Annotated in this window: 213 protein-coding genes, 1 tRNA gene, 7 pseudogenes and 1 riboswitch (2 of these 222 running past the window's edge); of the genes and pseudogenes, 104 read left to right on the plus strand and 117 right to left on the minus strand. The window is 72.3% G+C overall.

What is annotated here, in order from left to right; genetic code table 11:
- Window positions 1–996 carry the 5' portion of a peptidoglycan-binding protein gene (locus tag AMK31_RS17810; RefSeq protein ID WP_073941524.1) on the minus strand. 588 nt of this gene lie to the left of the window's left edge, so only the first 996 of its 1,584 coding nucleotides appear in the window; its start codon is at window positions 994–996; its stop codon lies beyond the left edge, outside the window.
- 40 nt (window positions 997–1,036) lie between these two features.
- Entirely contained in the window at window positions 1,037–1,447 is a 411-nt protein-coding gene (locus AMK31_RS41030; RefSeq protein WP_198948520.1) for a hypothetical protein, read from the minus strand.
- Window positions 1,448–1,622: 175 nt separating this feature from the next.
- On the opposite strand from AMK31_RS41030, the gene AMK31_RS17820 reads away from it, so the two are divergent.
- On the plus strand, window positions 1,623–2,024 hold the full coding sequence (locus AMK31_RS17820) for a nitroreductase family deazaflavin-dependent oxidoreductase (protein ID WP_073941526.1): 402 nt from the start codon (window positions 1,623–1,625) through the stop codon (window positions 2,022–2,024).
- Window positions 2,025–2,047: 23 nt separating this feature from the next.
- Here AMK31_RS17820 and AMK31_RS39875 read toward each other — a convergent pair.
- A pseudogene (locus AMK31_RS39875) lies at window positions 2,048–2,203 on the minus strand (aldehyde dehydrogenase family protein); the annotation flags it as partial.
- Window positions 2,204–2,501: 298 nt separating this feature from the next.
- On the opposite strand from AMK31_RS39875, the gene AMK31_RS17830 reads away from it, so the two are divergent.
- The 6 genes from AMK31_RS17830 (at window position 2,502) to AMK31_RS41585 (ending at window position 9,493) form a co-directional block, all read left to right on the plus strand.
- Window positions 2,502–5,447 (plus strand): AfsR/SARP family transcriptional regulator, encoded by a 2,946-nt coding sequence (locus tag AMK31_RS17830; protein ID WP_073941527.1) that lies wholly within the window; start codon window positions 2,502–2,504, stop codon window positions 5,445–5,447.
- A gap of 220 nt (window positions 5,448–5,667) precedes the next feature.
- Window positions 5,668–5,868, plus strand: a complete 201-nt coding sequence (locus tag AMK31_RS17835) for a hypothetical protein (RefSeq protein ID WP_073941528.1) — start codon at window positions 5,668–5,670, stop codon at window positions 5,866–5,868.
- A 211-nt stretch (window positions 5,869–6,079) separates the two neighbouring features.
- Window positions 6,080–7,039 (plus strand): hypothetical protein, encoded by a 960-nt coding sequence (locus AMK31_RS17840; protein WP_073941529.1) that lies wholly within the window; start codon window positions 6,080–6,082, stop codon window positions 7,037–7,039.
- 987 nt (window positions 7,040–8,026) lie between these two features.
- Window positions 8,027–8,479, plus strand: a complete 453-nt coding sequence (locus tag AMK31_RS17845) for a phospholipase (RefSeq protein WP_073941530.1) — start codon at window positions 8,027–8,029, stop codon at window positions 8,477–8,479.
- 111 nt (window positions 8,480–8,590) lie between these two features.
- The gene (locus AMK31_RS41580; protein WP_241842665.1) at window positions 8,591–8,827 is read left to right on the plus strand and encodes a hypothetical protein; all 237 of its coding nucleotides are present in this window, start codon (window positions 8,591–8,593) and stop codon (window positions 8,825–8,827) included.
- 42 nt (window positions 8,828–8,869) lie between these two features.
- Window positions 8,870–9,493, plus strand: a complete 624-nt coding sequence (locus AMK31_RS41585; RefSeq protein ID WP_241842666.1) for a hypothetical protein — start codon at window positions 8,870–8,872, stop codon at window positions 9,491–9,493.
- Window positions 9,494–9,527: 34 nt separating this feature from the next.
- On the opposite strand, the gene AMK31_RS17855 is transcribed toward AMK31_RS41585, so the two are convergent.
- The 3 genes from AMK31_RS17855 to AMK31_RS17865 all read right to left on the minus strand — a co-directional run bounded on the left by AMK31_RS17855 (window position 9,528) and on the right by AMK31_RS17865 (window position 13,637).
- Entirely contained in the window at window positions 9,528–10,076 is a 549-nt protein-coding gene (locus tag AMK31_RS17855) for a hypothetical protein (RefSeq protein ID WP_073941531.1), read from the minus strand.
- A gap of 224 nt (window positions 10,077–10,300) precedes the next feature.
- Window positions 10,301–12,703, minus strand: coding sequence for an outer membrane protein assembly factor BamB family protein (locus tag AMK31_RS17860; protein ID WP_073941532.1), 2,403 nt, complete (start codon window positions 12,701–12,703; stop codon window positions 10,301–10,303).
- A gap of 199 nt (window positions 12,704–12,902) precedes the next feature.
- Window positions 12,903–13,637 carry a VOC family protein gene (locus AMK31_RS17865; protein WP_073941533.1) on the minus strand — a complete coding sequence of 245 codons (735 nt, stop codon included), beginning with the start codon at window positions 13,635–13,637 and terminating at the stop codon, window positions 12,903–12,905.
- A 134-nt stretch (window positions 13,638–13,771) separates the two neighbouring features.
- Between AMK31_RS17865 and AMK31_RS17870 the strand changes: the two genes are divergently transcribed.
- The gene (locus AMK31_RS17870) at window positions 13,772–14,407 is read left to right on the plus strand and encodes a TetR family transcriptional regulator (protein ID WP_073941534.1); all 636 of its coding nucleotides are present in this window, start codon (window positions 13,772–13,774) and stop codon (window positions 14,405–14,407) included.
- A gap of 52 nt (window positions 14,408–14,459) precedes the next feature.
- Here AMK31_RS17870 and AMK31_RS17875 read toward each other — a convergent pair whose 3' ends face one another.
- Complete coding sequence (locus tag AMK31_RS17875; RefSeq protein ID WP_073941797.1) at window positions 14,460–14,912, minus strand: Lrp/AsnC family transcriptional regulator; 453 nt, start codon at window positions 14,910–14,912, stop codon at window positions 14,460–14,462.
- Window positions 14,913–14,994: 82 nt separating this feature from the next.
- Between AMK31_RS17875 and AMK31_RS17880 the strand changes: the two genes are divergently transcribed.
- Window positions 14,995–15,630 carry a LysE family translocator gene (locus AMK31_RS17880; RefSeq protein ID WP_073941535.1) on the plus strand — a complete coding sequence of 212 codons (636 nt, stop codon included), beginning with the start codon at window positions 14,995–14,997 and terminating at the stop codon, window positions 15,628–15,630.
- A gap of 335 nt (window positions 15,631–15,965) precedes the next feature.
- On the opposite strand, the gene AMK31_RS17885 is transcribed toward AMK31_RS17880, so the two are convergent.
- Together AMK31_RS17885 and AMK31_RS17890 are read right to left on the minus strand one after the other, a co-directional pair.
- Window positions 15,966–17,330 carry an NAD(P)/FAD-dependent oxidoreductase gene (locus tag AMK31_RS17885; RefSeq protein WP_073941536.1) on the minus strand — a complete coding sequence of 455 codons (1,365 nt, stop codon included), beginning with the start codon at window positions 17,328–17,330 and terminating at the stop codon, window positions 15,966–15,968.
- Between the two features lie 180 nt (window positions 17,331–17,510).
- Window positions 17,511–18,605, minus strand: coding sequence for a dihydrodipicolinate reductase (locus tag AMK31_RS17890; RefSeq protein WP_241842667.1), 1,095 nt, complete (start codon window positions 18,603–18,605; stop codon window positions 17,511–17,513).
- A 352-nt stretch (window positions 18,606–18,957) separates the two neighbouring features.
- On the opposite strand from AMK31_RS17890, the gene AMK31_RS17900 reads away from it, so the two are divergent.
- Together AMK31_RS17900 and cutA are read left to right on the plus strand one after the other, a co-directional pair.
- Entirely contained in the window at window positions 18,958–19,620 is a 663-nt protein-coding gene (locus AMK31_RS17900) for a pyridoxine/pyridoxamine 5'-phosphate oxidase (RefSeq protein WP_073941538.1), read from the plus strand.
- A gap of 43 nt (window positions 19,621–19,663) precedes the next feature.
- Window positions 19,664–19,990, plus strand: coding sequence for a divalent-cation tolerance protein CutA (cutA, locus tag AMK31_RS17905; RefSeq protein ID WP_073941539.1), 327 nt, complete (start codon window positions 19,664–19,666; stop codon window positions 19,988–19,990).
- Window positions 19,991–20,215: 225 nt separating this feature from the next.
- Here the strand turns inward: cutA and AMK31_RS17910 are convergent, their stop codons facing one another.
- Window positions 20,216–21,097: a hypothetical protein gene (locus AMK31_RS17910; protein ID WP_338013041.1), complete on the minus strand. Its 882-nt coding sequence runs from the start codon at window positions 21,095–21,097 to the stop codon at window positions 20,216–20,218.
- A 478-nt stretch (window positions 21,098–21,575) separates the two neighbouring features.
- Entirely contained in the window at window positions 21,576–22,028 is a 453-nt protein-coding gene (locus AMK31_RS17915) for a DNA-processing protein DprA (protein WP_385311203.1), read from the minus strand.
- A gap of 63 nt (window positions 22,029–22,091) precedes the next feature.
- On the opposite strand from AMK31_RS17915, the gene AMK31_RS40420 reads away from it, so the two are divergent.
- The 6 genes from AMK31_RS40420 to AMK31_RS41590 all read left to right on the plus strand — a co-directional run bounded on the left by AMK31_RS40420 (window position 22,092) and on the right by AMK31_RS41590 (window position 24,443).
- Window positions 22,092–22,283 (plus strand): hypothetical protein, encoded by a 192-nt coding sequence (locus tag AMK31_RS40420; protein ID WP_143204240.1) that lies wholly within the window; start codon window positions 22,092–22,094, stop codon window positions 22,281–22,283.
- A gap of 353 nt (window positions 22,284–22,636) precedes the next feature.
- Window positions 22,637–22,861, plus strand: coding sequence for a hypothetical protein (locus AMK31_RS17925; protein ID WP_241842681.1), 225 nt, complete (start codon window positions 22,637–22,639; stop codon window positions 22,859–22,861).
- A 187-nt stretch (window positions 22,862–23,048) separates the two neighbouring features.
- Window positions 23,049–23,408: a DUF6415 family natural product biosynthesis protein gene (locus AMK31_RS17935; RefSeq protein WP_079186858.1), complete on the plus strand. Its 360-nt coding sequence runs from the start codon at window positions 23,049–23,051 to the stop codon at window positions 23,406–23,408.
- Between the two features lie 84 nt (window positions 23,409–23,492).
- On the plus strand, window positions 23,493–23,870 hold the full coding sequence (locus AMK31_RS17940; RefSeq protein WP_241842668.1) for a hypothetical protein: 378 nt from the start codon (window positions 23,493–23,495) through the stop codon (window positions 23,868–23,870).
- Window positions 23,863–24,249: a hypothetical protein gene (locus tag AMK31_RS17945; protein ID WP_073941542.1), complete on the plus strand. Its 387-nt coding sequence runs from the start codon at window positions 23,863–23,865 to the stop codon at window positions 24,247–24,249. Before AMK31_RS17940 ends, AMK31_RS17945 begins: the two co-directional genes overlap by 8 nt.
- Window positions 24,246–24,443: a hypothetical protein gene (locus tag AMK31_RS41590; protein WP_073941543.1), complete on the plus strand. Its 198-nt coding sequence runs from the start codon at window positions 24,246–24,248 to the stop codon at window positions 24,441–24,443. Before AMK31_RS17945 ends, AMK31_RS41590 begins: the two co-directional genes overlap by 4 nt.
- Here the strand turns inward: AMK31_RS41590 and AMK31_RS17955 are convergent.
- Window positions 24,430–25,290 (minus strand): GNAT family N-acetyltransferase, encoded by an 861-nt coding sequence (locus AMK31_RS17955; protein WP_073941801.1) that lies wholly within the window; start codon window positions 25,288–25,290, stop codon window positions 24,430–24,432. The two genes, AMK31_RS41590 and AMK31_RS17955, sit on opposite strands and share 14 nt — an antisense overlap.
- Before the next feature lie 26 nt (window positions 25,291–25,316).
- A complete protein-coding gene (locus AMK31_RS17960; RefSeq protein WP_073941544.1) occupies window positions 25,317–25,916 on the minus strand; it encodes a GNAT family N-acetyltransferase in 600 nt (199 codons plus the stop codon).
- A 257-nt stretch (window positions 25,917–26,173) separates the two neighbouring features.
- Between AMK31_RS17960 and AMK31_RS17965 the strand changes: the two genes are divergently transcribed.
- The 3 genes and pseudogenes from AMK31_RS17965 to AMK31_RS17975 all read left to right on the plus strand — a co-directional run.
- Entirely contained in the window at window positions 26,174–27,763 is a 1,590-nt protein-coding gene (locus AMK31_RS17965) for a subtype B tannase (protein ID WP_073941545.1), read from the plus strand.
- A gap of 156 nt (window positions 27,764–27,919) precedes the next feature.
- Window positions 27,920–29,113, plus strand: coding sequence for a flavin-containing monooxygenase (locus tag AMK31_RS17970; protein ID WP_073941546.1), 1,194 nt, complete (start codon window positions 27,920–27,922; stop codon window positions 29,111–29,113).
- A gap of 60 nt (window positions 29,114–29,173) precedes the next feature.
- Window positions 29,174–29,410: pseudogene (locus AMK31_RS17975) on the plus strand (enoyl-CoA hydratase/isomerase family protein); the annotation flags it as partial.
- Between the two features lie 5 nt (window positions 29,411–29,415).
- On the opposite strand, the gene AMK31_RS17980 reads toward AMK31_RS17975, so the two are convergent.
- The gene (locus AMK31_RS17980; RefSeq protein ID WP_073941548.1) at window positions 29,416–30,294 is read right to left on the minus strand and encodes a hypothetical protein; all 879 of its coding nucleotides are present in this window, start codon (window positions 30,292–30,294) and stop codon (window positions 29,416–29,418) included.
- Window positions 30,295–30,377: 83 nt separating this feature from the next.
- Here AMK31_RS17980 and AMK31_RS17985 point away from each other — a divergent pair, with 83 nt between their 5' ends.
- A complete protein-coding gene (locus tag AMK31_RS17985; protein WP_073941549.1) occupies window positions 30,378–30,980 on the plus strand; it encodes a flavin reductase family protein in 603 nt (200 codons plus the stop codon).
- A 106-nt stretch (window positions 30,981–31,086) separates the two neighbouring features.
- Window positions 31,087–32,349, plus strand: a complete 1,263-nt coding sequence (locus tag AMK31_RS17990; protein ID WP_073941550.1) for an LPXTG cell wall anchor domain-containing protein — start codon at window positions 31,087–31,089, stop codon at window positions 32,347–32,349.
- Between the two features lie 34 nt (window positions 32,350–32,383).
- Here AMK31_RS17990 and AMK31_RS17995 read toward each other — a convergent pair whose 3' ends face one another.
- Window positions 32,384–33,700 (minus strand): MFS transporter, encoded by a 1,317-nt coding sequence (locus tag AMK31_RS17995; protein WP_073941551.1) that lies wholly within the window; start codon window positions 33,698–33,700, stop codon window positions 32,384–32,386.
- Between the two features lie 71 nt (window positions 33,701–33,771).
- On the opposite strand from AMK31_RS17995, the gene AMK31_RS18000 reads away from it, so the two are divergent.
- On the plus strand, window positions 33,772–34,827 hold the full coding sequence (locus AMK31_RS18000; RefSeq protein ID WP_073941552.1) for a GlxA family transcriptional regulator: 1,056 nt from the start codon (window positions 33,772–33,774) through the stop codon (window positions 34,825–34,827).
- Here the strand turns inward: AMK31_RS18000 and AMK31_RS18005 are convergent.
- Window positions 34,723–36,030: an MFS transporter gene (locus AMK31_RS18005; RefSeq protein ID WP_073941553.1), complete on the minus strand. Its 1,308-nt coding sequence runs from the start codon at window positions 36,028–36,030 to the stop codon at window positions 34,723–34,725. The two genes, AMK31_RS18000 and AMK31_RS18005, sit on opposite strands and share 105 nt — an antisense overlap.
- Before the next feature lie 177 nt (window positions 36,031–36,207).
- Between AMK31_RS18005 and AMK31_RS41595 the strand changes: the two are divergent.
- Window positions 36,208–36,354, plus strand: a pseudogene (locus tag AMK31_RS41595) (cyclase family protein); the annotation flags it as partial.
- A gap of 373 nt (window positions 36,355–36,727) precedes the next feature.
- Here AMK31_RS41595 and AMK31_RS18010 read toward each other — a convergent pair.
- Together AMK31_RS18010 and AMK31_RS18015 are read right to left on the minus strand one after the other, a co-directional pair.
- The gene (locus AMK31_RS18010; RefSeq protein WP_073941554.1) at window positions 36,728–37,201 is read right to left on the minus strand and encodes an ATP-binding protein; all 474 of its coding nucleotides are present in this window, start codon (window positions 37,199–37,201) and stop codon (window positions 36,728–36,730) included.
- 436 nt (window positions 37,202–37,637) lie between these two features.
- Window positions 37,638–37,997: pseudogene (locus AMK31_RS18015) on the minus strand (acyl-CoA dehydrogenase family protein); the annotation flags it as partial.
- Window positions 37,998–38,005: 8 nt separating this feature from the next.
- Here AMK31_RS18015 and AMK31_RS18020 point away from each other — a divergent pair.
- A pseudogene (locus tag AMK31_RS18020) lies at window positions 38,006–38,409 on the plus strand (AMP-binding enzyme); the annotation flags it as partial.
- Here AMK31_RS18020 and AMK31_RS18025 read toward each other — a convergent pair.
- Entirely contained in the window at window positions 38,388–38,900 is a 513-nt protein-coding gene (locus AMK31_RS18025) for an EF-hand domain-containing protein (RefSeq protein ID WP_073941556.1), read from the minus strand. The pseudogene AMK31_RS18020 and the gene AMK31_RS18025 sit on opposite strands and share 22 nt — an antisense overlap.
- Window positions 38,901–39,035: 135 nt before the next feature.
- On the minus strand, window positions 39,036–39,416 hold the full coding sequence (locus AMK31_RS18030) for an STAS domain-containing protein (protein ID WP_073941557.1): 381 nt from the start codon (window positions 39,414–39,416) through the stop codon (window positions 39,036–39,038).
- Between the two features lie 366 nt (window positions 39,417–39,782).
- On the opposite strand from AMK31_RS18030, the gene AMK31_RS18035 reads away from it, so the two are divergent.
- Both AMK31_RS18035 and AMK31_RS18040 read left to right on the plus strand, forming a co-directional pair.
- Window positions 39,783–40,361 carry a sigma-70 family RNA polymerase sigma factor gene (locus AMK31_RS18035; protein WP_073941558.1) on the plus strand — a complete coding sequence of 193 codons (579 nt, stop codon included), beginning with the start codon at window positions 39,783–39,785 and terminating at the stop codon, window positions 40,359–40,361.
- On the plus strand, window positions 40,358–41,725 hold the full coding sequence (locus AMK31_RS18040; RefSeq protein ID WP_073941560.1) for a zf-HC2 domain-containing protein: 1,368 nt from the start codon (window positions 40,358–40,360) through the stop codon (window positions 41,723–41,725). The genes AMK31_RS18035 and AMK31_RS18040 overlap by 4 nt, the downstream gene beginning before the upstream one ends.
- A gap of 75 nt (window positions 41,726–41,800) precedes the next feature.
- On the opposite strand, the gene purU is transcribed toward AMK31_RS18040, so the two are convergent.
- Window positions 41,801–42,682, minus strand: coding sequence for a formyltetrahydrofolate deformylase (gene purU / locus AMK31_RS18045; RefSeq protein ID WP_073941561.1), 882 nt, complete (start codon window positions 42,680–42,682; stop codon window positions 41,801–41,803).
- Between the two features lie 70 nt (window positions 42,683–42,752).
- On the minus strand, window positions 42,753–43,199 hold the full coding sequence (locus AMK31_RS18050; protein ID WP_437058949.1) for an SCO4402 family protein: 447 nt from the start codon (window positions 43,197–43,199) through the stop codon (window positions 42,753–42,755).
- 180 nt (window positions 43,200–43,379) lie between these two features.
- Here AMK31_RS18050 and AMK31_RS18055 point away from each other — a divergent pair, with 180 nt between their 5' ends.
- A complete protein-coding gene (locus AMK31_RS18055) occupies window positions 43,380–44,690 on the plus strand; it encodes an ABC transporter substrate-binding protein (RefSeq protein ID WP_073941563.1) in 1,311 nt (436 codons plus the stop codon).
- A 14-nt stretch (window positions 44,691–44,704) separates the two neighbouring features.
- Here the strand turns inward: AMK31_RS18055 and AMK31_RS18060 are convergent, their stop codons facing one another.
- The gene (locus AMK31_RS18060; protein WP_073941564.1) at window positions 44,705–46,390 is read right to left on the minus strand and encodes a hypothetical protein; all 1,686 of its coding nucleotides are present in this window, start codon (window positions 46,388–46,390) and stop codon (window positions 44,705–44,707) included.
- 201 nt (window positions 46,391–46,591) lie between these two features.
- On the minus strand, window positions 46,592–47,977 hold the full coding sequence (locus AMK31_RS18065; protein WP_073941565.1) for a transcriptional regulator: 1,386 nt from the start codon (window positions 47,975–47,977) through the stop codon (window positions 46,592–46,594).
- A 345-nt stretch (window positions 47,978–48,322) separates the two neighbouring features.
- On the opposite strand from AMK31_RS18065, the gene AMK31_RS18070 reads away from it, so the two are divergent.
- Window positions 48,323–48,976, plus strand: a complete 654-nt coding sequence (locus AMK31_RS18070; RefSeq protein WP_073941566.1) for a bifunctional DNA primase/polymerase — start codon at window positions 48,323–48,325, stop codon at window positions 48,974–48,976.
- Window positions 48,977–49,046: 70 nt separating this feature from the next.
- Here AMK31_RS18070 and AMK31_RS18075 read toward each other — a convergent pair whose 3' ends face one another.
- Together AMK31_RS18075 and AMK31_RS18080 are read right to left on the minus strand one after the other, a co-directional pair.
- Window positions 49,047–49,913, minus strand: a complete 867-nt coding sequence (locus tag AMK31_RS18075; RefSeq protein WP_073941567.1) for an alpha/beta fold hydrolase — start codon at window positions 49,911–49,913, stop codon at window positions 49,047–49,049.
- A gap of 427 nt (window positions 49,914–50,340) precedes the next feature.
- Window positions 50,341–51,033, minus strand: coding sequence for a metal-dependent transcriptional regulator (locus tag AMK31_RS18080; protein WP_073941568.1), 693 nt, complete (start codon window positions 51,031–51,033; stop codon window positions 50,341–50,343).
- Window positions 51,034–51,378: 345 nt separating this feature from the next.
- Between AMK31_RS18080 and AMK31_RS18085 the strand changes: the two genes are divergently transcribed.
- On the plus strand, window positions 51,379–52,134 hold the full coding sequence (locus AMK31_RS18085) for an SIS domain-containing protein (RefSeq protein WP_073941569.1): 756 nt from the start codon (window positions 51,379–51,381) through the stop codon (window positions 52,132–52,134).
- A 38-nt stretch (window positions 52,135–52,172) separates the two neighbouring features.
- Here the strand turns inward: AMK31_RS18085 and AMK31_RS18090 are convergent, their stop codons facing one another.
- On the minus strand, window positions 52,173–53,564 hold the full coding sequence (locus tag AMK31_RS18090) for a PAS domain-containing protein (protein ID WP_073941570.1): 1,392 nt from the start codon (window positions 53,562–53,564) through the stop codon (window positions 52,173–52,175).
- 143 nt (window positions 53,565–53,707) lie between these two features.
- Here AMK31_RS18090 and AMK31_RS18095 point away from each other — a divergent pair, with 143 nt between their 5' ends.
- Window positions 53,708–54,601: a LysR family transcriptional regulator gene (locus AMK31_RS18095; protein ID WP_073941571.1), complete on the plus strand. Its 894-nt coding sequence runs from the start codon at window positions 53,708–53,710 to the stop codon at window positions 54,599–54,601.
- Window positions 54,602–54,738: 137 nt separating this feature from the next.
- Window positions 54,739–55,125 carry an RRXRR domain-containing protein gene (locus AMK31_RS42130; RefSeq protein WP_274535966.1) on the plus strand — a complete coding sequence of 129 codons (387 nt, stop codon included), beginning with the start codon at window positions 54,739–54,741 and terminating at the stop codon, window positions 55,123–55,125.
- Window positions 55,126–55,363: 238 nt separating this feature from the next.
- On the opposite strand, the gene AMK31_RS18105 is transcribed toward AMK31_RS42130, so the two are convergent.
- A complete protein-coding gene (locus tag AMK31_RS18105) occupies window positions 55,364–56,464 on the minus strand; it encodes a citrate synthase 2 (protein ID WP_073941572.1) in 1,101 nt (366 codons plus the stop codon).
- 278 nt (window positions 56,465–56,742) lie between these two features.
- On the opposite strand from AMK31_RS18105, the gene pdxH reads away from it, so the two are divergent.
- Window positions 56,743–57,414 carry a pyridoxamine 5'-phosphate oxidase gene (gene pdxH, locus AMK31_RS18110; protein WP_073941573.1) on the plus strand — a complete coding sequence of 224 codons (672 nt, stop codon included), beginning with the start codon at window positions 56,743–56,745 and terminating at the stop codon, window positions 57,412–57,414.
- A 13-nt stretch (window positions 57,415–57,427) separates the two neighbouring features.
- Here the strand turns inward: pdxH and AMK31_RS18115 are convergent, their stop codons facing one another.
- From AMK31_RS18115 to AMK31_RS18170, 12 genes are all read right to left on the minus strand, one after another.
- Window positions 57,428–57,988: a hypothetical protein gene (locus AMK31_RS18115; protein WP_073941574.1), complete on the minus strand. Its 561-nt coding sequence runs from the start codon at window positions 57,986–57,988 to the stop codon at window positions 57,428–57,430.
- A gap of 38 nt (window positions 57,989–58,026) precedes the next feature.
- On the minus strand, window positions 58,027–58,584 hold the full coding sequence (locus AMK31_RS18120) for a hypothetical protein (RefSeq protein ID WP_073941575.1): 558 nt from the start codon (window positions 58,582–58,584) through the stop codon (window positions 58,027–58,029).
- A 2-nt stretch (window positions 58,585–58,586) separates the two neighbouring features.
- Window positions 58,587–59,189: a TetR/AcrR family transcriptional regulator gene (locus AMK31_RS18125; protein ID WP_073941576.1), complete on the minus strand. Its 603-nt coding sequence runs from the start codon at window positions 59,187–59,189 to the stop codon at window positions 58,587–58,589.
- A 4-nt stretch (window positions 59,190–59,193) separates the two neighbouring features.
- The gene (locus tag AMK31_RS18130; protein ID WP_073941577.1) at window positions 59,194–59,928 is read right to left on the minus strand and encodes an enoyl-CoA hydratase family protein; all 735 of its coding nucleotides are present in this window, start codon (window positions 59,926–59,928) and stop codon (window positions 59,194–59,196) included.
- A complete protein-coding gene (locus AMK31_RS18135; protein WP_073941578.1) occupies window positions 59,925–61,493 on the minus strand; it encodes a 4-coumarate--CoA ligase family protein in 1,569 nt (522 codons plus the stop codon). Before AMK31_RS18135 ends, AMK31_RS18130 begins: the two co-directional genes overlap by 4 nt.
- A 46-nt stretch (window positions 61,494–61,539) precedes the next feature.
- The gene (locus tag AMK31_RS18140) at window positions 61,540–62,673 is read right to left on the minus strand and encodes an acyl-CoA dehydrogenase family protein (protein ID WP_073941579.1); all 1,134 of its coding nucleotides are present in this window, start codon (window positions 62,671–62,673) and stop codon (window positions 61,540–61,542) included.
- 80 nt (window positions 62,674–62,753) lie between these two features.
- Window positions 62,754–64,604 (minus strand): acetyl/propionyl/methylcrotonyl-CoA carboxylase subunit alpha, encoded by a 1,851-nt coding sequence (locus AMK31_RS18145; protein WP_073941580.1) that lies wholly within the window; start codon window positions 64,602–64,604, stop codon window positions 62,754–62,756.
- An 8-nt stretch (window positions 64,605–64,612) separates the two neighbouring features.
- Window positions 64,613–66,211 (minus strand): acyl-CoA carboxylase subunit beta, encoded by a 1,599-nt coding sequence (locus AMK31_RS18150; protein WP_073941581.1) that lies wholly within the window; start codon window positions 66,209–66,211, stop codon window positions 64,613–64,615.
- Window positions 66,208–67,884 (minus strand): acyclic terpene utilization AtuA family protein, encoded by a 1,677-nt coding sequence (locus AMK31_RS18155; RefSeq protein ID WP_073941582.1) that lies wholly within the window; start codon window positions 67,882–67,884, stop codon window positions 66,208–66,210. Before AMK31_RS18155 ends, AMK31_RS18150 begins: the two co-directional genes overlap by 4 nt.
- Window positions 67,881–68,681, minus strand: a complete 801-nt coding sequence (locus AMK31_RS18160) for a TIGR03084 family metal-binding protein (protein ID WP_073941802.1) — start codon at window positions 68,679–68,681, stop codon at window positions 67,881–67,883. The genes AMK31_RS18155 and AMK31_RS18160 overlap by 4 nt, the downstream gene beginning before the upstream one ends.
- Window positions 68,682–69,815: 1,134 nt before the next feature.
- Complete coding sequence (locus AMK31_RS18165; protein WP_073941583.1) at window positions 69,816–70,793, minus strand: EamA family transporter; 978 nt, start codon at window positions 70,791–70,793, stop codon at window positions 69,816–69,818.
- Window positions 70,794–70,936: 143 nt separating this feature from the next.
- Window positions 70,937–73,780, minus strand: coding sequence for an FAD-binding and (Fe-S)-binding domain-containing protein (locus AMK31_RS18170; protein WP_073941584.1), 2,844 nt, complete (start codon window positions 73,778–73,780; stop codon window positions 70,937–70,939).
- Between the two features lie 143 nt (window positions 73,781–73,923).
- Here AMK31_RS18170 and serC point away from each other — a divergent pair, with 143 nt between their 5' ends.
- Window positions 73,924–75,042: a phosphoserine transaminase gene (serC, locus tag AMK31_RS18175; protein WP_073941585.1), complete on the plus strand. Its 1,119-nt coding sequence runs from the start codon at window positions 73,924–73,926 to the stop codon at window positions 75,040–75,042.
- A gap of 86 nt (window positions 75,043–75,128) precedes the next feature.
- Here serC and AMK31_RS18180 read toward each other — a convergent pair whose 3' ends face one another.
- The 3 genes from AMK31_RS18180 to AMK31_RS18190 are packed head-to-tail and all read right to left on the minus strand — an operon-like array spanning window position 75,129 to window position 77,382.
- Entirely contained in the window at window positions 75,129–75,569 is a 441-nt protein-coding gene (locus AMK31_RS18180; protein ID WP_073941586.1) for a hypothetical protein, read from the minus strand.
- Window positions 75,570–75,598: 29 nt separating this feature from the next.
- A complete protein-coding gene (locus AMK31_RS18185; protein WP_073941587.1) occupies window positions 75,599–76,420 on the minus strand; it encodes an ABC transporter permease in 822 nt (273 codons plus the stop codon).
- Window positions 76,417–77,382 (minus strand): ATP-binding cassette domain-containing protein, encoded by a 966-nt coding sequence (locus tag AMK31_RS18190; RefSeq protein ID WP_073941588.1) that lies wholly within the window; start codon window positions 77,380–77,382, stop codon window positions 76,417–76,419. Before AMK31_RS18190 ends, AMK31_RS18185 begins: the two co-directional genes overlap by 4 nt.
- A 113-nt stretch (window positions 77,383–77,495) precedes the next feature.
- On the opposite strand from AMK31_RS18190, the gene AMK31_RS18195 reads away from it, so the two are divergent.
- On the plus strand, window positions 77,496–78,278 hold the full coding sequence (locus AMK31_RS18195; RefSeq protein WP_073941589.1) for a TetR/AcrR family transcriptional regulator: 783 nt from the start codon (window positions 77,496–77,498) through the stop codon (window positions 78,276–78,278).
- A 57-nt stretch (window positions 78,279–78,335) separates the two neighbouring features.
- Window positions 78,336–79,085 carry a sporulation protein gene (locus AMK31_RS18200; RefSeq protein ID WP_073941590.1) on the plus strand — a complete coding sequence of 250 codons (750 nt, stop codon included), beginning with the start codon at window positions 78,336–78,338 and terminating at the stop codon, window positions 79,083–79,085.
- Window positions 79,086–79,089: 4 nt separating this feature from the next.
- Here the strand turns inward: AMK31_RS18200 and AMK31_RS18205 are convergent, their stop codons facing one another.
- The gene (locus AMK31_RS18205) at window positions 79,090–80,073 is read right to left on the minus strand and encodes a hypothetical protein (protein ID WP_073941591.1); all 984 of its coding nucleotides are present in this window, start codon (window positions 80,071–80,073) and stop codon (window positions 79,090–79,092) included.
- Between the two features lie 98 nt (window positions 80,074–80,171).
- Here AMK31_RS18205 and AMK31_RS18210 point away from each other — a divergent pair, with 98 nt between their 5' ends.
- The 3 genes from AMK31_RS18210 (at window position 80,172) to AMK31_RS18220 (ending at window position 82,544) form a co-directional block, all read left to right on the plus strand.
- Window positions 80,172–80,846, plus strand: a complete 675-nt coding sequence (locus AMK31_RS18210; protein WP_073941592.1) for an SGNH/GDSL hydrolase family protein — start codon at window positions 80,172–80,174, stop codon at window positions 80,844–80,846.
- 72 nt (window positions 80,847–80,918) lie between these two features.
- Window positions 80,919–81,506: a Uma2 family endonuclease gene (locus tag AMK31_RS18215; RefSeq protein ID WP_073941593.1), complete on the plus strand. Its 588-nt coding sequence runs from the start codon at window positions 80,919–80,921 to the stop codon at window positions 81,504–81,506.
- A 45-nt stretch (window positions 81,507–81,551) separates the two neighbouring features.
- Window positions 81,552–82,544 carry an aldo/keto reductase gene (locus AMK31_RS18220; protein ID WP_073941594.1) on the plus strand — a complete coding sequence of 331 codons (993 nt, stop codon included), beginning with the start codon at window positions 81,552–81,554 and terminating at the stop codon, window positions 82,542–82,544.
- A 392-nt stretch (window positions 82,545–82,936) separates the two neighbouring features.
- Here the strand turns inward: AMK31_RS18220 and thpR are convergent, their stop codons facing one another.
- The 3 genes from thpR to AMK31_RS18240 form a co-directional block, all read right to left on the minus strand.
- Window positions 82,937–83,509 carry an RNA 2',3'-cyclic phosphodiesterase gene (gene thpR, locus AMK31_RS18230; protein WP_073941595.1) on the minus strand — a complete coding sequence of 191 codons (573 nt, stop codon included), beginning with the start codon at window positions 83,507–83,509 and terminating at the stop codon, window positions 82,937–82,939.
- Between the two features lie 132 nt (window positions 83,510–83,641).
- The gene (locus AMK31_RS18235) at window positions 83,642–85,003 is read right to left on the minus strand and encodes an MFS transporter (protein ID WP_073941596.1); all 1,362 of its coding nucleotides are present in this window, start codon (window positions 85,001–85,003) and stop codon (window positions 83,642–83,644) included.
- Window positions 85,004–85,036: 33 nt separating this feature from the next.
- Window positions 85,037–85,474 carry a MarR family winged helix-turn-helix transcriptional regulator gene (locus tag AMK31_RS18240; protein ID WP_073941597.1) on the minus strand — a complete coding sequence of 146 codons (438 nt, stop codon included), beginning with the start codon at window positions 85,472–85,474 and terminating at the stop codon, window positions 85,037–85,039.
- Between the two features lie 149 nt (window positions 85,475–85,623).
- On the opposite strand from AMK31_RS18240, the gene AMK31_RS18245 reads away from it, so the two are divergent.
- The gene (locus tag AMK31_RS18245) at window positions 85,624–85,812 is read left to right on the plus strand and encodes a ribbon-helix-helix protein, CopG family (RefSeq protein WP_107468645.1); all 189 of its coding nucleotides are present in this window, start codon (window positions 85,624–85,626) and stop codon (window positions 85,810–85,812) included.
- A gap of 10 nt (window positions 85,813–85,822) precedes the next feature.
- Here the strand turns inward: AMK31_RS18245 and AMK31_RS18250 are convergent, their stop codons facing one another.
- Window positions 85,823–87,274 carry an NCS2 family permease gene (locus AMK31_RS18250; protein WP_073941598.1) on the minus strand — a complete coding sequence of 484 codons (1,452 nt, stop codon included), beginning with the start codon at window positions 87,272–87,274 and terminating at the stop codon, window positions 85,823–85,825.
- A gap of 113 nt (window positions 87,275–87,387) precedes the next feature.
- Between AMK31_RS18250 and AMK31_RS18255 the strand changes: the two genes are divergently transcribed.
- Entirely contained in the window at window positions 87,388–87,654 is a 267-nt protein-coding gene (locus AMK31_RS18255; protein WP_073941599.1) for a DUF2530 domain-containing protein, read from the plus strand.
- A 30-nt stretch (window positions 87,655–87,684) separates the two neighbouring features.
- Entirely contained in the window at window positions 87,685–90,072 is a 2,388-nt protein-coding gene (locus tag AMK31_RS18260) for an HAD-IC family P-type ATPase (protein WP_073941600.1), read from the plus strand.
- Between the two features lie 15 nt (window positions 90,073–90,087).
- Here AMK31_RS18260 and AMK31_RS18265 read toward each other — a convergent pair whose 3' ends face one another.
- The 5 genes from AMK31_RS18265 to AMK31_RS18285 all read right to left on the minus strand — a co-directional run bounded on the left by AMK31_RS18265 (window position 90,088) and on the right by AMK31_RS18285 (window position 98,179).
- Entirely contained in the window at window positions 90,088–90,993 is a 906-nt protein-coding gene (locus AMK31_RS18265) for a hypothetical protein (RefSeq protein ID WP_073941601.1), read from the minus strand.
- Window positions 90,994–91,153: 160 nt separating this feature from the next.
- Window positions 91,154–92,080: a hypothetical protein gene (locus tag AMK31_RS18270; protein ID WP_073941602.1), complete on the minus strand. Its 927-nt coding sequence runs from the start codon at window positions 92,078–92,080 to the stop codon at window positions 91,154–91,156.
- Between the two features lie 13 nt (window positions 92,081–92,093).
- Entirely contained in the window at window positions 92,094–92,861 is a 768-nt protein-coding gene (locus AMK31_RS18275) for a calcium-binding protein (RefSeq protein ID WP_073941603.1), read from the minus strand.
- 204 nt (window positions 92,862–93,065) lie between these two features.
- Complete coding sequence (locus AMK31_RS18280; RefSeq protein WP_073941604.1) at window positions 93,066–96,194, minus strand: sacsin N-terminal ATP-binding-like domain-containing protein; 3,129 nt, start codon at window positions 96,192–96,194, stop codon at window positions 93,066–93,068.
- Between the two features lie 1,058 nt (window positions 96,195–97,252).
- Window positions 97,253–98,179: a DUF3027 domain-containing protein gene (locus AMK31_RS18285; protein WP_073941605.1), complete on the minus strand. Its 927-nt coding sequence runs from the start codon at window positions 98,177–98,179 to the stop codon at window positions 97,253–97,255.
- A gap of 363 nt (window positions 98,180–98,542) precedes the next feature.
- Between AMK31_RS18285 and AMK31_RS18290 the strand changes: the two genes are divergently transcribed.
- The 4 genes from AMK31_RS18290 to AMK31_RS18305 all read left to right on the plus strand — a co-directional run bounded on the left by AMK31_RS18290 (window position 98,543) and on the right by AMK31_RS18305 (window position 102,027).
- Window positions 98,543–99,922: an MFS transporter gene (locus tag AMK31_RS18290; RefSeq protein ID WP_073941606.1), complete on the plus strand. Its 1,380-nt coding sequence runs from the start codon at window positions 98,543–98,545 to the stop codon at window positions 99,920–99,922.
- A gap of 62 nt (window positions 99,923–99,984) precedes the next feature.
- Complete coding sequence (locus AMK31_RS18295) at window positions 99,985–100,461, plus strand: DUF2771 domain-containing protein (protein WP_073941607.1); 477 nt, start codon at window positions 99,985–99,987, stop codon at window positions 100,459–100,461.
- Window positions 100,462–100,475: 14 nt separating this feature from the next.
- On the plus strand, window positions 100,476–101,189 hold the full coding sequence (locus AMK31_RS18300) for a futalosine hydrolase (RefSeq protein ID WP_073941608.1): 714 nt from the start codon (window positions 100,476–100,478) through the stop codon (window positions 101,187–101,189).
- The gene (locus AMK31_RS18305) at window positions 101,179–102,027 is read left to right on the plus strand and encodes a 1,4-dihydroxy-6-naphthoate synthase (RefSeq protein ID WP_073941609.1); all 849 of its coding nucleotides are present in this window, start codon (window positions 101,179–101,181) and stop codon (window positions 102,025–102,027) included. Before AMK31_RS18300 ends, AMK31_RS18305 begins: the two co-directional genes overlap by 11 nt.
- Window positions 102,028–102,043: 16 nt before the next feature.
- Here the strand turns inward: AMK31_RS18305 and AMK31_RS42135 are convergent, their stop codons facing one another.
- A complete protein-coding gene (locus tag AMK31_RS42135) occupies window positions 102,044–102,427 on the minus strand; it encodes a cold-shock protein (protein WP_073941610.1) in 384 nt (127 codons plus the stop codon).
- 164 nt (window positions 102,428–102,591) lie between these two features.
- Between AMK31_RS42135 and AMK31_RS18315 the strand changes: the two genes are divergently transcribed.
- Window positions 102,592–102,861 (plus strand): hypothetical protein, encoded by a 270-nt coding sequence (locus AMK31_RS18315; protein WP_073941611.1) that lies wholly within the window; start codon window positions 102,592–102,594, stop codon window positions 102,859–102,861.
- Here AMK31_RS18315 and AMK31_RS18320 read toward each other — a convergent pair.
- The 3 genes from AMK31_RS18320 to AMK31_RS18330 all read right to left on the minus strand — a co-directional run bounded on the left by AMK31_RS18320 (window position 102,819) and on the right by AMK31_RS18330 (window position 106,268).
- On the minus strand, window positions 102,819–103,472 hold the full coding sequence (locus tag AMK31_RS18320) for an HAD family hydrolase (RefSeq protein WP_073941612.1): 654 nt from the start codon (window positions 103,470–103,472) through the stop codon (window positions 102,819–102,821). The two genes, AMK31_RS18315 and AMK31_RS18320, sit on opposite strands and share 43 nt — an antisense overlap.
- A 104-nt stretch (window positions 103,473–103,576) precedes the next feature.
- Complete coding sequence (locus AMK31_RS18325; RefSeq protein ID WP_073941613.1) at window positions 103,577–104,572, minus strand: hypothetical protein; 996 nt, start codon at window positions 104,570–104,572, stop codon at window positions 103,577–103,579.
- Window positions 104,573–104,672: 100 nt separating this feature from the next.
- On the minus strand, window positions 104,673–106,268 hold the full coding sequence (locus AMK31_RS18330) for a substrate-binding domain-containing protein (RefSeq protein WP_107468646.1): 1,596 nt from the start codon (window positions 106,266–106,268) through the stop codon (window positions 104,673–104,675).
- 194 nt (window positions 106,269–106,462) lie between these two features.
- Here AMK31_RS18330 and AMK31_RS18335 point away from each other — a divergent pair, with 194 nt between their 5' ends.
- The 3 genes from AMK31_RS18335 (at window position 106,463) to AMK31_RS18340 (ending at window position 109,689) form a co-directional block, all read left to right on the plus strand.
- Window positions 106,463–109,021, plus strand: coding sequence for a helicase-associated domain-containing protein (locus tag AMK31_RS18335; RefSeq protein ID WP_073941614.1), 2,559 nt, complete (start codon window positions 106,463–106,465; stop codon window positions 109,019–109,021).
- Between the two features lie 186 nt (window positions 109,022–109,207).
- Complete coding sequence (locus AMK31_RS42140; protein WP_274535967.1) at window positions 109,208–109,336, plus strand: hypothetical protein; 129 nt, start codon at window positions 109,208–109,210, stop codon at window positions 109,334–109,336.
- Between the two features lie 113 nt (window positions 109,337–109,449).
- Complete coding sequence (locus AMK31_RS18340; protein ID WP_073941615.1) at window positions 109,450–109,689, plus strand: hypothetical protein; 240 nt, start codon at window positions 109,450–109,452, stop codon at window positions 109,687–109,689.
- Here AMK31_RS18340 and istB read toward each other — a convergent pair.
- Window positions 109,658–110,917 (minus strand): IS21-like element helper ATPase IstB, encoded by a 1,260-nt coding sequence (gene istB / locus AMK31_RS18345; RefSeq protein WP_073941616.1) that lies wholly within the window; start codon window positions 110,915–110,917, stop codon window positions 109,658–109,660. The two genes, AMK31_RS18340 and istB, sit on opposite strands and share 32 nt — an antisense overlap.
- A gap of 167 nt (window positions 110,918–111,084) precedes the next feature.
- Between istB and AMK31_RS18350 the strand changes: the two genes are divergently transcribed.
- The gene (locus AMK31_RS18350) at window positions 111,085–112,728 is read left to right on the plus strand and encodes a DNA repair helicase XPB (RefSeq protein ID WP_073941617.1); all 1,644 of its coding nucleotides are present in this window, start codon (window positions 111,085–111,087) and stop codon (window positions 112,726–112,728) included.
- On the opposite strand, the gene AMK31_RS18355 is transcribed toward AMK31_RS18350, so the two are convergent.
- Together AMK31_RS18355 and AMK31_RS18360 are read right to left on the minus strand one after the other, a co-directional pair.
- Window positions 112,680–113,729 carry a glycosyltransferase 87 family protein gene (locus AMK31_RS18355; RefSeq protein WP_079186873.1) on the minus strand — a complete coding sequence of 350 codons (1,050 nt, stop codon included), beginning with the start codon at window positions 113,727–113,729 and terminating at the stop codon, window positions 112,680–112,682. The genes AMK31_RS18350 and AMK31_RS18355 overlap by 49 nt on opposite strands.
- A 110-nt stretch (window positions 113,730–113,839) precedes the next feature.
- The gene (locus AMK31_RS18360) at window positions 113,840–114,028 is read right to left on the minus strand and encodes a hypothetical protein (RefSeq protein ID WP_073941619.1); all 189 of its coding nucleotides are present in this window, start codon (window positions 114,026–114,028) and stop codon (window positions 113,840–113,842) included.
- Window positions 114,029–114,350: 322 nt separating this feature from the next.
- Between AMK31_RS18360 and AMK31_RS18365 the strand changes: the two genes are divergently transcribed.
- The gene (locus tag AMK31_RS18365) at window positions 114,351–116,315 is read left to right on the plus strand and encodes a HelD family protein (protein WP_241842680.1); all 1,965 of its coding nucleotides are present in this window, start codon (window positions 114,351–114,353) and stop codon (window positions 116,313–116,315) included.
- 168 nt (window positions 116,316–116,483) lie between these two features.
- On the opposite strand, the gene AMK31_RS18370 is transcribed toward AMK31_RS18365, so the two are convergent.
- Together AMK31_RS18370 and AMK31_RS18375 are read right to left on the minus strand one after the other, a co-directional pair.
- A complete protein-coding gene (locus AMK31_RS18370; RefSeq protein WP_073941621.1) occupies window positions 116,484–117,185 on the minus strand; it encodes a copper homeostasis protein CutC in 702 nt (233 codons plus the stop codon).
- A 101-nt stretch (window positions 117,186–117,286) separates the two neighbouring features.
- A complete protein-coding gene (locus AMK31_RS18375) occupies window positions 117,287–117,964 on the minus strand; it encodes a maleylpyruvate isomerase family mycothiol-dependent enzyme (RefSeq protein WP_073941805.1) in 678 nt (225 codons plus the stop codon).
- 50 nt (window positions 117,965–118,014) lie between these two features.
- Between AMK31_RS18375 and AMK31_RS18380 the strand changes: the two genes are divergently transcribed.
- Together AMK31_RS18380 and AMK31_RS18385 are read left to right on the plus strand one after the other, a co-directional pair.
- Window positions 118,015–118,665: an HD domain-containing protein gene (locus tag AMK31_RS18380; RefSeq protein WP_073941622.1), complete on the plus strand. Its 651-nt coding sequence runs from the start codon at window positions 118,015–118,017 to the stop codon at window positions 118,663–118,665.
- Between the two features lie 27 nt (window positions 118,666–118,692).
- The gene (locus tag AMK31_RS18385) at window positions 118,693–119,793 is read left to right on the plus strand and encodes a GNAT family N-acetyltransferase (protein ID WP_241842670.1); all 1,101 of its coding nucleotides are present in this window, start codon (window positions 118,693–118,695) and stop codon (window positions 119,791–119,793) included.
- On the opposite strand, the gene AMK31_RS18390 is transcribed toward AMK31_RS18385, so the two are convergent.
- Window positions 119,775–120,062: a DUF4031 domain-containing protein gene (locus tag AMK31_RS18390; RefSeq protein WP_073941624.1), complete on the minus strand. Its 288-nt coding sequence runs from the start codon at window positions 120,060–120,062 to the stop codon at window positions 119,775–119,777. The two genes, AMK31_RS18385 and AMK31_RS18390, sit on opposite strands and share 19 nt — an antisense overlap.
- Window positions 120,059–120,442 carry a hypothetical protein gene (locus tag AMK31_RS18395; protein WP_073941625.1) on the minus strand — a complete coding sequence of 128 codons (384 nt, stop codon included), beginning with the start codon at window positions 120,440–120,442 and terminating at the stop codon, window positions 120,059–120,061. The genes AMK31_RS18390 and AMK31_RS18395 overlap by 4 nt, the downstream gene beginning before the upstream one ends.
- Window positions 120,443–120,496: 54 nt before the next feature.
- Here AMK31_RS18395 and AMK31_RS18400 point away from each other — a divergent pair, with 54 nt between their 5' ends.
- From AMK31_RS18400 to AMK31_RS18415, 4 genes are read left to right on the plus strand one after another with little or no spacing between them, the layout of a single operon-like run.
- Window positions 120,497–121,420 (plus strand): MurR/RpiR family transcriptional regulator, encoded by a 924-nt coding sequence (locus AMK31_RS18400; protein ID WP_073941626.1) that lies wholly within the window; start codon window positions 120,497–120,499, stop codon window positions 121,418–121,420.
- Between the two features lie 33 nt (window positions 121,421–121,453).
- A complete protein-coding gene (gene murQ, locus AMK31_RS18405; protein ID WP_073941627.1) occupies window positions 121,454–122,389 on the plus strand; it encodes an N-acetylmuramic acid 6-phosphate etherase in 936 nt (311 codons plus the stop codon).
- Window positions 122,390–122,448: 59 nt separating this feature from the next.
- Complete coding sequence (locus tag AMK31_RS18410; protein WP_073941628.1) at window positions 122,449–123,840, plus strand: PTS transporter subunit EIIC; 1,392 nt, start codon at window positions 122,449–122,451, stop codon at window positions 123,838–123,840.
- 18 nt (window positions 123,841–123,858) lie between these two features.
- Window positions 123,859–124,164 (plus strand): hypothetical protein, encoded by a 306-nt coding sequence (locus AMK31_RS18415; RefSeq protein WP_143204241.1) that lies wholly within the window; start codon window positions 123,859–123,861, stop codon window positions 124,162–124,164.
- Here the strand turns inward: AMK31_RS18415 and AMK31_RS18420 are convergent.
- Window positions 124,155–124,406 (minus strand): hypothetical protein, encoded by a 252-nt coding sequence (locus tag AMK31_RS18420; RefSeq protein WP_073941630.1) that lies wholly within the window; start codon window positions 124,404–124,406, stop codon window positions 124,155–124,157. The genes AMK31_RS18415 and AMK31_RS18420 overlap by 10 nt on opposite strands.
- 113 nt (window positions 124,407–124,519) lie before the next feature.
- Between AMK31_RS18420 and AMK31_RS18425 the strand changes: the two genes are divergently transcribed.
- Together AMK31_RS18425 and AMK31_RS18430 are read left to right on the plus strand one after the other, a co-directional pair.
- Window positions 124,520–125,359: a helix-turn-helix domain-containing protein gene (locus AMK31_RS18425; RefSeq protein ID WP_073941631.1), complete on the plus strand. Its 840-nt coding sequence runs from the start codon at window positions 124,520–124,522 to the stop codon at window positions 125,357–125,359.
- Complete coding sequence (locus AMK31_RS18430; protein ID WP_073941632.1) at window positions 125,343–125,552, plus strand: DUF397 domain-containing protein; 210 nt, start codon at window positions 125,343–125,345, stop codon at window positions 125,550–125,552. Before AMK31_RS18425 ends, AMK31_RS18430 begins: the two co-directional genes overlap by 17 nt.
- Window positions 125,553–125,556: 4 nt before the next feature.
- On the opposite strand, the gene AMK31_RS18435 is transcribed toward AMK31_RS18430, so the two are convergent.
- Complete coding sequence (locus AMK31_RS18435) at window positions 125,557–126,360, minus strand: MerR family transcriptional regulator (protein WP_107468647.1); 804 nt, start codon at window positions 126,358–126,360, stop codon at window positions 125,557–125,559.
- Window positions 126,353–126,889: a VOC family protein gene (locus AMK31_RS18440; RefSeq protein ID WP_073941634.1), complete on the minus strand. Its 537-nt coding sequence runs from the start codon at window positions 126,887–126,889 to the stop codon at window positions 126,353–126,355. Before AMK31_RS18440 ends, AMK31_RS18435 begins: the two co-directional genes overlap by 8 nt.
- A 313-nt stretch (window positions 126,890–127,202) precedes the next feature.
- Here AMK31_RS18440 and AMK31_RS18445 point away from each other — a divergent pair, with 313 nt between their 5' ends.
- Genes AMK31_RS18445 through AMK31_RS18455 form a run of 3 tightly spaced genes read left to right on the plus strand, consistent with a single transcriptional unit; the run spans window position 127,203 to window position 128,898 of the window.
- Window positions 127,203–128,012, plus strand: a complete 810-nt coding sequence (locus tag AMK31_RS18445; protein ID WP_073941635.1) for a hypothetical protein — start codon at window positions 127,203–127,205, stop codon at window positions 128,010–128,012.
- Between the two features lie 59 nt (window positions 128,013–128,071).
- On the plus strand, window positions 128,072–128,323 hold the full coding sequence (locus tag AMK31_RS41035) for a hypothetical protein (RefSeq protein ID WP_198948509.1): 252 nt from the start codon (window positions 128,072–128,074) through the stop codon (window positions 128,321–128,323).
- A 5-nt stretch (window positions 128,324–128,328) separates the two neighbouring features.
- Window positions 128,329–128,898: a hypothetical protein gene (locus tag AMK31_RS18455; protein WP_073941637.1), complete on the plus strand. Its 570-nt coding sequence runs from the start codon at window positions 128,329–128,331 to the stop codon at window positions 128,896–128,898.
- A gap of 11 nt (window positions 128,899–128,909) precedes the next feature.
- On the opposite strand, the gene AMK31_RS18460 is transcribed toward AMK31_RS18455, so the two are convergent.
- Together AMK31_RS18460 and AMK31_RS18465 are read right to left on the minus strand one after the other, a co-directional pair.
- Complete coding sequence (locus tag AMK31_RS18460) at window positions 128,910–130,385, minus strand: MFS transporter (protein ID WP_073941638.1); 1,476 nt, start codon at window positions 130,383–130,385, stop codon at window positions 128,910–128,912.
- A 136-nt stretch (window positions 130,386–130,521) separates the two neighbouring features.
- The gene (locus tag AMK31_RS18465) at window positions 130,522–131,652 is read right to left on the minus strand and encodes an NADH:flavin oxidoreductase (protein ID WP_073941639.1); all 1,131 of its coding nucleotides are present in this window, start codon (window positions 131,650–131,652) and stop codon (window positions 130,522–130,524) included.
- A gap of 235 nt (window positions 131,653–131,887) precedes the next feature.
- On the opposite strand from AMK31_RS18465, the gene AMK31_RS18470 reads away from it, so the two are divergent.
- The 4 genes from AMK31_RS18470 to AMK31_RS18480 are packed head-to-tail and all read left to right on the plus strand — an operon-like array spanning window position 131,888 to window position 136,342.
- On the plus strand, window positions 131,888–133,186 hold the full coding sequence (locus AMK31_RS18470; protein WP_241842671.1) for a nucleotide sugar dehydrogenase: 1,299 nt from the start codon (window positions 131,888–131,890) through the stop codon (window positions 133,184–133,186).
- Window positions 133,183–134,664 (plus strand): glycosyltransferase family 2 protein, encoded by a 1,482-nt coding sequence (locus AMK31_RS18475; RefSeq protein WP_241842672.1) that lies wholly within the window; start codon window positions 133,183–133,185, stop codon window positions 134,662–134,664. The genes AMK31_RS18470 and AMK31_RS18475 overlap by 4 nt, the downstream gene beginning before the upstream one ends.
- Window positions 134,661–134,813: a hypothetical protein gene (locus AMK31_RS40690; protein ID WP_158074540.1), complete on the plus strand. Its 153-nt coding sequence runs from the start codon at window positions 134,661–134,663 to the stop codon at window positions 134,811–134,813. The genes AMK31_RS18475 and AMK31_RS40690 overlap by 4 nt, the downstream gene beginning before the upstream one ends.
- A gap of 47 nt (window positions 134,814–134,860) precedes the next feature.
- A complete protein-coding gene (locus tag AMK31_RS18480) occupies window positions 134,861–136,342 on the plus strand; it encodes a polysaccharide deacetylase family protein (RefSeq protein ID WP_073941640.1) in 1,482 nt (493 codons plus the stop codon).
- Between the two features lie 98 nt (window positions 136,343–136,440).
- Here the strand turns inward: AMK31_RS18480 and groL are convergent, their stop codons facing one another.
- The 4 genes from groL to thrC all read right to left on the minus strand — a co-directional run bounded on the left by groL (window position 136,441) and on the right by thrC (window position 140,566).
- Window positions 136,441–138,063, minus strand: coding sequence for a chaperonin GroEL (groL, locus tag AMK31_RS18485; protein ID WP_073941641.1), 1,623 nt, complete (start codon window positions 138,061–138,063; stop codon window positions 136,441–136,443).
- Between the two features lie 301 nt (window positions 138,064–138,364).
- On the minus strand, window positions 138,365–138,568 hold the full coding sequence (locus tag AMK31_RS18490; protein ID WP_004986573.1) for a cold-shock protein: 204 nt from the start codon (window positions 138,566–138,568) through the stop codon (window positions 138,365–138,367).
- Window positions 138,569–138,957: 389 nt separating this feature from the next.
- Complete coding sequence (locus tag AMK31_RS18495) at window positions 138,958–139,236, minus strand: MoaD/ThiS family protein (RefSeq protein WP_073941642.1); 279 nt, start codon at window positions 139,234–139,236, stop codon at window positions 138,958–138,960.
- A 40-nt stretch (window positions 139,237–139,276) separates the two neighbouring features.
- A complete protein-coding gene (gene thrC, locus AMK31_RS18500; RefSeq protein ID WP_073941643.1) occupies window positions 139,277–140,566 on the minus strand; it encodes a threonine synthase in 1,290 nt (429 codons plus the stop codon).
- Between the two features lie 18 nt (window positions 140,567–140,584).
- Window positions 140,585–140,731, minus strand: a riboswitch (SAM riboswitch).
- 147 nt (window positions 140,732–140,878) lie between these two features.
- On the opposite strand from thrC, the gene AMK31_RS18505 reads away from it, so the two are divergent.
- Window positions 140,879–141,823, plus strand: coding sequence for a glucosyl-3-phosphoglycerate synthase (locus AMK31_RS18505; RefSeq protein ID WP_073941808.1), 945 nt, complete (start codon window positions 140,879–140,881; stop codon window positions 141,821–141,823).
- A gap of 71 nt (window positions 141,824–141,894) precedes the next feature.
- Window positions 141,895–143,292 (plus strand): alpha,alpha-trehalose-phosphate synthase (UDP-forming), encoded by a 1,398-nt coding sequence (locus AMK31_RS18510; protein WP_073941644.1) that lies wholly within the window; start codon window positions 141,895–141,897, stop codon window positions 143,290–143,292.
- On the opposite strand, the gene otsB is transcribed toward AMK31_RS18510, so the two are convergent.
- Genes otsB through AMK31_RS18525 form a run of 3 tightly spaced genes read right to left on the minus strand, consistent with a single transcriptional unit; the run spans window position 143,280 to window position 145,731 of the window.
- Window positions 143,280–144,125: a trehalose-phosphatase gene (otsB, locus tag AMK31_RS18515; RefSeq protein WP_073941645.1), complete on the minus strand. Its 846-nt coding sequence runs from the start codon at window positions 144,123–144,125 to the stop codon at window positions 143,280–143,282. The two genes, AMK31_RS18510 and otsB, sit on opposite strands and share 13 nt — an antisense overlap.
- A 47-nt stretch (window positions 144,126–144,172) precedes the next feature.
- On the minus strand, window positions 144,173–144,415 hold the full coding sequence (locus AMK31_RS18520; RefSeq protein WP_073941646.1) for a DUF3263 domain-containing protein: 243 nt from the start codon (window positions 144,413–144,415) through the stop codon (window positions 144,173–144,175).
- Between the two features lie 41 nt (window positions 144,416–144,456).
- Entirely contained in the window at window positions 144,457–145,731 is a 1,275-nt protein-coding gene (locus tag AMK31_RS18525) for an extracellular solute-binding protein (protein WP_107468649.1), read from the minus strand.
- 114 nt (window positions 145,732–145,845) lie between these two features.
- Between AMK31_RS18525 and AMK31_RS18530 the strand changes: the two genes are divergently transcribed.
- The 3 genes from AMK31_RS18530 (at window position 145,846) to AMK31_RS18540 (ending at window position 149,097) form a co-directional block, all read left to right on the plus strand.
- Window positions 145,846–146,790: an ROK family protein gene (locus tag AMK31_RS18530; RefSeq protein WP_073941648.1), complete on the plus strand. Its 945-nt coding sequence runs from the start codon at window positions 145,846–145,848 to the stop codon at window positions 146,788–146,790.
- Between the two features lie 104 nt (window positions 146,791–146,894).
- Window positions 146,895–148,025 (plus strand): N-acetylglucosamine-6-phosphate deacetylase, encoded by a 1,131-nt coding sequence (gene nagA / locus AMK31_RS18535; protein ID WP_073941809.1) that lies wholly within the window; start codon window positions 146,895–146,897, stop codon window positions 148,023–148,025.
- Between the two features lie 142 nt (window positions 148,026–148,167).
- Window positions 148,168–149,097 carry a 1-phosphofructokinase family hexose kinase gene (locus AMK31_RS18540; RefSeq protein ID WP_073941649.1) on the plus strand — a complete coding sequence of 310 codons (930 nt, stop codon included), beginning with the start codon at window positions 148,168–148,170 and terminating at the stop codon, window positions 149,095–149,097.
- A gap of 15 nt (window positions 149,098–149,112) precedes the next feature.
- On the opposite strand, the gene AMK31_RS18545 is transcribed toward AMK31_RS18540, so the two are convergent.
- Together AMK31_RS18545 and cdgB are read right to left on the minus strand one after the other, a co-directional pair.
- Window positions 149,113–150,042: a CBM35 domain-containing protein gene (locus tag AMK31_RS18545; protein ID WP_073941650.1), complete on the minus strand. Its 930-nt coding sequence runs from the start codon at window positions 150,040–150,042 to the stop codon at window positions 149,113–149,115.
- A 119-nt stretch (window positions 150,043–150,161) separates the two neighbouring features.
- On the minus strand, window positions 150,162–151,817 hold the full coding sequence (cdgB, locus tag AMK31_RS18550; RefSeq protein WP_073941651.1) for a diguanylate cyclase CdgB: 1,656 nt from the start codon (window positions 151,815–151,817) through the stop codon (window positions 150,162–150,164).
- 428 nt (window positions 151,818–152,245) lie between these two features.
- Here cdgB and AMK31_RS18555 point away from each other — a divergent pair, with 428 nt between their 5' ends.
- Both AMK31_RS18555 and AMK31_RS18560 read left to right on the plus strand, forming a co-directional pair.
- Window positions 152,246–152,737, plus strand: a complete 492-nt coding sequence (locus AMK31_RS18555) for a flavin reductase family protein (RefSeq protein ID WP_385311920.1) — start codon at window positions 152,246–152,248, stop codon at window positions 152,735–152,737.
- Between the two features lie 73 nt (window positions 152,738–152,810).
- Window positions 152,811–153,266, plus strand: a complete 456-nt coding sequence (locus AMK31_RS18560) for a GNAT family N-acetyltransferase (RefSeq protein ID WP_073941652.1) — start codon at window positions 152,811–152,813, stop codon at window positions 153,264–153,266.
- A 57-nt stretch (window positions 153,267–153,323) separates the two neighbouring features.
- On the opposite strand, the gene arfB is transcribed toward AMK31_RS18560, so the two are convergent.
- Window positions 153,324–153,761 carry an alternative ribosome rescue aminoacyl-tRNA hydrolase ArfB gene (arfB, locus tag AMK31_RS18565; RefSeq protein WP_073941653.1) on the minus strand — a complete coding sequence of 146 codons (438 nt, stop codon included), beginning with the start codon at window positions 153,759–153,761 and terminating at the stop codon, window positions 153,324–153,326.
- A 160-nt stretch (window positions 153,762–153,921) separates the two neighbouring features.
- Between arfB and AMK31_RS18570 the strand changes: the two genes are divergently transcribed.
- The gene (locus AMK31_RS18570) at window positions 153,922–154,497 is read left to right on the plus strand and encodes a TerD family protein (protein WP_073941654.1); all 576 of its coding nucleotides are present in this window, start codon (window positions 153,922–153,924) and stop codon (window positions 154,495–154,497) included.
- Between the two features lie 64 nt (window positions 154,498–154,561).
- On the opposite strand, the gene AMK31_RS18575 is transcribed toward AMK31_RS18570, so the two are convergent.
- A complete protein-coding gene (locus AMK31_RS18575) occupies window positions 154,562–155,062 on the minus strand; it encodes a hypothetical protein (RefSeq protein WP_073941655.1) in 501 nt (166 codons plus the stop codon).
- A gap of 190 nt (window positions 155,063–155,252) precedes the next feature.
- On the opposite strand from AMK31_RS18575, the gene AMK31_RS18580 reads away from it, so the two are divergent.
- Complete coding sequence (locus AMK31_RS18580; protein WP_073941656.1) at window positions 155,253–156,653, plus strand: M1 family metallopeptidase; 1,401 nt, start codon at window positions 155,253–155,255, stop codon at window positions 156,651–156,653.
- Window positions 156,654–156,749: 96 nt separating this feature from the next.
- Here the strand turns inward: AMK31_RS18580 and AMK31_RS18585 are convergent, their stop codons facing one another.
- Together AMK31_RS18585 and AMK31_RS18590 are read right to left on the minus strand one after the other, a co-directional pair.
- Window positions 156,750–157,328, minus strand: a complete 579-nt coding sequence (locus AMK31_RS18585) for a GNAT family N-acetyltransferase (protein WP_073941657.1) — start codon at window positions 157,326–157,328, stop codon at window positions 156,750–156,752.
- A gap of 79 nt (window positions 157,329–157,407) precedes the next feature.
- On the minus strand, window positions 157,408–158,070 hold the full coding sequence (locus tag AMK31_RS18590; RefSeq protein ID WP_073941658.1) for a pentapeptide repeat-containing protein: 663 nt from the start codon (window positions 158,068–158,070) through the stop codon (window positions 157,408–157,410).
- 161 nt (window positions 158,071–158,231) lie between these two features.
- On the opposite strand from AMK31_RS18590, the gene AMK31_RS18595 reads away from it, so the two are divergent.
- The 3 genes from AMK31_RS18595 to AMK31_RS18605 all read left to right on the plus strand — a co-directional run bounded on the left by AMK31_RS18595 (window position 158,232) and on the right by AMK31_RS18605 (window position 162,025).
- On the plus strand, window positions 158,232–159,401 hold the full coding sequence (locus tag AMK31_RS18595; protein ID WP_073941659.1) for an FAD-dependent oxidoreductase: 1,170 nt from the start codon (window positions 158,232–158,234) through the stop codon (window positions 159,399–159,401).
- A gap of 49 nt (window positions 159,402–159,450) precedes the next feature.
- A complete protein-coding gene (locus tag AMK31_RS18600) occupies window positions 159,451–160,431 on the plus strand; it encodes a zinc-binding dehydrogenase (RefSeq protein ID WP_073941660.1) in 981 nt (326 codons plus the stop codon).
- A 106-nt stretch (window positions 160,432–160,537) separates the two neighbouring features.
- Window positions 160,538–162,025 (plus strand): MFS transporter, encoded by a 1,488-nt coding sequence (locus AMK31_RS18605; protein WP_073941661.1) that lies wholly within the window; start codon window positions 160,538–160,540, stop codon window positions 162,023–162,025.
- Window positions 162,026–162,320: 295 nt separating this feature from the next.
- Here the strand turns inward: AMK31_RS18605 and AMK31_RS18610 are convergent, their stop codons facing one another.
- A complete protein-coding gene (locus tag AMK31_RS18610) occupies window positions 162,321–163,718 on the minus strand; it encodes an NAD(P)/FAD-dependent oxidoreductase (protein ID WP_198948511.1) in 1,398 nt (465 codons plus the stop codon).
- A gap of 119 nt (window positions 163,719–163,837) precedes the next feature.
- Here AMK31_RS18610 and AMK31_RS18615 point away from each other — a divergent pair, with 119 nt between their 5' ends.
- The gene (locus tag AMK31_RS18615) at window positions 163,838–164,731 is read left to right on the plus strand and encodes an aminoglycoside phosphotransferase family protein (protein WP_385311917.1); all 894 of its coding nucleotides are present in this window, start codon (window positions 163,838–163,840) and stop codon (window positions 164,729–164,731) included.
- 37 nt (window positions 164,732–164,768) lie between these two features.
- Here AMK31_RS18615 and AMK31_RS18620 read toward each other — a convergent pair.
- A tRNA-Thr gene (locus AMK31_RS18620) sits at window positions 164,769–164,842 on the minus strand.
- A gap of 215 nt (window positions 164,843–165,057) precedes the next feature.
- On the opposite strand from AMK31_RS18620, the gene AMK31_RS18625 reads away from it, so the two are divergent.
- From AMK31_RS18625 to AMK31_RS18635, 3 genes are all read left to right on the plus strand, one after another.
- Entirely contained in the window at window positions 165,058–166,146 is a 1,089-nt protein-coding gene (locus tag AMK31_RS18625) for an ABC transporter ATP-binding protein (RefSeq protein ID WP_073941664.1), read from the plus strand.
- A 203-nt stretch (window positions 166,147–166,349) separates the two neighbouring features.
- On the plus strand, window positions 166,350–166,805 hold the full coding sequence (locus tag AMK31_RS18630; RefSeq protein WP_073941665.1) for a hypothetical protein: 456 nt from the start codon (window positions 166,350–166,352) through the stop codon (window positions 166,803–166,805).
- Window positions 166,806–166,986: 181 nt separating this feature from the next.
- A complete protein-coding gene (locus AMK31_RS18635; protein WP_073941666.1) occupies window positions 166,987–167,718 on the plus strand; it encodes a nucleotidyltransferase family protein in 732 nt (243 codons plus the stop codon).
- Window positions 167,719–167,875: 157 nt separating this feature from the next.
- Here AMK31_RS18635 and AMK31_RS18640 read toward each other — a convergent pair whose 3' ends face one another.
- The 6 genes from AMK31_RS18640 to AMK31_RS18665 all read right to left on the minus strand — a co-directional run bounded on the left by AMK31_RS18640 (window position 167,876) and on the right by AMK31_RS18665 (window position 174,228).
- Entirely contained in the window at window positions 167,876–169,564 is a 1,689-nt protein-coding gene (locus AMK31_RS18640) for a DoxX family protein (RefSeq protein ID WP_073941667.1), read from the minus strand.
- 127 nt (window positions 169,565–169,691) lie between these two features.
- Complete coding sequence (gene rlmB, locus AMK31_RS18645) at window positions 169,692–170,630, minus strand: 23S rRNA (guanosine(2251)-2'-O)-methyltransferase RlmB (RefSeq protein WP_073941668.1); 939 nt, start codon at window positions 170,628–170,630, stop codon at window positions 169,692–169,694.
- Between the two features lie 99 nt (window positions 170,631–170,729).
- On the minus strand, window positions 170,730–172,130 hold the full coding sequence (gene cysS / locus AMK31_RS18650; RefSeq protein WP_073941669.1) for a cysteine--tRNA ligase: 1,401 nt from the start codon (window positions 172,128–172,130) through the stop codon (window positions 170,730–170,732).
- A gap of 63 nt (window positions 172,131–172,193) precedes the next feature.
- Entirely contained in the window at window positions 172,194–172,697 is a 504-nt protein-coding gene (ispF, locus tag AMK31_RS18655; protein ID WP_073941670.1) for a 2-C-methyl-D-erythritol 2,4-cyclodiphosphate synthase, read from the minus strand.
- A complete protein-coding gene (gene ispD, locus AMK31_RS18660; RefSeq protein ID WP_073941671.1) occupies window positions 172,687–173,439 on the minus strand; it encodes a 2-C-methyl-D-erythritol 4-phosphate cytidylyltransferase in 753 nt (250 codons plus the stop codon). Before ispD ends, ispF begins: the two co-directional genes overlap by 11 nt.
- 306 nt (window positions 173,440–173,745) lie before the next feature.
- The gene (locus tag AMK31_RS18665; protein ID WP_003953493.1) at window positions 173,746–174,228 is read right to left on the minus strand and encodes a CarD family transcriptional regulator; all 483 of its coding nucleotides are present in this window, start codon (window positions 174,226–174,228) and stop codon (window positions 173,746–173,748) included.
- Between the two features lie 597 nt (window positions 174,229–174,825).
- On the opposite strand from AMK31_RS18665, the gene AMK31_RS18675 reads away from it, so the two are divergent.
- Window positions 174,826–175,437 (plus strand): DUF461 domain-containing protein, encoded by a 612-nt coding sequence (locus AMK31_RS18675; protein ID WP_073941672.1) that lies wholly within the window; start codon window positions 174,826–174,828, stop codon window positions 175,435–175,437.
- A gap of 81 nt (window positions 175,438–175,518) precedes the next feature.
- Here AMK31_RS18675 and AMK31_RS18680 read toward each other — a convergent pair whose 3' ends face one another.
- Both AMK31_RS18680 and AMK31_RS18685 read right to left on the minus strand, forming a co-directional pair.
- Window positions 175,519–176,199 carry a response regulator transcription factor gene (locus tag AMK31_RS18680; RefSeq protein WP_073941673.1) on the minus strand — a complete coding sequence of 227 codons (681 nt, stop codon included), beginning with the start codon at window positions 176,197–176,199 and terminating at the stop codon, window positions 175,519–175,521.
- Entirely contained in the window at window positions 176,196–177,458 is a 1,263-nt protein-coding gene (locus AMK31_RS18685; RefSeq protein WP_073941674.1) for a sensor histidine kinase, read from the minus strand. The genes AMK31_RS18680 and AMK31_RS18685 overlap by 4 nt, the downstream gene beginning before the upstream one ends.
- A gap of 247 nt (window positions 177,459–177,705) precedes the next feature.
- Here AMK31_RS18685 and phoU point away from each other — a divergent pair, with 247 nt between their 5' ends.
- The 4 genes from phoU (at window position 177,706) to AMK31_RS18700 (ending at window position 180,824) form a co-directional block, all read left to right on the plus strand.
- A complete protein-coding gene (phoU, locus tag AMK31_RS18690; RefSeq protein WP_073941675.1) occupies window positions 177,706–178,410 on the plus strand; it encodes a phosphate signaling complex protein PhoU in 705 nt (234 codons plus the stop codon).
- 126 nt (window positions 178,411–178,536) lie between these two features.
- Complete coding sequence (locus tag AMK31_RS41040) at window positions 178,537–178,692, plus strand: hypothetical protein (RefSeq protein WP_198948512.1); 156 nt, start codon at window positions 178,537–178,539, stop codon at window positions 178,690–178,692.
- A 104-nt stretch (window positions 178,693–178,796) separates the two neighbouring features.
- The gene (locus tag AMK31_RS18695) at window positions 178,797–179,045 is read left to right on the plus strand and encodes an SCO4226 family nickel-binding protein (protein WP_073941676.1); all 249 of its coding nucleotides are present in this window, start codon (window positions 178,797–178,799) and stop codon (window positions 179,043–179,045) included.
- 324 nt (window positions 179,046–179,369) lie between these two features.
- Window positions 179,370–180,824 (plus strand): FG-GAP and VCBS repeat-containing protein, encoded by a 1,455-nt coding sequence (locus AMK31_RS18700; protein ID WP_073941677.1) that lies wholly within the window; start codon window positions 179,370–179,372, stop codon window positions 180,822–180,824.
- 19 nt (window positions 180,825–180,843) lie between these two features.
- Here the strand turns inward: AMK31_RS18700 and fxsT (AMK31_RS18705) are convergent, their stop codons facing one another.
- Entirely contained in the window at window positions 180,844–183,282 is a 2,439-nt protein-coding gene (fxsT, locus tag AMK31_RS18705) for an FxSxx-COOH system tetratricopeptide repeat protein (protein WP_158074541.1), read from the minus strand.
- 131 nt (window positions 183,283–183,413) lie between these two features.
- Here fxsT (AMK31_RS18705) and AMK31_RS18710 point away from each other — a divergent pair, with 131 nt between their 5' ends.
- From AMK31_RS18710 to AMK31_RS18725, 4 genes and pseudogenes are all read left to right on the plus strand, one after another.
- Entirely contained in the window at window positions 183,414–184,352 is a 939-nt protein-coding gene (locus tag AMK31_RS18710; RefSeq protein WP_073941679.1) for an SMI1/KNR4 family protein, read from the plus strand.
- Window positions 184,353–184,491: 139 nt separating this feature from the next.
- The gene (locus AMK31_RS18715; RefSeq protein ID WP_073941680.1) at window positions 184,492–185,280 is read left to right on the plus strand and encodes a calcium-binding protein; all 789 of its coding nucleotides are present in this window, start codon (window positions 184,492–184,494) and stop codon (window positions 185,278–185,280) included.
- 256 nt (window positions 185,281–185,536) lie between these two features.
- A complete protein-coding gene (locus tag AMK31_RS18720) occupies window positions 185,537–185,743 on the plus strand; it encodes a hypothetical protein (protein WP_073941681.1) in 207 nt (68 codons plus the stop codon).
- Between the two features lie 437 nt (window positions 185,744–186,180).
- Window positions 186,181–186,986, plus strand: a pseudogene (locus tag AMK31_RS18725) (transposase family protein).
- Between the two features lie 33 nt (window positions 186,987–187,019).
- Here AMK31_RS18725 and AMK31_RS18730 read toward each other — a convergent pair.
- Both AMK31_RS18730 and AMK31_RS18740 read right to left on the minus strand, forming a co-directional pair.
- Window positions 187,020–187,424, minus strand: a complete 405-nt coding sequence (locus AMK31_RS18730) for a RidA family protein (protein WP_079186753.1) — start codon at window positions 187,422–187,424, stop codon at window positions 187,020–187,022.
- 698 nt (window positions 187,425–188,122) lie between these two features.
- Entirely contained in the window at window positions 188,123–188,635 is a 513-nt protein-coding gene (locus tag AMK31_RS18740) for a hypothetical protein (protein WP_073941684.1), read from the minus strand.
- Window positions 188,636–188,972: 337 nt separating this feature from the next.
- Between AMK31_RS18740 and AMK31_RS18745 the strand changes: the two are divergent.
- Window positions 188,973–189,265: pseudogene (locus tag AMK31_RS18745) on the plus strand (site-specific integrase); the annotation flags it as partial.
- 594 nt (window positions 189,266–189,859) lie between these two features.
- The gene (locus tag AMK31_RS40695) at window positions 189,860–190,027 is read left to right on the plus strand and encodes a hypothetical protein (protein ID WP_158074542.1); all 168 of its coding nucleotides are present in this window, start codon (window positions 189,860–189,862) and stop codon (window positions 190,025–190,027) included.
- Between the two features lie 86 nt (window positions 190,028–190,113).
- Here the strand turns inward: AMK31_RS40695 and AMK31_RS18750 are convergent, their stop codons facing one another.
- The gene (locus tag AMK31_RS18750; RefSeq protein WP_073941685.1) at window positions 190,114–190,875 is read right to left on the minus strand and encodes a phosphoglyceromutase; all 762 of its coding nucleotides are present in this window, start codon (window positions 190,873–190,875) and stop codon (window positions 190,114–190,116) included.
- Window positions 190,876–191,036: 161 nt separating this feature from the next.
- Between AMK31_RS18750 and AMK31_RS18755 the strand changes: the two genes are divergently transcribed.
- The 4 genes from AMK31_RS18755 (at window position 191,037) to fxsT (AMK31_RS18770) (ending at window position 198,713) form a co-directional block, all read left to right on the plus strand.
- The gene (locus tag AMK31_RS18755; RefSeq protein WP_073941686.1) at window positions 191,037–192,734 is read left to right on the plus strand and encodes a stealth family protein; all 1,698 of its coding nucleotides are present in this window, start codon (window positions 191,037–191,039) and stop codon (window positions 192,732–192,734) included.
- 16 nt (window positions 192,735–192,750) lie between these two features.
- Complete coding sequence (locus AMK31_RS18760; protein WP_073941687.1) at window positions 192,751–194,517, plus strand: stealth family protein; 1,767 nt, start codon at window positions 192,751–192,753, stop codon at window positions 194,515–194,517.
- A gap of 73 nt (window positions 194,518–194,590) precedes the next feature.
- Window positions 194,591–195,862: an MDR family MFS transporter gene (locus tag AMK31_RS18765; RefSeq protein ID WP_073941688.1), complete on the plus strand. Its 1,272-nt coding sequence runs from the start codon at window positions 194,591–194,593 to the stop codon at window positions 195,860–195,862.
- 109 nt (window positions 195,863–195,971) lie between these two features.
- Entirely contained in the window at window positions 195,972–198,713 is a 2,742-nt protein-coding gene (fxsT, locus tag AMK31_RS18770) for an FxSxx-COOH system tetratricopeptide repeat protein (RefSeq protein ID WP_073941689.1), read from the plus strand.
- A gap of 79 nt (window positions 198,714–198,792) precedes the next feature.
- On the opposite strand, the gene AMK31_RS18775 is transcribed toward fxsT (AMK31_RS18770), so the two are convergent.
- The 8 genes from AMK31_RS18775 to AMK31_RS18815 form a co-directional block, all read right to left on the minus strand.
- The gene (locus tag AMK31_RS18775) at window positions 198,793–199,215 is read right to left on the minus strand and encodes a DUF6087 family protein (RefSeq protein WP_107468650.1); all 423 of its coding nucleotides are present in this window, start codon (window positions 199,213–199,215) and stop codon (window positions 198,793–198,795) included.
- Window positions 199,197–200,333, minus strand: coding sequence for a methyltransferase domain-containing protein (locus AMK31_RS18780; RefSeq protein WP_073941690.1), 1,137 nt, complete (start codon window positions 200,331–200,333; stop codon window positions 199,197–199,199). The genes AMK31_RS18775 and AMK31_RS18780 overlap by 19 nt, the downstream gene beginning before the upstream one ends.
- Window positions 200,333–201,298, minus strand: a complete 966-nt coding sequence (gene tgmB / locus AMK31_RS18785; RefSeq protein ID WP_073941691.1) for an ATP-grasp ribosomal peptide maturase — start codon at window positions 201,296–201,298, stop codon at window positions 200,333–200,335. Before tgmB ends, AMK31_RS18780 begins: the two co-directional genes overlap by 1 nt.
- Window positions 201,298–201,594: a putative ATP-grasp-modified RiPP gene (gene tgmA, locus AMK31_RS18790; protein WP_073941812.1), complete on the minus strand. Its 297-nt coding sequence runs from the start codon at window positions 201,592–201,594 to the stop codon at window positions 201,298–201,300. Before tgmA ends, tgmB begins: the two co-directional genes overlap by 1 nt.
- Window positions 201,595–202,001: 407 nt before the next feature.
- Window positions 202,002–202,223 (minus strand): hypothetical protein, encoded by a 222-nt coding sequence (locus AMK31_RS18800; protein ID WP_385311866.1) that lies wholly within the window; start codon window positions 202,221–202,223, stop codon window positions 202,002–202,004.
- 426 nt (window positions 202,224–202,649) lie between these two features.
- Window positions 202,650–203,900: a helix-turn-helix domain-containing protein gene (locus AMK31_RS18805; RefSeq protein WP_073941694.1), complete on the minus strand. Its 1,251-nt coding sequence runs from the start codon at window positions 203,898–203,900 to the stop codon at window positions 202,650–202,652.
- Between the two features lie 144 nt (window positions 203,901–204,044).
- On the minus strand, window positions 204,045–205,136 hold the full coding sequence (locus tag AMK31_RS18810) for a C40 family peptidase (RefSeq protein WP_073941695.1): 1,092 nt from the start codon (window positions 205,134–205,136) through the stop codon (window positions 204,045–204,047).
- Window positions 205,137–205,325: 189 nt separating this feature from the next.
- Window positions 205,326–206,174, minus strand: a complete 849-nt coding sequence (locus tag AMK31_RS18815; protein ID WP_107468651.1) for an SAM-dependent methyltransferase — start codon at window positions 206,172–206,174, stop codon at window positions 205,326–205,328.
- A gap of 182 nt (window positions 206,175–206,356) precedes the next feature.
- On the opposite strand from AMK31_RS18815, the gene mshA reads away from it, so the two are divergent.
- The 3 genes from mshA (at window position 206,357) to AMK31_RS18830 (ending at window position 209,832) form a co-directional block, all read left to right on the plus strand.
- Window positions 206,357–207,694: a D-inositol-3-phosphate glycosyltransferase gene (gene mshA, locus AMK31_RS18820; protein WP_073941697.1), complete on the plus strand. Its 1,338-nt coding sequence runs from the start codon at window positions 206,357–206,359 to the stop codon at window positions 207,692–207,694.
- Window positions 207,687–208,202 carry a YbjN domain-containing protein gene (locus tag AMK31_RS18825; RefSeq protein WP_073941698.1) on the plus strand — a complete coding sequence of 172 codons (516 nt, stop codon included), beginning with the start codon at window positions 207,687–207,689 and terminating at the stop codon, window positions 208,200–208,202. Before mshA ends, AMK31_RS18825 begins: the two co-directional genes overlap by 8 nt.
- Before the next feature lie 274 nt (window positions 208,203–208,476).
- Entirely contained in the window at window positions 208,477–209,832 is a 1,356-nt protein-coding gene (locus tag AMK31_RS18830; RefSeq protein WP_073941699.1) for a PP2C family protein-serine/threonine phosphatase, read from the plus strand.
- A 46-nt stretch (window positions 209,833–209,878) separates the two neighbouring features.
- On the opposite strand, the gene AMK31_RS18835 is transcribed toward AMK31_RS18830, so the two are convergent.
- From AMK31_RS18835 to AMK31_RS18855, 5 genes are all read right to left on the minus strand, one after another.
- Complete coding sequence (locus tag AMK31_RS18835) at window positions 209,879–210,211, minus strand: DUF2516 family protein (RefSeq protein ID WP_198948518.1); 333 nt, start codon at window positions 210,209–210,211, stop codon at window positions 209,879–209,881.
- Between the two features lie 123 nt (window positions 210,212–210,334).
- Window positions 210,335–210,919 (minus strand): hypothetical protein, encoded by a 585-nt coding sequence (locus tag AMK31_RS18840; protein ID WP_073941700.1) that lies wholly within the window; start codon window positions 210,917–210,919, stop codon window positions 210,335–210,337.
- Between the two features lie 77 nt (window positions 210,920–210,996).
- A complete protein-coding gene (locus tag AMK31_RS18845) occupies window positions 210,997–211,395 on the minus strand; it encodes a helix-turn-helix domain-containing protein (RefSeq protein ID WP_073941701.1) in 399 nt (132 codons plus the stop codon).
- 163 nt (window positions 211,396–211,558) lie between these two features.
- Window positions 211,559–211,900 (minus strand): hypothetical protein, encoded by a 342-nt coding sequence (locus AMK31_RS18850; RefSeq protein WP_143204242.1) that lies wholly within the window; start codon window positions 211,898–211,900, stop codon window positions 211,559–211,561.
- Window positions 211,901–212,034: 134 nt separating this feature from the next.
- Window positions 212,035–212,376, minus strand: a complete 342-nt coding sequence (locus tag AMK31_RS18855) for a winged helix-turn-helix transcriptional regulator (protein ID WP_073941703.1) — start codon at window positions 212,374–212,376, stop codon at window positions 212,035–212,037.
- Between the two features lie 71 nt (window positions 212,377–212,447).
- On the opposite strand from AMK31_RS18855, the gene AMK31_RS18860 reads away from it, so the two are divergent.
- A complete protein-coding gene (locus AMK31_RS18860) occupies window positions 212,448–213,353 on the plus strand; it encodes an NAD(P)-dependent oxidoreductase (RefSeq protein WP_073941704.1) in 906 nt (301 codons plus the stop codon).
- Here AMK31_RS18860 and AMK31_RS18865 read toward each other — a convergent pair.
- The gene (locus AMK31_RS18865) at window positions 213,310–213,825 is read right to left on the minus strand and encodes an HAD domain-containing protein (protein ID WP_107468653.1); all 516 of its coding nucleotides are present in this window, start codon (window positions 213,823–213,825) and stop codon (window positions 213,310–213,312) included. The two genes, AMK31_RS18860 and AMK31_RS18865, sit on opposite strands and share 44 nt — an antisense overlap.
- Before the next feature lie 182 nt (window positions 213,826–214,007).
- Between AMK31_RS18865 and AMK31_RS18870 the strand changes: the two genes are divergently transcribed.
- On the plus strand, window positions 214,008–214,853 hold the full coding sequence (locus AMK31_RS18870; RefSeq protein ID WP_073941705.1) for a nitroreductase/quinone reductase family protein: 846 nt from the start codon (window positions 214,008–214,010) through the stop codon (window positions 214,851–214,853).
- Window positions 214,854–215,074: 221 nt separating this feature from the next.
- Here AMK31_RS18870 and AMK31_RS18875 read toward each other — a convergent pair whose 3' ends face one another.
- Together AMK31_RS18875 and AMK31_RS18880 are read right to left on the minus strand one after the other, a co-directional pair.
- Window positions 215,075–217,123, minus strand: a complete 2,049-nt coding sequence (locus AMK31_RS18875) for a HelD family protein (protein WP_073941706.1) — start codon at window positions 217,121–217,123, stop codon at window positions 215,075–215,077.
- A gap of 85 nt (window positions 217,124–217,208) precedes the next feature.
- Entirely contained in the window at window positions 217,209–217,823 is a 615-nt protein-coding gene (locus AMK31_RS18880) for a TetR family transcriptional regulator (protein ID WP_073941707.1), read from the minus strand.
- Window positions 217,824–217,927: 104 nt separating this feature from the next.
- On the opposite strand from AMK31_RS18880, the gene AMK31_RS18885 reads away from it, so the two are divergent.
- Window positions 217,928–218,896 (plus strand): zinc-binding dehydrogenase, encoded by a 969-nt coding sequence (locus AMK31_RS18885; RefSeq protein WP_073941708.1) that lies wholly within the window; start codon window positions 217,928–217,930, stop codon window positions 218,894–218,896.
- A 19-nt stretch (window positions 218,897–218,915) separates the two neighbouring features.
- Here AMK31_RS18885 and AMK31_RS18890 read toward each other — a convergent pair whose 3' ends face one another.
- The 5 genes from AMK31_RS18890 to AMK31_RS18910 all read right to left on the minus strand — a co-directional run.
- On the minus strand, window positions 218,916–220,019 hold the full coding sequence (locus tag AMK31_RS18890) for a phosphotransferase family protein (RefSeq protein ID WP_073941709.1): 1,104 nt from the start codon (window positions 220,017–220,019) through the stop codon (window positions 218,916–218,918).
- Window positions 220,020–220,088: 69 nt separating this feature from the next.
- Window positions 220,089–220,952: a GntR family transcriptional regulator gene (locus AMK31_RS18895; RefSeq protein WP_073941710.1), complete on the minus strand. Its 864-nt coding sequence runs from the start codon at window positions 220,950–220,952 to the stop codon at window positions 220,089–220,091.
- A 58-nt stretch (window positions 220,953–221,010) separates the two neighbouring features.
- Entirely contained in the window at window positions 221,011–221,760 is a 750-nt protein-coding gene (locus tag AMK31_RS18900; RefSeq protein WP_385311855.1) for an HAD family hydrolase, read from the minus strand.
- Window positions 221,760–222,647 (minus strand): winged helix-turn-helix domain-containing protein, encoded by an 888-nt coding sequence (locus AMK31_RS18905; RefSeq protein ID WP_073941712.1) that lies wholly within the window; start codon window positions 222,645–222,647, stop codon window positions 221,760–221,762. Before AMK31_RS18905 ends, AMK31_RS18900 begins: the two co-directional genes overlap by 1 nt.
- Window positions 222,648–222,705: 58 nt before the next feature.
- Window positions 222,706–222,771 carry the final stretch of a winged helix-turn-helix domain-containing protein gene (locus AMK31_RS18910; RefSeq protein WP_073941713.1) on the minus strand. Its footprint extends 849 nt past the window's final position, so only the last 66 of its 915 coding nucleotides appear in the window; its start codon lies beyond the right edge, outside the window; its stop codon occupies window positions 222,706–222,708.

Genomic DNA, 222,771 nt, shown 5'->3' on the forward strand with positions numbered 1-222,771 from the left:
GGAGCCGTCGTCGGCGAGGCCTTCGTCCGCCATGCTGTCCTCGGCGGTGACCACCGGAGTGAGGTGCCGGCGCAGCCACTCGGGGTCCTTGCCGTTGATCTTGCCCTGGAAGGCCTCGATCTCCTTGACGCTGTGACCCGCGGCCAACGCCTTCATCAGATAGGCGCGTTCCTCGGGGCTGCCCGCCTGGGACAGCATCCGCTCCATGGCGGCCTCGTCGGCCTTGTTCAGCTGGTCCATGCGGCGGCCGGCGCGTTCCAGGTCGCTGGAGCTGAGGATCTCGTTCAGTTCGGTGGGGGCGTTCGCGGCGCCGGTGTCGGCGAGCATCAGCCGGTCGACCGCGGTCAGTTCGCCGGTGTCCATCTTCCCGGCGCGTGCCTCGGTCGCCCACTTGTTCAGGTCGCGGGCCGCGACGCGGACGGCCTCCTCGGCGGCGACGGCGGCCTTGTGCATCAGGGTGATGCCGTCGGAGGCGAAGAACCGGGCCGTCAGCCGGTCGAACTCCTCCTCGTCGTCCTCGTGCCAGTCGTCGAAGAAGCCGTCCCGGCTGCCGAGGGTGCTCTTGGCCTGCGCCATCTTGCCGCGCCCCTCGGCGTCCTGGCGCTGCGCGTCGGCGAGCGCGTCGGCCAGCCGGAGCAGCGCGCCCGCGCCGCCCTGGAACGCCTCGGCCATCTGCAGGACGGCCCGTCCGGCGGCGGCGACGCCGTCGGAGGCGAGGACGCTCGTGTCCCCGACCCACACGTCGGGCAGGCCTTTTCCGGCCACCTTCTGCACCCGGTCGTGGATGCCGCCCACGTCGTCGAGCCGGTCGCGGTAACGCTTGCTCAGTGATTCGAGGGTGCCCGGGTCGCCCTCCGGTTCGGACACCGACAGCGCACTGTCGATCATGTCCAGCAGTTCGTTCTTGCTCCCGGCCTTGGGAATGTCCTCGCACAGTCCGGCCAGCCACGCGCGCCGGCCGGCCGGGGAGTCCGCGGGCCGCAGAAATCCCGTCATCGCCTGTCTCCGCCCTGAAGTCCCTGTTCTCGTCCGGCGCTCAGTAGCTCGTCAGGGCCGAGGGGCGCTCGGCGTAGGTGGGCATGGTGGTCAGCTGCTCGTTCCCGGTGAAGGCCGGCATGGAGGTCAGCTCGCCGTCGGCGACCTTGACGCCGGCGGCGTCCATCCGCACGAGGCCGTCGCTGCCGCCGTACGCGCCCTTCGCGAGCCGTACCTTGTCGGCGAGTTCGTGCAGGGCCGACTCCAGCGTGCGGGCCTCCGCCTCCCAGGCGGTGATGAACCCGTTGACGGCGGCCGCGGCGTCGGTGCCGCCCAGAGCGTCCGAGGTGTAGCAGACGCCGGGCGCGATCGCCTCGCGGACCTTGCCCATGTCGGTGCCGGAGCCGTCCAGTTCCTTCGCCTGTCCGGTCATGCCGGAGTTCTTGACCTGGTATCCGTCCGAAAAGGCCATCGACTTCCCCCGTAAGCCTGTCGTCGATCTTGACCGCGGGGAGGCTAGCATGCCGCGACCGGCCCTCCATGTCCGGAGCACACACCCCGCACACGGCTCGCACACGGCTGCGGCGGCACGGGCTGTCGGGGACCATGGGGGCGACCGTGTCCCGCGTGAAGGAGTCCCACCGACGATGTCTCCGCCGCCCAGCGACCTCCGATTCCGTGCGACGACCGCCTTCCAGCGGCACCTCGTCAACCCGCTCATGCGCCGGCTGCCGTTCCACACGCTCCTGGAGACCACCGGCCGCGTCTCGGGCCTGCCCCGGCGCACGCCGCTCGGCGGCCGCCGCGTGGGCGACTCCTTCTGGATCGTCTCGGAGTTCGGGGAGCGTTCGCAGTACGTCCGCAACATCCAGGCCGACCCGCGGGTCCGGGTCCGCGTCGGCGGCCGCTGGCACACCGGCACCGCCCATCTGCTCCCCGACGACGACGCGGTCGCCCGGCTGCGCACCCTGCCCCGCTTCAACAGCGCGGCGGTACGCACGATCGGCACGAACCTGCTGACGATCCGGGTGGACCTGACGGACGGCTGAGGCCCGGGGACCGTCAGCCTCCAGCCCGGCCACACGATGGCCTGCACCTCGCTGTACGCATGCAGGGCGTACGAGCCGACGTCCCGGCCGACGCCGCTCTGCTCGAAGCCGCCGAAGGGGGCCTCCATGTTGCGGCCGACGGTGTCGACGCCGACACCGCCGGCCCACCGACGCAGCGCGCAGTGCCCCACCATGAAGCCCGCGTTGACGGCGGTCCGCCCCTCCAGCGCCGATCTGACGAGCCGTCAGCCAGTGATGAGGGCGAGTTACGACGGTGGCTCGGCGGCGCTACGGCGGTTGCTCAGCGGCGCTACGGCAGTGGCTCGGCGGCGATATGACGTCGGCGTGGCGCGAAGACGCGGTGAAGACGACGTGAACCGCTTCACGATCGGCGTGATCGGCGTCTCGCGCGGCTGACGCATCCGCCATGAACAAGGCAAACTGACAGGGTTGCTCAGGATGTCTAGGGGGACGGCGATGGACGGGGTACCGCGAGTGCCGGCGCAGCGGCGTCCGGACTCGGTGGAACCGGCGGCGCTGCGCTTCAGCGTGCTCGGGCCGGTACGCGCCTGGCGCGGCGACGAACCGCTGAACACCGGCTCACCCCAGCAACGCGCCCTGCTGGCCGCCCTGTTGCTGCGCGAGGGCCGTACGGCGACGGCCGCCGAGCTGATTGACGCCCTGTGGGGCGAGGAACCGCCCTCGCAGGCCCTCGCGGCGGTCCGCACCTACGCCTCCCGGCTGCGCAAGGCCCTCGACGCGGGCGTACTGGTCAGCGAATCCGGCGGTTACGCGATCCGCGGGCTCGGCGAGGGCGCGCTCGACCTCGCCACCGCCCAGGAACTCGCGGCGGAGGCGGAGAAGGCGAAGGCGGGCGGCGACCTGGGCCGCGCCCGGGACGTGCTGAACCGCGCGCTCGCCCTCTGGGACGGCGAGACCCTGGCCGGCGTGCCCGGCCCCTACGCCGAGGCACAGCGCGTCCGCCTGGAGGAATGGCGCCTCCAGGTCCTCGAGTCCCGCCTGGACATGGACCTCGAACAGGGCTCCCACGCGGAAGCGGTCTCCGAACTGACCGCCCTCACCGCCGCCCACCCCCTGCGCGAGCGCCTGCGGGAACTGCTGATGCTGGCGCTGTACCGCAGCGGACGCCAGGCGGAAGCCCTCGCCGTCTACGCCGACACCCGCCGCCTGCTCGCCGACGAACTCGGCGTCGACCCCCGCCCCGGCCTCAGCGACCTCCAGCAGCGCATCCTCCGCGCGGACCCCGGCCTCGCGGAACCCTCCGCTCCCGCCCCCGAACCGGCCGTCGTCCCCGTCCGCCCCGCCCAGCTCCCGGCGACCGTGCCCGACTTCACCGGGCGCGCGTCCTTCGTGTCCGAGCTGAGCGAGGTTTTGGCCTCGGCGGAAGGCCGCGTGATGGCGGTCTCCGCCCTCGCGGGCATCGGCGGCGTCGGCAAGACGACCCTCGCGGTGCACGTCGCCCACCAGGCGCGCGCGGCCTTCCCCGACGGGCAGCTGTACGTGGACCTGCAAGGCGCGGGACAGCGGGCCGCGGAACCCGAGACGGTCCTCGGCTCCTTCCTCCGCGCCCTCGGCACCGCGGACTCGGCGATCCCCGACTCGCTGGAGGAACGGTCCGCGCTGTACCGCTCCGTCCTGGACGGCCGCCGCGTCCTCGTACTGCTCGACAACGCCCGCGACGCGGCCCAGGTACGGCCCCTGCTGCCCGGCACCTCCGGCTGCGCCGCGCTCGTGACGTCCCGCGTGCGCATGGTCGACCTCGCCGGGGCGCACCTGGTCGACCTCGACGTGATGTCCCCCGACGAGGCGCTGGCCCTGTTCACGAAGATCGTCGGCGAGGAACGCGTCGCCTCGGAACGGGAAGCCGCCCTCGACGTCGTCGCCGCCTGCGGCTTCCTCCCCCTCGCCATCCGCATCGCCGCGTCCCGCCTCGCCGCCCGCCGCACCTGGACCGTCACGGTCCTCGCCGCGAAACTGGCCGACGAACGCCGCCGCCTCGACGAACTCCAGGCCGGCGACCTCGCCGTGAAGGCCACCTTCGAACTCGGCTACGGCCAACTCGAACCCGCCCAGGCCCGCGCCTTCCGCCTCCTCGGCCTGGCCGACGGCCCCGACATCTCCCTCCCGGCGGCAGCGGCGGTCCTGGACCTCCCCGCGGAGGACACCGAGGACCTCCTCGAATCCCTCGTCGACACCTCCCTCCTCGAATCCGCCGCCCCCGGCCGCTACCGCTTCCACGACCTCGTCCGCCTCTACGCGCGTGCATGCGCCGAACGCGACGAACACCCACCGAGCGAACGCGACGCGGCGATGTCCCGCCTGCTGGACTTCTACCTGGCCACGGCAGCCGGGGTGTACGCCATCGAACGCCCGGGGGACCGGCTGGTGGACCACCTGGAGCCCACCGACTATCCGGGGCTGAGCTTCGCGAACCGGCACGAGGCACAGGACTGGCTGTACGCGGAGGCGGTGTCCCTGCTCGCGTGCGTACGCCAGTCCACGCGTCCGGGATTCCTGCGGCGCGCCGTCGACACGCTGTGGGCGTCGGTCGACCTCGCGGAGTCCGGCTCCAACTCCAAGGCGTACGAGGGCGTCGCCTCGGCACTCCGCGACGCCGCGAAGGACAGCCGCGACCCGCACGCGGAGGCACGGGCCCTGATCATGGTGGCCTACGTCCACCACATCACCGGACGCTTCGACATCGCCAACCAGGCCGCGGAGGAGGCCGCGCAGCTCAGCGCCGGCAACGACCCCCTCGCCGGCTGCTGGGCGGCCAACACCAGGGGCGTGATCGCGCTCTACCAGAACCGGTACGAGGACGGAGAAGCCCACCTCACCAGCGCGATCGAAGGCTTCCGCGCCTGCCAGGACCGCCCCGGGGAGGCCAGCGCCCTGTGCAACCTCTCCCGCATCCACCTGGCCACCGGACGCACCCACAGCGCGGTGTCCCTGGCCCAGCAGGGCACGGACATGTACGACGCGATGGGACACGCCCTGAAGGGCGCCAACGGCCGCTACGCGCTCGGCCTCGCCCTCACCCAGAGCGACCGGCTGCCGGAGGCCACGGCCAGGCTCACCGAAGCCCTGGCCGTGTTCCGGGACAGCCGCCAGCGGCTGTGGGAGGGGATGTCCCTGTTCCGGCTCGCCGAGGCCGACCTCGCCGACCGGCGTCCCGCGCAGGCGGCGGCGAACGCCGAGATGGCCCTCACCGTCCTCCGCGGCATCGGCGGCGAATGGCGCCGGGGCAACGTCCTCGTCGTCCTCGGCCACGCCCTGAACGCCGTCGGGCAGCGGGACCGGTCCCAGGTCTGCTGGCGTGAGGCACTGGACACCTTCGAGACCCTGGGCGCGCCCGAGGCAGACGAGGTCAGGGGCCTGCTGGCACCGGCGGCCCTCGCCTGATCCGCAGCGGGCTGCACTCCGCCGAAACGGGCGTTCATCGTTCGTTTATCGCGTTCCGACACTCTCGATCGTGTCGAGCCGTCGCCTGGGGGGGCAGACGCCACGACCGAAGGCCGGACCTCTATGGTGAACCGGCCCGACGGGGCCGCCCGGCAGCCCGCGGGGGAGTTGCCGGGCGGTCCCGTCCACCTAGCGCCAACACTGCAGGGGAGCCAGCCACATGAGCGAGAACAGCACCGAGAACATCCACGCGACCGGCGAGCCGACCGGTGACACCACCAACGGGAACATCCACGCCACCGGCGAGCCCGTCACCGTCAAGAACATCCACGCCACCAGCGAGCCGCTCAAGCCGACCCGCGCGGACAGCACCGGCGACACCACCAACGGAAACATCCACGCCACGGACGAGCCGGCCTGACCGACTTTCCACCACACGGGGATGCGCCGCGGCGGCTCGGAGGGGGAGCCGCCGCGGCCGTGGTGTGTTCGGAGGACGGGGCGTTGGACGTCGGGCATCGGGCATCAGGCGCCGGGGGTCAGGGGTCGGGCGTCGGGCGTCGGGCCCCGGCCCAAACCGTCCACTTCCACAGGGCACATGCAAGCGGCGCGGGGTCTGCCACCTTGGGCGAGTGGAACGGAGCGCACTGCGGAAACTGGCCGAGGACGGGCTACTGCTCACCTCACGCGCCCTCACCGCCGGATGGCCCAGGCGCAGCCTGACCCGGGCCCTGCGCGCCGAGGGCTGGGCCCCGCTCCGCCACGGCGTCTGGCTCGAACCCGGACGAAACCCCGACCACTACACCAGACTCCGGGCCACCCAACTCACCGAGCCACGGCTCGTCGTCAGCCACCTCTCCGCGGCCGCCCTCTGGCACATCGAGACCCTGACCCGCGCCGACCGGCACCCCCTGGAGTTCATCGACCCCGGCCTCACCATCCGCCGCACCAACCCCGGCATCCGCGTCCACCGCATGCCCCTCGCCGCTGCCGAGGTCCTCAACCGCCAGGGCCTGCACGTCACATCCCCGGCCCGCACCCTCGCCGACCTGCTCAGAGCCGGCCCCCGCGACCAAGCCGTCGTCGCCGTCGACTCCGCACTCGGCTACCGCCGCACCGGCCGGGCCCGCCGCGCCCCGCTCACCGACCTCCCCACGATCACCGGCGCCCTCGACCGCCCCCTCCAAGGCGCGTCCCGAGCCCGCGACTGGCTGCGCCTGTGCGACGCGCGAGCCGGATCACCGGCCGAGACGATCGCACGCCTCCGCATGTACGACGCGGGGCTGCATCCCGTGAGCCAGGCGGAACTCCTCACTCCGAGCGGCTGCCGAGTGATCCTGGACTTCCTCTTCCGCCGCGAGGGCCTAGCCGTAGAGATCGAGGGGTACGCCTACCACGGCACCCGGGACTCCCACCGCCGGGACGTCATCCGCTTCAACCAGATCGTCCAGTGCCCGGAGGTCAGAAGGCTGCTGCGCTTCACCGCGGAGGACGTCTTCCACCGCCCCGACGACATGCTCCACGAAATCCGCACCGCACTCACCGCCGACGCCGCCCCCAAGCGCGGAGCTGCACAAACACCCAGCCTGTGAAGTGGCCGTGAGGGCCGCCCGCTTCTTGGTCAGTGTCGTGCTTCCGCGCCCCGAGTAAAGGGCGCTGCACTCCGCTGCGCTGCGTTCCGCGTCGGCTCCGCCGATGGGCCTGCGGCCCACCCTTGACTCGGGCCGCTCCAGCCCGGGGAAGAAGCGAGCGGGCGGCCCGGAAAGACGGGGGCCCAGGGAGATGCCCGTCGTGTTGGCTGGGATGCGGGCCGGGGTCGGGGGCGCGTCAGCGCCGCAGGGGCACACCGGGTCGGCTTAGCGGCTGTCCGCCGGTGGGGGCGGCAGGGCCCGGCAGAGCAGGCAGGGAGGCAATCGGTACCTTTGGGCCACCCCGCCAGGGCCACCCCCTGCTGATACCGAAGGCCCCGCTCCTCACCGGTGTCCCAAAGCTTCCAACACCACCAGCGAACCGCCACCGACCGCGCAGAAAACAAGGGGCCGACCAGCCCCCGCCCACCAGCCCCACCCACCAGCCCTGCCACCAGCCGATAGCCGCTAAGCCGCTCCCGGCGTGCCCCCGCGGCGCTGACGCGCCCCACGCCCGCCGGTCAACCGGCCGGCCCACCGTGCCGGAGACCGGCAGAGGGCCACCGTCTTTCCGGGCCGCCCGCTCGCTTCTCACCCGTGCTGGAGCGAGCCGAGTCAAGGGTGGGCCAAAGGCCCATCGCCGAAGGCGACGCGCAACGCAGCGCAGCGGAGTGAAGCGCCCTTTACTCGGCTCGCGGAAGCACGACACTGACCAAGAAGCGGGCGGCCCCAACAGCCACCTCATAAAGAGGAGTAGGCCAGCCCCGCCCTCACCTCCCCTCACACCCCGCTCCCCCAGTTCACCCCCTGATCACCACCTGATCGCCCCCAACTCCTAACGTTTAACCGGCAATTACCGCGCCAGAGGTGTGCAGATCGCGCTGTCGCGCCGATGCTTTTGGCATGAACCTGTTGCCCGATGGGCGGGTGACAGCCTCATGGAGGTGTGGGATGCACCGCAGATTCGGCTCCGCACTGGCAACCTCAACTCTGGCCCTGGTCACCGTCGTCGGCGCTGCGAGTGCCGCCGGTGCCGCTCCCGCCGACAAGCAGCAGGTCCTGGCGAGCTGGACGCAGACCAGCGCGTCGAGTTACAGCGCGTGGGCGGCCGCGCGGGCCAACCAGGGTGCCTGGTCGGCGTACGGGTTCGACTGGTCCACCGACTACTGCTCCTCCTCGCCGGACAACCCCTTCGGCTTCCCCTTCTCCATGTCCTGCGCCCGCCACGACTTCGGGTACCGGAACTACAAGGCGGCCGGCACCTTCTCGGCGAACAAGGCGCGCCTCGACAGCGCCTTCTACGAGGACCTCAAGCGCGTCTGCAACAACTACGGCGGCTCCACCAAGACCGCCTGCAACAGCACCGCCTGGACCTACTACCAAGCCGTGCGCGCCTTCGGCTGACCTGCACGCCGGCCTACAGCCCAGGTCCGCCCACGGGACGTCGGCCCGCCGTGCCGGCGTCCCGCAGTTCCCCCTTCACGGACCCACGCGATCAGGTCGTCCCCGGTCCGGGTGCAGGAGCAGACCGACGAGGTGGAGCTGGCGAAGGCGGTCGGCTTCGGTGACCTCACCTTCTTCGGCAAGGTCGGTTTCGGCGGCGGCGGTTCCTGTGCCACCGTCGGTCATCTCGCCGCCGCCATCGCCGCCGGCGCGGCCACCGTCGGGGTCGCCTGGCGGTCCCGGAAGCGGGGGTCGGGGCCCCGGCCGTGGACCGACACGAGCGTGCAGCTGCCGACGCCCGCCCAGTGACGCGGCCCTTCGGGCTGCTGCCGGCCCGTCGACGAGATCGCCGTGCTCGCCCGCCGCTACATGCACGAGTACGGGGCGACGCGCGACCACCTCTACAACGTCGCCCTCGCCTGCCGCAACCGCGCCAACCAGAACCCGGCCGCCGTGATGTACGACCGTCCGCTGACCCGCGAGATGTACATGTCGGCCCGCTGGGTCAGCGAGCCGCTCTGCCTCTTCGACAACTGTCTGGAGACGGACGGGGCCCTGGCCTGTGTCGTCGTGGGTGCCGAGCGCGCCCGTGACTGCCGGCAGCGGCCCGTCTACGTCCACCACGGCATGGTCAACTACTGGAACGACGAGATGCCGTACGGCGAGGTCGCGCGGATGGCGCTCATGGGCGCGGCGGAGCGGATGAGCGCCCGGCGGGCCTACGACATCGGGCTGGTCTCCGAACTCACGGAGCCGCCCGGCGCGTTGGATGCCGCCGTCGCCCGTGCCGTCGTGCTCGCCGGGTATCCGACCGAGGCCGTCCAGGGGACCGTGCGGGCCCTCTGGACGACCCGGGAGGCGTCGGTAGAGCGGGGGTTCGCGCAGGCTCCGCAGATGATCGCGCTGGGGAACCTGCCGCCCGGCCGCCAGGCGGAGCTGTTCCGGGGCCGCCCGCGGGACCACCGCGTCCGGTGAGCCGGAAGCGAAGACCCGGAAGCCGGAAAGCGGGCTACACCGTCGTGCGCGTCACGTCCTCCAGCTCGCAGCTGCTGCCGCTGCCGTCGCCGTCCGCGGGGACGTAGACGGCGGTGACGTCGAGGGTTTCGGTGTTGCCGGCGGAGACGTACGGGATGGTGGACTCGCTGGTGCGCACCAGGGTGCCGTTGGGGTCCTTGAAGGTGACGCTGAACTCGTAGGTGTACGTCTGGCTCGCGCTGGGGTTGGTGGCGCTGACCCGGGCGACGATGCCGCGGGTCTCGTCGTATGCGCAGCTCTCGAGCTTGACCTCCTTGGAGGCGTCGACCGAGCCCGAGCGTCCGCTGTCGCCGGTCTCGTCGCTGCCCGGCGTGGAGCCGGTGGAGCCGGTGGTGGAGCCGTAGCCGGAGTCGTAGTCGTCATCGTCGTCGTAGTGGCTGCCGCCGGTGGTGCCGCCCGACGTGCTGGAGGAGCTGGACGAGCCGGAGTTGTCGCAGCCGCCGCCGCTGGAGTGGCGGGCGCCGGTCAGGGCGACGACCACGCCGACGAAGACGGCGACGGCGCGGACATGGCGAAGCTTCATGCGGTGTGATCCCCCGTGCTGATCAAAGATGATTTCGCTGGCATGCGGCTTTCTGGCATGCGCGCGTCAGACTAGCGCAGCTCGCCTGGCGGCTCTCGCTCACCGGGCGTAGCGTCGGGTGTGAGCGCGGTGAAGGAGTCTCCACACGCTCACCGAGAGCGACGGCCGCCGTCTGGATCCCCTTCCGTGCGCCCGGTACGACGGCCGTCCCCGGTTCCTGGTTCTCAGGCGGTGCGGGCCGTGCCCGTGCCCTTCTCCGCGTCCAGCGCGTAGACGCAGCGGTCCTTGCTGCAGGCGTAGACGATGCCGTCCTTGACCACCGGGGAGCCGGTGATCTCGCCACCGGTCGCAAGCTTCCAGCGCAGCCGGCCGTCGTCGGCCTTCAGCGTGTACAGCAGGTGGTCGGTGGAGCCGAAGTGGATCCGGCCCTCGGCGACGGCGGGCGCGCCGACGATCTCGCCGCCCGCCTGGAACCGCCACTTGGGCGTGCCGGTGACCGCGTCCAGCGTGTACAGGCCGGTGCCGCTGCCGACGTGGACGTGGCCGGCGGCGACCAGGACCGGTTCGACGGAGGCGCGGGACTCGGTGGCGATGCGCCAGCGGTCGCGGCCGTCGGTGGCGTCGAGGGCGTACACCGTGCCGAGATAGTCGGCGAGGTAGACACCGCCGCCGGTGACCGCGGGGCCGGGCGCGAAGGCGGGCGGGGAGAGGAAGACGGCCGGCGCCTCGAAGTGCCAGCGGACGCGGCCGGTCGCGACGTCGACGGCGAGGACGCGGGTGCCCGCGGAGACGTAGACGTAGCCGTCGGGCGCGGGGGCGACCCGTACGGGTACGCCGCCGCAGGAGGCCGCGTCGCCGATCGGGTACGACCAGCGCTCGTCGCCGGTGCGGGCGTCGAGGGCGCGCAGCCGGGCGTCCTGCCACACGTACACCGTGCCGTCGTGCAGGGCCGGGCCCGCCTCGGGGGACTCGAAGTCGGTCTGGCAGCCGGTGATCTCCCACAGCTTGCGGCCGTTCACGGCCTCCCAGGCCTGGACGCCGCCGCCGCGGGTGCCGGTGACGACGGTGCCCCGGTCCGCCTTGAGGGAGTACACCCAGGCGTCCGTGGACAGCCGCCACAGGTCGGTGCCCTCGCGGGCGTCCAGGGCGAACAGGGTGGGGCCGTCGGAGGCGTGGATACGGCCGTCGGCGACCGCCATGGACCAGGCGACGTCCCGGGTCTTGAAGCGGCGGCGGCCGGTGGCCACGTCCAGGGCGTGCACTTCGAAGGAGGTGACGTAGACGAGGTCGCCGCCGACGGCCGGGGTGCCCCAGACGTCGTTCGACATGCGGAAACGCCAGGGGCGCCAGCCCGTGGCCGATGGCTCCGGCGGGGCGGTGGGCGCCGGCGGCGCGGTCACGGCGGGGTCGGCGCCGTTGACGCCGGGGCGCGGCTTGGACCAGGAGGCGGCGAGGCCGGCCTCCGGCGGGGGCGCCTTGACGGCGGCGGCCCGGGCGTCGGCGACGCGCGGGCCGGGCCCGATGGGCACGGCGGCGCCGGCCAGCCGGACGGGCCCGCTGTCGTGGGAGCCGACCGACACGGGCGACGGGACGGCGGGGGCGGGGACGGCCGGCGCGGGCACGACGGGGTCGTGGGACGGCGGGGGCGGTACGGCGGCCATGCCGCCGTGTCCGGCGCCGTGGCCGGCGGGCCCGGCGGAGTACCCGCCGGTGGCGGGCTTGGCGGCGGGCCGGCCGCCGCGGCGGGTCTCGATGAGGGTGACGGCCTTCTCCGGCAGCCAGGCGGAGGCGGTGCCGCTGTCGTCGGAGCCGGAGCCGAACAGGTGCGGGGCGAGCTGGGCCTGGAGGTCGGCGGGGGTGGGGCGGGCCGTCGGGTCCATCTGCATACAGGACTCGATCAGCGGGCGCAGCTCGTCCGGGAGGCCTTCGAGGTCGGGGCCTTCGCGGAGCAGCATGAAGACGGTCTCGACGGGGTTGGCACCGTGGAAGGGCGGGTGGCCGGTGGCGGCGAAGACGAGGGTGGAGCCGAGGGAGAAGACGTCGGAGGCGCCCGTCACGCTGCGGGAGTCCTTGGCCTGCTCGGGGGACATGTAGGCGGGCGTGCCGACGGCGACGTTCGTCATCGTCAAACGCGTGTTCGAAACGCCGGAGGCGATACCGAAGTCGATCACCCGCGGGCCGTCCTCGACGACCAGCACGTTCGACGGCTTGAGGTCACGGTGGACCAGCCCGGCGCCGTGGATCGACTGAAGCGCCTCCGCGACGCCCGCCGCCAGCCAGCGCACCGCCTGGGCGGGCAGCGGACCGCAGTCGTTCACTATCTCTTCGAGGGAGGGCGCGGGCACGTACGCGGTGGCCAGCCACGGCACCGCCGCGCGCGGGTCGGCGTCGACCACGGCCGCCGTGTAGAAGCCGGAGACCGCGCGGGCCGCCTCCACCTCGCGGGTGAAGCGGACGCGGAACAGCTGGTCCTCGGCCAGCTCGGTGCGGACCGTCTTGATCGCCACGCGCCGCCCGGAAGCCGAGCGCGCGAGATAGACCAGCCCCATGCCGCCGGCCCCCAGCCGTCCCAGCACCTCGAACGGCCCGATCCGCCGCGGATCGTGCTGCGTCAGCTGATCCACCACTTGCCTGCCACCTCCCCGTACGGGCCGCGTCACCCACATATGTACGCGACCCCGTGCAGCGTCTCACCACCGCACCGCCATGGCGGCACGCACCCCGATTCTTCCTGGCCGGGGCGCTGGTTGCGAACCCGGTGAGAAACGGGGTGTCTCACCTTATATCGCCGCAATCAGGCGGCTGATCAGCGTGGGAGCGGCCTGATCAGCGCTGGAGCAGCGCGAACGAGGCCCCCTGGTCGTCCGTGACGAGGACCACCGTGCCGTACGACGCCTCGAAGGGGCCCGCCTGCACCCGGCCGCCGAGCCGGACCACCTCCGCGAGCGCGGCCTCGCAGTCGTCCACCCGGAAGTGGACGACGAAGTGCGGCGGCATCTGGGCGGGGAAGACGTCGGTGAGCGGGGCGCGGCCGAAGTCGGGCTCGGCCTCCGGTCCGAACAGGGCGTCGTGGAAGAGACCGCCGTAGAAGGTGTTGGCGGCGGCGGTGTCACGGGCGTACAGCTGCGCCCAGACGAACGTGCCGGGTTCGTGGCGGCGCCCGAAGCCGTGGTGGCTGCCGGGCTGCCACAGGCCGAAGACGGCGCCCTCGGGGTCGGTGGCGAGCGCGGCGACGCCGAGTTCGCCGACCGGCATCGGGGCGGTCACGACCTGGCCGCCGGCCGCCAGGATCCGCCGGGACAGGGCCTCGGCGTCCGGGGTGGCGAAGTACACCGTCCACACGGTGGGCAGCCGCCCGTCCGCCTTCTGCGCCAGCGCGGCGACCGGCTCGCCCTCGGAGCGTGCCCGGACCGTGCCGCCGTACGACTCCTCGAAGGTCCACCCGAAGAGATCACCGTAGAACCGCTTGCCCGCCTCCACGTCGGCGAGCTGGGCGTCCACCCAGCAGGGGACGCCCTCCGGGTACGCCTCTTCACGAGCAGATGCCCTGTTTTCGGCCATGCAGTCAAACTAACGGCGACTTGCGCACCCCGCCCACCAGGGACACCACGCTCCGATCTCCCTCGCACCCCATTTGCAGTCGGCCGAATCGCGCTCCCATCACCCCTCGGTAAGCTGACGACATGACAGGACAAGTGCGTACCGTCGACGGCCGGGTGGCCGGTCGGCGTGGGCAGGCGACCCGGCAGAAGCTGCTCGACTGCCTCAGCGAGATGCTCAGCTCCTCCCCCTACCGGGACGTCAAGGTCATCGATGTCGCCCGGAAGGCGGGGACTTCGCCCGCGACCTTCTACCAGTACTTCCCGGACGTCGAGGGCGCCGTCCTGGAGATCGCCGAGCAAATGGCCGCCGAGAGCGCCGGGTTGACCGAGCTGGTCGAGGGACGCAACTGGGTCGGCAAGGCGGGCTGGCAGACCGCGCAGGAACTCGTCGACGGCTTCCTGGAGTTCTGGCGCCGCAACGACGCGATCCTGCGCGTGGTCGACCTCGGCGCGGCCGAGGGCGACAAGCGCTTCTACAAGCTCCGCATGAAGATCCTGAACTCGGTGAACAACTCCCTCGCGGACGCGGTCACCCAGCTCCAGGCCAAGGGCAAGGTCGACAAGGACGTGAACCCGGCCGCGATCGCCGGCTCGATCGTCGCCATGCTCGCCGCGGTCGCCTCGCACCAGAAGGGCTTCACGTCCTGGGGTGTGAAGCAGGCCGAACTCAAGCCGAATCTCGCCCTGTTGGTCCACCTGGGCATCACGGGCAAGAAGCCCACGAAGTAACCCGGCCGCACCCCCACGTCTTGTCAGGCGCCCGGAAGGGGCGCGGGGGAAGCTACGCCGGCAGCGGCCGGTCCTTCACCACGTGCTTCATCACCAGCGTGGACGTCAGCCGCTGCACACCCGGCAGCGTCGCCAGCCGCTCGTCGTAGAGCCGCTGGAAGGCGGCGAGGTCGGCGGTGGCCACCCGCAGCAGATAGTCCGGGTCGCCGAAGAGCCGCTGTGCCTCCAGTACGTGTTCCACCTCGCTGACCGCCCGCTCGAACTCGGCGACGGTGTCCCGGTCCTCCTGGCGCATGGAGACGAAGACCAGCGCCTCGAAGGTCAGCCCGACGGCCGCGGGCTCCACGACGGCCCGGTAGCCGCTGATCGCCCCCGCCCGCTCCAGCTCGCGCAGCCGCCGGTGGCAGGGCGAGACGCTGAGCCGCACCCGCCCGGCCAGCTCGGTCACGGTCAGCCGCCCGTCCTGCTGCAGCTCGGCAAGAATCTTCCGGTCCACGTCGTCCATGAGGGAAATCTTGCCCCAGAGTGCGAGTGACCGGGAAAAGATCGGGAACACTTTCGGGCCATTCCCGCCTAATCTCGCCGGCATGGACACCGGAACGCTGCTCTCCTTCCTCGCCCTGGACCTGCTGCTGGTCTGCGTACCGGGCGCCGACTGGGCGTTCGCGATCTCCGCCGGACTGCGCGACCGCTCCCCCGTCCCGGCGGTCGCGGGCCTGGTCACCGGCTACGCCCTGCACACCGTCCTCGCGGCGGCGGGCCTCGCCGTACTGGTCGCGGGGTCGCCCGCGCTGCTCACCGCGCTGACGGTGGCGGGGGCGGCGTATCTGGTGTGGCTGGGCTGGGGCGTGCTGCGGCGGCCGGGCGTACCGGGCGCGCAGGGCACGGCGGGCACGGAGCCGGTCACGACGAGCAGTCGCCGGGTCTTCCTGCGGGGCGCGGCGATCAGCGGCCTCAACCCGAAGGGCCTGCTGCTGTACCTGTCCGTCCTGCCGCAGTTCCTCACCCTGGAGGGCGCCCACCTGCCCGTGCCGGTGCAGACCACCGCGCTCGGCCTGCTGCACATGGCGGCGTGCGCCGCCGTCTACCTCACGGTCGGCCTGCTGGCCCGCGCGGTCCTCGGCGCCCGCCCGGCCGCCGCCCGCGCGGTCACCCGGACGTCCGGGGCGGCGATGCTGGGGATCGGCGCGTTTTTGCTGGTGCAGCGGCTGGCGACGTTCTAGGGGGTGTCTCGTCGATCAGGCCGGATCAGGGAGCGGCGTCTGGTGCCGTGCATCGCAAGGCGGAGGAGGGAGCCGATGCGATGGGGGTCCCCCCTGCTCGAGCGGAGCCGAGAGCTTGGGGGAATCGGGGACCGACGACAACGCGGCGAGGCGCGGTGCCAGGCGCCGCGAGCCCGGCATGATCGGCGAGACACCCCCTAGGTTCTGTCGTCGAATGTCAGACCCGCATCAGGAGTGGTGCGAGGGCGACGGCTGCTTCGTAGGACTCGGCGGTCTTGTCGTAGCGGGTGGCGATCCCGCACCACGCCGTCACGGATCAGGCGGCACCCAAACCTTCAGGAGTCCCCGCGCCTGCCACGACGGCGCGCCCGCCGGGCCAGCGTCCTGCTGCCGTTGAAGAAGTCGTTGAACCGGTCCAGCCCCCAGATGGCCCGGAGGACGAACGGCTGCATCAGCAGCGACATCGACGGCGAGTACTTCGAGGCGTCCGACCAGATGCCGGCGAGGTCCTCCGGCATCTCACCGTCGACGATGTAGTCGGCGAGCTGATGGGTCACGTACGGCACCTGGCAGAGGCCGTGGCCGTTGCAGGCCATCGCGTAGAAGACGTTGTCGCCCACCTGCCCGGCGACCGACAGCCAGTCCGGGCTGATGCCGATCCAACCGCCCCAGGCCCGCTCGATGGCCACGTCGGACAGCGACGGGAACCGGTTGGCCAGATCCTTCCCCATGTCCCTCACGACCTCGGGGTCCGGGAGCCGGTCCGGGAGCGGGTAGGTCCGGCCTCGCTGCGCCCGGCGGACCCCGCAGACGATGGTGTTGCGCTCGGTGAGCCGGTAATGGGTCATCAACTGGTGCTGGGTGATGATGCCGGACCGACTGGTCCAGCCGAGCGCGGCGAGCCGTTCCGGCGCGATGGGTTCCGACTCGATCTCGATGACGTACAGAGGCGTCGCGAGGTTCTTGGGCGTGATGTCCCACTCGCCGCCGTAGACGCTGGTTGCGAGCAGCACCTTGCCGGCCCGCACGGTGCCGTGCGGTGTCGTGATCTCGACGGTGCTGCCGGTCCGCCGGACATCGCTCACCCGCGTCTGCTCGAAGACCCTGGCCGAGGAGGCGAGCAGCGCGCGACGCACACCGCGAGCGAGCTTGCCCGGGTTCAGCATCCCGCCGATGGATTCCCGCATACCGCCCACGAAGCCGGCGGGGAGACCGAGTTCCTCTCTGCTGCCGACGGTCCCGTGCCCACCGAAGGCGTGCAGGATCGCCGCCTGAGTGCGCACCCTGAGCATCATGAGGGGTGAGACCGCACCCCACACCAGGCCGTTCGGCACGTAGTCGCAGTCGATGTCGTGCGTCTTGATGAGGTTCTCCACATAGTGGCCCGCGTGCTCCGCCAGTCTGGCCATGACCGGCATCTTCTTCGGGGACTGGAGGCTGAGCATCCGGAGGTCGCCACCCGGCGCCCCGGCGATCTGACCGCCGTTGCGCGAGGCCGAGCCGTAGCCGCAGAACTCGGCCTCCAGCAGAACCACGTCCTGGTCGCGCTCCGCGAGGCGCAGGGCAGCCGCCATGCCACCCATGCCGCCGCCGATGACGGCGATGTCACAGGTGAGATCGCCGTCCAGCGCGGGCCGCACGTCATCCGGCCGGTCGATCCAGCCGGTGAAGTTGCTGTATTTCGTGCCGTCGGTCCTCATGCTGTCCTGATCTCCTTTCAGGTGGGGCGTCTGCCCTAAGTCATGCTTCGCGTCAAGACCTGCTCGGCACGCGCCGCAAAGCCCTCGTTCCCGTCCAGCAGATCAACCGCGACAGGCGTCTCTTCGGCGAGATGTGTGAAGACGGCGAGCAGGAGGTCCTCTGTCTTCCGTGTCTCCGTCTCAGTTCTGAGGAGTGGTGGCCCCGAGCGGGGCCCGGGCTGCTCGTCGCTCTCCCTTGGCCGCGATCGCACGGGCCGGGAGGTCTCCCATCGACAGGAGACCGGGAGGCGCCTCGACGACCGCAGCGGCGGAGTTGACCGCCGCCGCGATCGTGCTGAGGAAGGAATCGAAGCCCACGGAGGAACGAAGGTCGATGACCTGCTCCTCTCCGACGATCCGGTAGTCGTCGCCCGCGGCCACCTCATCGGCCGGCTCGAAGAACCCGAACGTGATCTCCAGGTCGATCACCGCTTCGCCTTTGAGCACGCCGCGGGCGGCATGAGTGACGGCCGAGATCTGTCCCGGTTCGATACGCAGGTGGTCCCCGACGCGCGGCGAGGTCGTCACGACGGCGGGTTCGACCTCTCCCACGTCCACCGAGTCGAGGTCCCATCCGAGCCCCGCCGCGAGCGCTCCGATGGCCTGCACGAAGCCGTAGTGGCCGACGACCTCGCCCCGGCTGCGAGCCTTCTCGAACTCCTCTGTGGTCAGACCGAGGCCGAACTTCGACAGGATCGCGCTGTAGCGTGACATGTTCGTCCGTCGGCGGATGCGCACACTCACCACGCGCTGGGTCAGTGCGGTCAGCAGGAGAGGAAGGGTGTCCATCAGGATGCCCGGGTTCGCCCCGCTGCCCAGGACGGTCACGCCATGTGCCTTCGCCGTGTCGTCGAGCCGTCGGGCCAGGTCAGGGTGGCTCTGCCATGGATGGGCGAGCTCTTCGCAGATGCTCAGGACGTTGTACGAACGCTCCAGCAGTGGCAGCAGGACGTCGGCCACCCTGTGCAGATCCGAGACGGTCGCCACGATCGCGAGGTCGGCGGCGGGCAGGTCGGCCGGGTCGCTCACGATGACGACACCGTTCGCGGCGCCACCGAGGAGCACTCCGAGGTCCTGACCCACCACGCCGGGGTCCTGGTCCATCGCTCCGACGATCTCCACGTCCGCGCGTTGCAGCAAGGAAGAAGCGATGGCCCGGCCAGTGGCACCGAGACCCACCATGACGGTCTGATTACTCAACATCACTCCCCTAGGCGTCCCGGTCGGCACGCCCACGACACGGTGCTCAGTGAAACTGAACTTCGCCTGCGGCGGTCATCTCGTATCTCACTGTCGCCAGCCACGGCCGCGGCGAGAACGACACTGAGCACCTGCTTTCCCTGAGGACGGTGCACGGTGCACAGGCCGGTCGTGTCCTTGCGCTCATACGCCGCCATCACGGCTGCGGTGTGGGACGCCGTCGAGAAGTTCGACGTGGCGATCATCTCCGGGCCGCCCAGGCGAGAGCCGATGCGGCTGGTGACATCGAGTGGCTCGTCGCGGTCGACTCGACCGTCGTGCAATCCCGGAACGGGCGGCCCGGCAGGATATGGGAAGGGATTGAACGGGCCCGGCGGATACTCGGGGCATGGCAACGGATCTTCACGAACTCCTGAGGTCACTGCGGGTCTGGGACGTCGACCTGCCCTCCTTCGACCCGTCCACGGCCCCCGACACCCCGCTCCCCCTCTTCACGGCCTGGTTCGCGGAGGCGGTGGCGGCAGGGCAGGTGGAGCCGCACACCATGTCCCTGGCCACCACCGACGAACAGGGCCTGCCGGACGTCCGTACGGTGATGCTGCACGGCGCCGACGAGGAGTACGGCTGGACCTTCGCCACCCACGCCGGCAGCCGCAAGGGCCGCCACCTCGCCGCCCGCCCCTACGCCGCGCTCGGCTTCTACTGGCCCGCGCAGGGCCGCCAGATCCGCATCCGGGGCCCCGTCACCACCGCCGCGCCCGAGGAGTCCCAGGGAGACCTGCACGCCCGCTCCACAGGCGCCCTCGCCGCGGCCCTCACCGGCAGGCAGAGCGAGGAACTGGGCTCCCTGCGGGAGCTGGCCTCGGCGTCCGAGGAAGCCTGGGACCGAGCCCAGCGAGAGCCGGAGGCCCCCGTCCCGAGCTGGACGCTCTACCGCCTCCAGCCCGACGAGGTGGAGTTCTTCCAGGGGGACGCGCGGCGCAGGCATGTGCGGTTGGTGTACCGGCGGAGTGGGGACGGGGGGTGGAGTCGGGGGTTGTTGTGGCCGTGAGGAGAGGGCCAGACTTGGCGGTGACTGACTTAGGTTCTTGCGCATGGCTGACGTCTTGCAGGTGTCTACAGCAACTCCGTCGCGAGAGCAGGCGGTTGAGCTGGCTCGGTCCGTGGTGAGCGAGCGGTTGGCGGCGGGCGCCCAGATCGTCGGGCCGGTGATCTCTGCCTTCTGGCACGACGGCGAATTCGGAACAGGGGAGGAGTGGCAACTGCTGCTCAAGACCACCCGCGCCCGGTACCCGGAACTGGAGGCGCATCTGCTCAAGCACCACCCCTGGCGCAATCCTGAGGTCGCAGCCGTGCCGATCGTGGAAGGATCAGCGTCCTGCCTCGACTGGGTCACGGCCAACACGCAGCCCGATCAGTAGGGCTCAGGCCGCGTGCGCCCTCTCCAGGAGCTGCGCCACCCGAGGCAGTGAGCGGTGCTCGGCGAGCCGCGTCAGGACAGGGGCAAGGCGCTCCCGCGGTCGTACTGATGCGACCCCGACCGAGAGATCGAGAGCGTGGTCTGTCGCGGCGGCTGCCTGTTCGACCTCGTCGGTGTGAGGATAGGACGTGGCTCCCAGACCTCGCAGGCGGCTGACGTCCCTACCTCAGGCGCCGAGTGCATCCATGAGGTGGTCGTCGAGGTCTGCCACCCAGTCCTCCCGCCGCCAGGGCCTCAGCTCCTGCCGCGCCCTCCTGAGGCGCAGCGCCGGCACCCGTCCGCCCGTGCTGGACGCAGCGTCCACGCATTCGTGCAGCAGATCGGCGGCAGCCTGCGGTTCACCGAGCCGGATGCGAGCGAGCGCCTGGTCGGTCTTGACGATCGCCCGCTGCACACGATCCCTGGGAGCCGACAGCGTGGACGCCGACCGGGCGAACCGGTCATGCGCCTCCGACGGGTCGCCGACGTACAGCTCACATACGCCTTCGAAACCGCGCAGGTGACCCGGAGAGAAGCCCGTCGGCGCAGGGTCGCCCGTGTGATCGGCTTCCATGTCGTACCAGGCCAGCCCGAGCGCGTCCTGAGCTTGCCGCTTGTATCCGGCGCGTGCTGCCAGCTCCGCTTGGAGAGCGTGAGCGCGGGCCCGCACCAATGGGCTCTGCCCGGTGCGTGCGGCGCGGACGGCTTCGTCGACCAGGCGGCGCGCTTCGTCGAGCCCCTGCCGGGAGTACAAGTTCGTCAGCGCGTGGCTCATGTGGACGCTGGCTTGCCGCCACGGCTCAGCGAGCTGACCCGCCTCCTGCGACGCCTCGGCGTACAGGGCGCGCGAGGCGGTGTCGTCTCGCGTCTCGAATGCCAACCGCCCGGCGAGTGCGATCCCGGTGACTGCCACGTCACGCAGTTCCGGCATGAGCGGTTCCGGCACGGGTCCTTCGAGGAGGCGTCGCGCGGCCTCCACCGCTGGGGCGAGTAGCAGCTGGAGTCGCACCATCGGCAGCGAGCCAACCTCGGCGTTGACGTCGGCGATGACGGACGCGAGTCCGGACAAGGCTGTTCATCGGTACGTGACGGGTCGTGCAGAGCGGCGGCCAGACTGGCGTGGACGCAAGGGGCGAGGAGCGCGAGCATGCCGCCACCGGCGTCGGTCGCCGCGCGCAGCACAGTGGTGCGTAATCCGGCGATGCACTGCTCGCTCTGCCCGAGGAGTCCGAGCGCGTCGAGGTACTGAGCGAAGTCGGAGCCGGCGCCGAGCGCCAGGTCGCCACCCGGTGTGTGTGCGTAGAGATGGGCGAGGAGGAGCTGGTACCGCTCGTCGGGCATGGTCGGCTTGGCGGCCTCCCAGCGGGCTACGGACCGTTGCACGCTAGCCGCTGCGGGTAACGGCGGCTGGTGCAAGCCTTCGGCGATCGCGATGAGGGCGCGGGCGAACGCGGCGAGGGACAAGCCGCGCCGCTTCCGCAGTTGCTTGAGCACTGCCGCCCCTGCGGCCCTGTCATCCATACGGCCCATGGTGCAACGCGGAGCCGTCACACGGGCACGATCAGGCGGGGCTTCCCCTGATCAGCTGTGTAGTTGAGGGTCTGCCAGGTACCCGAGGCGGGCTCGTCGCCCTTGGGAAAACCGATCGTCATGCTGCTGTGGTCGACCATCCACCGGTTTCGCGCGTGGTAGGCCGGTGACCCAAGCTCCCGCGCTTTGAGTTCGACGATCTCGTTGATGCGGTCGCGGACGCGGGCGATCGCCTGCCTGGCCTCGGCCGGTTGCTGATCCACCGTACCGGGGGTGACAACGGTGATGTCGGCCGTCGTGTTGTCGGCGGCCCACAGCAGAGCGAGGGAGTCGATGCCCTTGGCTCCGCCGATGTAGAAGTGAGCGCCGTCGGCGAACGGGCGCAGGTAGTCGGCGAACAGGGCCGCATACTCCTCAAGGCTTTGGTGCCCAGTACTGCGGGTGCCTGTGATCGTCACAGCGCGACTCAAGATCAACTCCGTGTCATGGGTTGTCAGATCCCGCTGAATGGCGGTGGTTGGGATCGTCTGCGTGTGGACACCGACGACCGTCTCCAAGCCCTCAACTTTGGACTCTCCGAGGAAATTCTCGCGGCCGACAACAGCTACGTCACCTCGTTCGGCTACGACACCGGAGAGCCCGGAGGCGAACGGGAGTGGGCCGAGCGCAGTAGGGACTACTTCAGCTGTGACGACTCGGCGTCCCAGATCGCGCCTTCCCCGTGACCGCGCACAACGGTCCGGGGGCGTGGCCAACACTCCTGAGGAGCGTCGACATTGGCTTTCCTACCACAGGCACTGGAATGGGTAAGAGCGTTTCTGTTCGGACCCCGGGTCCCGGGTCGGCACCGCCGCACCGCCACACCCCGCGTGGTGCTCTCCGCCTCGGCTCCACAGCCGTCGCCGGATGTCCGGGGCGCGCGGCTCATCGCCACCCGCAGTCACCATGGGGAGCAGCACGTCCCAACCGCACGCCAGCCCTGGGACCACGCAGGCGTCCTTGTCCGGCCCTACGTGGCGTGCCTGGGCGCGGACATCTACGCCGGCGCCCAGACGGGCCTGTTCGGGGGTGAGCAGTGGTGGTGACCTACCGGCCCGGCCCCGGAGACCTGGTCGAGGACACCGGCGCAGGGAAGATCGGCAAGGTGATGGGCTTCGTCGGCCCCTACGTGCAGCTGCGGCTGGTAGGCGGTGGCACCGAATGGGACGCGGAGCCGGACAAGCTACGGCCGGTCACGGCCGAGGAAGCGCTCAGCGCCGGCGTATCGGTGGCCAACGCGCGGTCGCGAGGTGAGCTGTCGTGACGCTCGGCACCCGCCCCTCACCGACCGGCACACTGTCGGCGGAATGCACGCTGGCGCTACGGCCGGACTACCCGGACATGCACAGCAAGTGCTCACGGACCAGGGACATTCCGCTGCCCCACTCCCACGGCATCCTGCTCGTGCACCGGTGTGGCTGCTCCTGCCACGCGAGAGCGGGAGGTATCCGGTGAGCGCGGCCGCCGCCACCCCACCGGTGGACATCGCGACGATGCGCGAGACCACCGGCCGGGTGATCGGTCCGGGCGCACAGCCGCCGACCGGCGAGGACCTGGACACATTGACCACGGCCCTGCGCGGCCACATGGAACTGCTCATCCCCGAGGTCGAGCAGGCCGCCCGGAAGCTGCCCAGGTACTACCCGCCCCGAGACGGCGCGCTGGCCTGCGTGTGGTCGGCACGCCACAAGCTGAGCGCTGCTGCGGTCCCCGGACCGGATGCGGGGGCAGCTGACGCCCGGGAGCTCGCCCACACGCTCACCGCCCTCTGCGACCGCTACGAAGACCTGCGGCCGCCCGCCCCGGCGTAAGGACGACCCCACGGCGACCGCAGTGCTCGCGGCGCACCTTGGGGCGCGTGGATGGGAGGGGCGGCTGATGATCGGGGAGGCGCGGTGAGCCACAGCGCCCACCTGTTCCAGGCGCAGGTGCCCAAGGTTGCGGACGTGCGCGCGGTCGCCGTCGGCGAGCGGGTGTTCAGCGCCCTGATCACCGCACCGCCCGGGGTCGTGGACTGGTGGGCCGAGCACCAGCGCCTCACCTGTGAGCCGGTCGCCTGCCCGGACGGGATGCGTGAGGCGCTGGTGCGGTTCCTCGCCGACGTCGGCCTGGGCTTCGGCGCCTTCGACTTCGCCGTGACCGCGGACGGTGCATGGTGGTTCCTGGAGTGCAACCCGAACGGCCAGTGGGCCTGGCTCGAAGATGCGGCCGGACTGCCGATCACCACCGCAATCGCAGCCATGTTGGAGAACGGAGCGATCCCGCGTGACTGACCCCCTGGCGTCGGAACACCTCCGGGCCGACCTCGCACGGCGCCTGACCAAGTCAGGTGTCCTGCGCAGCCCGGAGTGGGAAGCGGCCCTCCTGTCCGTACACCGGGAGGCGTTCCTCGCGCGCGGCTGGTTCGAGTACGAGGAGGGCGGCTGGTATCGCCCGGCAGTGCGGGGCGCTGCGTCCGGTCTCGCGCGGATCTACGAAGACGACACCCGCGTGACGCAGGTGGCCGGGAGCGTCTTCCCCGACCAGATCGAGGGGCGTATCGCCACGGCCCCGTCCTCGTCGTCCACCCTGCCGAGCCTGGTCGTGCGGATGCTGGAACAGCTGCGGGTGGCTGAGGGGGCACGCGTCTTGGCCGCACCGAACACGTCGTGATCGACGTGGACACGGAGTCATGGGCGGTCGTCTTCCAGGACGGCGGCCGGTGGATGGTGCGGCAGCGCGGCGTGGGGCGCCGGTGGGACCAGATCACCGAGCGTGTCACGCAGTGGCAGACGGACGGGAGCCCACCGGCCGACCGTATGCGGCTGTACGTCGGACCGGGCGGGCAGCGCCTCAGCTGGACGTGACCGTCGGCCAGACGAAGTCGTACACCGCGAAGTCCGCCACAGCCCGGTACCCGATCCGCTGATACAGCCCGTTGCTCGTGCGGTTGGCCAGGTCGGTGAAGAGCAGTACCTCCCGCGCCCCCTGGGCCCGCGCGGCCCGGCTCACCTCCGCTGTCACCGCGCCCGCGTAGCCGTGGCCGCGCAGGGGCTCGGGGGTGTAAACGGGGGCCACCCTGACCTGCCCGGCGACCATCGGGAGGAGGCCGGCCAGGGAGACGGGGGTGCCGTCGGGGGTCTCCCAGAAGGTGACGCCGCCGTGGGCGATACGGGCGTCGGCCCAGGCGCCCGGGTCCCGGCCGGGGCTGCCGCCGGTGGTGGCGTGGAACTCGGCGTACCAGCGGGCGACTTGCTCGCGGTCCCCGGCCGTGGCGACTCGCGGGCGGCCGGGCGGTGCCGGGTGCGGGACGGTGAGGGTGTCGAGGCGGTACAGGCGCTTGCGTTCGACGAGGTCCGCCAGGACGCCGGTACGGCGGTGCCAGGCGCCGGCGAAGGCGGCGGCGGTGGCGTGGTCGGTGAAGACGCCGGGCAGCGGGCGGCCCTCGTCGGCGAGGTGCGCGGCGAGCGCGTCGGCGCCGGTGGGGCCGAGGGCGGTGAGGTAGGGGCGGTGCGGCGGGGTGCGGAAGCAGGCTGCGCGGACGGCGCCGTCCTGCTGCAGAACGCCGAAGACGGGGGGCTCGTCGCCGTAGAGGCCGAGGCCGTCGCGGCGCAGGGCGTCGGTCACCGTGAGGGGGACGGTGTGGAGGGCGGGCCGGGAACGCAGGAAGGTCTCGGCGCGGTGCAGGAACGTACCCAGGTCGCTGGTGAACATCCAGGTGAGGGCCGTCGGTGTGCGCGTCACGGCGCGACGTCCGCCGCGTCCGTCGCCAGCCGGGCGTGCAGGTGGACGTCGCGGAAGGCGTCCTGCCGCTCCGCCTCCCACATCGCGTCGCGCAGAGTCCCCTCGTACCGGAAGCCGCAGCGTTCGGCGATCCGGCAGGACGCGTCGTGGCCGAGGGCGTGTCCGAGTTCCAGCCGGTGCAGGCCGAGGCCGGTGAACGCCCAGTGCGTGGCGAGGGCGAGGGCGCGGGCGGCGACGCCCCGGCCGCGGGCCTCGGGGAGCACCCAGTAGCCGACGCGGGCGAGACGCAGGCCTCGGTTGATCTCGTTGACGCCGATGTGGCCGAGGGCCGTACCCGTGGTCTCGTCGGCCACCCGGAAGGACAGCGAGGTGCCGTCGGCGATGTCCCGCGCCTTCGAGCGGAGCGACTTCCGCGCGCTGTCGCGGTCCGTGACCAGGACGAGCGGGGTGTTCCAGCGCCGGAACTCCGGGTCGGACAGTCCGCGCAGCCAGGCTTCCACGTCCGCGTCGGAGTCCGGGTCCCACGGGCCGAGGCGCAGTCCGTGCCCGGACAGCTCGGGGAGGGGGGTGTGGGAGCGCTCACGTATGTGCACCATCGGGCCATTGAACCGCGTGGCCCGTGGGTTCACGTTGGTTCACGCGGATTTTCCGGCCGCCCGGAACACCGGCACCCCGTCCCGGAAGTCGGTCTCCAGCGCAGACCTGTGCGGCCGCCACCCGAGCTGTGCATCACCCATGAATCCCCGGGATTGTTGGCAATTTTGTCGCCACTCCCGCTACGTTCGCAGTCGCAAGCCCACAACCGAGGGAGTCGACCGTGAAGCACCGGGCAGTCAAGCGCAGGAGCGTCGTCATGGGGATCGGAGCCGCCGCCGGCGTCGCGGCGGTGGGGGGCGTCGCCCTCAACGCGCAGGCTTCGGGCACGTCCGCGTCAGCGGCCTCGGGCTCGGACGCCCTGCGCTTCGACCCCGACGGGTACACGAAGCTGACCACCACCATCACCGACGCCGACGGCACCGACCACGACGTCACCTACCACTTCTGGAAGGCCGTCACCTACGTCGCCAAGCCCGTCGACGCGGCCTACCAGTGCCTGAACGTCAGCGTCCCCGTCGAGATCGACGGCAAGGCGGTGGACGCGAGCGGCGCCCCGATCCTGTTCGCCAACTCCGTCGGCGGCTACATGCCCTCCTCCGTCGCGGAGGCCACCGGCGTCGGGGGCGGCGGGATGACCGGAGCGCCGGGCGGCGGGGCGAGCGCGTCACCGTCCACGGGGACCGGCAGCGGCGAGGTCGCCTCCGGCGGCAACGCGATGGTGAACGGCCGGGGCCGGATGGTCAGCCTGCCCAAGCTCGCCCTGGCGGCCGGCTACGTCGTCGTGGAGCCCGGCGCCCGCGGCCGCACCTTGAAGAACTCCGCCGGCGAGTACTACGGCACCGCCCCCGCCGCGATCGTCGACCTGAAGGCGGCCGTGCGCTACGTCCGCGCCAACAAGGGCCGTATCCCCGGCGACGTGGACCGGATCGTCTCCTCCGGCACCAGCGCGGGCGGCGCGCTGTCCTCGCTGCTCGGCGCGTCCGGCGACAGCCCCCTGTACGAGAAGTACCTGAAGGAGATAGGCGCCGCCGACGCCTCCGACGCGATCTTCGCGACCGGCGCCTGGTGCCCGATCACCGACCTGGAGCACGCCGACGGCGCCTACGAGTGGAACTGGGGCAGCAACGCCACCGGCGGCGGCACCCAGGTCGACCAGACGGTCTCCAAGGAGCTGCGGAGCCAGTTCGCCGAGTACCAGGCCTCCCTGAAGCTGAAGGGCCTCGGCGGCTTCGGCACGCTCACCGCCCGCAACTACGACACGTACCTGCTCAAGCAGTACATGGAGCCGTCGGCCACCACGTACCTCGCCGCACTCTCGGACGCCGACCGCGAGGCGTACCTGGCGAAGAACACGTTCATCAGTTGGAACGGCAAGAAGGCCACCTTCAGCTGGGCCGGCTTCCTCGCCCACGTCGGCGCCCGGAAGAAGTCCGTGCCCGCGTTCGACGCCTTCGACCTCTCCACGGGCGAGAACAACCTGTTCGGCAAGGACACCACGCAGGCCCGGCACTTCACGGCGTACGGCCTGAAGCACGACAGCACCGGCGCCGACGGCACCCGGGTCGACGCCGACATCCCCGAGAAGCTGCGCCTGATGAACCCGATGCACTTCCTCGCCGGGAAGGCCAACCCGCACCGCACCAAGCACTGGTGGATCCGTCTCGGCACCAACGACTCCGACACCTCGCACACGGTCTCCGCCAACCTCGCCGCCGCGGCCGCCGGTCTCGGCGACGACGTCAGCCACCTCTACTACTGGGACGAGGGGCACGGCGCGAACACCGACGCCGGGGACTTCATCGCATGGATCGCCAAGGTGTCCGGCTACAAGAAGCGCGTGAAGTAACTCCGCGCCCCCCCTGGACGCGACCCCCGGTTCTCCGTCATGACGCCGGGGGTCGCTCACACCCGGCCACGTTCTCCGCTCATCCGTGATCGATCCGCAACCAATTCCGGTCTTGACCGAGACCCATCAACCGGGCATGTGATTACGCTCCCGAACATGCCCGACCTCACCGCACCCGCCCAGCCCGCTCCCGACCTCCGCCCGGTCTACGTCATCGGCGGCGGCCCCGGCGGTCTCGCCGCCGCGTACGCGCTGCGCGCGAAGGGCATACGGGCCGTCGTGCTGGAGAAGTCCGACCGTGTCGGCGCGTCCTGGCGGCGCCACTACGACCGGCTCCGGCTGCACACGACCCGCCGTGCGTCCGCCCTCCCCGGGCTGGCGATACCGCGCCGCTTCGGCCGCTGGGTCGCCCGCGACAACGTGGTCCGGTACCTGGAGAAGTACGCCGAGCACCACCGGCTGGAGATCGTCACCGGCGTCGAGGTCACCCGCGTCGACCGCTCCCCCGACGGCACCGGCTGGCTGCTGCACGCCACCGGCGGCCGGGAGCTGACCGGCGCCGCGGTGGTCGTCGCGACCGGCTACAACCACACCCCGCACATCCCCGACTGGCCGGGCCTCGCCGAGTACGGCGGCGACTTCCGGCACGCCCGCGACTACCGCAACCCCGAGCCCTACGCCGGCCGTGACGTCCTCGTCGTCGGCATCGGCAACACCGGCGCCGAGATCGCCGTCGACCTCGTCGAGGGCGGGGCCTCCCGGGTGCGGCTGGCCGTGCGCACCGCCCCGCACATCTTCCGCCGGACCACCGCCGGCTGGCCCACCCAGTACAACGGCATCCTCATCCGCCGGCTCCCGGTGCGCCTGGTCGACGTACTGGCCCGCCCGCTGGCCCGGCTGAGCGTGCCCGACCTGTCGGCGCACGGCCTGCCCCGCCCCGACACCGGCCTGTACAGCCGGCAGCGTGAGGGGGCCGTGCCGGTCCAGGACGTGGGCCTGATCGACGCGGTCCGCAGGGGCCGGGTGGAGATCGTCGCCGCCGTGGACTCCTTCGAGGACGGCAAGGTCGTCCTCGCCGACGGCACCCGCGTCGGCCCGGACGCGGTGATCGCCGCCACCGGATACGTCCGCGCCCTGGAAGGGCTCGTCGGCCACCTCGACGTGCTCGACGAGCGCGGCAGACCGGTGGTCCACGGCGGCCGGACCCCGGACCACGCCCACGGGCTGTTCTTCACCGGCTTCACCAACCCGATCAGCGGCATGTTCCGGGAGCTGGCGATCGACGCGGAGAAGATCGCGAAGGCGGTAGCCCGGACGTGCGGGGAGCGGGTGTCCGGGCTGCCGGGGTAAGCGGCCCTCGGCCCGACCGCTGCCCGGGAACGTCCGAGGCCGCTCCGACGAGCTCCTGATGCCCCGTCAGTTCAGTTCTTCGGCGACGCGTTGTCCACCCCGGACGCGGAACGGCTGGGGCTGGTCAACAGGGTCGTCCCGGACGCCGAGCCGGCGCAGACGGCCCGCGAGTGGGCCGGACGCCTCGCCGCGGGGCCCACCCGTGCCCTCGCCCTCACCAATACGGGGACGGCGGACGCCCGGGAGGGCCTGGCGGTGTTCGGGGAGCGGCGGGACGCGGCGTTCCGGGGCCGGTGAGGGCGTCAGTCCCGTTCGAGAACGCGCAGGTCACCGGAGTCGGGGTCGCCGAACAGCACGAACAGCTCCGGTTCGTCCTCGGTGCCGGAGGCCGACCAGAAGGTGGCCGTGCAGCCGCCGCTCAAGGACACGCCGGTGCGGCCGTCCCGGGTGCCGGCCGTCCAGGTGCCGGTGTGGGTGCCGCGGCAGGTGGCGGCCTCCCAGCCGTCGGGGTCCGGCACCGGTACGTCCATCAGCACGGCCCGCCCGCCCGGCAGCAGCCGCAGCTCCGCCCCGTCCTCCCCGTGCCAGACGCCGGTCAGCTGCTCCCGGGTGAGCCTCGGCGGCTCGTACTCCTTCAGCAGCCCGGTGACCGTGGCCAGCACACCGCCCAGGAAGACCAGCAGGAACAGACCCAACGACACGGACGCCAGCCTGAACCAGCGGCCCAGGCATCCCGACGACGGGCCGGTGACGCCGGCCTTCCGCCGGGCGAGCCCGACCCACAGCACCGGCCACACACCGAGGCCCGCGCACCACAGCGCGGTCGTCGCGTAGGGCCAGTCCCAGGCCATGGCGGGCACCGCCGCCCACAGCCCGCCGACGAGCGTGCCGCCCGCCAGCCGCCAGGCCCACAGCGTCCGGCCGGGGAACCTCCGCGCGAGCGGCTGGACCAGCGCCCAGCCCGGCAGGAGGTGCAGCACCGAGTGGAGCAGGCCGAGGACCGGCAGCACGAGCGGCAGGAAGAGGCACAGGCAGAGGACGCCGAAGGCGCCGCCGTACCCGACTCCGTAGTCGTCCTCGTTGAACGTCCCGAACCACCACACCAGGAACGCCGCCGGCAGCTGCGCCGCGCTCCCGGCCGCCGCGGCGTCCAGATCCCGCCGTATGTCTCCCCACGCCATGCGCCGGAGCGTACGCCGGGGTGTTTCCGCTGCTCGCGGCGCCCTTCATATCTGGCGCCCCGTCAGCTTCGCTGGGAGGCGTGATGGGACACGCAGGCATGGCGGCCGCCGCCGTCCGTTACCTCGGGTCGGCCGGCACACATCCCGTGGAGCCCTTGCCGCGCCCGGAGTTGCGGGCCGTCCGGGAGGGCGAGCGGGCCCCCGTGGACCCGGCCGGATTCCGCCGCGTCCTCGGGAACTTCGCGACCGGCGTCACCGTCGTCACGGCACCGGCCGTGACCCAGGGCGCCGACGACGGCTCCCCCGCCGGCTTCGCCTGCCAGTCCTTCTCCGCCCTCTGCCTCGACCCGCCCCTCGTCGCCTTCATGGTCGGCCGTACGTCCACGACCTGGCCGCGCATCGCCCGCGCCGGCGTCTTCTGCGTGAACGTCCTGGCCGCCCACCAGGGCGGGCTGTGCCGCGCGTTCGCGGTGTCCGGCGCGGACAAGTCCGCGGGCGTCGCCCACGACGCGGCACCCGTCTCCGGTTCGCCGCGCCTCGCGGGCGTCCTCGCGTGGATCGACTGCACCGTCCACGCGGTGCACACGGGCGGCGACCACCTCATCGTGGTCGGCCGGGTGGACGCGCTGGGCACGGACGACGAGGAGGCGGCGCCGCTGCTGTTCCACAAGGGGCGGTTCCTGTGACGGAAGTGGGCCGGCGGTACAACCCCAGGGGCCTCTCGGGTGTCCAGGACATGACCGGTCGGCCAACCGGCCGGTCGTGTCCTTCCTGCCCCACCAAGGAGACTCCGTGCGTCAGCACACCCGTACCGCGACGGCCGTCGCGACCGCCGTGGCGCTCGCCGCCGCCGTTCCCGCACTGCTCGCCCCCACCGCGCACGCGGACGAGACGGACGGGGCCGCGCCCGACCTGTCCATCTCGCACCTGGTCAGCGGCCCGCTCAAGCCCGGTGCGGTGTTCGACGACACCGTCAGCATCAGCAACCGCGGCACGGCTCCCGCGAACGGCGTCTTCTTCCAGGTGCGGCTGACCCGTGGCCTCGACTTCCCGGAGCCGGTGGCGGGCTGCACCTACACCACCGACGAGCAGCAGGTCCGCAAGGCGCTGTGCAAGCTGGACACGGTCGTCGAGCCCGGCGCCACCATCACCACGCCGGTGCGGTTCAAGGCGCTGCCCCACGCCCTGATGGAAGCTGTCGAGTACGGCACCTCTCCCACCGGTGAGGCGCCGAGCGGCCAGTTCGACGACGCGTACGACCGGATGACCCTGACCGCCGACAGCTCCGCCGACCTGGTCGCGGTCGGCGACCGCGCCGAGGCAGCCCCCGGCGACACGGTGACCGTCGAGGCCACCCTGCGCAACGACGGCCCGGGCTGGGTGCAGAACCAGGTGAGCGACGACCTGCCGGGCCTCAAGGTGCAGATCCCGCCGGGCACGGTCGCCGTCGAGGTGCCCGAGGAGTGCTCGCCGTTCCACATCGACGGCCCGAGCGGCCCGTCGAAGCCGGGCAAGGCCGAGTACGTCTGCTGGCCGAAGGACGCCACCCTCGACGTCGGCGAGACGCACGCCTACGCGTTCGAGCTGAAGGTGAAGGACGGCGCGAAGGACACCAAGGGCGAGGTGCGGGCCAGCTCGATCTACGACATCACGCCGGAGTACGACGAACGCCTCGGCAACAACACGGCGTTCCTGCGCGTCGACGTGACCGGCGACGACGACGGCGCGTCCACCGGCGGCTCCGGCGACACGGGCGGCGACGGCAACGACCCGGAGGGCCAGGCCGCGGGCGGCACGGGCACGTCGGGCTCGACCGGTTCGACCGGCTCCGGCGGCTCGGCGGGCACGCCGGGCTCCACCGGCTCGACGGGCTCCACGGGCGCCACGGCGGCCGGCACCACCACCGGCGGTTCCAGCACCAACGGCGGCAGCCTGGCGAGCACCGGCTCCGACGGCACCCCGCTCCTCGCGGGCGCCGCGGCGGCCGCGGCGGCGGTCGGCGGCCTGCTGGTGCTGGCCGTGCGCCGCCGCCGGGCGGACGCCGAGTCCGCCTGACCCGCCTTCCGCCACCCCCTCGCGGCCGTCCGGCTCAGGCCGCCGCGAGGGGCGCGGCGGCCGGCCGGTGCCGGATCACCAGGGCCATCAGCGCCGCCGCCGCGCACAGCGCGCCGGACGCGTACCAGACCATGTCGTACGTGCCGAAGACGTCGCGGGCGACGCCGCCGAGGAAGGCGACCAGCGCGGCGCCGACCTGGTGGGAGGCCAGCACCCAGCCGAAGACGATCGCGCTGTCCTCGCCGTAGTGCTCGCGGCACAGGGCGACGGTGGGTGGGACGGTGGCGACCCAGTCGAGGCCGTAGAAGACGATGAAGAAGATCATCGGCGGCTGCACGGACGGGCCCAGCAGCATCGGCAGGAAGAGCAGCGAGACGCCTCGCAGGGCGTAGTAGACCGCCAGCAGGCGGCGCGCGTCGAAGCGGTCGGTGAACCAGCCGGAGGCGATCGTGCCGACCACGTCGAAGACCCCGATCACCGCGAGCAGCGAGGCCGCGGCCTGGACGGGCATGTGTTCGTCGTGGGCGGCGGGCACGAAGTGGGTCTGGATCAGGCCGTTGGTGGAGGCCCCGCAGATCGCGAAGGTGCCGGCCAGCAGCCAGAACGGGCCCGTGCGGGCGGCCTTGAAGAGGACGGTGACCGCGCGGCGGGCGGCGCCCGGCACGGGCGCGGGCTTGGGCACGAACTCCTTCGCGCCGTACGGCTTCAGGCCCACGTCGGCCGGGTGGTCGCGCAGTAGCAGCCACACGAACGGGACGACGACGAGCGCGGCGAGGGCGACGGTGACGGCGGCCGGGCGCCACTTGTGGGTCTCGACGATCCAGGACAGCAGCGGCAGGAAGATCAGCTGCCCGGAGGCGGACGCGGCGGTGAGGATGCCGGTGACCAGGCCGCGGCGTTCGGTGAACCAGCGGTTGGTGACGGTGGCGGCGAAGGCCAGTGCCATCGAGCCCGAGCCCAGTCCGACGAGCAGTCCCCAGCAGAGCAGCAGCTGCCAGGCGGCCGTCATCCACACGGTGAGCCCGGAGCCCAGCGCGATCACCACGAGCGCGGCCGCGACCACCCGCCGAATACCGAAGCGGTCCATCAGGGCGGCCGCGAACGGCGCGGTGAGGCCGTAGAGGGCGAGGTTGACGGAGACGGCGGCGCCGATCGTGCCGCGTGACCAGCCGTACTCCTGGTGCAGGGGGTCGATGAGCAGGCCCGGCAGGGAGCGGAAGGCGGCGGCGCCGATGATCGTCACGAAGGTGACGGCGGCGACGAACCAGGCGCGGTGGACACGGCGGGACCGGGCGGGACGGGAGCCCTTCGGGGTGTCGTCGACGGCGGTCGCATCGGTTGTCTGGGTCACGACATCGAGCTTCCGGTAGCGGTCCGGTCCGATCGAGTGGCCCGAGGGACAGCGTTCGCTAGGATCGGGCCATGACCCGTGAGCCGAGCACCGAACCGGACGGCGCCCCCGAGTTCCGCCCGCACCGCGTCGTGGTCCTCGCCCTGGACGGGCTGCTCCCCTTCGAGCTGGGCATCCCGCACCGCATCTTCAGCCGTCCCCGGGACGCGCTCGGGCGGCACCTGTACGAGGTCGTCACCTGCTCGGTGCGGCCGCCGGGCCCGGTCGAGACGGACGCCGACTTCGCCGTGCAGATCGCCCACGGCCCGGAGGCCCTGGCCACCGCCGACACGGTGATCGTCCCCGCGTCGTACGAACTCGGCCCGCTCTACGACGACGGCGTGCTGACCGGGGAACTGGCCGCCGCCCTCGCGCACATCCGCCCCGGCACCCGGCTCGCCTCCATCTGCACCGGCGTCTACGTCCTCGCCGCCGCCGGCTACCTGGACGGCCGCCCGGCCACCACCCACTGGGCCGACGCGGAACGCTTCCAGCGGATGTTCCCCCGGATCAAGGTCGACGCGGACGTGCTGTTCATCGACGACGGCGACGTCCTGACCTCCGCCGGGGTCGCCGCCGGCATCGACCTGTGCCTGCACATCGTGCGCCGCGACCACGGCACGGCCGTCGCCAACGAGGTGGCCCGGCGCACGGTCGTCCCGCCGCACCGCGACGGCGGCCAGGCCCAGTACATCCAGCGCCCGGTGCCCCACCCGCAGCAGGCCACCACGACCACGGCCCGCGCCTGGGCGCTCGGCCGTCTCCACGAGCCGATCCAGCTGCGGGACATGGCCGAGCAGGAGGCCATGTCGGTGCGCACCTTCACCCGCCGCTTCCGCGAGGAGACCGGCGTCAGCCCCGGCCAGTGGCTCACCCAGCAGCGCGTCGAACACGCCCGCCATCTGCTGGAGTCCACCGACCTGTCGGTCGACCAGGTCGCCCGGGACGCGGGCTTCGGCACCGCCCAGTCGATGCGCCAGCACCTACAGGCCGCGCTCGGCGTCACCCCCACCGCCTACCGCCGGACCTTCCGGGCGGGCGGCGACGGCGCCGGAGGCCGCCGCGGCGGCACCGCCACGCGCGGGTGACTTCGCGGACGACGTCCCGGCCGCCGGCGGCTCGGCGGTACGCCGGCCCAGCCGCCCCTCGCCCCAGGCGCCCACGGCCACCATCGCCAGCGTCAGCACCACCCCGGCCAGGATCGCCCGGTCCGGGGTGGTCACCTCCAGCAGGGCGCCCGCCGCGGACCCGGTGACCGCGTACCCGGCGCTCGCCGCCGCGTACATCACGGAGTAGCCCGCGGCGAGCGCGCTCGACGGAAGGACCTCCTGGAGGGCCAGGTTCCGGGTGATGATCGCGCCCGCCTGGAGCACGCCCGCGGCGGTCAGCGCGAGAGCGATCCCGGCGGTGTCCGGTATCAGCGCGACCAGCGTCGCGCACGCGGACACCCCGCCCATCAGCACCACGCTGCGGGTGCGCAGCCGGCCCGGCCAGGACCGCGCCCCGTACAGGAAGGCGCCCACCGCCGAGCCGAGCGCGAACAGGCTGAGCAGCGGCCCCGACCAGCCGACGCCGATCGACCGCTGTTCGAGCAGCGCGGGCAGCAGGAGCTCGGCGAGGGCGAGCAGGGAGATGCTGGCCGCTCCGGTGACGTACACCGGCCAGGCCCCGCCGAGCAGCCGGAGCATGGACCGGCCCTCGACGGCGGACTCCTCCACGTCCCAGCCCTCCGGCAGCAGCCACAGCCCGGCGGCGGACGCCAGCACCAGTCCGGCCGCGAGCAGCGGCGGCACCCACGGCGCCACGCCCAGCGCCAGCCCGGTGACGAGGGCTGGGGAAACGGCCCAGATCCCGGACATCAGCATCGACTCGACGGACAGGGCCTGCGCCACGGCGTGCTTGGGCACGAGGCGTCCGGTGAGCATCGACCGCAGTCCGCCGGCCGACGCGGCGGGCGCGGACCCGGCGAGGAAGGCGCACCCGGCCAGCAGCCAGGCGGGCGCCCCCGGCAGCACCCCCAGTCCGGCGAACCCGACCGCCCCGACGACCAGCCCCGCGCTCATCTGCCGCCGCGCCCGCTCGGGCCGCACCCGCATGCCGAGCAGCGGCGCCCCGACGATCTCCCCGAGCACATAGGCCGCGGCGAGCAGCGCGCCCAGCGAGTACCCGCCGGGCCGCTCCCGGACGAGGAACACCACGGCCAGCGGGGCCATGGCCACCGGCATCCGGGCGGCGACGGCCACGAGGGACCAGGTCAGAACGGGCCGGGTGGCCAGGTCGCGATAGGTCATGCGGCAGACGCTAGGCGGCGGCACCGACAACTCCCACCGGATTTCCCCGCCCTGTGGACAACTCCGGCCAACACCGCACGACCGAACGCGAGTTCGCCTCAGAAGGTCGGCACCGCCCGTGCCACACGGTCCCCGGGACGGACGTGGGTGACACCCGCCCCGACCGACTCCACAGACGGGTATGCCGCAGGGCAGAACTGGAATCTCGAAGAGTTGTCCACAGCCTGTGGACAAACGGGCCGCTGCTCATTCCTGCTCTCGGCGAAACCCGAGCCGTTCGTCGGCGCGACGGGGAGCCCGGTCGCGCCGGTCGCGATTCTCTGAAAAGGGCCGCTCCCCCTGGGAGTCCGGTTGGCGGCGCGAGGTCGCCCGCCCCGAGCACGGCACCGCGCGCCGCCATCCGGCCCGGCGCACCCACCCCTGGTTCCTCGTGGCCCCCGAGAGAACCGACGCCGGTTCACGACCCACACTCGCCGAGGACTCCCGTCACCGAAGCCCTCGTCGTCCCCTCGCGGCGAATCGCTGACCACAAGCGTGATCAAACGGACACGCGGCGTCAACACCCGTCCGAGGATTTATCACTTAAGGTCCGTTTTTCCGGAGGCGCGCACGGAAGCACATCCGGGCGCATCGCCCCGCCCCACGGCACCGCCCACCCGATCACGTGCACCCGTGCCCCCGCCAGGCCGGCTCCGCGTCAGACGGCTTCGTACGCCAGCCCCTTGCACCCTTCGTACGCCGCCGCCCCGCCGCCGTAGGCCATCGCCCCCGCGCGCGAGGCGGCATGGCGGTCGACTTCGCACCAGATGCGCTTGCCGGCGTCCTCCTGCTGCCAGCCCCAGCGGTCGGCGAGGCCGTCGACGAGCGCGAGGCCCCGGCCGCCGGTCTCGTCGCCGTCGGCCCAGCGGGGCACCGGCGCGCGGGTGCTGCCGTCGGCGACCTCCAGGCGGACGGTCGCCGACTCGGCGGCGGGGGCCCGGGGCAGGCTGAGGCACAGCACGGCGGGGCGGCCGGTGTGCACGACGGCGTTGGTGACCAGTTCGGACACGAGCAGGATCACCGTCTCGGCGAGCGGTTCGTCGGCCGCTATCGCGGACCCGGCGAGCCGCGCCCGTGCCCACCTCCGCGCCCGCCCCACTTCAGCGGGGTCGGGCCGGATCTCCAATTGCACTTGAAGCACCTGCACCGCTCACACCATCCGAACCGATGGACACCGAGGCTCGCGCCTCACGAGGGCCACGATCGTAGCCATTTTCTGCATGACCAGAACAACGACCAGAGCAAGGGTCACGGAATGTGAATCCCTTGCAGCACAGCTTCGTTGACACACCGTCACCCCAACAAGCGCTTCGGGCATATTCCCGCGCGAAGGAGTACCCGTGCGGCATACTGTGCGACCCTCGCCGCAGCGAGTCGAACAGCCGGAATGCGGCGCGTCCCCCACAAGGTACCGGAGGCGAACGCACGCTCCGGGACGTGGCGGGTCACACGCGGAACACCGCACAATGTGACGCTCCGTGACATCCCTGTGCCACGATCCGCGACATTGGCCAGAACCGGACTCCCCGCTTCTCCACAGTTCTCGCGACACCCCAGCCCAGCGCCGCTCAGCCCGCCTCCATCAGCAGCCCGGCCGCGAGCAGTTCCTCACTCTCCGTGCCGCCGCCTCCACGGTGAGCGCGCACCCGGGCCCGCTTCAGATGCAGATGAACCTCCGCCTCCCAGGTGAATCCCATTCCGCCGTGGACTTGCAGGCAGTCGCGGGCGCCGCGCACCGCGGCCTCGTCCGCGAGCAGCCGGGCGGCGGCGATGTCCGCCGGGTCGGCGGTGACGGCGGCCGCGTAGACGGCGGCCCGGGCCGTCTCCAGGCGCACCAGCAGCTCCGCGCACAGGTGCTGGACGGCCTGGAAGGCGCCGATCGGCCGCCCGAACTGCTCCCTGGTGCGGGCGTGCCGCACGGCCGGCTCGGGCACCACGGCCGGACACGCCGGTCGTGCCCTCGCTGCGGCTGCGCGCGGGCGGCGGGGCGCCGAAACCGCCGGAGCTGTACCACGCGGTGGTCCGGGAGGTGGGGGTGCGGCTCCCGCACGGGTACGGCATGACGGAAGTCCTCACCGGCATCCGGACATCGCCGACGTGGCGGTGATCGGCCTGCCGGACGCGGACCGCGGGGAGCTGGTGTGCGCGGTGGCCGAACAGCCGCCGGGCGCCCGGGAGCTGACCCTGGACGCGCTCACGTCCCACCTCCGCGCGGAGGGGCTGTCCGTCCACAAGCTGCCGGAGCGGCTGGAGGTGGTGGACGCCCTCCCGCGCGGGAAGACGTTGCGGAAGGTGCTCAAGTACAAGCTGCGGGAGCGCTATTCGGGGACGGTGAAGTAACGCGCGAAGGCGGGCACGATCTCCGCCTCGCCGACCTTGCCGTCGCCGTCGCCGTCCAGCGCGGCGGCGGCCGCGCGGGCGACGTCCTCGGGCACGCCCAGCGCGCTCAGCACCCGCGCGGTGTCCTCGACGGTCGCCGCGCCGTCGCCGTCCGTGTCGGCGACGTCGATGGCGGCGTGCAGGAACGGCCGGGCGATCTCGGCGAACCGGTCCGGGTTGTCCCGCAGCCGCTTCACGGCACCGGTGACGAACTCCTCCCGGGTGATGCGCTGATCACCGTCCCGGTCCGCGATCCCCGCCATGCCCTGCCAGAACGCCTCGGCGCCGCCGTACAGGGCCTGCCCCTTGTCCGACCGCGCCGCGACGTCGAACTCCGCGAGCAGCGCCTTGGCCGCTCCGCTGAAGTCCTCGCGGTCGATGTAGCCGTTGCCGTCCTGGTCGAACGTGGCGAACCTGGCCGCGATCCTGCGCTCGTTCTCGCTGCTGACCATGTCTTCTCGGGCCGCCTTACCTCACGTGGGGTGCGTCTCGCACGGAGCGTACGACGGCGGGGGCGGTCGAGGAGCGGGAAAACGACGGTTGTGCCAAGACCGGGGGAATTTCGGGACAACGATGTGGCGGAGGCCTCAGGCCGACAGCGGGCGGGGTTCCTCCTCGACGGCGGAGGCGAGGTCGGGGTGGACGTCGAACAGCCGGCGGACGCCCAGCGCGCCCAGGACCCGGTTGACGTGGGAGCCGTCGACCGCGCCCTCCGCGGGGAGTATGAGGCGCAGCCGGCCCTGGCAGGAGCGCAGCAGACGGCGGGCGGCGATGAGCACGCCGACGCCGCTGGAGTCGCAGAAGAACACCTCGGAGAGGTCCAGTACGAGGCTGTGGCGGCCCTCGGCCACCACGTCGTGCACCCGTTGCCGCAGCACCGGCGACGTCACCAGGTCCAGCTCGCCCGACACATGGAGCACGGCCCACTCGCCCCGCTCGCCACCGGTCACATTGAACGCCACCACCATGCCCTTCGTCCGCCGGAACTTCCCTCGAACCGCCCCCTGGAAACGGAAGCAGTCCCTACGCTTCCTTTCAGCGCGGCTGCCCACCGGCCGTTCCCTGAAACACCGCACCGGAAACGGATGGCGATCGGAAAGGGCTTGTTTTAGTCCACTTCGATCCTGTTCGATCAGATCACAGACACGTCTGTGTACAGAATGGTCGGGTAACCGCCACAAAAAGAAGGGCCGTTATCACCCGCCGCCCGTCGGGGGCGCACAATGCCACAAAGGGGCGTGCGTTGTCAGACGTGCCGACTACATTCGGGACAACGGTGGACGCACGCTGAAGTCACGACCGGACACAGCGCCGACACAGGGGGAGGGGGCCCTATGCCGAAGAAGGACGCACCACCCCGCTGGGACCGCAGGATGCAGCAGCGCCTCGCCCGCGGCGAGGCCGCCGCCCTCGGCGAGCTCTACGACCGTTTCGCCACCCTCGTCCACGGCCTCGCCCACCGCGTCCTCGGCGACGAACACGCCGCCGACGGCATCACCCGCGAGGTCTTCGCGCACGTCTGGCAGCACCCCGAGAGCTACGACCCCGGACAGGGCCCGCTGCGCTCCTGGGTGGCGCACCTCACCCACCGCCTCGCCGTGCAGCGCCTGCGCGCCACCGAGACCGCCGCCCTCGAAGGCGGCCACGGCACCTCCGAGGAACTCGAGCACAAGGTCCGCCACGCCTCCGTGGCCGCCCGCGCCGACTTCATCGTCCAGTCCATGCCGGCCCCGCTGCGCGCCGCCCTGGAACTGGCCTACTTCCAGCGCCGCGACTACCGCCAGACCGCGATCGACCTCGGCGTCACCGAGGACGAGGCCCGCCGCCGCCTCCGCCTCGGCCTCCAGCTCCTGTCCACGGCCCACGACGCCGGCACGCCCGGAGCACCGCCCGGATACGGAGGTGCGGTGTGACCGAGCCCGGCCCGTTCGGCGAACACGACGACCCCGACGACCCCCATGACCACCATGACCCTGACGGCGACGAGGAGCAGCGGAGCCAGGACGGCGGCACCCACGATGACCGGACGCACACCCCAGCCCCGGGCACCCCGCGGCAGCCGCCGCGGATACCGCCGCCCCGCGCCTCCGTCGAGGACGGCGGCCTTCCCCTGCCCGCCCTCGACGAACTGCGCGCGGCCATGACGCCCGCCCCCATGCCGCTCCGGCTGGCGCACCCCGTCCTGAAGTCCCTGCTGGGCGCCTGGGCTCTGTCCGCGTGCTCGCCGGAGGAGACCGCGGCCGTCGAGGAGCACCTCGGCGACTGCGGCAACTGCGCGGACGAGGCACGGCGGCTGCGCGAGGCGGTCGGGCTGCTGCATCCGCCCGAGAGCCTCGACCTCGACCCGTCGCTGCGCACCCGGGTCCTGGAGACCTGCCTGGACCGCCGGCCGCCGCGCATCCCCGTGCCCGCCTGGGCCGCCGCGTACGACGCCGAGACCGCGCGCCTCGACGCGCTGCTCCAGGACTTCGGGGACTCCGAGTGGCACGCGCCGGTCCGGCTGCGCTGGTACGACGGCAAGGAGGCGACGAGCCGGCGGACGACCGTCGCCGGGGTCATCGCCCATCTCCTCGCCGTCGACGGACTGGTCGCGCGTGCCCTCGGGCTGGACGACCCGCTGGGCGACACCGAGGCGGAGCGGCCCACTCCGGCTGGGCGCACGGAGGCGTACTGGCGGGCGTCGCACTTCCCGCCGACCCGGTCCGTCCGCGGGCCCTGGCGGGAGCAGAGCCACGGCATCGTACGGACGGTGGCCTTCACCGGCAGCGGCGCCGGGCGGGTGTCGGTGCCGTACGGCGACTTCGACCTGCCGCTGCACGCCGCGATGGTCGACCGGGCGTTCGAGTGCTGGGTGCACGCGGAGGACATCGCGGACGCGGTGGACTACCCGTACGCACCGCCGTCCGGGCGCCACCTCAACCGCATGATCGGCCTCGCCGCGCGCGTGCTGCCGCAGGTGCTGGCCGACCGGCGCCGCGCGGGACTCGCGGCGCCCGCGCGACCGGGCCGCCACCTCGTCACGGCCGGCGAACCCGGCCGCACCCTGCGCCTGGAGATCGAGGGCTCCGGCGGCGGCGAGTGGCTGATCCCCCTCGACTCCCCGGCGGCGGCGCCCTCCACCGACCTGGAGGTGGCCCATGTCGCCCTGGACGGCGTGGAGTTCTGCAGACTGGCCGCGGGCCACGTCTCCCCCGACGAGGCGGCGGCCGGCCAGGACGGCGACCGCGAGGCCATCAAGGACGTCCTGTTCGCGGCGGCGAGCCTGAGCCGGATGTAAGAGCGTGAGGCCTGAGGAATCAGGCCTCACGCGTCAGATTTCAGGCCCCAGGACTCAGGACTCAGGACTCAGGACTCAGGCGAAGACGACCGTCCGCCGGCCGTTCAGCAGAATCCTGCGCTCCGCATGCCACTTCACGGCCCGGGCCAGCGCCTGGCACTCCACGTCACGGCCGATGGCGACCAGCTGGTCCGGCGTGACGTCGTGCCCGACGCGCTCGACCTCCTGCTCGATGATCGGCCCCTCGTCGAGATCCGCCGTCACATAGTGCGCGGTCGCGCCGATCAGCTTCACACCGCGCGCGTGCGCCTGGTGGTAGGGCTTGGCGCCCTTGAAGCTCGGGAGGAAGGAGTGGTGGATGTTGATGATCCGCCCGCTGAGCTGCTTGCACAGGTCGTCGGAGAGGACCTGCATGTAGCGGGCCAGCACGACCAGCTCCACGCCCTCCTCGCGGACGATCTCCAGCAGCCGCGCCTCGGCCTCCGCCTTGGTCTCCTTCGTCACCGGGATGTGGTGGAACGGAATGTCGTACGACCCCACCAGCTCCGCGAAGTCGGTGTGGTTCGACACCACCGCCGCGATCTCCACCGGCAGCGCACCGATCCGCGCCCGGAACAGCAGGTCGTTCAGGCAGTGCCCGAACTTGCTGACCATGAGCACGACCCGCATCTTCTCCTCGGCCCGGTGGATCTGCCAGTCCATGTGGAAGGAGTCACCGATCGCCGCGAAGCTGGCCCGCAGCTTCTCCACCGTCACCGGCGACTCCGCCGAGAAGTGGACCCGCATGAAGAACAGACCGGTGTCGTGGTCACCGAACTGCTGACTGTCCTCGATGTTGCAGCCGGTCATGAACAGGTAGCTCGACACGGCGTGCACGATGCCCTGCTTGTCCGGGCAGGAGAGAGTGAGGACGTACTGGTCGGCTCGGGCCGCGGCTCCGGTGGACTGCTCATTCATGCAGGACAGGGTCCCACAACGACCTCGAGTCCCGGCAACCGTCCCGCTAGACGGACCGCCGTACGCACCGCTAGGCGGACCGCGTCATGATGCGCAGCACCTCGAGCGTGCGCGGCGCCGCCTCCGGGTCGTCCCCGTCGCTGGCCGCCATCCGCACATGCGCGTCCCGCGCCGCCCGCACCGCCTCCGGCCAGCCGGGGTTGTCGAGGTACGACGACACCGGCGCGTCCGGGCCCACCTGGTGCATGATCCGCAGCACCCGGAGCACCGCGGTGTCGACCAGCGCGGCCTCCTGTGAGTCGCGGAAGATCGTGCCGACGTACTTCTCGGCGGACCAGTGGTCCAGCCAGGTGTCCTCGACCAGGCGGTACACGGCGTCGGTCACGTCTCCGTACCCTTCGACACCCGCCAGCCAGACGTCCCGCTGGAACACCGGGTCGGAGAGCATGTGCAGCGCCGAGCGCACGTTGCTGCGCCAGCGCCACCACGGCATGTCGTTCAGAGGCATGCCCCCCATCGTGGATGAGCGACGGCCGCGACGGGAAGAGTTCACCGAACCTTGGACACCTTGCACGGTCATCGATCGTACGTTCCCCCCAGCGGGACGCTCACCGGCCCCCGTAATTCACCTGTACGTCACCCGTCGTTGACCGACGGTCACTCCCAGGTTAGCGATGTGACGGAATCGTGCGGACCCATGACCGGCAGGCGACCCACCCGCAGCACATTCCTCCCCGACATCAGCCGATCCGCCAGAGCGGGCGTCCGCGCGGTCACCGCCATGGTGGCGTGCGCCTCGCTCGCCGCCGGGTGTGGTGTCGTCCCCGGCATCACGGGGGGTTCCGGGGACGACACCATCACCGTCATGACCTGGGCACCGTCGGACACGAACGCGACCAACAAGCCCGGCATGCCCGCCCTCGCCCTCGCCTACGCCCGCCACGTCAACGCCCAGGGCGGCATCGACGGCCGCAAGCTGCGGGTGCTGATCTGCAACGACCACAACGACAGCGTGGACGCCGCGAAGTGCGCCCGGCGCGCGGTCAAGGAGAACGTCGTCGCGGTCGTCGGGTCCTACAGCCAGCACGCCGACTCCTTCTTCCCGGTCCTGGAGGGCGCCGGAATCCCCTACATAGGCGGCTACGGCATCACGAGCAACGAGTTCACCAGCCCGCTGTCCTACCCGGTCAACGGCGGCCAGCCCACCCTGCTGGCCGGACTCGGCAGGGAGCTCTCCGCCGGCTGCGGCCCGGTCACCCTGGTCCGGCCCGACACCATCGCGGGCGACGCGCTGCCCGGGCTGATCGACTCCGGGCTCCAGGCCGGCGGCCACGCGCCCGCGACCGACCTGCGCGCCGCCGAGGACGCCACCGAGTTCACCGCCCAGGCGGAGGGGGCGCTGCGGCGGGCGACCTCCGACTCGTCGAAGCAGGGCTGCGTGGTGCCCGCGCTCGGCGACCGCACCAGCACCTTCATGGACTCCTTCCGGCGCGCCCGGGAGAACCACCCCGAGGTGCGCACCGGCACCGTGCTGGGCAGCGTCGACCAGACCGTCATCGACGCCTCCGGCGGCCCCTCCGGGCCGTACGAGGGGGCGTACATCACCGGCTGGTACCCGGTGGAGACCGACGAGCGCTGGGACGAGATGAAGCGGGTCGTCCGCGAGCAGGCCTTCTCCGACACCCGGATCGACCCCGCGGACGCCGGAGTGCAGACCACCTGGATCGCGTACACCGTCTTCCAGGCGGTCGTCGACGGGCTGAGCGGCGACGAGGAGGTGACGTCGACCACGGTCCGCCAGGCCCTGGACGACGGCGTCGAGGTCGGCACCGGCGGACTCACCCCGACCCTGCGCTGGAGGTTCCAGGACCGGCTCGCCTCGGTCGGCCTGCCGCGCCTGGTCAACACGAACGTCACCCTCCAGGTCGTCCGCGACGGCCGGCTGGTCGCGGCCCGCAAGGGCTTCATCGACGTGACGCGGACGCTGGAGGGCTCGGAGACCGGCTGACCCGGCCCCGCCGCTCACAGCTGGGTGGGCTCCCGCTCGGTCAGGCCGTACGTCTTCGCGATCGCGTTCCACAGCTTGGCGGCCTCCGCCTTCTGCGTGGTGGCGGTGCCGCTCTCCCGGTTGCCGGCCTGGGTCTGGCCGGTGCCGCGGGCCTGCCCCTTCTTGCAGAGCTTGCCCTTCTGCCCGGCGACCTGGTCGGCCCAGGCCGCGTAGTGGTTGTCGGCGGACGCGGACGCCTTCCAGGCCTTCGTCAGCGCGGTGGTCAGCTCCGCGTTGTTCGGCAGCTTGTCGACGGACAGCGCGGACAGCTGGGTGACCAGCGCGTTCCGCTGCTTCGCCGCGTCCCGCAGGTCCTCGGCCGCCTGGCCGAGGTTGCTGCAGGACTTCACGTCGTTCACCGCGTTGATCACCGCGGTACGGCTGTCACCGCTGTCGGCGAGCAGCTTGTCCAGCTCGATCGCCTGCTGCTCGGCCGGGTCGGCGGAAGGCGACGGGGAGGCGGACGCGGACTCGCTCGCGGGAGCCGTGGCGGACACGGTCTCGGGCGACTCCTCGTCACCACCGCCACCGGCGAGCAGCGCGCCCGCGCCGATCCCGATCACCGCGATACCGATGCCGCACGCCGCGATCACCGGCACCCGGGAGCCGGTACGGCCCCCGCGGCCCCGGCCCGCGCGGGGTTCGTCGTACGACGGCGCGGACGTCTGCGCGTCCGGGACGCGGGGCAGCTGCTGGGTGCCCTCGGCGCCCTGGGCGCGGAACAGGTTGTCGAACTCGGCGGGCGTCTGCCGCCCCGCCCCCGCCACGGGCGGGATGTACTGGGTGGCCTCGGCGTCGGGCCCGGGCTGCGGAACCGCTCCCGGTGCGCCGCCCTGGTTGGCGCGGCCCAGGTAGTGGGTGGTCTCGGCGGGCCGCTCGGGGCCGGGCCCGGCGGGCATCTCGGGCGGCAGCGCACCCGGCGTCACCGGCGGCAGGTACTGCGTCGCACCCTCGTCGGCGGACGCGGCGGCGGGCCGTACGGGCGGCAGGTACTGGGTCGCGTTGTCGACGCCGGGCCTGGCGGGCGTCCCGGGCGCGGGACCGGCACCGACCGGCGGTATGTAGTGCGTCGGATTGTCGCCGGCGGGCGCGGCTCCGGGCGTCCCGGGCGCGGGACCGGCACCGACCGGAGGTATGTAGTGCGTCGGGTTGTCGCCGGCGGCGGGCGGCAGCGGCGCGCCGGCGGCGGGCGGCAGCGGCGCGCCGGCGGCGGGTGCCGCGTACGGCCCCTGAGCACCGCCCGGCGCCGCATGGGACGGGGCGTCGCCCTGCGTCGGATACCCCGGAGCGCCGTACGCCCCCGCGGCACCGCCGTACGACGGTCCGGGCGCCCCCTCGGGCGGCAGCGGACCGGCACCCGTGCCCTGCTGCGGCTGCTGCTGGGCCTGGGGCGCGCCATAGCCGCCCTGCTGGGCGGCCCACGCCTGGTCCGGCGCCGCCGGCCAGTTCTGCGGCGGAGCGCTCTGCTGCTGACCGGGCCCCCAGGGCTGCCCCCAGGCCTGCCCGCCGGGCGGCGCCTGGGCCGGAAGCGGGCCGTCGGCGGGGCGGCCGGGGCCGGGCTGCGCACCCGGCAGCACGGGCTCGCCACCGTCGGAGGGCAGCACGATGCCTTCGCGCGCGGGTCGCGCCGAGGGCTCCTCGCCCTGTCCACTCTGCGTCACCGGGACTCCTACGAATGGGGGACCTTCGGAATCGTCGGCTCACGCTACCGGGTCCCCCGAGCCAGGTGCCACGCAGCACAGGGCAAGACCTCCTGCCCTGTGACGGCGGTAACAAAACCACCGCGCGGCCCGCTGTTTATGTCACCTCCTGCCCCTCAACCGGCTGTTTCCCCTGGATTCACCGCGCCGCACGGTCGCCGTTCACGCGGCGTGCTGAAGGTCCAGCCGCGCCCCGAACTCCCTTACCACCGACTCGTCCCGGAACGGCTCCAGCCGCTGCTGGAGGTCCTCCAGATACTCGGCGCCCCGGTTGGAGCGCAGGCCCTCCAGGAGTTCCACGGCCTTCAGCCCCGTGTGACAGGCCTGTTCGATCTCGCGCTGCTGCACCTGCGCCGTGGCGAGCAGCACATAGCCGATCGCGCGCCGCCGGGCCCGCGACTCGGGGTGCCCGTCCAGGGACTGCTGCGCGCACCGCGCGGCGGCCTCCGCCTGCCCCAGGTCCCGGTGGCAGTGGGCGAGTTCGTCGGCGAGGTAGGCCTCGTCGAAGTGGGCGATCCACGCGGGGTCGTCCCCGGCGTCCGGGTCGACCCGCTCCAGGGCGCTCACCGCCTGCCCGGCCGCCGCCTGGGCGGCGCGCGCGTCTCCCAGGAGGGCGTGACCGCGCGCCTCCGCCGCGTGGAACATGGACTCCGCGCGCGGGGTCACGCGCCCCCGCGCCCCCTCCTGCGCCGCCCGCGCCAACTGGGCGATCTCACGCGGGTTCCCGAGCTGGGCGGCGAGGTGGCTCATGGACGCGGCGAGGACGTAACCGCCGTAGCCGCGGTCGCCGGCCGCCTGGGCCAGGCGGAGCGCCTGGATGTAGTAGCGCTGGGCGAGGCCCGGCTGGCCGGTGTCGACCGCCATGTACCCGGCCAGCTCGGTCAACCGGGCGACGGCGGCGAACAGTTCGCGGCCGACGGCCTCCCGGTAGGAGCCGGCGAGCAGGCCCGAGACCACGCTGTTGAGGTAGTGCACGACGACCGGGCGGACGTGCCCGCTGCCGTACTGGTGGTCCAGGTCGACCAGCGCCTGGGTCATCGACCGCACGGCGGCCACGTCGGACTGGCCCACGCGGGGGCCCGCCGCGCGGGCCACCTGCGCGTCGGGCGCCGAGATCAGCCAGTCCCGGCTCGGCTCGACCAGCGCCGAGGCGGCGACGGACGAACCGGACAGGAAGTCGCGGCGCCCGACGTCGCTGCGCCACAGCTCGCAGACCTGCTCGATGGCCCCCAGTACCGTCGGCGAGAACTGGAGGCCGACGCCCGACGCGAGGTTCTTGCCGTTGGCCATGCCGATCTCGTCGATCGTGACCGTACGGCCGAGTTTGCGGCCCAGCGCCTCGGCGATGATCGCCGGCGCACGTCCGCGCGGCTGCTGTCCGCGCAGCCAGCGGGCCACGGACGTCTTGTCGTAGCGCAGGTCGAGACCGTGCTCGGCGCCGCACATGTTGACGCGGCGGGCGAGCCCGGCGTTCGAGCAACCCGCTTCCTGGATGAGCGCCTGCAGCCGTTCGTTCGGCTGCCGCGCGACGAGGGGCCTTGCGGCCATGGCGTTAACCCCCTGTGGCTGCGGTGCCTGCCCGTGCACCGAGTTGTCGTTTCTTCCCCGGCCGCACCCCGTCGCCGGTGGCGAGGAATCCGGTCGTGAAGATCAATGCCCCGTGCTCATACCGAAAATGCGGACATGCCAGGGAATTGCGAGGCATGCGCGGATTGCCGGGGTAAGGCGGAGCCCGTACCCACCCGTCCCCTCTCCTGGCTACCCAGGTACCGCCACGGATCCTCCCGCGCGCCCCCACCCGTGCACCCATGCGCCCCGGACGCCGAATCGATGCTCCTCCCCGGCGCGCGCAGGTGGCCGTAACCCGAGGTGGGCGCGGGAGTTGAGTTCCACGTGGAAGAGACGATCCCGGCCACCGAAGCCGCACAGATTCCGAAGCAGCGCGGGGAATCGCTGCTGGAGACCGCCGTTCGCTACGCCGAGGAGCGCCACTGGGACGTGTTCCCGGGCACCTGGCTGGAGGCGGTCGACGGAAACCAGCGGTGCTCCTGCGGCAACGCGCTGTGCGAGGAGCCCGGCGCGCACCCCGCACGCGCCGACTGGGCGACGCAGGCGACGGGCAGCGCGACCGTCGCCCGCCGGATGTGGCAGAAGCAGCCGAACGCGTCGATCCTGCTGCCGACGGGGCGTACGTTCGACGCGATCTCCGTGCCGGAGACGGCGGGCTTCCTGGCGCTGGCGCGGATGGAGCGGATGGAACTGACCCTGGGACCGGTCACGTTGACGCCGGCGCGGCGGATGCAGTTCTTCGTCCTTCCCGGTGCGGCGGCGAAGGTGCCGGACCTGGTGCGGAAGCTGGGGTGGTCGCTGTCGTCGCTGGACCTGGTGGCGCTGGGGGAGGGCGGTTATGTCGCCGCTCCTCCCACGCGGTACGGGTCGCGGGGGGCCGTGCAGTGGGCGTGCCGCCCCACACCGGCGAACCGATGGCTGCCGGACGCGGAGGAGTTGATCTCGCCGCTGGCCTACGCGTGCGGCAGGGACCGATAGGGGTTCGCACCGGGGCGGGGTGAGCCTCGCAGTGCGCCCCCGGAGGTGTCTCAAGCCTTGCCGAGGTGTCTCAGGCCGTGAGAACGCCGTCCAGGAACGGCTCGATCGCCGAGCGCCAGGCCTCCGGCTGGTCGTAGTGGACGAGGTGGCCGGCGTCGGCGACCTCCGCGTACTCGCCGTGGGGCAGCACGCGGACCATCTCCTGCGCCTCGGCCCGGCCCAGCTGCCCGTCGAGGCCGCGCACGACCAGGGCGGGGCAGCGCACCTGCGCCAGCTCCTCCCAGTGGGCGTCGTAGACCCATGTCTCGCGGGACTTCAGCATCTGCTCGGGTTCGAAGACGGGCCGCCAGCCGTCCGGGGACTCGGTCATCACCTCGGCGTAGAACTCGCCGCGCGCCGGATTCGGCCGCTCCACCCAGGGGTCGTCCTCACCGAACCACTTGCGTACGTCGGCCAGGGTGGCGAAGGGGACCGGCCAGGCCTTGAACCAGTCGGCCCACTCGCGCTGTGACGCGGCACCGAGCGCGGACGCCCGCATATCACAGATGATCAACCCGCGTACCAGGTCGGGGCGTTTGGCGGCGAGCTGCCAGGCGGTCAGCGCGCCCATCGCGTGGCCGACCACGACGGCCGGGCCGAGGCCGAGCTGTTCCAGGGCGCACTCGGCGTCGTCGACGTAGGCCTCGCGGGTGTAAGCGGCGCGCGGGGGCTTCTCGCTCTGCCCGTGGCCGCGCTGGTCGAGTGCGACGGCGCGATGCCGGGCGGAGAGCCAGCGGGCGGTGGACGCCCAGTGGGAGGCGCGGCCCATGAGGCCGTGGAGTAACAGCACGCCGGGGGAGGTGTGGGCCGGGTCGGAGTCGGTCTTCGGCGGGTCGCCGAACTCCCAGGCCGCAAGACGTACACCGCCCACACCGGTCACGTCGATGCGTCGCGCCATGGCCGGGCACCCCCCAAGCTTCGCTCGTACCGCCTGCTGTCCGTGGTGCTCAGGTACTGCTGTGCTGTCCGCCCCGCAGACTATCGAAAGCCCATTCGAAGATCCGGTCTCCGCGGACAACACCCCTCGTTCGAGTGACCCCGCTCAAGGCATGATCGCCGCCACCGGGGGGAGATCTTCAGCGGGAGGCGGACCGCTCGGGGAAAACGGTCCGAGGGGGACGACCCTGAGAGCTCGGGGCTCCGGGTCGGAAAAGGGGAGGACAGGCCCCGGCGCCACAAGGCGCCGGGGCCCTCCGCTGAAAACGCCGCCGCGTGACCCATCCGCCCCACCCCTCGCGGTCATAAGCCTCGGCGACAGCCTGGCACGCGGGGCGTCCGGGCGCTGCGATTCGGGTCACGCAGTCCGGGATCCGTAGAGGGAGTCCTCAGCGCTTGGCGACGAAGACATGGGAGGCGACGTCCGCCTCCAGCTCGGCGGCCTCGCCACCGCTGCCCACCAGCACACCGCCGGCCGACTCCGTCACGCTCACCACCGAACCGGGCTGCACACCCGCGCGGCGCAGCGTGTACATCAGCTGCGCGTCCGTCTGGATCGGCTCGCCGATACGGCGGACCACGACCGTCTTGCCCTCCAGGCCCGGGTCCAGCTCCGCCAGCGAGACCATGCCCTCGTCGAGGAACGGGTCCGCGCCGTCCTTCTCGCCCAGCTCCTCCAGGCCCGGAATCGGGTTGCCGTACGGCGACTCGGTGGGGTGCCGCAGCAGCTCCAGCACCCGCCGCTCGACGGCCTCGCTCATCACGTGCTCCCAGCGACAGGCCTCGGCGTGCACCTGCTCCCACTCCAGGCCGATCACGTCGACGAGCAGGCACTCCGCGAGCCGGTGCTTGCGCATCACGCGCGTGGCCAGCCGACGGCCCTCGTCGGTCAGCTCCAGATGCCGGTCGCTGGCCACGGAGACCAGGCCGTCACGCTCCATCCGCGCCACGGTCTGGCTGACCGTCGGCCCGCTCTGGTCGAGCCGCTCGGCGATCCGGGCGCGCATGGGGACCACACCTTCCTCCTCCAGCTCGAGGATGGTGCGGAGATACATCTCCGTGGTGTCGATCAGTCCGGACATACGTGCCCCTCGATTAGCTCTGCCGAAGGCTCGACGGCACTTCGGCGCGTGCGCTGGCCCTGGCATCAATTCTGCCGGATGCCGCTGACAACCGGGTCGCGCCGTGGAAACCCGGGGAGGGCGGCGGCCGGGAAGCCGACGCGGACGCGCGCGGTGGTGCGCCCGGGCCCGCCCCGGTTCGCCCCGCCCACCCCCGTATTGACAGCACAGTGGTCCAGACCGCACGGTGATCCGCGGCACACACGCGTCACATCCGCGGCACACCTGCGGCACACCCGCGGCACGCCGCGACCGACCCGCACGACCACACACGCACAGCCCCCGCAACGGAGCGAAGGAGCTCGCATGGGCGACAGCAAGCTGGCCGACCAGTACCTGGACGCCGCGATCGGCCTGCTGCAACGCGTCCGCGACGAGGAGGCCGGCACCATCGCCGCGGCCGGCAACCTGCTCGCCGACACCGTCGCCGCCGGCGGCCGCCTCTTCGCCTTCGGCGCCGGCCACTCCTCGCTCGCCGCGCAGGACGTCGTCTACCGCGCGGGCGGCCTCGCCCTGATGAACCTGCTCGCCGTCCCCGGAGTCGTCGGCGTCGACGTCATGCCCGCCACCCTCGGCTCCGCCCTGGAACGCGTCGACGGCCTCGCCGCCGCCGTCCTCGACAGCTCGCCCCTGCGCGCGGGCGACGTCCTCGTGATCATCTCCCTGTCCGGGCGCAACGCCCTGCCCGTCGAGATGGCGATGAACGCCCGCGCCCTCGGCATCCGCGTCATCGGCGTGACCTCGGTCGCCTACACCACCCAAACCACCTCACGGCACGCCTCCGGCACCTACCTCAAGGACCACTGCGACATCGTCCTCGACTCGAAGATCGCCGTCGGCGACGCGGAGCTGACCCTCGACAGCGTCCCGGCGCCCTTCGCGCCCGCCTCCACGGTCGTCACCACGGCCCTCCTCCAGGCCGTCATGGCCACCGCCGCGGGCACCCTCGCCGAACGCGGCATCGAGCCCCCGCTCCTGCGCTCCGGCAACGTCGACGGCGGCCACGAGTGGAACGGCCGCGTGCTGGATCAGTACCGGGACCGGATCTTCTACCGGCACTGAAGCCAGGGCCTCAGGGGCCCGGCACCGATCCGGGCCCTCTACCGATTCGGCCCCACCAGCTCCGCGAGGTCCAGCGCCGTCGCGATCCGTCCGGCGACGTCCTCGGCGTACGCCGTGTCGGACCGCTCGAACGCGTGCCGTCCGCTCCCCCGCAGAAACGTCACCACGCCCAGCGTCCGCCCCCGGCTGCGCAGCACCGCGCACAGCGCGTGCACCGCGTCCTCCGGCCACCGGCGGGCCAGCGCCCACGCCCGCGACTGCTCCGCGCCCACCGCACCCACACTGGCCCGCACGGTGCCGATCCGCGCCACGCACTGCAACGCCGGATGACCCTCCGCGTACCGCACCGGCAGCCCCGCGTACCCCGCGGACAGGCTCGGACCAGGGTCACCCGACGGCGTCGCCGCCACCCGTACCAGCCGGACCGGCCCCTCCACCTCCCCGTCCACGACCGCACCGCCCGCCACCCGGTCGATCAGCGCGTGGTCGGCGAAACCGGCCAGCGCGAAGTCCAGATGGACGGTCGCCGCCTCCACCGGGTCCTCGCACTCGGCGGCCGCCCGCGCCGCCCGGTGCAGCTGACTCGTCCGGAACCTCAGCAGCGACGCCTCCTGCTCGCCCTGCTTGGCCTCGGTCACGTCCTGGAACAGCCACCCCACACCCAACGGGACCGGCTCCTCCGCGAGCGGCGAGGACAGCCGTACGAACCCGCAGCGCCAGCAGCGCCGCCGCTCCCCGTCCGGGGTGCGCACACTCACCCAGATCTCCGCCGGCGCGGGCGGCGCGCCCTCCGCCAGTACGTGCGTCAGCGCGCTCTCCAGCTCCTCCACGCCCTGCGCCAGCAGCTCCCCGAGCGGCCGGCCCAGCACCGCCGTACGCCCGAGACCCAGCGCCCGCGCCGCGTGCGCGTTGACGACGGCCGGCCGCAGATCGGCGTCGACCAGCACCACACCCCAGCTCGCGTCCTCGAACAGCGCCTCGCTCAGTGCGATCGACCGCTCCAGGTCGATCTGCGTGTGCACCTCGCTGAACGCGCAGTACACGCCGGCGGGCTTGCCGTCCGGCCCGCGCACCGCCGCCGACTGGGTCCGTACGAGCACCCGCCCGCCGTCCTTCGTCAGCAGCGCGAACTCGTGCACCTGCCGCCCCGGCGCGTGCATCGCCGACAGCAGCCGCGCCTCCACCTCCTCGGCGTCCGCGCTGCGCACCGCCCACCCGGCGAACCCGTGCCGGCCCACGGCCTCGGCCGCGGTCCATCCCAGGATCCGCTCCGCCTCGCGGTTCCAGTGCGTGAGGACCCCGTCGGCGTCGAACGCGCACAACGCGGCGTCCATGCCGTCCAACAGCGCGGCGAGCAGATCGGAACCGTCCCGCTCGGGCTCGTCCGGCCCCAGTTCGTCGGTGGTCCCACTACGCCGGGAAGCACTCACCTGGACCCCCTGCAGGCTGTGTCCGCACGTACGGCGCGCCAGTCGCGCCCACCACCCATCATTCAACTCGAACGTGACGCAGCCCACATATGGTTCCCGCAAGATTGCGAGGAATCCACGAGGAATCGTTGTACGCCGGAGACATGGCCAGCCCTCTGCTCCCCCTCCCCCAGCTGCACGCCTTCGTCGTACTCGCCGAGGAACTGCATTTCGGTCACGCCGCCGCCCGCCTCGGCATCGCCCAGCCCCCGCTCAGCCAGCAGATCCGACGCCTCGAGGACAAGGTCGGCCACCCCCTGTTCACCCGCGCGCCCGGCCCCGTCGCCCTCACCCCGGCCGGCCGGGAACTGCTCCCCGCCGCCCGCCGGGCGCTGACCGGCCTCGCCGACGGGCTGGCCGCCGCGCGCGCCGCCGCCGAGGGCCGCACCGGCCGCCTGCGCATCGGCTTCGCCGCCTCCCTCGCCCTGACCGTGCTGCCCGGCCTGCTCCGCACCCACCGCGACCGCCACCCCGGCGTCCACCTGGACATCCGCGAGATGACCACCGGCCCGCAACTGGCCGCCCTGCGCGACGGCACCCTCGACGTCGGCCTCCTCCGCGAACCCCCAGAGCACGATGAGGACCTGTCCTTCCGGACGATCCTGGAGGAGCCCTTCGTCGCCGTCCTCCCCGCCTCCCACCCCCTGGCCGCGCGCCACCGCGCGCTCCCCCCGGCCGCCCTGGCCGGCTCCCCCTTCGTCCTCCTCCCCCGCGAGGCCGGCCCCGGCCTCCACGACCGCATCACCGCCCTGTGCGCCGACGCCGGATTCACCCCGCGCGTCACCCAGCACGCCGTCGAATGGCAAACGGTCTGCGCCCTCGTCGAAACCGGCCTCGGCGTCTCCCTGGCCCCCGCCGCCATCCGCCGCATCCGCCTCACCGGCATCACCTTCCGCCCCCTCCCCGCGACCACCCCCCGCACCACGGTCTCGATCGGCTGGCGCTCAACCGACGAAAGCCCTCTGGTGAGAAACCTGCTGGCCACGGTCACCGCCTGACCGGAACAGGGTCCCGATGAGTGATTTCTCGGATGTGTGGCACTCCGACCAGCGCCGATCGCTAGCGTGATCAGCACACGAGAAGGGAGGTCACTCGCTCCCCGGCCACCATCCGGAACCCGTCTCCGACCGAGCGGGTGCAGAGTGACCAGCCCGGCCACCCCGCCACCGCGCGGGGCACCGACGGGAAACATGGGCGAGGGGAGACCGGCGGGCGTGGCACCAAGGCCCGCCGGCGTCACGCCGGGGTCGCTGTCAACGCAGCGACGACGGCAGAGAACGGGAGCGGTGACGCTCCCGGACACGAGCTGTCCTACCAGGGCGGTGTCGGCGCGGGCGGGGTCCTCGTCCTCTCCAAGGAGGGCCGGCCACTCATGCCCTGCCACCCGGCACGCGCCCGAGAGCTGCTGGGCAGGGGCCGGGCCGTGGTCTCCCGGCACATGCCTTTCACGACGCCGCCCGCCGGGAACCCGTACCGCCCATGCCTAGGAAAACCACTTGAACGCCTCCAGGACGCTTCTTAGGCTGGCGCGTACACCGGAGAGGAGGTGATCGGGTACATGAGTGAAACCCGGACGCGTGAGGTGGCTGCGGGCTAGCGGCCCGTCACCACACTCAGTGCGGTGCCGGACCAGCGCGTGTGCGACGCGTGCAGCCGGCCCAATCTCAAGCAGTCACCCGACCCGCGAGCTGCCGGTACGTCCGACCGGCTCCTCCTTCAGGAGGACCAGGCTCGCGGGTCGTCTGCGTTCTCGGGGGCGGTCAGAGGGCGATGTCGGAGTAGCCCTCGATGTCGCGCGGGTCGCGGGGGCCCGGGCCGATGTAGCGGGCGGAGGGGCGCACGAGGCGGCCGGTGCGCTTCTGCTCCAGGATGTGCGCCGACCAGCCCGCCGTGCGGGCGCAGGTGAACATCGAGGTGAACATGTGCGCCGGGACCTCGGCGAAGTCCAGCATGATCGCGGCCCAGAACTCGACGTTCGTCGCCAGGACGCGGTCCGGGCGGCGGTTGTGCAGTTCCTCCAGGGCCGCCTTCTCCAGGGCTTCGGCGACCTCGAAGCGGGGGGCGCCCAGTTCGCGGGCGGTGCGGCGCAGGACGCGGGCGCGGGGGTCCTCGGCGCGGTAGACGCGGTGGCCGAAGCCCATGAGGCGTTCGCCCTTGTCGAGGGTCTTCTTGACGTACGCCTCGGCGTCCCCGGTGCGTTCGATCTCCTCGATCATGTGCAGGACGCGGGAGGGGGCGCCGCCGTGCAGAGGGCCCGACATGGCGCCGACGGCTCCGGAGAGCGCCGCGGCGACGTCCGCGCCGGTGGAGGCGATGACGCGGGCGGTGAAGGTGGAGGCGTTCATGCCGTGCTCGGCCGCCGACGTCCAGTACGCGTCGACCGCGGCCACGTGCTTGGGGTCGGGCTCGCCCCGCCAGCGGATCATGAAGCGTTCGACGACGGACTGGGCCTTGTCGATCTCGCTCTGCGGGACCATGGGCAGGCCCTGGCCGCGGGCGGACTGGGCGACGTAGGACAGGGCCATGACGGCGGCGCGGGCCAGGTCCTCGCGGGCCTGCTCGGCGTCGATGTCCAGGAGGGGTTTCAGGCCCCACACGGGGGCGAGCATGGCGAGCGCGGACTGGACGTCGACGCGGATGTCCCCGGAGTGGACGGGGATGGGGAACGGCTCGGCGGGCGGCAGGCCGGGGTTGAAGGCGCCGTCGACGAGCAGGCCCCAGACGTTGCCGAAGGAGACATGGCCGACCAGGTCCTCGATGTCGACACCGCGGTACCGGAGGGCACCGCCCTCCTTGTCGGGTTCGGCGATCTCCGTCTCGAACGCGACGACTCCCTCGAGTCCGGGTACGAAGTCGGACATCAGGCGGCTCCTCGTGATGTGTGCGACGGGTGGTGGGCGGGCGCGGACGTGGGTGCTGACGTGGGCGATCGCCCCGTGGATCCACGGCCTGTGGGCGGCTCGCGGTCCCGAGCGGTCACTCGGGTGATGCCCCGTGCGTTCGGCGGTCACCCCACCGGGACGGCATCTGCACGATATCCCCGAGTGCCAGCCTTGGGGAGGTTTCGCGGCACTCAGTGCCACGCAGTGATGAAGGACACCGTGGCGTACGGCGGTAGGGCATACGGCAAGATGACGACGTGACCGACCACGACGCCGTCCCCGCTCCCGACCCCGCCGCGATGCGCAAGCACTACCGCGAGGAGGGGCTCGCCGAGGCCGATCTGGCCGCGACGCCGGTGCAGCAGTTCGCGCGCTGGTTCCGGCAGGCGGCGACGGAGGGCCGGCTGTTCGAGCCGAACGCGATGGTCGTCTCGACGGCGGACGCGGACGGCCGGCCCAGCTCGCGCACGGTGCTGCTGAAGCAGTTCGACGAGCAGGGGTTCGTGTTCTACACCAACTACGACTCCCGAAAGGCGCGGGACCTGGCGGAGAACCCGTACGTCTCGCTGCTGTTCCCCTGGTATCCGATGGCCCGGCAGGTCATCGTCTCGGGTGTGGCCCGGCGGACCGGGCGGGACGAGACGGCGGCGTACTTCCGGACCCGGCCGCACGGTTCCCAGCTGGGCGCGTGGGCGAGCGCGCAGTCCTCGGTGATCTCCACCCGGGCGGATCTCGAAGCCTCCTACGCCGAGCTGTCGGCCCGCTACCCGGAGGGCGAGCAGGTGCCGGTGCCGCCGCACTGGGGCGGGTTCCGGGTGGCGCCGCAGTCGGTGGAGTTCTGGCAGGGGCGGGAGAACCGGCTCCATGACCGGCTGCGGTATGTGGCGCGGGCGGACGGGAGCTGGCGGGTGGAGCGGCTCAGCCCCTGAGCCGGGCCGCGGGTCAGATCTTGCCCTGGAGGAACACCGTGCGGTGACCTTCCAGGAAGCCCGATATCCGGGTGCGGAAGTCCTCGCTGAGGGCGGGCCAGTTCCAGAACTCGAAGCCGAGGCGGGCGAAGGCGAAGACGTCGTCGCTCCAGGTCCAGGCGGGCAGGGGGACGGTCGCCGCGCAGGCGGGGCAGTCGACGTCGGCGGCCCCCGTCTCGTCCCAGGTGCCCATGGCGGTGCTGAAGCGGGCCGAGACGTCGTCCGCCACCGTGGTGGTCCCACCGCAGCGGGGGCAGGTCACCGCGTGCGTGTCGGAGTCGCCGAGGCTGTAGAAGACCTTGGGCCGGGTGTGGACGGCGACGCCCTCCGGCGAGCCCCAGCGGGCGTCGGTGACGGCCTTGTGCCAGTCGGGGCCGGGCGGGTGGGCCGGGTGCTCGCTCAGGGCCCAGCCCGGCGCGGCTTCGGCGAGCACGATGCCCTCGGCGACCAGCCACTCGACCACGCGTTCGGCGAGGCGTGCCGCGTCCTGTGCCGACGCGTCCGGGTCGGCGATCGTCTGGAACGTGTCCCCCATGCCGCGCACCGTAGCGCCCGCCACTGACAACGCGCGGGTCAGATCCCGCCCAACAGGTACACCGTGCGGTGGCCGTCGAGGAGGTCGGTGAGCCGGGCGTGGAATGCGGGGGTGAAGTCGGGCCAGTTCCAGAACTCGAAGCCGAGGTGGGCGAAGGCGAGGGGGCAGTCGTCCCACGCCCAGTCGGGCAGGGCGACGGCCGCGCCGCAGGCGGGGCAGTCGACGGACGCGGTGCCGGTGTCGTGCCAGGTCTCCATCGCCGCGTTGAAGCGCGGCCAGGCGTCCTCGTCCAGGGGCGTGGCGGCCGCGCAGCGCGGGCAGACGGCGGCGCCGGGCATGTCGGGGCCGCTGTGGAAGCAGGTGCGCCCGGTGTGGACGGCGAGTCCGTCGGTCGGGGCCCAGTCCCAGTCGTCGGTCGCGTACCGCTGCCAGCCGGGGCCGGGTGGGTGGCCCGACGGCAGGCCGAGGACGCAGTCGGTGCGCTCGGCGAGGACGACGCCCTCGGCCGCCAAGGCGCCGACGACGCGCCGGGCCAGCCGGGGCGTCTCGTCGGCGGTCGCGTCGAGGTCGACGAAGACCTGGAACCAGTTGCCCACGGTCAGTCCAGCGCCCCGTCCAGCAGCGCCGCCCACTGGGCCACCACCCGGTCGCGGCGCGGGGCGTCGTCGGTGAGGAGGTTGGCGAGACCGAGACCGCGGGCCATGTCCAGCAGGCCCTGCACGGTCTCACGGACGCCGGGGCGGGTCTCGTCGGCGCCGAGGAGTTCGACGGCGATGCGGTGGGTCTCGCGGCCGACGCGGGCTTCGAGTTCGGTGACGCGGGGCCGCAGCTGCTCCTCGTCGGAGGCGGCGACCCACAGGTGCAGGGCCGCGCGGAAGAGGGGTCCGGTGTAGAGGTCGACGAGGGCGGCGACGACGGCGTGGCGGTCGCCTGCCGCGCCCTCGGGGAAGAGGGCGCGCAGGGCGCCGGAGCGTTCCTCGGCGACGTACTCGACGGCGGCGGTGAACAGGTCCTCGCGGGTCGGGAAGTGGTGCTGGGCGGCGCCGCGGGAGACGCCGGCGCGTTCGGCGACGACGGAGACCGTGGAGCCCGCCCAGCCGTGTTCGGCGAGGCAGGCCACGGCGGCGGCCAGCAGCCGCTGCCGGGTGGCCCGGCTGCGGTCCTGCTTGGGGACGCGGTCGACTGTCGTCACTGCACTCATTCCGTCACAGCACCCATTCGGGATCCCGTCGTTCCAGGAAGGCCGTCATCCCCTCGCGGGCGTGCGGTGAGGAGAACAGCCGGGTCGAGAGCGCGGTCAGTTCGGCCGCGTCCCGGTCGAAGGCTTCCAGCACCCTAGCCGTGAGCAGCCGTTTCGTCTCGGCCAGGGCCTCGGGTGCGGAGCGCCTGAGGCCGTCGAGGACGGGGGCGAGTACGTCGTCCACGTCGTCGCCGGCCGCGGTGAGCAGGCCGATACGGGTCGCCTCGGCCGCGTCGAAGCGCTCTCCGGTGAGGTAGTGGCGGGCGAGGGCGCGGGGGTCGGTGCGGGGCAGCAGGGGCAGGGAGATCACCGCGGGCGCGACGCCGATCCGCACCTCGGTGAAGGCGAACGTGGCCGTGTGGGCGGCTACGGCGATGTCGCAGGCGGCGAGCAGGCCGAGGCCGCCCGCGCGGACGTGTCCGGTGACGCGGGCGACGACCGGTCTGGGCAGTTCGACGAGCTGCCTGAGGAGGGCGACGAGGGCGTCGGGGTCGGGCGGGTCGCGCAGGTCGGCGCCCGCGCTGAAGGTGTTGCCGGTGTGGGTGAGGACGACCGCGCGGACGTCGTTGTCCTTGCCGCACTCGGTGAGCGCGTCGGCGAGTTCGCCCACGAGGGCCGCGGACAGGGCGTTGCGGTTGCCGGGCGAGTCCAGGGCGAGGGTCTCGACGCCCCGTGTGCGCGTACGGCGGATGAGGCTCATGTCCGCTCCCTGAGTTCGCGGCGGAGGATCTTCCCGGAGGTGGCCCGGGGCACGGTGTCGATGAAGGCGACCTGGCGGACGCGTTTGTAGGGGGCGACGCGTTCGGCGACGTACATCAGGACCTCTCCTTCGGAGAGGCCGGCCGCGTTCGGCTGGCGGACCACGTACGCGCGGGGGACCTCGTTGCCGTTGTCGTCGTAGACGCCGATGACGGCGGCGTCGGCGATGCCGGGGTGGGTGAGGAGCAGCGCCTCCAGTTCGGCGGGCGCGACCTGGAAGCCCTTGTACTTGATCAGTTCCTTGACGCGGTCGACGACGAACAGCCAGCCGTCGTCATCGACGTGGCCGACGTCTCCGGTGTGCAGCCAGCCGTCGGGGTCGATCATGGCGGCGGTGGCGTCGGGGCGGCCCAGGTAGCCCTTCATGACCTGGGGGCCGCGGATGAGGATCTCACCGCTCTCGCCGGGGCCGAGGTCCTTGCCGGGGTCGTCGAGGGAGACGATGCGCATCTCGGTGCCGGCTATCAGCTTGCCGACGGCTCCGGCGGGCGCGTCCCGCATGGCGTCGAGCGGGACGACGTGGGTGCCGGGGGACAGTTCCGTCATGCCGTACGCCTGGCCGACGGGCGGCAGGTTCAGGCGCCGGGCGCAGGCCTGGGCGAGGTCGGCGTCCAGGGGGGCGGCGGCGCTGATGACGTACCGCAGGGAGGACAGGTCGTACTGGGCGACCAGGGGGTGCTTGGCGAGGGCGAGGACGATCGGCGGGGCGACGTACAGGCCGGTGATGCGGTGGTTCTGGATGGCGGCGAGGAAGGTCTCCAGGTCGAAGCGGGGCAGTACGACGACGGTGGCGCCCTTCCTGAGGGGCGCGTTCATCAGGGCGGTCAGCCCGTAGATGTGGAAGAACGGCAGCACGGCGAGGATGCGCTCGCCGGGCTTGGCGTCGATGGCGGGTTCGAGCTGGGCGAGGTTGGTGGCGATCTGCCGGTGGGTGAGCATCACGCCCTTGGGCGTGCCGGTGGTGCCCGAGGAGTACGGCAGGACGGCCACGTCCTCGGCGGGGTCGATGGCGACGGCGGGCTCGGGGGCCGTGGACGCCAGCATGTCGATCAGCGAGCGGTGTCCGGGCGCGCTGTCGCAGACGAAGATCTCCCGGACGCCGCCCGCGAGCCGGGCGGCGCGGCGGGCGGTGTCGAGCAGCGGGGAGACGGTGACGATCCAGCGGGCCGCCGAGTCGCCGAGCTGTTTGGCGAACTCCTCGGCGGTGGCGAGCGGGTGCACCGTGGTGACGGTGGCTCCGGCGCGGGTGGCGGCGTAGAACGCGGTGGGGAACGCGATGGTGTTGGGGCTGTGCAGGGCGAGGACGTCGCCCTTGCGGACGCCGGCCTCGGCGAGCGCGGCGGCGACCCGCCGGTGGAACCGGTCCACCTGCTCGTACGAGAGGGTGGTGCCGTCGGTGCCGTCGATGAGCGCGGGCGCGTCACCGAATTCGGCGGCCCGGCCGAGGACCGCCTCGTGGATGGGCAGGTGGACGGGCGGGACGTCTGCGTACTCGCTGCGGAACATCGGTTCCTCCTCGCACAACGCTGTGCCGGACGGGACGCGGGCGGTGTCAGTACGACTTGGGCAGACCCAGGGTCTGGTGGGAAACGTAGTTCAGGATCATCTCCCGGCTCACCGGTGCGATACGAGCCACGCGTGCGGCCGTGATGAGCGAGGCGAGGCCGAACTCGCGGGTGAGTCCGTTGCCGCCGAGGGTGTGCACGGCCTGGTCGACGGCCTTCGCGCAGGCCTCCCCGGCCGCGTACTTGGCCATGTTGGCGGCCTCGCCGGCGCCCGCGTCGTCCCCCGCGTCGTACAGGTGGGCCGCCTTCTGCATCATCAGGCGGGCCAGTTCGAGGTCGATGTGCGCCTGCGCGAGGGGGTGGGCGATGGCCTGGTGGGCGCCGATGGGGGACTTGAAGACGGTGCGGTCGCGGGCGTACTCGACGGCCTTGCCGATCGCGTAGCGGCCCATGCCGATCGCGAACGCGGCGGTCATGATGCGCTCGGGGTTGAGGCCGGCGAACAGTTGCAGCAGGCCCGCGTCCTCGTCGCCGACCAGGGCTTCGGCGGGCAGCCGGACGTCGTCCAGGGTGAGTTCGAACTGCTTCTCCTGCGCGGCGAGTTCCATGTCGATCTTGCGGCGTCCGAAGCCGGGCGCGTCCCGGGGGACGATGAACAGGCAGGGCTTCAGGCGGCCGGTGCGGGCGTCCTCGGTGCGGCCGACGATGAGGGTGGCGTCGGCTATGTCGACGCCGGAGACGAAGACCTTCCGGCCCGTCAGGAGCCAGTCGGCGCCGTCGCGGCGGGCCGTGGTGGTGATGCGGTGGCTGTTGGATCCGGCGTCGGGCTCGGTGATGCCGAACGCCATGGTGCGGGTGCCGTCGGCGAGGCCGGGCAGCCATGCGCGTTTCTGCTCCTCCGTGCCGAAGCGGGCGATCACCGTGCCGCAGATCGCCGGGGAGACGATGAGCATGAGGAGGGGGGCGCCGGCGGCGCCGAGCTCTTCGAGGACGATGGAGAGTTCGGCGATGCCGCCGCCTCCGCCGCCGTATGCCTCCGGCAGGTTGACGCCGAGGTAGCCGAGTTTGCCTGCCTCGGACCAGAGTTGTTCGCGGACGTGGTCGCGGCCGTGGCGGGCGCCGAGGGCGGCTACCGCGTTTCGGAGGGCCTTGTGGTCTTCGGATTCGATGAGGGTGGTCACTGAGCTCCTTCGGACTGCGGGTTATCCGTGGTTGATCGCGCTCACGCGGCGGAGCCGCATATCGATACAGCCCCGCGCCCCTAAGGGGCGTCTGTGTCGACGACCGCCAAGAGTGCGCCCAGCTCCACTTGCTGTCCCGGCGTCGCGTGCAGCGCCGTCAGCGTTCCCGTCGCGGGGGCTGCGATCTGGTGCTGCATCTTCATCGCCTCCAGCCACAGCAGGGGCTGGCCGGCCTCCACGGCGGCTCCCTCGGTCAGGCCGTCGGCGATGCGGACGACGGTGCCGGGCATGGGGGCGAGCAGGGAGCCCGGGGCGTGCTGGGCGGTCGGGTCGGGGAAGCGGGGAAGGGCGTGCAGAGCGGTCTGGTTGACGTGGACGGTGTCGCCGTACCGGGCCACCGCGTACTTCCGCCGTACGCCGTCCACTTCGAGGACGACGAGACGTGCGTCGGCGTGCAGGACCCGCACTCCGTCGGCCTCCAGGCCGCCCGCGCGGGTGTGCCGGTAGCGGACCTCGTGTTCCTCGCCCGCCATCGCGTACCGCTTGGTCTGCGGCTGGGACGGCACATTGCGCCAGCCGCCGAAGCGGGAGCGGCCGTGGGCGTCGGCGAGGGCGGCGGCGAGCGGGGCGTGCGGATCGGGGGCGGGCTCGGTCAGTTCGGGCAGGTGGCGCTCGTAGAAGCCGGTGTCCATGGCGGCGGACGTGAACTCCTTGTGGCGCAGGGAGCGCACCAGCAGGTCCCGGTTGGTGACCGGGCCGTGGACCGCCGCCTCCGCCAGGGCGCCGGCCAGCTTGCGGACGGCCTCCGCGCGGGTGGGCGCGTGGGCGACGGCCTTGGCGAGGAGGGGGTCGTAGTGGACGCCGATCGGGTCGCCGTCGGTGTAGCCGGTGTCCAGGCGGACGGAGTCCGGGACGGCGAGGCGGTGCAGGGTGCCGGTCTGCGGGGCCCAGCCGTTCGCCGGGTCCTCGGCGTAGAGGCGGGCCTCTACGGCGTGACCACGCGCGCGTGGCGGGTCGTCGTCCAGGGCGTGGCCCTCGGCGACGCGGATCTGCAGGGCGACCAGGTCGACGCCGAAGACGGCCTCGGTGACGGGGTGCTCGACCTGGAGGCGGGTGTTCATCTCCAGGAAGTGCGCCTTGCCGCCGGCGACCAGGAACTCGACCGTGCCGGCGCCGGTGTAGCCGACCGCGCGGGCGGCGCGTACGGCGGTCGCGTGCAGGTCGTCGGCGAGTTCGGGCGTCAGGCCCGGCGCCGGGGCCTCCTCGATCACCTTCTGGTGGCGGCGCTGGAGGGAGCAGTCGCGGGTGCCCAGCGCCCACACCGTGCCGTGCGTGTCGGCGAGGACCTGCACCTCGACGTGCCGGCCGTCCTCCACGTACGGCTCGACGAACACCTCGTCGTCGCCGAACGCGGCCAGCGCCTCCGCGCGGGCGGCGGTCAGCTCGCCCTCCAGGTCGGCGAGGCGCCGCACGACCCGCATGCCGCGTCCGCCGCCGCCGGCCGCCGCCTTCACCAGCACCGGCAGGTCGGCGTCGGTGACGTCCCGCAGCGGGGCGATGCCCAGCAGCTCCTTGGCGCGGGTCTTGGACGCCATGGCCTCGATGGCCTCCGGCGGCGGGCCGATCCACACCAGGCCCGCGTCGAGGACCGCGCGGGCGAAGCCGGGGTTCTCGGAGAGGAAGCCGTAGCCGGGGTGCACGGCGTCGGCGCCGGCCGCGAGGGCCGCCTTCACGATGAGGTCGCCGCGCAGGTAGGTGTCGGCGGGGGCCGCTCCCGGCAGTCGTACCGCCGTGTCGGCCACGCGCGCGTGGAGGGCGCTTTCGTCGGCGTCGGAGTACACCGCGACCGTCCGGATTCCCAACTCACGGCAGGTGCGGAAGACGCGGCAGGCGATCTCGCCCCGGTTGGCGACGAGCACAGAAGTGATCACTGGGTCCCTCACATCCGGAAGACGCCGAAGCCGCCCCGCACACCCTCGTAGGGCGCGGTGTGGACGGCGGACAGGCACATGCCGAGGACGGTGCGGGTGTCGCGCGGGTCGATGACGCCGTCGTCGTACAGCCGCCCGGACAGGAACATCGGCAGCGACTCGGACTCGATCTGCTGCTCCACCATCGCCCGCAGGGCGGCGTCGGCCTCGTCGTCGTACGGCTGCCCCTTGGCGGCCGCCGACTGGCGGGCGACGATCGACAGGACGCCCGCGAGCTGCTGCGGGCCCATCACGGCCGACTTGGCGCTGGGCCAGGCGAACAGGAAGCGCGGGTCGTAGGCCCGCCCGCACATGCCGTAGTGCCCGGCGCCGTAGGAGGCGCCCATGAGCACGGACAGGTGCGGCACCCGCGAGTTGGAGACCGCGTTGATCATCATCGAGCCGTGCTTGATGATGCCGCCCTGCTCGTAGCGGCTGCCGACCATGTAGCCAGTGGTGTTGTGCAGGAAGAGCAGCGGGATGTCGCGCTGGTTGGCGAGCTGGATGAACTGGGCTGCCTTCTGCGACTCCTCGCTGAACAGCACCCCCTGCGCGTTGGCGAGGATGCCGACCGGGTAGCCGTGCAGGCTCGCCCAGCCGGTGGCCAGGCTGGTGCCGTACAGCGGCTTGAACTCGTCGAAGTCGGAGCCGTCGACGATCCGGGCGATCACCTCGCGCGGATCGAAGGGGATCTTCAGATCGCCGGGGACGACGCCCAGCAGCTCCTCCGCGTCGTACTTGGGCGGCTCGGCCGGTCCGGGCTCCGGGTACGCCTTGCGGTGATTGAGGCGGGCGACGACCCGTCGTGCCTGCCGCAGGGCGTCCCGCTCGTCGACGGCGAAGTAGTCGGCGAGACCCGACACGCGCGCGTGCATCCCGGCGCCGCCCAGCGACTCGTCGTCGCTCTCCTCACCGGTGGCCATCTTCACCAGCGGCGGCCCGCCGAGGAACACCTTCGCCCGCTCCTTGACCATGATCACGTGGTCGGACATGCCGGGAACGTACGCGCCCCCGGCGGTCGAGTTGCCGAAGACGACGGCGACGGTCGGGATGCCGGCGGCGGACAGCCGTGTGATGTCCCGGAAGATGGCGCCGCCGGGGATGAAGATCTCCTTCTGGGACGGCAGATCGGCGCCCCCGGACTCCACCAGGCTGACGCACGGCAGCCGGTTGGCGAGCGCGATGTCGTTGGCGCGCAGGGCCTTCTTCAGCGACCAGGGGTTGCTGGCACCGCCGCGCACGGTGGGATCGTTGGCGGTGATCAGGCACTCGACGCCCTCGACGACACCGATGCCGGTGACGAGCGAGGCGCCGACGGCGTAGTCGCTCCCCCACGCGGCCAGCGGGGACAGCTCAAGGAACGGGGTGTCCGGGTCGAGCAGCAGCTCGATCCGCTCCCGGGCGAGCAGCTTGCCGCGCCGCCGGTGCCGTTCGACGTACTTCTCACCGCCGCCCGCGAGGGCCTTGGCGTGCTCGGCGTCGAGTGCGGCGAGCTTGGCGAGCATGGCCTCGCGGTTCGCCGCGTAGGCGGGGTCGTGGGTGTCCAGGGCGGTCGGGAGAACCGTCACAGCAGGGCCTCCGGGATGTCCAGGTGGCGGGAGCGCAGCCATTCGCCGAGGGCCTTGGCCTGCGGGTCGAAGCGGTGCCGGGCGGCGACGCCCTCGCCGAGGATCCCCTCGACGACGAAGTTCAGGGCGCGCAGGTTCGGGAGCGTGTGGCGTACGACGGTCAGCTCGGCGGTCTCGGGCAGCAGCCGCCGGAAGACGCCGACGGTGAGGGTGCTGGCCAGCCACCGCCAGGCGTCGTCGGTCCGCGCCCACACCCCGACGTTGGCGTTCCCGCCCTTGTCCCCGCTGCGGGCCCCGGCGACGAGGCCGAGGGGCGCGGAACGGGTGGGGCCGGGAGGCGGCGGCTCGGGAAGTACCGGTTCCGGAACCATCTCCAGCGGGCGCGTGACGTGGGGCGGGGCTACGGCGACCCGGCGCCCGTCATGGAGGACGGCCACATGGTCGACGGCACCATGGGGGACGTACACATCCTCGAACACCCCATATGGCGCGCCCTTCTCCGGTGGCGCCAGCACATGGAAGCCGGGGTAGCTGGCGAGGGCGAGTTCCACGGCGGCGGCGGTCAGCGGCCGTCCGACGGTGGCCTGGTCGGGGTCGCGGACGACCAGCCGGAGCAGGGCGCTGGCGGTCTCCTCGGTGCCGGCGTCGGGCCGGTCGGTGCGGGACAGCTCCCAGCGGATCCCGGCGGGCGGCGACTTGGCGAGGGCGTCGGCCATCTGCTCCTTCACGAGCGCGGCCTTCTCCTCGATGTCGAGCCCGGTCAGCACGAACGCGACCTCGTTGCGGAAGCCGCCGAGCCGGTTGACGCCCACCTTGAGGGCGGGCGGCGGAGCCTCCCCGCGGACGCCTTCGATCCGCACCCGGTCGGGCCCGTCCTGGGCGAGCCGTACGGTGTCCAGCCGCGCGGTGACGTCCGGGCCCGCGTACCGGGCGCCCCCGGTCTCGTACAGCAGCTGAGCGGTGACGGTGCCGACGTCGACGAACCCGCCGGTGCCGGGATGCTTGGTGATCACCGAGCTGCCGTCCTCGTGGATCTCGGCGAACGGGAAGCCGGGCCGGCGGACGTCACCGTCCCGGAAGAAGGCGTAGTTGCCGCCGGTGGCCTGCGTCCCGCACTCCAGCACATGCCCGGCGACGACGGCACCGGCGAGCCGGTCGTACTCCGTCGGCTCCCACCCGAAGTGGGCGGCGGCGGGCCCGGTGACCAGCGCGGCGTCCGTCACCCGCCCGGTGACCACGACGTCGGCGCCCTCGCGCAGGGCGGCGGCGATCCCGAAACCGCCGAGATAGGCGTGGGCGGCGAGGCTGCCGGGGTGATCGGCGGTGAGGTCGTCGCCCTCGACGTGCGCGACCCGCACGGGTATGCCGAGCCGGCCGGCCAGCCGCCGTACGGCGTCGGCGAGCCCGGCGGGGTTCAGCCCGCCGGCGTTGGTGACGACGCGGACGCCCCGTTCGCGGGCGAGTCCGAGGGTGTCCTCCAGCTGCCGCAGGAACGTACGGGCGTACCCGGCGTCCGGGTCCTTCAGCCGGTCGCGGGCCAGGATCAGCATGGTCAGCTCGGCGAGATAGTCACCGGTGAGGACGTCCAGCTCACCGCCGGTCAGCATCTCGCGCAGGGCGTCGAAGCGGTCGCCGTAGAAGCCGGAGGCGTTGCCGACGCGGAGCACGCTCACCGCGCGTCCCCCTTCGCCGGGCGCCCCGCGCCGGGCGGGCCCGCGAAGGCCTGCGCGATGTCGAGCCAGCGGTCGGCGTCCGCGCCTTCGGCACGCAGGGCGAGGTCGGCGCGGTTCGCCCGCTGGGTGACGAGGAGGCAGAAGTCGAGCGCGGGCCCGGTGACGCGTTGCGGGGCGTCTTCGGGACCGTAGACCCAGAGCTCGCCGGAGGGGGCGGCGAGCTCGACGCGGAAGGGATCTTCGGGGACGGGCACTTGATGCACGACGTGGGCGAAGTCCCGGGTGCGGAAGCCCAGCCGGGCGATGTGGCGCAGCCGGTCGGTGGGCGGGCGGGTGACACCGAGCGCGTCCGCGACGTCGAGCCCGTGGGCCCAGGTCTCCATCAGGCGGGCGGTGGCCATGGACGCGGCGGACATCGGCGGGCCGTACCAGGGGATGCGGGCGCCGGGCGGAGCGGCGCGCAGGGCCTGATCGAGGGCGGTACGGCCCTCCCGCCAGCGGGCCAGCAGCTCGGCGGGCGGCATCCGGGCGCCCTCCTCCGCGCCCTCGTCCACGAAGGAGTCCGGCGCGGCGAGCGCCTTCTCCACCAGCTCCCGGAACCCGCCCTCGTCCGTCACCGCGAGCAGCGCGGAGTGGTCGGTCCAGGCGAGGTGAGCGATCTGGTGAGCGACGGTCCAGCCGGGCGCGGGCGTCCGAAGCGCCCAGCGCTCCGTCCCCAACTCGGCCACGGCGTCGTCGAGTTCGTCGCTTTCGGCACGGAGGTCGTCGAACACGGACAGGGGCGTCGGGTCGGCCATGAGGGGGAGCATGGCAGCGGGGGCAGAAACAATCAAGCGTGCTTGCATGAATTGGGCTGGATGGAGTGGCCGCGTGCTTGGGATGTGGCTGTTGGGGCCGCCCGCTTCTTGGTCAGTGTCGTGCTTCCGCGCCCCGAGTAAAGGGCGCTGCGCCTACGGCTCCGCGTCGGCTCCGCCGATGGGCCTGCGGCCCACCCTTGACTCGGGCCGCTCCAGCCCGGGGAAGAAGCGAGCGGGCGGCCCGGAAAGACGGGGGCCCAGGCAGACGCCGTACGTGTTGGCTGGGATGCGGGCCGGGGTCGGGGGCGCGTCGGCGCCGCAGGGGCACACCGGGTGGGCTGAGCGGCCACCGGTGGGTGGGGGCTGGGGGTGCGCGTCAGCGCCTCGCCGGCACGCCGGGTCGGCTCAGCGGCCACCGGTGGGTGGGGGCTGGGGGCGCGTCAGCGCCTCGCCGGCACGCCGGGTCGGCTCAGCGGCCACCGGTGGGTGGGGGCTGGGGGCGCGTCAGCGCCTCGCCGGCACGCCGGGCGGGCTCAGCGGCTGTCCGCCGGTGGGAGGGGGTGGCGGCCGGGGTCCGGTGGGTGGAGCTGGCCACCGGAGGACGGGGCGGGGCAGGGCAGGGGGTCAATCGGTACCTTTGGGCCACCCCGCCAGGGCCACCCCCTGCCGATACCGAAGGCCCCGCTCCTCACCCGGTGTCCCAAAGCTTCCAACACCACCAACGAACCACCACCGACCGCGCAGAGAACAAGGGGCCGACCAGCCCCCGCCCACCGGCCCTGCCCACCAGCCGATAGCCGCCAAGCCGCTCCCGGCGTGCCCCCGCGGCGCTGACGCGCCCCACGCCCGCCGGTCAACCGGCCGGCCCACCGTGCCGGAGACCGGCAGAGGGCCACCGCCTCTCCGGGCCGCCCGCTCGCTTCTCACCCGTGCTGGAGCGAGCCGAGTCAAGGGTGGGCCAAAGGCCCATCGGCGAAGGCGACGCGCAACGCAGCGCAGCGGAGTGCAGCGCCCTTTACTCGGGGCGCGGAAGCACGACACTGACCAAGAAGCGGGCGGCCCCAACGGCCACATCTCAGGCACGCGGCCACCGAATCGCCCAACACCTGCGCTTCATCAGCGGCCAGTGCTCCGTCAGGCCCCCGAGTCCCCCCGTCCTGCCTTCCCCCGCCCTGCCTTCCCCCGCCCCGCCTTCCCCCGGCCCACCTGGGTCCGTACCGCGCCCATGCTCGCCGCGATGACCAGGGCGATCGCGAGGGCCTGGGCGGTGGTGAGGGCCTGGTCGAGGATGAGGAAGCCGGCTGTGGCGGCGAGGGCGGGCTCCAGGCTCATCAGGACGGCGAAGGTGGAGGCGGGCAGGCGGCGCAGGGCGAGGAGTTCGAGGGTGTAGGGGAGGACCGAGGAGAGGACGGCGACGCCCGCGCCGAGGCCGAGGGTGACCGGGTCGAGCAGCTTGGTGCCGGACTCCGCGATGCCGAGCGGCACGAACAGCAGCGCGCCCACCGCCATCGCCAGCGCCAGCCCGTCGGCCTGCGGGAAGCGCCGGCCGGTGCGCGCGCTGAAGACGATGTACGCGGCCCACATCACGCCCGCGCCCAGCGCGAAGGCGACGCCCAGCGGGTCGAGGTCGTCGAAGCCTCCGCCGCCCAGCAGGAAGACGCCCGCGAGGGCCAGTCCCGCCCAGATCAGGTTCACGGCTCTGCGGGAGGCCAGGACGGAGAGGGCGAGCGGGCCCAGCACCTCCAGGGTGACGGCCGGGCCCAGCGGGATGCGGTCGATGGACTGGTAGAAGAGGCCGTTCATGCCGGCCATGGTGATGCCGAAGACGACGACCGTGGACCAGTCGGCGCGCGAGTAGCCGCGCAGCCGGGGCCGGCAGACCACCAGCAGCACCAGCGCGGCCACCGCCAGCCGCAGCGCCACCACTCCGAGGGCGCCGGCCTTCGGCATCAGCAGTACGGCGAGCGCGCCACCGAACTGCACGGAGATCCCGCCCGCGAGCACCAGGCCCACGGGGCCGAGCGAGCCGAGGCGGCTGGGGGTGGACGTGACGGAAGCGGGGGAGGGGGCGGCGGCGTCAGGGGTCGCGGCGGCGGTCTCGGGGGTGGTCACGGGCGGTCCAGGTGATCGGCTTGAAAACGTCGTCTATCGCGATGTACTCCGCAGTCCAGGGTAGTGGACTGGATCAGGTGTGTGAAGCGGTTATGCAACTTACCTCGGACCCTCCCCCTACTACCCCCTCAGCCCCTTCCCTACTACTCCCTCAGCCCCTCCCCTACTACTCCCTCAGCCCCTCCCAACCCCTCCGCCAACACCTCCGCCAAATGCCTCCCGCGCACCCCGCCCAGCTGCTCCAGCTGGGTCCGGCAGGAGAAGCCGTCCGCCAGGACCACCGCCCCCTCGGGTGCCTCCCGTACCGCCGGCAGCAGTTGTTCCTCCGCGCAGGCCGCCGATACCTCGTAGTGGCCCCGCTCGAAGCCGAAGTTCCCGGCCAGGCCGCAGCAGCCGCCCGTCAGTTCGCCGGTCAGGCCCGCGGCGGCGCGCAGGCGGCGGTCGGGGGCGTCGCCGAGGACGGCGTGCTGGTGGCAGTGGGTCTGGCCGACTGCCGGGCGGTCGAGGCGGGGCGGGGTCCAGTCGGGGGCGAGACGGTCCAGGGACTCGGCGAAGGTGAGGACGCGGCCGGCGAGGCGGGCGGCGCGCGGGTCGTCCGGCAGCAGCTCGGGCAGGTCGGTGCGGAGCGCGGCGGCGCAGCTCGGTTCGAGGACCACGACCGGTGTGCCGGTCTCCAGCACCGGGACCATCACGTCCAGCGTGCGGCGCATGACCGTGCGGGCGCGGTCCAGCTGGCCGGTCGAGACGTACGTCAGCCCGCAGCAGACCTGGGACCGGCCGCCCCGCGTCGGCGGCAGGGTCACTTCCAGGCCCGCCGCCTCCAGTACGCGGACCGCCGACCGGCCCACGGCGGGTGTGAGGTGGTCCGTGAAGGTGTCCGGCCACAGCACGACCCGTGTGTCCCGCCGGCCGGGGGCCGGGCGCCGCTTGCGCCACCACCGGCTGAACGTCTCCGGCGCCAGCCGCGGGATCTCCCGTTCCGGCGCGATCCCGCCGACCCGCTTGCCCGCCCGCGCGAGGGCCCGTACGCCGGCCAGGGCGTTGAGCAGGGGTGCCGTGCGGGTGCGGTCCACCGCGCGGAGCCATTCCGGGAGCCGGCCCATGCTGTGGTGGGCGGCGGGGCGGCGGCGTCCGGCGTAGTGGTGGTGCAGGAACTCCGCCTTGTACGTGGCCATGTCGACGCCGACCGGGCAGTCCGAGCGGCAGCCCTTGCAGGACAGGCACAGGTCGAGCGCGTCCCGGACCTCCGTGGAGCGCCAGCCGTCGGTCACCACCTCGCCGGCCAGCATCTCGTGCAGCAGCCGGGCCCGGCCGCGCGTGGAGTGCTCCTCCTCGCCGGTCGCGCGGAACGACGGGCACATCACCGAGGGGCCGCCCGCCGTCTCCGTACGGCATTTCGCCACGCCCACGCATCGCCGTACCGCCGCCGAGAAGTCGCCGCCGTCGGCGGGGTAGCCGAAGGCCACGTCGACCGGGCGGCGGGGCAGCGGGGCGAAGCGGAGGTTGTCGTCGAGGCGGGCGGGGCGGACCAGCATCCCGGGGTTGAGGAGGTCGTCGGGGTCCCACACGCCCTTGGCCCGCTCGAACAGTGCCACCATCTCGGTGCCGTACATCCTGGGCAGCAGCTCGGCCCGCGCCTGCCCGTCCCCGTGCTCCCCGGACAGCGAGCCGCCGTGTGCCACGACCAGGTCCGCCAGTTCCTCCGAGAACCGCCGGAAGCGGGCCACGCCCGGCCCGGTCAGCAGGTCGAAGTCGATCCGGACGTGGATGCAGCCGTCCCCGAAGTGCCCGTACGGCGTGCCGCGCAGGCCGTGTGCGGCCAGCAGGGCCCGGAAGTCGCGCAGGTACGCCCCCAGCCGGGCGGGCGGCACCGCGCAGTCCTCCCAGCCGGGCCAGGCCTCGCTGCCGTCCGGCATCCGGGTGGCCGTGCCGCTCGCGTCCTCCCGGACGCGCCACAGGGCGCGCTGCCCGGCCGGGTCGGTCACGATCAGGGAGTCGACGACGTCGGCGGCCCGCACGACCGCCTCCGCGCGCGCCCGGGCCTGCGCTTCGGTCTCCCCGCCCGTCTCCACGAAGAGCCAGGCGCCGCCCCCGGGCAGTACGGTCGCGGCCGCCACCAGGTCGGCCGCCATGCCCTCCACGGTCAGCGGCCGGAGCGGCAGCAGTCCGGCCGCCGCTTCCGCCGCGGCGCTCTCGTCGGCGTACCCCAGCACGGCCAGCGCCCGCGCGCGCGGGGCCTCCACCAGCCGTACGACGGCCTCCGTCAGCACTCCGAGGGTGCCCTCGGAGCCGCAGAACGAGCGGGCGACGTCGGAGCCCTGCTCCGGCAGCAGCGCGTCCAGCGCGTAGCCGGAGATGCGGCGGGGCAGCTCCGGGAACCCGGTGCGCAGCCGGGCCAGTTCTCCCCCGGCCAGCTCCCGCAGGCCCTCGGGCGCCCCCGCCCAGTCCTGTCCGAGCCGCAGGCGCCGTCCGCGCGCGGTGATCACCGACAGTTCCCGCACGCTGTCCGCGGTGGTGCCCCAGGCCACCGAGTGGGAACCGCAGGAGTTGTTGCCGATCATTCCGCCGAGCGTGCAGCGGCTGTGCGTGGACGGGTCGGGACCGAAGCGCAGCCCGTGCGGGGCGGCGGCCTCCTGGAGCCGGTCGAGGACGAGTCCGGGCTGGACGACGGCCGTGCGCGTGCCGGCGTCCAGGGACAGCAGCCGGTTCATGTGCCGGGTGAAGTCCAGCACGACGCCCGTTCCCGTCGCCTGCCCCGCGATCGACGTGCCGCCGCCTCTGGCCACGACCGGCACTCCGCGCTCCCGGCACACCTCCAGCACCGCCGCCACGTCGTCGGCGTCGCGAGGCGCGACGACGCCCAGCGGGACGCGGCGGTAGTTGGACGCGTCCATGGTGGTGAGCGCCCGCGCGGTGACGTCGAACCGCACCTCGCCCCGGACGGCGGCGCGGAGTTCGGCTTCGAGAACGTCGGGGACATCCGTCATGCGTCCAGGATGCATCCGGCCACTGACAGTGACGGTGAGCCGGGACTTCGTCGTAGTTCTCCACAGGCCCAGCGGGTGGAGATCTCGTCTCATCGAACGGACACGTTTCCGCCCGGTTTACCCGAGGGGATACGCTCCGCCTCGTGGCTGAGATCCAGATTCCTGCTGACATCAAGCCCGCGGACGGTCGATTCGGCGCGGGTCCCTCCAAGGTGCGGGTGGAGGCGCTGGACGCCCTGGCCGCCACCGGTACGTCCCTGCTCGGCACCTCCCACCGCCAGGCCCCGGTCAAGAACCTGGTCGGCAAGGTCCGCGAGGGCATCTCCGAGCTGTTCCAGCTCCCCGAGGGCTACGAGGTGATCCTCGGCAACGGCGGCTCCACCGCGTTCTGGGACATCGCGACCCACGGACTGATCGAGAACAAGTCGCAGCACCTCAGCTTCGGCGAGTTCTCCTCCAAGTTCGCCAAGGCCGCCAAGCTCGCCCCGTGGCTGGCCGAGCCGGACGTCATCTCCGCCGACCCCGGCACCCACCCGGAGCCGGTCGCCGAGGCGGGCGTGGACGTCTACGCGTTCACCCACAACGAGACCTCGACCGGTGTCGCCATGCCGATCAAGCGGGTGGCCGGTGCCGACGAGGGTTCCCTCGTGCTGGTCGACGCCACGTCCGGCGCGGGCGGCCTGCCGGTCGACATCGCCGAGACCGACGTCTACTACTTCGCCCCGCAGAAGTCCTTCGCCGCCGACGGCGGGCTGTGGATCGCCGTGTTCTCCCCGGCGGCCATCGAGCGCGCCGAGCGCATCCACGCGAGCGGCCGGCACATCCCGGAGTTCTTCAGCCTCCCCACGGCGATCGACAACTCCCGCAAGAACCAGACGTACAACACCCCGGCGCTGGCCACCCTGTTCCTGCTCAACGAGCAGCTGGAGTGGATCAACGGCCAGGGCGGCCTGGACTGGGCGGTCCGCCGCACCCACACGTCCGCGCGCACGCTGTACGGCTGGGCCGAGGACGTCAAGTTCGCCAACCCGTTCGTCACCGACCCGGCGAAGCGCTCGGCCGTCATCGGCACGATCGACTTCACCGACGAGGTCGACGCCGCCGCCGTCGCCAAGGTGCTGCGCGCCAACGGCGTCGTCGACACCGAGCCGTACCGCAAGCTGGGCCGCAACCAGCTGCGCGTCGCGATGTTCCCGGCGGTCGAGCCGGCGGACGTCGAGGCGCTGACGAAGTGCATCGACTACGTGATCGAGAAGCTCTGACCTTCCGAGTACGTCGATAAGGGGCGCCCGGTGGAATCCGGGCGCCCCTCGTCGTTTCCCGCCAGGCGCCGGGGTCGGTGCCGGGGTCAGTCCAGTGCGCTGCCGTCGGGGTTCCGCCCGAAGGCCTCCGCGACGACGACGGGGAGGTCCGCCTCGGGGACCTCGCGGCGCAGTTCCGTCATGACCCGCTCGAACTCGTCGTCGTCGATGGCGCCCAGGTACTCCTGGCGCAACCGGTGTATGACGTCGACGAGTTCGGGTCGCAGCCGCATCCAGGCGCGGGAGGTGCGGATCTCCGCCTCGACCCGGTCCATGAACCAGCGCACGACCTCGTAGGGGATGTCCAGGTGCGGCCCGTCAGGGTTGAAGCACACCGTGGGTTCCCGCGCCGGGTCCTCGTCGGGGACGATCGCGGTCACGAGGTTGCGCTGCCCGCCGACGAGGTCGAGTTCCAGGTACCAGGCGTCATCGGGCACGGAGTACAGCGTGGTGATGGAGAACTCGCCGGTGGGATGGGAGTAGGGCATGGCCGCATGCTGCCACGCGCGTCGGCGGCTCAGCGGCTCAGTTTCTGAAACCTCCCGACCGCCAGCGGCAGGAAGACCGCCGTCAGGATCAGCGGCCACAGCCCCGACATCAGCAGCGCGTGCTGTTCGACCCACGAGTCCCCGCCGCCGACCGGCGTGCCGAACAGCTCGCGGGTGGCGGCGGCCGTGGAGGAGATGGGGTTCCAGGCCGCCACCCAGCCCAGCCAGTCGGGCATCAGCTGCGGGGCGACGAAGATGCTGGAGATCATGGTGAGGGGGAAGGCGACGGCGAAGAGGCCGCCGGCCGCCTCGGGGTTCGGGACGATCAGGCCCAGCCAGACGCCGATCCAGATCAGGGCGAACCGCAGCCACAGCAGCAGGCCGAACGCGGCGAGGAAGCCCCAGCCGCCGTCCGGGCGCCAGCCCATGGCGAGGGCCGTCAGCATCATGATGGCCAGTTCCGCGCAGGCCACCAGCAGGTCGGTCACGCCCCGGCCGGCCACCACGGCCGACGACGCCATCGGCATCGAGCGGAAGCGGTCGATGACGCCCTTCGTCGAGTCGTAGACGACGACCGTGGCCGTGTTGATGAAGCCGAACGCCATGGTCATCACGAACATGCCCGGCATCAGGAAGTCCTTGTAGTCCCCGCCGCCGGGCACCTTCATGGCGCTGCCGAAGACGTAGCCGTACAGCAGGACCGAGAGGATCGGGAAGCCCAGCTGCCAGGCGATGTTGACCGGCTGGCGCTGGTAGTGGGTGAGGCCGCGGCGGACGATGTTCCAGCAGTCCGACAGCAGCCAGTACGCGCGGCTCCGCGTGGGGCCCTCGGTGAGGTGCAGGGCGCTCATTCCGCCGCCTCCTTCTTCGTCTCCGTGCGGTGGCCGGTCAGGCGCAGGAACACGTCGTCGAGGCTGGGCCTGCGCAGCCCGATGTCCTCGACCGTCACGCCCTCGTCCTGGAGGGTGCGGGCGACCTCGGTGAGGGCCGACACCCGGTCGGTCACCGGGGCGTGGACCCGTGCCTCCGTCTCGTCGGACTCGGGTTCGCCGTCCGAGACGCGGGCCACCGCCTTCACCACGCGCGGGATGTCCGCCCGTTCGGCGACGACGACCTCGATGCGGTCGCCGCCGACCCGGTCCTTCAGGCCGTCCGGGGTGTCGTCGGCGATGGCCCGGCCCTGGTCGATGACGGTGATCCGGGAGGCCAGCTTGTCGGCCTCCTCCAGGTACTGGGTGGTCAGCAGGACCGTCGTCCCGCTCGCCACCAGCGCCCGCACCGACTCCCAGACCTCGCCCCGGCTCCTCGGGTCCAGTCCCGTCGTCGGTTCGTCGAGGAACAGCACGGCGGGCGCGAGGATCATCGACGCCGCCAGGTCCAGGCGGCGGCGCATTCCGCCGCTGTAGCCGCCGGCGCCCTTGTCGGCGGCGTCGGTGAGGTCGAACTGCTCCAGCAGTTCCGCCGCCCGGAGCTTGGCCCGCCTGCCGCCCAGGTGGAACAGACGTCCGAACATCTCCAGGTTCTGGCGGCCGGTCAGCACCTCGTCCACCGCCGCGTACTGGCCGGTGAGGCCGATGCGGGCGCGGACCTCGCGGGCCTGCCGGACCACGTCCAGTCCGGCCACGGTCGCCCGTCCGCCGTCGAGCCGGATCAGCGTGGACAGGATGCGTACGGCGGTGGTCTTGCCCGCGCCGTTCGGGCCGAGCAGGCCGTGCACGGTGCCCTCGCGGACGGCCAGGTCGAAGCCGTCGAGGGCGCGTTTCTCGCCGTACCGCTTCTCCAGGCCCTCGGCGTGTACCGCGTAACCGTCCATCGTCTTCCCTTCTCCCCCTTGGTCCCAGGGCTCTGGGGCCTTAATTGCTTACACCGTACCCGATTGCGCGTACGGCGTAAGCAGTTTTTTGCCGGGCCGAATAAGCTGAGCCCATGACGAGCGGCAAGGGCATGACCGACACCAGCGGAAGCGGCGACATCGTCCGCACCCTGGAACTCCTGTGGGACACCGGGCGGCGCCCCAGCCGGGGCCCCAAGCCCGCCCTCACGCTCGACCAGATCGTGGAAGCCGCCGTCCGGGTCGCGGACGCCGAGGGCCTGGAGGCGGTCTCCATGCGCCGCGTCGGCGCCGAACTCGGCACCGGCGCCATGTCGCTGTACCGCTACGTCCCCGGCAAGGCCGAACTGCTCGACCTGATGCTGGACCGCGTCCAGCGCCCCGGCGACGACCCCGACGCCCTCGGCGACGGCGGCTGGCGCTCCGCCCTGGAGGCCATGGCCCGCGCCACCCTCGCCCTCTACCGGCGCCACCCCTGGCTGCTCCAGGTCAACCAGACCCGCCCGATCCTCGGCCCGGGCACCATGGACGGCATGGAGAAGGTCCTCCAGCGCATCCGCCCGATGGGGCTGAGCGACCCCGAGCTGGTCTCGGCGATCATCATGATCGACTCGTACGTCGTCGGGGCCGCGCGTACGCAGGTGTACCAGGAGGAGGCCGAGCGGCGGTCCGGCCTCACCACCGCCGAGTTCTTCGAGGCGCAGACGCCGGTCCTGGAGAAGGTCATGACCACCGACCGCTACCCCGTCCTCGCCAACCTCTCCGAGGACGCCTGGAGCCCCGACTTCGACCACTTCGAGTTCGGTTTGCGACGGATCCTCGACGGACTCGACGTGTTCGTGTCACAGCGGCGGCAGGACCCGGCGCCGGGCACGTAGGCTCCCTGACGACCGGCACTCATGTGAACCGCCGGCTCAGGGAGGGGACCCCACCACATGGCACTTCGCACGTTCCTGCGCACCCTCGGCGCCAACGCGCCGTCCGTCGACACCCTCGTCACCACCGCCCGGATCCGGCCCGGCACCCCGCTGCGGTGCGAGGTCACCGTGCGCGGCGGCGGCGCGGACCTGGACGTGGAGCGGCTGCGGCTCGAACTCGTCGTCCGCGCCGAGGATCTGGAGCCGGACGGCTCCACCACCTGGAACAACCCGTACGTCGTCAGCCACGCGACCGGCGGCCCCTTCAAACTGCCGGCCGGCGGCACCGTCGTCCGCCATGTGACGCTGGACATGCCCTGGGAGATGCCCCTCACCCACGCGCGGGGCGTCCGGCTGACCGGCAGCCGCGTCGCGGTCCGCACCGAACTGGCCGTCGAGAGCGCCGTCGACCGGGGCGACTTCGACGAGATCGAGGTGCACCCGCTGCCGCACCAGGAGCTGGTCTTCCAGGCCTACGAGGACCTGGGCTTCCGCTTCCACGAGTCCGAGGTCAAGCTCGGCACGCAGCCCTGGCCGGACCGTATGAAGGACCGCCGCACCGCCCCCTTCTGGCAGGAACTCGACTTCCACTTCCCCGCGTCCTGGAACCGGGGCGCCCAGGAGCTGGAGACGGTCCTCATCACCCGCCCCGACGAGATCGACGTCCACCCCGGCGGCTACCCGCCGGTGACCCTGCCCGCGGGTGAGCCGGACCGGGCGCGGTACACGCGCGCCCTGGAGGAGCACATCCGCTCGTACTGGAGCTGAGCCCTCACTTCCCGCGCCGCAGCCGCCGGAGCCCCAGCAGCGCGGCGCAGGCCACGGCGACGGCGAGGACACCCCTCCCGGCGTTCCCGAGCTCGAAGCCGTCCTCGTCGCCGCCGCCACCGGCCGAACCGGCCTGGTCCGACGGGCTCTTCGGCTCCGGCGCGGTGCCCTCGGGCAGCTCCCCGGGCCGGACGGAGCTGTCCGAGCCCTCGGCGCCGTACATCAGCCGCGTCCCGTCGGCGGTGTAGGTGACGGACTCGCCCTGCCCCAGGAACGGCACGCTGAGCCGTCCCCGCTTCTCGATCCTCCCGCCGTTCCAGTCGTACGCGATCGCCCCGAAGTAGCTGCGCACGACGAGCTGTTCGCCGTCCGGGGACAGCGCGGCGTCGGTGGCCTCCAGGTCGGGGACGGCGGCGACGCGCCGGAAGACGTTGCCGCCGGATGCGGAGAGTCCGGCGGGCCCCTCGTACAGGTGGCTGCCCTCGTCGTTCTTGTCGACGATGTAGACGCGCCCGGTGCGGGGGTGCACGACCAGCGACTCGGCGTCCCGGGCGCCGTCCTCGTAGGTGACGACGTACTGCGTGGCCCGCACGGTCGCGTCCCGCAGGGTCTTCGGCTCGGGGAGTTCGTAGATCCACACGTGCGGCCAGCTGCCGCCGAGGTTGTCGCCGATGTCGCCGACGTAGATCCGGTTGCCGGGGCCGATGGAGACGGCCTCCACGTCACGCGGGGTGCCGACTCCGGTGAGGGTGAGGGTCGCCACCGTCTTCCCCGTCGACCCGTCCACGGCGTACAGGAAGGCGCCGTCGTCGCTGTCGTTGTGGGTCCAGTAGACGCCCGGGTGCTGCCGGGACGCGGCCAGGCCGCTGGACTCCGTGATGCGCGGGTCCTTGATGGTGAACCCCTCGTCGTCGGCTGCGGAGGCGGGGGACGTGGCGAGCGCGCCCGTGAGGAGGGCAGCGGCGAGGAGCACGAACGTTCGGCGCATGGGCCAAGCCTGCCATCCCGGACGGTGGTTCACGGGGCGTGGCGGGCCTCACATGCCCTCGCACTGCGCCCGTCCCACCGATCGTCCATCATGAGCGGATGCTCAGGTTCATGCCCGTAGGCGACTCCATGACCATCGGCAGCGCGGGCGAACACACTTGGCGTCACCGCATGTGGCAGCACCTGTGCGCCACGTACGGCGGCCCGTTCACGCTGGTCGGGCCCCGTGAGGCGCTGTACGACAAGGCCGCCGACGCGCCGACGTCGTACGCCTACGCCGACCCCGGCTTCCCCCGCGCCCACCTCGCCGGCTGGGGCGAGGGCTGGCTGCACATGGCGCCGCTGATCGGGGAAGCGGTGCGCAAGCACCGCGCGGACGTGCTCCTCGTCTCCCTCGGCCTCATCGACCTGGGCTTCTACACCAACGCCGAGCAGACCGCGGAGAACGTGCACGCCTTCGTCGCCGAGGCCCGCGCGGCCAACCCGCGCATACGGATGGTGCTGCTGCCGGTGATACCCAATGTGCGCGCGCAGGCGGATCCGCCGTTCGCCGAGCAGGTCGACCGCTTCAACGAGCTGCTGGCGAAGGCGGTCGCCGACCTGGACGAACCGGCCTCGCCGATCCTGCTGGCCTCCGTCCCCGAGTCCTACGACATCGACACCGACACCTACGACGGCACCCATCCCAGCGCGAGCGGCGAGCACAAGCTGGCGGAGGCGTTCGCGGAGGCGATGTGGCAGGGGTGGGGGGTCGGCGGGGAATACGTCCCGTAACCGGCCGGCCGTTCGTATCGTTGTACTGCGCGGCTGCACCCGTTCGGGGAGCGGTCGGGGAGGAGCGCCACGATGACCGTCCTTGAAGACAGGATCGCGATGGCCGAGAGCGACAACACGACGACGCTCGCGGAGATGTTCGAGCGGCTCGAGAAGATGCCCGTCCCCGAGGGATACAAGGTCGAGATCGTCGAGGGGACCGTCTACATGTCGCCGCAGCGGGACACCCACTGGGAGATCATCCTGGACATCGTCGAGCAACTGCGCACCAAGTACCCGCGCAAGCGCATCAAATCCGATGTGCGGATCGACTACCCGGGGCATCTGAACGGTTTTGCGACCGACGTGACGCTGATGGCCGAGGAGTCCTCCAAGACGGAAAACGGCCACTGGAGCTGTGAGGACGTCACCTTCGTCGCCGAGGTCATCTCAAGGGGCACCGGCCAGAACGACTACGGCCCCAAGAAAACCGCCTACGCCACCGCCGAAGTCCCCGTCTACCTGATCGTCGACCCCTACCAGGGCCGCTGCCACCTCTACACCGACCCCAAGGAGGGCGACTACGAGGTCGAGACGATCGTCCCCTTCGGCAAGGACCTCGACCTCACCGGCACCGTCGTCGACCTGGTGCTGAAGACCGACGAGTTCCCCCGCGACTGACCCACTCTTGCTTCGAGCGCACTCCAAGCCGTTGGCTTGGTGGTCATGAAGTACACGCAGCTCGGACGTACCGGACTCAAGGTCAGCCGCCTCGTCCTCGGCACGATGAACTTCGGCCCGCAGACCGACGAGGCCGACAGCCACACGATCATGGATGCGGCGCTGGACGCCGGCATCAACTTCTTCGACACGGCGAACGTGTACGGGTGGGGCGAGAACAAGGGCCGCACCGAGAGCATCATCGGCAGTTGGTTCGCCAAGGGCGGCGCGCGGCGCGACAAGGTCGTCCTGGCCACCAAGGTGTACGGCAACATGGGCTTGGACGGCGCCCCCGTGTGGCCCAACCACGACAAGCTCTCCGCGGTGAACATCCGCCGCGCGGTCGACGCCAGCCTGAAGCGCCTGGGCACCGACTACATCGACGTCTACCAGTTCCACCACATCGACCGAGCCACCCCGTTCGAGGAGATCTGGCAGGCCGTCGACGTCCTGGTGCGGCAGGGCAAGATCCTCTACGCCGGTTCCAGCAACTTCCCCGGCTACAAGATCGCCCAGGCCAACGAGACCGCCGCCCGGCTCGGCATGCTCGGGCTGGTCAGCGAGCAGTGCCTGTACAACCTGTTCGAGCGGCGCGCCGAGATGGAGGTCATCCCGGCCGCGCAGGACTACGGCCTCGGCGTCATCCCGTGGTCGCCGCTGCACGGCGGTCTGCTCGGCGGGGTGATCCGCAAGGAGGGCGAGGGCGGCCGCCGCGCCTCCGGGCGGGCCGCCGACACCCTCGCCGACCCCGCCGCACGGGCGCGGCTCCAGTCGTACGAGGATCTGCTCGACAAGCACGGTCTGGAGCCCGGCGAGGCCGCGCTGGCCTGGCTGCTCACCCGCCCCGGCGTGACCGGCCCCATCGTCGGCCCGCGCACCCTGGCGCAGCTGGAGTCGGCGCTGCGGGCGGTCGAGCTGGAGCTGAGCGACGAGGTGCTGACGGGACTGGAGGAGATCTTCCCGGGTCCGGGCCCGTCTCCGGAGGCCTTCGCCTGGTGACGCCGTGAGGCTCAGGGGCGGGGCTGTATCCGATATGCGGCCCCGCCGCGCGGGCACGACAGCCACCACCGGCCCGCGGCCGGAAGGCGACGCGCGGTTCCCCGGCGCTAGGCTCTGTCGTTTGGGTCAGCCCGGCTGTGAGGGACGGTGCGTCCTGGCCGAGTCGAGCGGGGTCTGGTGCGTGCAGCTGCAAGGCGGAGGAGGGAGTCGGCGCGGCGCGTCGGCGACTGACGACAACGCGGCAGATGTGCGTGCCAGACCCCGCGACGCCGGGATGATCCAAACGACAGGGCCTAACCGCCCAGCGCCGAAGCCACCGCGACGAGAACGAACATCAGCACGAGCGCACCGGCCATGATCCGGTTCCGGGTTTTCGGGTCCACGCATCGAGCCTAACCGGCCCCGCCGAGCGCCCAGCGGGCGACCGCCTCGTAACGCGGCTGTTCCCCCGGCACCCCGGAGCGCGGCAGGTTGCTGCGCACCAGGGTCAGGCCGGCCACGGTCCAGGTGCGGCCGGTGAAGGCGTGCAGGGCGTGGACGTACGGCCGTACGTCCACCGAGGTCCGGCTGCGGGCCACCGTGAGGTGGGCCTTGTACCGGCGGTGCTCCCCCATGGCGACGCCGGCCTTGCGGGCCGCCGACTCGGCGCGGTCGGCGAGCAGCCGCATGGTGGTGAGATCGCCCTCGGCGCCGATCCACAGCGCCCGCCCGTGCCCGAACTGGCCGCCGCCGCGCAGGGCCAGCCGGAAGGGCTCGGTGCGCTGTGCGGCACGTTCCAGGCGGGCGGACAGCTCGGGGACGAGGGTGTCGTCGACCTCGCCGTAGAACGCGAGGGTGAAGTGCCAGGCGGGGCGCCCGGTCCAGCGCAGCCCGTCCGCGCCGGGCAGCTTCCGCAACGCGGCCACCTGGGCGGCGACGTCGTCGGCGACGTCGTCGGGGGGCAGCACGGCGGCGAAGAGTCTCATGACGCCAGCCTGGCAGGGATCGGGGCGGCCATCACGTCGAACGTCCCGGAGGATCGCCGGCCGGGGCCGGTGCCCGCCCGGAGGGTGTGAGCCCCCCGGGAGGACGCGGCGGACGCGGCGGACGCGGCCGGGTCACGCCGCCGTGGCCAGCTCCTCCTGCCGCTCGCGCGGCACGAAGCGGACCGTCGGGTGGCCGTGGCTCCAGCCGAGGGCGAGGCGCAGGCCGCCGGTGCGGGCCAGGACGAGGCCGATCGTGACGGCGGCCAGGGCGGCGATCGCGCCGCCGGCGGCGAGGCCGACGCGGGCGCCGTAGGTGTCGGTGATCCAGCCGACGATGGGGGCGCCGACCGGGGAGCCGCCGAGGAACACCATCATGTAGAAGGCCATCACGCGGCCCCGCATGGCCGGGTCGGTGGCCATCTGGATGCCGGTGTTGGCGGTGACGTTGACGGTCATGCCGAAGACGCCGAGCGGGATCATCAGCAGCGCGAACATCCACAGCTGCGGCGTCACCGCGGCGAATATCTCGACCGTGCCGAAGACCAGCGCGGCGGCGCTGAGCACCCGCATCCGGGCCGTGCCGCGCCGGGCGGCGAGCAGGGCGCCGGTGACGGAGCCGACCGCCATCAGGGTGTTGAAGAGGCTGTAGGTGCCGGCTCCGGCGTGGAAGACGTCGTCGGCGAAGGCGGAGAGGTAGACGGGGAAGTTGAAGGCGAAGGTGCCGACGAACCCGACCAGCACGATCGGCCAGATCAGCTCGGGGCGCCCGGCGACGTAGCGCAGGCCTTCACGGAGCTGGCCCTTGCCGCGCGGGGCGCGTTCGACGACGTGCAGTTCGCGGGCGCGCATCAGCAGCAGCCCGGCGATGGGCGCCACGAAGGACAGGCCGTTGAGCAGGAACGCCCAGCCGGTGCCGACGCCGGTGATCAGGATGCCCGCGACGGCGGGGCCGATCAGGCGGGCGGACTGGAAGTTCGCGGAGTTCAGGCTGACCGCGTTCTGCAGCTGGCCGGGGCCGACCATCTCGCTGACGAAGGACTGCCGGGCCGGGTTGTCGACGACGGTGGCGAGGCCGACGGCGAAGGCGGCCACGTACACGTGCCACACCTCGACCTGGCCGGTCAGGGTGAGCGCGGCGAGCGCGATGCCGGTGAGGGCCATCGAGGTCTGGGTGACCAGCAGGGTGGGCCGCTTGGGGAGGCGGTCGACGAGGACGCCGCCGTACAGGCCGAAGAGCAGCATCGGCAGGAACTGCAGCGCGGTGGTGACGCCGACGGCGGTGGCGGAGCCGGTGAGGCTGAGCACCAGCCAGTCCTGGGCGATGCGCTGCATCCAGGTGCCGGTGTTGGAGACGACCTGGCCCATGAAGAACAGGCGGTAGTTCCTGATCCTCAGGGAGGAGAACATGGAGGCCTTACGGGGGGCCTCAGGGGCGGATGCGGGGTCGGGGGTGGTCGGTGCGGGGGCGGAGTCTGCTCCGGATCCCGTACTCAAAAGGGTTCGCCTCCTCCAAGCGACGGCTGCTGACTACAGGTGCGCGAGCTTCTCCAGCACGGGGGCGGCGGCGCGCAGCTTGGCCCACTCGTCCTCGTCGAGGCCCTCCACCAGGGTGGCGAGGAAGGCGTTCCGCTTTCTACGGCTTTCCTCGAGCATCGCCTCGGCCTGTTCGGTCGGGGTGACCACCTTCTGGCGCCGGTCCTCGGGGTGCGGCTCCAGCCGGACCAGTCCCTTGGCCTCCAGCAGCGCGACGATGCGGGTCATCGACGGCGGCTGGACGTGCTCCTTGCGGGCGAGTTCGCCCGGCGTGGCCCTGCCGCAGAGGGACAGGGTACCCAGCACCGACATCTCGGTGGGGCTCAGTGACTCGTCGACCCGCTGGTGCTTCAGCCGACGGGAGAGCCGCATGACGGCGGATCGCAGGGAGTTCACGGCGGCTACGTCGTCGCCATGGCTAAGGTCCGGCATGTTCTTTAGCGTAACTCATTACTCTCGCTAAGGACCAGTCGGGACACGCATGCATGCCCGTGACACGCGCCACGAAAACCCCACCGTCACCCGAACGGGTGGCCCGGAAGCGAAATGTCACGCACCACCCTGGTGCGCCCCCGACCCTCATGTTCATGGGGACCAGCGTGCTCAGCCTGCGGATAGACGGGGAGCTGCTCGAACGGCTCCGCCACCACGCGGCGAAAAGAGGAATGAGCGTCCAGGACTATGTCGTCCGGACGCTCATTCGGGATGACTTCGACGAGCGCTTCCAGGCCGCCGTCGAGGAGACCGAGAAGTTCTACGGGGTCACCTGACCCCCGGCCGTCACGTGAGGCCGAGAGCCGGCATCAGGTAGTAGAAGGCGAACACCGCCGACACCACGTACATCGCCGCCGGGACCTCCCGGCCCCGCCCGGCCGCCAGGCGCAGCACCGCGAAGGTGATGAAGCCCATACCGATGCCGTTGGTGATCGAGTAGGTGAACGGCATCATCAGCATCGTCACGAAGGCCGGGATGGCGATCGTGTAGTCGGTCCAGTCGATCTGACCGATGGAGCCCGCCAGGATCAGGAAGCCGACCGCGAGCAGCGCCGGGGTGGCCGCCTGGGACGGGACCATCGTGGCGACCGGCGTGAGGAACAGGGCCACGGCGAACAGACCGCCGGTGACGACATTGGCGAAGCCGGTGCGCGCGCCCTCGCCGACACCGGCCGTGGACTCCACGAACGCGGTGGTGGCGGAGGAGGAGCTGGCGCCGCCCGCGGCGACCGCGATGCCGTCGACGAACAGGACCTTGTTGATGCCGGGCATCTGGCCCTGGGCGTCGGTCAGCTTGGCCTCGTCGCTGACGCCCATGATCGTGCCCATCGCGTCGAAGAAGCACGACAGCAGCACGGTGAAGACGAACAGGATGCCGGTCAGCACGCCGACCTTCTCGAACCCGCCGAACAGGCTGACCTGGCCGACCAGGCCGAAGTCGGGGGTCGCGACCGGGTTGCCGGGCCACTTCGGGGTGGTCAGGCCCCAGGACGGCACCTTGGCGACGGCCTCGATGACCACCGCGACGACCGTCATGGCGACGATCGAGATCAGGATCGCGCCGGGCACCTTGCGCACGATCAGCGCGAGGGTGAGCAGGGTGCCGAGGATGAAGACGAGCACCGGCCAGCCGTTGAGGTGGCCGTCGGCGCCGAGCTGGAGCGGGACGGTGGTCTGGGCGGCGTCCGGGATCCGGGAGACGAACCCGGAGTCGACCAGACCGATCAGCATGATGAACAGGCCGATACCGATGGAGATGGCCTTGCGCAGGCCGAACGGCACCGCGTTCATCACGCGCTCCCGCAGACCGGTGGCGACCAGCAGCATCACCACGAAGCCGGCCAGCACCACCATGCCCATGGCGTCCGGCCAGGACATCCGCGGGGCGAGCTGGAGGGCGACCACCGAGTTGACGCCGAGACCGGCGGCGAGCGCGATCGGGACGTTGCCGACGACACCCATCAGCAGGGTGGTGAACGCGGCGGTCAGAGCGGTGGCGGTGACGAGCTGGCCGTTGTCCAGCTGGTTGCCGTACATGTCCTTCGCGCTGCCGAGAATGATCGGATTCAGCACGATGATGTACGCCATCGCGAAGAAGGTGGCGAGACCACCACGGACCTCGCGCGCCAGGGTGCTGCCACGCTCCGAGATCTTGAAGTAGCGGTCGAGGGCGCCGTACGCGGGCGCCTTGCCCGGCTGCTGGGGCGCGGGGACCTTGGCGGGGGCCGAGGTGGGCATTTGTTAGTTCCTACGAACAGAAGCGGTCAAAGGCAAACGGTTTCAGTATGAACATATAACTTCCACGATCGCCATCTCCGCGCGTAGACCTGATCAGCTCCTACACTGTTCGCATGGCGAAATGGACCCCTAGGCACGAGGCGCCGGAGCCCCTGGAGGGCCCCGTGGTCGCCACCATCACCGGCGGCACGATCCTGTGGTTCGTCCTCTTCCTGGTCCAGCTCCCCTTCTACGGCTGGTTCGACGACCACGGCCACACCTGGTGGCTGTGGACCTGCCTGGCCGGCGGCGGCCTCGGCCTGATCGGCATCTGGTACGTCCGCAAGCGGGACGCCGCCATCAAGCGGGCGGCACGGGAGGACCACGCATTCGGCGGGTGAAGGGCCAAATCCGCACGTAACGTCGAATGCATGACGCACATCGACGCGGGTGCCCACCTCCGCTCCGCGCGCCCCGCGCCCACGTCGGCGGGCGGGCTGACGGCCGCGGAGGTCACCGAGCGGGTGGCGCGTGGGCAGGTCAACGACGTGCCGGTGCGCAGCAGCCGGTCGATGGCCGACATCGTCCGGGCGAACGTGTTCACCCGGTTCAACGCGATCATCGGCGTGCTCTGGGTGATCATGCTCTTCGTCGCGCCGATCCAGGACAGCCTGTTCGGCTTCGTCATCCTCGCCAACACCGGGATCGGCATCGTCCAGGAGTGGCGGGCCAAGAAGACCCTCGACTCGCTCGCCCTGATCGGTGAGGTACGGCCCACCGTGCGGCGCGACGGGATCGCCGCCGAGGTCGGCACCTCCGAGATCGTGCTGGACGACCTCCTGGAGATCGGGCCCGGCGACAAGGTCGTCGTCGACGGGGTGTGCGTCGAGGCCGACGGCCTGGAGATCGACGAGTCACTGCTGACCGGCGAGGCCGACCCGGTCGTCAAGCGCCCCGGCGACCCGGTCATGTCCGGCAGCTTCGTGGTCGCGGGCGGCGGCGCGTTCCAGGCCACCAAGGTGGGCCGGGAGGCGTACGCCGCGCAGCTCGCCGAGGAGGCCTCCCGGTTCACCCTCGTCCACTCCGAGCTGCGCTCCGGCATCTCCACGATCCTCAAGTACGTGACGTGGATGATGATCCCGACCGCGATCGGCCTCGTCATCAGCCAGCTCGTGGTGAAGGAGACCGCCTTCAAGGACTCCCTCGCCCGCACCGTCGGCGGCATCGTCCCCATGGTCCCGGAAGGCCTGGTGCTGCTCACCTCGGTCGCCTTCGCGATCGGTGTGATCCGGCTCGGCCGCAAGCAGTGCCTGGTCCAGGAGCTGCCCGCCATCGAGGGCCTGGCCCGCGTCGACACCGTCTGCCTGGACAAGACCGGCACCCTCACCGAGGGCGGCATGGACGTCACCGAGCTGCGGTCGCTGAACGGCCACGAGGAGCCGTACATACGGCAGGTCCTCGGCGCGCTCGGCGAGTCCGACCCGCGCCCCAACGCCTCGCTCAAGGCCATCATCGACGCCTGCCCGGACGCCGAGGACTGGCGCTGCATCGAGTCCCTGCCGTTCTCCTCCGCCCGCCAGTACAGCGGCGCCGCCTTCAGCGAGGGCGACGGCGAGACCAGCACCTGGCTGCTGGGCGCCCCCGACGTGCTGCTGTCCGACGACGACCCGGCCCTCGGCGAGACCGAGCGGCTGAACGAGCGGGGCCTGCGCGTGCTGCTGCTGGCCCGCGCCGCCGGCGACCTGGACGCCCCCGACGTCACCCGGGGAGCCAAGCCCGCCGCCCTCGTCGTCCTGGAGCAGCGGCTGCGGCCCGATGCCGCCGACACCCTGCGCTACTTCGCCGAGCAGAACGTCCGCGCCAAGGTGATCTCCGGCGACAACGCGGTGTCCGTGGGCGCGGTGGCGGGCAAGCTGGGGCTGAGCGGCACCGTGGTGGACGCGCGTCGGCTGCCCTCCGACCGGGACGGCATGGCGACCGCCCTCGACGAGGGCACGGTGTTCGGGCGGGTCACCCCGCAGCAGAAGCGGGACATGGTCGGGGCGATGCAGTCCCACGGGCACACGGTCGCCATGACCGGCGACGGCGTGAACGACGTGCTCGCGCTGAAGGACGCCGACATCGGCGTGGCGATGGGCACCGGTTCGGAGGCGACCCGGGCGGTGGCGCAGATCGTGCTGCTGGACAACAGCTTCGCCACCCTGCCGTCGGTGGTCGCTGAGGGTCGCCGGGTGATCGGCAACATCACGCGCGTGGCGACCCTGTTCCTGGTGAAGACGGTCTACTCGGTGCTGCTGGCGATCCTGGTGGTCTGCTGGCAGGTGGAGTACCCGTTTCTGCCCCGCCACCTCACGCTGCTCTCCACCCTGACGATCGGCGTCCCGGCCTTCTTCCTGGCCCTCGCGCCCAACAAGGAGCGGGCGAGACCCAACTTCGTGCGGCGTGTGATGCGGTACGCGATCCCGGGCGGGACGCTCGCCGCGCTGGCGACGTTCGCGACTTATCTGATCGCCCGCCGGTACTACACGGGGCCGGGCGCGCTGGACGCGGAGACCAGCGCCGCCACGCTGACGCTGTTCCTGATCTCGATGTGGGTGCTGGCGATCATCGCCCGCCCCTACACCTGGTGGCGGATCACGCTGGTCGCGGCGATGGGCGCGGGGTTCCTGGTGGTGCTGGTGGTGCCGTGGCTCCAGGAGTTCTTCGCGCTGAAGCTGGTCGGCGTGACGATGCCGTGGATCGCCGTGGCCGTGGCGGCGGGAGCGGCGGCCGCCCTGGAGTTCCTGTGGAGATGGGTCGACCGCCGCTTTCCCGCGTAGGGCGTGGCCCGGGGCCTACTGCACGTCGACGAAGTCACCCGCGGCGTTGACGGCCGGGGTGGTCGTGGTGCCCGCGAAGCTGTAGCGGTAGTAGCCGTCGACCGAGGCCTTGACCGTGGTCTTCAGGTTGCCCGTGGAGTCCGTCGTGATGGTCTTCACGTCGGTGTAGGTGCTGGAGTCCTTCTTACGGAACTGCAGCTTCACCGACTGGTTGGTGTACCCGGCGTACTTGTGGGTCTCCCAGTTCGCCCGCGACAGCTTGCCCGTGACGGTGAGGGTGGCACCCTTCTTCACCGGCTCCGGGGAGGCGTTCACGGTCAGCTGGGAGTTGCGCTGCACCAGCGTGGTGCCGAGGCTGCCCTGGTCGGCGTAACCGACCTTGGTGATGTCGAAGTCGAAGCCGTCCGGGTCCTGGCCGTTGTACGCGATGGCCAGGGCCGCGCCCTTCCAGGTGCCCGCGTCGGAGTTGAGCAGGTCGTCCTGGGCCGGGTAGATGTCGACCTTGCCGGTGCAGGTGGCGGCGGTCGCCGAGGTGGCGGTGCACTTGGCCGGGTTGTTGCCCATCAGCGGGACGGCGGACGGGGCGTCGAAGCTGCCGCGGTAGAGGTAGGGGCCGGTGACGAAGTCGTCGGCCTTGATGTCGACGTCCGCACCGTGGGTCAGCGTGTAGGTGACCGTGGTGGAGACCTGGTTGGTGGTGCCGACCTTGATGGCCTTGGCGACCTTGAAGTTGGAGAAGGTCACGTCGAGGTCGTACGGCTGTCCCGGGGCGCGGTCGGATCCGGCCCGGGCGATCTTCGCGGCGTCGGCGCGGTAGTCGCTGTCCTGGGCGGACCCGCCGGCGGCCTGCGCGGCCGGGACGGCGAGAGCGGAGAGGGCCAGGGCGCCGGTGACGGCGGCCACGGTGGCTCGTATGCGCATGCGTTCCCCAAGTGAATGATCGTGGAGTCGAGTCATGACTCACGTGATCAGATGGCGGTGGAGGGCGCCGGGTTGCCCGGCGGTCGTACGACGGCCGAAAAAGTGCCGAAAAAGTACGGCCCCGGATGGATTCCGGGGCCGTGCGGGTGCTGCGGGGTGCTTACTTCACGTCGACGAAGTCACCCGCGGCGCTGACGGCCGGGGTGGTCGTGGTGCCCGCGAAGCTGTAGCGGTAGTAGCCGTCGACCGAGGCCGTGACCGTGGTCTTCAGGTCGCCGGTGGAGTTCGACTTGATGGTCTTGACCGTGGTGTAGGTGCTGGTGCCGTTCTTGCGGAACTGCAGCTTCACCGACTGGTTGGTGTAGCCGTGGTACTTGTTGTCCTCCCAGTTGGCCCGGGAGAGCTTGCCGGTGACGGTGAGGGTGGCGCCCTTCTTCACCGGCTCCGGGGAGGCGTTGACCGTCAGCTTGGAGTAGCGCTGGAGGCGGGTGGTGGCCAGGTTGTCGGCCTCGGTGTAGCCGACCTTGCTCCAGTCCGGCTCTTCCTCGTTGATCTGGTCGTTCCAGTCGATGGCGAAGCCGACGGCCTTCCAGCTGGTGGCGTCCGCGTTGATCAGGTCGCCGTAGGCCGGGTAGATGTCGACGGTGCCCTTGCACGAGTCGGTCGTCGCGGACGTCTCGGTGCAGACCGGGTAGTCGTCGCCGATCAGGACGTTGACCGGGTTGTCGAGCGAGCCGCGGTAGATGAACACGTCCATCTCGAAGTCGGCCGCGTTCACGTCGATGTCGGCGGAGTGCGTCACCTTGAAGGTGACCGGCACGGTGACCTTGTTGGTGGTGCCGACCTTGATCGGCTTGCCGCTGTTGATCTTCACGCCGGAGAACGTGAGGTCCAGCGCGTAGGGGTCGCCGTCCAGGGCGGTGAACGGGGTCTTCGTCGCCTGCGCGGAGGCGGCCTCGTGGGCGGCCAGCGCGGTCGCGACCCGCTCGGCGCGGTCGGCGCCGCCGGTGGCGTGAGCGGCCGGCGCGACGGCGGCGGCGAGGACGAGGGCGCCGGAGACGGCGGCCACGGTGGTGCGCATACGCATGTGTTTCCTCACATCACTTCACGTCGACGAAGTCGCCGGTGGCGTTGACTGCAGGGGTGGTCGTGGTGCCGGCGAAGCTGTAGCGGTAGTAGCCGTCGGCCGACGCCGTGACCGTGGTCTTCAGGTCGCCGTAGGAGTTCGTCTTGATGGTCTTCAGCGTGGTGTACGTGCTGGTGCCGTTCTTGCGGTACTGCAGCTTCACCGACTGGCCGCTGTAACCGGCGTACTTCAGGGACTCCCAGTTGGCCCGGGTCAGCTTGCCCGTGACGGTGAGGGTGGCGCCCTTCTTCACCGGCTCCGGCGAGGCGTTGACCGTCAGCTTGGAGGCGCGCTGGAAGTTGAAGGACCCGGCCTTCTCCTTCCAGATGTAGTCGCCGTCGTTGGCGTCGATCCACGCGTCGACGTACCAGGTGCCGGCGCTGGCGTTGCTGAGGTAGTCCACCTTCGGGTCGACCACCACGGAGGCGGTGCAGGTGGAGGTGGTGGAGCTGACCTCCGTGCATGTCGGCTTGTCCGTGATGAGGAAGCCGTAGCCGGGGCCTTCGAGCGTGAACTCTTCGGCGCCCGCGATGCCCGAGTCGTCCTTGGCGGTCACGCTGACCTTGATGGTCTTGGCGGCGGAGATGCCCACGGACGCCTTGTTGTCGCCGTCGACGACGACCTTGGTGATCGTGGTGTCGCCGTACCCGCCGTCCCGCGTGTCGGCCTGGGCGGCCGGGACGGCGACGACCGAAAGTGCCAGGGCGCCCGTCAGGACGCCGAGGGTGGCACGCATGCGCATGTGTCTTCCCCGTGGAGAGAAAGGGGCCCCTGCCGCCTGTCGTGCCGCGTGGCGCGTGAGGTGCTGTGGGGCCCGATCGATCACTGAGCCTGTTGACTCAGGTGATCAGATCCGCGACGCATGCGAATGGTTGTACGGCCGGTGAGAAATTTGTGCGAGAAATTTGCAAGTCCTCGCCGGCCGTACCCGAGCCCCGGTACCGGCTCAGTCGAACCAGCGGTCCCGCGCCAGCTCCTCCGTCCGCGACGGGTCCTCCAGCAGTGCCGCGACCTCGAAGCGGCGCGGCCACTGCCCGGCCGCCCAGGCGAGCCCGGCGGCCACGCCCTCCAGGGTGGCTGCGTGCAGGACGCCGTCGTCCGTGAGACGCCAGTCGATCTCCACGCCGTCGACGACCAGCTCCTCGTGCTCGACGTACGAGCCGGGCGTCCGCGCGCCGAGCAGCACCCGCACCGACTCCGGTACGTCGTGCTCGGTGCCCTCGCTCGTCACCTCCCCGGTGACGGACTCGCTCAGCCGCCGCACCTGGAACAGTTCGGCCAGCTCGGCGGCCCGGCTCGGCCGGACCGGCAGCAGCGGCACCCCGCCGGTGAACGGCAGCAGGTCGGGCGAGTCGACGACGACCGCGTCGGCCGCGTCCACCACCTCCACCCGCCCGTCCACGACGGCCCGCACCTCGTCGGGCAGGGTGACCTGCTCGGGGTCGAGGTCGGCCAACGCCCCGTACAGGCCGTGCAGTTGGGCGGCGCCGACGTGCCGTTCCGGGTCGGCGAGCCGGTCCAGCAGCTCAGCCGCGCCGCCGGGCTCGTCCAGCAGGGCGGCCACGGAGGTGCGCACCCCGAGCGCCCGCAGCACCTGCTCGTCGTCGAAGCCGGTCGCGTCGGCCTCCTCGTACAGTCCCCGCAGCAGCGAATCACCGCCGGCGGCAAGCAGACCGGCGGGCCGGCGCCCGTCGAGCACCGGGTGCCCGCGCAGCCACCACGCCGTGTACGGCCGTACCACCTCATGGGTGCCGTCGGGCAGCAGCATCCGCACCGGCTGGGTGAGCGCGTCCCGCAGCGGCGGCTGCGCGAGCAGGGCCAGGGCCTGCGGCCACTTGTCGTCGTCGACCAGGTCCAGATCCCGTACGGCGACCAGCTCGGTCGCGACCGGCGGCACCGGCGTGTCCGGGAAGCGGTCCAGGATGTCCTCGCACCACACGTCCACGGCGTCCAGCAGCCCGGGATCGTCGGGCTCGGCGTAGTCGCCCTCGCGGGGCTCCAGCTCGTCCGGGTCGAGGACGACGTCCGTGGCCCGCACCAGCGCGAAGTTCACCAGGACACCGCACGCGGCGAGCGGGGCCTCACCGAACCGCTCGGCCAGCTCGGCGTCCACGTGGGCGAGTTCGCCCTCCCGCATGACCCGCGCGAACGGGCTGCCCGGGAACACCAGCTCACCGGCCGGGGCCGGCTCCCCCTCCTCGTCCGGCAGCGCGAGAGCGCCCAGCCAGGGCTCGTCCCCCGGCTCCAGACCCGCGTCCCGGACCAGGGTGAGCACGACGTCCGCCAGCTCCTCGGCGTCCAGGGAGTCCTCCTCCCAGGCGCCGCCGCCCTCGTCGTCGAGAGAGCCGGCGACGGCGGCCCGCACCTGCGGCGTGGTCAGCACGGCACGCGGGGTCGCCGGGAGGGCACCCAGCTTCTCCAGCAGCGGATGGGTGGCGTCCGGATGCGCGACCTTCAGCCCGAGCCGGGCGAGGACGTCGGCCTCGATCCCCGCGGAGTCGGCGGTCGGCAGCAGCACCCGGCGCGGCCCGATCGTCGTCCGCCCGTCGGCCAGCGGCACGGGAAGCCCGGACAACCGGTCCGGGTCGACCCCGGCAAGACTGTCGTACAGCCGCCACCACCAGCCGGCCTCCTTCTCCAGCCCCGCCAGCCGGTCCACGGCGTCGGTCAGCGACACCCGGGCCACACCCAGCGTCCGCAGCTCCGCCCGCCGCTCCAGCCCCGCCGGCAGCAGCGTCGGCAGCACCTCGGCGAGCACCCGCACCGTGTCGGCACCGGCCCCCTCGACGACCTCGGCGTCCCGGGGCCGCAACGACTCCGGCAACTCACTGTCGCCGTCGGCGGGCGGCACGGCCGGCGGCAGGAAGGACGTACGCGGCAACCGCTCGATGATCGCCTGCCGCAACGCCCCGTCCAGCTCGCCCTTGCCCAGCGGCCCCGGCACCAGATCGATGATCCCGGCGGTCACCGGCCGCCAGTCGGCGAGCAGCTCGGCGTACGCGTCGGCGGCCCGCTCCACGAGGAAGTCGGTCAGCGGCCCGGAAGCGGCGTGCCGCCGGGTCGTGTCGAGCGGGAAGGAGGCGATGAGCAGCGCGGGCACGCCGAGCGGCTCGTCGCTGGGCGTCGGCGCGTGCACGACGGGACTGGTCCGGGGCCGCGCGGGCGCACCGCTCTCCCGGTCCACGGGAACGGCCCAGGTCACCGACCAGTACGGCCGCAGCCGCTCCTCGACGGGACGGTCGGCGAGCAGATCGGGCGTGAGCGGCCCGTGCGCGGAGGAGGTCCGCCAGGTGGTGCCCCCGTCCCGCGAGTCCTCGACGACGGTGAAGGCGCCCTCGGTACGGCGGAACAGGGTGCGCGGGGCGTCGTCCCCGATCTCGACGACGACCTCCCCCAGCCCGGGCAGGGCCAGCAGCAGCGCGTCGTCGACCGCGTGCAGCAGCCGCTCGGCGAGATCGGCGGCGGGCGTGTCACGCAACGGCAGGATGACGGCGGTGTCGTACGGCTCCGGAGCCCGCCCCTCCGCCGCGAACGGCAACCGCAGCAGCGGCACATGCCCGTCACGCCGCCGGATCTCGTCACCCAGCCCCGGACTGTGCCGCGCCACGTCGGCGGCGAGATCCCGGGCCTCGGCGAGCGACCAGCGCACCCCGCCGTACCGCCCGACGACAGCGGGCTCGTCGGTCACGGACAGCACGGCGGCGAACCCGACACCGAACCGCCCGACCGCGCTCTCGTGCGTCTCCCGCTTCGCCGAAGCCCGCAACGTGGCCAGCGACTCCACACCGGCCGCGTCGAGCGGAGCCCCGGTGTTGGCGGCGACCAGCACGCCGTCGCGGAGGGTGAGCCGCAGCCGCCCGGGCACCTTCGCGCGCGCGGCGGCATCGGCGGCGTTCTGCGCCAGCTCGACGACGAGCCGGTCCCGGTACCCGCCGAGAACCAGATCCTCCTCGGCGTTCGCGTCCTCCCGGAACCTCGCCGGACTGGTCGCCCACGCGTCCAACACCCCGCGCCGCAGCCGCCCCGTCCCGAACGGATCGGCCCCCTCGGCCGCCGGCCGCACGTACTTGCTCACGTTGCCTTCTCCTCCTCGACGAGAGGACGAAGGTACCGCGAGCGAGGGCCGCGCCCGGCCCCGGGACGCGTGGGCCGGCAACGGCCGGGGAACGCCGGGGAACGCCGGGGAACGCCGGGGAACGCCGGGGAACGCCGGGGAACGCCCCAGGCCGTTTACGCGGAGGTCACTCGATGAGTTGCCGTTGGGGCCGCCCGCTTCTTGGTCAGTGTCGTGCTTCCGCGCCCCGAGTAAAGGGCGCTTCACTCCGCTGCGCTGCGTTCCGCGTCGCCTTCGGCGATGGGCCTTTGGCCCACCCTTGACTCGGCTCGCTCCAGCACGGGTGAGAAGCGAGCGGGCGGCCCGGAGAGGCGGTGGCCCTCTGCCGGTCTCCGGCACGGTGGGCCGGCCGGTTGACCGGCGGGCGTGGGGCGCGTCAGCGCCGCGGGGGCACGCCGGGAGCGGCTTAGCGGCTATCGGCTGGTGGGCAGGGCTGGTGGGTGGGGCTGGTGGGCGGGGGCTGGTCGGCCCCTTGTTTTCTGCGCGGTCGGTGGTGGTTCGTTGGTGGTGTTGGAAGCTTTGGGACACCGGGTGAGGAGCGCGGCCTTCGGTATCAGCAGGGGGTGGCCCTGGCAGGGTGGCCCAAAGGTACCGATTGACCCCTGCCCTGCCCCGCCCCGCTCCGCCGGGCCCTGCCGCCCCCCACCGGCGGACAGCCGCTAGGCCGACCCGGCGTGCCGGCGAGGCGCTGACGCGCACCCCCAGCCCCCACCCACCGGTGGCCGCTCAGCCCACCCGGTGTGCCCCTGCGGCGCTGACGCGCCCCCGACCCCGGCCCGCATCCCAGCCAACACGCACGGCATCTCCCTGGGCCCCCGTCTCTCCGGGCCGCCCGCTCGCTTCATCCCCGGGCTGGAGCGGCCCGAGTCAAGGGTGGGCCGCAGGCCCATCGGCGGAGCCGACGCGGAGCCGCAGGCGTAGCGCCCTTTACTCGGGGCGCGGAAGCACGACACTGACCAAGAAGCGGGCGGCCCCAACAGCCACATCCAACCCCCGCCCGGCAGCAATCACCGCCACCGTTACGAGTGACCCAGCTCCGCCGTCTCCTCGTCCGACATCTCCGGTACCGAGCCCGAGTCGCGGGCCGGGCGCAGGGGGAACGGGTCGACTCGGGTTTCGTCGATGACCGGCGGGGCCGGCCTCGGGGGCTTCGGCATGATCGCTGCTTCGGAGTGGCCGCCGCAGCCGTAGGAGAGGGAGACCACTCGGCCGTCGGCCGGGGAGAACTCGTTGGCGCAGACGCCGAAGGCCTGGCCGAGGGAGCCTCCGATGGGGACGAGGAAGCCGCAGCTGACGCAGGACGCGGGGGCCGCCTGGGCCATGGGGGTCTTCGGGCCGTAGCCCTCTTCCCAGCGGTCGGCGGCGACGTGGAGGCCGTAGCGGGAGAGGACGCGGGCGCGGCGCATGCCGAGTTCCTCGGCGACCGCCGCGATGGAGCCGCGGGACGGGGCCTGCGGGAGGTGGGCCGGGGTGCCGGCGGTCACCTCCGCGTCCTCGGCCTCCGCCAGCTCGGCCATGTCCGCGGAGACGGCGGAGTTCGGCGGGGGCTCCTCCTCGCCGGAGAAGCCGGGTTCCAGGCGCAGGTCCTCCGCGTCGGTGGGGAGGAGGTCGCCGGGGCCCATGTCGCCGGGGCGCAGGCGTTCGCTCCACGGCACCCATTCGGGGGCGAGCAGCGCGTCGGGGCCGGGGAGCAGTACCGCCTCGTCGACGGTGACGATCTTCGCGCGGGAGGCGCGGGCCACGGTCACGGCCCAGCGCCAGCCCCGGTAGCCCAGCTCCTTGCACTCGAAGAAGTGCGTGACAACGCGGTCCCCCTCGGAGACCAGCCCGGCGTGCTCGCCGACCACGCCGGGCGCGGCCGCCTCCTCGGCGGCGGCCCTGGCGAGGTCGACGGCCTCGGCGCACAGGCGGTCGGGGGTGCGGCTTCGCGTTGTCGCTGCGCTCACAGGTATCGCTTCTCTCCTACGCCGTCTTACGGGTGCGCCTTGCCTTCAGGCGGTGGGGGCGACGGACGGAGCGGACCTGGGGGCCGCGTCGACGTCCGTGTCCTGTCGCTCTCGGGCGCACCTACGTCATCCATTCTGAGGGATGCCGGTGAGGCGCGCGGCCGAGAACGTTCGCCACGGCGCGCTACGCACGCTACCTGCTCGCGTGCGCTGGGCCTACACCGCCGCTCCTTCTGGCTCCTCTCCGCCTCCCGCTCCGCCCCCCTCCCCCACCCCTCTCCAACCCCCTCCCCCGGCCTCCGTTGCGCCGCCATCCGTGCCGTATGGCCGCTACTCGCACCGATATCAGGGCACTATGACGGAGTGGCAGTGACGAGCCGACGCAGCGGAACGGGCCGGAAGGGCGGCCCGCTGCGTGCGCTGGGGCGTGCCCTGCATTTTCCGTTCACGGGGACCGCGCGCGGTATCCGGAAGGCGACGCACGCGCACGGGGCGGGCGAGTCGGGGCTGGGCAAGCTGATCGAGCTGCACGCGGTGAACGGCGCCGGCGACGTCATGATCACCGTCGCGCTGGCGTCCACGGTGTTCTTCTCGGTGCCCACCGACGAGGCGCGCGGCCGGGTCGCCCTGTACCTGGCGATCACGATGGCGCCGTTCACGCTTCTCGCCCCGGTGATCGGCCCGCTGCTGGACCGGGTCCCGCACGGCCGCCGGGCCGCGATGGCGTGCGCGATGCTGGCGCGGGCACTGCTGGCGCTGGTGCTGTCGGGCGCGGTGATCTCCGGCAGTATCCAGCTGTACCCGGCCGCGCTGGGGGTGCTGGTCGCGTCGAAGGCGTACGGCGTGGTGCGCAGCGCGGTCGTGCCGCGGCTGCTGCCGCCGCAGTTCTCCCTGGTGAAGGCGAACTCCCGGGTCACCCTCGGCGGGCTGCTGGCCACCGGTGTGGCCGCTCCGGTGGGGGCGGGCCTCCAGGCGCTGGGCCCGCGCTGGCCGCTCTACGGCGCTTTTGTGATCTTCGTCGCCGGAACGATCCTCTCCTTCTCGCTCCCGCCGAAGGTCGACTCGGCGAAGGGCGAGGACACCGCGCTGCTCGCGGCGGACGCGGACCATCTGCACGGCCCGCACCGCAAGCCGGTCAAGCGGCCGGGGCTGCGGACGGTCGGCATCGCCGTGACCCACGGCCTGACCGTGAACGCCGCGATCCGCTGTCTGGCCGGGTTCCTGATCTTCTTCCTGGCGTTCCTGCTGCGCGAGCATCCGATGAGCGGGCAGAGCGCGGCGGTGTCGCTGGGCATGGTGGCCGTCGCTGCGGGCGTCGGGAACGCCTGCGGTACGGCGGTGGGTGCGGCGCTGAGGGCCCGCGCGCCGGAGATCATCATCGTCACGGTGGTCGCGGTGGAGCTGGGTGTGGCGATCACCGCGGCGGTGTTCTTCAGCGCGTTCCTGGTGGCCGCTCTCGCCGCGGTCGCCGGGTTCGCGCAGGCGCTGGCCAAGCTGTCGCTGGACGCGCTGATCCAGCGGGACGTGCCGGAGCAGGTGCGCACGTCGGCGTTCGCCCGCTCGGAGACGCTGTTGCAGATGTCGTGGGTGCTGGGCGGGGCGATCGGTATCGCGATGCCGCTGAACGGCTCGCTCGGCCTGGCGGTCGGCGCCGGTGTGCTGGCCGTCGGCTGGGTGACGAGCGTGCGCGGGCTGCTCCGCTCGGCACGGCGGGGCGGGAGGTCGCGCACGCGAGTGGCGTAACCCACGCCACGGCTCGTACCCCACCCGGGCGGTGATCCTTATGCGACCGATAGCCTTCGGCCATGACCACGCTGCAATCCGTTGTGCGACGCCGCCGCGCCGTCGCCGCCGCCGGCGCCGTTTCCGCCGGACTGCTCGTTCTGTCGGCTTGCGACAAGCCGACGCCGATGTCGACGATCACCGTCGGTTCGAACTCGGTCAGCGCCGAGGCCGTCTGCTACAACGACGGCAAGGCCCTCGACAGCAAGTCGCTGGAGAAGTGCACCACGGACAAGTCCGACGTCAAGACGATCGAGCTGGGCCAGGACGAGACGGTCCGCCTGGGTGTCGACCCCGAGATCGCGGACACCGGCTGGACGGTCCTGGTGAACGGCCGGCAGCTGACCGACTACAGCAAGAACACCTACCGCACCATTCCGGGCAGCGTGTTCTTCAACATGCAGTACGGCACCCAGGGCACCACCAACACGGTCTCCATCCGGGAGGGCGAGAAGGCGGCCAAGGGCGTCTGGACGTTCAAGCTGAAGCAGGCCTCCTGACCGGGTCCCGCCCCATGCGTGTCCTCGTGGCCACCGCCGTCCCCGCCGAACGGGACGCGGTGGCCCGGGCCTTCACCGGATCCGACGGGTCCACCGGATCCGCCGGGTCCGCTGGATTCGCCGGATTCGCCGGATCCTCCGGACAGGTTCTCGCGGTCGGGGTCGGTCCCGCCCGTGCCGCAGCCGGCACCGCGACCGCGCTGACCGAGGCCGCCCGTGACGGCCGCCCCTTCGGGCTGGTCGTCTCCGCCGGCATCGGCGGCGGCTTCGCCCCCGAGGCGCCCGTCGGCTCGCTGGTCGTCGCCGACGAGATCACCGCGGCCGATCTGGGCGCGGAGACCGCCGACGGCTTCCTGCCGGTCACCGAGCTGGGTTTCGGCACCGTCACCCACCGTCCCCCGGAAACGCTCGTACGGGACGTCACAGCGGCCACCGGTGCCCGCGCGGGCACCGTCCTCACCGTCTCCACGGTCACCGGCACCGCCGACCGCGCCGCGGCCCTGCGCGCCCGGCATCCGCGGGCCCTCGCCGAGGCGATGGAGGGTTTCGGGGTCGCCGAGGCGGCCGCCGTCCACGGGGTGCCCGTGCTGGAGCTGCGGGCCGTCTCCAACCCGGTGGGGCCGCGTGACCGCGCCGCCTGGCGGATCGGGGAGGCGCTGGACGCGCTGGCGGAGGCTTTCGGGAAGCTGGCACCCGTACTGGAAGGTTGGACCCCACATGACCGGTGAGAAGCTGCGGATCGCGTACTCCCCCTGCCCGAACGACACCTTCGTCTTCGACGCCCTGGCCCACGGCCGCGTCCCCGGCGCCCCCGCGCTCGACGTGACCTTCGCCGACATCGACGTCACCAACGGCATGGCCGAGCGCGGCGAGTTCGACGTGCTGAAGGTGTCGTACGCGGTGCTGCCGTACGTCCTCGGCGAGTACACGCTGCTGCCGTGCGGCGGCGCGCTGGGGCGGGGCTGCGGGCCGCTGGTGCTCACGCGGGAGGCGGACGTCGACCTGACGGGGCGTACGGTCGCCGTGCCGAGCGAGAAGTCGACGGCGTACCTGCTGTTCCGGCTGTGGGCGGCCGACACCGTGCCCGGCGGGGTCGGGGAGATCGTGGTGATGCCGTTCCACGAGATCATGCCGGCCGTGCGGGACGGCAAGGTGGACGCCGGACTCGTCATCCACGAGGCCCGGTTCACGTACCGGAACTACGGGCTGCACAAGCTCGCCGACATGGGCGAGCACTGGGAGAGCACCACCGGGCTGCCGATCCCGCTGGGCGCCATCATCGCCAAGCGGTCGCTGGGCGCGGACACGCTGCGCCTGCTCGCCGACTCGATCCGTACGTCCGTACGGGCGGCCTGGGACGACCCGGAGGTGTCCCGCCCGTACGTCATGGAGCACGCCCAGGAGATGGACCCGGCCGTGGCCGACCAGCACATCGGGCTGTACGTCAACGAGTTCACCGCCGGCCTGGGCGAGGACGGCTACGCCGCGGTGCGGGGGCTGCTCACCCGCGCGGCGGCCGAGGGACTGCTGCCGCCCCTCGGCCCGGATGCGCTGGATTTCCCGTGACGGCTCCAGCGGCTTCTCACACGTCGAGCTGGTCCGCCACCGCGCGGAGCAGGCCGGCGATCTTCTTGCCGGACGCCTTGTCCGGGTAGCGGCCCTTCTCCAGCATCGGGGTGATGTTCTCGAGGAGGGTCGTCAGGTCCTGGACGATCGAAGCGAGCTCGTCCGGCTTCTTGCGCTGCGCGGCGGCCACCGACGGGGTCGGGTCCAGCAGGGTCACCGACAAGGCCTGGTCGCCGCGCTGACCGGCCACGACGCCGAATTCCACGCGCTGGCCCGGCTTGAGCGTCTCCACTCCGTTGGGGAGAACCGAGGAATGGACGAAGACGTCGCCGCCGTCGTCGCGGGAGAGAAAGCCGAAGCCCTTCTCGCTGTTGAACCACTTGACCTTGCCGGTAGGCACGTCTGTCCTCGTCCTCGTACTCGTCGGAAAACTGCTTCGGAAACGGCTCTTGATAGCACTAGAGCGGGTCGCCACTGACCCGCCGGTACCAAGGCTAATGGTCCCGGGGCAGCTGACAAGACGTCGCCCGGTTGTTCCCTCGCGCTGGGAACTACCCTGGTCCGGTGCGTGACAAAACCCAACCGAATTCCGCCGCGCCCGGTGACCGGCTGGTCCGTGCCGGGGCCGTCGTGTTCTTCCTCGGTGCCGTGGCCACGCTGGTCACGGTGGCCCCGCTGTTCCTCGGCACGACGCCGTTTCCGACGTACATGTTCGCACTGAGCATGCTCATGGGGGTCGGATTTCTGATCGCCGGCGCCGGGGTTCTCCAGTCGGTGGCGGCCGGTCGCCGTCAGGCGCGGGAGGGCTCCGGGGCGTCGGCGCCGTCCAGGTAGGCGGCCAGCCACTCCGGGAACGCGGTCAGGTCGGCGAGGACGACGTCCGTGCCGGCCTCCCGCAGCTCCGCCGCGCCGAACGGGCCGGTGGCCACCGTCACCGAAAGGGCGTCCGCCGCGCGGGCGGCACGGATGTCGCCGGTGTGGTCGCCGACGTAGACGCCCGCGGTGTGCTCGCGCAGGGCCACCGCCTTGGCCTCCGCCCACAGGTCGCCGACCAGCACGTCCGGCTCCAGGCCGAGGTGCTCCAGGTGCAGCTTGGCGTTCGGCTCGTACTTCGCCGTGACGACGATCGCGCGGCCGCCGGACGCCCGTACGGCGGCGATGGCCTCGCGGGCGCCGGGGAGGGCGGGGGTGGCGGTGATGGCGTGCGCCGGATACATCGACCGGTACAGGTCGGCGACGGCCGGGACGTCCTCCTCCGGGAACCAGTTCCGCAGCTCCTCCGTCAGCGGCGGGCCCAGGCGGGTCACCGCGAGGTCGGCGTCGACGAACGTGCCCGTGCGCTCGGCGAGGGCCTGGTAGCAGGCGTGGATGCCCGGGCGGGAGTCGATCAGGGTCATGTCCAGGTCGAAGCCGACGGTGAGGGGGGTGCTCGCGGTGTAGGCCATGTGGGTCATTGTGCCGGGGGCCTGTCGGGGCCGGGCGGGGGCGGGGTGCGCGGCCCGCGGGCTCACCGGCGGAATCCCCTACCGCTCTTTCCTACTGCTCTTCCCTACCGCTCTTTCTGCGAGCGCCACACCAGGAACGCCGCCGACGCCAGCGCCGCGCCCCGCAACACCCACGGCCAGGTCTCCGAGATCGCCGCGCTCATCTCGCCCTCGGCGATCGGGGCGCCCCAGCGGCCCTCCGTGCGGCCCCAGAGCCAGGTGAAGCCGCCCGCGACCGCCAGGCCGGGGAGGAACATGACCGCCCACTTGATCTCGAACTGGGTCAGGCGGCGGGAGATGTAGACGATGAGCCAGCCGAAGGCCAGGACCAGGATGTTGCGGAGGACCGCGCCGGCGACCAGGAGGGCCGCGGCGAACAGGAGCAGGGGATTGCTCCAGGTGCCGGGGGACGGCAGGAACCGGCGGCGGCCTTCCTGAGGCTCCTCCGCCTCCGCGTCCGCCTCCTCCTCGGCCTCCCTCGCTCGCGCCTTCTCCCCGGGCACCTTCTCCTTCTCCCTCGGCGGAGGCTTCAGCAGGTCCGGGATCTCCACGCCGCCGACGAAGCCCGGCACCGCCTCCCCGGCGTCGAAGGGCGTGCCCTCCACCCGCCACCAGTCGGGCTGGACGGCGCTGTCCCCGAGTTCGTGGGCGCCCGCGAGGTGGGGCGGGGCGGGGGCGTCGTCGGCGGCCGGCCGGGGTTCGGCGGGGCGGGGGCGGGGGACGACCCGGCGCAGGCCCTTGGGGAGCCGGCGCTCGCGGGGGGCCGGGGGCTCCGGGTCCCGCTGGACCGGCACGGTCGCGGGCGGCGGCTCCGCGACGGCGTGCTGCGGCCCCGTGCCGCCCGCGGCGGTGACCACGTCGTCGGGGCTGCCGATGCGGTCGATGATGCGGCGGACCGCGGCGGGGCTGTCCACGGGTGCCTTCGCCCGCCGCCGGTCGATCTCGTCCCGCAGCTGGGAGACGAGCCGCATCCGGGTCGCGGAGGGCAGCTGCCGCTGCTGCGCCACGTCGCCGACGCGGCTCAGGTACTCGTAGACGACCTTGTCGCTCTCGATGCCCACGCTGTCCCCTCCGGGGCGGGTGTGCCGGTTGCCGGGTTCCGGATCGCGCCGGATTCCCCGGGGGACGACGTTAGCGCAGGGCCGGGCGGGCGACGGCACGTCAGGTCGGTTCGCACAGGCCCGGCTTGTCCACCTCCGAGCAGAGCCGGGCGTACGGGCCGAGGGTCTCGCGGCCGGCCTCCACGGTGAGGAAGCTGAGGAACGCCTGGGCGAGGGAGCCGTCGGGGGCGCGGCCGTAGGTGTAGGCGTACTCGGTCTCCCAGTACGGGTAGTCGCCCTGCTCCACGCCGGTGAGAGTCGGTTCCTGGCCGTCGATGCGCAGCAGGACCACGCCGTCCTCCCGTTCCGCGCTGCTGACCTCGCTGTAGCCGATGGCGCCGGGGATGTCGGCGGTCATGTCCACCAGCGTGCTGGTCTTGCCGACCTCGCAGGCGCCCCAGGTGGCGGGCGTGAGGGCGGTGCAGTCGGAGACGGTGGGTGCCACCGGCTCTTTGTCGCCGAGGACCCGTTCGACGAGGGCGGTACGAGTGCCGGAGCCGCGGTGTCTGTTCACCAGGTGGACGGGGATGTCCGCGCCGCCGACCTCGGACCAGCGCTTCACCTCTCCGGAGTAGATGGCGCGTATCTGTTCGCGGGTCAGGTCCTCGACGTCCGCGTCCGCGTTGACGACCAGGGTGTACGGCAGGTAGGCGAGCGGGCGGCTGAGCAGGCGGGGGTGGTTGCCGAGGGCCTTGCCGTCGGAGAAGGCGATGTGGTCGGCGAGCCCCTCACCAGGCTCGATCCCGGCGTCCTCGCCGATCCGCTCCAGGTCGTTCAGGCCCTCGGTGCTGCCGCTGAAGGTGTCCGCGGTGACCGGGATGCTGACCTCGGCGCGCCGGCAGCGGTCCGTGTACGCGGCGGCGGCCTTGCGTACGGCGGGCTCGAACGCGGTGGAGCCGTGCAGGTACAGGGTGCCGCCCACGCAGTCCCTGGGGGCGGGTTCGGGGGCGAAGGTCAGGGTGGCCGCCTGGATGAGGACGCCCAGCGCCAGCAGGGTGACGAACACCCAGCCGGGCCTCGACGCGAACCGGTGGCTCTCCGTCCTGGACATCTTGAACTTGACGAACCGGGCGAGCAGGCCGCGTCCGTTGCCGCCGCTGACGTCGGCGCGGAACACCGGGTCGGGGAAGTCCTCCCGCTGGTCGCCGGAGGTGCTCTCCAGGACGGCGAGCACCTTGTAGTGGGCGCGGCGGTTGAGTTTGACCTTGGGCAGCCGGATGAGTCCGGCGCCGTTCTCCTCGCCGTAGCCGAAGCCGCCGACCTCCTCGGTGAAGAAGTCCCGCAGCTCGGGCTGGCTGGGCTCGGTGACGACGGCGCCCGCGACCCGGCGGTACTGGAAGGTGACGCGGATGCCGGTCTTGTCGGACTCGGAGGTGAGGTAGTCGCCCTCGACGATGGGCTGCCAGCCGGCGTTCTCGATCCGCAGCAGGACGAACGACGGGTTGGTGAGGGTGCTGCCGTGGTCGTCGTGGAGTTCGCGCAGCACTCCGGCGTACGGGGAGTGGGCGGTGTCCGTGGCCAGCGTGTCCATCTGCACGCGGTAGCCGAGCCGCTTGCGTCCGACGACCCCGAACTCCCACCCGAACGCGGCGAGGGGCACCACGATGCTGAGGATCGCGATGATCGTGTCGAGGTCCCAATCGATGCCGAGACTCACCGTCGAACTCCCTGAAGTCAGCGCCCGGTTGACGGGGGAGCCTCAGGGTGACCAGTGCGGGCGGAGGGCTGCCAGCGGTGCCGGAAGCGTCCGCGCGGAATTCATCCGGGCGCCATCTGGGAAACGTTCCGTTCGCCCCTCCGGCCCTTGCGCGCGCCTGCTGCCGCGTGCCGCCACCCGCTAACGTTGACCGGATGAGCACCGAGGAGAAGCCCGCGGCCCCCCGGTCCCTCGCGGAAGCGCTCCGCGCCCGGGACGACGCCTCCCTTGCCGCGCTCCTGCGCAGCCGGCCGGACCTCATCACCCCCGTGCCGACGGATCTGACGCAGCTCGCCACCCGCGCGGGGACCCGCGCCTCGGTGGTGCGCGCGCTGGAGCGGCTGGACCGGTTCACGCTGCAGACGGCGCAGGCGCTGGCCGTGGCCTCGGACCCGGCGTCGTACGAGGAGCTGCTCGGCCTGATGGCGGGCGACGACGGTGATCCGACGGTGGCGGCGGCGCTGCCGCGCGCGGTGGGCGTGCTGCGCGAGCAGGCGCTGGTGTGGGGTGGCGACGACCGGCTGCGGCTGGTGCGCACGGCCCGTGAACTGCTCGCTCCGTCCCCGCAGCACCCGTCGCCGACCGGTCTCGGGCCGACGGTGCAGGAGGCGACGGCGGGTATGTCGCCGGGGCGGATCCAGGAGCTGGTGGCGACGGCCGGGCTGCCGTCCACGCACGACTCGGTGTCCGCGGCGGCCTCGCTGACCGGGCTGTTCCGCGACCGCGCCCGGATGCGGGCGCTGCTCGCAAAGGCGCCCGAGGAGTCGCTGCAGGTGCTGGAGCGGCTGGTGTGGGGCCCGCCGTACGGGCAGGTCACGGCGGATCCGGCGCCCCGGCTGCGGTGGCTGCTGGACCGCGGGCTGCTGCTGCCGACCGCGCCCGGCACGGTGGTGCTGCCGCGTGAGGTGGCGCTGCATCTGCGGGCGGGCCGGGCGCACCGGGCGCCGGAGCCGGTGCCGCCGGCCGTGGAGGCGGCGGCCGTGCACCGTCCACAGGTTGTGGACGCGACGGCGGCCGGGCAGGCGCTGACGGCGCTGGCGACCGTCGAGGAGCTGCTGAAGGAGTGGGACGAGGGCGGCCCGGCCGTGCTGCGGGCCGGCGGGCTGAGTGTGCGGGACCTGAAGCGGACCGCCGTCGCCCTGGACGTCTCGGAGCCGGTCGCCGCGTTCTGGGTGGAACTGGCCTACGCCGCCGGGCTGATCGCCTCCGACGGCGAGGCCGACGAGCGGTACGCCGCCACACCCGTCTACGACGAGTGGCTGGAGCGGCCCGCCGCCGAACGCTGGGGCCTGCTCGCCGAGGCGTGGCTGGCGGCCACCCGCACCGCCGGGCTGGTCGGCGGTCGGGACGCCAAGGACCGTACGTTGTCGGCGCTGGGCCCGGGTCTCGACCGCTCGGCGGCCCCGGAGGTACGGCACCGGGTGCTCGCCCTGCTCGCCGGGCTGCCGGAGGGCGCGGCCCCCGACCCCGAGTCGGTGCTGGCCCGGCTGCACTGGGAGCGGCCCGCGCGCGGCGGCCGGGACACCGAGGACGATCTGCGCGGGCGGCTCGCCCGGTGGGCGCTGTCGGAGGCGGAGCTGCTGGGTGTGACGGGGCGCGGCGCGCTGTCCGGGCACGGGCGGGCCCTGCTGGGGGCACCGGCGCCGGAGCCCGCCCCCGCCGGTGAACCGGAGGGCCCGGGCGACAAGCTGCCCGTGCACCACCACCACCGTCATCCCGCCCCGGCCCTCGCCGCCCTCTCCCCCGCCGAGCAGGCCATGGCCACCGCGGCCGCCGTCCGGCTGCTCGGCCCGCTGCTGCCGGAGCCGCTGGACCACGTGCTGCTCCAGGCCGACCTGACGGCGGTGGCGCCGGGGCCGCTCCAGCGGCCGCTGGCGGAGACGCTGGGTGTGCTCGCCGAGGTGGAGTCCAAGGGCGGGGCGACCGTCTACCGCTTCACGCCCGCCTCGGTACGCCGGGCCCTGGACGCCGGCCGGGCCGCCGCCGACCTGCACGCCTTCCTCGCCGAGCACTCCCGTACGCCGGTGCCGCAGCCGCTGGCCTACCTGATCGACGACGTGGCCCGCAGGCACGGCCACCTGCGGGTCGGCGCCGCCTCGGCGTACGTCCGCTGCGACGACGACGCGCTGCTCAGCGAGATCCTCGCCGACAAGCGGTCGGCGGGGCTGCGGCTGCGCCGGCTGGCGCCGACCGTGCTGGCCGCGCAGGCCGATCCGGCGGCGCTGCTGGAGGGGCTGCGCGCGATGGGTTTCGCGCCGGCCGCCGAGTCCGCCGAGGGCGATGTGCTGATCACCCGCGCGCACGCCCACCGCACCCCGCCGCGCACCGCTCCGGAGCCGGTGCCGGACGGTCCCCCGGCGCCCGACGCGACGCTGCTCACGGCGGCGATCCGGGCGATCAGGGCGGGTGACCTGGCCGCCACCGCCCCGCGCAAGCCGAATCCCGGCGCCGCCGCCGCGCCGGTCACCGGCGGCGAACTGCCGCGTACGAGTTCCGCCGAGACCCTCGCGACCGTGCAGGCCGCGGTCCTCACCGGGCAGGCCCTGTGGATCGGCTACGTGAACGCGGAGGGTGCCGCCAGCCAGCGGGTGATCGGCCCGGTGCGGGTCGAGGGCGGCTTCGTGACGGCGTACGACCACACCGCGGACGAGGTGCGCACTTTCGCCCTGCACCGGATCACGGGGGTGGCGGAGCTGGCGGACGACGACGTCTGACGGTCACCCGCGCGGGTGTACGTCGGCGTTCATGCACGCCACGCCGGACACTTCCCACCCATGAGGGAGCTTCCCGGGCCTGTCGCATTGCGGTGCGGGGCGCCGGGCAGCCACCGGTTGTCCTGATGAAGCCCCGAGCCGCCCGGCGGGCGGTTCGGGCGAGCACAGCCGAAAGGAAGTCCCTCCATGCGCGCAGCCCGTCGTGTGGCCGCCGTCCTGTCCGCCGCCGCCCTCATGTTCGGCGCCCTGACCACTCAGGCCGCCGCCATCAGCATCGATGTCGCCGGACTGGTCCTCGAGACACCGCAGGTCTGACAGATCCGTTACGCCGTCCCACGCGCCCAGGGCCGGTCCCACGAGTCCCCGGGACCGGCCCGCCGTTCGCCCCCGACGCCCCCCCTCATTTCGCTGAAAGGCCCTGAGGTCCCATGCGTTCGAGCCTCCCCGACCACTCCTGCCCCACCCGTTCCAGCGCCATCGCGGTCTCGCTGGCCGCCCTGATCTCGGCCGCCGCGCTGGTCGTCGGCGCGGCGGCCCCGCAGGCCTCCGCGGCCCCCTCGGCCGCGCCGCTGCCGCTGCCCGTGCTCGGCTCGGAGCCCCTGATCACGGAAGGGGTGACCATCGAGGGGCCGCTGATCAACACGCTGGCTCTGCCCACGCTGAGGTAGGCCGGCGCTTGCGGTAGCTGTCGCCTTCGAGCCGTACGGTCTCCGCGTGGTGGGTCAGGCGGTCCACCATCGCGAGAACGGCCGGGCCGTCGAACACCTCGTGCCAGCGCTCCAGCGGACGGTCGCTGGTCACGATCACCGAGCCGCGTTCGTAGCGGTGCGCGACCAGCCGGAACAGCAGCCGGGCCGCCTCCGTGTCGAAGGGCACGTAGCCGACCTCGTCGACGATCAGCAGGGCGCTGTCGTCGAGGCCGGCCAGTTCCTCGGAGAGCCGGCCCGCCGCGTCGGCCCGCGCCAGCCGGGCGGCCCACTCCACGGCGGTCGCGAACAGCACCCGGTGCCCGGCCTGGCAGGCGCGCAGCCCGAGCCCGATCGCGAGATGGGTCTTGCCGGTGCCGGGGGCGCCGGTGAACAGCACGTTGCGGCGGGCGACGACGAAGTCCAGCTTGCCGAGCCGGGCCACCGTGTCCCGGTCGAAGGCGCGCGGGTACTCGGCGTCGAAGTCCTCCAGCTGCTTGCGGGCGGGGAACCCGGCGGCCCGGACGCGGTCCTCGGCGTGCGCCTCGCGCTCGGGCGGGCCGGGCTGGGCGGGGATCGGCAGGGGGGTGACGGGCAGGGGGGCGACGGGCAGGGGGGTGGTGGACGGCTCGGGCCCGGCGGACGGTTCGGGCTCGGCCGTCCGCCGGCCGTGCTCCTTGGGGTGGTGCTCGGAGCGGGCGACCAGCTCCCCCGACATGTACGCCAGGATCGCGGCGGAGACGATGAACGCCATGTGGATCAGCGTGCCCCACAGCAGCGAGTGCTGGGGGGTGTGTTCCACGTCCACGAACATCTGCAGCAGATGCACGGACGAGATGCCCACGATGGCGGTGGCCAGCTTGACCTTCAGCACGTTGGGGTTGACGTGCGAGAGCCATTCCGGCTGGTCGCGGTGGCCCTGGAGGTCGATCCTGGAGACGAAGGTCTCGTAGCCGCCGACGATCACCATGATCAGCAGGTTGGCGATCATCACGACGTCGACCAGCTTCAGCACCGCGAGCATCACGTACGTCTCGTCGGCCCGGCCGGCCACGCATCTCACGATTAACGTCCACAGCTCGTTGAAGAACTTGTAGACGTACACGCCCTGGACGACGACCAGACCGAAGTAGAGCGGGGCCTGGAGCCAGCGGGTGGCGAACAGGGCGTACCCGAGGGTGGCGGTCGGCGGGGGCGGCGTACGTGTCATGGGCTGCACGATGCGCCATTCTTCGCAGGGGCCCGCCGTACGGCCGCACGCTGCCACCCGCAGGACTGAATAGACATCCTGTAGGAACAGCCGACGACAGGACGAGCCGACGACCGGGGTGAATCAGGCACACTGGACGTTTGGCCGCGCGGAAGGGAAGTACGCACGTGAACGGTCCACTCATCGTCCAGTCCGACAAGACCCTGCTCCTGGAAGTCGACCACGAGCGGGCCGACGACTGCCGTCGGGCCATCGCGCCCTTCGCGGAGCTGGAGCGGGCGCCGGAGCACATCCACACCTACCGGGTGACCCCGCTCGGCCTGTGGAACGCGCGCGCCGCCGGGCACGACGCCGAGCAGGTGGTGGACGCGCTCGTCGAGTACAGCCGCTACCCCGTGCCGCACGCCCTGCTCGTCGACATCGCCGAGACGATGGACCGCTACGGCCGGCTGTCCCTGCTCAAGCACCCCGCGCACGGCCTGGTGCTGACCACCACGGACCGTCCGGTGCTGGAGGAGGTGCTGCGCTCCAAGCGGATCGCGCCGCTGGTCGGCACCCGGATCGACCCGGACACGGTGGCCGTGCACCCCTCCGAGCGCGGGCAGATCAAGCAGGTGCTGCTGAAGCTGGGCTGGCCGGCGGAGGACCTCGCCGGGTACGTGGACGGCGAGGCGCACCCGATCGATCTCGCCGAGGACGGCTGGGCGCTGCGGCCCTACCAGAAGCAGGCGGTGGAGAACTTCTGGCACGGCGGTTCCGGTGTCGTCGTACTGCCCTGTGGTGCCGGGAAGACGCTGGTCGGGGCCGGGGCGATGGCCGAGGCCAAGTCGACCACGCTGATCCTCGTCACCAACACCGTCTCCGCGCGGCAGTGGAAGCACGAGCTGGTGAAGCGCACCTCGCTGACCGAGGACGAGATCGGCGAGTACAGCGGTACGCGCAAGGAGATCCGGCCGGTCACCATCGCCACGTACCAGGTGCTGACGACCAGGCGGAAGGGCGTCTACCCGCACCTGGAGCTGTTCGACTCCCGGGACTGGGGTCTGATCGTCTACGACGAGGTGCACCTGCTGCCCGCGCCGGTCTTCAAGTTCACCGCCGACCTCCAGGCGCGCCGCCGTCTGGGTCTGACGGCGACGCTGGTCCGTGAGGACGGCCGGGAGTCCGACGTCTTCTCGCTGATCGGCCCCAAGCGGTTCGACGCACCGTGGAAGGAGATCGAGGCGCAGGGGTACATCGCGCCCGCGGACTGCGTCGAGGTCCGGGTGAACCTGACCGACGCCGAGCGGCTGGCGTACGCGACGGCCGAGGCGGAGGAGAAGTACCGGTTCTGCGCGACCACGGACACCAAGCGGAAGGTCACGGAGTCGATCGTCCGGCGCTTCGCGGGCCAGCAGATCCTGGTCATCGGCCAGTACATCGACCAGCTCGACGAGCTGGGCGAACACCTCGGCGCGCCCGTGATCAAGGGTGAGACGACCAACGCCCAGCGCGAGAAGCTGTTCGACGCGTTCCGGCAGGGCGAGATCAGCGTCCTGGTGGTGTCGAAGGTCGCCAACTTCTCCATCGACCTGCCCGAGGCGACGGTCGCCATCCAGGTCTCCGGCACCTTCGGCTCCCGCCAGGAGGAGGCCCAGCGCCTCGGCCGGGTCCTGCGCCCCAAGGCGGACGGCCACCAGGCGCACTTCTACTCCGTCGTCGCCCGCGACACCATCGACCAGGACTTCGCCGCCCACCGCCAGCGGTTCCTCGCGGAACAGGGCTACGCGTACCGGATCGTCGACGCGGACGAACTGCTGGCGGAGAGCTGAGGCCGCAGCACCACCAGCAGCGCCAGCCCGAGAAGCGGGTACGGCGACGCCAGGGGCTGCTGCCACCAGGGGAGGTGGAGGTCCAGGTCGCCCGTGTGGGGGAGGAGCCACATGGTGCGGGCGGTGAAAGCGGCGGTGGTCAGCGCCGCCAGGCGGACGTGGCCCCGCGCGACGAGGACCGCGATCAGCGGGACGCACCACACCCAGTGGTGGGACCAGCTGATCGGGGAGACGAGCAGGGCGGTGACGGCGGTCAGCAGGATGCCGTGGCGGTCGTCGGACGCCTGCGCGGCCAGCCACAGCCCGCCGGCCGCCGTGAGCAGCGCGGGCAGCCACCAGGCGGGGCCGGGGGCGGTCTCGCCGAGCATCCGGGCGACCAGGCCCTGGAGGGACTGGTTGTCGACGATCCACGGTTTGCCGACGCGGCCGGTCTCGTAGAGGCGGCGCAGCCAGAAGTCGGCGCTGGCGGCGGGGAGCACCAGGGCGCCCAGGAGGGCGGTTCCGGTGAGGGCCGCCGTCGCCAGTGCCGCCTCGCGCCGGCGGCCGGTGAGCAGCAGGTACGCGATGAAGACGGCCGGTGTCAGTTTGATCCCGGCCGCGACGCCGACCGCCACGCCCTTGCCGCGGGCGCCGTCCGGGCGGGTCAGGTCCCACAGGACCAGGCAGGCGAGGGCGAGGTTGATCTGGCCGAACAGCAGGGTCTGGAAGACGGGTTCCAGCCAGAGCGCGAGGGCTGTCGCGGCGCAGAGGGCGGGCGGGCGCAGGGGCAGGCCCGCGAGGCGGGCGGAGAGGTGGACCAGGCAGAAGAGGAGGACGGTGTTGGCCCCCAGGAAGGCCGCCTTGAGGGCGCTCGCGGGGAGCCACGCGGTGGGGGTGAAGAGAAGGGCGGCGAAGGGCGGGTAGGTGGCCGGGAGATGCCACTCGGTGACCGTGAAGCCGTACAGGTCACGGCCGTCGAGGACCGCCTCGCCCTCCGCCTGGTAGACCAGCGCGTCCGCCATCGGGACGTGCTGGGCCACGCACAGCACGGCGAACGCCGTGAGGGAGACCGCGAGGAACAGACAGGGCTTTACGGAGCGTGCACGGCGGGTCACCCGGTGACCCTAGACCGTCACTTGCGCCGGACGCCCGCCTCCTCGCCGTACTCGCCGAGGATGATCACGTCGAAGGCGGCACCCGCGAACACCTTCACGGCCCGCAGCGCGTCGCCGAGCCGGTGCCGGTGGTGGTCGACGACGGCGGTGGCGCCGGAGGGCGGCCGGACGGAGGCCGAAGCTGGGGTGATGGCTGCTGCACTCATGTCTCCATGGTGCTTTTGCGGACATAAGCGCCGCATCGGTCTACGGTCCCCTTCGCCCCCTAGGGGGCTGGGGGCGGGTCTACGCCGTGAGAGGGAAAACCGTTCGCCCGGCCTCCCCCCGCTCCTCTAAAATCTCCGCTCTTGCCCGCCTCCGCATGGAGCGCCGCCGCCCGGACGGAAACCGGTCGGCATTCCGCAGCCACCCACACGTGCAGGTCCCTACGGAGGCACCCCCTTGTCCACCGCCGACCCCGCGGCCACCGCCGACCCCCTGTCCCGCGAGCGCTCCCACCTCGCCGCGTCCCGTGCCGCGCTGCGGGCGATGCGTGAGGACGTGGAGGCGCTGGACATCAGCGACGTCACCGCGAACTGGGTGAACGCGCAGATCCTGGAACGCCAGATCGACGAGCGGATCAAGGCGCTCGCCGACCTCAGCGACACCCCGCTGTTCTTCGGCCGCCTGGACTATCTGCACGCGCCGGGCGCCGATCAGGCCGAGGGCGCGGAGGGCGAGCGCTTCTACATCGGGCGGCGGCACGTGCACGACGCCGACGGCGACCCGATGGTGATCGACTGGCGGGCGCCGGTGTCGCAGCCGTTCTACCGGGCGTCGAAGAAGGACCCGATGGACGTCGGGCTGCGCCGCCGGTTCGGCTACACCGGCGGCGAGCTGACCGCGTACGAGGACGAGCACCTGTCGGACCCGGCGGAGGCGGCGCGCACCAGCAGGCTGCTCCAGCAGGAGATCGAGCGGCCGCGTGTGGGTCCGATGCGGGACATCGTCGCGACCATCCAGCCGGAGCAGGACGAGATCGTGCGCTCGGGGCTGGGCGGGTCGGTGTGCGTGCAGGGCGGCCCCGGCACCGGGAAGACCGCCGTCGGCCTGCACCGGGTGGCCTACCTCCTCTACGCCCACCGCGAGCGGCTGGCCCGCACCGGCACCCTCGTCATCGGGCCGAACCGGTCCTTCCTGCACTACATCGAGCAGGTGCTGCCCGCGCTGGGCGAGTTGACGGTGCGGCAGGCGACCGTGGACGACCTGGTGGCGCACGTGGAGGTGCGCGGCACGGACGAGGCGGCGGCGGCCGTCGTCAAGGGCGACGCGCGGATGGCGCAGGTGCTGCGCCGGGCCGTCTACTCGCACGTGACGATGCCCACCGAGCCGGTCGTGGTGGTGCGCGGCTCGCGGCGCTGGCGGGTCCCGGCGTACGAACTGGAGGAGATCGTCCGCGAGTTGCTGGACCGGGACATCCGCTACGGCGCCGCCCGCGAGGCCCTGCCGCAGCGGATCGCGCACGCGGTGCTGGTGCAGATGGAACGGGCGGGCGAGGCCCCGGACGACCGGGTGCAGGACGCGGTGGCCCGCAACAGCGCGGTGAAGGCGGCGGTGAAGGCGATCTGGCCCGCGGTGGACCCGGCGAAGCTGGTGCTGCGGCTGCTGGCGGACGCGGACTTCCTCGCCGCGCACGCGGACGGGATCCTCTCCGAGGACGAGCAGAAGACGATCCTGTGGGCGAAGCCGGCCCGGTCGGTGAAGTCGGCGAAGTGGTCGGCGGCGGACGCGGTGCTGATCGACGAGGCGGCGGACCTCGTGGAGCGCACGCACTCGCTGGGGCACGTGGTGCTGGACGAGGCGCAGGACCTGTCCCCGATGCAGTACCGGGCGGTGGGGCGCCGCTGCACGACCGGCAGCGCGACCGTGCTGGGCGACCTGGCGCAGGGCACCACGCCGTGGGCGACGCGCAGCTGGCAGGAGGCGCTGGCGCACCTGGGCAAGGCGGACGCGGTGATCGAGGAGCTGACGGCGGGTTTCCGCGTGCCGACGGACGTGATCACGTACGCGTCCCGGCTGCTGCCGCACATCGCGCCGGGCCTCACGCCGGTCGCGTCGATCCGTGAGAACCCGGGCTTCTTCGAGGTGCGGGCGGTGTCCGGGACCGGCGATGTGGTGGCGGCCTGCGAGGAGTCGCTGCGCAACGAGGGCTCGATCGGCCTGATCGCCGCCGACGCGCGGATCCCGGCGCTCGCGGAGGCGCTGACGGAGGCCGGGATCCCGTTCCTGGCCCCGGGTGAGGAGACCACCCCGGAGACCCGGCTGACGCTGGTCCCGGCCTCGCTCGCGAAGGGTCTGGAGTACGACTACGTGGTCCTGGACGAGCCGCGGGCGGTGGTCGACGGCGAACCCGACGAGCGCACCGGCCTGCGCCGCCTGTACGTGGCGCTGACCCGAGCGGTGTCGGGCCTGACGGTGACGCACGCGACCGACCTGCCGCCGCAGCTCGCCTAGGGGGCGTCTCGCCGATCATGCCGGGCTCGCGACGCCTGGCCCCGCGCCTCGCCGCGTTGTCGTCGGTCCCCGATGCGCCGCATCGGCTCCCTCCTCCGCCTTGCGATGCACGGCACCAGACGCCGCTCCCTGATCCGGCCTGATCGACGAGACACCCCCTAGGGAGTGTCACCCCTCGTCGAGCACCTTCCGCCACTCCGCGACCGCGTCGGCGGACACCGGCCCGTCCCAGCCCTGCGGGCGGGCCGCGCCGCCGATGTGGAAGCCGTCGATCCCGGCGGCCAGCAGGCGCGGCACGTGGTCGAGGCGCAGTCCGCCGCCGACCAGGATCTGCGGCTCGTACCCGGGCTCCCGGTACCGTGCCGCCTCGGTGAGCAGGGTGGGCAGGCCGTCGTCGACGCCGGCGGGTGAGCCGGCGGTGAGGTAGGTGTCCAGTCCGGGCAGGCCGTCGAGCTGCTTGCGCAGGGCGTCGCGGTCGGCTGCCCGGTCTATGGCCCGGTGGAAGGTCCAGGGGCAGCCGTCCAGCGCGGCGACGATCCGTTCCACGGCGAGCACGTCGACCCCGCCGTGCGGGTCGAGGAAGCCGAGCACGAACTGGTCGGCCCCGGCGTCGCGCAGTTCCCGGGCGACGCCGACGAGCCGGTCGATCCCGTCGGCGCCTCCGGCCGAGAACCCGTCGGCGAGCCGCAGCATCACGCGCAGCGGGATGTCGACCGCGGCGCGGATCCCGGCGAACCCGGCGGTCGACGGGGTGAGCCCGTCGGCGGCCATGTCGGTGACCAGCTCGAGGCGGTCCGCGCCTCCGGCCTGGGCGGCGATCGCGTCCTCGGGGTCGAGGGCGATCACCTCCAGGACTGCACGCTTGCTCATGGGACCCCATTCGTCGTCGGCGAGTGTGCGGCTCTACAGGTCTAGTCCAATCAAAGACTACGCCTGTCCGGGCCGCCCTCACCCGAAGAGGTCCGGCCTCCTCATCCGAAGATGTTCAGCTCGCCCGCCTCCACCCCCGCGAGCTCGTACTCCGCTCCGGCCGTGGAGCGTCCCGAGTAGAGGCGCACGAGGGTCGGTCCGGCGCCGATGAAACGGGCGGGCGGCCGGGCGCCGCTGCCGTCGCCGAGCCGCAGCGGCTCGTCCCGGTCGTCCAGGTCGGCGTGGAGCGGGACGTGCCCGCGCTCGCGGGTGATCCAGGCCAGCAGGTCGAGGGCGTCCGGCAGCCCCGCCCCGGCGTACGCGCCGGGCTCCCCGAACGCCTCCCGTACGTCGCCGGCGTGCACCCACTCGCCCAGCGCGACGGCGTCCAGCACCCCGCCCGCCTTGGCGATCACCGGGCCGGCCTCGGTCATCCCGCGTTCCAGCTCGTCCACGACCCGCGCGTTCGTCCAGTCGGCCCGCTCGGCGATGTCCCGGTCGTTGGACTCGGGCGAGAACACCCCCTTCTCGAAACGGTTCTCCACCACGCGCATCAACGCGGCCGAACAGTGCGCGAGCACATCCCGCACCGTCCAGCCGGGACACGCGGCGGCCGGCAGCGCGAAGTCGGCGTCCGGGCGCCCCCGCAGCAGCGGCACCAGCGCGTCCCGCTCGATCGTCAGCAGCCTGCCCGGCAGCTCCGGGTCCCGTACTTCTTGCACATCAGCAGGAGTCGTCATGGCCTCCACGCTAGGGGGTGTCTCCCCCGGTTTCGCGGGAGAATGCCGCCATGGTCGACATCGATCCCGACGAGTTGCGCGCCCGCTTCACCCGTTCCCTGGAGCGCGCCCGCCACCCGGGCGAGGGTCCGGATCCGCTGCCGTACGCCGAGAACCTGCTGGCCCGCTGGCAGGAGCCGCAGCGGCGGTACCACACGCTCGCCCACCTCACCGCGGTGCTCGACCACGTCGACACGCTGGAGGAGTACGCGGCCGACCCCGACGTGGTGCGGCTGGCCGCCTGGTTCCACGATGCCGTCTACCTGCCCGAGCGGTCCGAGAACGAGGAGCGGTCGGCGCGGCTCGCCGAGCGCGCGCTGCCCGAGGCCGGGCTGCCGCCGGAGAAGACCGCCGAGGTGGCCCGGCTGGTGCGGCTCACCGCCGGGCACGCCACCGCCGACGACGACCCGAACGGGCACGTGCTGTGCGACGCAGACCTGGCGATTCTCGCCTCGCCGCCGTCGGTGTACGCCGCCTACACCGTCGCCGTCCGCGAGGAGTACGGCTTCGTCCCGTCCGACGCCTTCCGCACGGGCCGCGCCGCGATCCTGCGCGGACTGCTGGCCCTGCCCAGGCTGTTCCGCACCCCTTACGGGGCGGAGCACTGGGAGGCGACGGCCCGCTACAACCTCACCTCGGAACTGGAAATGCTGTCGTCCTGAGCGGCCCCGCTCCCCTAGCCTCCCCTCATGACCGATACGGGTGGAAAACGGGCCGCCGAGGCCGTGGAGCAGGCGATGACGGGCGCGGCCCGGGTACTGCGGACGGGGGCGGAGCGGGACTGGGACGCCGTGACGGCGGGCCGGCTGGAGTGGAGCTGCCGGGCGACGGCCGAGCATCTGACGCGGGCCCTGTTCGGGTACGCGGGCCAATTGGCGGGCCGGGGGCGGCACATGGACGCGTACGCGCCGTGCACCCTCGTCGTCGACGACGGCACGGACCCCGCCGGGCTGATCGGCGTACTGGAGACCGTGGGCGCGCTGTTCACCGCGGCCGTGCGCACCACCCCGCCCCGGGTCCGCGCCTTCCACCCGTTCCCGCACCGCAGCGCCAACCGGGAGGGCTTCGCCGCGATGGGCGTGGCGGAGGTGCTGCTGCACACGCACGACATCGCCGAGGGCCTGGGGCTGTCCTACGAACCGCCCGCCGAGCTGGCAGAGTTCGCCCTCATGCGGATCTTCCCCGAGGTCCGGCCCGGCCCGGCCCCGTGGCCGACCCTGCTGTGGGCCACCGGCCGCGCCGGCCTGCCCGGCCGTGAACCGGTCACCGACTGGCTGTGGAGCAACAACCTCGTGCTCCCCGCCGGGCGCCTCACCCTGGAGGGCGTCACCCCGGCGGCCGCCGCCGACCTCGCCGCCGGTGGCGACGGCGGCTTCGACTGGGTCGAGGGCGGGCCGTACGAGGGCACCCGGGAGGCCGCCGCGATGACCCTCAAGGCGTACGAGACGGGGGTGCACCGGCCGGAGTTCGGACTGTTCGTGCTGGTCCGGAAGGAGGACGAGCGGGCGGTCGGCGGCATGGGCTTCCACGGCCCGCCGGAGGAGGACGGCCGCACGGAGATCGGCTACGACCTGGCGCCCTCGGCGCGCGGCAACGGCTACGCCACCGAGGCGCTGCGCGCGCTCGCCGCGTGGGCGCTGGCCCGCCCGGACGTACGGTCGCTGTTCGCCACCGTGGAGCGGGCGAACGTGCCGTCGCAGCGGGTCGTGGCGCGGGCCGGTTTCCGGCCGGTGGAGGTGGCGGACGTGGCACCGGGGGGCGAACTGCTGGCCTACGAGCTGCGGGCCTGACCGGTTCCGGTGCGCCGCTTGCGTCTGCGCAGGCCGGCGCCGTGCAGCAGCCGCACCACCTCGCGGCTGGTGACCTGCACGGCGCCGGCGCGCACCGCGTCGGTGTAGCGGTGCGCCGGGATGTCGTAGTGGTCGCGCTCGAAGGCCTTGCGGGGCACGCCGAGTCCGGCGGCGAAGGCGTGCAGTTCGGCGAAGGAGACGTCGCTGATCAGGTGGGACCAGAGCCGTCCGTGGCCCGGCCAGGTCGGCGGGTCGATGTACACCGTCACGACGAGGGTGTCCCGCCCAGGGCGGGGCCGAGCGAGCCGACCGCGGCGACCTTCACGCCCGCCTTGTGGCACACCCAGTGCGGGTCCGGGCCCAGCTCCGGCTCGACGTCCAGCGCGTGCGGGTCGCCGGAGCCGCACACCGGGCACAGCGGCCAGCGGCCGTACCGGTCCAGCAGCGCGTCCTGCACGTCCTGGGCGACCAGCCCGGCCACGTAGTGCGCGCCGTCCGGCCACTGCTCCACCCACCAGCGCCGCTGGGCGACGGAGTCCTCGACGAGCGAGACGACGTCCGCCTCGGCGACCTCGCCCGCGACGAGATCGGCCAGCACGAGGGCGCGCGCGGCGTGCAGTGCCTGCTCCAGGGGGCTGATGGGGTCCATGCCCCTATTGTGCGCACTCTTGACCGGAGGACGAGCCGAAAATATCTTTCAGCCGTGACCAGGGAAGTGAAGGAAACTTTCGGCACGTCCGGAAGCCTCGGTGGCCGGCCGCCCGCTCCCGGCGCCCTCGCCGCGAAGGTGCGCGCGCTCGCCCCGTCCATGACCCGCTCCATGCAGCGCGTCGCCGAGGCCGTCGCCCAGGACCCGGCCGGCTGTGCCGCGCTCACGGTCACCGGCCTCGCCGAACTCACCGGCACCAGCGAGGCCACCGTCGTCCGCACCGCCCGGCTGCTCGGCTACCCGGGCTACCGCGACCTGCGGCTCGCCCTGGCCGGCCTCGCCGCCCAGCAGCAGTCCGGCCGCGCGCCCGCCATCACCACCGACATCGCGGTCGACGATCCCATCGCCGACGTCGTCGCCAAACTCGCCTACGACGAGCAGCAGACCCTCGCCGACACCGCCGCCGCCCTGGACACCGCGCAGCTCGAAGCGGCGGTGTCGGCGGCCGCCCACGCCCGGCGGATCGACGTGTACGGCGTGGGCGCGTCCGGCCTCGTCGCCCAGGACCTCACGCAGAAGCTGCTGCGCATAGGGGTGATAGCCCACGCGCACAGCGACCCGCACCTCGCCGTGACCAACGCGGTGCAGCTGCGCGCGGGCGACGTCGCGATCGCGATCACGCACTCCGGGTCGACGGGTGACGTGATCGAGCCGCTGCGGGTGGCGTTCGAACGCGGGGCGACCACCGTCGCGATCACCGGCCGTCCGGACTCGCCGGTGACGCAGTACGCCGACCATGTGCTGACCACGTCGATCGCCCGGGAGACCGAGCTGCGCCCGGCGGCGATGTCGTCCCGCACCAGCCAACTGCTGGTCGTGGACTGCCTGTTCGTGGGGGTGGCACAGCGGACGTACGAGACGGCGGCACCGGCCCTGTCCGCGTCGTACGAAGCGCTGGCGCACCGGCACCGCAGATGAGACACCGCACTACCCGTACTGGAGCCGCCCCCCATGACCTCGCCCTCCGACTCCCGTGACCTGCGAGCCCAGCTCGACAATCTCACCACCGAGGCGTTCCGCCCCGAACTCGCCGACATCGACCGGCTGTCCACCCTGGAGATCGCCACCCTGATGAACGGGGAGGACGCCGGTGTGCCCGGCGCCGTCGCCCGGCAGCTCCCCCGGATCGCCGCCGCGATCGACGCCGTCGCCGCCCGCATGGCCCGCGGCGGCCGCCTGGTCTACGCCGGTGCCGGAACCGCCGGCCGGCTCGGCGTCCTGGACGCCTCCGAGTGCCCGCCGACCTTCAACACCGACCCCGCCCAGGTCGTCGGCCTGATCGCGGGCGGCCCCGAGGCCATGGTGACCTCCGTGGAAGGCGCTGAGGACTCCGCGGAGCTGGCCCGCGCCGACCTCGACGCGCTGGCCCTGTCCCCCGACGACACGGTGGTCGGCATCTCCGCGTCCGGCCGCACCCCGTACGCCGTCGGCGCGGTGGAACACGCCCGCGCGCTCGGCGCCCTCACCGTCGGGCTGGCCTGCAACCCGGGCAGCGCGCTCGCCGCGGCCGCCGAGCACGGCATCGAGATCGTCGTCGGCCCGGAGCTGATCACCGGCTCCACCCGCCTCAAGGCGGGCACCGCGCAGAAGCTCGTCCTGAACATGCTGTCGACGATCACGATGATCCGGCTCGGCAAGACCTTCGGGAACCTCATGGTCGACGTGCGGGCCTCCAACGACAAGCTGCGCGCCCGCTCCCACCGCATCGTCGCCCTCGCCACCGGCGCCGGGGACGAGGAGATCGAACGCGCGCTGGCCGACTCGGCCGGTGAGGTGAAGGACGCGATCCTCAGCATCCTGGCCGACGTGGACGGGCGGACGGCGGCCCGGCTGCTGTCGGAGAACCAGGGCAGGCTACGGGCGGCACTGGGAGCGGTGGGGCGCTGATCGGCCACTTGGCCGAACTCGAACCCCATTCCCGCGCGCCCCGGCCGCATGGTTGCTCCATGACCGACCACGCCACCCAGGCCATGGCCGCCGCCCTCCTCCCCCTGGTCGGCGGCCGCGAGAACGTCACGTCCGTCGCCCACTGCATGACCCGCCTGCGCCTGGGCCTCGCCGACCGCACCCGCGTCGACGAGGAGGCGCTGCGGGCCCTGCCCGGCGTCCTGGGCGTGGTGGACGACGACACGTACCAGATCGTGCTGGGCCCGGGAACGGTGGCGCGGGTGACGCCGGAGTTCGAGGCGCTGCTCGCCCCCGACCGCGCGACGGAACTGGCGGCGCGCGGCTCCGAGCTACGGCAGGAGCAGCGCGAACGCAACGCGACCCCGGTGAAGCTGGCGCTGCGCCGGGTGGCGAACATCTTCGTCCCGCTGATCCCGGCGCTGATCGGCTGCGGGGTGCTGGCCGGGGTCAACGGCCTGCTGGTGAACGCGGGCGTACTCTCGGGCGTCACCCCGGCCCTCGCCTCGATCAGCTCGGGCTTCATGGCGCTGATCGCGGTGTTCGTCGGCCACAACACGGCGAAGGAGTTCGGCGGCACACCGGTGCTGGGCGGGGCGGTCGCGGCGATCGTCGTGTTCCCGGGCGTGGCGAAGGTGACCGCGTTCGGCGTGACCCTCGCCCCCGGCCAGGGCGGCGTCCTGGGCGCACTGGCGGCGGCCCTGCTGGCCACGTACGTGGAGAAGCTGTGCCGCGAGATCGTCCCGCCCACCCTCGACGTCCTCCTCACCCCGACGCTGACGGTCCTCCTCGGGGGCCTGACGACGCTCTACGGCCTCATGTACGCGGCCGGCGCGGTCTCCACGGCCATCGGCACGGCCGCGAACTGGCTCCTCGCGACGACCGGCGCGTTCGCCGGGCTCCTCCTCGGCGGACTCTTCCTCCCCCTGGTCATGCTGGGCCTCCACCAGGCCCTGATCCCCATCCACGCGACGCTGATCGACGAACAGGGCAGCACCGCCCTGCTCCCCATCCTCGCGATGGCCGGCGCGGGCCAGGTCGGCGCGGCGCTCGCGATCTACATCCGCCTCCGCCACGACACGTCCATCCGCACCACCATCAAGTCCGCGCTCCCCGCCGGGCTGCTGGGCGTCGGCGAACCCCTGATCTACGGCGTCTCGCTGCCGCTGGGCCGCCCCTTCCTCACCGCCTGCGTGGGCGGCGCGGCGGGCGGCGCGTTCCTCGGCGTCTTCGCGATGCTCGGCGACACGGTCGGCGCGACCGCGATCGGCCCCTCGGGCTGGGCCCTGTTCCCCCTGCTGTCGGGCGAACGGGGCCTGGCCGCGACGGCGGCGATCTACGCGGGCGGACTGCTCACCGGCTACGCGGCGGGCTTCGTGACGACGTACGTCTTCGGCATCCGAGGTGGACGAGGTGGACAGACCGCCTCCTGACGGGTAGACAGGCACACCGTGCCCCCCGCCCGCCGCAGGATCGTCACCGCCTGGGCAGTGCTGTGCCTGTCCGGCCTCGCCGCCACCTCCGCGCTCACCTCCGAGCCGTACACCGAGACGCTGGAGTTCCCCTCCGAGGAGCCGACCCCGACCGGCACGCACGCCGTCGACTGCCAGGAACTCGCCGACTACGTCGAAGACGCCCTCGACCCCTCACCGCCGCCCGGCTACGGGGGTTCCTTCGCCGTGGACGTGGCGGTACCGCAGGAGTGCGCGGACGAACTCGCGGAACGCGGCCTGCCGCGGCCCCGGCCTCACGACTGAAGCCGCCGCCGCTCCCGGTTCACCTTCCGCACCCGGGCCCGCAGCGCGTCCCCCGCCGGCACCGCCCGCAGCAGCTCGGTCAGCTGCTCGGCGGTCCGCACATTGCACCGGCCCAGGTCGACCAGAGCGAACGGCTCGTCACTGGCACCGGTCACCGGATCGACACACAGGGACGGCAACACGACCCCCACGCTCTCCAGCGCCGCCCGCAGCGACTCCACGATCTCCTCGGTTGTCCGCACGCTCCCGTACCTCCACGCTGAGTTTCCGATTCACCACACAGCGTGTCCCCTACGCCTCTAACCTGGCCAGACACGGCACCCCAACAACCCCACGTGTACGACAGGGACTTGCCATGCCAGGACCGAAGGACCTCGACCCGTCGTCCTCCCCCCGCGCACTGCTGGGCGCGGAACTCCGCCACGCGAGAGAGAAGGCGGGGCTCAGCCAGGAGGAGCTGGGCCACCGGCTGTACGTCAGCGGGTCGTTCATCGGCCAGCTGGAGGCCGGGACGCGGAGGATGCAGCCGGAGTACGCGCGGATGCTGGACGACGTCCTCGGGACGGAGGACTTCTTTCAGCGGAACTGTGCGGCGGTGGCCAAGTCGAAGTATCCGGAGCACTTCGCGGAGGCGGCGGAGGCGGAGGCCGTAGCCACGGTGATCAGGGAGTACGCCCCGATGCTGATCCCTGGGCTGCTCCAGACGCCCGCCTATGCGCGAGCAGTGAACCGTGCCTACGACCCGACGGCGCTGGAGGAGACCATCGACGAGTGGGTGGACGGACGGGTGGCGCGTACCCGCCTGCTCGACCATCCAACAAAGCCCGTGTTGTGGGTGGTGCTTGACGAAGCGGCATTGCGGCGAGCGACGGGTGGTCGAGTGGTGATGGCGGAGGCGCTGCGCCACGTCGCGGACCTGGCGCGGCGGAACCGGGTCATCGTGCAGGTGCTGCCGTTCAGCGCGGGAGGGCACGCGGCGATGAAGGGTGCTTTGAAGCTGATGGAGTTCGAGGATGCCCCTCCGCTGGCTTACTTCGAGGGTGTCGGCACTGGCCGGCTGGAGGACGACCCGCTCACCGTCACCCAGATGAAGTTCACCTACGAACTCCTCACCGCCTCCGCGCTCTCGCCGGAGAAGTCCCTGGCTCTCCTCGACGCGTTGGCGCAGGATTACGCCCATGAGGAGCATTCCTGAGTACGACCTGCACGGTGCCACCTGGCGCAAGTCCAGCTACAGCGGTGGTGGCGGCGACAACTGCCTCGAAGTCGCCGCCGGCCACGTGGACGTGATCCCCGTCCGCGACTCCAAGAACCCCACCGGCCCGAAGCTCGTGTTCCGAGCCTCGGCGTGGACCGCGTTCGTCGGTGGGCTGAAGCAGCCGGACTAGTCGGTCACTCCCAGGTCGCGGTGTCGGGGTCGATGCCGTGGGCGCGTGCGCTGGCGTCCACGACCCGGCGGAACCACGTCGCGAGGCCGGTGCGTATGCCGTCGTAGTGGGCGGCGAATCCCGGATCGGCCTCGTACCTGCGGCCGAGACAGACCTGCATCTGCCGGGTGAGGGGGAAGTACGAGGAGAAGACCTCGCGGTGCCGTTCGACGAGCCGGTTCGCTTCCGGGCTGCCCGGTGCGACGCCGGCGTCCATCGCGTCCGCGAGGGCGCGGTCGACGTCGGCGACGGCTTCGGTGATGGCCTGCCACTCCTCCGGGCTGCGAGAGGCCGAGCGTTCGGCGTACTGGCGCCACTGCGGGGTGTCGCCGTAGCGCTGCCGGGCCTCGGCGGGCCAGTCGGGGTTCCACTGGGGGCCGAAGATCTCGGCCTGCTGCTCGGCGGTGAGCAGCAGGCCGTGCTCGTGGGCGTCGATCATCCGGTCCAGTCCGGCGCTGAGCTGCCGGAGGCGGTCGATGCGTTCGGCGACCTGGGCGCGTTGCGCGCGCAGCGCGGCGGGCACGTCCGCGGTCGAGTCGTCCAGGACGGCCTGGATCGTGTCCAGGCCGAGCCCGACCTCGCGGTAGACGACGATGCGCTGGAGGCGTTCCAGATCACCGGCGGTGTAGAGCCGGTATCCGGAAGCCGTGCGCAGCGACGGCCGCGCGAGGCCGATCTCGTCCCAGTGGTGCAGGGCGCGGACCGTGACGCCCAGACGCTTCGAGGCCTGACCGACGGTCAGACCATCGGCGTCGGTCGCATCACGCATGCTCCCCATTGTCGCCGTGGCCGGTGTCCGGAGGAGTGATGCCGATGGCTTCAAGGTTGCGCGCCTCCTGGCTGTCCGGGTCGAAGGGCTTGGCCGCGGTGAGGACGATCCGTGCGTTCTCGGGGGTGATCACCTCCACGTCGCGGGTGTTCCACGGAGTGTCGCGTGGGCCGTCGACCGAGTCCGGGCGCACCGCACGGCAGGCCTCGACGACGGAATCGACCTCGCTGAGCACGCACGCGAAGCTGAAACTCATCGCCGGTGCCTGCTGCGGCACGCTCTCCGCCTTGACGAGGAGCACGTCCTGGAAGGCCCAGCGGCGCAGGTGCACCAGCGTGCCGGGGATGCTGAACAGCTCGAAGAAGCCGAGCCCACGAGTCCAGAAGTCCACCGACGCGGCCAGGTCGTCGGTGGGGACGGTGGCGAACGCGGGCATGCCGTAGATGCCGCGGAACGGCTCCGGCGGGACCGCGTCCGGGCCGGGAGCGGGCACGGGGCTCATCTCGAACGCGTTGAAGTAGTCGCTCATGCGCCTCACCTTTCAGCCTCACGCAACGTGAGGGTCAAGCCGAGGCTTTGGGCGAGCCGCCCGAGGCTCAAGTGCCGAGCTCCGAGCCCTCTTTTCAAGGAATGGCCGGTGGGTCTCAACCCACCCTCCCACCCGGCGAGTTGACGCGTAGCGTCCGACTTGCCACGCAAGGTGACGAGGCTCTAGCGTTCCCGCAACAAGCAACAGCCCCCGCCCGGTGCGCCAACACCTGCGGGGGCTTAACCAACGAGATCGGAGAAGCGATCCCGTGGCTGACGCCCACCTTAGTCCTGCCTTCCCGCCCGCGCACCCCATGTCCAACCCGGGCTACGGCAAGCGCTCCGCACCCGGGCAATCCCCGCGCGCGAACCACGACTTCGCGCACCTCGCGCCCCGCGAAGCCGCCATCGCCGCGTACATCGACCGCCTCCCCGACGGCGCCGACATCTCGGTGAAAACGCTGGCCAAGCACCTGCCGTACGGGCAGTGCGCGCTCCGCACGGCGCTCAACCGGCTGCAGGAGTCGGGCCACTTGCGCCGGGGGCGTGAGACGGTGACCGCCGACGACGGCAGCTCCCGCTGGATCACCCGATCGTGGTTCTCCCGTACCGCGCGGGAGGACGCCTGGTGGGCGGCGTTCACGCGAGGCGACGCGCCTGAGCCGGAACCCCGGCAGGGCCCCACCCGTTCCCGCGCCCACATCTTCCTCGCCGCACTGGGCCGCGCCACCCCCGCCCTGTCCCTCTCGGAGGCCGACTGCGCGCAGCTCGCCCCGCTGGTCGTGGAGTGGTTCGCGCGGGGCGCCGACGAGGACGTCGTACGGCATGCCCTGACCAGCGGCCTGCCCAGCCCGGTCCACCACCCGGCCGCCCTGCTCCGCACCCGCCTGACGCAGAAGCTTCCGCCCCCGCCCGCCCCGCGCCCGCCTCGACGCGTCCTGGAGTGCGCGACCTGCGGCCTGCCGGGACGCCCGGAGGCCTTGCCGGGAGGCCAGTGCGGCGCATGCCGAGGGGAACGCGCCCCCGCCCACTCCAGTGCGCCGGTACCCGCCGGCACAGTCCACGCCCACGCTGCGGAGATCCGCGCCGCGATGATCCGACGCCGAGAGAAGGCACCCGTATGACAGCTCCTGCGGTCCGATGCCACCAGCCCCGGGCACCATGGAGGGGAGGAGGCGACGCCATGACCCCCAGCACCGCAGAGCGCCCGCAGATGCCCATCGAGGACTTCGAGGACCTGGTCGACGTGGCCCCTGATGGCGTACGGCTCGAATTCGTCAACGGGCGGGTCCGTACGAAGGACGTCGTCTACACGGACCCCAAGGACGGCCGCTACCAGCAGTCCCACCGGTATGCCTGGGGCGCTACCGTCGACCTCCCCGCCCCCGTCGGCATCACCCTGGACACCGAAAAGCTCAAGGATTACGCAGACTGATAACCATGAACCACGCCCAGCTCACCGCCCTAGGCCGTGCCCTCCGTCTGCTCGGGGAGCACGGGGAGGCGCTCACCGCCGACACCCCGGACGCCAGGCTGCACGAGGTGAAGGCGGATCTGCGGCGGGCCCTGGACCTGCTGGACGAGAGCGTCACGTCCGCCGCGCCCAGTACCCGCTGCGCCGAGCATCCGAACGGGCCCGTCGACGAGGCCGCGCCGGATCTGTGCCTGCTCTGCGAGACGCGGCGCCGGGCCGCCCGCCGTGCCGAGTTCAACGGGCCCGCCCCGGCAGCCGCGCCCACGCCCACCGCGCCGTCCCGGTACGGCACGCGCGGTGACCGCCCGCAGCCCCAGCAGCGGTGGCTGCCGGAGCTGTGGAACGGGCAGGAGTGGCAGCTGTGCGGGACCCCGCGCCGCGACCGGCGCGAGGCCGAGCTGTACATCGCCGCCCAGCGGCGCGGGTCGCGGCCCGCGATGGCGTACCGGCTCGTGCACGAGTTCACCGACTACGAGGTGCTGCGGGTGTGGGGCACCCCAGTACGGGTCGACATCGAGCCGATGGGCAACCTGTAGCCGGTGAGCGGTTACGCCTTGGTGGCGGACAGCTCCGGCTCCCCCGCCGCGGACGGCTGCGGGGCGTCCGCGACCCGCCGGCGCGGGATGAACGCCGCCACCGCGAACGCCAGCAGCGCCGCGCCCGCGCCCACCGCCAGCACCGTGCGGAAGCCGTCCTGCGACGGCAGCGACACCGGGCCGAACCGCGTCGTCATCTGGGCGAGGATCACGCCCGCGATCGCGCTCGCCGTGGACGTGCCGATGGACCGCATCAGCGTGTTGAGGCTGTTCGCCGCCGCCGTCTCCGACGGGTCCACGGCGCTCATGATCAGCGCGGGCATGGAGCCGTACGTGAAGCCGATGCCGGCGCCGATCACGCAGGACACCAGCACGAAGTGCCAGACCGCGTCCATGAGGGCGATGTTCAGGGCGTAGCCGCCCGCCACGATCAGGGCGCCGATCATCAGGGTCACCTTGGGGCCCCGGGCCCGGGAGACCGCCGCCGACACCGGCGCCGTCGCCATCATGACCAGGCCGGACGGGGCCATGACGAGGCCCGCGGCGAGCATGGACTGGCCGAGGCCGTAGCCGGTGGCCGACGGGAGCTGGAGCATCTGCGGGATCACCAGCGACATCGCGAACATCGCGAAGCCCACCGCGATCGACGCCAGGTTCGTCACCAGCACCTGACGGCGGGCGGTGCTGCGCAGGTCCACCAGGGGCTGCGGGGTCCGCAGTTCCCACCAGGCCCACACCAGCAGGACGACGACCGCCGCGGCGAACAGGCCCAGGGTGGTGCCGCTCGCCCAGCCCCAGTCGGCGCCCTTGGAGATGGCGAGCAGGAGGCAGACCAGGCCGACGGCCATGCCGATGCCGCCGACGACGTCGAAGCGGCCGCCGGTGCGGACCTTCGACTCCGGTACCAGGGCGACGACCAGGCCGGTGGCGACGACGCCCAGGGCCGCCGACGTCCAGAACAGGGCGTGCCAGTCGAGGTTGTCCGCGATGAGCGCGGCGGCGGGCAGACCGAGGGCGCCGCCCACGCCGAGGGACGCGCTCATCAGGGCGGTGGCGGAGCCGAGCCGTTCGGCGGGGAGTTCGTCGCGCATGATGCTGATGCCGAGCGGGATGACACCGGAGGCGAGGCCCTGGAGGACGCGGCCGGCGATCATCGGGGTGAGGGAGTCGCTGAGCGCGGCGGTGACCGAGCCGGCGACCAGCAGCACCATGCTGACGAGCAGCATGCGGCGCTTGCCGACCATGTCGCCGAGGCGGCCCATGACGGGGGTGGCGACGGCGGCGGCGAGCAGGGTGGCGGTGACGGCCCAGGCGGTGTCGGAGGCGTCGGCGCGCAGCAGCTGGGGCAGTTCCGGGACGATCGGGATGACCAGGGTCTGCATCAGCGAGACGACGATTCCGGCGAACGCCAGCACCGCCACGACGGCGTTGGGCCTCGGCGGTGCCGCTCCCCCGGTCTCGGCGGGGCGGGCAGGGGCGTCGGGCATGGCGGGGCCTCCGTCGAAGGGAATCCAGAGTGCTTGACTTAGGCAACTTTAAGTCAGCTGCTTGACTTACTCAAGAAACCCAGGACAGCGGAACGGCCGGGACCCCGCAGGGTCCCGGCCGTTCCGTTCCGCTGTTTCAGCTCAGCGTCCGCAGCGCCGCCGCGTCGTACGGCGCCAGCTCGTCGAAGCGGCCCGCGAGCACCTTCTCGGCCCACTGCGGGTCCTGGAGCAGCGCGCGGCCCACGGCGACCAGGTCGAACTCGTCGCGCTCCAGGCGGTCCAGCAGGTTGTCGAGGCTGCCGACCGGGGCGCCCTCGCCCGCGAACGCGCGGATGAAGTCGCCGTCGAGGCCGACCGAGCCGACGCTGATGACCTGCTTGCCGGTGAGCTTCTTGGTCCAGCCGGCCAGGTTCAGGTCGGAGCCCTCGAACTCGGGGAGCCAGTAACGGCGGGTGGAGGCGTGGAAGGCGTCCACACCGGCCGCGGCGAGCGGGGTGAGGATGGCCTCCAGCTCCTCCGGGGTCGCGGCGAGCCGGGCGTCGTACGCCTCCTGCTTCCACTGGGAGTAGCGGAAGATGACCGGGAAGTCCGGGGAGACGGCCTCACGGACGGCGGCGACGACCTCCGCCGCGAACCGGGTGCGGGCCACCGGGTCGCCGCCGTAGGCGTCGGTGCGGCGGTTGGTGCCCGACCACAGGAACTGGTCGATGAGGTAGCCGTGGGCGCCGTGCAGCTCGACGCCGTCGAAGCCGATGCGCTCCGCCGCGGCGGCGGCCTCGGCGAAGGCGCCGATGACGTCGTCGATGTCGCGCTGGGTCATCGCCTCGCCGGTGCCCTCGGTGCCGTCGACGCGCAGCCCGGACGGGCCGACGGCCGGGGCCTCGGCGAAGGGCGGCCGGCCGGGCTTGCGGACCATGCCGATGTGCCAGAGCTGCGGGACGATCCGGCCGCCCGCCGCGTGGACCTCCTCGGCGACCTTCGCCCAGCCGGCCAGCTGCTCCTCGCCGTGGAACCGCGGGACGCGGCTGCTCTCGCCGGCCGAGGCGTGGCCGACGTAGGTGCCCTCGGTGACGATCAGACCGACGCCCGCGGCGGCGCGGCGCGAGTAGTACGACGCCACGTCCGCGCCGGGGATGCCGCCCGGGGAGAACTGGCGGGTCATCGGCGCCATGACGATCCGGTTGGGGAGGGTCAGGCCGTTGAGGGAGACGGGCCGGGCGAGGATCCGCGCGGCGCGGGCGGCGGGAGTGTCGTCGCTGAGGGTCACGGGGGGAGCTCCTAGGGATACCGAGCGGTATGTGCGCGTGCAACGACCCTAACGGGACCTTCCGCCGGAGCATTCCGCTTGTCGCCCCGCAATGTTTGTGATCCCGGACACGTGCTGCGTCCGCGCCGGGGCGCACCCCTCTTCCGCCGGTTCCGCAACTCCCCGGCCGCCGACCGGGTGACGCGGCGGCCCGTCCGTCCGGAATATGCCTGAAGTGCCGCGTATATATCACTTTGTGACTATCACGGAAACCTCAGCAAGCAATGGGACGACGGACCCGGAGGCCCTTCGCGGCACCACAGTCGCCGTCGTCGGCCTCGGTTACGTCGGACTCCCCACCGCCCTCGCCCTGTGGAGCGCGGGCGCCACGATCATCGGGGTCGACACCAGCGACCGGCGCATCGCCGCCATCCGCGCCGGGACCGTCGACCTGCTCCCCGCCCAGCACGCGACCCTGGCCTGCGTAGAGAACACCGGCGACTTCCGCATGACCTCCGACGCGAGCGCGCTGCGCGACGCGAACGCCGTCGTCGTGTGCGTTCCCACCCCGGTCACGCAGGACCACGCGCCCGACCTGACCGCACTGCGCGCCGCGTGCGAGACGGTCGTCGAGAACGCCGTGCCGGGCCAGCTGATCGTGCTGACCTCCACCAGTCATGTCGGCACCACCCGGGAACTGCTGCTGGAACCGCTCGCCGCGCGCGGACTGCGGGCCGAGGAGGACGTCTTCGTCGCCTTCTCCCCCGAACGCATCGACCCGGGCAACGAACGCCACCTGCCGGAGAACACCCCCCGGATCGTCGGCGGGGCGGGACCGCTCAGCACCCGGGCGGCCACCGCCCTGCTGGGCCCCACCGCCTCCCGCCTGCACGAGGTGGCCGGCCCCGAGACCGCCGAGATGGCCAAGCTCTGGGAGAACATCTACCGGGCCGTGAACATCGCCCTGGCCAACGAGCTGTCCGACGCCTGCGTCCACCTCGGCCTGGCCCCGATCCCGGTCATCGAGGCGGCGGCGACCAAGCCGTACGGGTTCATGCCGTTCTACCCGGGGCCCGGAGCGGGCGGCCACTGCATCCCCTGCGACCCCTACTACCTGCTCGGACAGCTGCCCTCCGCGAAGTCCGCCCCCTTGCTGCGCACCGCGATGGCCGCCCTGCGCGAGCGGCCCGCGCAGATCGCCGCCCAGGCCGCCGGCCTGCTGGACGCCGACGGGCTGTCCCTCGTCGGCGCCCGCGTGCTGGTGCTCGGCGTGGCCTACAAGGCGGGGGTGTCGGACGTCCGCGAGAGCCCGGCCCTGCGGCTGATCGAACTGCTCGCCGGCCAGGGCGCCGAGGTCTCCTACAGCGACTGCCACGTGCCCGCGCTCACCGTGGCCGGCCGGACCCTGACGTCGGTGCCGGACCCCGAGGACACCGGCTGGGACCTCGTCGTCCTGCACACCGCCCACCCTGGCGCCGACCTCGGCTGGCTCGACGCGGCACCCCGCGTCCTGGACACCCGGCGCCGCCTGCACGCCCGGACCGGTGCCCGGTGACCGCTCCGCACTTCTCCCTGCCGTTCACCCCCACCGCCCCGGCCGGCTCCGCCGCCCGACGCCTGCTGACCTCCCTGAAACGCCGGGTGCAGCCGTACCTGGCGCCGGGCGAACGCATCGGGCTGCTGCGGCTGCTGGGGCTGACCGCGCTGCTGCCCGTCCTCTATCTGATCGCCCGGCGCGCCGTCCAGGTGCCGTACCAGACCAGCGTCATCACCTTCTACGGACTGACCGTGCTGACCGGCACCGCCTGCCTGCTCTACCTCGCCTACACCCAGTACGACGACCCGTCGGTGCACACCCTGCGCCGGCGTGCCCGCGGGCACGAGGGGTTCCCCGCGCTGCCCGAGCGGCCGAAGGTCAGCTTCCTGCTCGCCGTGAAGGACGAGGCCGGCAACGTCGAGGCGTGCGTCCGCTCGATGGCCGCGTCCGACTACCCGGACCTCCAGGTCGTCGTCGTCGACGACGGCTCCACCGACGGCACCGGCACCATCCTCGACGGCCTCGCCGCCGAACTCGGCATCACCGTCATCCGGCTGGAGGCCAACGTCGGCAAGAAGGCGGCACTCGTGCGCGCCTGCGCGGTCGCCGACGGCGACATCCTCGTCTTCACCGACTCCGACTGCGTCATCGCGCCGGACGCGCTGGGCCGGTGCGTCCGGGCCATGGTCCGCCACCCGGAGCTCGGCGCGGTCAGCGGCCACTGCCGGGCCCTCAACCAGCGGGCCAGCCTGCTGACCCGGGTTCAGGACGTCTGGTACGAGGGGCAGTTCCGCATCGCCAAGGCCGCCGAGGCCTCGTTCGGCGCGGTGTCCTGCGTGTCCGGGCCGCTCGCCGCCTTCCGGCGCGAGGCCATCTACAACTACCTGCCGGCCTGGGCGGAGGACCGGTTCGCCGGAGCCCCCTTCCGCTTCGCCACCGACCGCCAGCTGACCGGCTACGTCCTCGGCCAGGCCTGGCGCGGGCAGGCGCTCAAACGCCGGCACGCCGACTCGCCGTTCGTCACCGGCCACGACCACCCGGAGCGGCGCTGGCTGGTCGGCTACTGCCAGTCCGCCCGGGTGTGGACGAACGTGCCCGCCCGGTGGCGCCCGTTCATGCACCAGCAGGTGCGCTGGAAGAAGAGCTTCATCCGCAACCTGTTCTTCACCGGCGGCTTCATGTGGCGCCGCGGGCCGGTCCCGGCCCTCCTCTACTACGGGCACGCCCTGTGGGTGGTGGCCGCTCCCGCGCTGGTCTTCTTCCACCTGGTGTGGGCGCCCCTGCACTGGGCGGTCGGACTCACCCTCCTCTACGTGTCCGGCGTACTCCTCAAGGGCTGCATGTGGGGACTCGCCTTCCGCCTCGACAACCCGGGCGACCGCCGCTGGCGGTACCGGCCCCTGATGAGCCTGCTCTCCTGCTGTGTCCTGGCGTGGCTCCTGCCGTACGCCGCCCTCACCCTCCGCCGTGGAATCTGGACAAGGACCCCCGCATGACCCTGACGATGCCCCGCCGCCCCGAGCCCTTCACGGGCCGGGCGGCCAGAAGCCTGCACCAGGCCGCCCGGCTGTCGGGCTCCCTGCTCTCCGCCCTCGCCGTGGCGGCCCTCTACTGGGTCGTCCTCACCCGCGGCGGTGCCCTGTGACGCCCCCGGCGGGAGCGCCCCGCCCCGGGCTGGTGCGCCGCTGCCTGATGCGCAGCACCCTCGGCACCCTGGCCGCCGTCGTCGTGACCGTCCCGTTCCTCACCGCGTGGAAGGTCGACGTCGAACGGCGCGCGGTGTCCGCCCAGGTCCCCGCGCCCGCCACCCCGGCCGACGCGCGGCCCCAGCGCCACGAGGCCGCCCACGCGAGCGCGCCGATCGTCCTCGCCTACCACGACATCCAGCCCGAACCGACCAACGACTACACCCTCACCCCGAAGCAGCTGGACGACCAGCTGGCCGCACTGACCAAGGCGGGCTACCGCAGCCTCACCACCGACGAGTTCATCCGCTACCTGGCCACCGGCCGCACCCCGTCCCCGCGCAGCGTCTACCTCACCTTCGACGACGGCACCCGCGGCCTGTGGACGTACGCCGACCAGATCCTCGCCAAGCACAAGATGACGGGGTCGGCCTACCTCATCACCAGCAGGGTGGGCAAGCACCGCCCGTACTACCTGTCCTGGGCGGAGATCGACCGGATGGCCGGCTCCGGGCGCTGGGACTTCCAGAACCACTCGCACGACGGCCACACCCGGGCGGCCGTCGACTCCTCGGGACGAAAGGGCGCGGTGCTCGCCAACCGGCTCTGGCTGGCCGAGGAGAAACGCCTGGAGTCGGAGAAGGAGTACCGGACACGGGTCGAGACCGACCTCGACAAGTCCCTGCGCGCCTTCGCCGACCACGACCTGCCCAAGCCCCGGGTGTTCGCCTACCCGTACTCGGAGGCGGGCGCGCCGACGAACCTCGCCGGCCAGACCACCTCCGTACTGGAACAGCTGCTGCACGCGCGGTTCGACACCACACTCACCAACTCCTCCTCGCGCCCCCTTCCGGCGGGGCCACGGGCCGCGGCCGCCGGGCAGGTGCAGCGCATGGAGGTGATGCGGGCGACCACGACCGACGCGCTCATGAAGCGGATCGCGGAGTGGACCTCGCGCGTCCCGGACGAGGTGCCCGAGCCGCTGCGCCACCCCGAGCAGTGGCGGTTCCCGACCAGCCTGTCCGGCACGGACGTGTCGGCACTGACCGGGAAGGGCCTGGAGAAGGGCACGTACGTGCAGGCCGCCCACCTGCCCATGGCCACCGCCGACTGGCACACCTACCGGGTGGACGCCACCGCCGACCGGCTGAAGGGCCCCCAGACCGGCGTGTCGATCAAGGTCGGACACGGCAGCCTGCACCCGTCCGTCGTCACGGTGTCCGCGTCCGAGCTGCGGGTCACGGAACAGCCCGTCGGCGCCGAGCAGCGGGTCACCGTCCGCAAGCTCACCCAGACGGCCAAGCACCGCATCACCGTCAAGGTCTCGCCGCGGTCCGTGCAGATCACCGTGGACGGCACCTCGCTCACGGTCCGCGCCACCGACCGGCCCGCCCCGGCCCGCACCAACGGCGGGTTCTCCCTCGCCGTCCGCAACGCCGGCGAGGACACGCCCTGGCCGCGGTTCACCTCCCTGCGCGTCAGCCCCTGACCGGCACGGCGACACGCGAAACGCCCGAGGGCGGCACCCCCAGCAGGTCGCTGGGAGTGCCGCCCTCGGCGTAGGACCGGGTGACCGACAGGAGTCGATCAGAAGTCCATGTCACCGCCCGGCATGCCGCCGCCGGCCGGGGCAGCGGCCTTCTCCGGCTTGTCGGCGATGACGGCCTCGGTGGTGAGGAAGAGCGCGGCGATGGAGGCGGCGTTCTGCAGGGCAGAGCGGGTCACCTTCGCCGGGTCGATGATGCCTTCCTTGACCAGGTCGACGTACTCGCCGGTGGCGGCGTTCAGGCCGTGGCCCGGGGTCAGGTTGCGCACCTTCTCCACCACGACGCCGCCCTCGAGGCCGGCGTTGACGGCGATCTGCTTCAGCGGGGCCTCGAGCGCGAGCTTCACGGCCTGGGCGCCGGTCGCCTCGTCACCCTCGAGCTCCAGCTTCTCGAAGACCTGGGAGGCCTGCAGCAGGGCCACGCCACCACCGGCGACGATGCCCTCCTCGACGGCGGCCTTCGCGTTGCGGACGGCGTCCTCGATGCGGTGCTTGCGCTCCTTGAGCTCGACCTCGGTGGCGGCACCGGCCTTGATGACGGCCACGCCGCCGGCCAGCTTCGCCAGACGCTCCTGGAGCTTCTCGCGGTCGTAGTCCGAGTCGCTGTTCTCGATCTCGGCGCGGATCTGGTTCACACGGCCCGCGACCTGGTCGGCGGAGCCGGCGCCGTCGACGATGGTGGTCTCGTCCTTGGTGATGACGACCTTGCGGGCGCGGCCCAGGAGGTCCAGGGTCGCGTTCTCCAGCTTGAGGCCGACCTCCTCGGAGATGACCTCGCCGCCCGTGAGGATGGCGATGTCGCCGAGCATGGCCTTGCGGCGGTCACCGAAGCCCGGGGCCTTGACGGCGACGGACTTGAAGGTGCCGCGGATCTTGTTGACGACCAGGGTCGACAGGGCCTCGCCCTCGACGTCCTCGGCGATGATCAGCAGCGGCTTGCCCGACTGCATGACCTTCTCCAGGAGCGGGAGCAGGTCCTTGACGTTGGAGACCTTGGAGTTGGCGATGAGGATGTACGGGTCCTCGAGCACCGCCTCCATGCGCTCCATGTCGGTGGCGAAGTAGGCGGAGATGTAGCCCTTGTCGAAGCGCATGCCCTCGGTGAGCTCGAGCTCCAGACCGAAGGTCTGCGACTCCTCGACGGTGATGACGCCTTCCTTGCCGACCTTGTCCATGGCCTCGGCGATCAGCTCGCCGATCTGGGTGTCGGCGGCGGAGATGGAGGCCGTGGAGGCGATCTGCTCCTTGGTCTCGACCTCCTTGGCCTGGTCGAGCAGCGCGCCGGAGACGGCCTCGACGGCCTTCTCGATACCGCGCTTCAGGGCCATCGGGTTGGCACCGGCGGCCACGTTGCGCAGACCCTCGCGGACCAGCGCCTGGGCGAGAACGGTGGCCGTGGTCGTACCGTCACCGGCGACGTCGTCCGTCTTCTTGGCGACTTCCTTGACCAGCTCGGCGCCGATCTTCTCGTACGGGTCCTCGAGCTCGATCTCCTTGGCGATGGAGACGCCGTCGTTGGTGATCGTGGGGGCGCCCCACTTCTTCTCGAGGACGACGTTGCGGCCCTTGGGGCCGAGGGTCACCTTGACGGCGTCCGCGAGCTGGTTCATGCCGCGCTCGAGGCCGCGCCGCGCCTCCTCGTCGAACGCGATGATCTTGGCCATGTGAAGTGGTCCCTCCAGGACTGGGGGTGATTCCTTCGGACCGCGCCCGCGCCCGCGACGGACGGCCTGCCTGCCTCGTGGTTCCTTGCCCCACCCGGCCTGCGGCCTCACCGACCCGGTCCTTCGTTGTCACTCTCACCTTCAGAGTGCTAACGCCAATGATTAGCACTCGCCCCCATCGAGTGCAAGCGGCTCTCGGAGACCGGCAGGTAGTCAGCGGTGGGCGAACAGCCGGCACCGGCCGCCGGACACGCCGAAGGGCTCGCACCGGCGTGCGGTGCGAGCCCTTCGAATAGAACGTTCAGGCGGTGACGCGAACCATGTCGGCCTGCGGGCCCTTCTGGCCCTGCGAGATCTCGAACTCGACCCGCTGGCCCTCTTCCAGGGTGCGGTACCCGTCCATCTGGATCGCGCTGTAGTGGACGAAGACGTCCGCACCACCGTCGACCGCGATGAAGCCGTACCCCTTCTCCGCGTTGAACCACTTGACGGTGCCCTGAGCCATGCCTAACTCCCCTATTACTGGCCCTTGCACAGATCCGCACTTCGCGAATCCGGGTCAGACCTCACCCCCCAGTCGTCGGGGGCGTGCGCCGGAACGCGTCGACCGCGGCTGAATGTATCTGTCCAACTGCCGTCTGCAACAGGTCAATCGGACGAGAAATCCGGGCAGCACTGATCGCTTATTTACGAAGAATTCACCCGAATTCCGGGCAAGTCGGGCCCGGCAAAAGGAGCGAAAGGCGCGAAAGGGCCGCTGATTTTGGCTGCATCTTGTCGCAGTCACTTCGGGGAAAGTGCGGCGGGTTCCCCAACTCTACCGCGCTCAATCACATGGAATTGCCCCCTCCGGATCTCTCACGGAGGGGGCAATTCGATGAACAGCGTGTGACGTCAGCAGCCGCCCGCGACAGCCGGGATGATCGAGACGCCGGCACCGTCCGGCGTGGCCGTCTCCAGCCCCTGCTCGAAGCGGACGTCGTCGTCGTTGACGTACACGTTGACGAACCGACGCAGCTTGCCCTGGTCGTCGAGAACCCGGGCGGCGATGCCGGTGTGGTTCTTCTCCAGGTCGGCGATGACCTCGGCGAGGGTGGCCCCCTCGGCGGCCACCTCGGCCCGGCCGCCGGTGTAGGTGCGCAGGATGGTGGGGATGCGGACGGTGACGCTCACGATGAAAACCTCCGGTGGGAGTGACTTACTGGGGCTTGGTCTAGACGAGCCCGGCCTCGCGGAACGACTCGAGGTTGGGTCGGATGGTCGCCGTGAGCCCCGTGCCGGCCACCGCGTCGAGGGTCTTGAGGCCGTCGCCGGTGTTGAGCACGACGGTCGTCAGCGACGGGTCGAGCACCCCGTTCTCGATGAGCTTGCGCGTCACACCCACGGTGACCCCGCCCGCGGTCTCCGCGAAGATGCCCTCGGTCCGCGCCAGCACCTTGATCGCGTCGACGACCTGCTCGTCCGTCACGTCCTCCACCGCGCCCCCGGTGCGCCGGGCGATGTCGAGGACGTACGGCCCGTCCGCCGGGTTGCCGATGGCCAGCGACTTGGCGATGGTGTTCGGCTTCTGCGGCCGGACGACGTCGTGGCCCGCCTTGAACGCGGTGGACACCGGCGAGCAGCCCTCGGCCTGGGCGCCGAAGATCTTGTACGGCTTGTCCTCGACGAGCCCGAGCTTGATCAGCTCCTGCAGACCCTTGTCGATCTTGGTGAGCTGGGAGCCGGAGGCGATCGGGACGACGATCTGGTCGGGCAGCCGCCAGCCGAGCTGCTCGCAGATCTCGTACGCGAGGGTCTTGGAGCCCTCGGCGTAGTACGGCCGCAGGTTGACGTTGACGAAGCCCCAGCCCTCGCCCGCCGGGTCGCCGATCAGCTCGGAGCAGAAGCGGTTCACGTCGTCGTAGTTGCCCTCGATGCCGACGAGCTCGCCGCCGTAGACCGCGGCCATGACGACCTTGCCCTGCTCCAGGTCGTGCGGGATGAACACGCAGGAGCGGAAGCCGGCGCGGGCGGCCGCGGCACCCACCGCGCCGGCCAGGTTGCCGGTGGAGGAGCAGGAGAGGGTGGTGAAGCCGAACGCGCGGGCGGCCTCCAGAGCCTGGGCGACGACGCGGTCCTTGAAGGAGTGCGTCGGGTTGCCGGAGTCGTCCTTCACGTACAGCCCGCCGGTCACGCCCAGCTCGCGCGCCAGGTTGTCGGCCTTGACGAGCTTGGTCCAGCCGGGGTTGAGGTTCGGCTTGTCGGCCACGTCGGCCGGGACGGGGAGCAGCGGCGCGTAGCGCCAGATGTTCGCGGGGCCCGCCTCGATGCGCTTACGCAGTTCCTCGGCGTCGTACGCGGAGAAGTCGTAGGCGATCTCCAGCGGGCCGAAACACTCCTCGCAGGCGAAGACGGGGCCGAGCGGGACGCGGTGACCGCATTCGCGGCAGGAGAGCGCGGCGGCGGGACCGAGGTCTACCGTGGAAGAGGAATTCGTGGTGCTTGCAACAGTCTGCACAGCCATGTGAGGCGAGGCCCTTTCTCCTCATCTTCCTCACGACGCACTTCGCCGTGAGACGGATTTGGCACCTTCCCTAGCCGGGAGCCTCGCCACGTCGACGTGACAAGACCAGCTGGAGGGTTGCCGGGGCTTCATCGGGCCGTGTCCCTCTGCCCCTCTGGATGAGCTGTATGTGGTTGTAAACAGCGGCTGACCCCCGACATGGGATGGTCATCCGCGTTGTCCAAGACTGTAACCGACGGCCAGGACAGTTGAGATAGTCGTCCGAACCGCGAGATGGATCACAGGGATCCCGACAGTGAGGAGCCGCAGACCGTGCTGGAAGAAGTCGAGCGCTGGCTGAGCACACGCTCCTGGTCCGTGTCCGACCGCCCGCTCCACCGGATCGTGGCCGCCAAGCACGCCACGGGTCAGTCGGTCAGTGTCGTGCTGCCCGCGCTCAACGAGGAGGCGACGGTCGGCGACATCGTCGCCGTGATCCGCCACGACCTCGTGGAGCGGGTTCCGCTGGTCGACGAGATCGTCGTCGTCGACTCGGGGTCCACCGACCGCACCTCGGAGGTGGCCGCCGCCGCGGGCGCCCGGGTCGTGCACCGGGACGAGATCCTGCCGCGCATCCCGGCGGTGCCCGGCAAGGGCGAGGTGCTATGGCGGTCGCTGCTGGTGACCAGGGGCGACATCGTGTGCTTCGTGGACGCGGACCTGAGGGAGTTCTCGGCGGACTTCGTCTCCGGGATCGTCGGCCCGCTGCTGACCGACCCGGACGTGGACCTGGTCAAGGCGATGTACGACCGTCCGCTGGGCGGCGCGGCCGGGCAGGGCGGCCGGGTCACCGAGCTGATGGCCCGCCCGCTGCTGAACATGCACTGGCCGCAGCTGGCCGGCTTCGTGCAGCCGCTGGGCGGCGAGTACGCGGCCCGCCGGTCGCTGCTGGAGCAGCTGCCGTTCCCGGTGGGCTACGGGGTGGAGCTGGGCATGCTGGTCGACTCGCTGCACCTGGTCGGCCTGGACGCCCTGGCGCAGGTGGACGTGGGTGTCCGCAAGCACCGGCACCAGGACGGGCAGGCGCTGGGCCGGATGGCGGCGGCGATCTACCGGACCGCGCAGCTGCGGCTGGCCCGGGGGCATCTGATCCGCCCGTCCCTCACCCAGTTCGAACGGATGGAGGACGGCTTCGAGCCGCGTACGTACTCCGTGGACACCGAGGAGCGTCCCCCGATGGTGGAGATCGCGGAGTACGCGGCACGCAAGGTGGCGTAACACGCCACCCCCTCCTGTATACGGCCGAACCGTACGTTTGAGCGGTTGGGGGGCGGGCTAGGTTGAGGGCTATGGCTTCAACGTACGGTGCGGCGCAGGTACTGGTGGCCTCCAATCGCGGGCCGGTCTCGTACGAGGTGCGCGACGACGGCTCGCTGCACGCCCGGCGGGGCGGCGGCGGGCTGGTGTCGGGCCTGTCGGCGATCGGGCCGGACGCGGGCGCCCTGTGGGTGTGCTCGGCGCTCGGCGACGGCGACCGCGAGGCGGTGCGCCGCGGGGTCGGCGAGGACGGCGTGCGGATGCTGGACATCCCGGCGGACGTGCACGCGGACGCGTACAACGGGATCGCGAACTCGGTGCTGTGGTTCGTGCACCACATGCTGTACCAGACCCCGCTCGAACCGGTTTTCGACGCGGAGTTCCGGCGTCAGTGGGCGTCGTACGAGGCGTACAACCGGGCGTTCGCCGAGGCGCTGGCCGGGGAGGCCGCCGAGGGCGCCGCGGTGATCGTGCAGGACTACCACCTGGTGCTGGTCCCGGGCATGCTGCGCGAGCTGCGCCCGGATCTGCTGATCGGCCACTTCTCGCACACCCCGTGGGCGCCCCCGGAGTACTTCCGGATGCTGCCGGACGACATCGGCCGGGCGGTGCTGCGGGGCATGCTCGGCGCGGACCGGCTGGGCTTCCTCACCCGGCGCTGGGCGGACGCGTTCACCGCGTGCTGCGAGGCGTTCGCCGGGGGGCTCGGCGACACCCGGATCGGGGTGCACGGGCTCGGCGCGGACGCAGACTTCCTGCGCCGGCGCTCGCACGAGGCGGACGTCGAGGAGCGGATGGCGGCGCTGCGCGCGGAGATCGGCGAGGGCCGCCGGGCGATCGTCCGGGTGGACCGCACGGAGCTGTCGAAGAACATCGTGCGCGGCCTGCTGGCCTACCGCGCGCTGCTGGCCGGCCGCCCCGAGTGGCGCGAGCGGGTCGTGCACGTCGCGTTCGCCTACCCCTCCCGGCAGGATCTCGCCGTCTACCGCGACTACACGGCGGAGGTCCAGCGGCTGGCGCGGGAGATCAACTCCGAGTTCGGCACGCCGGGCTGGAACCCGGTCGTCCTGCACGTGAAGGACGATTTCGCGCGTTCCCTGGCCGCCTACCGGCTGGCCGACGTGGCCCTGGTCAACCCCATCCGGGACGGCATGAACCTGGTCGCCAAGGAGGTGCCGGTGGTGTCGGACGAGGGCTGCGCGCTGGTGCTGTCGCGGGAGGCGGGCGCGTACGAGGAGATGGGCGAGGACGCGGTCGTGGTGAACCCGTACGACATCGAGGGCACGGCGGACGCCCTGCACCGGGCGCTCACCATGCCCTCCGGCGAACGGGCCGAGCGGACCAAGCGGCTCGCCGCGGCGGCGACCGCGCTGCCGCCGGCCCAGTGGTTCCTGGGCCAGCTGACCGCGCTGACCGGTCAGGGCAGCTGAGCCGCCAGCGCCCGCAGCAGCCGTACGACGCCTTCGGGGCCGTCGACCACCAGGTCCGCCCGCCGGCGCAGCTCGGTCACCTCGTCGCTGCCGCTGCACACGAGGAGGCCGGGGGTGCCGTCGGCGCGGAGCTTGTCGACGGCCGCGTAGGCGGGCAGGTCGCCGAGGTCGTCACCGGCGTAGAGCACGGATTCGGCGCGGATCTCGCGGAAGTACCGCTCCAGCGCCACGCCCTTGTCCATGCCGGGCGGGCGCAGTTCGAGGACCATGCGGCCGGGTTCGACGATCAGTCCGTTGCGGCCGGCGAGGTCGGTGAGGGGCGCGCGCAGCGCCTCGAACGCGCCCTGCGGGTCGGCGGCGCGGCGGGTGTGCACGGCGACGGCGTGCCCCTTGTCCTCGATCCAGGCGCCCTCGACCGCCGTGAGGAGCGACGGCAGCGCGGCGCGGGCCGCGGCGACGCCGGGGTGCGGGTCGGGGGCGGTGACCTCGCCGGTGGCGGCGTCCCAGCGTTCGGCGCCGTAGTGGCCGAGGACGACCAGGTGGTCCAGGCCGGGGGCGCCGGCGAAGCCGCCGTGGCGGACGGCGACCTCGGCCGGGCGTCCGGTGATCACGGCGACGGCGGCCACCTTGGGGGCGAGCTCGGTCAGCGCGGGCACCGCGCCGGGGTGCGCGCGGGCCTGCTCGGGGTCGGCGACGATCGGGGCGAGGGTGCCGTCGAAGTCGAGCGCGATCACCGCGTCGCGTGGCCGGGCGAGAAGCGCGTCGAGCCCGTCGCATCCCTGCGGGGTCACGGGTTCGGGGAGGTCCGTCGAATGTGTGTCGGGGCTGCCCATACGGCGAACCTATCCCCGCAGGGCCGCCCCGAACCGTGAACCGGGCCTCACCGCTCCGCGCGTCTGCGCTCCCGCACCCTCCTGAGCCGGTTCACCGTGACCGGGTCGTGCTCCAGTGCTCTCGGGTCGTCGAGCAGGGCGTTGAGCAGCTGGTAGTACCGGACCGGGGCGAGGCCCAGCTCCTCCCGGATGGCCCGCTCCTTCGCACCGGGGCCGGGAAAGCCCCGGCGCTCCAGCGCGAGGATGTCCTGCTCCCGCCGCTCCAGCGGCTGACGTTCCGTACCGGCCATAGGGGAAACGCTAGCCGCCGCCGCTGACAACGGCCCAGGTTCTAGTTCGCGGCCGCCGCGCCCTCCGCCGCGAGGGCGGCCGACTCCAGCTTGCCGAGGACGGCGGACGGGCTGCCGCCCGGGGCGACCGCCTGGCCGATGCGCTTCTTGACCTGGGCGCTGACCTCGGCCCAGGACGTCTTGCCCACGGGGTACAGCTCGGCGAGCGGGAGTTCCTTCAGGAACGGCTGGAGCTCGCTGTCCTCCTCGGCGGCGCTCATGACGTCGGAGGCGGAGTTGGTGACCGGCAGCAGGTCGTACTCGCGGGAGAAGGCGAGCACGTTCTCGTCGCTGTAGACGAAGTCGAGGAACTCGCCGATCTCCTTCTGGTGGCCGTTCTGCTTGAACGCCAGCATCCAGTCGGCGACGCCCATCGTCGCGTCGGACTCGCCGTCGACGCCGGGCATCGGCACCATGCCGTACTTCACGCCCTTCTTCTCGGCCATCTTCATCAGCGAGGGGTGGCCGTTGAGCATGCCGACCTGGCCGTCGGCGAACGCGGCGAAGGCGTCGGCGCGGTTCAGCTTGCCCGGCGCGACCGGGCCGGTGAGGTCCTTGCCGACGAGTTCGTCGCGCAGCCAGGTGAAGGTCCCGACGTTCTCCGCGGAGTCGATGCCGTAGCCGCCGGAGGTGTCGGTGTAGCCGCCGCCCCCGCTGAGCAGCCACTGCATGGTCTCGGCCTGCGCCTCCTCCGGGCCGAGGGGCAGCGCGTACGGGTACTTCACACCCTCGGCCTTGAGCGCCCCGGCGGCCGCGGCCAGCTCGTCCCAGCTGGTGGGCGGGGTGACGCCGGCCTTCTGGAAGAGGGTCTTGTTGTAGAAGAGCAGCCGGGTGGAGGCCGCGAACGGCATGCCGTACTGCGCGCCGTCGATCTGGCCGGCGGTGGCCAGCTGGGCGGCGAAGTCGGCCTGGACCGGGATGGAGAGCAGTTCGTCGGCCGGGTAGAGCAGGCCGTCGGCGGCGTAGTCGGCGTACGCGCCGATCTGCGCCATGTCGGGCGCGTCGCCTGCCTCGACCATCTCCTTGACCTTGCGGTCGACGTCGTTCCAGGAGTAGACGTCGACCTCGACCCGCACGCCGGGGTGGTCGGACTCGTACTCCTCGACCAGCTTCGCCCAGTACTTCTCGGAGCTGTTGGAGGCGCTGTCGCCGTAGTCGGCGGCGACCAGCCGCAGGGTGACGTCGTCGGAGCCGCCGGTGATCCCGCAGCCGCCGAGCGCCGCCGTCATGCCCAGTGCGGACATCACCGCGATGATTCCTGCCTTGCGCCGCTGCACTGCTGCCCCAACCCCTGTTCCGCTGTGATCCCGTGTGGTCCGTATTCCGGAATAAGGTCTACACCACGTGAGTGGACTAGACCTCTTCCGGGTCCTCGGGCCACACTGTCCCCCGTGAGACACGTCATCGCCCTCGATGTGGGCGGCACCGGGATGAAGGCCGCCCTGGTCGGGGCGGACGGCGCGCTCCTGCACCAGGCGCGCCGGGCCACCGGGCGGGAGCGCGGGCCCGAGGCGGTCGTCGAGTCCATCCTCGACTTCGCCGCCGAGCTGTACGCGCACGGCGCCCGGCACCTCGGCGCGCCCGCCTCCGCCGCCGGAATCGCCGTCCCCGGCATCGTCGACGAGCCGCGCGGCATCGCCGCCTACGCGGCCAACCTCGGCTGGCGCGACGTCCCGCTGCGCGCCCTGCTCTCCGACCGGCTGTCCGGCATCCCCGTCGCCCTCGGCCACGACGTCCGCACCGGCGGCCTCGCCGAGGGCCGCGTCGGCGCCGGACGGGGCACCGACCGCTTCCTCTTCGTCCCCCTCGGCACCGGCATCGCCGGCGCCATCGGCATCGACGACCGCGTGGAGGCGGGCGCGCACGGCTTCGCGGGCGAGATCGGCCACATCGTCGTACGGCCCGGCGGCACCCCCTGCCCGTGCGGTCAGCGCGGCTGCCTGGAGCGGTACGCCTCGGCCTCGGCGGTCAGCCAGGCCTGGGCGGCGGCGACCGGCAAGACGGACGCGGACGCGGCGGACTGCGCCAAGGCCGTCATGTCCGGCGACCCGAACGCCGTCCGAGTCTGGCAGGACGCCGTGGACGCCCTCGCCGACGGCCTGGTCACCGCCCTCACCCTGCTGGACCCCCGCACGATCGTCATCGGTGGCGGCCTCGCGGAAGCGGGGGAAACGTTGTTCACACCACTGCGGGACGCCGTCCGGCAGCGGGTCACCTTCCAGAAGCTGCCGTCCATCGTCCCAGCGGCGCTAGGGGACACGGCGGGCTGCCTGGGCGCGGGTCTCCTCGCCTGGGATCTCCTCAACCACACGGACCGTACGGAGGAACCGACGTGACGGCTACGCCGCCAGGGGCGCGGGACAGCATCGATCAGCGGCTCCGCCGCGGGGCGCGACCAGCCACGAACAGCCCGCACCCCGCGACGGACCGGACCCCCCTGATCCTCACCGGAGCCGACGTCGTCCTCCCCACCGGGACGGTCAGGAACGGCCAGGTGATCGTCGAGGGCACCCGCATCACCGCCACCGCCCCGGAGAACGCCCACGTCGTCGACGTCACCGGCCACTGGCTGGTCCCCGGCTTCGTCGACATCCACAACCACGGCGGCGGCGGAGCCTCCTTCACCTCGGGCACCGTCGACGACGTGCTCACCGGCATCCGCACCCACCGGACGCACGGCACCACCACCCTCGTCGCCTCCACCGTCACCGGCGACATGCACTTCCTCGCCCAGCGCGCCGGCCTGCTCTCCGAACTGGCCGAGCAGGGCGACATCGCCGGCATCCACTTCGAGGGCCCGTTCATCTCCCCCTGCCGCAAGGGCGCGCACTCCGAGGCGCTGCTGCGCGACCCGGACCCGGCGGAGGTGCGCAAGCTGATCGACGCGGCGCGCGGCCACGCCGTGATGGTCACCCTCGCCACCGAACTGCCGGGCGGCGTCGACTCCGTACGGCTGCTCAGCGAGCACGGCGTGATCGCGGCGATCGGCCACACGGACGCGACGTACGAGCAGACCGTCGAGGCCATCGACGCGGGCGCCACCGTCGCCACCCACCTGTTCAACGCGATGCCGGCGCTCGGCCACCGCGCGCCCGGCCCGATCGCGGCCCTGCTGGAGGACGAGCGGGTCACCGTCGAGCTGATCAACGACGGCACGCACCTGCACCCGGCCGCCCTGGAGCTGGCGTTCCGTCACGCGGGCCCGGACCGGGTCGCGTTCATCACCGACGCGATGGACGCGGCCGGCTTCGGCGACGGCCGGTACATGCTCGGCCCGCTGGAGGTCGAGGTCGCGGACGGCGTGGCGCGGCTGGTGGAGGGCGGTTCGATCGCGGGCTCCACCCTCACCCAGGACCGCGCCTTCAAGCGGGCGGTGACGATCGACCGGCTGTCCGTGGAGGACACGGTGGCCGCCCTGTCCGCCAACCCGGCCCGGCTGCTCGGCCTCGACGACCGGATCGGCTCACTGGAGCCCGGCAAGGACGCCGACCTGGTGCTGCTGGACGCCGACTTCGGCCTCAAGGGCGTGATGCGCCGGGGTGAATGGGTGGTCGATCCCCAACTGGGGTGATCCGTCCACGAGTCGACGGGACGGTGGCCGGTCCGAGGGCTGGGCCGACCGCCGTCTCTTTGGCATGATCGAGCCTCCGGAAGGCGTCTCGGCGCCCCGGAACGTCTCGACAGGCACATGCACCCGGGGGAGGCCGGCCCAGGTGATCCTCACGGTCACGCTGAACACCGCTCTCGACATCACGTATCGCGTCCGGTCCCTGCGGCCCCATTCCACGCACCGGATCACCGACGTCACCGAGCGCCCCGGCGGCAAGGGCGTCAACGTGGCCCGCGTCCTCGCGGCTCTCGGCCACGAGGTGACGGTCACCGGGTTCGTGGGCGGCGGCACCGGGCGCGCGGTGCAGGACGGGCTCACCGCCCTGCCCGGCGTGACGGACGCGCTCGTCCCGATCGACGGCGTCACCCGGCGCACCGTGGCCGTCATCGACGAGCAGACCGGCGACACCACCCAGTTCAACGAGCCGGGCCCGGTCGTCACCCGCGCCGAGTGGTCCGCCTTCCAGGAGGCCTACGAGCATCTGCTGGCGTCCGCCGACGCGGTGGCCCTGTGCGGCAGTCTCCCGCCGGGCGTCCCCGTGGGCGCCTACGCGGGCCTCGTCCGCACCGCCCGCGCGGCCGGCGTCCCGGTGCTCCTCGACACCAGCGGTGAGCCGCTGCGCCGCGCCGTCGCCGCCCGCCCCGACCTGGTCAAGCCGAACGCGGACGAACTGGCCGAGCTGACCGGCGCGCACGAGCCGCTGCGCGCCACGCAGGACGCGTGCCGGCGCGGGGCGCGGGCCGTGGTGGCCTCACTGGGCCGGGAGGGACTGCTCGCGGTGACCCCGGAGGGCCGCTGGCGGGCCGCCCCGCCCGCCCGGGTGCACGGCAACCCGACGGGCGCGGGCGACTCGGCGGTCGCGGGCCTGCTGTCGGGGCTCGTGGAGCGGCTGCCGTGGCCGGAGCGGCTGGCCCGCGCGACCGCCCTGTCGGCGGCGACGGTCCTCACCCCGGTCGCCGGGGAGTTCGACCGCGGCGCCTATGAGGAACTGCTGGCGCGGGTGGCGGTGACGACGGAGGTCACCGCCGCCTGACGGTCGGCCCCGGTCCTACTTCACCCAGCCCTTGGCCAGCCACAGCTGGTCGAGGTTGGCGTCGCACTGGTTGCCCTGCTCGCAGGAGATCTTGATGGTGTTGGAGCCCTTGTTGAGCTGGATGTAGTTGTACGTACGCGTCCAGCCCTTCTCGTAGTCGCCCTCCGCGGCGTTCGCCCAGTTCTTCATGTCGACGGGCGTCGAGGCGGGGGTGCCGTTGACCGTGAGGGTGGCGTTGGCGTCCTTGCCGGGCACGCCGTAGCCGACGTACAGGGTGTACTTGCCGGTCTCCGGGATGCCGTTGACGTTCCAGGTGAGCGAGGCGCCGACGGCGTTGAAGCCGGTCACGTAGAAGCCGCCGTCCGCTTTGGCGCCCTTGATGTCGGAGGCGGTGGTCGCGCCGCCGCCGAGCAGCACCGTCTTGGCGTCGGTGGCCGGCAGGTCCTCCTCGCTCGCCGCGCTGCTGCTCTTCGACGGGGTGGGGTCGCCGCTCTCGGTGACGGTCGGCGCGGGCGAGGCGTCGCCGCCCGCGTTGTCGTCCTCGCCGTCGCTGTTCACCATGGCGATGCCGATGCCGATGACGACCGCCGCGACGACGGCGATCGCACCGATCAGCAGGCCCTTGGTGTTGGGCCCGCGGCGCCCGCCGCCGGCGCCGGGCAGCGGCTGCTGGGTGGTGGCCGCGCCGCCGGGGTACGTCTCGGGCGCGGCGTAGTGCGCGCTGGGCCGGCCGGGCGCCCCCTGCTGCGGGGCCACGCCCTGCCCGTACGTGGCGTGCTGCTGGCCGTACGGCCGCTCGCCGACGGTACGCACTCTGCTCACCGAGTTGGGGTAGCCGTAGCCGCCGGACGGCGGCTGGGCGCCGTTGGCCTGACCGTCGGCGTAGAGGTAACCGAACGGGTCGTCGTCCTCGGGCGTGCTCGCGCCGTTGTTGCCGGGCGTCATCCCTCGTACTCCTCAAGCAGGTGCGGAACGGTTGCGATGCGGTGGTGAGAGGGCGAGCCTACCCGCTCTCTCTGCCCCAAACGGGTGACCGGGATCGCATCACTTCGCTGACCTGCGGTTCATCCGGCACGGCGGTGCTGTTTGGGACGAGATCGTTTCTCGACGTACATCCGTTCGTCCGCTGACTTGAGCACTTCGTCCGCGGTCATCCCGCAGTGCGCCCAGCCGATGCCGAAGCTGGCGCCGACCCGGACGGCCCGGCCCTCGGCCCGGATCGGCTGGATGATCTCGTTGCGCAGCCGCACGGCGAGGTCCTGGGCGTCGGCGCGGCCGAGGCCGTCGGCGAGGATCACGAACTCGTCGCCGCCGAGCCGCGCGACGGTGTCGCCGTCGCGGACGCCGTTGCTGAGCCGGCGGGCGACTTCGATGAGGACGGCGTCGCCCGCGTTGTGCCCGAACCGGTCGTTGATCGACTTGAAGCCGTCGAGGTCGCAGAAGAGCACCGCGAGGCCCTTGGTGCCGTCGTCGTGGGCGCCCTCGGGGGCGACGGTGTGCACATGGTGGTCGTAGACGTCGACGTCGTGGCCGTCGCCGGGCGGGAAGTCGAAGGCGTGGCCGCCGGGGTCGTAGCCGGGGTGGCCGTAGGCGGCGTCGTGCGAGTCGTAGCGGCCGGCGTCGGGGCGCCGGCAGAGGCGGGCGGAGAGCCGGGAGCGCAGCTCGGCGGAGTTCGGCAGCCCGGTGAGCGAGTCGTGGGAGGCGCGGTGGGCGAGCTGGAGTTCGCGGCGCTTGCGTTCCTCGATGTCCTCGACGTGGGTGAGGAGGAAGCGGGGGCCGTCGGCGGCGTCGGCGACGACGGAGTTGCGCAGCGACACCCAGACGTAGCTGCCGTCGCGGCGGCCGAGGCGCAGCTCGGCGCGTCCGCCCTCGGCGGAGGTGCGCAGCAGGGTGCCTATGTCCTCGGGGTGGACGAGGTCGGAGAAGGAGTAGCGGCGCATCGCGGAGGCGGGGCGGCCCAGCAGGCGGCACAGGGCGTCGTTGGTGCGCAGGATGCGCCCGTGCTGGTCGCCGCCCATCTCGGCGATGGCCATGCCGGAGGGCGCGTACTCGAAGGCCTGGCGGAAGCTCTCCTCGCTGGCCCGCAGCGCCTGCTGCTCGCGTTCCAGGCGGACCAGGGCGCGCTGCATGTTGGCGCGCAGGCGGGCGTTGCTGATCGCGATGGCGGCCTGGAAGGCGTACATCTGCAGGGCCTCGCGGCCCCAGGCGCCGGGGCGCCGGCCGTTGCGCGGGCGGTCCACGGAGAGGACGCCGATGAGTTCGCCGGAGGCGGGGCCGCCCTGGGCGCCGGGCGCGTACATCGGCGCGAAGAGGCGGTCGGAGGGGTGCCACTCGTCCTCGAAGCGGGGGGCGGGGCCCTCGGTGTACCACTGCGGGACGTCGTCGTCGTCGAGGATCCAGCCCTCGGTGTGGGGTATGAAGATCAGGTCGCCCCACTGCTCGCCCATGTTCAGGCGGCGTTCCCAGGACTCGCGGGAGCCGACCCGGCCGGTGATCAGGGCCTCGGCGGCGGGGTTGCCGGAGAACGCGGCGACGACGAGGTCGCCGTCGGCGCGGACGAGGTTCACGCACGCCAGCTCGTACCCGAGGGCGGTGACGACGCCGTTCGCGACGGTCTGCAGTGTGTCGGCCAGGCTGCGTGCGGTGTTCATGTCCGCCATGACCTGGTGCAGCTGTCGCAGGGACGCAAGACGGACATACGGCTCCGACTCGGTCTCCATGCTCGCCCTCCCCCCGAGACCTCGCAGCGAATCAAGGGATGTCTTCGGCGCCTTTTCCGGATGGTGCCCTTGTATCTTCCCGCCACTGAATCACAGCGCGCTGCCCACTCGGTACACAGGGTCAACAATTAATGCCCCTTGTGACTCAAGTCACAGTAGAACGTGAACAATTGAGTGGGGTTTCTGCGTTTTTCCCGTGCGTTACCGAACACACAGTTTGCGAGCTTGTCCACCTCAGGCCCATTGTCCGTCTCAAGCCCTAGGACCCGCTTCGGGCCGAGGTCCGATGCGGCCCGCGCACACCGGAGACTAGCGTTCCGGACGTGCTGAAGAATCCCCCCTCCGCCCCGACCGCCCCCGCAGTGCCCGCCCAGCCCTCCCCCGCCGGGCATCCTGAGGGGGTGAGCAACGACGAGTTCCGGGCCGCCATGTCCCGGCTGGCCGCCGGAGTGGTCCTGGTGACCGCGGTCGAGCCGCCGCTGGACCCCGACGACCCCACGGCGCCGGGCGGCGAGGACGTCGGCATGACCGCGACCGCCTTCATGTCCGTCTCCCTCGACCCGCCGCTGGTCCTGGTCAGCCTGCGTGAGGGCTCCCGCATGGACGACCTGCTCGCCGAGCAGCCGCTGTGGGCCGTGTCCGTGCTCGCCGAGAGCCAGCGGCAGATCGCCGGCCGGTTCGCCATGAAGGGCCGGGTCAGCGACCGCCTTCTGTTCGCCGACCTCCCCCACCGGCGCGGCGAGGCCTCCGGCGCGCCCCTGGTGGGCGGCGCGCTGGCCACCCTGGAGTGCCGCACCGAGCAGCGGGTGGCCGCCGGCGACCACACGCTGGTGATCGGCCGGGTGCTCACCGCGGACGTGCCGGGCGTGGACGGCGGCCCGCTGGCGTACTTCCGCGGCCGGTACCGGCAGCTCGGCTGAATCGGGAATTCCCGCACCGTCAGGCGCCGGAATTTCCCTGGCCGGGCGTGGTCGTTCCCCGTACGGTGCCCGGGTGATCCAGCTCGAAGAGATAACCCCCCGCAATTTCGACGCCGCCACCGGCATCCGCGTCCGCCCCGACCAGGAACACGCCGTGTCCCCGGTGACGCAGTCCCTCGCCGAGGCGTACGTCCACCCCGACGGAGTCGCCTGGCCCCGCCTGATCACCGACGGGGGCCGCCCGGTCGGCTTCCTGATGGCCTTCCTCGACATCGACTGGCACGAGGACGGCAGCGTCCTGCGCTCCGGCCTGTGGCGGCTCAACATCGCCGCCGAGGAGCAGGGCAAGGGCTACGGCCGGTTCGCCGTCGATTCCGTGGCCGCCGAGATCCGCCGCCGAGGCGGCAAGGAGCTGTACGTCACCTGGCACCCCGGCCCGGACGGCCCCGAGGGGTTCTACCTGGGCCTCGGCTTCCGTACGACCGGGGAGACGAGCGGCGGACAGACGGTCGGCGTGCTGGACCTCTAGGGCCCGGGCGCGGCCCCCTAGAGGTGTCTCACGCGGTGCGCAGGCGGCAGAGCGGACCTACGTCCAGTTCTGCCGGGACCGGCCGCGCTTGGTCTCGGCGCGCTGCTTCTTCTCGCGCAGCCGGCGTTCGTTGATGCCGCGCGGGATGCGGGTCGGCTTCCGGGGCTTGGGCGGTGGCGCGGTCGCCTCGGCGAGGAGGGCGGCGAGGCGTACGGCGGCGGTCTCGCGGTTGCGCCACTGGGACCGGTGCTCGGAGGCGCGTACGACGACCACCCCGTCCACCAGCCGGCCGGCCAGCCGCTCCAGCGCCCGCCGCTTCCACACCTCCGGCAGTGCCTCGGTCCGCGCGAGGTCGAAGCGCAGCTCGACCTGGGAGTCGCTGGTGTTGACGTGCTGCCCGCCGGGCCCGGACGACCGGGAGAAACGCCACATCAGCTCGGCCTCGGGGAGCGAGACGGAGCCGCGGATGACGTGGGAACCGGACATGCGGTCCATGTTCCCGCCCGTGTCCGGTCCACGTCACCCGAATAACGCAGGTAAAGAAAGTAAAGAGCCTGGAACCTCGCGTACCCCCCGCGACGTTCAAGGGGGTAGCTGTAGCTTTCTTGCCGTACGAACTCTTGCCGTACGCGAACGAGGGAAGGGACTCCCAACAATGGCTGTAAGCCTGTCCAAGGGTGGCAACGTCTCGCTCACCAAGGAGGCTCCGGGCCTGACCGCCGTCACCGTGGGCCTCGGCTGGGACGTCCGGACCACCACCGGCACCGACTTCGACCTCGACGCCTCGGCGATCGCGGTCAACACGCAGGGCAAGGTCTACTCGGACGCCCACTTCGTGTTCTTCAACAACAAGCAGACCCCGGACCAGACGATCGTCCACACGGGCGACAACCGCACCGGTGAGGGCGCGGGCGACGACGAGGCGATCAACGTCAACCTGGCGGGCCTCCCGGCCGACGTCGACAAGATCGTCTTCCCGGTCTCCATCTACGACGCGGAGTCCCGCTCGCAGAACTTCGGCCAGGTCCGCAACGCCTACATCCGCATCGTCAACCAGGCCGGCGGCACCGAGATCGCCCGCTACGACCTGTCGGAGGACGCGGCCACGGAGACGGCCATGGTCTTCGGCGAGCTGTACCGCAACGGCGCCGAGTGGAAGTTCCGCGCCGTCGGCCAGGGCTACGCCTCGGGCCTGGCGGGCATCGCCCAGGACTTCGGCGTGAACGTCTGACGCCGGTTCGGCACCGGGCCCCTCGGCTTCACGCCGGGGGGCCTCCCCGTATCAGGGCCCGCTCTCACTTCACCCGGGGGAAGCGGGCCTGGAGCGTCCAGATCGCCGGGTTCTCCGCCAGGTCCTCGTGCAGATCGCACAGGTCGGCGATCAGATCGTGCAGGAAGTCGCGGGCCTCGCGGCGCAGATCGGCGTGGGAGAACGTCAGCGGCGGTTCCTCGGCCGGCATCCAGTCGGCCTCGACGTCCACCCAGCCGAAACGGCGTTCGAAGAGCATGCGGTCGGTGGACTCGGTGAAGTCGAGTTCCGCGTGCTGGGGGCGCGAGGCGCGGGAGCCCGCCGGGTCACGGTCCAGCCGCTCCACGATGTCGCACAGCGCCCACGCGAAGTCGAGCACCGGCACCCATCCCCAGGCTGTGGACAACTCCCGGTCGGTCTCGGTGTCGGCGAGGTAGACGTCCCCGCAGAACAGGTCGTACCGCAGGGCGTGGACGTCCGCGCGCCGGTAGTCCGTCTGCGGCGGGTCCGGGAAGCGGTTGGAGAGGGCGTAGCCGATGTCGAGCACGTAGGCGATGGTGTCATGGCGCCGGGGCGTGTCCGCGGGCCGTGCTTGCGGGCCGGGTTCGCGGGGCGTGTCCGCGGGCCGTGCTTGCGGGCCGGGTTCGTGGGCCGTGCTCGCGGGCCGGTTCCTGCGCCGGTTCCTGGGGCCGGTTCGTGGGCCGTTGATCGCGGAGGCCCCGCCATAGGATCGAGATGTGTCCCGCCGCGCGCCCGTCGTCCCCGCCACCGTGTCCGCGTCCCTCGCGCTCGCCCTCACCGCCTGCGGCGGCGGAGTCGAGGGCATGCCCGGCGGCTCCGGCGTGCGCGACCCGTACTTCCCGAAGGCGGGCAACGGCGGCTACGACGTCACCCACTACGCCCTCACCCTCGGCTACACCCCCGACAGCCGCCGGCTCACGGGCCGCGCGGTCGTCACGGCCCGCGCCACCCAGGACCTCTCCGCCTTCAACCTCGACCTCGACGGCCTGGACGTCCGCTCCGTCACCGTCGACGGCACCACCGCCCGCTGGAACCACACCGGCCAGGAACTGACCGTCCGCCCGGGCGACGACGTCGAGAAGGGCACCGTGTTCCGCGTCGCCGTCCGCTACTCCGGCACCCCGGTCACCGTCACCGACCCCGACGGCTCCGAGGAGGGCTGGCTGCGCACCCCCGGCGGTGCGCTCGCGCTCGGCCAGCCGGTCGGCTCGATGGCCTGGTTCCCCGGCAACCACCACCCCTCCGACAAGGCGTCCTACGACCTCACGGTGACCGTGCCGAAGGGCCTCGCGGCCGTCTCCAACGGCGAGCCGGCGGGCGAACGCACCGAGGGCGGCCGGACGACGTACACCTGGCGCACCGCCGAGCCGATGTCCAGCCACGTCGCCACGCTGGTGATCGGCCGCTACGAGATCCGGCACGGCCGGACCCCGGACGGCATGCCCGTCCACAGCGCCGTGGACCCGGCCCAGGCGGAACCGAGCCGCCCCGTGCTGGCCCGCCTCCCCGAGGTCCTGGCGTGGGCCGAGGACGCCTTCGGCCCGTACCCGTTCTCCTCCGCCGGCGCGATCGTCGTCGCCCCCGACGCCGCCGGGTACGCCCTGGAGACCCAGAACCGCCCGGTCTTCCCCGGCGCCCCCGACGTCCCGCTCCTCGTCCACGAACTGGCCCACCAGTGGTACGGCAACTCGGTCACCCCGGAGAGCTGGCGGGACATGTGGCTCAACGAGGGGTTCGCGACGTACGCGGAGTGGCTGTGGGAGGAGGAGCACGGCGGGAACAGCGCGGAGCAGACCTTCGACGCCCTCGTCGACCACGGCGAGGACCTCTACCCCGACCTGTGGGCCTTCCCCCCGGCCCGCCCCGACGACGCCGCTCACATCTCCGGCAGCCCCGTCTACCAGCGCGGTGCCATGGTCCTGCACAGGATCCGGCAGCTCCTCGGCGACGACGACGCCTTCCGCCGCCTGCTGCGCGACTGGGCCGCCGAGCACCGGCACGGCAACGCGAGCACCGAGGACTTCACCGCGTACGTCGAACAGCGGGCACCGGGGAAGGACTTCACCGGCGTGTGGGAGGACTGGCTGTACGGCGACGGGAAACCGGACCGGCCCTGAACGCGCGTCAGCGCGCCGCCTGCCACTCGTCCGGCAGCCGCGCCGGTTCCGGGCGCGGCCACCAGCGCCAGGTGAGGACGCCGACCTCCACGTTGTCTACCGGAAGGGCAGCACCGCGCCCTCCGAATCGACCACCGCGCCCCGGGCCGCCCGGCGCGGGGTGCGCAGCGGCTTGCACAGGACCGCGCAGGGGCGGTCGAGCGCGCGGTCGCGGCGGTGCGCGACGATCTCGTAGCCGAGGGCGGTCCAGAAGGCCAGGGCCTTGGGGTTGTTGTCGAGGACGGCGAGGCGTACGGCGGTACGGCCGGCGGCGCGGAAGCGGTCCTCGACGAGCCCGGCGAACCGGCGGCCGACGCCCTGCCGGTGCACGGCCGGATCCACCATCAGCAGGCCGATCCACGGGTCGGGGTCCGCCGGGTCGGGGTGCCGCGCGAGCGTGATCGCCATGCCGGCCAGCCGCCCCCGGCTCCGCGCCAGCAGCACCTCCGTGTCCGGGTTCGCCAGCTCCTGCGCCAGCGCCGCCGCCACCTGCTCCGGCCGGATGTCGTCCGGGTCCGGGAAGTCGCCGCTGAGCGCCTGGAACTCCCGGTTCGCGGCGTACAGCGCGGTCAGCTCCGCGAGCACGGGGGCGGGCACGGCGTGGTCGGGCGCGGTCTTGAGGACGTCGAGGATCACCCGGGCAACCTACTCCGCGCCACCGTCCGGCACCGCGCAGATCGGCCCGGGCGCCGGGCCGGCCCCATGGCCGGCCGTCTCACACCACCCGCACCCCCAGCGCCGAGGCGAACACCGGGGCCAGGTCCAGGAGTTGTCCGGAGCTGATGACCGCGCCGGACAGCCGGTCCAGGCCGCCGGTGATCTCCAGGGGCTCCGCGCCGCGCAGGTCCACGTCCTTGAGGGTGGCCGCGGTGAAGTCGGCGCTCTTCAGGGCGCAGTCCACGAACTCCACGCGCTCCAGCCGGGCGCCGCCGAAGTCGGGTTCGACCAGCACGCAGTTCTCGAAGACGACGTCTCTGAGGCGGGCCTTGCGCAGGTTGAGGTAGTCGAGCTTGCCGCCGCGGACCAGCACGCGCTCCAGCACGGCCCCGTGCAACTGCGTTCCGCCCAGGCGCGGTTCGGTGACCTCGACGTCCCGCAGGGTCGCCTCGGCCAGGTCGGTGCCCACGCCCTGGACGCCGGTGAGCACCGAGTCGAGGATCCTGGCCTTCCGCAGCCGGGTCTCGGTCACCGTGCAGGACGCCAGGGCGCAGTCCATGAAGCGGGCTCCGCCGCCGTCCAGGCCGGTCAGGTCGGCCCCGCGGAACTCCTGGCCGTCGTAGTCCCCGTCGGGTTCGAGGCCGCCGTCGTACGGCCGAAGGGGCGGCAGCCGCAGCTCCGGTCGTCGCGCCGGTGGTGGGTCGGTCCGGTTCCGTGCCATGCCCCCATGCTGCACCCCGCCACTGACAATCGCCCTGACCTGCGACGACTCCGTCGATGTCACATTCCGCACCCGTCGATCGGTCGTACCCGGAGAAGGGCGACGCAAGCGACGAAGAACCAAGCGACGAGAAACCCAAGCGCGAGAAGGAGATCCAGCCCATGCAGCGCATCACCGTCATCGGCGGCGGCTTCGCCGGGCTCACCGCGGCGATCACCGCCGCCGAAGCGGGCGCCAAGGTCACCGTGTACGAGGCGCACCACACCCTCGGCGGACGGGCCCGGACCGCGGAGGGGCCGTACCGCACGAACGAGGGCCCGCACGCGCTCTACAACGGCGGCCCCCACTGGACCTGGCTCCGGCAGCGGAACCTGATCGGCCCCCTGGCCCCCCTCCCGCCGCTCGAAGCCGCCCGGCTGCGGCTGCGGTACCAGGGAGTGCTGCGCCGCACCCCGCCGTTCGCCATGCTCAAGCTGCTGCGCCGCGGCGCCCGGCAGGCCCCGGTGGACGTCGACTTCCTGTCCTGGGCTACCGAGCAGGCCGGCGAGGAGGGGGCCCGCGCGGCCGCCCACTACTCCGCCGTCGCGCTCTTCCACCACGACCCGGGCTCCCTGTCGGCGGCGTTCGTGCAGGAGCGGCTGCGCCGGGCGACCAAGCTGCCGCCGGAGGCGCACTACCCGCGCGGCGGCTGGGCCAGCGTCATCGACCGGATGGCCGGCCGGGCGTGGAACCTCGGCGTGCGGATCGAGACGCTGTCCCGCGTGGACAGCGTGCCCACCGACACGCCCGTCGTCGTCGCCACGTCCCTGGACGCGGCCCGCCGCCTGCTCCGGGACGACTCGCTGACCTGGCCGAGCGGCCGTACGGCCCTGATCGACCTGGCCGTGCGCACCCGGCGCGGCGACGCGTTCGCCGTCTCCGACCTGGACGCGCCCGGCTGGATCGAACGGTTCACCGCACAGGACCGCACGCTCGCCCCGGCCGGCGAGCAGCTGATCCAGGGGCAGATCCCGATCGGCCCGGACGAGTCCCGCGCGGACGGCGTCGCGCGCGCCGAGCAGCTGCTGGACCTGGCGTTCGACGGCTGGCGCGAGCGCGTCACCTGGCGGCGCGAGGCGCTCGCGAACGGCCGTACGGGGGCGGTCGACCTGCCCGGCACGACCTGGCGGGACCGCCCGGCCGTGGCACGTGGCGACGGCGTGTTCCTGGCGGGCGACCAGGTGGCCGCGCCGGGCGTGCTGTCGGAGGTGTCCTTCACCAGCGCGCTGACCGCGGTGTCGCTGGCGCTCGGCCGGCACGGATCACGGCCGCTTGACCTCAAGCGCGCTTGAGGTCGGAGGGTTGGGTTCGTCGGAAGCCAGACGTCTCCGGGGGGAACCCATGCGCGCCATCCGTCTCCACTCCTTCGGCCCCGCCGAGAACCTGACTCACGAGGAGGTCCCGGACCCCGTGCCCGGCCCCGGCCAGGTCCGCGTCGCCGTCGCCGCCGCCGGTGTCCACCTGCTCGACACCGCGATCCGCGAGGGCGTGCAGGGCCCGCTGCCCGAGCTGCCCGCCCTGCCCACCGTGCCCGGCCGCGAGGTCGCGGGTGTCGTCGACGCGGTCGGCGAGGGCGTCGACGGGGGCTGGCTCGGCAAGCGGGTCGTGGCGCACCTCGGCTTCGCGCCGGGCGGCTACGCCGAGCTGGCCGTCACCGATGCCGAGCGGGTCCACGAGGTCCCGGACGGCCTGGACTTCGCACAGGCCGTCGCCATGATCGGCACGGGGCGTACGACGATGGGGATCGTGCAGTTCGCCGAGCCCGGCCCGGACGACGTGGTCGTGATCCCGGCCGCGGCGGGCGGTATCGGCACGCTGCTGGTGCAGTACGCGAAGAACGCCGGGGCCACCGTCGTGGGCCTGGCCGGCGGGCCCGAGAAAGCCGCCCGGGTCCAGGCGAACGGCGCCGACCTCGCCGTCGACTACAAGGATCCGAGCTGGCCGGAGAAGGTGCGCGCCTGGCTGGGCGGCCGGACGGCCACGATCGTCTTCGACGGGGTCGGCGGGGACGCGGCCCGCGAGTCCGTCGCCCTGCTCGGGCCGGGCGGCCGGCACATCGTCTTCGGCTGGTCCGGGGAAGGGCTGCACGACGGGTCGGCGTACCTCGTCGAGGGAGTCTCCGAGCAGGTCCTCGGACCGGTGATGATGCGCAAGGCCGGCGGCCCGAACCCGGTGCGCACGCTGGAGCTGCGGGCCCTCGCCGAGGCCGCCGCGGGGCGGCTCGTCCCCGCGGTGCAGCGTTTCCCGCTCGCCGAGGCGGCCGCCGCGCACCGGGCGCTGGAGAACCGGGGGACGACCGGCAAGGTGGTCCTGGAGCCCTAGCCAGGTGCCAGGGGGCGCCTTTCGGATCACCCGGCGTGCGGTTGATCACTGTTCGTGGTGTTCTGACCGGGTGAGCGTCCCCCAAGGTGATCCGACCTCCCCCGCCATGCCCGCCACGGCCGCTCCCCCGGGCGCCGATCCCCGCCGCTGGTGGGGTCTGGTGGTCATCGCGCTCGCCCAGCTGATGGTCGTCCTGGACACGACCATCGTGAACATCGCCCTGCCCTCCGCCCAGCACGACCTGGGCATGACCGACGGCAACCGGCAGTGGGTGATCACCGCCTACACCATCGCGTTCGGCGGGCTGCTGCTGCTCGGCGGCCGGATCGCCGACCTGGTCGGCCGCAGACGCACCTTCGTCATCGGGCTGGTCGGCTTCGCCACCGCCTCCGCACTGGGCGGCGCGGCCACCACCCCGGGCGTGCTGTTCGGCGCCCGCGCCCTCCAGGGCGCGTTCGCCGCCGTGCTCGCCCCGTCCGCGCTCAGCCTGCTCACCACGACCTTCACCGACCCCAGGGAACGCGGGAAGGCCTTCGGCGCCAACGCCGCCCTCGCGGGCAGCGGAGCGGCCCTCGGGTTCGTCCTCGGCGGGGTCCTCACCGAGTTCCTGGGCTGGCGCTGGTGCCTGTTCGTCAACGTGCCCATCGCGATCGCCGCGGTCATCGGCGCGTACGCCCTGCTGCGCGACGGCCCCGGCCACGCGGAGTCCCGGCTCGACGTGCCCGGCGTGCTGCTCGGCTGCGGCGGGCTGGTCACCATCGTCTACGGCCTGAGCGAGGCCCAGCCGAGGGGCTGGGCGGACGCCAGGGTGCTCGGCCTGCTCATCGGCGGCGTGGCCCTGCTCGCCGTGTTCGTGTGGTGGCAGAGCAAGGCCCGTACGCCCCTGCTGCCGCTGCACATCGTGCGGAACCGCAACCGCGCCGGCTGCTTCCTGACCCTGGGGCTGGCCGTGATCGGCATGTTCGGCATGTTCCTGTTCATGACGTACTACTTCCAGGTCGTCCTGGAGTACTCCGCCGTCATGACCGGCCTGGCCTTCCTGCCGCTCACCGGTTCGATCGTCATCGGCTCCAGCCAGATCTCGGCCCGGCTGCTCCCGCACGTCGCCCCGCGCATGCTCCTCGCCCCCGGCATGTTCCTGGCCACGGTCGGGATGCTGCTCCTCACCCGGCTGACGGTGGACTCCTCGTACGCCGCCGACGTCCTGCCCGCGCTGATGCTGACGGGCGTCGGCATGGGCCTCACCTACACGCCGGTGTTCGCCACCTCGACCGCCGGGGTCGCCCCCCGCGACGCCGGCGTCACCTCCGCCACCCTCAACGCCTCACAGCAGGTCGGCGCCTCCCTCGGCGTCGCCCTGCTCAACACCGTCGCCACCACCAGCGCCGGCACGTACATCGCCGCCCACCTGACCGACCCGGCCCAGCGGGACCTGATCACCAGGCAAGGCCTCGTCCACGGCTACACGGTCGCCATCTGGTGCGCCGCCGGCATCATGCTCCTCGCCGGCGTGGCCGCGGCCCTGATGGTCACCGGCAAACCGGCGAGGCCCGGCGCCCCGGAGAAGCCGGCGGTACCGGAGTACGCGACCTGACCGGCAGCCGGGCCGGCCGTCGTCCCGGCGGCCGCGCCCTCGAACCGGCCGTCATCCCGACTGCCGCGCCTCCGAACCGGCCACCGCCTCGGCCGCCAGGACCGACCCTCGCCGCACCCTCGAACCGGCCATCATCCCGGCCGCCGAGCCCCCGAACCGGCCACCGGCCCCGCCGCCAGGGCCGACCCCAGCCGCGCCCTCGAACCGCCCCCAGCCCCAGCCGCCAGGCCGGCTCCCAGCCGCACCCTCGAACCGACCCCAGCCCCGGCCGCCAGGCCGGCTCCCAGCCGCACCCTCAGTGCCGTCCCGCCACCCGGTCCGCCCACCGGGCCAGCCGTGACGAGCCGGCGCTGTGGGTCAGCGTCTCGCGCCGGTCGGCCGTGCGGTACGTGGCGTACATGCCGTGCACGCCCAGCCAGCGCAGCGGCTCCGGCTCCCACCGGCGCACCTTGTGCCCGACCCAGGGCAGCTCGGTCAGCTCGGTGCGACCGGCCTGACCGGAGTCCTGCTGGACCAGGTCGCGCAGGGTGCGCCCGGCGAGATTGGCGGTGGCGACGCCGGAACCGACGTAGCCGCCCGCCCAGCCGAGGCCCGTCGAACGGTCCAGGGTGACGGTCGCGCACCAGTCGCGCGGCACCCCCAGCACACCCGACCAGGCGTGCTCGATCCGCAGCCCGGCCAGCGCCGGGAAGAAGCCGGTGAGGATCTCGCGCAGCGCCTCGACGGTCTCCGCCTGGGTGCGGCCGTCGTTGTCGGTGCGCGAGCCGAAGCGGTACGGCACGCCCCGCCCGCCGAGCGCGATCCGGCCGTCGGCGGTGCGCTGGGCGTACATGTACGCGTGGGCCATGTCGCCCAGCGTCTCGCGGCCGTCCCAGCCGATCGCCGCCCACTGCTCGTCGGTCAGCGGCTCGGTCACGACCATCGACGAGTTCATGGGCAGCCAGGTGCGCTTCTGGCCCTTCAGGGAGGCGGTGAAGCCCTCGGTGCAGCGCAGCACGTACGGCGCGCGGACGGTGCCGTACGGCGTCACCGCGTGCTTCGGCCGGATCTCCGTCACCGGCGTCGACTCGTGGATCACCACGCCGAGCGCCTCCACGGCCGCCGCCAGGCCCTTGACCAGCTTCACCGGGTGCACCCGTGCCCCGTGCGGCGTCCACGTCGACCCGACCGCGTCCGCGACCCGGATCCGCCGGGCCGTCTCCACCGCGTCGTACAGCTCCCGGTCCTTCTCCCCGAAGGCCAGCTCCGCCTCGTGGAACGCCTTCAGCCGGGCGAGCTGCGCCGGCGTCCGGGCGACCTCGAGCACCCCGCCCTTGTGCAGGTCCGCGTCGACGCCCTCGGCCTCCGCGACCCGGATCACCTCGTCGACGGTGTCGTTCATGGCCCGCTGGAGGCGTACGGCGGCCTCCCGGCCGTGCAGCTTCGCGTACCGGTCGCGGCCCGCGATGCCGTTGTACAGCCAGCCGCCGTTGCGCCCGGAGGCCCCGTAGCCGCAGAACTTCTGCTCCAGGACGACGATCCGCAGGAAGGGCGCCGCCTTCTTCAAGTAGTACGCGGTCCACAGCCCCGTGTACCCGCCGCCGACGATCACGACGTCGGCGGACACGTCACCGTCCAGCGGCCTCCGCACCTGCGGGAAGCCGTCGGCCGCGTACCAGTAGGAGACTCCGCCGTTCACGACACCGCTGCTCATGGCCCCGGACGTTAACCCGCGCGGAGGGCCGGTGTCTCCTTCGGATTCCGTGGAATCCGCGCCGCCTGCCGGGGGGCGCGTAATTCGGGTGAAGGCCCGCGCACGCGCGCGTAGGGTCGATTCCCGTGATTCACGTCCCGGAGGAACTCGCCGCGTCCCAGGAGAAGTTCAACGGGGACGAGGGCCGCGCCTTCATCGCCCGGCTGCCGGAGCTGGCCACCGCGTTCCTGGACCGCTGGGAACTGCGGCTGGACGGCCCGTCGATGTACGGCTGGTGCGCGCTGGTCCTGCCGGTGCTCCGCGCGGACGGCACCCCGGCCGTGCTCAAGCTCCAGCTCCTGGACGAGGAGAGCGTGGGCGAACCGGTCGCGCTGCGCGCCTGGGCCGGCGACGGGGCGGTACGGCTCCTCGACCACGACCCGGACACCTGCACGATGCTCCTGGAGCGCCTGGACCCGGCCCGGATGCTCTCCCACGTCCCCGACAGCCGCGCGGCCGTCCTGGTCGTCGCCCGGCTGCTCGCCCGCCTCACCGCGCTCCCCGCCCCACCGGAACTGCGCCGCCTCGGCGACATCGCGCACGCCATGCTGGAGCAGACGCCGTGGGCGCTGGAACGCGTCCCCGACCCGGCGGCGCGCCGCCTGATCGCCGACTGCGCGGCGGCCGTCCGCGAGGTCGTCGACGAACCCGGCGACCGCCTCCTGCACTGGGACCTGCACTACGAGAACGTGCTGGCCGCCGACCGCGCGGACTGGCTCGCCATCGACCCCAAGCCGCTCGCCGGCGACCCCGGCTTCGACCTGCTCCCCGCGATCGACAACCGCTTCGACCCGGACGAGGTCCACTGGCGCTTCGACGCGATGACGGACGTCCTCGCCCTGGACCGCTCCCGCGCCCGCGCCTGGACCCTCGGCCGGGTCCTGCAGAACTGCCTGTGGGAGATCGAGGACGGCCGCCCGGTCGAGGAGGAACAACTGGAGATCGCCCGGCAACTGCGAGAGGCCCGGCGCTGAACCACAGCCACCGGGCCTCAGGACCTGACCTCACCGGAGCCCCCTGTCGGATTCGAACCGACGACCTTCGCTTTACAAGAGCGGCGCTCTAACCAGCTGAGCTAAGGAGGCACGCGCGTGGAGTACACCGCGCCCGTGCAGTGTACCCAGCCCGGCACCCGGCCCTGTCGAAAATTTCCGCGAAGTTCACAGCCGCCCGACTACTGACAGAACAGGTGAACGCCAGGTACCGTCCTGACCCAGTTCACACGTGTGGACTAAACCAACCACCTTCCTACAACGGATCGTCCGGCACGTTCCTGCCGGTAGAAGGGGGCCCATTCACCATGGCCACTGTTACGTTCGACAAGGCGACCCGTGTCTACCCGGGTTCCACCAAGCCCGCCGTCGACGCCCTCGACATCGAGATCGCGGACGGCGAGTTCCTCGTCCTGGTCGGCCCGTCCGGCTGCGGCAAGTCCACCTCCCTGCGCATGCTCGCCGGCCTCGAGGACGTCAACGGCGGCGCCATCCGCATCGGTGACCGCGACGTCACCCACCTGCCGCCCAAGGACCGGGACATCGCCATGGTGTTCCAGAACTACGCCCTCTACCCGCACATGACCGTCGCCGACAACATGGGCTTCGCGCTCAAGATCGCCGGCGTCAACAAGGCGGAGATCCGGCAGAAGGTCGAGGAGGCCGCCAAGATCCTCGACCTCACCGAGTACCTGGACCGCAAGCCGAAGGCGCTCTCCGGTGGTCAGCGCCAGCGTGTCGCGATGGGCCGCGCCATCGTGCGTGAGCCGCAGGTCTTCCTCATGGACGAGCCGCTGTCGAACCTCGACGCCAAGCTCCGCGTGTCGACCCGTACGCAGATCGCCTCCCTGCAGCGCCGCCTCGGCATCACCACCGTCTACGTCACCCACGACCAGGTCGAGGCCCTGACGATGGGCGACCGCGTGGCGGTCCTCAAGGACGGTCTGCTCCAGCAGGTCGACACCCCGCGCAACATGTACGACAAGCCCGCGAACCTGTTCGTCGCCGGCTTCATCGGCTCCCCGGCCATGAACCTGATCGAGGTCCCGATCGCCGACGGCGGCGTGAAGTTCGGCAACTCGGTCGTGCCGGTGCAGCGTGACGCGCTCTCCGCCGCCACCGACAAGACGGTCACCGTCGGCGTCCGCCCCGAGCACTTCGACGTGGCCGGCCCCGACTCCGACCTCGGTGTCGCGGTGACCGTGAACGTCGTCGAGGAGCTGGGCTCCGACGCGTTCGTCTACGGCACCGCGCAGATCGGCGGCGAGGCGAAGGACCTGGTGGTCCGCGTCGGCGGCCGTGAGGTCCCGGAGAAGGGCAGCCAGCTGCACGTCGTCCCGCGCTCCGGCGAGACGCACGTCTTCTCCACCTCGACCGGCGCCCGCCTGTCGGACTGAAAAGCCCAGGCTGAAGCCCTGAGTTGACGAAGAGGGCCCCGCGGACCGCCGCGGGGCCCTCTTCGCTGTCGTCGAATACCCCGGCACATCAGCACATTTCGAGCAGTGTGCGTCAACCCGTCACCCCCGAATCGGTGCCTCCCCATCCCCCGAACCGGTGACCAAATGTCGCCAAATCATCACCGGGCGCTACCCTCACGAGCGTGAAGCACTCCACCACCCAACAGACGCGACGCGGCCGGGGCCCCGCCCGCCGGATCGGCCGCTCCCTCGCCCTAGTCCTGCCCGTCGTCCTGGTGCTCTCCGGGACCCTCGCGGTGACGCATGTCAACTGGTCGGGCAACCCCGAGGGCTCGGTGCTCGCCGCCTCGGACGTAAGCTCCGCCGGCGCCTCCACCCGCGCCACCCGCAAGGCCGCCCACGAGGTGCTGCGCGACCAGCTCCTGACCGAGCTGCAGCGCAAGGACCCGGGCGTCGCCCTCACCCACCTCCAGCAGGCCGTGGACGAGCGCCCCTCGCTGGCCAAGCACTGCGTCTCCATCGCCCGCGCCCTCGGCCGCGCCGCGGTCGCCGCGTACGGCCCGACGCGCGCCCAGTCCTACGCCCGCCCGGTCTGCGACACGTCCTTCGCGTCCGGCGTCATGGCGGCACATGGCTGAACCATCGGCCCCTAGGGAGGTGTGACCGACCTAGGGGCGCGGGCTGTGCCGGTACGCGGCTCCGCCGACGGCGTGATCAGCGACCAGCCACCGACCACACGGACCCGCACCCACCCCCGCGAACGCATCGCACCCCGAGTCACCGAGCGCCCGCGAAACGCCTGCGCGTACAGTGCCTCGCATGACTGATCCGAATGCCGCGACCCGCCCCACCCAGGCGGTCATCCTGGCCGGTGGCCAGGGATCGAGGCTGCGCCCCTACACCGACGACCGGCCCAAGCCGATGGTCGAGATCCCCGGGACGGGGACGCCGATCATCGCTCATCAGCTCGTCTGGCTCGCCGAGGAGGGCGTCACCGACGTGGTGGTCAGCTGCGGCCACCTCGCCGAGGTGCTCAAGGAGTGGCTGGACTCGGCCGATCTGCCGGTCTCCGTCACCACCGTCGTGGAGGAGCAGCCGCTCGGCCGCGGCGGCGGCCTGAAGTTCGCCGCCGCCCATCTCCCCCACCCCGACCGCGCCTGGTACGCCACCAACGGCGACATCTGGACCCGGTTCTCGCTGCGCGAGATGGCCGACTTCCACACCGAGCGGGACGCCGTCGCGACCCTCGCCCTGGCCCGGCCGCGCATCCCGTGGGGCGCCGTGCGCACCGACGGCTTCGGCCACATCACCGACTTCATCGAGGCCCCGCCGTCCACCTTCGAGATCAACGCGGGCGTCTACGTCTTCTCCCCCGACTTCGCCCCCCTGCTCCCGGCGCGCGGCGACCACGAGCGGACCACGTTCCCGCACCTGGCCCGTGACCGCCGCCTGGCCGGCTACCCCATCCCGCAGGGCGCCTACTGGCGGGCCATCGACACGGCGAAGGACCTCACGGAGGCCGCGAAGGAACTGGCGGCGCTGAGCCGCTAGCCGGAGGGCGCTCAGCGGCCCGGGCATACGAGGCGGCATACGAGGCGGCATACGAGGCGGCATACGAGGCGGCATACGAGGACGGGGCTCCGCGCTTCTCGCGCGGAGCCCCGTCCTCGTCGTCCTCGTCGTCGTCCTCGCGGGCGACCCCGAGCCGCTACCCGAGCAGACCGCCCACCAGTCCGGGCCGCCCGGTGGAGGTCTCCCCGCCGCTGCCGCCGCCGGCCGGCGCGCCCGTGCCGCCGCCCGTCGCGGTGCCGCCGCTGGACGTCGGCCCGGCTGTGGTGCTCGGCGCCTGCTGCACCGGGGAGGACTGCTGGGGCGGCGCCTGTCCGGCCGTGCCCTGCGTCTGGCTGGGCGCTCCGCCGGTGGTGGCGCCCTGGGTGGCGTCCGGCGTGGTCTCGGCGCCCGCGGTGGGCGCGGCGGAGGTGGCGCCCTGGGTGGGCGAGGAGGTGGTCGCCGACGGGCTGGTGTCGGCCCGGCGCTCGGCGGGCTCCTGCGGCAGCGGGGAGCCGGGCAGCTCGTTGCGCGGCGGCTCGCCGGGGCCGGGTACGACCACCCGGTCGGCGTCCCGTACGGCGCCGCCCAGCAGGGAGCCGATCAGCAGGGTGAGTCCGGTGATGACGGCGGTGACGAGGGCGCCGCGGCGCAGTACGTACCGCCGCAGGTCCCACAGGTCGGCCCGCGGTCCGAGCCGCCGCCAGGCGAGGCCGGCGAGGCGTCCGTCGACGGAGTACACCGGCGCGCCCGCGATGATCAGCGGCGACCAGGCGGCGAGGTAGATGATGTCGGGCGTCTCGTAGACGGGGACGCTCTTCCAGCTGACGGTGACGAGCAGCGCGGCCGACAGCAGCGCGCCGCCGACGGCGGCGACCCGCTGCCAGCACCCGAAGACCGTCAGCACGCCCACGAGGACCTGGGCGAAGGCGATGACGAGCCCGGAGCCGACGGGGTGCTCCAGGGCGAACTGGCGCAGCGGCTCGGCGACGTCCCAGGGGTGCAGGGTGTTGAGCCACTTGACCATGGAGCCGCGCTTGCCGCCGTCGAAGTAGACGGGGTCGCAGAGCTTGCCCATGCCTGCGTAGATGGAGATGAAGCCGAGGAAGATCCGCAGGGGCAGCAGCACGACCCCGAGGTTCATCCGCCGGCCGGGGTAGTAGGCGTGCCGCGCGGGGTCGTCGGCGTGCCGGCGGCCGCGGACCTGGGTGATGTCGTCGGTGTCGGCGCCGTCGTCGAACCGGTGCTCCTCGTAGGGGAGCCGGTCGTACGCCCCCTCGACGGTCCGCATGTTCGGCAGCAGCCGGGTGTTGTCGCCGGGGCTGCGCGGGTGGCCGACGACGGGGGTCTCGACGGTCTGCGTGAGGTCGCCGTAGCCGTCGTCGGGGTAGTGGCCGTCGGTGTAGCGGCCGTCGTCGTAACCGCCGTCGCCGTAGCCCGCGCCGACGTCGACGCGCGGGATGACCTGGGTGGCTCCGGCGTCGGCCGAGGGTTCCTCGGCGGGCCGTACGCCCGCACCGTGCACGGCCTGGAGCAGGCGGTGGGCGCCGGTGTCGTCGGGGGCGGACCTGCCGCTCCAGACCACCGGACGGCGGCGGGCGCCGGCCGGGGCGGCTCTGCCCGCGGCGGGGATGCGGGCGGTGTCCTCGGGGGCGCTCAAGTGCCGTACGACCCGCGGGGATTGCGCGCGTCGCGAGGAGGCGCCCAGCTGCACGCGGAAGCTCGCGTGCGTGACGATGACCTGCGCCGGATCGCTCGGCACCTTCACCATGCTCAGCGCGGGAGCGTCGTCGAATCCCGACGAGCGGTCCCCCGTGGGTGTGCGGGGTGTTCTGGTGTCCACACTCATCTAACCGAGTGACGTGTGGTTAGGACACTGCTTTGACCCGCCGGATCTGTCCGGACCGCGTCAAGCTTGCCCGGACAGCCCCGAATACCCCGTACGGGTGACTAATCCGTAAACCCGTTCGGGCGGTTCACGCCCGTCGGCGAGCCGCCTCGTACAGCACGATGCCCGCCGCCACACCGGCGTTCAGCGACTCGGCGCCGCCCGGCATCGGGATCCGCACCCGGAAGTCGCAGGTCTCGCCGACCAGCCGGGACAGGCCCTTGCCCTCGCTGCCGACCACGATCGCGACCGGCCCTCCCAGCGCCTCCAGCTCGCCCAGCTCGACCTCGCCGTCCGCGGCCAGCCCGACCACCACGACACCGGCCTTCTTGTACTGCTCCAGCGCGCGCGTGAGGTTGGTGGCCCGCGCGACCGGCGTACGGGCGGCCGTACCGGCGGACGTCTTCCAGGCACCGGCGGTCATGCCCGCCGCGCGCCGCTCCGGCACCACGACGCCGTGCCCGCCGAACGCCGAGACGGACCGCACCACGGCACCCAGGTTGCGCGGGTCGGTCACCCCGTCGAGGGCGACGATCAGCGCGTCCTCGCCCTCGTCGGCGGCGGCGTCGAGCAGGTCCTCGGGGTGGGCGTACTCGTACGGCGGCACCTGGAGGACCAGGCCCTGGTGGTTCAGCCCGTTCGTCATCCGGTCCAGCTCGGGCCGCGGCGCCTCCATGAGGTTGATGCCGCCGCGCTCGGCGGCCAGCTGCAGCGCCTCGCGGACCCGCTCGTCGTTGTCGATGAACTGCTGGACGTACAGCGTGGACGCGGGCACGCCCTCGCGCAGCGCCTCGACGACCGGGTTGCGCCCGACGACCAGCTCCGACGTCCCCTTGCCGCCCGGGCGGCGCTGCGTACGGCCCTGCGCGCGCCGGGCCTTCGCCGCGGCGGCCCGCTGCTTGGCGTGCCCCTTGCGCATCTCGGCGGGAGGCGTCGGCCCCTTGCCCTCCAGGCCCCGGCGCCGCTGGCCGCCACTGCCGACCTGCGCGCCCTTCTTGCCGGACATGCGACGGTTGTTCGCGGCCATGACCTACCTGTTCCTGTGTCTCTCAGTCTCTGCGACTGCGTACGTACGTCTATGAAGTGTGCCGCCCGGGGAGCCGGGCGGCACAGTCGATCACGCGGGTCAGCGGGAGCCGAGGCTCCAGCGCGGCCCCTGCGGGCTGTCCTCGATGGCCAGCCCGGACTCCTTGAGCTGGTCCCGGATGGCGTCGGCGGTGGCCCAGTCCTTGCGCGCCCGCGCCGACTCCCGCTGGTCCAGGACGAGGCGTACGAGGCTGTCGACGACGCCCCGCAGATCCTCGCCCCGCTCGTTCCCGCCGGCCCACTGCGGGTCGAGCGGGTCGAGTCCGAGCACGCCGAGCATGGCCCGCACCTCGGCGAGCCGGGCCACGGCGGCCTCCTTGTCGTCGGCGGCCAGGGCGGAGTTGCCCTGCCGGACCGTGGTGTGCACGACGGCGAGCGCCTGCGGCACGCCCAGGTCGTCGTCCATCGCCTCGGCGAAGGCGGGCGGAACGTCGGCGGACGGTTCCACCTCGCCGCCGGACAGCTCGACCACGCGCTGCACGAAGCCCTCGATCCGCGCGAACGCGGCCTCGGCCTCCTGCAGTGCCTCCTCGCTGTACTCGATCATCGAGCGGTAGTGCGGGGTGCCGAGGTAGTAGCGGAGCACGATGGGCCGCCACTTCTTCACCATCTCGGAGACCAGCACCGAGTTGCCGAGCGACTTGGACATCTTCTCGCCGCTCATGGTGACCCAGGCGTTGTGCACCCAGTACCGGGCGAACTCGTCGCCGTAGGCCTTGGCCTGGGCGATCTCGTTCTCGTGGTGCGGGAAGATCAGGTCCAGCCCGCCGCCGTGGATGTCGAAGGCGCTGCCCAGGTACTTGTGCGCCATGGCGGAGCACTCCAGGTGCCAGCCCGGCCGGCCCCGGCCCCACGGCGTCTCCCAGGTCGGCTCGCCCGGCTTCGCGGCCTTCCACATGGCGAAGTCCCGCGGGTCCCGCTTGCCGGTCTCGCCCTCGCCGGAGGGCTGGAGCAGGTTCTCCAGCTCCTGGTTGGAGAGCTGGAGGTAGCCGGGGAAGGACTTCACGTCGAAGTAGACGTTGCCGTCGGCCTCGTAGGCGTGCCCGCGCTCGATGAGCCCGCGCATCATCTCGACCATCTCGGTGACATGACCGGTGGCGCGCGGCTCGTAGGTGGGCGGCAGGCAGCCGAGCACGCTGTAGCCGTCGTTGAACGCGCGCTCGTTCTCGTACCCGATCGCCCACCACGGGCGGCCCTGGTCGGCGGCCTTCGCGATGATCTTGTCGTCGATGTCGGTGACGTTGCGGATGAACGTCACCTCGTAGCCGCGGTGGGCGAACCACCGGCGCATGATGTCGAAGTTCAGGCCCGACCGGATATGGCCGATGTGCGGCGCGGCCTGCACGGTGGCACCACACAGGTAGATCGAGACACAACCCGGCTTGAGCGGGGTGAAGTCACGGATCTGCCGGGCGCTGGTGTCGTACAGGCGAATAGTCACCACTCCAGGGTAGTGGGCGCCGGGTAGTGCGGTGCGCCGTCCGGGGGTTTGCGGCGGGACCGGTCAGCCCGTACGCACCACCAGTGCCGTCGCGATGGCCATCAGGCCCTCCTCGCGGCCCGGGAAGCCCAGCCCGTCCGTCGTCGCCCCGGAGACCGAGACCGGCGCCCCGGCCGCCTCCGAGAGGATCTTCTGCGCCTCGTCGCGGCGCTTGCCGATCTTCGGGCGGGGGCCGACGACCTGCACCGCGATGTTGCCGACACGGAAGCCGGCCTCCCGTACGATCCGGGCCGCCTCCGTCAGCAGCGTCACCCCGGACGCGCCGGACCACTCCGGCCTCCCGGTGCCGAAGTGCTGCCCGAGGTCGCCGAGCCCGGCCGCGGAGAAGAGCGCGTTGCACGCCGCGTGCGCGACGACGTCCGCGTCGGAGTGCCCGGCCAGGCCCGGCCCCTCGCCCTCCCACTTCAGTCCCGCGCACCACAGCTCCCGCCCCTCCTCGAAGGCGTGGATGTCGGTGCCGATGCCGACCTGGGGAAGCGGCGCCTCCACGGGTGCCTCAGAAGCCATCGTTGAGCCTCCTGCGCGCCAGGACCGCCTCCGCCAGGACCAGGTCCAGCGGCCGGGTCACCTTGAACGCCTCCTCGTGGCCGGGCACGACCACGACCTGGACGCCCAGCTGCTCGGCCATGCTCGCGTCGTCCGTGACGTCCTCGGTGACCGTCTCGTGCGCCCGGACCAGCGTCGCCCGCTCGAAGCCCTGCGGCGTCTGCACCGCCCGCAGCCGCGCGCGCGACGGCGTGGCCAGCACCGGCTCCGGCTCGCCGGGCACCGCCGCGGGCTCGACCTCCTTGACGGTGTCCGCCAGCGGCAGCGCCGGCACCACGGCCTTCGCGCCCGCGCGCACCGCGTCGATGACGGCGTCCACCGTGTCCACCGGCACCAGGGGGCGCGCCGCGTCGTGCACCAGCACGATGTCGTGGCCGGGCGGCACCGCGGCCAGCCCGAGCCGTACGGACTCCTGCCGCGACTCGCCGCCGGGGACGACGACGAAGTCGGTCCGCTCGGGCAGCGCGTGCGCGTCGAGCAGCGACTTGACCTCGGCGGCGCCGTCGGGCGGTGCCACGACCACGACGAGGGACACCGCGCGGGACGCGGCCATCGCCCGCACCGCGTGGACCAGCATGGGAGTGCCGTTCAGTGCGCGGAGCGCCTTGGGGGCGCCCGGGCCGAGGCGCACGCCCCGTCCGGCGGCCGGAATCACGGCGGCGACGGAGGCCGCGCCCGGCGAAGGTCGCGAAGTGTCAGACATCGTTTCCTGTCAGGTTTGTGTGCTCGGCCTGGTTGGGTATGGCCTGGAGGTACCCCCCGCTCACCGAGCGTGGGGAGTGCCGGGCGCGCAGCCTTGACCGGACCCTTCCGTGACACCGGTCGAGCCGGCAGCCAGGGCCCGGCACGCACAGTACCGGGGGGAGCTCCCCTCGGCGTACGGCGCGTGGCGTGCCGCAGACGAACATGCCGCAGCGCCCGGCGACGGTAGGTTTTCCGTCATCGGGCACCGCGGCATTTCGGTGTACTGAGTAAGTACGCAGTGGGCTGAGCAGGCTGCTGCCACGCGTCAGGAGGCGAGAACCTCGTCGAGCAGGGCCTCGGCCTTGTCCTCGTTCGTGTTCTCCGCGAGCGCGAGCTCGCTCACCAGGATCTGGCGGGCCTTGGCGAGCATGCGCTTCTCACCGGCGGAGAGTCCACGCTCACGCTCGCGACGCCACAGGTCACGCACGACTTCCGCGACCTTGATGACATCGCCGGAGGCGAGCTTCTCCAGGTTTGCCTTGTAGCGACGGGACCAGTTAGTGGGCTCCTCGGCGTACGGCGCGCGCAGCACCTCGAAGACCCGGTCGAGTCCGTCCTGACCGACCACATCACGCACGCCGACGAACTCCGCATTGTCCGCTGGCACACGTACCGTCAGGTCACCCTGGGCGACCTTCAGCACCAAGTAGGTCTTGTCCACGCCTTTGATCTGGCGAGTTTCGATGGCCTCGATCAGCGCGGCCCCGTGATGGGGATAGACCACGGTGTCGCCAACCTTGAACGTCATGTGACAGGTACCCCTTCCGTGGCTATCCAGGGTAACACGGATACGGCGTCTTCTGAATGGCGTTTTCGCAGGTCAGGGCATATCTCGGGGCTTGACAACAGCGACAGGAACGTGCTGCGCGAGGTCTGCGGAAGCAGGTATTCGCAGGTCGGAGCGGATGTCCGGGCCGGGCGAAACGGGCACGTCACATACCGCCGACCCCGCCCCCAAGCGGCTGAACATCCCGATATGTCCGCTTCCAAGTGCTCGACTTCCGCTACTCCGTTCGGTGCGTGCGGACGGGTACGAGACGAATCCGGAATTGATCACGCCACACCCTCGCGTGCCACGCCGTGATCAATTTCGGGGGCGGTCGCGCATTCCTTCACGGAAAATTCGCCCGCCCCTGTGGGCCGTATGCCGAACCGTTTGCCCGCGCGCCTTACCGAGGGTCTTATGTGAATGCCGGACGGTACCCCCCGGCTGAGCGAACCGGGCCCCAGGGGGAGGGTCGGGTGCGGCTGCCCGGGAACGGCTCGGTAACCTAAGGCCGCTGACAGCCACTTAGGGCGGCTTTACAAGGACAGCTGCCCCTGCGTTCAAGGAGTTGCCGCCGCCGTGAGCAGCAGCCTTCGACGCGGCGCCCTCGCCGCCTCCGTCACCGCCCTCTCGATCGCCTCGCTCGCCGCCTGTGGCGCCGGCAACAACGCCCAGACGCTGGAGATCAAGCCGGACAACGCGGCCACCAGCGTCGGCGACATCAAGATCCAGAACGCCGTCGTCATCGTGCAGCCCGACGCCGAGTCGACCGGCCCGGCCGTCGTCTCCGCCACCGTCTTCAACGACGGCGACACCGCCGAGACGCTGGAGTCGATCACCCTGGACGGGATCAGCGAGCCCGTCGAGCTGACCCCCGCCGGCGGCAAGGGCGAGCTGACCATCCCGGCCGACGGCTCGGTCGTCATCGGCGGCAAGGACAACGCCGGCGCGGTCGTGAGCAACGGCCAGGCCCTGGAGGACGGCGCCGCGCACAAGGTCACCTTCACCTTCAGCGAGACCGGTGACGTGAGCCTGGAGGCGTTCGTCGTCCCGGCCGAGGGCTACTTCGAGGAGTGGGGCCCGACCAAGGTTCCCGCCGCCCCGGCCGCCACCCCGTCCGGCGAGACCGGCGCGGCCACCGCGGGCGCGACCGCCGGGGAGACCGCGGAGCACGACGCGGCCGGCCACTGAGCGGTCGTCCACTCCACGCACGCATGACGAAGGGCGGGGCCTCCTCGGGAGGTCCCGCCCTTTCGTGTCCGGGGGTGCGGCTTACGGCTCGAACTTGTAGCCGAGGCCGCGGACCGTCACCAGGTACCGCGGAGCGCCCGGGTCCGGCTCGATCTTGGCGCGCAGGCGCTTGACGTGGACGTCCAGCGTCTTGGTGTCACCGACGTAGTCGGCGCCCCAGACGCGGTCGATGAGCTGCATCCGGGTCAGCACCCGGCCCGCGTTGCGCAGCAGCATCTCCAGCAGGTCGAACTCCTTCAGCGGCAGGTCGACCTTGGAGCCGGAGACGGTGACCACGTGCCGGTCGACGTCCATCCGGACCGGACCGGCCTCCAGGGCGGCCGGGGCCACCTCCTCCGGCTCGCCGCGGCGGCGCAGCACCGCGCGGATCCGGGCGACCAGCTCACGCGACGAGAACGGCTTGGTGACGTAGTCGTCGGCTCCTATCTCCAGTCCGACGACCTTGTCGATCTCGCTGTCCTTGGCCGTCACCATGATCACGGGGACGTTGGAGCGACCGCGCAGCTGACGGCACACCTCGGTGCCGGGCAGACCCGGCAGCATCAGGTCGAGGAGGACGAGGTCGGCGCCGTTGCGCTCGAACTCGTCGAGTCCGTCGGGCCCGGTGGTCGCGACCGCGACCTCGAAGCCCTCCTTGCGGAGCATGTACGACAGGGCGTCGGAGAAGGACTCCTCGTCCTCGACGACGAGCACTCGGGTCACGGAAGGACCTCCGGGGCGGGAAGTGTTTCTTCGTACGGGGCGTCCAGGGACGTGCTGCGGGTGCGGCCGCTCGCCGCGCCGCCGCCGGGGTGCTGCGTCCGGTCGCGGGCGGGGCCCGCCTCCGGCAGCCGCAGGGTGAAGGTGGAGCCCTGTCCCTCGGAGCTCCACACCGTGACCTCCCCGCCGTGCGAGGCGGCCACGTGTTTGACGATGGCCAGGCCCAGACCCGTACCGCCGGTGGCACGGGAGCGAGCCGGGTCGACTCGGTAGAAGCGCTCGAAGATGCGCTCCTTGTCCTTGTCGGAGATGCCGATGCCCTGGTCGGTCACGGCGACCTCGATCATGTCGCCGCCCGGTGCCGTCACCCGGCGGGCGGCGATGCCGACGCGGGTGCGGGCGGGCGAGTAGTTCACCGCGTTCTCGACCAGGTTGCCGAGGGCCGCGGCGAGCTGGCCGCGGTTGCCCCAGACACTCAGGTCGTCGGCGCCCCCGGCGGCCATGGTGATCTGCTTGGTGGAGGCCGCGTGCCGGCAGCGGTCGACGGCCTCGGCGACCAGTTCGTCCACCCGGACCGGCTCGGCGTCCTCCAGCGGGTCGTCGTTCTGGACCCGGGAGAGGTCGATCAGCTCCTGCACCAGGTTGGTCAGCCGGGTCGCCTCGATCTGCATGCGTCCCGCGAACCGCTGCACGGCCTCGGGGTCGTCGGAGGCGTCCATGACAGCCTCGGAGAGCAGGGAGAGCGCGCCGACCGGGGTCTTCAGCTCGTGGCTCACGTTCGCGACGAAATCGCGTCGTACCGCCTCGATCCGGCGGGCCTCGGTCAGGTCCTCGACCAGCAGGAGCACCAGGCGGGAGCCGAGCGGGGCGACCCGCGCGGACACCGCCAGCGCCTCGCCGCGGCCGGTGCCGCGCCGGGGCAGGTCCAGCTCCACCTGGCGTATCTCGCCGTCGCGGCGGGTGTCGCGGGCCATCTGGAGCATCGGCTCCACGGCCAGCTTGCCGCCGCGCACCAGACCGAGGGCGTACGCCGCCGAGCTGGCCTTGACCACGGCGTCGGCCTCGTCGAGGACGACGGCGGAGGAGCGCAGTACCGACAGCACCGTGTCCACGCCGGGCGGGAGCACGGGGTCGGTGTGCAGAGAGGTGCGAGTGGGGCGTTTCAGGTCGCGTTCGCTCCAGCGGAACGCCAGCATGGCGATGACACCGGTGAGCACCCCGGCGATCGCTGCCGCTGCGGCGACCGCCGCGTTCACGTCCATGCGTCCAGGTTAGGCATGGGGCGAGGCGTGGCCACAGCCATCCGTGTGCGAGCTCGAACACTCGTCGCCCAGAGTTCACCTAGGAGCCAGTACCGGTTCATTTGGGGTGGCGGAAACGGACGCGTACGGGTCGGAACGTGGGAGCGTGGGGTTCGGACCGTCGGTCGTACGACGGTCGTACCCGCCGGTCGTACGGCGGGGCCCCCGGCGCCTGAGCCCCCGAAGACACGCACGAGAGGGAACCCTGATGCGGGACGCGTACCACGAGGAACTTGACTCGATCGGCGACGGGCTGGTCGAGATGGCCCGGCTGGTCGGGTCGGCGATCGGGCGCGCCACGACGGCCATCCTCGACGCCGATCTGAAGCTCGCCGAGCACGTCATCGAGGCCGACAAGAAGGTCGACGGCCTCCAGCACGACCTGGAGGCCCGGGCGATAGCCCTGCTGGCCCGCCAGCAGCCGGTCGCCACGGACCTGCGCATCGTCGTGACGTCGCTGCGGATGTCCGCCGACCTGGAGCGCTCCGGCGACCTCGCCCAGCACGTGGCGAAGCTCGCCCGGCTGCGCTTCCCCGAGCGCGCGGTCCCGCAGGACCTGCACGCCACCGTCCTGGAGATGGGCCAGCTCGCCCAGCGGCTGATGGCCAAGGCGGCGGAGGTGCTGGTCACCAAGGACGTCGACCTGGCGCTCCAGCTGGAGCAGGACGACGACGCGATGGACCTGCTGCACCGCACGCTCTTCCAGCACCTGATGGACGACCGCTGGAAGCACGGCATCGAGACCGCCGTGGACGTCACCCTGCTCGGCCGCTACTACGAGCGGTTCGCCGACCACGCGGTCGCGGTCGCCAAGCGCGTGGTGTTCCTGGTGACGGGTGAGCACGCGGACGAGATCCAGCAGGAGCTGCAGGCGGAGATCCAGTCGTCGGCGCCGGGAACGGAAGGGGCGTGAGCGCAGGCCGCTGATGTGCGGAGATGTGCCGGGGGCGCGCGCGAGCCACAGTGCGCCGTTGATGCGCCCAGGGAATCGGGCATGCAATGGGCACAGGCACCAGCCTTGAGGCCCCAGGAGGAACCCATGGCCGAATCCCCCGGCACGACGCCCGACCCCACGCAGGAGCGCGAGACCGAGCAGCCCGCGGAGATCAGGAACCTCATGCTGATCGGTGCCTGCGGCTGCGGCTCGGGCTGCGGCTGCGGGTGCCAGTCGGGCAACCCCTGCCAGTGCGGCTGACCGCGAGCACGACTCCGTACGAACCCCGAAGGGCCCCTGGCGCGCTGCCGGGGGCCCTTCGGCGCACCATGGAGGGGTAGGCCAAGGGGAAGGAGGTGGAGGCCATGCCCGAGTTCATGGACGTCCACCACAACATGAAAGGCGTCACCGCCGACCAGCTGCGCGAGGCGCACCAGGCGGACCTGGCCATCGAGCAGGACGAGAAGGTCCACTTCAAGCAGGCCTGGGCGGACCCGGACTCCGGTGTCGTGTACTGCCTGTCCGAGGCACCGTCGGCCGACGCGGTCCAGCGGATCCACGAGCGGGCCGGCCACCGGGCCGACGAGGTCCACCCGGTCCCGCTGACTGTCTGACAACCCCTCCGCGCACCTAGGGGGTGTCTCGCCGATCATGCCGGGCTCGCGGCGCCTGGCACCGCGCCTCGCCGCGTTGTCGTCGGTCCCCGATTCCCCCAAGCTCTCGGCTCCGCTCGAGCAGGGGGGACCCCCATCGCATCGACTCCCTCCTCCGCCTTGCGATGCACGGCACCAGACGCCGCTCCCTGATCCGGCCTGATCGGCAAGACACCCCCTAAGCGTTCTCCGTGTCCGAGACGTACAACCATTCGATCTCCCGGCGGGTCGAAGACCGGCAAGAGCACAGTCCGCTCACAGCCAGCTCTCGGACAACGGAGAACCATGCGCGTCCCTCGTACCGCCCTCGCCGCCGCCGTGGCGCTCGTGGCGGCGGTCGGCACCCCGCTTCTGGCCGCCCCCTCGGCGTCCGCGGCCCCCGCCAAGCTCGCCGACGACTTCAACGGCGACGGCTACCGCGACCTCGTCATGCTCGGCGGCTCGCACGGCAAGGACGGCCGGGTCACCGTCGTCTACGGCACGTCGACCGGCCTCGGCACCCGCGTCCAGGTCCTCCACCAGGACTCGCCCGGCATCCCCGGCTCGGTGGAGGCGGACGACGGCTGGGGCACCGCCGCCACCACCGCCGACCTCGACCGCGACGGCTACGCCGACCTGGTCGTCTCCTCGCCCCACGAGGACGTCGGCGACATCCAGGCCCGCGGCGGGCTGACCGTCGTGTGGGGCAGCGCGAGCGGCCTCGGCTCCGGCACCGGCTTCAACTCGCCGGTGCCGCAGGAGTACCCGAACCAGGGCGACGTGTTCGGCGAGGACGTCGTGACCGGCGACTTCGACGGCGACGGTGACGCCGACCTCGCCGTCACCAGCAACAGCCGGTCCGGCGTGGTCCTGCTGAAGGGCCCCTTCACCCGCACCGGCAAGCACGGCGGCTGGGAGTCCCTGGGCGGCGGCTACGGCTACCTGTACGCCGCCAACCTCGTCGCGGGCCGGGTCACCGCCGACGCCGCCACCGACCTGTACGTCCTCGGCATGGACCTCCAGGACGGCGGCGACGACCTGGACATGCGGGCCTACTTCCACCGCGGCGGCAGCGCCTTCGCCAACCGCGCGGCGGAGGTCCGGGTGCCCGACGACGGCGGCCACCAGGGCGGGGACATCCTCACCATCGGCGACTTCGACAAGGACGGCTACGGCGACCTCGCCATCGGCCGCGGCTACGAGGAGCCCGACGCGTGGAAGGGCTACGTCACCGTCCACTACGGCGGTTCCGGCGGCCCGAACCCGGCCCGTAAGCCGGTCAAGTTCACCCAGGACACCGCCGGTGTGCCCGGCTCCTCCGAGAAGGAGGACTACTTCGGCTCCGCCGTCGCCGCCGGCGACGTCAACGGCGACGGCTACGCGGACCTCGCCGTCGGCGCCCGCGGCGAGTCCCTCGGCAGCAAGGACATGGCCGGCTCGGTCACCGTCCTCTACGGCCGCGCGGGCGGTCTGTCCGGCACCGGCGCCAAGTCCTTCACCCAGGACACCTCCGGCGTCGCCGGCACCGCCGAATCGTCCGACCAGTTCGGCGCCCACCTCAAGGCCACGGACTACACCCGTGACGGCCGCGCCGACCTGATGATCGACACCAACGAGCAGCTGGGGTACGAGGACCGCTGGGGCATGATCCACATGCTGAAGGGGTCGGCTTCGGGCACGACGGCGACCGGCTCGAAGACGTTCACGGTCGACTCCCTGAAGCTGAAGTACTCGCGGCTGGGCGGCCCGTTCAGCCGCTGAGCGTTCAGCCACCGAGCGTTCAGTCACCGCCCGGCTGCGTCAGGCTGCCGAACAGGTTGGCGATGAGCACGGTCGACGGGTGCTGTTCACCCAGCACCCGTCGCCGGCGCCCCAGCGTCTCCTCGGCCAGCTCCCGCGCCTCCTCGGTGCGCCCCAGGTCGGCCAGCCAGTGCGCGAGGTTGGAGGCGGTGATCAGCGTGTCGGGGTGCTCCTCGCCGAGCACCCGGCGGCGCCGCTCCAGCGTCTGCTCCGTCAGCTCCCGCGCCTCCTCCAGCCGCCCCAGGTCTGCCAGGTGGGCCGCCAGGTTGGACGCGCTGATCAGCGTCTCCGGATGCTCCTCGCCGAGCACCCGGCGCCGCCGGTCCAACGTGTCCTGGGCGAGCTGCCGCGCCTCCTCCAGCCGCCCCACCTCGGCCAGCCGGACGGCCAGGTTGGACGCGCTGATCATGGTCTCCGGGTCCTCCTCCCCCAGCACCCGGCGCCGCCGGTCGAACGTGTCCTGGGCCAGTTCCCGCGCCTCCTCCAGCCGTCCCACCTCGGCCAGCCGGATCGCCAGCTCCGACGCGGTGAGCAGGGTGTGCAGATTGTCCTCGCCGAGCACCTGCCGCTGCCGGTCGAACAGATCCCGGTGCAGCGCGTAGGCACGGTCGTGCTCGCCGATGCCCGCGTACGCCTGGGCCAGGTAGTTGGCGGCCCACCAGGTGTGCACGTGATCGGAGCCCATCAGCGCGGTCCAGGCCTGGCACAGGGCTTCCATCCGGGGCAGGACGGCCGGCGCGCTGCCGCGCTCCGTCAGATAGCGGGCCGCCTCGCAGGCCGCGTACCGGGCGTCCGCCGTGACCAGGTCGTCCGGGTCGATCGCCAGCATGTGGGGCAGCAGGTCGGGCCAGCGCGGCCAGCCGGCGGGGTCCGAGGCGTTCCCCGGGGAGGCCGCGGCCAGCAGGCGGCTGGCGTGGTACGCCGCGGTGGCCCGTTCCCCGGCGGAGAGCTGGTCCCTGAGGACGGCCTGCGTGAGCCGGTGCAGATGGACGCTCCCGCCGGCCACCCGGGCCAGCCCGTGCCGGTGGATCTCCGACAGCACCCGGCTGCGGGTGCGACGGTCCGTCAGCACCCCGTCCATGGAGGAGGGTTCGCCGTCGCCCTGCTCCGGGCGGCCCTTCGACGGCAGCGCGAACGGCTCGGGAGCCAGCAGGGCGCACGCCCTCAGCACGTCGGCCGCCTCCGGGTCCCGCGCCTGCAACCGCTCCATGCTCAGCCGGATCTGAGCGGCCAGCGACCACGGATAGTCCAGCGGCCTGCCCTCGTCGGTCACCTGGCCGGCGTTGTCGGCCAGCAGCGCCAGGTACTCGTCGACCGCCGTGGTGGTGAGCACCTCGGCGGCCTGCACCAGCGCCAGCGGCAGATCGTCCAAGGCCTCCGCGAGCCGCTCCGCGTCCGCCTCGGACAGCCACGGCGTCCGGGTGCGCAGCAGGGTCACGGACTCCCTGCGCGCGAGCGCGCCCACGTCCAGCGGCGTGGCCACGCCGTGCCAGCGCGGGTTGCGCGAGGTGATCAGCACATGCCCCGGCCCGGACGGCAGATACTCGGCCAGCGCCTCCGGGTCCTCCGCGTTGTCGAAGACCACCAGCCAGCGGGCCCGCGACCGCAGCTCGGCCTCCAGCACCGCCACCGCCTCCTTGGCCGGCGTGTCCCGCTGCGCGGCGCCGGTCGCCACCGCCAGCAGCGCCAACTGGTCGGGTATCAGCGCCGGGTCCTCCGCCCGCACCCACCACACCAGCTCGTACTCGCCGCAGAACCGGTGCGCGTACTCGGCGGCCAGCTGGGTCTTGCCCACCCCGCCGCGCCCGTCCAGCGCCAGCACCGCCACCGTGCGGCCGCCCGCCAGCCGGTTCCGCACCTCGACCAGCAGATCGTCCCGGCCGACGAACCCGGCGTTGCGCGCCGGCACGTTCCACACCCGCGGCATCGTCCCCGGCAGCCGCGGCCCCGTCGCCCCCACGCTCCGCAGCACCCCCGCACCACCGCTGCCGGGGAACCCCGGCCGCACCGGCGGCGGCCCCGCGGGTCCCTTCACCGCGGCGAGCAGCACCTCCCGCGCCTTGTGCTCGGCCAGCCCGTGCAGCGACGGCGCGCGCAGCGCCCGCAGCATCGGCGGCGGTACGGCCGCGTCGATCCGTACGGGTATCAGCCGCTCCCGGCCCGCGACGACGGCGGTCCACTCGTCGGTGGTCCAGCGCCGCTGGTCGAAGTACGCGGCGGAGAACAACGCCACCATCCGGCGCTGCTCGATCGCCTCGTTCATCCGCAGGACGACGTTCTCCCCGGCCCCCCAGTGCCAGGCGTCCAGCTCCACGTCGTACCCGGCGTCCTGCAACTGCCAGGCCACCCACTCCGCCCACGCGAGATCGGCCCCCGCGTGACTGACGAACAACCGCCCCCGGCCGTCCCCGTCACCCACCACGTCGGCCCCCCGTGCGTGCGCAGCCCTGCCTCACCACTCACAGAGGCTAGCGGGACAGGGCACCCGGGGACGGGCGATCGACCGCCACGGGAGGGCGATGTCAGTGGCCCGTGCTTCACTCACGCCCCATGGACGAACAGGAGCTGCTGGCAGCCGTTCACGCCCTCGTGTCCCCGCACCGGGGCGACCTGGTGTGCGCCCTGCCCGGGCACGGCACGGCCGCGGGCCACACCTGCCTGGTACCGGGCGACGGCATCGACGTCCTCGGCCTCGGCGACGCCCTCACGGACCGGTACGGCCGCCCGCGCAACCTCGCCGCGGACGGGTACGTCGACCCGACCGTGAACGAGCGGACCGGGGCGCCGCTCCTCGCCCCCTTCGGCGACGGCCTCGTCGGCATGCGCGCGTGGGCGGACGCCGACCGCTGGATCGGCTGCGGCACGGTGCGGGCCGGCGCCGGCGTACGGCCGGTCGTACTGGTCGCCGGGCGCGTCACTCCGGGACAGGAGGAGCTGCCGCCGGGCACCTCCTGGGTGGACCAGGTCGTGGCGGTCACCGGATGGCCGCGCGATCGGCGCCGGCCGGTCGACTGGACCCCGGTCGAGACCCGCCTCCGCACCGCGCTGCCCGACGACTACAAGGAACTGGTCGAACGATTCGGGTACGGCGCCTTCGACGACGACCTCGGCCTCCACCTCCCCGACGGCTGGCCCGGCGGCGCCATGGGCATCGCCGGCACCAACGAGTTCTGGTTCGCCACCGCGACCCCCGACGGCGAGGGCCCCTGGGCGCCGTACCGTCTCTACCCCGCCCCCGGCGGCCTGCTGGAATGGGCGAGCACCGAGCAGCACACCTCGTTCTACTGGCTCACCGGGCACCCCGATCCCAACCGGTGGCCGATCCTCGTCACGGACGAGACGTACAGCGAGTGGGACCGTTTCGACGGCCCGACCGCCCAGTTCATCCACCGCATGCTCACCGACCGCCACCACCCCTACTCGACCGCCCGCTTCTCCGACAGCCACTGGTTCACGTCGTACGACAGCCCGGACGCGTGTGACGTTTGATCATTCCGGTGCGCTGGGTCATGCGGGCAGCCTGTGTGACGGCTGTGCGTAACTCCCCTGACTTCCGACCTTCCGACCTTCCGACCGTCCCGCCGTACGCCGTTCGGCGGGCCCACTCAACACTCCGTGAAGGAGTTTCATGCGCAAGCGCGCCACCTTCGCCGTACTCACCGCTGTCGTGGCACTGGCCGGCTCCACCGCCGCCGGTGCCCACGCGGACGAGACCGTGGGGGACATCCAGATCGACAGCCTCGCCGTCAACGGCGGCAAGAACGTCGTGGTCGACACGGCCGACAAGACGATCACGGTCTCGGTGACCGCCACCGACCCGTCGGGCATCTGGGACGCGGACTTCTACCTGTGGCGGGGCCCGGACGGGGCCGACCCGTACTACAGCCCCGACGGCTACATCCTGCCCAACGAGGACACCACCCCCGCGGACTGCGTGGCCTCCAGCAGTACGACGTCCACCTGCTCGAAGACCTTCACCTTCGAACCGGACTGGTGGCTCACGAACGCCGACGCCGGTACGTGGAAGGTCGGCGTCCAGGTGTGGGCCAACGACGACAGCTGGACCGAGCGCTGGGCCTACACCACCACCCGCCTCCAGCGGCACTCCAAGCTGACCGTCAACGCGAGCCCCGAGCCGGTCGTCAAGGGCAAGACACTGACGGTCACCGGCAAGCTCTCCCGCGCCAACTGGGACACGCTCGACTACCGGGGCTACGCCACCCAGCCGGTCAAGCTCCAGTTCCGCAAGGCCGGCACCACGACCTACACCACCGTCAAGACCGTGAACACCTCCAGCACCGGCACCCTGACGACCACCGTCACCGCCGCCGAGGACGGCTACTGGCGCTGGAACTTCGCGGGCACCACGACCACCCCGGCCGCCACCGTGGCCGGCGACTTCGTGGACGTGCAGTAGCGGCGAGTACGGCACCCGAACGCCGTTGCCGAAAGCCGGGGCCTGGAGGAAAGCCCGGCCCCGGTGAAATCCGCGGATAAAAGCCCGAAAAAAGCCGTCCCCGGCAAAATCTCGGCAGGTTTCCGCAGGTCAGCAGGGCTCTTAGCACCCATCCGGCCAGTGCGGCTATCACCCGAACGGCGCAACAGGACGTGCAGGATTGGTCAAGATAGGCTCATTAGTGCCCCAATCGAGAAATATGTGAAAGGGGAACCACATGCGTATCCGACGAATCCTCGCCGCCGTCTTCGCCACGGCAGCCCTCGCCGGACTCGGCCTCACAGGCGCCGCCACCGCCGCCGCACAGGGCGCCCCATCCGTCGTCACCCCTTCCGAATGCAGGCAGGGCGGCGGAACGCCCGCCATCAACGAGGAGGGCAACTACTGCAGGGGCGGCACGCACGACGGGGAGCAGGTCGACTGAACCCCACCAGGCGCCCCGTAGCCACGCACCGCGGTGCGTTCCCGCGCGAGCGTAGCCGGGAGAGGTTCCACGGGGGTCCCAGACCATGAGAATGCCCCTGATCCGCGCCGGAAGCGCAGATCAGGGGCATGACCACGCAAGCTGCTACTTCTTGCCCTGGGGCTTGCCGGGGATCTTGCGGAGCCACGATCTGGCAGGGGTCTGGCACCGACTTCTTCGCCCCGAAGCCTCGGCTGAAGGGTTGCCGTTCGAGGATTACTCCTCGTGAGGATTCATGTGTATCCAGCGTCCACCACCCTCGTGTCACATCTCCATGCCCGCATCGGGCTGCCCGCGTCTGGCTGGGCTGACGGGGGCCGTGTTGATCTCCCTCACCACGATCGCGCCGCTTGGGTGTACGCGGGTGTGGTGACGAGGCAGGGCCCCTCGTCGTTGGCGTGGTGATTCCACTCAGCACACCGACGCCCGAAGGGGCCAGTTGGTTCCGCATCCTGCCACGCTCGACGTCCCGCACGAGCTCGTCGAGCATGTCGCCTGGGTGCTGCACGAGCACCGCCGGGCCCGCAACACCCGCTGGCGCAAGCTCGGCTGCTTCCTGCAGGCGCTGCTCACACTGGTCCATCTGCGGAAGAACGAGACGTTCTCGCAGCTCGGATCCGGTTTCGGGATATCCCAGGCCACCGCCTGGCGGTACGTGGACGAGACGCTGGACGTCCTGGCCGGCTGGGCGCCCGGCCTCCATGAAGCCCTTACCGGCCTCGGTGAGGGCGACCACGTCATCGTTGACGGCACTCTGATCCCCATCGACCGGATCCGTGCGGACGCGCCGTACTACTCGATGAAGCACCGCAGGCACGGCATGAACGTGCAGGTCATCGCCCGCCCTGACGGCACACCGCTGCGGTTCTCCCGCGCCACGCCCGGTCGCACCCACGACCTGACCGCGGCCCAGGCCCATGGCATCGTCCAGGCCTGCCTGACCCGGCAGATCCTCGTCCTCGCGGACCGCGCCTACCAGGGTGCCGGCGCCACCTTTCGAACCCCGTACTACCGCCACCGCGAACAGCCCGAGCACTACCAGCAGTTCAACCGCGACCACGCCCGGCTGAGAGCCCCCGGCGAACGCGCCTTCGCCCAGCTGAAAGCCTGGCGGCTGCTCCGGCGAGCCCGATGCTCAACCCGCCGCATCAGCACCATCGTTCAAGCAGTCCACACGCTGCTGACCTGCAACTATCCAGGATGAAAGGGGCCGAAGGAATCAGGCCGGCCTCCTCACCTATGGCTTCACGTCTAGACGCACGAGCGCGCCGATCTCCACGAGTTGGTCCGGCAGGGCCAAGTCGGAGACTCCCATGACCGTGCTGGTGGGCCGGTGCTCCCCGAAATACTCGGCGTGAAGGCGTGCTGTCGTGTCGAAGTTCTCCCGCAGGTTCCTCACCAGAACCGTGGTCTCCACTATCTGGCTGCGCTCGGCCCCGAACTGCCTCAGCACCAAGTCCAGATTCTCCAGCGCGGTGCGGACCTGCAGTTCGAAGTCGCCGGCACCCACGAAGTTGCCGTGACGGTCATGAGACAGCTGCCCCGACACGTAAACCGTGTCACCGACCTGAGTGGCCTGGCTGTACCCGTACAACGACTCCCACGGCATGCCGAACCCGAATGCCTTCACCTGAGAACTCACAACTCACTCCCTTGATACAGCACGCGGGGCCGTAGTTGCAGGCAGGCCCCTTGCGTGTAGAAGTTACGTGTCCGTACAAGCGATGCTTGTCCGGTAGCGCCGCCCGAGTGTTCTCTGCGCGCACAAAACCGGCTGCAGTGGGCTCCTCCAGGCGCCGGTGTGATGAGTGGAACTACTACGCCGACGACGAGGGGCCCTGTCTCGTCACCACACTCGCTGACCAGCCCATTTCCCCCTCCAGCACAGGATGAAAGAGGTTCAATGATCTTCAGTAACGCCTCTCCGACATCGACCTGGTGTCGCTTGGTCAACGCATCGAACTGCGCACGCGCCGTCTCGACGAAGATCAGATCTCTGATCACGCACTCTCTCCCCATACGTGAAGTGCCCGCCACAGCTCGCGAGCATGAACGAGCGTTAGGGGACGAGGCTGCGGAGCACCACGGGTTGTGGAAGATGGCGTTCGTGCACTAAACGCCAAGGCGTCTGGACAGTTGCCGCTGGCTTCGGGACGCCTTCGTCCCGAAGCAACTTGTGTGGATACCTGACCTGGCTCCTGACCTGTGGCCGGGCGATCGCTCAACGCTGCGACCTGCGGCTCAATGTCGGTGGTTGTCAGTGTTGGTCGTCATTGAGCACCCTCCGACGACCCAAGACGGCCTGGCCCGTAGGCGGAGTGGGCGGGGTTGAATGGCGGCCTATTCGTGTTCTCCTTGCATTACGGCTGCATAGCGCTCACCCAACTTGTCGCGCAGAGTTCGGAGTTGATACGCCGCTGTGGACGCGACGTGGGTCGCGGGTGGGAGCTCTCGGCTCGTCGCCCACCACTCTGAATCGGTAGGTCGACCCTCGTTCAATCCCGCCCGGAGCAACGCGTCGATCTCAGTTAGGCGCTGAGCAAAGGCTTGTGCCCACTCCTGCTCATCCGATCGCAGGAACGGCGAACGTCGCAGCAGCAGGAGATTGATCTGTGCGAGCCTCCCCGTCTCGGGCTCGGTCGCGGCATCGGGGTGCGCGATGGACATCCGTTGCGCTTCCTCGAAGGAGGACAGCGCCTCCCAAACCTCCCGCAGCGCATCCACCCGCTGAGTACGAAAGGTGGCCCGAGCTTCACGGGCCTGCGTCCGCTGCCACTGCCAGAACCCCGCTCCCGTGGCCAGCGCAGTCCCGATGAAAGTAAGAATGCCGACCACGACCGCGTCTGAGACCATGCCGCGAGACTACTGAGCCGTTCAGCCCGAAGCCCACGCAACCGGATGTTGACGGGCCCTGAGCTCACGGTCCCTCGAATGGGGTACCTGTGGGGCGTTCGCCTGCTGTGCGTGCACCCGCAGGTACCTGCGCGATCGGCGTAGCGACTTTGGCCTGGAGCTGCTTTGGCGCGAGTGATCATGGTCCCTTAAGCTTCCGGCGCGTCGGGCAGTCTGTGGACCTGCCCGGCACTGTGTGCCTGCCTCTTGGGCGGGGCGGGCGGCCGGCGGTGCCGAGCGGGGCGGAGACATGAGCGCGGGCGCCGCCGGCCGCCCGTTGGCTGGCTGAACAGTGGCGGGTCCGGTCGCTGATGCCCTCCGGGACCACATGAAGCGATTCCCGCCGGTGGAGATCAACTTGCCGTGGAAGGTGGCGGACGGGCCTCCAGTGACCAAGCGGCTGATCTGGAAGCGGGCGCTCGCCTCGGCCGGACTGAGCGGAAGCCAGGCGAGTCCTACGCGGAGTCCCGCAAGAACGGCATGCACGCCCTCCGCCACTTCTACGCCCCGGTGCTCCTGGACGCTGGCGAGAACATCAAGGCCCTCGCCGAGTACTTCGGCCACTCGGACCCGGGCCAGACGCTCCGCGTGTAGGCGCACCTCATGCCGTCCAGCCGGGAGCGCACCCGTAAGGCGATCGCTGCCGTGTTCGCGTGATGAGGATTCCTTACACCGCAGCGCCCGTCCCTCGTCCCCGCAACATTGCCGAAGCTAGTATTCGAAATCACCACACGTAAATGTTCCACCCGCCACAACATTGCCGAAACTAGCATTTGAAATCACCACACGTAAATGTTCCACCCGCCACAACATTGCTAGGGCAGCATTCGCGCCAGGACGCCCCCACCTGGCCTCCTGGCCACCCAGTGGCTGGGTGGGCCCATGGCCGGGCGAGGCCGCTCCCGCCTGGCTGAGGCACCTACGAATGTTCGTAGGTGGTGGCGTCAAGGGCGCCTGAAGGGCCACTTGTCACGCCAAGACTCGCGGCGGTCTGAAACTGGAAGCATACGACTACTCCGACGACTCTGACTGGGGGTTTGTTACGTCCTCTATTAGGCCGCTAAAGTCCAACGCGCCGCCGAGAGAAGAAGAGGGGCCGCTCACTGGCATGAGCGGCCCCTCACCCGTCGGCACACGTTATTCACCACTGCTGCAGGAGAATCTATGCGTCCTACGGAGAACGTTATGGTCCCACGACCCGGTCTGCGCATCGACCTCATCCCTCGTGAGCTGCCGCTCGTCCTCATCGGTTTCGGCGGCGCGGCCCTTGCCATCTGGGTCGGTGCCGAGACTGTCGCGGTCGTCCCGCCGGCCTTCCTGGTGTCGGTCCGCGTGAGGCTGCGCCGCATCTGAGCGCGACGGCCCAGGGACGGCCCAGCCCCACCAAAAAGCCCCCGACCTGCCAAGAAACAGCAGGTCGGGGGCTTACTGGCGTCGGCTTACTTCTTCTTGCCCTGGTTCTTCACGGCCTCGATCGCCGCCGCGGCCGCGTCCGGGTCGAGGTACGTGCCGCCGGGGTTCACCGGCTTGAAGTCCGCGTCGAGCTCGTAGGACAGCGGGATGCCCGTCGGGATGTTCAGGCCCGCGATGTCGGCGTCGGAGATGCCGTCGAGGTGCTTGACCAGGGCGCGCAGGCTGTTGCCGTGGGCGGCGATCAGGACCGTGCGGCCGGTCAGGAGGTCCGGGACGATGGCGTCGAACCAGTAGGGGAGCATGCGGGCGACGACGTCCTTCAGGCACTCCGTCTGCGGGCGCAGCTCCGGCGGGAGGGTCGCGTAGCGCGGGTCGGAGAACTGGGAGTACTCGGAGTCGCGGTCCAGCGCCGGCGGCGGGGTGTCGTAGGAGCGGCGCCACAGCATGAACTGCTCCTCGCCGAACTCGGCGAGGGTCTGCGCCTTGTCCTTGCCCTGCAGGGCGCCGTAGTGGCGCTCGTTGAGGCGCCACGAGCGGTGGACCGGGATCCAGAGGCGGTCCGCGGACTCCAGGGCGAGCTGGGCGGTGCGGATGGCGCGCTTCTGGAGGGACGTGTGGACCACGTCGGGCAGCAGGCCGGCGTCCTTGAGCAGCTCGCCGCCGCGCGTCGCCTCCTTCTCGCCCTTCGGGGTGAGGTTGACGTCCACCCAGCCGGTGAACAGGTTCTTCTCGTTCCACTCGCTCTCGCCGTGGCGGAGGAGGATCAGCTTGTACGGTGCGTCGGCCATGGCTTCGAGCCTACCTAAGGGGTACGGGGGCTGCGGCCACGCTCCCTCGCCGCCCGCGACTCGCCCGTTAAGTCCAGGTGAACTCTTCCACAACCTTTCCTCACACCTGTCTGTCTCGTTATCGCAGGACTGTGCAGGATTCGGGAAGAGGTGCTCAGAACGTGACCGTGCGTTCCTTTGCGCGGCGGATGCGCCCGCGGGTCGAGCGGAAGGCCGCCGAGCGGGTGTGGCAGCTGCGCACCATGCGCCGTCGCCGCAGGGCCGCGGTCGGCGACCCGGTGCTGCGGCCGGTGGCGGTGCGCGGGCAGCAGCTCTACGGCCGGGTGGTGAGCCGGTTCACCGCCGCCGAGGCGGCTGCCGCGAACCTCGATCTGGTGGTGGCGGCGCTGGAGCAGGAGGGGATCTCCTACTTCCTGGTGCCGACCTCCCGGACCCGGCACACGGTCGGTGTGAACGCCGCCGACCGTGAGCGGTTCCTGGTCGCGCTGGAGACGCTGAACGCCGGGAAGGCCGTGTTCATCGGCCGGCCGCTGCCCGGCGGCAAGCTCAAGCACCCCGCGATGTTCATGGACGGCGTGCTGCCCGCGCCGCTGCGCACCGCGCCGGTGCTGCGGGTCGGGGAGAACCACCTGGGGCCGGCGGGCCAGCTGCTCGCCGGGCCGGAGCTGGCCTGTGACGTCGAGTTCTGGGAGGACGGGGCGGAGCTGCTGGACTCCGCCGACGGGGCCCGGCGGCTGGCGAAGGTGCAGCCGCAGGCGTCGGAGGACGTCTTCCGCGAGTCGCTGGTCTCGCCGCGCAACAACGGGGTCACGGACGTGCTGCCCGCCTCCGAGCGCAAGCCCGCCGTCGTGCGGGTCGGCGAGCGGGAGCTGCCGAGCTTCGTCCCGCTGACCCTGCCGACCGTGAACCGGGTGACGTTCCCGGTGGACGTCGTCTACACCTGGGTGGACGGCGAGGAGCCGGAGATGCGGGCCAAGCGGGCCCGCCACCAGGAGCGCGGCACGGCGGAGATCCTCGACAAGGAGACCAACGCCTCCCGCTACACCAGCCACGACGAGCTGAAGTACTCACTGCGCTCGCTGGCGATGTACGCCGACTTCGTCCGGCACATCTACATCGTCACCGACGGACAGAAGCCGCACTGGCTGGACGACCGGGCCGAGGGCGTCACGGTCGTCGACCACCGCGACATCTTCCCCGAGGGCGTCCTGCCCGTCTTCAACTCGCACGCGATCGAGACGCGGCTGCACCACATCCCGGGGCTGTCCGAGCACTACCTGTACTTCAACGACGACGTCTTCGTCGGCCGCCGGATCACGCCGGAGCACTTCTTCTTCGGCAGCGGCCTGATGAAGATCCCCGTCTCCCCGCTGAAGATCGGTGTCGGCAAGCCGCACGCCGAGGAGACCGCCACCAACTCCGCCAGCAAGAACGTACGGCGGCTGCTGCTGGAGAAGTTCGGGCGGATGACGACGAACAACTTCATGCACACCCCGCTGCCGCAGCAGCGCGGCGCGCTGCGGGCGCTGGAGGAGCTGTTCCCGGAGGACATCGCCCGCACCACGGCGTCCCGGTTCCGCTCGCCGACGGACATCGCCATGACGGCTCCGCTGCTCTACCAGTACTCGCTGATGACCGGCCGGGGCGTGCCGGGCAAGTTCAGCTTCCGGTACGTGAACATCAGCCGCCCGGACGCCGACCGCCGCCTGGCCGACCTGCGCCGCAACCGCCGCTTCGACTTCTTCTGCCTGAACGACGTCGACGTGCCACCGGAGGAGCGGGAGCAGGTCGGCGTGCGGATGCACGAGTTCCTGGAGAACTACTTCCCCTTCCCGAGCCCCTACGAGCGGCAGAGCTGACAGGGCGGTCCCGGCCATGGACATCCGTCACCGCTTCGCGGCACCGCCCAGCCTGCGGGCCGCGCGGGAGTTCCTGGTGCGTCTTCGGCTGTGGCCGGCGGCGCTGCTGTGGGCACTGCGCGCGGTCCGGGCCCGCCGCCGGCTGCGGGCCGCCGTGCCGGGGCTGCGCCGGGTCGTCTGCGGTCCGGTGCGGCTGTACGGCCGTACGGTCGCCGACTACACGGCGTCGGACGCCGCCGCCACCGACGTCGAGCAGGTGTGCGACCTGCTGGACGCGGCGCAGGTGCCGTACTTCCTGGTGCCGGGCGAGCCCGGGACGGGCGGGCAGCGGCAGGTGATCGGTGTCGCGGAGGCGTACCGCGCCACGGTCCTCGCGCGGGCCGCACGGCACTTCGCCGGCACCGCCGGGTTCGTCGGCGCCGTCGGTCCGGACGGTGCCGTGCGGAGCGCGGTGCTGTGGGCCGACGGGAGGCTGCCGCGGGCGCTGCGGCGGGCGGACGTGCTGCGCACCGGTGTGGTGCGCCTCGGCCCGCAGGGGCAGGTGCTCGGCGGTCTGGAGACGGGCTGCGACATCGAGTTCTGGCGGCACGGCCGGGACCTGGGCGCCGACCCCGGTCATCTCACCGTGCCCGGCGCCCGGCTGCCGGACGTGTTCGAGGCGGCGCTGGTGGCGCCGCGCCGCAACCCCGTCTCGGAGGTGCTGCCGGTGGCGGCGCAGCAGCCGGCCGTGGTGGCGGGCCGGCGTCGCCCCGTGCCGACGTTCGCCGCGTTCGCCGAGCCCGGCATCGACGAGGTGCGCTTCCCGGTCGACGCCGTGTACACCTGGGTGGACGGTGACGACCCGGTGATGGCGGCCAAGCGCCAGGCCCACCAGCCGCGCTCCGGCAGCGTCATCGCCGCGCGCGAGACCGGCGCCTCCCGCTACACCAGCCATGACGAACTGCGGTACGCGCTGCGCTCGCTGGAGATGTACGCCGGGTTCGTCCGGCATGTCTACCTGGTGACGGACGCTCAGGTCCCCGACTGGCTGGACCCGGACGCGGAGGGCCTGACGGTGGTCGACCACCGGGACATCCTCCCGGCCGACGCGCTGCCCGTCTTCAACTCGCACGCCATAGAGAGCAGGCTGCACCACATCCCGGGCCTGTCCGAGCGCTACCTCTACTTCAACGACGACGTCTTCATCAACCGTCCGGTGCGGGCCGAGCACTTCTTCCACGGCAACGGCATCGCCCGGATCCCGCTGTCGCCGCTGAAGCTCGGCGTCGGCGACCCGCACCCGCTGGAGCCGGCCCCGAACTCCGCCGGGAAGAACACCCGCGAGGTGATCCGGCGCTTCCACGGCCGCCTGATCACCCACAAGTCGCTGCACACCCCGCATCCGCAACTGCTGTCGGTGATGCGGGAGATGGAGAGCCTGGGCATCGAGGAGCTGGCGCGGACCTCGTACTCGCGGTTCCGCTCCACCACCGACGTGGCCCCGGCGTCCACGCTGCACCACCACTGGGCGATCGCGACGGGGCGGGCCGTGCCGGCCGAGTACCGGTTCCGCTACGTGCAGCTGGGCACGCCGGACATGCGGCGTCGGCTGGCCCGCCTGGAGGCCGGTGAGGACGTCGACTTCTTCTGCCTGAACGACGTGGACACCGCCCCGGCGGACCGGGCGGCGGCCCAGCTGGCCATGCGGGCCTTCCTGGAACGCAAGTACCCGTTCCGGAGCCGCTTCGAGCGGGCGGCCCCGGTCGCCCCGCGACCCTCACGATTGACGCTCCCCGTCAATTGAGTGGCGGGCCCGGCGACCGCGTTTGTAAGTTGTGGACGCCGGTTGAGCCGCTTACCGCTGTGGGGGATCCTCGATGTCACCAGCCACCCTGAGACGTGCCGTCCGGGAGACCGTCTCCGGGCTCCCCCGAGAGTTCTGGTGGCTGTGGACCAGCACGCTGGTGAACCGGCTCGGCGCCTTCGTCGCCACCTTCATGGCGCTGTACCTCACCCTCGACCGCGGCTACTCCGCCTCCTACGCCGGTCTCGTCGCCGCCCTGCACGGCCTCGGCGGGGTCGTCTCCTCGCTGGGCGCGGGCGTGATGACCGACCGGCTCGGACGGCGGCCCACCCTGCTGATCGCCCAGTCGTCCACCGCCCTGTCCGTCGCGCTGCTCGGCTTCATGCGCGACCCCGTCGCCATCGCGGCCGTCGCCTTCCTGGTCGGCATGGCCTCCAACGCCTCCCGCCCGGCCGTGCAGGCGATGATGGCGGACATCGTGCGCCCCGAGGACCGGGTGCGCGCGTTCTCCCTGAACTACTGGGCGATCAACCTCGGCTTCGCCGTGTCGTCCATGGCCGCCGGGTTCATCGCCGAGTCCAGCTACCTCGCCGGCTTCCTGATCGAGGCCGCGATGACCATGGCCTGCGCGATCCTGATCTTCCTGCGGCTGCCCGAGTCCCGTCCGGAACGCGCCCCGGCCGGGAAGGGCGAGGCGGAGACCGCCGAGGTCGGCCTGGGGACCGTACTGCGGGACGGGCGCTTCATGAGCGTCGTCGGGCTGTCCTTCCTCGTCGCGCTGATCTTCCAGCAGGGCTCGGTCGGCCTGCCGGTCGCGATGGGCGAGGCCGGGTTCACGCCCGCCGAGTACGGCCTGGCGATCGCCGTCAACGGCGTCCTCATCGTCGTCCTGCAGATCCCCGTCACCCGGTTCATCCAGCACCGCGACCCCCGGCAGCTGCTCGTCGCCTCGTCGCTCCTCGCCGGCTACGGCTTCGGCCTCACCGCGTTCGCCGGATCGATCGGCGCGATCGCCCTCACCGTCTGCGTGTGGACCCTCGCCGAGATCGTCAACGCACCGACCCAGACCGGACTCGTCGTACAGCTCTCCCCCGTCCAGGGACGCGGCCGCTACCAGGGCATGTACACCATGTCCTGGTCCGTCGCCGGCCTCGTCGCCCCCCTGATGTCCGGCTTCGTCATCGACCGCTTCGGAGCGGAGTGGCTGTGGGGGCTGTGCGCGCTCGTCGGGACGGTGGCGGGGCTGGGCTACGGGCTGCTGATGCGGCGACTGCCGGCCGAGGAACCCCAGCCCGACCTGGGCGCGGTGCCTTCCACGTCCAAGGCCGCGACCGAAGCAGCCTGAACCGGGCGCCTGAACCCGGCGGACCGGCTCGCATCTCCCACCCCGTACGGCACGATGGACAAGTACGTGCCGCACAGGGCCCCTTGGGGCCGCCGGGTGGGAGACGGGGATGTCCGACGAGTCCGAACTGATCTTCGTCAGCCATGCCGGGCGTGACCGCCAGTGGGCGGAGTGGGTGGCCTGGCATCTGGAGGCGGCCGGGTACCGGGTCGAGCTGGGGCTCTGGCACTGGCGGGCCGGCGACGACTTCGTGAAGAGGATGAACGAGGCGCTGGAGCGGGCGTCCGCCGTCGTCGCCGTCGTATCGCCGCACTACTTCGAGCCCGGCCGCTACACCGAGGAGGAGTGGCGGGCCGCGGTGGCCCGCCGGGGCCGGTTCGTCCCGGTGGTCGTCCAGCAGCTGGAGAGGGACGCCATGCCGGCGGTCCTGGCCTCCCTGATCCGCGTGGACCTGCACGAACTGCCGGACGAGGACGCGGCGGTCAAGGCCCTGACGGACGCGGTGCGCGGACCCGCGCGTCCGGAACGGGCCCCCGTCTACCCCCCGGCCGCCGCCCAGGGCCCGCATCCCCGCTTCCCCGCCGCCGCCTCGGCGTCGGCGGTGTGGGAGGTACGCCGCAGGCGCAACCCGCACTTCACCGGCCGGGACGACGTGATCGGCGACGTACGCCGGAAGCTGCTGGCCGAGCGGCACGCCGCCGTGCAGGCGCTGCACGGCACGGGCGGCATCGGCAAGACACAGGTGGCGCTGGAGTACGTGTACCGGTTCGCCGCCCAGTACGACATCGTGTGGTGGATCGACGCCGAGCAGGCCGAGCAGATCCCGGTGCACTTCGCCGAGCTGGCCGCCCGAGTCGGAGCCGCCAAGCCGGACGCCGGGGTGGAGGCCAACGCCCGGTACGCGCGGGAGTTCCTGCGAACCCGGGAACGCTGGCTGATCGTCCTGGACAACGCGGAGGACCCCGAGCGGCTGGAGCCGCTGCTGCCCGACGGACCCGGGCACGTGCTGATCACCTCCCGCAACCCGGCGTGGGGCAAGATCGTGCCGGGTCTCCAGCTGGGGGTGTTCAGCCGCGAGGAGTCGCTGGCCCACCTGACCCGTCAGCTGCCGTCGCTCACCGAGGAGCAGGCGTCCACGCTGGCCGAGGCGCTCGGCGATCTGCCGCTGGCGCTGGCACAGGCGGCCGGAGTGCTGAGCGACGGGATGCCGGTCGACCAGTATCTGCGGGTGCTGAAGACCAACACCGCTCAGCTCCTCGACCACGGCAAGGCACACGGTTATCCGGCCTCGCTGGCCGCGAGCATCACCATCGCCCAGGACCAGCTGAACGACGGCCACCAGGAGGCGGTCGCCGTGCTTCGGCTCGCGTCACTGCTCGGCCCGGAGCCGGTGCCGACGGGGTGGCTGGTGGCCGCCCGTTCCCGCCTGTCCACGGTCCCCGGCGACCCCGACGACTTCCGCTGGCCCCAGAACGCGCTCAACCCGCTGGCGCGGTACGGGCTGGCCGTGGTGGGTCCGGACGCGTTCCAGGTGCACCGGCTGACCCAGGCGGTCGTACGGCAGGAGGCGCGGGGCGGTGACGCCGGGGCACTGCGGGACGACGTGGCGGCGCTGCTGACGTCGGTGGATCCGGGGGATCCGGAGCTGCCGGGGACCTGGCCCGAGTGGGCGGTGGCGGCCCCGCATCTGATCTCGGCCCTGGAGGCGCTGAGTGAGCGACCCGAACTGCGCCCCACCCTGCTGAAGACCGCCGCCTACCTGGTACGCAGTGCCCAGCCGCACGCGGCCCGGCGCCTCGCCGAGACGCTGCACACGCGGTGGACGCGGACGCTCGGCGAGGACGATCCCGACACGCTGAGCGCGGCGCACATGGTGACCTGGGCGATGGACGGCCTCGCGGCTCACGCGGAGGTCCTGCCGCTGGTGGAGGACATCCTCGAACGGCGGCGCCGGGTGCTGGGCAAGGACCATCAGGACACTCTCAGCTCGGCGAACGACCTGGGGGTGACTCTGGGGCACCTGGGGCGGTACGCGGAGGCGTACGAGGTCCACCTGGATGTGCTGAACCGGCAGCGGGCGACGCTCGGGGAGCAGGCCCCCAAGACCCTCCGCGCCGCCCAGGCCCTGTCCGGCGCGCTGAACGACCTGGGCCGTCACAAGGAAGCCCACCGCACCGTCGCGGGGGCGCTGGAAGGGCTGCGCGCCGTGCTCGGGGAGGACCACACCGACACGTTTCGCACCAAGATGACCCTGGCCGCGGCGCTGAACGGCCTCGGCCAGTACGCGGCGGCCCACGACATCGTCAAGGACGCGGTGGACCGGCGCCGCGCCGTGTGCGGCGACGACCATCCCGACACCCTGCACTCCACGCACCGCCTGATGACCCCGCTGGGGCACCTCGGCCGGAACGAGGAGGCCTATCGCATCGGCTCCGAGGTGCTCCGGCACAGCCGCAGGGTGCTGGGCCACGACCATCCCGAGACCCTCGACGTCATGGACAGCATCGGCCTGACACTGCTCCGCATGGACCGGCCGGAGGACGCGCTCGCCGTCCTCGGGGACGCCCTCTCCCGACGCCGCCGCGTGCTCGGCGTCGACCACCCGCTCACCCTGGACTCCATGGACAGCCTGGCCAGGGCACTGCTCCACGTCGGCCGGTACACGGAGGCGGAGGAGCTGCTGAGAGACGCGCGCGGACGCGTCCGCCGGGCCGTCGGCCGCGAGCACCCCATCGCCGGCACCATCACCCACAGCCTGGCCAACGCCCTGGAGGCCCAGGGCAAGCTCTACGAGGCCCAGAAACTGAGGTCGGCCGCCGCCACCCGCAAGGGCGGGAAACGCCGCCGCTAGCCCCACAGTTCGCCGCTCGCCCCTCGCCGTCAGCAGCCTGTACGGGCGGGAGGTCTGTTGCAGACGCTTTCGCAGCGATTCAGGACGGGGGCGTGCCCGGTCGGCGGAACACCTCGGTCGGCCGCCATGGTTCGGGCCGTGGCGGCAGCTTGCGAGACTCGGGCAGCGCGACCCGCTCCGCACGCGCATGCGCATCGGGGCCGATTTCGCCGGTGGCCGCCGACAAGTTCTCGGCGACTCCTGCCGGCGTCCACTGGTGTCCGTCCCACTCCTGGATGGCACGCGGCGCGTCAGGGTCGACGTGGGCTCCCTGCTCCGCCCGATCGCCGAGTGGGGCGAGCCTGCGCTCCCCGCGTACGGGGCGGCGCCGCGCACGGCGTTCCGCCCACTGCTCAAGGGGCTCCTCGTCCATGGGGTGCTCCCTCCTTGTCGACTCGTCCAGTCTGCCGCGTCGGCCCAGCGGCAGGGAGCCGGCGGCCGGCATCACAGCGTTGCCGTCCATCCCCCTCGTGACAGGGTGGTCGTGCCGTCAGGGGTGATGGTGGCCTTGGCGCCGTGGACGGGGAGCTCCCCGTGCCGAAGCCACCACCATCGGATGTCGTCGAGTTCGTCGTACAGGCGGCGCGGGCCGGTCTGGTGCACGGTCGCGGTCTGCTCGCCCGGCCTGGTGTACGCCCGCGCCCAGGATCCGTCCGCGTGCAGCATCCACGTCATGCGCGTGCCGTCGTCACCGGTGCCGGTGCGGTGCTCGATGCCGGGCACCCGGAGGGACAGCATCGACCACACCTCCCAGGCCTGCATGACGTCGAGCACCGGGAAGGGCGACCTGGTGACGTCGTCCCCTTCCTGGTCGACCGCTTGGGCGAACACCTCGTTCAGCGCGGGCGGGTAGTCGTCGCCGGAGCGGGTGGCCATGAACGAGCCGCGGTCCCATTCGACACGTCCCCTGGCGCCGCCGTCTTCGGTCTTGTCCGCGGTGACGATCAGGCCCGTGCCCGCGATGGTGGTGACCAAGCGTCCACCGGGTGCAAGCGCGGACAGCCACGAGGCGGGGATACGGGGCATCGCGACCATCGACACGATCCGGTCGAAAGTGCCGGACAGTTCGTCAGCTCCGGCGTCCCCGGTGACGGCTGCCGGGTGCAGGCCGATCCGGTCGAGCCGCTCGGCGGCGGCCCGGGTCAGGTACGGGTCGACGTCCAGCGTGGTCACCAGGTGGTCGCCGAGTCGCCGGCAGGCGAGGGCGGCGCTGTACCCGGAACCGGTGGCCAGGTCCAGCAGCCGTACGCCCGGGGTGAGACGGCCGTGGCGGAGCATCGTCACGACCAGGCTCGGCAGAGTGGAGGACGACGTGGGGTGCCCCGTGACGGGCTTGCCGGGAATGGCGTGGTCGGCGTGTACGGGGCCGATGCGAGTCACGAGCGTGGTGTCCGAGTAGGCGGCCGCTGCCCACACTCGCTCGTCGGCCGGGCCGTCGACGGTGTTCCAGCCGTCCCGGCCGGGGGTGAACCAGCGCTCGACCAGCGAGTGCCGGGGCGTCTCCCGGACAGGGGCCCACCAGTCCGATCCCGGGTGCGCGATGGTGTCCGCGAGGGCGGCCGCGTGCGACTTCCAGTCCATCAAGTGACTCCTTGAAGATCATCGGCAATCGCTTCGGCGATCGGCAGGCCGGTAGCGCCTTGAATCCAGTCCCACTGGCCACACGGATTGACCTCGAGGAACGTCCACTGCCCGTCGTGGCCCACGATGAAGTCTGCCGCGCCGTAGCGCAGTTGCAGCCGCTCCATCAGGCGCCGCATCCCCGCGGCCACCGGCTCGGGTACGTCGGTGGTGGTGTAGGCCAGAGTCCCGTAGTCGCTGCGCCAGTCCTCGTAAGCGGCCTCACTGCCGGCGCGGATGGCGGCGGCGAGCATGCGCTCGCCCACCACCGTGAGACGCACCTCGTGCTCCTTGTCGACCCAGGCCTGGAAGAGGTGCGCGGTGGTGTCGATCCCCCGCAGGTCGGCGAGGTCTTCCCGGCTCAGGCGCCGCGTGTATACGGACTTGAGCCGGCCGTCCTCGATGAGCACCGGGGAGGCGACCGGCTTGCAGACGACCGCCCAGCCGGTCGCAGCGGCGAAGGCCCATACGTCCTCGGCTCGGTTCGTGATCAACGTGGTCGGGATGCGCAGCCCGCAGGCGCGCGCCGCGGCGAGCTGCACGGGCTTGTACTCGGCGCGCGCCATGGCGGTCGGATGGTTCACCCAGCGGCATTCCAGGGCGGACAGGATGCCGCCCAGGCCGGCGCGGGCCTGGGCGGCGGCGAACCTCTCCTCCGGGCCGGACATCCCCTGGGGGAACCGGAACGCCCCGGGAGCGCGGTAGTAGACCGCGCCGACCCGGGACAGCTCCACCGTCCGGTGCTCGGTGGTGAGGACGCCCGTCCACGCCTGCCCCTGATCGATCCTTCCGGCCAGGGCGAGCCGTTGCGGGAAGTCGGCGGTGTCCATGCGGAACACCTCGGCCCCGCGGCGCTCCAGCTCGACGACGACTCGGTCCGTGGACCAGTCGTCGGCGGCGGCGATGATCAGGACGGGCGCGGGCATCAGTCCTTCGGCCCCTCGTCCAGCGGCGGCGGATTCTCCGTCGAGCCGTCCGGCACGGTCGGCGTGTGCGTGTTCGCCATACAGGTGAGCAGGCCGCCACCGTCGGAGAGGTTGACCTGGCGGCTGTGGTCGTAGGCGTGCGCCGGGATGCGGACGGCGCCGGTGGAGTCGGGGACGCGGGCGAAGCGCAGGGCCCACGGCCGGGTCTGCGGGGCCGACGGGGGTTCCGTACTGTGCGGGGTACGGCCTCCGGACGGTGTGAGGGGAAACGCCTCACGATCCAGAGCTGTTGTCACGGCCATCTCCATTCGGTTGTGATGCGGCGTCCGACGCAGAGCGGTACCAGATCGTGGGGGCGCTGCGCCGAGGGATTGTCTGTCTGGTGGCCCGGCTCGTGTGCCTGGCCCGTGCGGTCGCCGTGAGGGTGTGTCAGGACGGCGTCCGCGCCGGCACCGGAGCGAGGACGGGAGCGGTTACGGCGGCCACGTGCAGCGGCAGGTCGACGAGCACTGTCACGAGCACCCGGCCCACGGATGGCAGGAGCAGCCGCACCGGGGTTGCAGGAGAATCCCACGCCCGTGGGGCAGCGGAATGTCGTCGGTCCGGCGGCACTCGCGGTGCAGGCCCTGGTACTCCGGCCGCTTCGCGAGCGTGCACTCGGCCGACAGCACCACCGAGTCTCCGACGGGAAACGTGGTCGCCTTCACGCCTTCTCACCTCGCGACCGGGCATTCGCCACCGATACGCCGGCGCTGAGCGCTTCCTCGGCCGTGACCGGCCGTAACTTGTCCGGCTCCGCGTCCCACTCGGTGCCGCCGCCGAACAGGCGCAGCTGCACGTACGGACCGACGAAGCCCATCACCCTGCCGACCCTCTTCGCGCCGGTGTCCTCGACCACGTCCCCGAGGCGGGGCTCGTAGGTCACCCCCATTGCTCACCCCCGAAGGGGCCCGCCTGGGCGCTCGCGTAGATGTCCGTCCCCAGTCTCGCCACATAGGGCCGGACAAGGACGCCCATGTGCTCCCACGACGCCTGTGCGGGCGGGGCGGGCCGCACCCGGCGGTGTCTGCGGGCGGCAACAAGCCGCGCACCCCGGACATCCTGTGACGGCTGACGAGGGAGGGTGGCGGGCACCCCGGGAGGCATGGTGGTGCGGCGGTGCCGACCCGACACCCGGGGGCCGAACAGGACCACTCTTACCCATTCGAGTGCCTGTGATAGGAAAGCCAATGTCGGCGCTCCTCAGTAGCGTTGGCCGCGCCCCGGGGCCGTTTGCCCGGCCGCCGGGGTCCTTGACCAAGACCGTAGAAGCGCCTGCACCCGATCGCCGACCGTAATCCGGTCGCTACGCTCAGGCGGCGAGGATGCCGATGCGTGCTGCCAGGTCGGCGGCACGCCGCCTGCGGGGGGCGCGGGTCGACTCCACCTCTTCGAGAAGGATCACCCGCGCGTAGCCGTTGTACCGGATCGTCTCCGGGGCGGCCTCGAATGCCTTCTCGAGAGAGGCGAGCGCGGTATCCGGCTGGTTGTCCAGCTGGTAGCCGCGGGCCTCCTCGATACGGTGCCGGGCGCGGCGCGGCCTCGACTTGATGACGCTCTGGTCGGCGCGTGCGGCCTGCCGCACGGATTCGCCGCCCTGGTGCAGCTCCACCGCGACCGTCACCGCGTGCGCGCCCATGACGGCTCGCGAGAACGACGTGACCGGGTGGAAGTAGTCGGGCGGCAGCCGCTCCGCCATCTCTCGGGCCTTCTCCCAGTGCCGCCACGCCGTACCGGTCTCCCGTCGGCGGGCGGCGGTGTAGCCGAGCTCGAACTCCAACGCCCCGGCGATTGCGAGGACGTCGTCGCCGGCGTCCGGCAGCAGCGGGTTGAGGAAGCCGACGGCCTCGCGATTCACGGCGTCGGCCGCGTCGAAGTGCCGCTGCCCTGAGTCGCGGTGCGCCTGAGCGAGCAGCCATGAGGCGACACCGATGGTGTGTGGGTCCTCGCTCTCCTGTGCGGCGACCATCCCGCGCTCGGCGACCCGCCACAGCAGAGAGCTGTCCGGCTGGTAGGCGATGAAGAACTGGCTGAGGCTGTACGTCTCCGCGAGCAGCGCCTGAGCCCGGCGGCGCTCCGCAGCCGAATCCGCGTGGCGCACGAGAGCCTGTGCGTCGCGGATCAGGTCCGGCAGCAGCCGGCCGATCGCCTCACGGTGGTTCCTCGAGGCGTGCCGCTCCCGCCAGGCCGCGTGCAGGCGGGCCTCCAGGTGCGCGATCGGCGGCGGGTCGACGTTCGACGTGAGCGGGAACGAGTCCACGGCTGCCTTCACCGCGCCCAGCCGGGGATGGCCCGGGCCGACGAACAGGTCGACGCGAGCGTCCGGTCGCCCGGTCAGATCCGCCAGGTCCCGCACTCGCAGCGCCTCAGCGATCCGCATCACCATGTCGAGGCCGGGGGACTTCTGTTGCCCGTTCTCGATCTTGCGCAACGTGTGCGGCGAAATGCCGACGAGGTCCGCGAGCTGAGCCTGCGTCATGCCGCGGCGCTCGCGCAGAATCTGTGTTCTCTGGCCGAACCGCAGCGGGTCGGCGTACGGGTCGGGGGTAACATCCTCAGACATCACGGCCTTGCCCCTCCTGGCAGCTTCGTCACTGCCAGAGTAGGGGCAGGGCTGTTCTCATGTGAGGGTCTCGCGATCGCCTGATCACTGCCGATCGCTCGTGGGCGGAGCTCATGCCGTGCCACCGCACGACGCGTGCCGCACTCAGGCCCCGTCCGGCCGCACAACCCCCAGAATCGGCATCGACCCCGCCCCCGCGACCGTCACCGTGCGCCCCGGGCGCGGGGCGTGGACGATGGTGCCGTCGCCGATGTACATGCCGACGTGGCTGGCGTCGTCGAAGTAGATGACGAGGTCGCCGGGGCGCATGTCCTCGACGGGGACGCGGGTCAGCTGCTGCCACTGCTGCTGGGAGGTGCGGGGGATGCCGCGGCCGGCACTCGCCCAGGCCTGGGAGGTGAGGCCGGAGCAGTCGAAGGAGTCGGGGCCCTCGGCGCCCCACACGTACGGCTTGCCGATCTGGGCCGTGGCGTACTTGACGGCCTGCTTGCCTTGGGCGGTGGCCTTGCCGTCGAGGTCGTCGAGGATGCCGGTGTCCAGCCAGTCGTCCTGCGCCTTGCGGGCGGCCTCGCGCTCCAGTTCGGCGAGCCGTTCCCGCTCCTCCTTCTCCAGCTGGGACTCCAGCTTCTCGGCCGCCGCGATCTGCTTCTCGATCTTCTTCTGGGCGGTGGCCTTCGCCTTGCGGTTGGCCTCCAGCTTCTTCCACTGGGCGGAGGCGTCCGCGGCGTACTGCTCCAAGTCCTCCTGGGTGCGCTTGGTTTCCTCGATCAGGTGCTTGGTGGCGCGTTCGCCCTGGCGGACCCGGCCGGTGCCGTCCAGGAATTCCTCCGGGTCCTCGCTGAGCATGAGCTGGGCCTCGGGCGGGAGGCCGCCGGTGCGGTACTGGGCGGCGGCCGCGGCGCCCGCGCGCTCCTTCAGCTCGGCCAGCTTCTCCTTGCCCTTGACGATCTTCTTCGCCAGCTCGACGAGCTGCCGGGACTGCTCGTCGGCCTTCTCCTCCGCCGCGTTGTAGGCGTCGGTGGCGGCGGCCGCCTCGCGGTAGAGCTTCTCCAGCCGCTCGCGGACCTCTTCGAGTTCCTTGTCGGTGGAGGCCGCCGGGGACGAGGAGGCCGAGGGGGTGGGTGTGGGACGGGGTGCGCCGGCGGCGGCGAACGCCGGGCCGGGTGCCGCCAGTACGGTGACCGCGCAGACGACGGTGACGGCCGCCGAGATCAAGCCACGCCTGCCCCTTGCCATACCTCTGCCCCCAAACTGATTTACCGTCAGTAACTTAGGTCGCCTGAGGGATCGTGCCATGCCGTGGCGCAAAACGACAGAGGCCGTGAATCACTCCCCCGATCCGCCCGCCGTACGACGATCCGCCCGCCTGTGTGACGAACGACTCACGGAGATCGTTCCGGTGGGGGCGCGCGGGGCGCGCAGGCGTCAGCGCGGCGCCAACGCCTCCCAGGTCAGGGTCACTTCGCCCTGCCGCCACCGCGCCGGACCGTCCGTCACCGGCCAGTCCGCCGTCAGCTCGCGGACCGCGCGGATCCAGCGCTGCCGGGCGCCGTAGGAGGCGTAGGGCGCGGCAGCGGCCCAGGCGCGGTCGAAGTCGCGCAGGAAGGCGTGCACCGGCTCGCCGGGGACGTTGCGGTGGATCAGCGCCTTGGGGAGCCGTTCCGCCAGGTCCGAGGGGCGCTCCAGGGAGCCCAGCCGGGTCGCGAAGGTCACCGTGCGCGGGCCCTCGGGACCGAGTGCGACCCACACGTGCCGCCGGCCGATCTCGTCGCAGGTGCCCTCGACCAGCAGCCCGCCGCGCGAGCCGGTCTCCGGGTCGGCCGGGGCGAGCCGGGCGCACAGCCGCTCCCAGACGGCGGCGACCTGGGCCTCGTCGTACTGGCGCAGCACGTTGGCCGCGCGGATGAGGTGCGGGCGCTGCGGGACCGGCACCTCGAAGCCGCCGTGCCGGAAGGTCAGCCCGTCGCGCTCGTACGGCCGTGCCGCGGCGACCCGCGCCGGTTCGATCTCGATGCCGACCACGCGCGCGTGGGGCGCCGTCATGCGCAGCCGCGTCAGCAGTTCCACGGCCGTCCAGGGGGCGGCGCCGTAGCCGAGGTCGACGGCGACGGGGTCGGGGGCGCGCCGCAGCTCACGGCCGTGCGTGGCCGCGATCCAGCGGTCCATGCGGCGGAGCCGGTTGGGGTTGGTCGTCCCGCGCGTCACCGTTCCCACGACGGCCCCGCCGCTCGAGCGAAGCCGGGAGTGGGGGCGGGTCGCCGCGCGGGAGGTCATGGATACGAGGGTAGGCGGCCTGGAGAGGCACGCGATGGACGCTCGAACGGTTGAGCGAAAGTGGGTAATGATTAGGCAAAGAAGGGCGCGGCGGAAATGGAGTGGCCGAATCCAGTGTTGCCGCCTCTTGGAGGGCCCGCACGTCCTCCCGCAGGCATGCCCGCAGCAAGGAGGAACGGCCCGTGAGCCAGTACATCGGCAGGCTCGGACGGCGCTCCCCGGCCACACCCGCGCGGCTGCGACTGCACCGCAGGCCCCGCCGCGTCGCGATGCTCTCCGTGCACACCTCCCCCCTGCACCAGCCCGGCACCGGCGACGCGGGCGGCATGAACGTATACATCGTCGAACTCGCCCAGCGGCTCGCCGCGATCAACATCGAGGTCGAGATCTTCACCCGGGCCACCACCGCCGCCCTCCCGCCCACCGTCGACCTCGCCCCCGGCGTCCTCGTCCGGCACGTCGACGCGGGCCCCTACGAGGGCCTGGCCAAGGAGGAGCTGCCCGCCCAGCTGTGCGCCTTCACCCACGGCGTGATGCAGGCCTGGGCCGGCCACCGCCCCGGCTACTACGACCTGGTCCACTCCCACTACTGGCTCTCCGGCCACGTCGGCTGGCTCGCCGCCCAGCGCTGGGGCGTCCCCCTGGTGCACGCCATGCACACCATGGCCAAGGTCAAGAACGCCAACCTCGCCGACGGCGACACACCCGAGCCCGCCGCCCGCGTGATCGGCGAGACCCAGATCGTCGCCGCCTCCGACCGGCTCATCGCCAACACCGCCGAGGAGGCCGGCGAACTCGTCCGGCACTACGCCGCCGACCCCGCCAAGGTCGCCGTCGTCCACCCCGGCGTCAACCTCGACCGCTTCTCCCCGGCCGACGGCCGCGCCGCCGCCCGCGCCCGCCTGGGCCTGCCCCAGGACGCCCTGATCCCGCTCTTCGCCGGCCGCATCCAGCCGCTGAAGGCGCCGGACGTGCTGCTCCGCGCGGTCGCCGTCCTCCTCGACGAGCACCCCGAGCTGCGCCCCCGGATCGTCGTCCCCGTGGTCGGCGGGCCCAGCGGCAGCGGCCTCGCCAAGCCGGAGGGCCTGCAGAAGCTCGCCGCCCGCCTCGGCATCGCCGACGTCGTCCGCTTCCACCCGCCCGTCGGCCAGGACCGCCTCGCCGACTGGTTCCGCGCGGCGTCGGTCCTGGTCATGCCGTCGTACAGCGAGTCCTTCGGGCTGGTCGCCATAGAGGCGCAGGCGTCCGGCACGCCGGTCCTCGCGGCGGCGGTCGGCGGCCTGCCGGTGGCGGTGCGCGACGGCCGTACCGGCGTCCTCGTGCAGGGCCACGATCCGGCCGCCTACGCGCGCGTGCTGCACGACTTCGCCGCCGAACCCGCTCTGGCGGACCGGATGGGCGCGGCCGCCGCCGCGCACGCCCGCTCCTTCGGCTGGGAGGCCTCCGCGGCCACCACCGCGGAGGTGTACACGGCCGCGCTGCAGGCCCACCGGCGTCGCGTACGCTCGCCCCATGGGTGAGTCCACGGGTGAGGCACAGCAGCGGGCCGCGCAGGTCATCGAGGACGTCCTGAAGGACGCCGAGCTGGAGTGGGAGGGCCCCGAGCCCGGCCACTTCGTCGTGAAGCTCCCCGGCACCCGCAAGCTGTCGACGACCGTCTCGCTGATCGCCGGCCGCCACTCCCTCTCCCTGAACGCCTTCGTCATCCGCCACCCCGACGAGAACGAGGCCGGCGTCCACCGCTGGCTCCTGGAGCGCAACCTGAGGCTCTACGGCGTGAGTTACGCCGTGGACCCGCTGGGCGACGTCTACGTCACCGGCAAGCTGCCGCTGGCCGCGGTCACCGCCGACGAGGTGGACCGCCTCCTCGGCCAGGTCCTGGAGGCCGCCGACGGCGGCTTCAACACCTTGTTGGAACTGGGCTTCGCGAGCGCGATCCGGCGGGAGTACGAGTGGCGGGTGGCGCGCGGGGAGCCGACCCGCAATCTGGACGCGTTCAAGCACCTGATCGAGCGCCCGGCCGACTGACGGGGCGGAGCACCCAGTTGGTGACCTGGCCCACGTGACGCACTCCACGTCACGGCCCGCGCCAAACCCCGCCAGGACGTGACGTTCGTCATCACCGGCCCCCCGTCACCCTGTCCAACTGCGGTACGGAACGCGGCATATGACAGCGGCCCGCGTCGACCCGGGGTGCCGTAGACCATTCCGCTGCGGCGCCGACACCCGCTATGGTCCCCGTCGGTGGGTCGAGGTCCCTCGCCCCGCCGTGCCCTCGGGGGGAGGGAAGGAAGTAAAGACAATGCCCGTACCCGTACCGCGGCAGAGAGCGATCCCGGCCGTGGAGAGTGGTCAGGCGCCCGCCGCGTCCACCGGCGGCCCCTCCGGAGAGTCCGGTGCCGTGGCCCCGCGCAAGGAAGACACGGCCCAGAACATCTCCGACACCGTCGGCAAGAGCACCGACGGCGCCACCGTCGCCCATACGAACCTGACGCTGCTGCTGATCGAGGACGATCCCGGCGGCTCGACGATCGTGCCCGAGCTGCTCGACCAGGCCGGCAAGCCCATCCGCGTGCGTACCGCCCGCAACCTCACCGAGGCCGAGCGGCTGCTCACCGACGACGTCCACTGCATCCTGCTGGACCTCGCGCTGCCGGCCCCCGGCCGGGCGGGTGAGGCCGACGACGACGAGCTGTCCGTGCTCCGCCACGTGCTGGAGCTGGCGCCCCGGCACGCCGTCCTCGCCCTCACCGCGTCCGGTGACGCCGAGCGCGGCGCCGAGGCGGTCCGCGTGGGCGCCCAGGACTACCTGTTCCGCGACGAGCTGGACAGCCGGCTGCTGAGCCGGGCCATCCGGTACGCCGTCGAGCGCAAGCGGTCCGACACGGCCGAGCGGCGGCTCGCCGAGGGCCGTCTGCGCGCCCAGGAGAACGCCCGCCTGGAGCGCGGCCTGCTGCCGACGCCACTGCTGGAGGGCTCCGCGCTGCGGTTCGCCGCCCGCTACCGGCCCGGCCGCTCCCGCGCGCTGCTCGGCGGTGACTTCTACGACGTCGTACGCACGCCCGACGGCACCGTGCACGCCATGATCGGCGACGTCTGCGGGCACGGCCCGGACGAGGCCGCGCTCGGCGTGGAGCTGCGCATCGCCTGGCGCGCGCTGACGCTGGCCGGGCTGTGCGGGGACGAGCTGCTGAACACCCTCCAGCAGGTGCTGGAGCACGAGCGGTCCGACGAGGAGATCTTCGCGACGCTGTGCACGGTGGACATAGCCCCCGACGGCCGCCGCGCGGGCCTGTGCCTGGCCGGCCATCCGGCGCCGCTGGTGGCCCGGCCCGGCCGGGAGCCGCGCCTGCTGCCGTACGACAACAACGGCCCCGCGCTCGGTCTGCTGCCGGGTGCCCGCTGGCCGCGGATGCAGGTGGAGCTGGGCGCCGAGTGGAGCCTGATGCTCTACACCGACGGGCTGATCGAGGGCCGCGTCGGCGAGGGCGGGGACCGTCTCGGCCAGGACGGCATGGTGGACATGGTGCGCCGCCAGCTGGCCGCGGGCCTGAGCGGCGAGCAGCTGCTGCGGGCCGCGGTGAACGAGGTCCGCGAGCTGAACGGCGGCGAGCTGACGGACGACGTGGCGGTACTGCTGCTCGACCGGGTGCCGTAAGGGACACCCGGGGAGACCCCTGGGGGAAACCCGGAACCCCGGGGGCTCAGCGGCCGCCGTTGTACGGGCCGTACGGGCCGTCGCTGCTGGAACCGCGGCGGCTGCGGCCGCCGCCGGGCATACCGCGCAGGGCCGGCCGTACGTCGACCATGTACACGATCGTCGCGATCAGGCCGATGATCGGCAGGAACGACAGGATGCCGAAGATCAGGCTGACCACGAGGGCCAGACCGAGGATGATCAGCCAGAACGGCTTGGTCTGCTTGTCCGCCGCGCGGTAGGCGTCCTCACGCCGCGTGGCGGCATCGATCAGCGCGAAGCCGGTGAAAAGGATCAGGGCCAGGTTCAGCAGCCACAGGAACCCCGCGAAACCCTGCATCAGCACAACGTCCACCACCCGACTCGGCTTGTCCTTACGCGGTCACCGTACCCGCAACCGCCTTCCCGCTACCCGGGACAACGGACCGGGCACCCCCCGAGTGCCCGGCGGCCCGGTGTGCCGTCACCCGGCGGACGGCGTGGTCTTCTTCGCGGTGGGCTTGCGGGCCGGCGCCTTCTTCGCCGGCGTCTTCCTCGCGGCCGGCGTCTCGGCGGGCTCGTCCTTGACCGCGACCGGCTGCGGCTTCGGCCCGGGGTCGGGCTCGACGGCCACGGCCAGGTCCTCGATGCCCTCGGCAGCCTCGCCGCGCCAGGTCCGCACGGCCTGCTCGCCGTGCTCGGCGACCTTCTCGTACGTCTCCCTGGCCTTGACGGCGTACTCGGCGGCCACGCCGACGCCGCGCAGGGCGAGGTCCTGGGCGGTCTCGCCGAGCTTCTTCAGGTCGACGTCGAGGCCGCCGATCAGCTCGGTGACCTTGGCCTGGAGGCTCTCCTGCGTCTCCTTGACGCGGGCGGTGGCCTTCTCCTGGACGGCCTTGGGGTCGGTGTTGCGGACCGCCTCGATGCGCGCCGGGGCCTCCGCGCGCAGCTGCTCGACCAGACCGGGCACCTTCTTCGCCTGCTGGAAGGCCAGGTCGGCGGTGCCGGCGGCGAAGTAGAGCGGAGTCGGGTCGCTGAAGGTCTTGCGCAGGTCGTCGGTGATGGCCATGGTGATGGTCCTCCCGGATCACTGTTCGGCTGAGGGTTGGGCGGTCCGCGGCCGCCGGCCGGTGTTCCCTGGTCCGGTCAACCGGCCGTCTGTCGCGGACCGGCATCACTCCGCGCGGGTGTCTCCTCGTGCCCGTTCTCCTTGCGGAACGAGTCGTAGACCTGGAGCAGCACCTGCTTCTGCCGCTCGTTCAGCGTGGGATCGGCCAGGATGACCGCCCTGGTCTCGACCTCGTCCCGGCCGTGTTCGGCGTCCAGGATCCCGGCCCGCACGTACAGCGTCTCGGCGGAGATCCGCAGCGCCTTGGCGACCTGCTGGAGCACCTCCGCGCTCGGCTTGCGCAGCCCGCGCTCGATCTGGCTCAGGTACGGATTGGACACCCCGGCGGCCTCGGCGAGCTGCCGCAGCGACAGCTGGGCGTTACGCCGCTGCTCGCGCAGGTACTCGCCGAGATTGCCGACGTTGAGCGATGCCATACGTCCACCATGCCGCAACCCTGCTAACAATTGCAAGCACCCTGCTTGCAAGAGCACCCGCCTGTCGCACCGCCGCCCGCCGCCCGGCGGCCGCGCCCCGCGACGAGGAACGGGGCCCCTGGGCGGGGCCCCGGCTGGGACGTTTCCTGACGTGGCTCGGGGTTCAGACGACGTCGAAGGTGTTCTCCGTGTGGTCGCGGGAGCCCGATCCCGGATTGACGAAGATCAGCACGTTGTGCGAACCCTCACCGAGACGGCCGAGCCGGACGAAACCGGCGACGGCCGGATCGCCGGGGTTCAGGAAGTCGGAGCTCCACTCCTCGACGAAGTTGCCGTCGACCTCGACTCCGACCCGGGCATTGCCACCGGCGTCGCCCACATTGGCCAGTTCGAAGCTGATCCGGGTGCCGGCGTCGTGATGAGGGCGGTGGTGGTTGTCGGGGTTGTCCGAAGGATCGGGCATCACCCCGATGCCACCGTCCCCCAGCTCGAACATCGCTGACATGGCATCTTCCTCCTCCGAACTCCAGCATGGCACGGCCTCCTCGGTGCCGCCTGCCGAGGGAACACCCACAAAAAAGTGGGTACTTGGCAGCGTCCGGCGTCCGTAAGAGGCTGTTCGCAGGTGATCAGGGCGGGTCAGGACGCCTCCGCGAGCCGGTCCAGGCGGCGGTGGCCCCAGTCGGAGAGAGGAGCGAGGGCCTCGGACAGTTCACGGCCGAAATCGGTGAGCGTGTACACCGTCTTCGGCGGCAGGACGGCGAACGCCTCCCGGTGCACCAGACCGTCCTCCTCCATCTCACGCAGGGCCTGAGTCAGCACCTTCTCGCTGAGGCCCGGCAGCTTCCGGCGCAGCTCGCCGGGGCGGTGCGGGCCCGACTCCAGCAGCCACAGCAGGGCCGTCTTCCACTTGCCGTCGATCACCGAGATCGCGGCGGTCACTCCACAGACATTCAGATCCCGGGCACGGCTGCGCGTCATATTCGCCCCATTCGCCTTGATTTGTCAGTCAGCTCGTCAGTCAGTTCTCGAACAACCGCAGGAGCTTCTTCATGTCCACCAACGTCACCGACCCCGCGTCCGCTTCCGTCACCGTCGTCGGCCTCGGCCCCATGGGCCGTGCCCTGGCCGGCGCCTTCCTGGACGCGGGCGTGCGCACCACCGTATGGAACCGCACCCCCGGCCGGGACGCCGAGCTGGTGGCGCGCGGCGCGCTCGCGGCCGGGTCGGCGGAGGAGGCCGTCGCGGCGAGCGATCTCGTGGTCGTCTGCGTGGTCAACTACGACGCCTCCGACGCCGTCCTGCGCCGCGAGGCCGTCACCGACGCCCTGAAGGGCCGTACGGTCGTCAACCTCAGCGCGGACACCCCGGACCGAGCCCGCGACACCGGCGACTGGGCCGCCCGGCACGGCGTCCGCTACCTGGACGGCGCGATCATGACCCCGACCCCCACCATCGGCACCCCCGACGCCGTCTTCCTGTTCAGCGGCCCCCAGGAGCTGTACGCGGAGCACAAGCCCGTCCTGGACGTGCTCGGCGGCGCCCACACCCACCTCGGCGAGGACATCGGCCGGGCCGCCTCGTACGACATCGCGCTGCTGGACATCTTCTGGACGGCGATGGGCGGCTACGCGCACGCGGTGGCCGTGGCCCGCGCCGAGGGTGTCTCCGCGCGGGAGCTGGCCCCGTTCGCGCAGGGCATCGCCGCGATCCTGCCGCCGCTCTTCGAGGAGTTCGCCGACGACGTGGACAGCGGCACGTACTCGGGCGAGCTGAACCCGATCACCTCGGGGGCGTCCACCATGGCGCACATCGTCCACGCCTCCGAGGCGCACGGCATCGAGGCGAGTCTGATGCGGGCGATCGAGGGGCAGGCCCGCCGGGTGATCGGGCTGGGTCACGGCTCGGACGGGTTCATGCGGGTCGCGGAGGTGCTGGGGCGCGCCCGGCGTCCCTGAGCCACGCCCGCAGCACCGCGAGGTCGGCTTCCCTCAGGCCGTACCGGTGGTCCACGCGGTGCAGCAGCGCCGGGCCGGGGTGGTGTGCGGTCACCCAGGCCCGGTCTGCGTCGGTGATCTCGTCGTCGACCCAGACGAACGGCCGGCCCGCGGCCCAGGCGACCAGCGGGCCAGTCTTCCAGTGCCGCCCGCCGCGCGGCGGGTCCTCGGCGCCGGCCAGGTCCACGACCGGCAGCGGGGGCAGCCCGAGCCACGGCGCCAGCAGCGCGTTCGCGTCGTCCTGCCAGGTCGTCGCCCACACCGGCTCGCAGCCCAGGGCGAGCAGCCGGGGCCCGAGCGCCGGGTCGACCCGGTTCAGCAGGGGGTGGCCGGGGGGCGGCGGGCCGTGCGGGCTCTCGTACACCGGGTACGGGCCCGGTCCGCCGAACGGCAGCAGGGTCCCGTCGATGTCGAGGAAGAGCAGTGCGCGCACGAAAACGACCTTGCCGCACCGGCGGGTCCGCCGCTAGCGTCTTCGCCATGACTGCCGGGTCGGCCTTGTGCCGTGAGCGAGTTGGGTGCCCGGCCTCTGAGTGAGGCTACGGCGGGCCAGGAGCCCGCCTCTCTTTCCGTGAACACCGCGAACCAGCGAGAACCACGGAGAGAGGAAGAGCGTTGCCCAACGATTTCCACGATTTCAACCAACGGATCATCGACGAGTTCCGCGCCAACCACGGCCGCCTGAGCGGTATGTTCGAGGGCGCCCGGATGATCCTGCTGACCACCACCGGTGCCCGTTCCGGCAAGCCGCACACCACCCCGGTCGGCTATCTCCCCGACGGCGCCGAGCGCATCCTCGTCATCGCCTCGGCCGGCGGCTCACCCCGGCATCCCGCCTGGTACCACAATCTGCTGGCCCATCCGGAAGTCACCGTGGAGACCGGCGCGTTCACGTACCGGGCGCGGGCCGTCCCGCTCACCGGCGAGGAGCGGGACGAGATGTTCGCGCGGGCCGTGGAGAGCGACCGGGGCTGGGCCGCGTACCAGGAGAAGGCGGGCGGCCGGGTGATCCCGGTGATCGCCCTCCAGGAGCTCCCGAGCGACGGGCCGCCGCACGTCAACGCCGGGTCCATGGCGGAGGCGATCATGATCGTCCACGACGCCTTCCGCCGCGAACTGGCCCTGCTGCGCGAGGAGATGAGCGCGACCGGCAGCACGCTGGGCGCCCAGCTCCGCGCCAACTGCCTCACCTTCTGCCACGGTCTGCACAACCACCACACCGGCGAGGACATAGCCCTCTTCCCGTACCTGGAGGACCGCCACCCGGAGTCCGCCCCGGCGATCGCCCGCCTGAGGGAGGAGCACGAGCGGGTCGCCGCCCTGATGGAGGAGCTGCGCCGCGCGGTGGACGGGACGGTGACGGACCCGGCGGCCGCCCGCGCGGAGGTCGAGCGGCTGGCCGCCGAGCTGGAGGCGCATCTGGCGTACGAGGAGGAGCAGCTGCTGCCGCTCCTCGGCTGAGCCCCGCCAGGTCCCTGGAGGCTCCTAGGGGGTGTCTCGTCGATCAGGCCGGATCAGGGAGCGGCGTCTGGTGCCGTGCATCGCAAGGCGGAGGAGGGAGTCGATGCGGAGCGATGGGGGTGCCCCCGCGGGAGCTCGTTCGAGCGTGGGGGAGAGTGACGACAACGCGGCGAGGCGCGGTGCCAGGCGCCGCGAGCCCGGCATGATCGGCGAGACGCCCCCTAGAACGGCAGCGGCCGCCCGTGCACCACCGTCAGGGTGGACACGGCCCGGGTCAGCACCACGTACAGCCGGTGCATGCCGCGCTCCTCCGCCTCGGCGATCGCGGCCGGCTCGACGGCGACGACATGGTCGTACTCCAGGCCCTTGACCAGGCTCGCGGGTACGACCGCCACCCGCTCGCCGGCCGCCGCGATCCCGGCCCCGGCCAGCGCCTCCCGCACCGGGGCCAGGTGCGCGTCGGCGGCGATGACGCCGACGGACCCCTCGCGGCGCAGGGCGTCCCGTACGGCCGTGACGACCGCGCCGGGCACGTCGGCCGTCTCACGGACCGTCACCTCGCCGTCCCGGCGCGGCGAGCGGGGCTCCGGGACTGCGACGTCCAGTCGGCGCAGCACCCGGTTGGCGAGGGCGAGGACCGCCGATGGGACGCGGAAGCCGGTGGTCAGCGGGACGACGGCCGCGTCCGGCTTGCCCAGGTGGCGCAGCGGTACGGACCAGTCGCGGGCCGCCCACGGGGTGGTGCCCTGGGCCAGGTCGCCGAGGACGGTGAGGGAGCCGTAGACCGAGCGGCGGGCGATGGCCCGGCACTCCATCGGGGAGAGGTCCTGTGCCTCGTCGACGACGACGTGGCCGTAGCCCTCCGGGTGTTCGATCAGCCCGGCGACCTCGTCGAGGAGGACCAGGTCGGCCGCCGACCAGCGTGCCGACTTCCAGGAGCGCGGCGGGCGGGGCCACAGCAGCGCCTTCTGCTCGTCGGCGTCCAGCAGTCCGTCGGCGGCCTCCGCGAGGGCGTCGGGGTCGCCGAGCAGCCCGGCGACGACCTCTTCCGGGCGCACGCGCGGCCATACGGCGTCCAGCCACGCCCCGAGCGCCCGCGCGCGTTCCATGCGCCGCACCCAGGCGGTGGTGCGGGGCCCGCCGCGCCGCTCGGCCCGCGCCCGCAGCACGGCCACCACGCGCGCGCGGACGCGTTCCCGCCCGACGGCGTACGGCGGCTGTTCGGCGCGTACGTCCGCGACGATCGCCCGCAGTTCGTCGGCGGAGGCCCGCCACCGGGAGGTGCCGTCGGGGACGGCGAGGGAGTCGTCGACGGCGTCGGGGCGGACCCGCGCGTACAGCGCCCGGCGCAGCACCTCGGCCGTCCGGGCGTCGTGCTTGACGGCGGCGGTCCGCTCGTCGTCGGTGCCGGTGACCGGGTGGCGGGCGATCTCGTCCCGCACGGTCGACTGCCGGACGCCGGTCTCGCCGAGGGCGGGCAGCACCTCGGCGATGTAGGTGAGGAAGGTGCGGTTGGGGCCGAGGATCAGCAGTCCGCCGCGCCGGACGCGCTGCGGGTGGGTGTAGAGCAGGTAGGCGGCACGGTGCAGGCCGACGGCGGTCTTGCCGGTGCCGGGGGCGCCCTGCACGCACACCGACGCGGTGAGGTCCGCGCGGACGAGGTCGTCCTGCTCGGGCTGGATGGTCGCGGCGATGTCGCGCATCGGGCCGACGCGGGGGCGTTCGATCTCGCGGGCGACGAGGGCGCTGAGCGCGCCGGCCTCGCCGGTCACGGTCCCGCCGGTCGCGGCCTCGTCGCCGTCCAGGTGCTCGTCCTCCAGGCCGGTCAGGTCCGCGGAGTCGCCCCTGCTGCCCGGCGCCCAGCCGAAGCGGCGGCGGACCGCGACGCCCTGCGGGTCGCGGGGGCCCGCCTGGTAGAAGGCGCGGGAGACGGGGGCGCGCCAGTCGACGACGAGGGGCGGGTCGGTGGGGTGCTCGGTGATCCGGAGCCGGCCGATGTGGAGGGGGCCGGGGCTCCGCGCCGCCTCGGCGGTGAAGTCGAGGCGGCCGAAGAACAGCGGGCCTTCGGGGAGTTCCCGGAGGTCCCTGGCCTGGGTGCGCAGGCGGCGGCCGAGGACTTCGGCGTCGGCGCCGGAGGCGGAGACGTCCTCGCCGGTGACGACCTGGTCCTCGGCGCCGTCCACCATGGCGGCGAGGGCGGCGCGGCAGCGGTCGTGGTGGGCGCGTTCGTGTCGGAGTGCGTGCTGGAGGGCGGGGTCGGGTGACGTCATTCCGTCGAGCGTACCGGAAAGACGTTACCGAGTTAACTTTTTTACTTAGTCACACAACTGCCGGGGGTGGCCGGCTGCTCGCCGGTCAACCGTCGGCCAGGTGCGGCAGCCCCGCGGCGAGCACGTCGAACGCCCGCTCCGCCGCCGCCACCGCGTCCCCCCGGACGTCCGCCGCCCGCTCCCCCGCCGCCATCCGCCGCCAGTTCTCGCCCGCCAGGATCCGCTGCACCGCGATGATCTGCCCGGCGGCCAGCCGGGCGTCCAGGTCGCCGCCCAGCGCCTCCGCCAGCGCGGCCTCCGAGCGCTCCAGATGGCCCAGCAGCCGGGCCACCAGGGCCGGGGTGCCGTAGAGCAGGGTGTGGAAGGCCAGCACCCCGGGGTCGTCGTTGAGGCCGGTGACCGGGTCGCACCGGTCGAGCCCGGCCAGGAAGTGCCGCCGCAGCGCGGTCAGCGGCGCGCCGGACGCCCCCGCCACCACGCGCGCCGCCTCCCCCTCGTGGTCGGCGATCCGGTGCAGGACCAGGTCCTCCTTGGCCGGGAAGTACCGGAACAGCGTCGGCTTGGAGATCTCCGCCGCGGCGGCCACCTCGGCGACCGACACCGCGTCGAACCCCTTCTCCAGGAACAGCCCGATCGCGAGGTCCGACACCACCTGGTACATCCGCTGCCGCTTGCGCTCGCGCAGCCCGATCTCACCCATGGCCACGAGCCTACGGTCGTCCCGCCGGTGCCCCTTGACCTCAACCCCGGTCGAGGTCGAAGACTGCGCACGGAAGCGACGATCCCGACGCGCGGAGGTGTGCGGTGCTCACGGCACAGGTGAAGGAGTTCGGCGGCCCGGAGGTACTGGTCCCCGTGGAGGTGCCCGATCCCGTCCCCGGCCCCTCGGAGGTGCTGATCGAGGTGTCCCACACCGACACGATCTTCGTCGAGACCCAGATCCGGGCGGGCTGGGGAGGCGAGTACTTCACCGTCCGGCCGCCGTACGTACCCGGCGGCGGGGTCGCCGGCACCGTGCGGGCGCTGGGTCCCGGGGCGGACGCGGAGTGGCTGGGTCGCCGGGTCGCCGCGTTCGTCGACGGCAGCTACGCCGAGCGCGCCCTCGCCGCCACCGACGCCCTGACCGCCGTCCCGGACGGCCTCGGCCTGCTCACGGCGGCAGCGCTGGTCCATGACGGGGTGACCGCGGCCGGCCTCGTGGAGCGGACCGCCGTCACGGCCGGGGACCGGGTGCTGATCCTCGGCGCCTCCGGGGGCATGGGCACCCTTCTGGTCCAGCTGGCCAAGGCCCGGGGCGCGCGGGTGGTGGCCGCGGCCCGGGGCGCGCGGAAGCTGGAGCTGGTCCGGCGGCTGGGCGCCGACGAGGCGGTGGACGTCACCGCCCCCGAGTGGCCGGAGCGGGCCCGTGCCGCCCTCGGCGGGGCCGCCGACGTCGTCCTGGACGGAGTGGGCGGTTCCCTCGGCGCCGCCGCCCTGCCGCTCACCGCACCCGGCGGGCGCTTCTCCGCCCACGGCGCCCCGACCGGCGGCTTCGCCGACCTCGACCGGGCGGAGGCCGCCCGGCACGGCATCACGCTGTACGGCATCGCCGACGCTCAGTACCCGGCCGAGGAGGTGACCCGGCTGCGCTCCCTGGCCTTCGCGGAGGCGGCGGCCGGGCGGCTCACACCGGTCGTCGGGGAAGTCGTACCGCTGGACGAGGCGGCCCGCGCACACCGGCTGATCGAGGGGCGGGGCGTCGTGGGCAAGGTCGTGCTGGCGGCCCGGCAGTGACGGCGGCAGCGGCGGGGCGTCAGGGAGAGGCCGCGGGAGGCGGCGCGTGGTCGGCGTGCCACTCGCGCAGTGCCTCCTCGATGCGCTCGCCGTCCGGCACGTCCACCAGCCGGAGCGGTTCGCGGGCCCGGCCCAGTGCCCGGCCCACCCGGTCGGCCGCCGCCCGGAAGTGGGCGTCCCGCGGGTGGTCCGGGAGGGCGAGGGCCGCGCGCATGGTGTCGGGGAAGACGGACTGGGCGTACTCGAAGGCCACGTAGGCACCCAGGTCGTCCGCCAGGCCCGCGGTGAGGCCGGACAGCCCGGCGTCCGTCATGGCCCGCGCCCACAGCCGGGTCATGCGTTCCTGCTGCTCCTTGCCGTAGCCCATGCGGACGAGGTGGGTGGCCAGGTCGTGCAGCGGGTCGCCGTACATGGCCAGCTCCCAGTCGATCACGGCGATCCGGCCGCGGCGGACGACCACGTTGGCGCGGTGGACGTCGGTGTGCAGCAGCGTGAAGGGGCGGGAGGTGAGGCCGGTGTGGTGGGCGAGGAAGACCGCCATCGCGTCCTCGGGGATGCCCACCGCGTCGAAGAGCGCGCCGAACCTGGCCCGGTTCGGCCGGTGCACGCGCCGCTCGGTGAAATCGGCCAGCCGGCGCAGGAACCCGTCGCTGTCGCCGTCCGCCGGCCAGCCCGCGGGCGGCGGCGGCAACTGCGCCACCGGCACCCGCGCGGTCCGCACGAAGAACGCGGCGAACTCCCGCATCAGCTCCTCCCCGACCTCCCCGTCGGGATTCGCCTCGCTGAGCGCCCGGCCCGTCCGGTACCGGTGCAGGGAGTGGTCGCCGAGCACGGCCAGACAGCGCGGCACCTCACGCAGATGCCGGCAGACGACGCGCAGCACATCCGCCTCGCGCGGCCAGATCCGCGGCACCACCTCGACCGTCACCAGCGGCACCCGGTACTTGACCCGCGCGTAGGGCGTGGTGCCCAGCAGCAGGGCGAGCAGCGGGCCGCAGCGCAGCACGTAGTTGGTGTTGTGGTGGCCCTGCACGACCTCCAGGACCCCGCCCGGGCTGTGCAGCCCGCGGTCCAGCAGACGCCGTACCAGCGCCTGGCGCGCTCGCGGTGACACAGGGGGCATGGCGGGAGGCTAGTGGCCGGGGCGGGCCGGGACGGCATCGGGGGCCGACACGCCACTCGTTCGGCGGTGTCACGGCTCCCGCAGGTCAGGGCCCTGCATCTCCCACACCGCGTCGAACCACTTCTGCGCCTCCGCCACGAACAGCGCGTCCCGCTCGCCGTGGGCCGCGTGGTGCCGGAAGAGCAGCGACCGGGTGCCCCAGGCGTCCCACAGCTCGCGTGGCTCGGACTGCACGTCGACGGTCCGGCGGGCCGGGATGTAGAACGCGAGCAGCGCCTCCGTGCCGTTGAGGAGGTAGACCTTCTGCGGCGGGGTGTTCGGGACCGTCCGGAAGCGGACGACCGCCGGGATGCCGTGGTCGGCGCGCAGGGTGCGGAAGTACTGGCGGAGCACGGTGAGCTGGGCGTCGTACTGTGCCACGGACCGCCGGTGCACCGCCTCGTCGACCACCGCGTCCGCGCCCCAGCCGTCGGCCGGCGACGGGTACAGCAGCCGGACGTCCCTGTGCGGCAGCAGGATGCGGACCTCGACGGACTCGGGGCGGACCGCGCCGGACTCCACCAGCGCCATCGGGGCGTGCATGGCCAGCAGCAGGGTCTCCGCGGTCAGGCAGGCGGCGTCGATCCGCACCCGGGGCTCGGCGAACGCGGCCTCCAGCCGGGGCGCGAGGGCGACGAGGGTGGGCTGCGGCTCCTGGCCGCCGGCCGGGGGCTCGGCGACGGTCGGGGGGCTGCCCCGGCCGGCGTTGGCCAGCCAGCCCGCCTCGTGCAGGGCGCGCAGCGCCTGGCGTACGGTCGCGCGCTCCACGCCGAACTCCTCGGCCAGTTCGGCCTGGGTGGGCAGTTTCGTGCCGGCCTCCAGGTGGCCGTCGCGGATGCGGGATCTGAGTGTGGCGGCGATGTCGTCGGCCGAGGGCCTTTGGCTGGCGGTCACTTGCTGGTTTCCTTCGGCTGCGGGCCGTCTGTGGCTGGTCGCGCAGTTCCCCGCGCCCCTAGGGGGTGGGTTGTTCCTGCCCCCTGAGTACACGCAGCACCGGCTCCAGTGAACCGATGACGTCGTTCGCGCCCGCATCCCTCAGCAGCCGCTCCTTGCGGTCGTTGCGGGCGTAGCCCAGGAACGGGACGCCCGCGCTTCGGGCTGCCTCGTGGTCCGTCGGGGTGTCGCCGATGAACAGGGCCGCGGACGGCTCGGCCGCCAGGGCGGTCAGGGCGCGGTTGAGGTGGTACGGGTCCGGTTTCAGGCGGTGCAGGTCCGTGTCGCGGCCGTAGATGTGCGGGCCGAAGCATCCGGTCAGGCCCCGGCCGGCGAGGTAGGCGCCGACCACCCGCGGGGAGTTGTTGGAGGCCACGGCCAGCCGCGCGCCGACCGCGCTCCAGGTGCGGATCAGCGGGTCGGCCCAGGCGGTGGGCATCGCCGTGGCGGTGGCCCGCAGCTCCTCCTGGGTGAGGCGTTCCTCCAGCTCCGCGACCACGCTCCGGCCGAGCCCCGCGCGGTGCGCGGCGCGCAGCACGACCTGTGGGTCGGCGGTGCCCTGCTCCGCCTCGGTCAGCAGTCCGCGCAGCCCGCGGCCGTCGAGCCAGCCGACGAGACCGCCGGCCACGTCGGGGGCCGGATGCCCGGCGAACAGCCGGCAGATCGGTCCGTCGAAGTCCCACAGCACGACATCGGCACGGGTGACCAGCTCCCGCAGCCGGTCGGTCGGGTTCGCCACCGGTTCGGTCCGTGTCGTATCAGAAGTCACTAGGAGAGTGTCAGGTCCCGGGTGATGGTTTCCCAGAGGGCGTCGAACCACTTCTGCGATTCGTCCACGAAAGAGGCATCCCGCCGGCCGGCGCCCCGGTCGAAGGAGAAGAGCAGCGACTCGGTGGCCCGTACGTCGTAGGTGGGCAGCGGTCCGGCGTCGGTGGGCTCCTCGCGGCGGGCCAGCATGTAGTACGCGATCAGCGCCTCCGAGCCGTTGAGCAGGTACAGCTTCACCGGCGGGGTGAACGGCAGCGCCCGGAACGACACCCGTACGTCGACGCCGTGCGAGGCGCGCAGCGACTGGAGGTTGTGGCGCAGGACGTGGCCCTGGGCGTTGCGCATGGCCAGCCAGCGCCGGTGGACGGGGTCGGGGTCGCCGTCGCCGTGCTGTTCGACCGGGACCGGGAAGGCCAGGTTGATGTCGCGGGAGGGCAGCAGGATGCGCACGTCGATCGACTCGGGGCGGATCCGGCCCTCGTGGATCATCCGCAGCGGTTCGCCGAGGGCCAGCATCAGCGTCTCCGCGGTCAGGCAGGCGGCGTCGACGCGGACCCGCGGGGCGGTGAAGGCGTGGGCCAGGCGGGGGGCGAGGCCGACCATCACGGGCTGGGGGGCGTCGGCGGGCGGTACGGCGGGACCGGCGACGCGCGGCGGGCTGCCCTTGGTGACATGGGTGAGCAGTCCGTCCTCGTGCAGGACGCGCAGGGCCTGGCGGACGGTGCCGCGCTCCACGCCGAACTCCCCCGCCAGCGCGGCCTGGGTGGGCAGCCGGTCGCCCGGCCTGAGCCGGCCGTCGCGGATGCGTTCGCGCAGGCGGGCGGCGATCTCCTGGGCGGTGTGCCGTCTGCCGTCGTGCACGGCCACGTTCTCCTGGGTCACGGCCAAACGCTACAACTCAATGCCATCTTCCGGGAGTTGTTTGGAAGTTGGCAGCCAACTCCGGTCAGCCGGTGAGCTGGAGTTCCGTGCTGATCGTCTCCCACAGCGCGTCGAACCACAGCCGCGACTG

Origin of the sequence: Streptomyces sp. TSRI0107 (assembly GCF_001905845.1) — a bacterium.
Lineage (GTDB): Bacteria > Actinomycetota > Actinomycetes > Streptomycetales > Streptomycetaceae > Streptomyces.

Excerpts from the sequence above, each read along its gene's own strand:
- AMK31_RS17865 (WP_073941533.1), bottom strand. The coding sequence starts at position 13,637 with ATGGCCGAAAACAGGGCATCTGCTCGTGAAGAGGCGTACCCGGAGGGC.
- AMK31_RS18245 (WP_107468645.1), top strand. The coding sequence starts at position 85,624 with ATGTTCATGGGGACCAGCGTGCTCAGCCTGCGGATAGACGGGGAGCTG.
- AMK31_RS18720 (WP_073941681.1), top strand. The coding sequence starts at position 185,537 with ATGCGTATCCGACGAATCCTCGCCGCCGTCTTCGCCACGGCAGCCCTC.
- AMK31_RS18665 (WP_003953493.1), bottom strand. The coding sequence starts at position 174,228 with ATGACGTTCAAGGTTGGCGACACCGTGGTCTATCCCCATCACGGGGCC.
- AMK31_RS41040 (WP_198948512.1), top strand. The coding sequence starts at position 178,537 with ATGGCCGAATCCCCCGGCACGACGCCCGACCCCACGCAGGAGCGCGAG.
- AMK31_RS18270 (WP_073941602.1), bottom strand. The coding sequence starts at position 92,080 with ATGCGTATGCGCACCACCGTGGCCGCCGTCTCCGGCGCCCTCGTCCTC.
- AMK31_RS18365 (WP_241842680.1), top strand. The coding sequence starts at position 114,351 with ATGCGTGAGGACGTGGAGGCGCTGGACATCAGCGACGTCACCGCGAAC.
- AMK31_RS18375 (WP_073941805.1), bottom strand. The coding sequence starts at position 117,964 with ATGACGACTCCTGCTGATGTGCAAGAAGTACGGGACCCGGAGCTGCCG.
- AMK31_RS18180 (WP_073941586.1), bottom strand. The coding sequence starts at position 75,569 with ATGCCCTACTCCCATCCCACCGGCGAGTTCTCCATCACCACGCTGTAC.
- AMK31_RS17820 (WP_073941526.1), top strand. The coding sequence starts at position 1,623 with ATGTCTCCGCCGCCCAGCGACCTCCGATTCCGTGCGACGACCGCCTTC.
- AMK31_RS18435 (WP_107468647.1), bottom strand. The coding sequence starts at position 126,360 with ATGCGTGATGCGACCGACGCCGATGGTCTGACCGTCGGTCAGGCCTCG.
- AMK31_RS18000 (WP_073941552.1), top strand. The coding sequence starts at position 33,772 with ATGACCCGTGAGCCGAGCACCGAACCGGACGGCGCCCCCGAGTTCCGC.
- AMK31_RS18760 (WP_073941687.1), top strand. The coding sequence starts at position 192,751 with ATGGACATCCGTCACCGCTTCGCGGCACCGCCCAGCCTGCGGGCCGCG.
- AMK31_RS18815 (WP_107468651.1), bottom strand. The coding sequence starts at position 206,174 with ATGACCTCCCGCGCGGCGACCCGCCCCCACTCCCGGCTTCGCTCGAGC.
- ispF (WP_073941670.1), bottom strand. The coding sequence starts at position 172,697 with ATGGCTTCTGAGGCACCCGTGGAGGCGCCGCTTCCCCAGGTCGGCATC.
- AMK31_RS18890 (WP_073941709.1), bottom strand. The coding sequence starts at position 220,019 with ATGCCCCCTGTGTCACCGCGAGCGCGCCAGGCGCTGGTACGGCGTCTG.
- arfB (WP_073941653.1), bottom strand. The coding sequence starts at position 153,761 with ATGGACCGCATGTCCGGTTCCCACGTCATCCGCGGCTCCGTCTCGCTC.
- AMK31_RS18830 (WP_073941699.1), top strand. The coding sequence starts at position 208,477 with ATGCCCGTACCCGTACCGCGGCAGAGAGCGATCCCGGCCGTGGAGAGT.
- AMK31_RS18085 (WP_073941569.1), top strand. The coding sequence starts at position 51,379 with ATGGGCGACAGCAAGCTGGCCGACCAGTACCTGGACGCCGCGATCGGC.
- AMK31_RS40695 (WP_158074542.1), top strand. The coding sequence starts at position 189,860 with ATGGTCCCACGACCCGGTCTGCGCATCGACCTCATCCCTCGTGAGCTG.
- AMK31_RS18025 (WP_073941556.1), bottom strand. The coding sequence starts at position 38,900 with ATGGTCAGCAGCGAGAACGAGCGCAGGATCGCGGCCAGGTTCGCCACG.
- AMK31_RS18200 (WP_073941590.1), top strand. The coding sequence starts at position 78,336 with ATGGCACTTCGCACGTTCCTGCGCACCCTCGGCGCCAACGCGCCGTCC.
- AMK31_RS18030 (WP_073941557.1), bottom strand. The coding sequence starts at position 39,416 with ATGGTGGTGGCGTTCAATGTGACCGGTGGCGAGCGGGGCGAGTGGGCC.
- AMK31_RS18425 (WP_073941631.1), top strand. The coding sequence starts at position 124,520 with ATGCCAGGACCGAAGGACCTCGACCCGTCGTCCTCCCCCCGCGCACTG.
- AMK31_RS18445 (WP_073941635.1), top strand. The coding sequence starts at position 127,203 with ATGTCCAACCCGGGCTACGGCAAGCGCTCCGCACCCGGGCAATCCCCG.
- AMK31_RS18875 (WP_073941706.1), bottom strand. The coding sequence starts at position 217,123 with ATGACGTCACCCGACCCCGCCCTCCAGCACGCACTCCGACACGAACGC.
- AMK31_RS41035 (WP_198948509.1), top strand. The coding sequence starts at position 128,072 with ATGACCCCCAGCACCGCAGAGCGCCCGCAGATGCCCATCGAGGACTTC.
- AMK31_RS18055 (WP_073941563.1), top strand. The coding sequence starts at position 43,380 with ATGACCGGCAGGCGACCCACCCGCAGCACATTCCTCCCCGACATCAGC.
- otsB (WP_073941645.1), bottom strand. The coding sequence starts at position 144,125 with ATGGGCAGCCCCGACACACATTCGACGGACCTCCCCGAACCCGTGACC.
- AMK31_RS18590 (WP_073941658.1), bottom strand. The coding sequence starts at position 158,070 with ATGGCACGGAACCGGACCGACCCACCACCGGCGCGACGACCGGAGCTG.
- AMK31_RS18250 (WP_073941598.1), bottom strand. The coding sequence starts at position 87,274 with ATGCCCACCTCGGCCCCCGCCAAGGTCCCCGCGCCCCAGCAGCCGGGC.
- AMK31_RS18625 (WP_073941664.1), top strand. The coding sequence starts at position 165,058 with ATGGCCACTGTTACGTTCGACAAGGCGACCCGTGTCTACCCGGGTTCC.
- AMK31_RS18845 (WP_073941701.1), bottom strand. The coding sequence starts at position 211,395 with ATGGCATCGCTCAACGTCGGCAATCTCGGCGAGTACCTGCGCGAGCAG.
- AMK31_RS18395 (WP_073941625.1), bottom strand. The coding sequence starts at position 120,442 with ATGGACCCCATCAGCCCCCTGGAGCAGGCACTGCACGCCGCGCGCGCC.
- AMK31_RS18600 (WP_073941660.1), top strand. The coding sequence starts at position 159,451 with ATGCGCGCCATCCGTCTCCACTCCTTCGGCCCCGCCGAGAACCTGACT.
- AMK31_RS18320 (WP_073941612.1), bottom strand. The coding sequence starts at position 103,472 with ATGGCCTACACCGCGAGCACCCCCCTCACCGTCGGCTTCGACCTGGAC.
- AMK31_RS18880 (WP_073941707.1), bottom strand. The coding sequence starts at position 217,823 with ATGGGTGAGATCGGGCTGCGCGAGCGCAAGCGGCAGCGGATGTACCAG.
- AMK31_RS18855 (WP_073941703.1), bottom strand. The coding sequence starts at position 212,376 with ATGACGCGCAGCCGTGCCCGGGATCTGAATGTCTGTGGAGTGACCGCC.
- AMK31_RS18605 (WP_073941661.1), top strand. The coding sequence starts at position 160,538 with ATGCCCGCCACGGCCGCTCCCCCGGGCGCCGATCCCCGCCGCTGGTGG.
- AMK31_RS18780 (WP_073941690.1), bottom strand. The coding sequence starts at position 200,333 with ATGGACTGGAAGTCGCACGCGGCCGCCCTCGCGGACACCATCGCGCAC.
- AMK31_RS40690 (WP_158074540.1), top strand. The coding sequence starts at position 134,661 with ATGACCCTGACGATGCCCCGCCGCCCCGAGCCCTTCACGGGCCGGGCG.
- AMK31_RS17855 (WP_073941531.1), bottom strand. The coding sequence starts at position 10,076 with ATGAAGCTTCGCCATGTCCGCGCCGTCGCCGTCTTCGTCGGCGTGGTC.
- AMK31_RS17830 (WP_073941527.1), top strand. The coding sequence starts at position 2,502 with ATGGACGGGGTACCGCGAGTGCCGGCGCAGCGGCGTCCGGACTCGGTG.
- AMK31_RS18190 (WP_073941588.1), bottom strand. The coding sequence starts at position 77,382 with ATGGACGGTTACGCGGTACACGCCGAGGGCCTGGAGAAGCGGTACGGC.
- rlmB (WP_073941668.1), bottom strand. The coding sequence starts at position 170,630 with ATGGCCGCGAACAACCGTCGCATGTCCGGCAAGAAGGGCGCGCAGGTC.
- AMK31_RS18850 (WP_143204242.1), bottom strand. The coding sequence starts at position 211,900 with ATGTCAGCGATGTTCGAGCTGGGGGACGGTGGCATCGGGGTGATGCCC.
- AMK31_RS18455 (WP_073941637.1), top strand. The coding sequence starts at position 128,329 with ATGAACCACGCCCAGCTCACCGCCCTAGGCCGTGCCCTCCGTCTGCTC.
- AMK31_RS18460 (WP_073941638.1), bottom strand. The coding sequence starts at position 130,385 with ATGCCCGACGCCCCTGCCCGCCCCGCCGAGACCGGGGGAGCGGCACCG.
- AMK31_RS18355 (WP_079186873.1), bottom strand. The coding sequence starts at position 113,729 with ATGGCGGACGCGCTGGTCTACCAGGCGGAGGGCGAGGCGGTCCTCGAC.
- AMK31_RS41030 (WP_198948520.1), bottom strand. The coding sequence starts at position 1,447 with ATGGCCTTTTCGGACGGATACCAGGTCAAGAACTCCGGCATGACCGGA.
- AMK31_RS18765 (WP_073941688.1), top strand. The coding sequence starts at position 194,591 with ATGTCACCAGCCACCCTGAGACGTGCCGTCCGGGAGACCGTCTCCGGG.
- thpR (WP_073941595.1), bottom strand. The coding sequence starts at position 83,509 with ATGAGACTCTTCGCCGCCGTGCTGCCCCCCGACGACGTCGCCGACGAC.
- AMK31_RS18205 (WP_073941591.1), bottom strand. The coding sequence starts at position 80,073 with ATGCGCCGAACGTTCGTGCTCCTCGCCGCTGCCCTCCTCACGGGCGCG.
- AMK31_RS17955 (WP_073941801.1), bottom strand. The coding sequence starts at position 25,290 with ATGTTCACCAGCGACCTGGGTACGTTCCTGCACCGCGCCGAGACCTTC.
- AMK31_RS18080 (WP_073941568.1), bottom strand. The coding sequence starts at position 51,033 with ATGTCCGGACTGATCGACACCACGGAGATGTATCTCCGCACCATCCTC.
- AMK31_RS18810 (WP_073941695.1), bottom strand. The coding sequence starts at position 205,136 with ATGGCAAGGGGCAGGCGTGGCTTGATCTCGGCGGCCGTCACCGTCGTC.
- AMK31_RS18185 (WP_073941587.1), bottom strand. The coding sequence starts at position 76,420 with ATGAGCGCCCTGCACCTCACCGAGGGCCCCACGCGGAGCCGCGCGTAC.
- AMK31_RS18695 (WP_073941676.1), top strand. The coding sequence starts at position 178,797 with ATGCCCGAGTTCATGGACGTCCACCACAACATGAAAGGCGTCACCGCC.
- AMK31_RS18215 (WP_073941593.1), top strand. The coding sequence starts at position 80,919 with ATGACCGTCCTTGAAGACAGGATCGCGATGGCCGAGAGCGACAACACG.
- AMK31_RS17885 (WP_073941536.1), bottom strand. The coding sequence starts at position 17,330 with ATGAGGACCGACGGCACGAAATACAGCAACTTCACCGGCTGGATCGAC.
- AMK31_RS18545 (WP_073941650.1), bottom strand. The coding sequence starts at position 150,042 with ATGACGCCCGGCAACAACGGCGCGAGCACGCCCGAGGACGACGACCCG.
- AMK31_RS18050 (WP_437058949.1), bottom strand. The coding sequence starts at position 43,199 with ATGGGGGGCATGCCTCTGAACGACATGCCGTGGTGGCGCTGGCGCAGC.
- AMK31_RS18750 (WP_073941685.1), bottom strand. The coding sequence starts at position 190,875 with ATGGCCGACGCACCGTACAAGCTGATCCTCCTCCGCCACGGCGAGAGC.
- AMK31_RS18740 (WP_073941684.1), bottom strand. The coding sequence starts at position 188,635 with ATGGTCTCAGACGCGGTCGTGGTCGGCATTCTTACTTTCATCGGGACT.
- AMK31_RS18300 (WP_073941608.1), top strand. The coding sequence starts at position 100,476 with ATGCGTGTCCTCGTGGCCACCGCCGTCCCCGCCGAACGGGACGCGGTG.
- AMK31_RS18775 (WP_107468650.1), bottom strand. The coding sequence starts at position 199,215 with ATGGACGGCAACGCTGTGATGCCGGCCGCCGGCTCCCTGCCGCTGGGC.
- murQ (WP_073941627.1), top strand. The coding sequence starts at position 121,454 with ATGACCTCGCCCTCCGACTCCCGTGACCTGCGAGCCCAGCTCGACAAT.
- AMK31_RS18555 (WP_385311920.1), top strand. The coding sequence starts at position 152,246 with ATGTCCCGGCTGGCCGCCGGAGTGGTCCTGGTGACCGCGGTCGAGCCG.
- AMK31_RS18385 (WP_241842670.1), top strand. The coding sequence starts at position 118,693 with ATGACCGATACGGGTGGAAAACGGGCCGCCGAGGCCGTGGAGCAGGCG.
- AMK31_RS18125 (WP_073941576.1), bottom strand. The coding sequence starts at position 59,189 with ATGAGTGCAGTGACGACAGTCGACCGCGTCCCCAAGCAGGACCGCAGC.
- AMK31_RS18035 (WP_073941558.1), top strand. The coding sequence starts at position 39,783 with ATGCCGAAGAAGGACGCACCACCCCGCTGGGACCGCAGGATGCAGCAG.
- AMK31_RS18835 (WP_198948518.1), bottom strand. The coding sequence starts at position 210,211 with ATGCAGGGTTTCGCGGGGTTCCTGTGGCTGCTGAACCTGGCCCTGATC.
- fxsT (WP_073941689.1), top strand. The coding sequence starts at position 195,972 with ATGTCCGACGAGTCCGAACTGATCTTCGTCAGCCATGCCGGGCGTGAC.
- AMK31_RS17835 (WP_073941528.1), top strand. The coding sequence starts at position 5,668 with ATGAGCGAGAACAGCACCGAGAACATCCACGCGACCGGCGAGCCGACC.
- AMK31_RS18380 (WP_073941622.1), top strand. The coding sequence starts at position 118,015 with ATGGTCGACATCGATCCCGACGAGTTGCGCGCCCGCTTCACCCGTTCC.
- AMK31_RS18130 (WP_073941577.1), bottom strand. The coding sequence starts at position 59,928 with ATGAGCCTCATCCGCCGTACGCGCACACGGGGCGTCGAGACCCTCGCC.
- AMK31_RS18510 (WP_073941644.1), top strand. The coding sequence starts at position 141,895 with ATGGCTTCAACGTACGGTGCGGCGCAGGTACTGGTGGCCTCCAATCGC.
- AMK31_RS18825 (WP_073941698.1), top strand. The coding sequence starts at position 207,687 with ATGGGTGAGTCCACGGGTGAGGCACAGCAGCGGGCCGCGCAGGTCATC.
- cutA (WP_073941539.1), top strand. The coding sequence starts at position 19,664 with ATGGCTGACGTCTTGCAGGTGTCTACAGCAACTCCGTCGCGAGAGCAG.
- AMK31_RS18260 (WP_073941600.1), top strand. The coding sequence starts at position 87,685 with ATGACGCACATCGACGCGGGTGCCCACCTCCGCTCCGCGCGCCCCGCG.
- AMK31_RS18255 (WP_073941599.1), top strand. The coding sequence starts at position 87,388 with ATGGCGAAATGGACCCCTAGGCACGAGGCGCCGGAGCCCCTGGAGGGC.
- AMK31_RS17880 (WP_073941535.1), top strand. The coding sequence starts at position 14,995 with ATGGACACCGGAACGCTGCTCTCCTTCCTCGCCCTGGACCTGCTGCTG.
- AMK31_RS17845 (WP_073941530.1), top strand. The coding sequence starts at position 8,027 with ATGCACCGCAGATTCGGCTCCGCACTGGCAACCTCAACTCTGGCCCTG.
- AMK31_RS18095 (WP_073941571.1), top strand. The coding sequence starts at position 53,708 with ATGGCCAGCCCTCTGCTCCCCCTCCCCCAGCTGCACGCCTTCGTCGTA.
- AMK31_RS18305 (WP_073941609.1), top strand. The coding sequence starts at position 101,179 with ATGACCGGTGAGAAGCTGCGGATCGCGTACTCCCCCTGCCCGAACGAC.
- AMK31_RS17980 (WP_073941548.1), bottom strand. The coding sequence starts at position 30,294 with ATGGCGTGGGGAGACATACGGCGGGATCTGGACGCCGCGGCGGCCGGG.
- AMK31_RS18170 (WP_073941584.1), bottom strand. The coding sequence starts at position 73,780 with ATGACGGATGTCCCCGACGTTCTCGAAGCCGAACTCCGCGCCGCCGTC.
- AMK31_RS18160 (WP_073941802.1), bottom strand. The coding sequence starts at position 68,681 with ATGGCCGACCCGACGCCCCTGTCCGTGTTCGACGACCTCCGTGCCGAA.
- thrC (WP_073941643.1), bottom strand. The coding sequence starts at position 140,566 with ATGGCTGTGCAGACTGTTGCAAGCACCACGAATTCCTCTTCCACGGTA.
- AMK31_RS17985 (WP_073941549.1), top strand. The coding sequence starts at position 30,378 with ATGGGACACGCAGGCATGGCGGCCGCCGCCGTCCGTTACCTCGGGTCG.
- AMK31_RS17960 (WP_073941544.1), bottom strand. The coding sequence starts at position 25,916 with ATGGTGCACATACGTGAGCGCTCCCACACCCCCCTCCCCGAGCTGTCC.
- AMK31_RS18840 (WP_073941700.1), bottom strand. The coding sequence starts at position 210,919 with ATGGCCATCACCGACGACCTGCGCAAGACCTTCAGCGACCCGACTCCG.
- AMK31_RS18710 (WP_073941679.1), top strand. The coding sequence starts at position 183,414 with ATGGACGAACAGGAGCTGCTGGCAGCCGTTCACGCCCTCGTGTCCCCG.
- AMK31_RS18860 (WP_073941704.1), top strand. The coding sequence starts at position 212,448 with ATGTCCACCAACGTCACCGACCCCGCGTCCGCTTCCGTCACCGTCGTC.
- AMK31_RS18610 (WP_198948511.1), bottom strand. The coding sequence starts at position 163,718 with ATGAGCAGCGGTGTCGTGAACGGCGGAGTCTCCTACTGGTACGCGGCC.
- AMK31_RS18195 (WP_073941589.1), top strand. The coding sequence starts at position 77,496 with ATGACGAGCGGCAAGGGCATGACCGACACCAGCGGAAGCGGCGACATC.
- phoU (WP_073941675.1), top strand. The coding sequence starts at position 177,706 with ATGCGGGACGCGTACCACGAGGAACTTGACTCGATCGGCGACGGGCTG.
- ispD (WP_073941671.1), bottom strand. The coding sequence starts at position 173,439 with ATGTCTGACACTTCGCGACCTTCGCCGGGCGCGGCCTCCGTCGCCGCC.
- AMK31_RS18210 (WP_073941592.1), top strand. The coding sequence starts at position 80,172 with ATGCTCAGGTTCATGCCCGTAGGCGACTCCATGACCATCGGCAGCGCG.
- istB (WP_073941616.1), bottom strand. The coding sequence starts at position 110,917 with ATGACACGTACGCCGCCCCCGCCGACCGCCACCCTCGGGTACGCCCTG.
- AMK31_RS18075 (WP_073941567.1), bottom strand. The coding sequence starts at position 49,913 with ATGGCGCGACGCATCGACGTGACCGGTGTGGGCGGTGTACGTCTTGCG.
- AMK31_RS18595 (WP_073941659.1), top strand. The coding sequence starts at position 158,232 with ATGCAGCGCATCACCGTCATCGGCGGCGGCTTCGCCGGGCTCACCGCG.
- AMK31_RS18240 (WP_073941597.1), bottom strand. The coding sequence starts at position 85,474 with ATGCCGGACCTTAGCCATGGCGACGACGTAGCCGCCGTGAACTCCCTG.
- AMK31_RS18220 (WP_073941594.1), top strand. The coding sequence starts at position 81,552 with ATGAAGTACACGCAGCTCGGACGTACCGGACTCAAGGTCAGCCGCCTC.
- AMK31_RS18360 (WP_073941619.1), bottom strand. The coding sequence starts at position 114,028 with ATGAGTGCAGCAGCCATCACCCCAGCTTCGGCCTCCGTCCGGCCGCCC.
- groL (WP_073941641.1), bottom strand. The coding sequence starts at position 138,063 with ATGGCCAAGATCATCGCGTTCGACGAGGAGGCGCGGCGCGGCCTCGAG.
- AMK31_RS18570 (WP_073941654.1), top strand. The coding sequence starts at position 153,922 with ATGGCTGTAAGCCTGTCCAAGGGTGGCAACGTCTCGCTCACCAAGGAG.
- AMK31_RS18480 (WP_073941640.1), top strand. The coding sequence starts at position 134,861 with ATGCGCAGCACCCTCGGCACCCTGGCCGCCGTCGTCGTGACCGTCCCG.
- AMK31_RS18430 (WP_073941632.1), top strand. The coding sequence starts at position 125,343 with ATGAGGAGCATTCCTGAGTACGACCTGCACGGTGCCACCTGGCGCAAG.
- AMK31_RS17965 (WP_073941545.1), top strand. The coding sequence starts at position 26,174 with ATGGGGATCGGAGCCGCCGCCGGCGTCGCGGCGGTGGGGGGCGTCGCC.
- AMK31_RS18700 (WP_073941677.1), top strand. The coding sequence starts at position 179,370 with ATGCGCGTCCCTCGTACCGCCCTCGCCGCCGCCGTGGCGCTCGTGGCG.
- AMK31_RS18805 (WP_073941694.1), bottom strand. The coding sequence starts at position 203,900 with ATGTCTGAGGATGTTACCCCCGACCCGTACGCCGACCCGCTGCGGTTC.
- AMK31_RS18340 (WP_073941615.1), top strand. The coding sequence starts at position 109,450 with ATGCGTTCGAGCCTCCCCGACCACTCCTGCCCCACCCGTTCCAGCGCC.
- tgmB (WP_073941691.1), bottom strand. The coding sequence starts at position 201,298 with ATGCCCGCGCCCGTCCTGATCATCGCCGCCGCCGACGACTGGTCCACG.
- AMK31_RS18335 (WP_073941614.1), top strand. The coding sequence starts at position 106,463 with ATGAGCACCGAGGAGAAGCCCGCGGCCCCCCGGTCCCTCGCGGAAGCG.
- AMK31_RS18685 (WP_073941674.1), bottom strand. The coding sequence starts at position 177,458 with ATGGACGTGAACGCGGCGGTCGCCGCAGCGGCAGCGATCGCCGGGGTG.
- AMK31_RS18135 (WP_073941578.1), bottom strand. The coding sequence starts at position 61,493 with ATGTTCCGCAGCGAGTACGCAGACGTCCCGCCCGTCCACCTGCCCATC.
- AMK31_RS17900 (WP_073941538.1), top strand. The coding sequence starts at position 18,958 with ATGGCAACGGATCTTCACGAACTCCTGAGGTCACTGCGGGTCTGGGAC.
- AMK31_RS18520 (WP_073941646.1), bottom strand. The coding sequence starts at position 144,415 with ATGGCCGGTACGGAACGTCAGCCGCTGGAGCGGCGGGAGCAGGACATC.
- AMK31_RS18440 (WP_073941634.1), bottom strand. The coding sequence starts at position 126,889 with ATGAGCGACTACTTCAACGCGTTCGAGATGAGCCCCGTGCCCGCTCCC.
- AMK31_RS18265 (WP_073941601.1), bottom strand. The coding sequence starts at position 90,993 with ATGCGCATACGAGCCACCGTGGCCGCCGTCACCGGCGCCCTGGCCCTC.
- AMK31_RS17970 (WP_073941546.1), top strand. The coding sequence starts at position 27,920 with ATGCCCGACCTCACCGCACCCGCCCAGCCCGCTCCCGACCTCCGCCCG.
- AMK31_RS18370 (WP_073941621.1), bottom strand. The coding sequence starts at position 117,185 with ATGAGCAAGCGTGCAGTCCTGGAGGTGATCGCCCTCGACCCCGAGGAC.
- AMK31_RS18005 (WP_073941553.1), bottom strand. The coding sequence starts at position 36,030 with ATGACCTATCGCGACCTGGCCACCCGGCCCGTTCTGACCTGGTCCCTC.
- cdgB (WP_073941651.1), bottom strand. The coding sequence starts at position 151,817 with ATGGAGACCGAGTCGGAGCCGTATGTCCGTCTTGCGTCCCTGCGACAG.
- AMK31_RS18410 (WP_073941628.1), top strand. The coding sequence starts at position 122,449 with ATGACCGACCACGCCACCCAGGCCATGGCCGCCGCCCTCCTCCCCCTG.
- AMK31_RS17875 (WP_073941797.1), bottom strand. The coding sequence starts at position 14,912 with ATGGACGACGTGGACCGGAAGATTCTTGCCGAGCTGCAGCAGGACGGG.
- AMK31_RS18115 (WP_073941574.1), bottom strand. The coding sequence starts at position 57,988 with ATGGGGGACACGTTCCAGACGATCGCCGACCCGGACGCGTCGGCACAG.
- AMK31_RS18105 (WP_073941572.1), bottom strand. The coding sequence starts at position 56,464 with ATGTCCGACTTCGTACCCGGACTCGAGGGAGTCGTCGCGTTCGAGACG.
- AMK31_RS18275 (WP_073941603.1), bottom strand. The coding sequence starts at position 92,861 with ATGCGCATGCGTGCCACCCTCGGCGTCCTGACGGGCGCCCTGGCACTT.
- AMK31_RS18635 (WP_073941666.1), top strand. The coding sequence starts at position 166,987 with ATGACTGATCCGAATGCCGCGACCCGCCCCACCCAGGCGGTCATCCTG.
- AMK31_RS18065 (WP_073941565.1), bottom strand. The coding sequence starts at position 47,977 with ATGGCCGCAAGGCCCCTCGTCGCGCGGCAGCCGAACGAACGGCTGCAG.
- purU (WP_073941561.1), bottom strand. The coding sequence starts at position 42,682 with ATGAATGAGCAGTCCACCGGAGCCGCGGCCCGAGCCGACCAGTACGTC.
- AMK31_RS18715 (WP_073941680.1), top strand. The coding sequence starts at position 184,492 with ATGCGCAAGCGCGCCACCTTCGCCGTACTCACCGCTGTCGTGGCACTG.
- AMK31_RS42140 (WP_274535967.1), top strand. The coding sequence starts at position 109,208 with ATGCGCGCAGCCCGTCGTGTGGCCGCCGTCCTGTCCGCCGCCGCCCTC.
- AMK31_RS18295 (WP_073941607.1), top strand. The coding sequence starts at position 99,985 with ATGACCACGCTGCAATCCGTTGTGCGACGCCGCCGCGCCGTCGCCGCC.
- AMK31_RS18640 (WP_073941667.1), bottom strand. The coding sequence starts at position 169,564 with ATGAGTGTGGACACCAGAACACCCCGCACACCCACGGGGGACCGCTCG.
- AMK31_RS18490 (WP_004986573.1), bottom strand. The coding sequence starts at position 138,568 with ATGGCTCAGGGCACCGTCAAGTGGTTCAACGCGGAGAAGGGGTACGGC.